This is a genomic window from Paraburkholderia sp. BL6665CI2N2 (assembly GCF_004366535.1).
GTDB lineage: Bacteria > Pseudomonadota > Gammaproteobacteria > Burkholderiales > Burkholderiaceae > Paraburkholderia.
On the sequence record NZ_SORC01000001.1, the window covers coordinates 7,982,031 to 8,212,716 of the forward strand.

The following is a 230,686-nucleotide window of genomic DNA, read 5'->3' on the forward strand; positions in this document are numbered from 1 at the left end:
GATCCTTCACCGTGAACCACCACACGACCGCCCAGATGAGCGCCGGCACACCTTCGATAACAAACATCTCACGCCAGCCGAAGCTGCGCACCAGATAGCCCGACACCACCGACATCCACAGCACCGTCACCGGATTGCCGAGAATCAGGAACGTATTGGCACGCGAGCGTTCGCTCCTGGTGAACCAGCGGCTGATGTACATTAGCATCGACGGCATGACGGCCGCCTCCACCACGCCGAGCACAAAGCGCAGCACCATCAGCATCGGAATGTTGCTGACCATGCCGGTGGCCGCCGCGCACAGCCCCCAGAGAATCAGGCTGAAAAAGATCAGCTTCTTCACGCTATTGCGCTGCGCGTAGATCGCACCGGGCACCTGGAACAGGCAGTAACCGAGAAAGAACAGCGAACCGATCAGCGACGACGTGCCGTGCGTGATTCCGAGATCGCGATCGATGCCCGCTGCGGCGGCGAAGCCGTAATTCGCGCGATCGAGATAGGCAAGGCTATAGGTGATGAAGATGATGGGCATCAGATACCACCATCTTTGGGGTGCTACGGCTTTGACGCTTTCCATGATGTCTCCGGATCGGTACGGCATACTTACTATCTGGCGAACGCGGTGTTTTTGTTGTGCTCTGCCCGCGCGAATCTGTCTTTACAGCACGGCCAACCAGCCGCCGTCCACGTAAATGATCTGGCCGTTCACATAGCTTGATGCCGGCGACGCCAGGTACACCGCCGTGCCGACCAGTTCTTCAGGCTTGCCCCAGCGTTGCGAAGGATTGCCGCTCTTGACCCACGCATCGAACGCCGCGTTTTCGATCAGCGGCTTGTTCATATCGGTCAGGATGTAGCCCGGACCGATCGCATTGGCCTGAATGTTCGCGCCCCCCCACTCGGCGCTCATGGCGCGGGTCAGCATCTTGATGCCGCCTTTCGCCGCCGTATAGGCGCCGACCGTCGCGCGCCCGGCCTCGCTCGTCAGCGAACCCATGTTGATGATTTTGCCGCCCGTGCCGCGCGCGATCATGCGGCGCGCGGCCTGCTTCGCGACAATGAATGCGCTCGTGAGGTTGGTGTCGATCACACGCTGCCAGTCGCGCAGTTCCAGATCGACGAGCGGTTTGCGAAACTGGATGCCGGCGTTGTTGATCAAGATGTCGACCTGTACGCCGTCCTTGTCCCATTGCGCGAAGGCTTCGGCGACGGCGGCTTCGTCGGTCACGTCGAACGCGCGGCCTTGAGCGTTCAAGCCTTTCGCGCGGAGCCGCTCGACGGCTTCAGCCACGGTATCGGCGCGCGTGCCGTTCAGGACCACGCCGGCGCCGGCGTCCGCGAGGCCTTCTGCCAACGCGAAGCCGATGCCGCGCGCCGAGCCGGTGATGAGCGCCGTGCGCCCGCTCAAATCGAATAGCTGTGTCATTCACGTGTCCTCTCAGTGTTCGATAACAAGGCGCGAGTGCGCCCCTCGCGTGCCGTCGTGACAGTCGCGATAAATGGGTTGGGGATGCAGCGGCGCCGCTGCTGGACGGCCCTTAAGAGGCCGCCTCGCGTGGCCGTGTTGCGTGGCTAAGGCGACTCGTCAAACGGGCTTCTCGTTGGCGCTGCGATCGAGCGCGGCGCGGTCCTCGAAGTCCTGCTCGGCGCGCTGGATCAACGTCAGCACGGCTTGCTCCGCTGCCACGGGGTCGCCCTGCTCGATCGCGACGCACAGCGCCTCGTGCATGGGCAGCGAACGAGCGGGCCCACCCTCGATCTCCGAGCTGAGTTCGAAGCTGGTGCGCAGGATCGCCGACAGCGCGTTCTGCATCTGCTGGACAAACTGGTTGTGGCAGGCCGTGAGAATGGCGCCGTGAAACGCCAGGTCGGCGGGAACGTATTCGCCATGCCCGGCGACCGCGCGCTCCATCAACTTGAACGCGCGCCGGACCGCGACGCGGTCTTCCGCGGTCGCGCGTTTCGCGGCGAGCCGCGCCGCGTTCGGCTCGATGATCAGGCGCAACTCCATCAGATCTTCGACGAGGCCCGGCTCAACGGCGCCCGCCCGAGCCCGCCACGTGATCACGTCCGGGTCGAACAACTGCCATTGCGAACGCGGCAGCACGACCGTCCCGTAGCGGCGGCGCACCTGGAGCATGCCCTTGGCGGACAGCGACTTCATGGTCTCGCGGATAGTGATGCGGCTTACCTGCATCTGCTCGGCAAGCACGGGCTCGGCGGGAAGAATGTCGCCGGGCATGAACTTGCCCGAACAGATCTGCTCGCCCATCTGGTTCAGGACCTGCCTGTGCAAGGTTGCCACAACATACTCTCTAGGTCATACGTATGATGTAGAAAGATAGGCGCAAGAGCATGGCCTGGCAATGCGGGTTGACCCGGAGTCAGCGGGGAATGGAGGAGATGAATCAGGGAGGCGGCCGGGTTCGGATTCCGGCGGCAATGATTAGATTATTTGGCGATCAAGGCGGAGGTGGATTGCGTGTGGCCGCAGAAGCCTGCACGTGCTCACGTCTTAAAGGGAATTTGATGGCGGTGACTGGCGGCGAACAACGCGTCACCATTAGCCGCCCAGATAGCCGCTTACGAAGCGACCGCTGCGGAAAACGCCGGCCTCGCCTTGATCGCCCGAAGCCATCGATCCAGCGAAGGCAACGGCTGCTGCGCCCCCAACGTATCCGGAAACCGTTCAGTCAGTTGCACCCAGCGATGCGCCGCGAGACCGACGCCGATATCGGCCACGGTAAAGCGATCCTGCGCGAGATAGTCGTGCTTTCCGAGGATCGCGTCGACGATGCCCAGAAGCCGCGTTGCTTCGCGATACGAACGCTTGATGGCGTCGTAGTCGCGTTGCGCCTCCGGCACGCGCGTCAGCCCCAGGAACGTGACCCGCAACGTCGCCCACAGCGTGCCGAGTTGCCAGTCCATCCAGCGCTCGACGTCGGCACGGGCAGCCGGTTCGGACGGCAAGAGCGTCTGCGCGTCATATTTCGCGGCCAGATAGCGGACAATCGTATTCGACTCCCACAACACGCTCTCTCCGTCGACGAGCGTCGGCACCAGGCCATTCGGATTGAGCGCACGATATTGCGGCGTGTCGATCACCCCGTACTCCAGTCCCGCGTCGATCCGCGAAAACTCCCGGCCTTCTTCGAAACCCAGTTCGGCGAGACACCAGAGTACTTTCTGCACGTTGATCGAATTGCGTCTGCCATAGACCTGCATTGCCATACCTCGTTAGCTAGAGAACGTGGCGGATTATCACATTCACAACCCGCGGCGTTCGCTATCCAATCAATTCCCGATGCAACGCCACGAATTCCTGAGCGAGCTTGTGACGGGGATCGAAGTGAATCATCGGCTTCGCGTACTGGTGCGACTCGCGAATCTTCACGGACGTCGACAGCCGCGACTCCAGCACAGGCAAGCCTTCGCTGATCAGTTCCTCGACCAGTTGAAGCGGCAGAGTCGCGCGCGGTTGAAACTGATTGATCACGATTCCCTCGACTTCGAGCCCGGCGTTGTGATCCTGCTGAATCTCTTTGACGTTGTCGAGCAGCGTGTACAGCGCGCGACGGGAGAAGTCGTCGCAATCGAACGGAATCAGGCAGCGTTCCACCGCGATCAGTGCGGAGCGCGTATAGAAATTCAGCGCCGGCGGCGTGTCGATGTAGATCGCGTCGTACTCGTCCAGTTCGTTCAGCGCGTCACGCAGCTTGTAGATCTTGTAGCGCGACTCGAGCTTGCCGTGCAGCGTATCGAGATCGGGATGCGAGGGCATCACATCAAGATTCTCAAAGGGCGTGGGGTGAATGAACGTCGAGACAGGCGTCGGCCTGAAACTGAAACTCAAGGCCGTTTCGAAGAAGTCCGCGACGTTGGGCTTGAGATCGCTGGCCTGCTTGCCAAGAAGATATTGGCTGGAGTTGCCTTGCGGGTCCAGATCGATGACCAGCGTGCGCAAGTTCTCGCTGGCGTTGATAGCCGCCAGGTTGCATACGATGGTCGATTTGCCCACACCGCCCTTCTGGTTGAATATCACACGCCGCATCGACCTCTGCCCCTATTTTGAGAACGCACCGAAGGCACAGCTTACCCTGGCAAAATGACAGCGCGAGGTGCGTCCCTATGAATAGTTTTCGAAGATCTTCACCTGCGTCCAGTCCGGCCAGGTCAATTCCCACAGGCGTGACGTATCGCGAGATTAGCGTGTCCGTCGGCCGGCTGGTCTTTCAGCGAGAGGCCGCTGCGATGTTCAGCCCGCGCAAATGACAGGCACGCCACCCCGCACATGACTCAATGTGCGCCCTGCCCGCTCACGCCTGCGCGCCCGCGATGCCGACGTAGTTTTCAGCCATTGCCGTGGCCGCCGCGCGCGACGTCGTCACGTATTCGAGCTCGGCCACCTGAAGCTGCTGCTCGAAAGGCGACGCGCCTTCGATACGGTGCATCATGCTGGTCATCCAGTACGAGAAATGCTCGGCGCGCCAGATGCGTTTGAGCGCAGTCGCGCTGTAACCGTCGAGCAGATCCGTGCGATTCTCCACGTAAAACGCATTCAGCGCCTCGGTCAGCACGCGCACATCGGCCACCGCCAGATTCATTCCCTTCGCGCCGGTGGGCGGCACGATATGCGCCGCGTCGCCCGCGAGAAACAGCCGGCCATGTTGCATCGTGTTCGATACGAAACTGCGCATGCCGACAATGTTCTTCTGAAAGATTTTTCCGTCGACAATCTTCTGCCCGTCGCGCGAGTCGACTCGTGCATGCAGTTCCGCCCAGATGCGGTCGTCGGACCAGTTCTCGACGGAATCCTTCGGATCGCACTGGAAATACATGCGCTGCACGTTCGGCGAGCGCGTGCTGATCAGCGCGAAACCGCGCTCGTGACGCGCGTAGATCAATTCGTCCGACGACGGCGGCCCTTCGCACAGGATACCGAACCAACCGAACGGGTACACACGTTCGAAATCCTTGCGCAACGCCTGCGGAATCGCTGCGCGCGACACGCCTTGCGAACCGTCGCAGCCGATCACGAAGTCGCACTGCAATTCGTAAGCTTCGCCATCCTGACGATAACGGATCGACGGCTTATCGGTATCGATGCCGTGAATCGACGTCTCCGAGACGCCGAAGCGCAGCTTGCCGTCGTCGGACACACGCGCCGCGACGAGATCCTTGATCACTTCGTGCTGTGCGTAGACCGTAATCGAATGCCCCGTGAGTCCGGTCAGATCGATGCGGCGCCGCTTGCCTTCGAAAGCGAGTTCGAAGCCGTGATGCAGCGCGCCTTCCGCTTTCATCCGTGCGCCGACACCGGCTTCGGTCAGCAGATCCATCGTGCCTTGTTCGAGCACGCCGGCGCGGATGGTGGATTCGATCTGATCGCGACTGCGCGACTCGAGCACGACGGAGTCGATGCCGCGCAGATGGAGAAGATGGGAAAGCAGCAGGCCCGCAGGCCCGGCACCGATGATGCCAACTTGGGTACGCATGAGTCGTCTCCTGAATGCGACATTAGATTTGCACCCAGTTTGACGATCACGCACGGTATCGCGCAACGCGATATGGTGGATAGACTGTATTTAATTTAGAGATAAAAGCTTTGAACAGCCGCATGCCGCCGGTAGGCGGAATTGAGCCTTAACGCCGTCCAGACGAGGCTTGTGGCCCATTCGCTCGACGGCTCACCTTTCGCGCAGCGTTTCGCCAGATCAAGGTAAACCCCGAGCTAAATTACGACGCCAGAAACAGTCGGTAGACCGGATTGCTCGTCTCTTCCCAGTTCGGATAACCGAGCGTCGCGAGGAACTGGTTGAACGCTTCGTTCTCGCTTTCGGGCACCTGGATGCCGACCAGAATCGAGCTGTAGTCCGCGCCCTGGTTACGGTAGTGAAACAGGCTGATATTCCAGTTCGGCGCCATCGACGAAAGGAATTTCATCAGCGCGCCCGGCCGCTCGGGGAACTCGAAACGGAACAGACGTTCGTCATGTGCCAGAGGCGATCGGCCGCCGACCATGTAGCGGATGTGCTGCTTGGAGAGTTCATCGAACGTCAGATCGACGGTGGCGAAGCCGTGCGCCTCAAACGCGCCCGCGATCTGTGCCGACTCGCTGCGATTCCTGATCTGCACGCCCACGAAGATATGGGCGGAGTTCGCATCCGCAATCCGGTAGTTGAATTCGGTGACGCTGCGTGTGCCGACCAGTTCGCAGAAGCGGCGGAAACTGCCGCGCTCTTCGGGGATTGTCACGGCGAACACTGCTTCGCGCGCCTCACCGACTTCCGCGCGTTCGGCCACGAAGCGCATGCGGTCGAAATTCATGTTCGCCCCCGACGTGATTGCGATCAGCGTCTGGTTCTCGATGCCTTCGCGCTCCGCATATTGCTTCGCGCCGGCCACGGCCAACGAGCCGGCGGGTTCGAGCACGCTGCGGGTGTCCTGGAAGACGTCCTTGATCGCGGCGCATAGCGCGTCGGTATTCACGAGCAGCACGTCGTCGAGATATTCGCTGCAAAGGCGGAAGGTTTCTTCACCAACGAGCTTCACCGCCGTGCCGTCCGAGAACAGACCGACTTCGTTCAGCGTGACACGCCCACCGGCCTTCAGAGACGCGGCCATCGCGCACGAATCATCGGTTTGCACGCCGATCACCTTGATCTCGGGTCGCACCGATTTCACGTACGCGGCGACGCCCGCCGCGAGTCCACCGCCGCCGATCGGCACGAAGATCGCGTGAATCGGCCCCTGGTGCTGGCTGAGAATCTCCATTGCGACGGTGCCCTGTCCGGCGATCACATACGGATCATCGAACGGATGCACGAAGGTCAGGCCGCGCTCTTCCTGCAGCTTGACTGCGTGCTCATACGCGTCGCTATACGACTCGCCGAACTGCACCACTTCGACGGTCGGCCCGCCGTGCGCGCGCACCGCGTCGACCTTCACCTGCGGCGTGGTGACCGGCACCACGATGATCGCCTTCACGCCCATGCGCGCCGCCGACAACGCCACGCCCTGCGCATGATTGCCCGCCGACGCCGTAATCACCCCACGCTCCAGCGCTTCAGAAGGAATATGCGCCATCTTGTTGTACGCGCCGCGCACCTTGAACGAGAACACCGGCTGGTTGTCCTCGCGCTTCAGATAGACCGGATTGTGCAGACGCGCCGACAGATTCGGCGCGCGTTCGAGTTCGGTCTCGCGGGCCACGTCGTAGACACGCGCGGTCAGGGTTTTTTTCAGGTAGTCGTGACGAAGCGCGACGCTATCGGCGGTAACGGCCACCTGTTTGAATTGGTGTAACGACAAGGCAAGCTCCTGTGCGGCAAGGACGAATCATCGGAGAGTTCACCAGGAGGCAGGCTGCAAGCGGACATAAAAAAACCCGCCTCGTGGGGCGGGTTATGTGTCACTGCTATCAGACGCGCGCTAACCCACCATTCGATGAATGATGCTAATAATCAGCGCAATACGGATGTCGAGGCAGTTCATGCGTTGCATCTTCGTTGACTTGAGGCGCTTTGTCAATCCTGTTGATTGCCATGCGCGATGCGGCGATCAATGCACGCCGCTCTGCTTCCTGAGGCCGCCGAGAATGCGCTTTTCAAGCGAGTTGTAATCGCCGCCGAAGTGGTGATCGCCCGACGTGCGGATCACCTCGACGCCGCTTTTGGTCAGCGTCGGACACAAGGTGTCCTTCTCGTTCTCGCCGTAGAAGCACTGCACGATGGCCGGCGGCACGCGCGTCAATTCCGGTTGGACCTTCAACGCCTTGTCGCTTGCCGGCATGCCGAGCCAGCCGCCCACGCGAATCTGAAAATCGGCGTCGGGCGCGAAGCCGAGCAGCGCGATCAGCGCTACCTTCGCGCGCAACGCTTCCGGCAGACGGTTATAGGCGAACGGCATTACATCCGCGCCGAACGAATAGCCGACGAGCGCAATATGCTGCGCGTTCCAGCGCGCGCCGTAGGTTTGCATCACGCGCGCGAGGTCGCGGCTGGTTTGCGCCGGTGGCTTCTCGCTCCAGAAATAGCGAAGGCTGTCCCAACCGATCACGGAGACGCCGTCTTTCTGCAACGCCTGCGCGATCGTCTTGTCGAGATCGCGCCAGCCGCCGTCACCGGAAATCACGATGGCCATCAGACCGTTCGGATGCGCCGCCGGCAGTTCGATGAGCGGCAGATCGGAGACGTCGTCGCTCGTCGACACGGCCTGCAAATGCGGCGTGAGCAACGCGACGAGGCGCGCGCGATCGGCGTTGCCCGCAGCCGCCTTTTCGACGAAACCCGGCACTTTGTCGCGGATAATCGTCGGGTCCGGCGGGCATGGCTGAAAGCGTGCATCGAGCGTGTGCTCGGCATCCACCGCGACCGCGCCGGCAATCGTGTTCGACGGCGCCTGTTCGAGCACGTGCATGGCGAGCGTTGCGCCTTGGCCCGTGCCCGCGACGATCGGCGCGAAATAATGGCTCGATCGCGATTGACGTTCGAGCTGATGGCTCAACGCTTCCGCATCGCCCACCAGTTGATGGCAGGCCTCTTTCTTCGCGACCAGATTGGCGGCGTAGCGAGCCGTGTCGACACCGACAGTCAACGCACCGGCCTTGGCGAGCGCGTCGGCGCTCTGCTGGTCCGCCGCGCTCCAGCCGCTCGCCTGCGAGTACAGCACCACGAAGCCGCGCAACGGACCGGCCGGTTGCGTGACCGTGACGTCGCCATAGCGGCCGCCGGGCACCGTGGTAGTCGTAGTGGTTGCCGCGTGCGCGAGTGCGCCACCGGTCACGAGGCTCGTTGCGAGAACGAGCTTGAACAACGAATGCAATGTCATGAACGCCGGCCTCCTGCCAGCAATGACAGGTCCGCGAGCGTGAAAAACACGCCGACCGAACCCGACGCCGCGAGATAGCGCGGCTCCCAATGCGGCTGGAACTTGCTCTTGAAAGCACGCAGTCCGCGGAAGTTATAGAAACGGCCGCCGAAGCGCCATACGATGCCGGCGAACCGATGCCAGCGCGACGCGAGCGGCGTGGGTTGCATGCCGGAGAGCGGCGCGATGCCGAGACTGAGCGAGCGGAAACCCGCCTGTTTCAGATGCAGCGCCAGCTGTGTGAACAGATATTCCATGGCATACGGCGACGCGCTTTCCACATGACGCATCACGCCGACGGTCGCTTCGGTGTTCAGGTCGGTCGTCATGAAGGTGACGAAGGCAGCGGGCTCACCGTTCTGGCGCACCAGCATCACCGATTGCGCGGCAAGATATTCGTCCGTAAAGGCCGCCACTGAGAAACTCTTTTCGCGCGCGTCGCGACTGCCGAGCCAGCCGTCGGAAATCTCGCGCAGCGTCTCGAGCGATGCGGGCACGTTCGCCTGATCGATCACTTCGACGGTGAAGCCATCACGCTCGCCACGCTTCAAAGCATAGCGAAGGTGCGCGCGATGCGATCCCTTCAGGTCGAAATCGTCGAGCACGACGTGCGCTTCCTCGCCGAGCTTCATCAGCGTGAGACCGGCGTCGAGATAAAGCGGCAAGGCGTTGGCGCGCACCTGATAGAACGCCGCGCGCCCGCCGTGCGCGTGAGCGAGCGCGACGAACTTGCTGATCAGGCCGGCCCACTCTTCGCGCGGACCCACCGGATCGTGCAAAGCGGCCCACGTGCGGCCGTATTTCGCGTACATCAGGAAAGCCTCGCGCGACTCGGAGAACAGGAAGCTCTTGTCGCCCATCAGCGCGAGACCGGCGTCGCTGCGTTCCTGCGCGCGCACGATGCGCGCCGCGTCGTGCAGATCTGCCGGCGCCGGTTTGACGAAGCGCCCCGGCGCGGGGCGCAGCAACTGCCAGAACGAGAATGTCGCGGCGAACACGCTTGCGGCGAGCGTCGCGCGCAGCGCACGCGGCGCGCGTTCGTCGAAAGCGAATTGCCACCACAGGTCGCGCGTGTACGGCACGTCGCGGAAAGCAAACAGCATGACCCACGTGGCCAGCATCAGCACCATCGCGACCGACACCAGCCAGCCCGCCGTAAAGCGCTCGGCGAACAGCGACGAATGACGGTTGAAACGCCGGCGCGTTGACAGCAGCAACACGACCAGCATGCCGAGCACTCCGGCTTCCACGAACGCAAGACCTTTGGTCAGCGACAACGCGAGACTCAGCACCGCGAGCAGCAGCGTCATCCACCATGCGGCGTCCAGCCGGCGCATCAAACCACGCGCGACGAACAGCAGCAGCACACCGAGCACGCTGCAAAGCATCTGCGAACTTTCGAGCACCCACAGCGGCAGCACGTCGCGCAGTATGTAAATGCGTTGCCAGAACGCGGGCGTCGCGCTGGAAATGACCAGCATGCCGCCGACCACGAACGTGACGAGACTCAGAAACAGCGGCGCGAGCCTGGACGCCGCAGCGGCATATTGCAGCGGCAAACGGCTTTTCAGCGCGCGCCCTTCGAAACCGGCGAGCAGCGCGGCGGAAACGATCAACGGGACACCGAAGTAAATCGCGCGATACGCGAGCAAGGCGGCAACCATCTGATGCGTTTGCACGCTGCCGTTCAGCGTGAACACCATCGCCGCTTCGAACACGCCGACGCCGCCGGGCGTGTGGCCGATCATGCCGAGCAGCATGGCCGCGGCGTAGACCGTGATGAAGGTCACGAAGCTCACATCCGCATGCGGCAGCAGCGCCCACAAGGCGAGGCCGGCGGCCACCACGTCGAGCACTGCGAGCGCCACTTGCGCGAGCAGGTCGCGGCGCGCGGGGATATCGAACGAAAGCCACTGCCACCGCGTGCGCACCGGGCGCGTGTCGCGGCGACACGCGGCGGCCGCGGATGCCAGCACGGCGAGCAGCGCCATGCCGATCCAACGCAGCGTGACGGGTTCGAGATGCAGCATCGGTGCGAGCGTGCCGGCCACGCCGACCATGCCGAGCGCCGTCATCAGCACCAGTGCGAGCGCGAGCGACACGCTCGTGAACACCGTCATGCGGCCGATCTGCGCCGGCGTGACGCTCGCCACGCCGTAGACGCGCGCGCGCACGGCACCGCCCGTCAGCGCGCCGAAACCAGTGGCATTGCCGAGCGCCGAGCCCGCCGTTGCGCCGATCCACAGCGCCACACGCGGCACGAGCGCGCCCAGATAGCGCAAACCGACGGCATCGCGGCCGACCAGCGCCACATAGCTGAGCGCGGTGGCGCCGAGCGCGGCGCTCCATTCGCCGGCCGTCAGTCGACGCAACTCATGCATCACCGAACGATAGTCGACTGCTTGCGAGAGATGTTGCAAGACGACCAGCAGCAACGCGCCAATCACGAGTGCGAGCAGGGGCGAGAGAAGTCCCCGGTTGCCAAGCGTTTTCGATGCACGGTCGAACATCGCGCCTAGCCGGTCGAATTTATAGTTATATCGATGGAACATGGTCAATGCTGGGCCTTGCGTGGAGCTGTTGCGACGACGGATCGTCTGCCGCGGCATCGCCGGTTATTGGCGATTACAAATGGATAACGGCATTGGGGTAAAAAGGTTGACAGCGTCAGCCGGATTGCGGGGTTTAACCTTAGCCGGCCATTGGAGCTGAAAGCGCCGCGCGGCGCGCCGCGGCGATATGCGTAAATAAAACGGTCGATATTGCCGATTGGGCTGCGACGGGACTCGCCCGGTAGCTGACAGGGGGCTGAAGTTTAAACGCTATTTACGCGCTGCGAATGAAGATTCGACGTTGCGCCGAGTGTGTGCGCACGCTGTATCGCTCGAACCGTGGAAGCGCAGCATCAAGATTTTCTCTTCACGTGCCGTAATCGAGAGCAATAGCTCAGTGAAACGCGGCGCATTTGCCGGGTGAAATTCGGTATTTGAAGGAGAAAGAAGATGGCGGAACAGGATTGGATGATGGCGGGCGTGTATCTGGTCGGATTGGTGTCCATCGCGCTGTTGATGAGCGCGCTCGCGACGCGAGCGACCATGGAACGCAAGACCGTAGCGAAGGTGTCGTGCCGCGCCCGCGACTGACTCAGGCGACGATGTACGGCCCGGATGCCGTACGAGGCCAAACACGAACGGCACACCGTGCCAATTACGCGCGTGCCGCCGCTGCAACGATTTTCGAATAATGGGGAATCGGTTCGCGCAGCGCTCGCTGCGCATGCCGCCGGGCCGCGGTGACATCGCCGCCTGGCGGGCATGAGCGACGTACAAACAATGCTAATAAGCCGTGGCGACGTGCGCATGACAGACGGGGCGCATGTCAGCGCCCTGCTCTGTCAGTCAGCGCATGCGGCGCGCGGCCTTTGTCTTACTCCGGACGGCGATGCGCCTCGGCGATCACGGCGCAGTTTTGCAGATGCAGGTTCAGGGCATGCAGGGCCAAGGCGCGCAGCTTGCCGAAGAAAGTGCTGTTGGCGGCGACGGTAGCGCGGACGGCGGAAGCGTTGGAAGCGGTGTTCATGGCAGACTCCTGTATAGGGTTTATACCTAGGCAATAACCCGATTATAACCGCCTCCTGCCGCACTGCAACAAATATCAATAAAACGGCCGACTGTTGCATGACGGTCACATGCGCAGTCGCCCAACTTAAAAAGGGCGGCACCGGTCGCCGCACTATTAACAAACCGCACCGTACAGGTGCAATAATGACCCCTTTGCCCGCGACCGTTCGCCGCAGCTCGCCTTCATGACCTCCGTCCAGAAAGCCCTGATTGCGCCCCTTATCGTCGCGTGCGCGATGTTCATGGAAAGCGTCGATGCGAACGTGATCGTGACCGCGCTACCCGCCATGGCGCGCGACTTCGGGCGCGATCCGGTCACGCTGAAAATCGCGGTGACGAGCTACGTGCTGGGACTGGGCGTGTTCATCCCCGTGTGCGGCTGGCTCGCCGACCGGTTCGGCGCACGCACGATCTTCCGCACGGCGATCGGTATCTTCGTGACGGGTTCGCTGCTGTGCGCCGCGTCGAATTCTCTCGCCACCTTCACGCTCGCGCGCTTCGTGCAAGGCGTGGGCGGCGCGATGATGGTGCCGGTCGGGCGGATCATTATCTTTCGCGTGGTGCACAAGGCCGACTTCATCCGCGCGATGAACTATCTGAGCGTTCCCGCGATGCTCGGCCCCGCCGCGGGACCGCTGCTCGGCGGCTTCATCACCACCTATCTGCACTGGCGCCTGATTTTCTTCATCAACGTGCCGATCGGCATCCTCGGCATCTATCTGACCAACAAGCACATCGCCAACACGCGCGAACCGGACCCGGGTCCGCTCGACTGGATCGGTTTTTTTCTGTCGGCGGCGGGTGCGGTGCTGCTTCTGCTCGGGCTGTCGCTGGTCGGCGGCGAACTGATTTCCAACGGCGACGCATTCGGCATGTGCGCGTGCGGCGCGGTTCTGCTCGCGGCCTATGTCGCCTACGCGCAGCGCGTCCCGCTGCCGCTGCTGGACCTGCGCTTTTTCAAGGTGCCCACGTTCCAGGCGAGCGTGCTGGGCGGTTCGTTGTTCCGGATCGGCCTCGGCGCGCTGCCGTTCCTGTTACCGCTGATGCTGCAGGAAGGCCACGGCATGAGCGCGTTCGAATCCGGCCTGATCACCTGCGCGTCCGCATTCGGCGGCATGTTCATGCGCACGGTCGCCTCGAGCGTGCTGCATCGTTTCGGTTTCCGTTCGGTGCTGGTGGTGAACGCCGCATTGTCGGGACTCTCGATCGCTGCGTGCGGACTGTTTTTCCCCGGCACGCCGACCTGGATCATCTGGGTGATCGTGCTGCTCGGCGGCTTCTTCCCGGCGCTGCAATTCACGAGTCTGAACTCGCTCACTTACGCGGAAATCGCGAGCCGCGACGTGGGCCGCGCCACGAGTCTCGGCAGCGTCGTGCAGCAGATGTCGCTCGGCCTCGGCGTCACGATCGGCGGCATCGTACTGCAGATCTCACGCGTGCTGCATGGGCATCCTGGCATCACATGGTCGGATTTCTGGCCGGCGTTTCTGGTGGTGGGACTATGCTCGTTCGCGTCGATTCCGGTCACGTTGCGCATGCCGCGCGGAGCCGGCGAAGAAATCTCGCGCGGTGGCCGGGGCTGACCCGTTCGACTCACGCCTTCTTGCGGATCACGCTCACTTCGCCATTGCGTTCGAGAATCGCCGCGGCCACGTTTTCCATCGAACGTGAGCCGGTTTTCTGCCGCACGCTTTCCTGAATGTCGGTTCGGCTGATCAACGCCGCGTCCATCTCGCGCGCGTTGAACTCACCGTTGCTGAACACCTCGCGTTCGACGCCGCCCACCAGCCGCTCCAACGCGCGCGAGCGCATGCATACCCACGCCAGCGCCCGGTGGCAGACGACGATTGCGAACGACGCCACGACCGTGGCAATAAATGGCGACGCACCGACGATGGCCCGGCTCAACGTCGCGCCGAGCAGGATCACCACCACCGAATCGAATGGCGAGCGTTGTCCGAACGAGCGCCGGCCCGAAATGCGGATCAGCACCAGCGCGATCAGAAACACGACGATCGAGCGAATGGCCATCTGCAGCGGGTCGAGCATCCTGCCTTGACCGAACAACAGCAAGAACGCTTCCATCCTGTCGCCCTCCTGTTCTAGCAGGCGGCGCCCTTATCCGGCGGCCGCCCACGCCGCAAGCGTATCGCCGAAGCCGCCGCGAGCGCGAGCCGCTGCGCGCGCGCTCGTAATCACGCGCGGCGCCGCGCTCCACGCAATGCGCGCGCCAATCGCGATCAGCCGGTCGACCAGCGCCACGTCCTCGCTGCACTTGAGCGGCGGAAAGCCGCCCGCGCGCCGGTAGGCGTCGGCCGACACGCCGAGGTTCGCACCGTGAATATGACGATGACCGTCGGCATCCACGTAAGTCTTGCGGAAGTATTCGCGCACGCTGTGCGGATGCGCGGTCCAGTCGTCGACGGCAATCGAACCGCACACCGCGTCAGCCTCGAGCGAAAGCTGCGCCACCAGCCAGCCCGACGAGACGCGGCTGTCGGCGTCGGTGAACGCGAGCCAGCGCGCGCCGTCCGCCAGCAGGAAGTCCGCGCCCGCCGCGCGCGCAATGCCGACATTGCGCGCCTTCAGCGTCAGCGTCTCGACGCCGTAGGCCCGCGCGATCGCCCCGCTGAAGTCGTCGCATGCGTCGAGCACGACTACGATGCGCACCGTTTCGCCCGCCAGATCCTCGTGGCGCGAGGCCGCGATCAAGGCTGCGAGACAAGGCGCCAGCAACGCCTCTTCGTTATGCGCCGGAACGATCACGCCGATCATAGGAGCCCCTCGCGTTGCGCGACCGAGCGTGCGTCGCGCGACCAGACGTCGATCAGCAGATCTGCTTCATCGTGATGCGCGAGACGCGTGAGGCCGCAGCGTGCGTCGAACAGCGCATGCGCGGCATCGGCGGATTCGAGCGCTTCGGCGAAGGGCCGGCGCCAATGACAGGCGAGCAGCGTGCCGTCCGTGGTGAGGGAGGCGGCGATCCGCGCAGCCAGCGTTTTCAGCTCCGCCGAATCGAGGTAATAGGCGAATTCGCTGATCACGATCAGATCGAACGGGCCGGCCTCGGTCGGCCACTCGCGCGGCACCGTGCGCTGTTCGACGCGGACGTGCGACGCGTCGGCAACGCGCTCGCGTGCAAGCTGCACCGCGCGCTCATGCAGATCCGCCGCGAGCAGCACGTCGCAACGCTTCGCCAGCTCGACGGTCAGTTCGCCGTTGGCGCAGCCGGGTTCGAACGCACTCCGGTAGCGCGGGCGCGGCAGCAACGCGAGCGTCAACGACCGCTTGCGGCTCTCGTACCAGCCTTCGCGCAACTTCCACGGATCGTCGCTGTGTCGATAGAGTTCGTCGAAGTAGGTAGCCGGTGAGCTCATGTCAGCGGCCCTCCGTGTATGGCGTCAGAGCATCCACGGGGCACCTCCGGCATCGGGACCGTCGCGACCGTCGGCGGGTCCCGCCGCGGCGATCAGCTCACCGAGCGCAGCGAGATCGCGCTCCGCGTGGCTCTGCCGCAGGAACACCGGCAGATCCGCCAGCGCACGTGCGAAGCGCGCGTTGCGGCACAACGGGCCGGCGCCGAGCGCACGTGTAGCGTGATTCATCACGGCCGTCGAGGCCTCTTCCACCACCAGGCGCGCGCGCATGGTCTCGCGCTGCGAGTCGGCTAGCGGATTGGCGTCGATGTGCGCGGCGGTCTCGCGCAATACCGCGGCCGCGCCGGCCAATGCCACCTCGACCGCGCCGAGGTGGGCGAACCAATGCGGATCCGCGCGCCGCGTGCACGCGGCGCGCAGCATGTGCGCGATCTGCGTGGCGGCCCCATACCAGCACGCGGCGATTCCGGCGCCGCCGTGCCAGAAGCCGGGACGCCGTACATAGGCATGCGCGCCGCCCACGAGTGTCGCCGATGCCTGGTCGAAACTCACATCGGCGCTTGCCGTGGCTTGCATGCCGACCGCCTGCCACTTCGACGTGTCGATCGAGATGGACGGCTGATTCATTGCGACGGCCGCCAGCACCGGCTCATCGTTCAACCATGCGGTAACAAGCGCATGCGTGACCACACCCGCCCCCGAGCACCACGCTTTCGTGCCGGTAAGGCGAAGGTCCTCGCCATCGCTTCGGATTCCTACCTTGATCGCTTGTACGCGCGCATCGGGCGGCTCGGCGGCCCAGACGCCCCAGCGGCTTCCCGCGGGCGGCGTGGGGCCTTGCAGCTCGGCGAGAATCGCGAGCGCATCCGTGTGTCCTTCAAACAGTTTGACGAGCCCGAGATCGCACGCGGCCACCGCAGCCAGGGTACGCCAGCGCACCAGCGTTTCGCCGTGCCCAGGCAAGGGCATGTCAGGCGCACGGTCGTAGCCGCGCTCGACCAGCGCGCGCAACACGCCGCCGAGCGCGACGGGGTCGTTGGAATCGAAACGCGTATCACGCAGAAAATTTTCGAGCGACGCGGCAGGTTTCGCGTCTTTCCGCGGTCCGCCCGCCCTGACATGGGAATCGCGAGATGCGGTCATGCCGGCGTTTTGCGGCGGCCGCGCGTTGGCGCCGGCCGTACGGCCACGCGTATCGAGCATCGTGCCTCCCTGAAGCTGTTCAATCGACTGCCGGCGGACTCTCAAGGGCCGCCGCGCACAGAAGACCCACAGCAAGCGGCGTGCCTCGAACACCGGACGTCGGAATGCACAACATCTTTCTTCAGGAATCGGGAATGTGCAGGCGCGCAAGCCGTCACACCGCTCTGGTATGAGGGAAGCGCGCCCTGCCTGAACGCTAGTCGGGACCGCGTTCGCTGCGCCGCGCTTCCACGTCGGCCAGCAGCGCATCGAATAATTCGAGTCCAACCGGCTTCACGAGATGCGCATGGAAACCGGCTTCGCGGGTACGCTCGCGATCGCTCGCGTGGCCGAAGCCGGTCATGGCGGCGTACCGTGTATTGGCAAGCGCGGGCATGACGCGCAGCGCCGCAATCGTCTCGTAGCCATCCATTTTCGGCATCGCGATGTCGATCACCGCGAGATGAGGCGCGAAACGCGGCGCGATCAGCACCGCCTGCTCGCCCTCGTAGGCGATGCGCACCTCGTGGCCTTTGAGTTCGAGCAGCATGGCGAGACTGTCGGCCGAATCGCGATTGTCATCGACCAGCAGAATGCGCAGCGGCGCGACTTCGGTGTTCGCCTCGTTCGCTTCATCGCCCGTTGCTTCGGGTGGCGCGGCGGCCAGCGGCAGACTCAGCGTGAAGGTGCTGCCGCAGCCCGGCCCTTCGCTGCTCGCGATAATGCTGCCACCGTGCATCTCGACGAGCGACTTGCACAACGTGAGGCCGATGCCGAGCCCGCCCTCGCCAGTATTCTGCCCGCTCTTTTCCTGAGCGAACAGTTCGAAGATCTTGTCGAGCGAGCGCACTGGAATGCCGCAACCCGCATCGCGCACTTCGAGCACGGCCATCTGGTAGTCGATTCGCGCCGCGACATCGATGGCACTGCCGACCGGCGAGAATTTTGCCGAGTTGTGCAAGAGGTTCTGCAACACCTGCACGAGGCGCGTCATGTCGCCGCGCACGAACACCGGCTCATCGGGCATATGCTGGACGACCCGCTGCTCGTGCGCATCCGTGAACGGCCGGGCCGCCTCGATCGCGCGCGCCATGACCTCGGCCAGATCGACACGGCCGAAGCGCAGCTCGACCTTGTTCGACATGATCCGCCCAACGTCGAGCAGATCGTCGACGAGCCGCGTGAGGTGCGTGACCTGCCGGTCGATCAGGTCGCGCGAACGTGCCACGGTGGGGCTCACACCGGTTTCGAGTTGCATCACGCCGATCGCGTTGCGCACCGGCGCGAGCGGATTGCGCAACTCATGCGCGAGGGTCGCGAGAAACTGGCGCATGCGCTCGCCCGAACGTTCCAGTTCTTCGCGCTGACGCCGTTCGGTCAGATCGCGCGTGACCTTGGCGAAGCCGCGCAGCCGGTTCGATTCGTCATGCACCGCCGTGATGACGACGTTGGCCCAGAAGGTCGTGCCGTCCTTGCGCACGCGCCAGCCTTCGTCCTCGACGTGGCCGAGCTGCCGGGCAATCGCCAGTTCGCGCGCGGGCTTGCCGGCCGCCGCTTCCTCGGGTACGTAGAAGGTCGAGAAATGCCGGCCGACGATTTCCTCGCGCGTATAGCCTTTGATGCGTGCGGCGCCCGAATTCCAGCTCACCACGTAGCCTTGCGGGTCGAGCATGAAGATCGCGTAATCCTTCACGCAGTCGACCAGCAAACGGAAACGCTCTTCGCTTTGCCGCAGCGCTTCCACGTACTCGCGTTGCGCGCTCAAATCGCGCGTGATCTTGGCGAAGCCGGTGAGAATGCCCGCGTCGTTGCGCATCGACGTGATCACGACATTCGACCAGAAGGTCGTGCCGTCCTTGCGCTTGCGCCAGCCTTCGTCCTCGAAACGGCCGGTCAGCGACGCCTGTTGCAGCTCGTAGGCGGGCCAGCCGCGCGCCACGGCTTCCTCGGTATAGAAGCGCGAAAAGTGCTCGCCGACGATCTCCTGCTCTGAGTAACCCGTCAGCTTGTGTCCTCCCGCATTGCAACTCACGATCAGCCCGGTCGGGTCGAGCAGGAAGATCGCATAGTCTTCGATTGCCCGCAGCAGCGCCCAGTAGTCGACCTCGACAGCCGCGCCGGGACGGGCCGCGGCCGGGACTGTCACGGGCTGGCCGTTTTCGCTGGCGGAAGGGACATCAAGCGGTTTCATTGTGGTCGGAAATAAGGGCTACGGCCAAAAGCATACACCGCCAATCACCGGCCGCTTTGCCTATGGTTTCACCTGAGGTCCGCGCGAACGGCCCGACGCCAGAGTCCGCGTCGAGAAAAGCGCTGACGGGATCGCCGGGCCCCGCAATTGCTACTCCGTGATCGCACCATCATCAAACAACAGGAGTCGCAATTGAAACAGGCATTCATCACCCTCGCTCTCAGTGCCGCGCTGGCACTCACCTGCACTGCCGCGCAAGCCGAAGGCTGTACGAAAGGCGCGGTCGTGGGCGGCGTGGCCGGCCACGTCGCGGGTGGCCATGGCGTAGCGGGCGCGGCGGCCGGCTGCGCGGTCGGCCATCACGAGGCCAAGAAGAAGGACAAGGAAGCCAGCGCGGCCGCAGCCGCGAGTCAACCCGCCGGGAAATAAGCGGCGCGTGGAAAAGAGCCGGTAGTGGCCTGCGGTTACTGCCGGCTGGATCAATCAGGAAACCGCTATCTGCGCGAGATGGTCACCCGGCGGCACTGACCTTTTCCGCCAGCTTTGCGTCGTAGCTGGAATGCACGTGCACACGCTTTTTATCCGGATAAGCGTACGAGTACGCTCGGCGCAGCGCCAGCGATGCCTCATGAAAGCCCGACAGAATCAGCTTCTGCTTGTTCGGATAATTGGCGATGTCGCCCACCGCGAAGATACCGGGCCGCGAACTTTCGTAGTTCGACGTATCGACATCGACGCGCCCCGCGTGAATCGATAGCCCCCACTGCGCGATCGGTCCAAGATCGGCAACGAGTCCATAGAGCGCGACAAGATGCTCGGCCGCGAGTTGCGTCTCGCCCTCGATATGTCGCAACGTGATCGACTTCAATGCATCGCCTTCGACGTCGAGCCCCGCAATCGCGCCGACGATAAAGTCCATTTCGCCCGCCTCAACCGCGCGCCGCATCGACGCGACACTCGAATCAGCCGCGCTGAAACCGCTGCGCCGATGCACGAGCGTCACCCGGCGCGCGACCTTGCGCAGCGCCAGCGCCCAGTCGAGCGCGGAATCGCCGCCGCCTGCCACGACCACGACCTTGTCGGCGAAGTCTGCGAGACGCGGCACGCTGTAGTGCACATGACGCGACTCCAGAGGTCCGGCCTCGGCCAGCGCCAGCTTTTGCGGTACGAACGCGCCGTTGCCGGCGGCGACCAGGATCGCCGCGACATTGAACACGAGGCCGCGCCCGGTACGTACCGTCCAGCGTCCGTCGCTGCCCTGCTCGACCGACTCGACCCGTTGTTCGAGATGGATAGGCGGATCGAACGGCTTGCATTGCACCAGCAGTCGCTCGACCAGCTCGCGCGCGGTGCACGACGCAATGGCGGGAATGTCGTAGATCGGCTTGTCAGGATAAAGCTCGATGCATTGGCCGCCGATCTTGTCGAGCCCGTCGACGATCTGGCAGGACAGGCCGATCACGCCCGCCTCGAAAGCGGCGAAAAGCCCCACCGGGCCGGCGCCGACGATTAGGACGTCGGTGCGGATCGGCGGCGGTTGCTGGTCTGCGGCGGAAGTCATGCGTGATCTCTTCGGATGGGTAGATGGGTGAATGACCCACCATACCGAATCGGCCGATGCGCGGCAACGATGCCATTACGGTCGGTAAGGACGCTCGGCGCGCCGCGTGCCCGCCCGCTCACCCCGTCAAAGTGGTTACCTGAAAATAGTAGAAACCGGTCATTTCCCAAAGCCAGTCAGGCGCCTAATCTTCCCTCATCGCATCACGGAATGCGTCCAACCCGACTCAGGAATAAATCATGGAACAACGTCTCGACTTCTACAAAGCCAACCCCGCCGCGATCAAGGCCATGATCGGCGTTGAAGAACGCATCGGCAAATCGGCGCTCGAAAAATCGCTGACCGAACTGGTTCGTCTGCGCGCCTCGCAGATCAACGGCTGCGCATACTGCGTCGACATGCACACTGCCGACGCCCGCAAGGGCGGCGAAACCGACCGCCGTCTGGCCACCGTGGTGGTCTGGCGCGAAACGCCGTTCTTCACGGACCGGGAACGCGCCGCACTCGAATGGACGGAAGCGCTGACGCTGGTATCGCAAGAGCACGTGCCCGACGCCGTTTGGGAAGCGGTGCGCCCGCACTTCAGCGACGAAGAACTGGTCGATTTGACGCTGCTGGTTTCCGCGATCAACGCATGGAACCGCTTCGCGATTTCGTTCCGCAAGCTGCCCGCCTGAGCGGCTCGCGCTCAGAAACAATGCAGTTCAGTCCGCTTCGGTTGGAAAGCGGCGGCACGCACCACGCGGATTCGCTATGCCGATGCGCGATCCTTCGCCGTCATGTCAATGCATGGCGTCGATCCTTGCGCCTCACGCCTGGCCGCTATTCCCCGATCCACGATCCGCGCAGATCGCTGTCGTGCAGCAATTGCAGCAGCGTACCCGCCGGCCGGCTAAGCCGCTTCGCCGCCAGCGCGATGAATTCCACCGATGGCAGCGTCGGCAGACTCGCCGAATTCAGGGGCGCCGCAAGACCGCGTGCCGCCAGATACTGCGGACGAACGGTAATGCCGAGCCCGCCGCGCGCGGCCGCGATGCAACCGGCGTGGCTGCTGCTCGTGCACACCAACTGCCAACTGAATCCCGCCTCAGCGAGCGCGTCGAGGACGACGGCGCGCGTCACGCTCGGTTCGGCGACCAGAATCAGCGGCAAGGGTTGACTCAAATCGACCAGCGTACCGGCGCGCGCCAGCCACTCCAGCCGCCCGGTGAAGAGCGGCACGCCGCGCCTGTCGCCGAGACGGCGCTTGCCGACCAGCAGATCGATCGCCCCGGCGTCGAGCAGCTCATACAGCTTGCCGGTCATGCCGATGGTGATTTCCAGTTCGACATCCGGATGCGCGTCGCGAAACGCGGCCAGTACGGTGGGCAGCGGACCGAGCGCGACGTCGTCCGAAGAACCGAGCCGCACGCGGCCTTTCAGACGCGGCGCGCGAAACTGCGATTCGGCCCGCGCCAGCGCCTGCAGAATCACGCTGGCGTGCGCGAGCATGGCTTCACCGTCCGGCGTCATCGCGAGCGAATGGGTGTCGCGCACGAACAGGCGCCGGCCCACGCTCTGCTCGAGCCGCCGGATGTGTTCGCTGACGCTCGATTGCGTCAAGTCGAGTCGCCGCCCCGCCTCGGTGAAGCTGTGGCAGGCCGCGACGGTCGAAAAAGTTTTGAGCCAGATGGGATTGAGCATGGGGCATTGTCGCGCCGCTCATCGGCAAAGTCGATAACAGTCAATGCCCTTAGTGGGGTTCCCGATTGACGAGGATGTCAATATGATGACTGGGTCGCCCCCACTGGATGCTCGGCGTCGAGACGGCCGTCCATGCCGCCGCCCCGCTGCCCGGTGAAAAGATGACCAAGGATTCTTCCCAGACCGCTTTGCTCTGGATCGTCGCCGCCGGCTTTTTCATGCAGTCGCTCGACACGACGATCGTCAACACCGCATTGCCGTCGATCGCCGCCAGCCTGCACGTCGCACCGCTCGCGATGCAGCCGATCGTGGTCGCGTACACGCTGACCATGGCGATGCTCACGCCCGCCTCGGGCTGGCTCGCCGACCGCTTCGGCACGCGGCGGGTCTACTTCGCCGCCATTCTCGTTTTCGTGCTCGGCTCGATCTGCTGCGCGAGCGCGCACACGCTCGGTCAACTGGTGATGGCGCGCGTGCTGCAAGGCGTGGGCGGCTCGATGCTGCTGCCTATCGGGCGGCTCGCCGTCCTGCGCAGCGTCACGGGCGACCAGTATGTCGCGGCGCTCGCGTTCATTTCGGTGGCCGGGCAACTGGGGCCGATCGTCGGGCCGATGCTCGGCGGCTGGTTCGTTCAGGCGATCACGTGGCACTGGATTTTCCTCATCAACGTGCCGATCGGTGCCGTGGGTCTATATGCAGTGCAGCGCTTCTTGCCATCGCACGGCGAAGCAAAGGCGCCGCCGTTCGACTTCGTCGGCTGCGGGTTGCTCTCGTTGTGCATGATCGCGTTCTCGCTTGCGGTCGATTCGCCGATGCCTACGCACCGCGCGGCATGGTCAGTGGCGCTATTCGCTCTTGCCGTCGCCAGCGCGCTCGCCTACATTCCGCATGCAAAACGCCGCGTCAATCCGCTCTTCAAACTGTCGCTCTTTCGCGAGCCGAATTTCAGCGTGGGCCTGATCGGCAACCTGGTGTGCCGCATCGGTTCGAGTGCCGTGCCGTTTCTCGTGCCCTTGCTGCTGCAATTGCAACTGGGCTACTCGCCGCTGCATTCCGGTCTGATGATGCTGCCCGCGGCTCTCGCCGGCACCATCGCCAAACGCTGGATCGCGCCGCTCGTGCACCGCTATGGCTACGATGCCTTCCTGCTGGTCAACACGATCATTGTCGGTTCGTCGATCGTTGCGTTCGCACTGATTACGCGCGGCACGCCGCTCGTGGTCGAGATCGCGATCCTGGCGGTGTTCGGCGCGGCCAACTCCATGCAATTCGCGGCGATGAACAGCGTCACGCTCAAAGGCCTCTCGCATGAAGACGCCGGCAGCGGCAACAGCCTTTTTTCGATGGTGCAGATGCTGGCCATCGGGCTGGGCGTGTCGATCGGCGGCGGTTTGGTGAATCTCTTCTCGGCGCAAGTCGGATCGGCCGCGCTCGGTTTTCGGCTCGCCTTCGTGTGCGTCGGCGTGATCACGCTGGTGTCGGCGTGGGTGTTTCGTCACCTCGACGAAGCGCCTGCTTCGCGCCCGGTGGGCGGGCAAGCGACGCAAGGCGTGGGCCGCTGATCCAGCGCTTGCGTCAGTCCGGCAAGCGGATGCCGGAAAACCCCGCACACGCCTCGATCAAACGCTCCTGAACGGCAACGTCGTGCACCGCCGGATGCGTCTCGCAGCGCTTCATGTGATAGAAGTACGCGCCGCTGACGGTGGCCTCCGGCTCGTCGCTGACGGCGAGCCATACCTGGGTTTTCGGCGCGGCCTGCAAATCGTCCGGCGCGCCCGGACCACCCATTTTCGTCGCCACCCAACCCGGCTCCAGCGCATTCGACATCACCTGCGGCCAGCGCCGCGCCATCGCGAACGCCAGCAACGCATCGTGCAGCTTCGAGTCCGAGTATGCCGCCGTGCCCCGCCAGGGGCGCCGCTCCCAGGCTAGATCGTCGAGGCTCGCGTCGCCGCTGCGATGGAGCCCGGAGCTCAGATAAACGAGCCGCCGCGGCTTCTGGATCAAGGCGGTGAGAATGTAAGGCGCCAGCGTATTGACCGCGAAGACGTGCGGTAAGCCGTCGACGGTCGCAATCCGGCGCGGTTCCTGATAGCCGACCGCCGCGTTATGGATCACCGCATCGAAACGGCCTAGCTGGTTGACCTGCCCGGCGAGCGCGACCGTGGCCGCGATGCTCGACAGGTCGCCGATCAGCGCGGCTTCCGCTTGCGGTACGGCTTGCAGTGCCTGGTCGGCACGCGCGGCAGTGCGCGCGTGCAACACCACCTGATGGCCGGCCTCGACGAGCAGACGCGCGGCCATTTGACCGAGACCATCGGCGGAACCGGTAATAAAAATGCGCGACATGGCGTGTTCTCCATTATTCAGTCCAACTGAATCCGAATATGCCTGATGCATGACGAGAATCGCATGTCTCGGTGCTTCGGGCGAACGTCAACAGATTAACGCCCGCCGCTCGACTGACGCGATAGCCTGACTGTCATTCCACTCATGACATGACATCATTCGTCCGCCTTACCAGGCGGCGTTTCCGCGAGTCGGCATGTGAATTCAAACGGACTTTCGCGTTAGCATGTCACGAATTAGTAAATAACAAAGGACTATCACATGCCATTTGACGAGCGCATGCTGAACGGCATGGGCGTCTTGACGGCGATTGTCGATTCCGGGAGTTTTGCGGCGGCTGGCGTCGCGCTCGACATGTCGCAATCCGGGGTGAGCCGTTCGGTCGCGCGGCTCGAAGCGCGTCTGGGCATCCGGCTTTTCGACCGCACCACGCGTTCGGTCACGCTGACCGACGAAGGGCGGCGCTTCTACGAACAGATCGTGCCGTTGCTGGGCGGCCTCGAAGAAGCGGCGGCTTCCGCCGCGCAGGGCGCGACCGCCGTGCGCGGACGTTTGCGCGTGAACATGGATCCGTTCTTTTCGCGCCTCGTGCTCGGGCCACGGTTGGGCGGCTTTATCGACAGGCATCCCGATCTGCAACTCGAACTGATCACCCGCGACCAGATGGGCGATCTGGTCGGCGACGGATTCGATCTCGCGATCCGTTTCGGCGATCCGCCGGTATCGACGCTGATCGCGCGCAAACTGCTGGAAACGCGCATTCTCACCGTGGCCGCGCCTGCGTATCTGAAGAAGCACGGGCACCCGGCGAATCCGGCCGAACTCGAAAGCGGCAAGCATGTCTGCATCAAGTTCCGCGATCCGCTCACGGGCTACCCGTTCAGTTGGGAATTTCATCGCGGCCGCAAGAAAATCGCGATCACGCCGCAGGGCCGTTTGACCGTGAACGACGTGGGCACCCTGCATAGCGCTTGCACGACCGGCCAGGGCGTCGCGCAAATTCTCTCGCTCGGCGCCGAGTCGTTGATGGCGAGCGGAAAACTCGTCGAGCTATTTCCCGATTGGGGCGACGAGGTTTATCCGCTGTATGCGCTCTATCCTTCGCGGCATCATCCGCCGGCCAAGGTCCGGGCGTTTTACGATTTCGTCGTCTCGCTGACAGGCGGCGCGCCGCGCGAAACAGCGGCGTGAGCCCGTGTTCGGTCGCGCCCCGCGCGTCGGCACGACGTGCTGCGCCGCGTCAGGAGATCGTGTAACGGTTCTGCGGGCCGCCGAGGTACAGGCCGCGCGCGAGCGTGAGGATCTGCTCGCGATGCTGGTCGAACGCAGCGAGCACCGCCGGTTCGTCTGAGCCCACGCTCGGGCTCAGATTGGAAATCACCGAACGGTTGACGGCGAAAGCGATTTCGCGCGCGTTGTCGTAGCCCCAGAAATTCACGCAGTGATGCGAGGCGTCGTAGCTGCGGCTGGGATTCGGGAAGTTGAGGGACATGTCGTACTCCCGCACTATAGGATTCTCGTTCCACGTTGCGCTGAATGGGGGCACGGGTCAAGGGCTTGTTTGTAATTCCGCGCAGCGATGGCGAGACCCGACCGCAACGCCAGGCACGAGGCCAGGTCTGCCGCTTGCTGCAATGCTCATGTCATCCAACCAGGAGAGGATCATGAGCGAAACCAAGCAGAGCGCCAAAGACAAACCGGCCGACGTCGAACATCCGCAACCCGCCGCGCACAGCGACAACGAAAAGAGCAAGCTGCCCGAACGCGACGACGCAAGCCGCGATCAAGCGCCGTCGGACCGGCCCGGCAAAAAGTGCGGCGAGGGCGAGCCGCCGGTTGGCTGAAATAGTTAGCATCAATCCAGGAGCGGCTTTGCTGTATTTAAACAGCGATGCCGCATAAATTTTTCCCTTCTGACGGCTTTCATAAGCCAAACATTTCTTCCTGTTTTTTACCGATTATTTTTCCCGCGTGATGGACTATTTTTCTGCTTGCAGCGACGTGTGCGCCAGGCGGACCCGCTGCCGCCCCTCATCAGATAACAAAGGCGACGCTTATGTCCATCTCCCCGACTCTCTCCCACCGCCCGAAAGTCTCGATCTGTCTGCCGACCTGCAATCGTCCTGAGCTGATCGCGACGTGCATCGATTCGTGCCTTGCGCAGAGTTACGACAATCTGGAGATCGTGATCGGCGATGACTCGAAAGACGCGCGCACTGCGCGGTTGATCGCAGCCCGCTACGCGCGCGAACCGCGCGTGCGCTACGTGAAAAATCAGCCGCCGCTCGGCCAGGCGCGCAATGTCGCGAGCCTGTTCGAGCGCGCACGCGGCGACAAAATCCTGCTGATCCACGACGACGACCTGCTCACCACGGACGGCGTCGACAAGCTCGTGTCGCTATGGACGCTTTACCCGCTGCTCGAGGCGGCATTCGGCGATCAGTATGAAGCCGATCACGGCGGCGCCATCGACTTCCAGGCGAGCGCGGACCTGAACGCCGCATTCCGGCGTACGAAGGACGCCGAAGGCCTGCAGTCCCTGCCGGGCCGAACCGGTCTGGTCCAGATGTTTCCGAATAACGGCTGGATGGCCAACGCCGAACTGGTGAAGCGGATCGGCTACCCGGAAAAGTACGGCGTGTGCTGCGACTTCGTGTTCGGCACCGAACTCTGTCTCGCCGCGCGCGAGGTGTTCTATCTGCACGACTATGTTTCGGTGTATCGAAAGACGGCAAGCTCGATCTCGCATAGCACGCGCGGCACAGCGGTCGCGGCGACGGTCAGCGCGTATGCGTACGTCAAGGCGTTGCGGCTGCCGGCGCAACTGGAGCCGTCGCGCAAGCTGGCATTGCGCCGGCTCGCGCCGATCGTGGTGTCCATCCACGCCAGGAATCGTCAGGTGCTCGCAGGGTTCAAGGTGGCCTGCACGCATCTGTTCGCGTACAACTACGGCTTGAGCGCACGGTTTTACTATCATCTTCTGATGCTTGCGCGTGGCGCGCTCAGCGCGCCTCAGCAGGCCGTCGCGGCGGCCGCGAGCGCCGCGGTGGCGGCCGCACCCGTGGTGGCAGCGGATCCGGCCGCCGTGGTGAAGGAACTCGTCTCCGAACTGGTCAGCGATCGTTCGGAACCGGTCTGACGCGACGCCACCGGCGCGGAACGCCTGCAAGCGCCGGGCAATAAGCGTGTTTTGTGCTAAGCATCCAATGCTAAGCAATCGCGGATTTGTTGCTTGGTCCGGTGTGGCGCACTGATTACGATGAGAGCGAACCTACACCCGTCTCGAGGTAACTCGCATGTCCGACAGTGCCTGTTTCAAGCCGCGTGTGATCGAACCTGTCGTCGTCAACCAGCCTGAAGGATTGGGCCTCGCAGTGGAGTTATGGCTCGCGCAACCCGTCGACGGAATTGCGGGGCGGGCGCTGCAGATTCATCTACGCAGCGACGCAAAAATGGCGCAGGCCGAGACGCTGCGCGATCTGCTGCATGCGTTGGGCACGGAGATCGTCGTGGCGTGAGCATGCGGCCTCCTCTCGATGCGCAGTAGGATTGCTCCGGCTGCTCACGCGCATAAAGAAAAGCGGTCAGGGGCTAACCCCTGACCGCTGTTCTCACGCATCGCCCGAACATACTTTTCGCGCGAGCGGACCGCGTTTCAAAGACTCAGGGCTCGAGACGCAGATACCCTTCTTTCGACGGATCGCGCATCCGCAGCGAAACGAGACCGGCGACCGCGCACAACGCGGTCACGTACCAGTAGAACATCGACTCGTTGCCGACCGACTTCAGCCACAGCGCCACATACTCCGCCGAGCCGCCGAAGATCGCGTTCGCCACCGCATACGAAAGCCCCACGCCGAGCGCCCGCACTTCCGGCGGGAACATTTCCGCCTTGATCAGACCGCTGATCGACGTGTAGAAACTGACGATCGCGAGTGCCACCACGACCAGACCGAAGGCCGCATACGGGCTCGTCACGTCTTTCAGCGCGTGCAGCAGCGGCACGGTGCCGATGGTCGCGAAGAAACCGAAGAACAGCATGGAACGGCGGCGGCCGATGCGGTCCGACAACGCGCCGAACGCCGGCTGCATCACCATGTAGACAAAGAGCGCCGCGGTCATCACGTTGCTGGCTGTCTTCGCATGCATGCCCGCCGTGTTGACCAGGTACTTCTGCATGTAGGTGGTGAACGTGTAGAAAATCAGCGAGCCGCCAGCCGTGAAACCGAGCACCGTCATGAACGCACCTTTGTGCAGCCACAGGCCGCGCAGCGTGCCGGCTTCCTTGCGTTGGCGCGTTTCGGCGGTGGTGGTTTCGTCGAGCGATTTACGCAGATACAGCGCGACCAGTGCCGCGACCGCGCCGATTGCGAACGGCACGCGCCAGCCCCACGCCTTCAGCTCTTCGGTGGAAAGCGTCTGTTGCAGCACCACCAGCACCAGCAGCGCGCACAATTGCCCGCCGATCAGCGTGACGTACTGGAACGACGCGAAGAAACCGCGCCGGCCCTTGAGCGCGACTTCACTCATGTAGGTCGCGCTGGTGCCGTACTCACCGCCCACCGACAAGCCCTGGAACAGCCGCGCGACCAGCAGCAGCGCCGGCGCCAGCGCACCGATCTGCGCGTAGGTGGGCAGCACGGCGATCACGAGCGAACCGCCGCACATCATGAACACCGACACCATCATCGCGGTGCGGCGGCCGTGCTTGTCGGCGAGGCGGCCGAAGAACCAGCCGCCGATCGGACGCATCAGGAAGCCGGCGGCGAACACGCCCGCCGTGTTGAGCAACTGCGTGGTGGTGTTGCCGCTCGGGAAGAACGCCGGCGCGAAGTACAGCGCGCAGAACGAATACACGTAAAAGTCGAACCACTCGACGAGATTGCCTGATGAAGCGCCAACGATCGCGAAGATGCGGCGCCGGGTATCGTGAGCCGAGGCCACGGTTTGGTCGGTTAGGTCGGTCATGCTGGTCTCTTTCCTTATCTTTGAACGGAGGTAGCGGTCTTGGCGCCGCCTTCATCACGCGCGGCGAAGTGCCCTGCCGGCATGTCGTCGCACGCGTGCGCGAATTTTACAGAACCGCAAGGCAAAGATGGGAGTTTGTTAGGGGCCCGCGAATGCGCGCCGTCCGTCTTGTTGCGGCGCGGCAGTATTGAGAACCGGCCTGATCGCGGTCGGGCAGCCAAGAAAAAAGCCAGCTCGAAAGCTGGCTTTTTGGGTCACAACACATCAATCGCGCTGCGTTGCACTGCGGCCGCCGGTCACACTCTCACTGCCGGCGGCACATAACGGCACTCGTAGCGCTTTCGAACCGTGCCATTCTCATCGACGCTTTCCAGATACACGTCGAATTGCCACAGCCGCGCCATGTGCTTGAGCACTTCGTCGCTATCGCCGGAAAGATGCCGGTTGTCGCTCATGAAGTGCCGCAGCGTCAAACTCCGGTCGCCGCGCGTGTTCACCGCCCACACCTGAATATTCGGCTCGCGGTGGTGCATGTCGTACTGCCGCGACAACGCCTGACGCACGTACTGATAGCCACTGTCGTCGTGAATTGCCGAGACTTCGAGCGCATCGCGCATGTCGTCGTCGAGCACGGAGAAGAGGCGCATTTCGCGGATCAGATGCGGCGAAAGATACTGCGCGACGAAACTCTCGTCCTTGAAGTTGCGCATCGCGTAGTGCATGGCCGGGAGCCACGGACTGCCCGCCAGTTCCGGGAACCACTTGCGGTCTTCTTCCGTAGGCGATTCGCAGATGCGGCGAATATCGCTCATCATCGAGAAACCCAGCGCGTACGGATTGATACCGCTGTAGTACGGTTTCGTGACCGGCGGCTGGTAGACCACGTTGCTGTGCGAATGGAGAAACTCCATCATGAAGCCGTCTTCCAGCTTGCCCTGGTTGTACATGGTGTTGAGCAAGGTGTAGTGCCAGAATGTCGCCCAGCCCTCGTTCATCACCTGGGTCTGCCGTTGCGGATAGAAATACTGGCCGACCTTGCGCACGATACGGATCACTTCCCGCTCCCACGGTTCCAGCAGCGGCGCGTTTTTCTCCGCGAAATACAGCAGGTTTTCCTGCGGCTCCGGCGGATAGCGCTCCTCGACTTCCTCCGGCAGCGGCGTATGCCGGGTCGGCAAGGTGCGCCACAGTTCATTCACCTGCGACTGCAGATAGGCCTCGCGTTCACGGCGCGCCGCAAACTCCTTTTGCAGCGACAGCTTCTGCGGACGTTTGTAACGGTCCACGCCATAGTTCATCAACGCGTGGCAGGAATCGAGCAGTTCCTCGACCCGGTCGAGCCCGAAACGCTCCTCGCACTCCGCGATGTAATTCTTCGCGTACACAAGGTAGTCGATGATCGCGTGCGCATCCGTCCACAGCCTGAACAGATAGTTGCCCTTGAAGAACGAGTTGTGCCCATAGGCCGCATGGGCGATGACGAGCGCCTGCATCGTCATCGTGTTCTCTTCCATCAGATACGCGATGCAGGGGTTCGAATTGATGACGATCTCGTACGCCAGCCCCATCTGCCCGCGACGGTAGCTTTTTTCGGTGGAGAGAAAGTGTTTGCCGAACGACCAGTGACGGTAGTTCACCGGCATACCGACGGACGCGTACGCATCCATCATCTGTTCGGCGCTGATGAGTTCGAGCTGGATCGGATACACGTCGAGTTCATATTGCTCTGCAACACGGGCAATATGCGAGTCGTACTCTTCGATCAATTCGAAGGTCCAGTCGGACGGGCACGGCAGAGGCCGTCTATCGGCTACGTTCATACGGACTTCCCTTTGCCCCTGAGTGGGCGTTCCGGTGTGTCCCCGTGCTGCAGCGGTGTCGACTGCTCCGGCTGCGGCGGTTCCGGTATCGTCCGCCCTCGCCTCGGCATGCCCCGACTGTTGCTGCTGCGGCACGCCTTTTCCGTGCTCCGGCGCGCCGTTCGCCGGCGCGCCGCGCACTTCGTTGTGCAGGTGCCTGTTCGTCATGAATTAGCCGCCTGCTTTTCGAACAACTCGCGAAACACCGGATAAATGTCAGCCGCGGTCTCGACTTTCTTCATCGCCATGTGCGGCTGGCTCAAGGCCAGTTGCGCATATTCCAGCCACAGATTCTGCTCTTCCGGCGTCACCTGAATATACGCAAAATAGCGCACCTTCTCCAGGATGTCATCCGAGAGTATCTTGCGGCACTTCGGCGAGTCGTCGGTCCAGTTGTCGCCGTCCGACGCCTGAGCGCCGTAAATATTCCATTCAGTCGGCGAATAACGCTCGTCCATTACCTTCTGCATCAATTCCAGCGCGCTTGAGACCACCGTGCCGCCGCTTTCGGTCGAATGAAAGAACGTGTCTTCGTCGACCTCTTCGGCGCGCGTGTGGTGGCGAATGAACACCACTTCGATCTTCTCGTAGTTACGCTTGAGGAACAGATACAGCAGGATGAAGAAGCGCTTGGCGAGATCCTTGCGCTGCTCGTCCATGGAGCCGGACACATCCATCAGACAGAACATCACGGCCTGGCTGGACGGCGTGGGCTGCTTCACGCGGTTCACGTAGCGCAGATCGAACGGATCGATGAACGGAATCCGCCAGATGCGCCCGCGCAAATGGTGAATCTCTTCTTCGAGCAGTTTGATGTCCTCGCGACGGTCGTCGGGATCGGCTTTCATGACCTCCAGTTGCCGCTCCATCTCGTGCAACTGGTTGACGAGCGGCGCCCCGAGCGCGATGCGGCGGCCGAGCGCGCTGCGCAGCGAACGGACCACGTCGATGTTGTTCGGCGTGCCTTCAGCAGCCCAGCCCGCGCGGATGCTCTTCCACGTCGGGACGGCAAGCAGATGGGTTTTGACGAGGCGCGGCAGTTCGAGATCGTCGAAGAAATACTGCATGAACTCTTCACGGCTCAGCTCGAACACGAAGTCGTCCTGACCCTCGCCTTCATTGCTGGCCTGATTGCCCCCGCCTCCGCCGCCGCCCCCTTGCGGGCGCTGGATCTTGTCGCCGCGGATGTAGTCGGAATTGCCCGGATGCACCATTTCCCGCTTGCCGCCGGGGCCATGCCGGAACGACGGCTCCGCAATGTCCTTGCGCGGGATTGTGATGCTCTGGGTGTTCTGAATGTCCTTGATGCTGCGGTCGCGCACGGCTTCCGAAACGGCGCGACGAATATAGTTCTTAACGCGACGCAAAAAACGTTCGCGATTCGCAATGCTTTTGTTCTTGCCTGCTAACCTGCGGTCGATGATTTGATGAAGCACGCCCGGTCTCCCGCTGTAATATCGCGTTTGCGAGACGTAGCTGCCCAAGGCAACGTTATGTCCATGCAGCTTGCGCCTCGCAGGGTGCCCACGCGGTCGGACCGCGCGGGCGGCACGCAATGCGCATCATGACGACTTGCGCACGCGCAGATACCAGTCACACAGCAAGCGCACCTGCTTCGGCGTATAGCCCTTCGTCACCATGCGATTGACGAAGTCTTCGTGCTTGCGTTGTTCTTCCGCCGAGCCCTTGGCGTTGAACGAAATCACCGGCAGCAGTTCCTCCGTGTTCGAGAACATTTTCTTTTCGATCACCACGCGCAACTTCTCGTAGCTGACCCATGCCGGATTCTTCCCGCCATTGGCAGCACGCGCACGCAGCACGAAGTTCACGATCTCGTTGCGGAAGTCCTTCGGGTTGCTGATACCCGCCGGTTTTTCGATCTTCTCCAGTTCGGCGTTCAGCGCCGCGCGGTCGAAACTCTCGCCGGTGTCGTGGTCGCGGAACTCCTGATCCTGAATCCAGAAGTCCGCGTACGTCACATAGCGATCGAAGATGTTCTGACCGTACTCGGAATACGACTCCAGATAAGCGGTCTGAATTTCCTTGCCGATGAACTCCGCGTAGCGCGAGGCGAGCACGTCTTTGATGAACGACAGGTACTTCTGTTCCGTTTCCGGCGGGAACTGCTCGCGTTCGATCTGCTGTTCGAGCACGTACATCAGATGCACCGGATTGGCCGCGACCTCGGTCGAGTCGAAGTTGAACACGCGCGAAAGAATCTTGAACGCGAAACGGGTCGACACGCCTGTCATCCCTTCATCCACGCCCGCGAAATCGCGGTACTCCTGATAAGACTTGGCCTTCGGATCGGTGTCCTTCAGGTTCTCGCCGTCGTACACCTGCATCTTCGAGAAGAGGCTCGAATTCTCCGGCTCCTGCAAGCGCGTGAGCACGGACATCTGCGCCATCATCTTCAAGGTGCCCGGCGCGCACACCGCATTGGCGAGCGACGAATTGCGCAGCAGCTTCTCGTAGATCTTGATCTCTTCACCGTAGCGCAGGCAGTACGGCACCTTCACGACGAAGATCCGGTCGAGCAGTGCTTCGTTGTTGCGGTTGTTGCGGAACGCCTTCCATTCGGACTCGTTCGAGTGAGCCAGAATCACGCCGTCGAACGGAATCGCGCCGAAGCCTTCCGTGCCCTTGAAGTTGCCTTCCTGGGTTGCAGTGAGCAACGGGTGCAACACCTTGATCGGCGCCTTGAACATTTCGACGAACTCGAGCAGCCCCTGATTGGCGAGACACAAGCCACCGGAGTAGCTGTATGCGTCCGCGTCATCTTGTGCGTACTGTTCGAGCTTGCGGATGTCGACCTTACCGACCAGCGACGAAATGTCCTGATTGTTTTCGTCACCCGGCTCGGTTTTGGCTATACCGATCTGGCGAAGGATCGACGGGTAGCGGCGCACCACGCGGAACTTGCGGATGTCGCCGTTGAATTCGTGCAGGCGCTTGACCGCCCACGGGCTCAGAATGCTTTTCAGGTAGCGGCGTGGAATACCGTATTGTTCTTCGAGAATCGGGCCATCTTCCTCATAGTCGAACAGACCGAGAGGCGACTCGTTCACGGGCGAGCCCTTGATCGAGTAGAACGGCACGCGTTCCATGAGCTGCTTGAGACGTTCCGCGATCGACGATTTGCCGCCGCCGACCGGGCCCAACAGATACAGGATCTGCTTCTTTTCTTCGAGCCCCTGGGCCGAGTGGCGGAAGTAGGCGACCACCTGCTCGATCACCTCTTCCATTCCGTAGAACTCACGGAATGCGGGGTATACCTTGATGACCTTGTTCGCGAAGATGCGCGACATGCGCGGATCGTTACGAGTGTCGATCTGTTCCGGCTCCCCGATCGCCGTTAACATGCGTTCGCCAGCCGTGGCGTACGCGGCGGGATTGTCTTTGCAGAGCGCGAGATACTCCTCGAGCGAGAGCTCATCTTCTCGCGTTTTCTCGAAGCGGGTCGCGAAACTGCTGTAGATATCCATGCTACCTCCTCGCCGAAGTCTAGACCGATGTCGTGCGCGGCGCGCTATTCGGAAACGACATCGCTCGAATTCATCCTAAACCCTTTTAAATTTTTTTTCACGAACTACGTTGCGAAAATCGCGCCGTATTCGTCTCCCAACACTCGTCACTTGGAAACAAAGTTTCGACCACCTACAATCTTGCGCTCATGTCGCAGCGATTGCGGTCACACGTCGCTGCCCCTTCTACCGCTGCCTTGCCGCCTTATCAGCAGCCTGCTGCAATGCTGCTCGTGCTGATCGAAGTGTCCCGCAATATTCTCTTGCACCAGCCGTTACGTTCATCGAACGATCCCACCGCAATATGAGACGGCGTGTCTGCACACGCACACTTTGTTGCTAAAAGCGCGGACGTCTGGCCGCTTTCTGTGTCCGGGTACTTTTTCCTCAACGCGCGACACGAGCGTTCGGTCGACACCGACACCTGACTGTTACATGTTCATGCGCGCTTCGTGCGCGCCTCCTACGCCGTCTCAAGCTTAAGCAAAGTCCGTGCGGTTTCATGCGCTTCGTCAACTGATGAACGGTTTTGTTCCGCGTCATTTACACGGCTCGTCATGAATCGCCCCGTGCGACGTGCGCGCATTAACCGCGTCGAGAGCATGGTTAGCCGCATGTATAACTGGATGACGACATCACCTTGCATCGCTTCAATAGCTGTATACGGCGAGGTCGCCCTCACAGATGCGAAGAATGTAAAACGGCCACCCTCAGGCAGCCGTTTGAACGAAGCTTCGTAATGTACTGTTACAAGCGTGCGATGCCTCAGGTCAGTTCAATCTCCACTTCCCCGAGGCCGTCGATGCGGCCGCGCACGACGCCCGCTTTGTCCAGCCTGTGGGCACCGACATACGAACCGGTAGTGATGGTCCACTCGGGCTCGATCGTAATGCCCATGGCAGCGCAATGGTTGACGAACCACACCAGCAGTTCGCGCGGGTCGCCGGCCGGATTGCCGGTGGCTTCGGGCAGCAGCGAAGCGCCCTCGAAGCTCAGTTCCAGTTCCGGCGAGACGAAGTCGAAGCCGCGCGCGAGACCCGCATAAGCGACCGGATGGCCCGTGATCAACGCACCGTTGTTCTGGGCGTCGGCCAGTTGCGCGAGCGGCGCGACATTCGGCCACTCGGTGAAGCGGCTATCGACGATCTCGATGGCGGGCAAGACGACGCCGACCTTCGAGAGCACCTCGTCGCGCGCATAGGCGCGGCCGCGCGGTTCGATCGCCTCCACGAAACGGAAGGCGATCTCCAGCTCGACCAGCACTCTGAAGAAGCCGTCATGCGCGACGCGCGCCGGCGATCGCAGCACCAGCGAAGCCGGAATCGGCGCGCCCGCGGCGGCCGCGCCCGGCGCTTTCGCGCCGATCTTCCAGGCGCCGGTCGAGTCGCCGAGACCTGCGATAACCGCCTGCTGGATCGCGTATGCGGTTGCCGCGTCGGGCGGCAGGCTGTCGGGTGCGGGCGCATCGATCGGGCGATGCTGCCGGCGTGCTTCGACGAGGCGGTTCGCGAAGTCGTATGGCGTCATGTCGGTCCTTTGGGGCTGGCGCATTGAGCGATTGGGAGTGGCGTGCTGGTGGGTGGTGGCCGTACGTCGGGCCATGCGTTTGGGTCGTTCGTTTGGGCCATGCATGGCGGTAGTCGCAGGCGGCGGAACCGCGCGTGTGGGCTAACGGGCCGTCAGCTCCTGCTGCACTATGCCGGGCCGCATTGCCCAGGCACGGTTGCTTCGGTGCGTCCGTCAATGTACCGGATCATGACGCCCGCCAGGGGGTCGGCCGACGCCGCAAACGTTACTTAATGCGCACGCCATAAAAAAAGACCGCGAATGCCTGCGCAATCGCGGTCTTTCGAAGCCAGCCGGCGTTTTCTTTCCACAGCGCGTACCCATCTAATGGGATTGACCGCAGCACCGGGAATGAATGTTGCGTCTGACTTCCGCTTAGAACGTTTCCCAGTCCTGATCGCTCCCTGCACTAGGGGATGCCGGGGCTTTAGCAGGCGCGCGTGCTGGTGCGGCAGCGGCCTGTGCCGTTGTGGCCGGCGCCTTCGTCGCAACAGCGGCGTGCGGCACGGGTTGCTCGGCGCGAGTATGTGAGACCTTGCGCGCGACGACTGAGCGCTGCGGCGTGGCGACGCGCTTCGGTGGCGTACTGACGGGCGCCTTGTAACCGCTTTCTTCGAGGTGGAACACGGCCACCGCGGTACGCAGCTTGCCGGCCTGATCTTCGAGCGAAGAAGCTGCGGCCGCAGCTTCTTCGACCAGCGCGGCGTTCTGCTGCGTGACTTCGTCCATCTGCGTGACGGCGCGCGCCACCTGATCGATGCCGCTGCTCTGCTCTTCCGATGCCGCGGCGATTTCGCCCATGATGTCGGTCACGCGCTGCACTGCGCCGATGATCTCGGTCATGGTGCGGCCGGCTTCGTCGACCAGCGCCGAGCCCGACTGCACGCGCTCCACCGAGGTGTCGATCAGTTCCTTGATTTCCTTCGCCGCCGCCGACGAGCGCTGCGCGAGGCTGCGCACTTCACCGGCCACGACCGCGAAGCCGCGCCCTTCCTCGCCGGCCCGCGCCGCTTCCACGGCCGCGTTCAAGGCGAGGATGTTGGTCTGAAACGCAATGCCTTCGATGATCGAAATAATGTCCGCGATTTTGGCCGAGCTTTGATTGATGTCGCCCATCGTGCCGACCACCTGGCCGACCACCGCGCTGCCCTTGTTGGCGATCTCCGACGCATTGGCCGCCAGCGAACTCGCCTGGCGGGCGTTGTCGGCGTTCTGCTTGACCGTGCCGGTCAGCTCTTCCATGCTCGACGCGGTTTCCTGCAGCGCCGACGCCTGCTCTTCGGTACGCGAGGACAGGTCGATATTGCCGGCCGCGATCTGGCGCGTGGCCGTCGCAATCGATTCACTGCCGCTGCGCACGGTACGCACCGTTTCGGTGAGGCTGCGCTGCATTTTGGCGATGCCTTCGAGCAACTGCCCCATTTCGTCGCGCGAGGTCACGACGACCGGGCGGCGCAGATCGCCGGCAGCAATCGCGTCGAAATGACCGAGGGCGGCATCGAGCGGCCGGGCGATCGCGCGGCTGAGCGTCAGGTACGAAATCACCGCCGCCAGCACGCCGATCAGCAACGCACCCGCGCTGACCATGCGGAACACGTCGAAGCTGCTTTGCGCCGTGTCGTAGCCCTCTTTCGCCGACGCGAACTGATATTTGCGCAGCGCGTCGTCGGAATTGGCGAGGTCGTTGTAGGCGGCCTGCAGCCGCTTGGCGCCGTCGACCAGCTTGGGCGACTCGTTCGCGGCGACGATCGTGGCGAACGCGTCCATCTGCTGATGCAGCGCCTCACGTTTGGAGACGACGTCTTGCGCGAGGCGGTCTTCATCCGCATCGCGCGGCAGGTCCATGTACTTCTTCCACCACGTGTCCGACGTGGCGCGCATGGTGCGCGCGCGCTCGAGCGTCGGCGGCGCTTCCGGCGTGCCGATCATGAACGCCGCGCGGTCGAGCGCGAGCCGTTCGCGCGCCGCAAACAGCTCGGCGTTGCCGATATTGACCGCGCTCGGCATGGCGTTGGTGAACGTGTCCTTATAGGCGTCATTCGAACGGCTCATGCCGATCAGACCGAATACGCCGATGGCGACGAGCAGCGCGGCGAGAAACGCCATCGTGAGGCCTATCCGCGCCTTGATCGTAATGCCCTTGTTCAACATGCTTGTTCCTGTGCTTAACAAAATGTGAGGCTGCGTCCGCAGCGCGGCTTGGCGTGTGGCGTCTGCGTAGTCGCGTTCTTTTGATGCCGCGCTCTAATGAGCCTGTTTACGGCATGGTGACCGCGTACTTGAAGGATTTATATGGTATGAGGAAAGGCGGCGTAGACAACGGAATAAATTACAATAGGCTGACAGCCGGCGGCTTGGCAGGCAGCCGATGTGGAACCGGAGCGGCGGTGGGTCCAGGTCGGCAGAGCGAGGCGGCGCGCCGTTGCGGCGGCTGGCGGTGTGCTGACGGCGTCGCGCGAAGGTCCTAGATTGCGGCGACGTTAGCGAGCGCCGCATGGTTGAATCCGTCCGACTGCCTGATCCCGATGTGACAAGGCAAGCGTAGAAATACTGTTTAGCGCCGAAACATACGCGCGTTTCCAGCGCCGCATCCGACAGCGTCCGCGGGGTCGCCGAACTGTTCAGCAGCCCGTCGCGGGTCAATGCGGGTGAAACTCGAAGGCTACGTGTTGCGCGAAAGGAATCGCCTCGCACGAGCAACCGCTCCGCTAACCACAAATGCGCGTTTGAAATCCGCGCATCCGTCTGCGGTCACGCCGCCAGATCGCGCCTGGCCGCGCCGGCCCATGTCGCGGTGGATTCGCGCACGATCAGCCGCGGCGAGACCACGCGCCGGCGGCCCGGCGCGCGTGGCGTGCCCGACGAGGTCCCGGCGATCCGTTCGATCAGCGTTTGCGCGGCCATATCGCCGAGCGCGCGGACCGATTGCCCGACGGTCGAGAGCGCCGGATAGGTGAAACGCCCCAGTTCGATATCGTCGAAACCGATGATCGAGCAATCGCGCGGCACGCTGATATTGCGTTCCGCGGCGGCGCGCAGCGCGCCGATGCCCATCATGTCGTTGCCGGCAAAAATCGCCGTCGGCCTGAGCGTGTCGAACAGTTGCGCGGCCGCACGGTGGCCGCCGGTGCCCGAAAAATCGCTTTCCACGATCGCGTCGGGCGGAATCTCGATGCCGCGCTCCGTCATCGCGCGGATAAAGCCGTGCACCCGCATCGCGCTGACCGCCGTCTGAACCGGCCCGGTGATGCAGCCGATCCGTACATGCCCCAGTTCGAGCAGATGCCGGGTCGCCAGATAGCCGCCCTTCTCATGATCGATCTGCACCAGATCCGCGTTCAGCCCTTCGATGTTGCGATCCAGAATGACCAGCGGCTCGTGCGAGTCGGCGAGCGTCTGCGCGAGCACGGCGTCGTCGCCGGCGGACGCGACGATCAGGCCGTCGATGCGCTTTTCCTGCAGCACGCGCAGATAGTTACGCTGCTTGGCCGGATCGTCGTCGGAATTGCAGAAGAATACGCAGTAGCCGTTGCGCGAACAACCGTCCTCGATGCCGCGCGCCAGTTCCGCGAAATACGGGTTCGTCGCGTTCGGCACGACCAGCCCGATGGTCGCCGTCGCCCGCGCCTTCAGCGAGCGGGCCACCGCCGACGGAACATAGTGGAGCTGACGGATCGCGTGCTCGACCTTCGCGCGCACGTCCGCCGACACCGGCCGCGAATTGTTCACCACGTGCGATACCGTCGTGAACGACACGCCTGCCGCAGCCGCTACATCCTTGATCGTCGCCATAACCTGTTGCTCTCCCGCCTGTTTTACCGCCGGCCGCGCCACCTGGCGACCCGCCGGACTCTTCATCGAAGATCGACTCAATCCGTGAATTCTTACGCTTTACCGCTCATGACGCTGTGACTGCCCAGGTTGCGTTACTCTGCCGGTTTGCGTGACTTCACCTGTCAGGCCCGCTTGCGGCGGCTGCGATACGTATCCAGCACCACCGCCACCACGATCACCGCGCCGGTGATCATCCGCTTGGTCGGCTCGTTCGCGCCGATCTGAGCGAGGCCGGCCGCCAGCACGGAAATGATCAACACGCCGAAAAAAGTGCTGATCACCGAGCCGCGTCCGCCCATCAGGCTCGTGCCGCCGATCACCACGGCCGCGATCACCTGCAGTTCCACGCCCTGGCCCGCGTTCGGATCGGCCGCTTCCAGCCGCGAAATCTGGAACAGCGCGGCCAGCCCCGAGAGCGCGCCCATCAGCGCGAACACGATGACCTTATAGGGCCGCGGATTGACGCCCGCGAGCCGCACCGCTTCCTCGTTGGTGCCGATGCCGACCAGATAGCGGCCGAATACCGTGCGCGTAAGCACCAGCTGCGCGATGACCATCACCGCCACCGCGATCAGGAACGCCGGCGAGATGCCGAGCGCGATCGGGTTCGACAGGAAGTCGAACGCGTCGCCGATATAGGCGGTGCGCGAATTCGTCATCTGATACGCCATGCCGCGCGCCGCTTCCAGCACACCGAGCGAGACGATGAACGACGGAATCCGCCAGCCCACCGTCACCGCGCCGGTGATGGTGCCGGTCAGCGCCGCCGCCGCGACGCCGAGCAGCGCCGACGGCAATGCCCCCCAGCCCCACTTCAGCGCGGCCACGCTCACCACCGACGCACCGAGCGCCAGCACCGATCCCACCGACAGATCGATGCCGGCGATGATCAGCACGAAGGTCATGCCGACCGACATCACCACCAGATCCGGAATCTGGTTGGCGATCGTGCTAAACGTGTCGTAGGTCAGAAAGTGGGAACTCAGCAGCGAGAACAGCACGATCATCCCGAGCAACGCGCCGGCGAGCCCTAGGTAATTCGAAAAGCCCAGCCGCGTGCCGGCCGGCTTGCCGCTCGCGAGCGGCGCCGACGGATCGGGCGGCGGCGTCACGGTGCCCGTGCCGCTCGCCGTGCCCGGCTTGTCGCCCGATGCTTCCCGCAACGGTTGATCGTTCATCACACACTCCCTGCTTCGCTGGTGTCGGGGGCGGCGTGCAGCAACGCTTCGCGGCTGCGGTAGCCGGCGAAAGCCGCGGCCAGCAACGCGTCCTGCGACCAGTTATCGCGCTCGAACACACCCGTCATGCTACCCGCGGACATCACGCCGATCCGGTCGCAGATCAGCATGAGCTCGCGCAGGTCGCTCGACACCACGACGAGCGCGCGCCCTTCACGGGCCAGCGCACCCATCAGGCCATAAATATCGAACTTCGCGCCGACGTCGATGCCGCGCGTCGGTTCGTCGAATAACAGCACGCGGCAGTCGCGCGCCAGCCAGCGGCCGATCACGACCTTCTGCTGGTTGCCGCCCGACAGCTCGCCGACAATCTGCCCCGGCCCCGACGTACGGATCCGCATCGCCGCGATCTGCGTCTGCGCCAGCGCGTTCTCCCGCTTCGCATCGACGATGCCGTGCCGCGCCACGCTGCCGATATTGCCGAGCGACACGTTGGCCGCGATCGGCTGCGGCAGCAGCAGGCCTTCGCCTTTGCGGTCCTCGGTGATCAGCGCGATGCCCGCGCGCACCGCGTCCGAAGGTGAAGCAATCTGCACCGGCGTGGGCGGCGCGCCCGGCGTGGCGGCCAGCGAGACGGTGCCGCTATCCTTCGGATCCGCGCCGTAGATCAGCCGCATCAACTCCGTGCGGCCCGCGCCGATCAGGCCGCTGATGCCGAAAATCTCGCCCGCGCGCACTTCGAACGACACCTCGCGGACTACCTTGCCGCGCGTCAGCCGGTCCACTTTCAACAGCGGCGCGCCGATGTTGCGCACGCCCAGTTCGATCCGCTCGCCGAGTTCGCGGCCGACCATCCATGTGACGATTTCGTCGCTGGTCAGGTTGGCCATCGCGTCGACATGCACCAGCCGCCCGTCGCGCAAAATGGCGATCTGCTCGGCCACCCGCGCGAGTTCCTCCAGCCGGTGCGAGATGTAGATCAGCGCCACGCCGCGCGCCTTGAGCCGGTCGATCTGTTCGAACAGCAGATCGACTTCGCGCGCGGTCAGCATAGCGGTCGGCTCGTCGAGGATCAGCACGCGGCAATCGTCGATCAGATTGCGTGCGATCTCCACCATCTGCTGATGGCCGATGCCGAGCTCGCCGACCAGCGTGTCCGGATCGATCGCGTCGAGCCCGACCTGCGCCATGGCGTGACGCGCGTCCTCGCGCAGCTTGCGCCGGTCGATCCAGCCGAAGCTGAACGCGCCGGCGCGCGGCAAGCGGTTAAGGAACAGGTTTTCGGCCACCGACAAGGTCGGCAGCAGATTCAGTTCCTGCATGACCATGCGTACGCCGAGTGCCTCGGCCTGGGTACGGCTCGCCGGTGCATACGGCACGCCGCCGAGCTGCATCGTGCCGGCGGTCGGATCGACCAGCCCGCCGATGATCTTGGACAGCGTACTCTTGCCCGCGCCGTTCTCGCCCGTCAGCGCCAATACCTCGCCGGCGCGCAGCGAGAGCGAAACGTCGGCGAGCACCGGTTCGGCGTAGGTCTTGCCGATGCCGCTGACAGACAGGACGGCAGGCACGGCGTCGTGATCGGTTGAATCCATCGCAATCCTGGTTCCCGGGCGGCAGGCGCGGCCTCATCCGATTCGACCGGGTGAAGTAGCAGCCCTTGCGCCCCATGTCATGCCGGCCCAATGCGCGGAATGCGCCGGCGCTAACAGCCACGCCCCCTCCCGTCGCGCGGCACCGTCATGACGCTTACCTCTGGAATTAACGGCGGCGCGGCAGGTTTCTTGAGCGTTTATTGAATAGACGCGGGTTTGGCGGGCGCAGGTCGAGCATGAAGCATGAAACGGCGCCGGCGCGAACCCGCGTACCCGACTTACCCCGGGACTGACCGGGCAATGCTTACTTCGTGACCAGATCGCACGGCGTTTCCACCACGCCGGACAGATCCGCCTGCTTCTTGTGCTCGCTGAGCGCCTTCAACGCGGTGTCGATACCGAACACGGCCTGCTTGGCCGCGTACTGATCCGCGGTGGCGAGCACGCGGCCATCCTTGAGCATCGGTTTGATCGCATTGATGTTGTCGTAGCCGACCACCAGCACCTTGCCTTGCTTGCCCGCCGCGCGCACCGCCGAGACCGCGCCGATCGCCATGTTGTCGTTGCCGGCGAGCAGCGCCTTCAGGTTCGGGTATTCGTTGAGCATGGCCGACGCGACCGCGTTGCCCTTGTCGATTTCCCATTCACCCGACTGCACCGAGACGACCTTGGCGCCGACCGTCTGCATCGCGTCCTTGAAACCCGCGGTGCGCTGCTGTGCGTTGGTGGTGGTCGACACGCCTTCGATAATGCCGACCTCGTCGCCCGACTTCAGCTTCTTCGCCAGATAGTCGCCGACCTTCTGCGCCCCCTTGCGGTTATCCGGGCCGACGAACGGCACGTTCAGGTTTTTCGACTTGAGCACGTCCGGGTCGAGCCGGTTGTCGATGTTCACCACGATGATGCCCGCGTCGATCGCTTTCTTGACGACCGGCACCAGCGCCTTCGAATCGGCCGGCGCCAGCACGATCGCGTCGACCTTCGAGACGATCATCTGCTCGACGATGCGGATCTGGTTCGCCGTATCGGTCTCGTCCTTGATGCCGTTGGTGATCAGGTCGAACTGCGACGGATTGTGCTTCTGATAGTCCTTCGCGCCGGTCTCCATTGTGAGGAAGAACTCGTTGGCGAGCGACTTCATCACGAGCGCGACCTTCGGTTTATGAGCGGGCGCGCTTTGCGCGTACGCGGAGGAAAACGGCAGCGCGGCGGTGGCGGTGGCGAGGACGGCGGCCGTCAGGATGCGGCGGCGAATGCGTTGGCTCATGCATATCTCCAGGGTCTGGCAGGCTCGCGGCGGAGCCTTATTTTTAATTAGTGCGCAAACGTTTGCGAAGCCCATTCTCAGCGCAGTCTATTCTGATTGTCAACGATGCGCGGTGTTGCAGTGCATCGGCACGCGGGACGCACGGCGATGCACTGCATAAGGTCGAATCGAAGCGGCGCGCCGCTTCAGCGCGCCGGCAGACGACGTGTGGCAAGAGTTCCTCGCTTGGTCCGTGCGTGTCGGATTGACCGCCGGTTGCAAGATCGCAAGCCGGCGGGCCGCCTATGCTGGACTTTTATTGCGTGCGGTGCAAGCGCGGAGCGGCGCGGACGAACGCCGCACCGCCTCACATCAGAGCCAGCCGGCCTTGCGGAAGCGCCAATACAGCACGAGGTCGACGCTCAGCATGACCAGAAGACAGATCGGATAGCCGTACTGGTAATGCAACTCGGGAATGCTCTGGAAGTTCATCCCGTAGATGCCGGCGATCATGGTCGGCACCGCGAACAGCGCCGCGAACGAGCCGAGCCGTTTGGTCACCTCGCTCTCCGCCAGCGAGATCATGCCGAGATTGACCTGCACGGCGGTGACGACCATTTCGCGCCGGCCGTCGATGATTCTGACGATCCGGTCGAGATGGTCGTAGACATCGCGGAAGTAAGCCTGCATGCCTTCGCAGATGCTCGGAATGCGGCCGCCCGTCAGTTTGCTGAGGGCTTCCTGCAACGGCGCGATATGGTGCTGCAGGATCACGAGGCGGCGCTTGAGCGAGTACAGATCCTCGATGATCGCGCGCGAAGCCGCCGAATTGTTGCGGTCGAAAATGCGGTCTTCGAGCGCTTCGATCTCGGTGTTCATGGTCTCGACAATCGGGAAATAGCGATCGACGATATCGTCGGCGAGCGCATACAGCACGAACGCCGAGCCTTCCTTGAGTAGTTGCGGCTCGCGCTCGCAGCGGGCACGCACGTTCTGGAAGCCGGCGCGGGTGCCGCGCCGCACGGAGAGCACGTAATTGGCGCCGACGAACACGTCGACTTCGCCGATCAGCAGTTCGCCCTCTTCATCCATTTCCACCGTGTGCATCACGGCGAACAGCGACTCGCCGTACTCCTCGATCTTGGGACGCTGGTGGCCGTTCTGCGCATCTTCGATCGCGAGCTCGTGCAGGCCGAACTCGTGTTTCATCACGGCCAGTTCGCCCGGGCCCGGGTCTTTCAGCGCCACCCAGACGAAACACTCGGGCCTGGCCACGTAGTCGCTGATGCTATCGATGTCGATGTCTGCCAGCTTCCGGCCGTCCTGATACGCGGCGCAATTGATCAGCATGTTGAGTTACCTTGAAAACGGAACAGGCCGGCCGCACGCTTACGATACGTAAGCCTGGCGGCGCTCTGCATGAACGAATTTGCTTTAGCCGCCATGTTAAGGGCTACGCGTAATGGCCATGTATCGAATTGTTAAGCCTCGCGACCGACGATGCGTGCGGCCGGGACCGGCTTGAACGGAACCGGCTCGGCGGGTGTCGAGGCGCAGCCGGCGAGCACGCCGAGACTTGATGCGGCAAGCGCGCCCAGCCTCGCCAATGCGACCAGTGCGGCTTGGCGGTGGTGGTCCGGACGCGTCGGCATGCTGGTCTCCCGTCTAGTTGGTTATGGTCCCGCTCGTGTGCGTATTCTTTCTGATCGGTATGCAGGACAATGCCTGGCCGTCCTGATTGCTGACCGCTGCTGCCGCCCAACCTTTGCCATGCATCATAGCAACGGTCGGCCGTTCCGCCAGCCTGGCCGAACGGCCGACCCCGCGACCTCTTGCACGGCGCCGCGTTCTTCTTCATGATCGCTGCAAAGGGCGGTTCCGTGTGCTACCGCATGCGAGGTCCGCGTTGCGGATTTACCCTCGGTTCCAGCGCATACCTTCGCCCGCCGTCAGCTCGCCATCGCTCTGGCGACACCGCGCAACGCTTCAGGTCCGGCCTCGTCCGACATAAGATCAAGGAGACTGCAATGTGGTATTTCACCTGGATTCTCGGCATCGGCGTGGCGTTGGGCTTCGGCATCATCAACGTGATGTGGCTGGAGGCCGGCGACAAGTTCACGCGTGACCCGCAACGCGCCGGCGCCGTACCTGCCACGCCCGAGGACCGCCCTTCGTGACTCATCTGGTTTTCTTCTGCGGTCACGCCGGCACCGGCAAGACGACGCTCGCGAAAAAACTCGTCGGCCCGCTGATGAAAGCGTGCGCCACGCCCTTCTGCCTGCTCGATAAAGACACGCTCTACGGCGGCTACAGCGCGGCCGCCATGGCCATGCTGACCGGCGATTCGAACGACCGCGACAGCCCGCTGTTCCTTGAGCATCTGCGCGATCCCGAGTATCGCGGCCTGCTCGATACCGCCCGCGACAATCTCGAACTCGGCATTAGCGCGATCGTGGTCGGGCCGCTCTCGCGCGAAGTACGTGAGCGGCGCCTGTTCGATCGCGCGTGGCTGGGGGTGGATGCGGACGTGGCGCTCCGGGTCGTGTGGGTCCATACGTCGGAAGAGACGGCGCATCGGCGCATCGTGGAGCGCGCCAATCCGGACGATGCCTACAAGCTTGCGCACTGGGACGAATATCGGCAACGCCGCTTTGAACCCGGAGTCGATATCCGCGACGACCTGTTGATGTTCGACAATACCGCGCCAACGTCGGCGGATTATGAAGCCCTGCTCGCGCGCATCGTCGGCGAGCCGCGCGCGGCGACGCTCATGCCGCCGATGCCCGTGTAGCGTAACGTCGGCATCAACAGAAACGCCCCGAATGACGGGGCGCTTCCTCGGCTCTCTACGAAGCCTTCCTAGCTGCTCGCGGCAGACATTTCATACGTGTTGCCGCGTTGTCGCACGGCCCTCGGCGCCGATCCTTCAGACCGTAGCCATGGTCTCCAGCGCCTGCCCCTCGTACAACTGGCCGAAGCGGTTCGCGAGGAAGTCGCGCAGCGACACCTGCTCCTGGCGCACGAAGCCCTTTTGCGGCAGCTTCTGTTCGCGGAACAGATCGAGCACCGCGCACATCGCGCCGGCCGTGGTGATCTGGATCGCGCTCATCGGCACGCCGCACACGGTCTTCGCGAAGATCTTGCGGGTGAAGACTTCCTGCACCAGCTGACCGTCACGCATGCCGCTCACCGTGATGAACACCAGCACCACGTCTTGCGCGGTGGAAGGCACCGAACGGCGCATGATGGCCTTAAGCGTGTCGCGGTCGCTGGCAAGGCGCAGGTCTTCGAGCAGGAATTGCATCAGATTACGGTGGCCCGGATAGCGTACCGACTTGTAGTCGAGCGATTCGACCCGGCCCGACAGCGTCTCGCACAGCGTGCCGAGACCGCCGGAGGTGTTGAAGGCTTCGTATTCGGTGCCGTCGAGCGAGAAATGTTCGAGGCCTTCGAGCGGCTGCACCCACTGCGTACGGCTATCGCGAATCGCTTCGCACGGCTGGCAGTACTCGTTGATCAGACCGTCGACGCTCCACGTCAGGTTGTACTTCAGCGCGTTGGTGGGGAATTCCGGCAGCGCGCCCACCCGCATCTTGACGTCGCGGATTTCCGTGAAGCGGTTCGCCAGTTCGTGCGCCGCGATGCCGATGAAGCCCGGCGCGAGACCGCACTGCGGCATGAAAGCGTGATCGGCGTCGTCGGCGATCGCGCGGATCGCATGGGTGGCGCGCACGTCTTCCGTGAGATCGAAGTAATGCACGCCCGCGCCCTTGGCCGCCGAGGCCACGTTCACCGCGAGGTAATACGGCAGCGCGTTGATGAGCGCGTCGAAGCCTTGCACGGCAGCGCGCAGCGCGGCTGCATCGGCGGAATCCACGCGGTGGGTCGGAATGCCCTGGGCGGCGAGTTTGTCGAGCGCGTGCTGGTCGCGGTCGAATGCGACGACGTCGTAGTCGCCGGTTTCGCGCAACATGTGGGCGATGGTGTGACCGATCAAACCTGCGCCAACGATGGCTACTTTCATGCGCTTCTCCTGATTATTGTGTGCTGTCTCCAGCTTTGGGAAGTGCGCTGCGCTTGTGGCGCGGCGCCCGGCGGGCTGTACCCTTCAGCAACAGTTTAGGGAGAAGCAAAAACAGTTCATACGCGCAAAATGCTGCGGTATGACCATGAAGTTCGACGTTATGACGAACCAATCAGTCGATATGTCGGAAAGATGTTAAAACGGCGTAAACGTCAGGCGGCGCTCACACCATGCCGCGATCGATCTTGCGCGCCAGAATGATCGAAGTCGTGGTTCGCTCCACGCCTTCCAGTTCGCCGATCTGATCGAGCAGATCGTTCAGGCGATCGGGCGAATCGGCACGCAGCCACGCAACGTAATCGAACTCGCCGCTCACGGCGCACAGCAACTGCACCTCGGGCATCTTGCCGAGGCGTTTCTGCACGGCAGGCCCATGCTTCGGCGCAATGATGATGCCGACATAAGCCACGATGCTCGAATCGAGCACGTCCTGGCCGAGCCGCACGCTGTACCCGGCGATCACGTTGCTACGCTCCAGCCGCGCGATGCGCGCGATCACCGTGGTGCGCGCCACGCCCAGTTGGCGCGCGAGGTTGGCGACGCTCTCGCGCGCGTTCGCTTGCAGCAGCGCAACGAGGTTGCGATCGAGATCATCGAGTTGGTCGAGGCGCGGAGGTCTCATGGAGAGAAAAGGAAGTGGCTCAGGTGAGGCGGATTATCGCGCGTCTTCATCGGCAAATGGAGAAGTCACCGGGGCTATCGCCATGAACACATCGTGTGAATCACACGAGATGTCGCGAAACGTGCGCCGCCTGGCTCATACGCCGAACCGTTCGACCACGAAATCGATAAAGCTGGTGAGCTTGGGCGTGGCGCGGCGATCGCGCGGATACAGCAGATGCACGGGTGCGCCATCGGGCAAATAATCTTCCAGCACCGACACCAGTTCGCCACTGGCAATTTCTCTCGCCAGCAGCGCCTCCGGCTGCAACACCAGGCCGAAGCCGTGCAGCGCGGCGACCTTGAGCGCCTGGCCGTTGTTCGCGCGAAACCGGCCGGCACGCAGCTGGCATTCCTCCGCGTTGTCGCCGCCGAGACGCCACAAACCTTCGCGGCCCCAATGCAGAAACCCCAGGCACTCGTGATGCATCAAATCTTCCGGCGTGCGCGGTGTGCCGGCGCGCGCAAGGTACGCGGGCGACGCGCACGCGCGCATCCGGTACGGCTTCAACGGCCGCGCCACAAGACTCGAATCCGGCAGCCGCCCGATGCGCACCGACGCGTCGAAGCCCTCTTCCACCAGATCGATCAAGCGGTTCGACAGATCGAGTTCGAGCGTGATGTCCGGCCATGCGGTGAGGTACTCGGTCATCGCCGGTGCGAAGACTTCCACGCCGTAAGTGAGCGGCACCGTTACCTTGAGCACGCCGCGCGGCGCGGCGGCCATTGCCTCGGCGAGCGACTCGGCTTCTTTCACCTCAGCCAGAATGCGCCGGCATTGCTCGTAATATTGCCGGCCGATCTCCGTCAGACTTTGCCGCCGTGTGGTGCGTGTCAATAGCCGCGTGGCGAGCCGCGTTTCGAGCGAACGGATATGCTTGCCCACCATCGCCGACGAAATGTCGAAGCGCTCGGCGGCCGCCGTCAGGCTGCCCGCCTCGACCACGGCGACGAAGATCTCCATGCTGACGAATTTGTCCACCCGCTATTTCCTGTTCGTTTCGGTTGTAAGCGTTTGTCGCATAAGAGCCGCATTGTAGGGATATCGTGATACTAATAGCGGCGACGGCAAAGTGGGCAGCCGGCCGCCGTGCGTCGTCTTGACTCGTGCATGACTGACGCACCACGGGCCGCTCGCTCGCGAGCCTTGTCCCAATTCGAATAGACATCAGGAGTTTCGATGAAAAAAGCACTGGTAATGCTGGCCACCGCAGTCGCCATGAGCGGCGCGTTCGCACAAACCTCCGCACCGGCATCGGCGTCGGCACCGGTGAGCGCCGCTTCCGCACCCGCCGGCAAGGCCGGCCATGAGCGCAACGTCGAAGACCGCATCGCCTACCTGCACTCGCAACTGAAGATCACCTCGGCGCAGGAATCGCAGTGGAACGCGTTCGCCGACGTGATGCGCGGCAACGGCCAGACGATGGGTCAATTGTTCCAGCAACGCCGGGCCGCCACCAACCTGTCGGCGCTCGACGACATGAAGCAATACGCGACGATCGCGCAAGCGCACGCGGACGGCATGAAGAAGCTCGTCGATGCGTTCGACCCGCTGTACAACAGCTTCTCGCCGGAACAGAAGAAGCTGGCTGACGTGACCTTCCATCAGCCGGGCGGCGTGGAAGGCCATGGTCATCGTGGCAAGGGTAAAGGCGGCAAGGCCGCTGCCGCGCCGGCAAGCGACGCCACGGTGAAGCCGTAAGTGTAAAAAAACCGCTTGCGCGCAGTGTCGCTTGTGCACGCGGCGCGCGGCGGATTTTTTGCCGTGCGCGGCAGGGGTTTCGCCCTTACGCTTGCCGCACGTCGAACTTTTCTGCGGTCCACACGCCGCTCCGGCTCTTCCCGCCTTGGCGATTGCGCGCGACAAATGGACGATCCGCGCCGCCATCCTTCGCAAAAGAAACCGGTCGCCAGATGCATCTGGCATGATGCGAGTCGTACGCGGCCCGAAGACTTCAAGTCCGGCACCGCTGCCAAACTCTCCATACTTGCCCGCTTCATGACCGAACTGAAAAATCTCGACCTGAGTCAAGACGCCGACGCCTGCCGCGTCGTCAAAGACGAAACGGTCAGCGTTGAATTCGCCGCCGCCGAAGGCGAACTGATGAGCCTCGAAGGCCCCAACCGCTATGTCCGCGGCGACGCGCTGATCACCGGTTCGACGGGCGACCGCTGGGTCGTCTCGCGCGCACGCTTCGACGCCAAATACGTTCCCGCCGACGCGGCCGTCTCGCACGGCGAAGCCGGCGCGTACCGCAACCGCCCCGCCGTCGTGCTGGCCAAACAGATGCATGAAGCGTTCACGCTCGCGCGCTCGGCAAACGGCGGCGACGTGCTGCGCGGCGTCGCCGGCGACTGGGTCATGCAATACGCGCCAGGCGACTACGGCGTGGTGCAGGCCGCCCGCTTCGCGAAGGTCTACCGGCTCGTCGATTGAGCCGGCTCCGCATGTGCATCACGCGAACTCGTCACCCAGATCCACGGTGACATCACGCGGCACCGCTTCGCCATTCGCATACTGTTCTTCGAGCGAGCCGATACTCGCTTCGACATACGCGCGCAGCACCGCGAAACTGCGGCCGCGCAGCCGCGCCGGCATTGCGCGATAACGCGCCAACGCGGCCGGTGCGATCACCACGGTCATCACGATACGGCGCGCGGTGGAACCGAAACGCATTGCTACCCAGTGAATGGCCAGCGTCGGCGTGCCGTCTTCCGCGGCGCGCTGCATGAACTGCGTCTGCTCGGGAAACAGATCGCTGATCACGCGCGCCAGTTCCTCGAACTCGGGATTGGCGCAGTCGTATTGGTAAGCTTCTTCCATTGAAGTGTGCCGAAAGGGTGGCCTCGAAAAGAAGCCGATTGTAGAGAACGGTTGACGGCTCAGGACGGAGCGCGTTTGATGCGCGCCATCGAGCGACCGTCACGCGCCCATTGCGTGGCTATCGCGTGGCTATCGCGTGGTGGTCACGCGGTTGTCGAACGTGTAGTATGAAGCGCGCATCAAGCGGCCACGACAGGACGCCTGTACGCTCGGAACAGCAACCCCGCCACGATCACCGCTCCCACTGCATACAAGGCGTCCACCGCCGCCAGCGGCACGAGCTGCGCCTGGAACAACGCGGCGGGCACGTCCACCAACGCGTGCAATACGATCGCGAGCGGCAGGATGCCGCGCCAGCCGGCCCGCAAGCCGCGCCACATCAGCACCGACAAGCCGATCTGGAACACCAGCGCGGCCACCCGTTCGAGCGCGAAAATGCCGGCCGTCTGCGGCGTCAGGCTGGCGAGAATCAGGTGGATGCGCATCAACGAATCGGTCGGCAGATTGCTCAGATAGCCATCCAGTTCGCCGCGGTTTTCGAAGACCGCGAACAGGATCCATTGAATCTGCACCAGCACGCCGACGAGCCAGGCTTCCGCGCCGCCGTGGCCCAGGCCGTAGGTCAGCGCGGTGCCGTCGTTCGTGCCCGCCGCGAGCGACGTAGCGCCGGCCTTCGCCGCCGCCCGTTTGAGCAGCAGCCGCATGCCGATGAACCGCCCCACTTCTTCGCAAATACCCGCGGCCAGCGCGCCGTACACCACGAAGGCGAGCGGATTCGACAGGAAGTTCGCGGTCGCTTCGTTCCGATGCAGCACGTAGTCGTTCAGCGCGCGCTCGATCACCATGGCGAACAGCGCGAACACGGCGATGCCGGTGATGGCGTCACGCGGCTTGAGCGCGAGCGGCCGGCGCAGACGGCGGTAGATCAGGAAGGGTAAAGCGGCGACGAGCAGCGTCGCGAGGGCGAGGCTCGAGAGGGTAAGCGGTGCAACAACCATGAGTTTCCTTGCGATGTCCGGCGCGCACCCGCTGCGCGCCGCAGCCCGAATGATCGCAGATCGGCGGGAATTCAGCGCAAAGTGGAGGCGCGGACGATCAGTTCGCCCGGCAGAAGACAGTCGCGCGCGGCGGTCTGAACGCCTTCGATGCGTTCGTGCAGGAACTCGACCGCGCGGTAGCCTATCTCGTAGGTCGGCTGGCGGATCGTGGTGACGCCGGTCAGTTCGGCCCAGTCGGGGTCGTCGATGGAGAGCAGCGCGACGCGGGCTTGCCAGTCGGCGCCGTAGCGCGCTTTCAAATGCAAGGCGAGACATAGCGCGACGGGCGCGTTCGCCGCGAACAGGGCAATGCGCGCCGGGTTGCTCGTGGCGCCGGCGGCGCCGAGCGCGTGGGCGGCTGCGTCGATCGCGCGGTCCAGTTCGGCGAGGCCGCGCGCCACCTCGTCCGCTTCCGCGAGGTTCAGCACCAACGTGTGACCGCGCGCGGCGCGCTTGCCGCGTTGCTCGCCTTGAGCGCTGATCGCTTCACGAAACGCCGCTTCGCGCAGTTGCCGCGAACTGACCTGCTCGAAAGGCTGAACCACGAACCAGATATCGTCGAAGCCGTTGTCCAGCAGATGCCGCGTGCCGAGTTCAGCCGCCGCCCGGTTGTCGAGACCGACCATATCCGTGACGAGCCCATCCACCGAACGATCGACCAGCACCGCCGGAATTCCGCCGCCGCCCACCGGCCGCAGCGTTTCCTCGCGCACGCCGAGCGCGTTGACGATCACGCCTTCCACCCGGTACGTGGTGAGCAGTTGCAGATAGCGCCGCTCCATCTCGACTTCGTTCGCCGCGTGACAGATCAGCGGCATCAACCCGAGCGCGTGGCATGCCGCTTCCACGCCTTGCAGCACTTCGACCGTGTAGGGGTTCGTGAGGTCGGCGAGCAGCATGCCGATCAGGCGGTTGCGGCCACGCTTGAGGCCACGCGCCATCTGGTTCGGCTGATAGTCGAGGCGCGCGATCGCGGCCTCGATGCGCGCGCGCAGTTCCGGCGACAGCACGCTCATCTCGCCGTTCAGATAGCGCGAGATGCTGGTCTTGCCGGTGCCGGCTTCGCGCGCGACGTCGGTGATCGTCGCGCGGCGCGGCGTGGACTGCGGCGTCGTGCTCATCGGCTGCTCATCGAGCGGAATCGGCTCATTTCGAAAGAACGTCGCGGTTGACGATATTGTTGGTCAGCGTGCCGTCGAGCGCGGCGACCAGGTTTTCCGCCGCATTACGCGCCATGGCGTGACGGGTTTCGTGGGTCGCCGAACCGATATGCGGCAGCGCGACCACGTTCGCCAGCTTCAGCAGCGGCGACTCGGCCGGCAGCGGTTCGGTCTCGAACACGTCGAGACCCGCGCCGTGAATCGTGCCGTTTTGCAGCGCCTCGATCAGCGCCTTTTCGTCGACGGTCGCGCCGCGCGAGGCGTTGATCAGGATCGCGCTTTTCTTCATCGACTTCAACTCGGCCGCGCCGATCAGATGCTTCGTTTCCGGCGTCAAAGGCACTTGCAGGCAAACGAAGTCGGACACGGCGAGCAGTTCCGCCAACTCGACTCGCCGCGCGCCATACGCCGCTTCCGCCTGCGGGTTCGCACTGCGGTTGGTGTACAGCACCTTCATGTTGAAACCTAGTGCCGCGCGCCGCGCCACCGCGCCGCCGATCCGCCCGAGCCCGACAATGCCGAGCGTCTTGCCCTGCACGTCGACGCCGAACAAAGCCGGGCCGATGCTGTGCTGCCAGCGCCCTGCCTTCACCCATTCGGCGAGTTCGACCACGCGTCGCGCCGAGGCGAGAATCAGCGAAAACACCGTGTCCGCGGTGGACTCGGTCAGCACGTCGGGCGTGTGCGCGAGCACGATGCCGCGGCGCGTGAGATCGGCCGCGTCGAACTGGTCGAAGCCCACCGAGATGGTGGAGAGCGCCTTGAGCCGCGTCGCGCCTTCGAGCATCGCCGGCGTGATCTTCACGCTCGAACCGATACCGCCGTCCGCGTCTTTCAGCGCGGCCACGAAGGTGTCGTGCTGCGCGGCGTCGACCTGCACGACTTGCGCATGCTGCTGCAGATACGCGAGCACATCTTCGGGCAACGACTTCCAGGCGACGATCTTCTTCATCAGCTTATTTTCCTTGCGACGGTATGACGAACGGCGGCCGCGTTGCTGGTTTCCTGCTGCTGCGGTTTGACGATCAGCGTCAGAATCACGGCGGCAACAAGCGCCACGCTCATGAATGCATACGACGTGGCGGGCGAACCGGTCGCGCCGTTCAGATAGCCGACCACATACGAGCCGACGAACGAACCGAGCGCGCCCATGCTGTTGATCAGCGCCATCGCGCCGCCCGCGACGTTCTTCGGCAGCAGTTCCGGCACGATCGCGAAGAACGGGCCATACGGCGCGTACATCGCGGCGCCGGCGATCACCAGCAAGGCATACGAGAGCCAGAAATGCGTGGAGCCGAGCGCATACGAAGCCGCGAACGCGACCGCGCCAATCAGCAGGAACGGCCACACGAATACCTTGCGGCGGTTGAGTTTATCCGATGCCCATGAAGCTGCAAGCATCGCGATGGTCGCGGCAAGATAAGGCAGCGCCGAGAGCCAGCCGGTTTCGACCATGCCGAGCGTCGAACCGTTCTTCAGGATGGACGGCAGCCACAGCACGAAACCATACACGCCGATGCTCCAGCAGAAATATTGCGCGCACAGCTTGATCACCGCGGGCGTTTTGAACGCGTCGCTATAGTTGCGCACCGGCTTGATCGCGGCCTGCTCGGCGCGCAGTGTTTCGGCGAGGTCGTCCTTCTGCTGCTGCGTGAGCCATGACACCTGTTGCGGCTTGTCCTTCACGATGAACCACCAGCACACGGCCCAAAGAATTGCGGGCGCGCCTTCGGCGATGAACATGTGACGCCAGCCGAACGAATGCACCAGATAGCCGGATACCACCGACATCCACAGCACCGTCACCGGATTACCGAGAATCAGGAAAGTGTTGGCACGCGAGCGCTCGCTTTTGGTGAACCAGTTGCTGATGAAAATCAGCATGGCCGGCATCACCGCGGCTTCGACCACGCCGAGCACGAAGCGGATCACCATCAGCGACGGAATGTTGCTGACCATGCCGGTGAGCGACGCGCACCCGCCCCACAGAATCAGGCTCCAGAACACGAGCTTTTTGACGCTGCGGCGTTCCGCGTAGATCGCGCCGGGAATCTGGAAGAAGAAATAACCAAGGAAGAACAGCGCGCCGATCAGCGACGACAGTCCCTTGCTGATGCCAAGATCCTGGTTGATGCCGGCGGCCGACGCGAAACCGTAGTTCGCGCGATCCAGATAAGCGAGACTGTAGGTGATGAATACGATCGGCATGATCGTCCACCAACGGCGAATCGCAAGCGATGAAGTCATGGGGTGTCTCCTTGGACGGCTTCCCGAAACAATGATGGACGGTCATGCGGCGCTCTGTTCGAGCGCTCTTGCTGTTATCGAGGCGGTCGGGTTCAACGCGGCTTGCGGTCTTGCGAGCTGCGCGGTCCTTTGGGTCTTGTCGGTCGTCAGGCCGCGGCCGCGACGGACGGCGCTTGCGCCGCTTCCAGCGCGTCGAGTTCGGCCCGGCTCGGCAGCCCTTCCGAATCGCCGATCACCTGAATCGCCAGCGCGCCGATGCGGTTGCCGCGCGCCACCGCTTGCGGCAGCGACTTGCCCTCAAGCAAAGCACTGACCACGCCGACGGCAAATCCATCACCCGCGCCGACCGTGTCCACGACTTTCGCAACCGGTTGACCGGCGATCACGGCGGCCTCGCCGGCGGTGCGGAAGTACGCGCCCTGCGCGCCCAACTTGATGATCACGCCGCGCGCGCCGTGATCCAGATAGAACTTCGCGATGTCCTCCGGCTGCGTATAGCCGGTCAGAATCTCGCCCTCGCCGATGCCGGGCAGCACCCAATCGGCCAGCGCGGCAAGCGCGTTCAGGCCTTCGACCATCGCGGCGCGCGACGGCCACAGCGGCGGGCGCAGGTTCGGGTCGAACGAAATCGTCTTGCCGGCGGCACGCATCTCGCGCGCCAGATGGAACGCGAGTTCGCGCGAGCTTGCCGAAATCGCGGGCGCCACGCCGGTCAGATGCAGGTGGCGCGCTTGCAGGACGTAGTGCGCCGCATAGTCGGCCAGCGACAGATGACTCGCCGCCGAACCTTTGCGGAAATACTCGACCGCCGGGTCGCTGCCATCGTCGTTTTTCGACTTCAGCTGGAAGCCGGTCGGATAGCGCTCGTCGGTCGTGACGCAGCCCTGGTCGATGCCCTCTTTCGTCAGCGTGTCGCGCACGTACTGGCCGAACGAATCGTTGCCGACGCGGCTCATCCACCCCACCTTGAAGCCGAGGCGCGACAAACCGATCGCCACGTTCAGATCGGCGCCGGCGACACGTTTCGTGAACTGTCCGACTCCCGCGAGCGGGCCGGTTTCGGCGGCCACGAACATGGCCATCGCTTCGCCGTAGGTGATGACATCGAGTGCTGCGGTTGGCTTGTTCATGCTTCGCTCCTGCGTGATCCTTTTTGCCGCGTGTTTCGCGTGTTTCGCGTGGGTGTTTATCGCTCACGGTTTGCAGCGTCAGATTTGCTGGGTGCCGTTTGGGCGTACCGCTTCGCGCACACCGCTTGCTGCTTTCCTTTGCCACGACCCATTTGCCGCGTGCGTGTTGCCGCGTGCTTTTCTCGGTGTCGCTGCTTCTCTCAGGTTCCACATGCCGCTCACGCGGCGGCCAGCCATGCGACGTAATGCGCCGCGTCTGCTTCGGTACGGCTCGTATCGAACGGAAATTCGATGCCGCGCGGCACATGACGCGGCAGCTTGTCGAGCACGGCGGCGAACTGGGCGTCGTCCGCGGCCGGGGCCGCGGGGAAGCGTCGTGCGCCCTCACCCACCGTCGTCTTGCAATGGATGTAGTCCACATGCGCCGCCAGCGGCGCGGCGGCGTCGAGCGGCATCACCTCGCGCCAGGCCCAGTTGCCGATGTCGAAGGTCATGCCGAGCACGTCGGCGTGGCCTTCGCGCGCCAGCGCGTCGAACAGGCCGGTGAATTGCGCGAGCGAACCGCCCTCGGCCAACTGCCCGTTTTCGACGACGAGGCGCAACTCCGCGCAGCGCATGTGATCGGCGATCACCGCAGCGTTGGCGTCGGTGGCGAACCCGCCGAGTTGCAACTTCACGAAGCGCGCACCGAGCGCGCGCGCTTCTTCCGTCGAAAGGCGCAGTGCTTCGGCGTCGAGCTTGCCCTGCGCCGTGTACAGCGCAGCCGGCGTGGAGTACACGGACCACAGTCCCAGCTCGGCGATCTGCTCGCCGAGCGCGCGCAGCTTGTGCGGCGCGGCGTCTGTTTCGTCAGCGAACAGTTCGCGGCGCACTTCGAAACCCGCCGCGCCGGCCTGTTTGCTCGCTTGCGCCCACTTCAGATGACCGTCCGCGCGGACCGCGTCCATCCCGAATGCGCTTGCGACGATCACCACGTCCACTGCGTCAGCCATGTCGAATTTACTCAAATCTGTCTCGCGATCGGCATTTGGAACCGGTTCCAAACACGCTTCGAAAAAAAGCGCCGAGGCGCTTCCGATGCCCGAATAGTGCGCCGAGGGCGCGGTTATGCACCATAGTGGAAATCCCCAGGCGTCGGTTGGCATGGTGTGCGATCGACGTGTCGGCAGCCGCGCCAAAGACTCAACGCTGTTCCGCGAGACACAGCGCGAGAAACTGCTCCACCACCCGCGACGGCGCGCTCGCATGCGGCACCAGAATCGACAGGCGCCGCGTGAGCGGCTCCGGACTGAGCGACAGCAGACACAGCGCGCGGTCTTCGTGCCGCATCGACATGGCCGACACGAAACCGATGCCCATGCCCGCGCGCACCGCCTCCTTCACGCCTTCGACGCCGGCGATCTCCAGCGCGACGCGCATCGGCACACCGGCCCGCGCGAACGCGCGCTCGACGATCTGCCGCACGCCCGAGCCCGCCTCGCGCAACACCAGCGGATAGTCGCCGAAAGCCGCCAGCCCGGCCGGGCCGCCTCTGCCCGACTGCGCCGACTGCGCCAACGGATGCGCGCGCGGCATGATCGCGACGATCTCGTCTTCACGCCACGAGTGCACCGCCGTGTCCGGCGGCAGATCCACGCCGACCGGCCCCTCGATCATCGCGATGTCCACCGAATCGAGCGCAGCGACGATCTCCGTGGTATTGCCGTCCGCCGTATGCAGCGTGACGTCCGGATAGCGGCGATGGAAGTCGGCGATCAGATACGGCAGCAGGTAGCTGGCGGGCGTGGTGCTCGCACCGATCCGCAAGGTGCCCTGCTCGAGGCCGCGCAAGGCATCACGGTACGCATGCGCCTGCCGCCAGGTGTCGCGCAGCCGCGTGGCGTAGCTGGCGAGCTGCTCGCCCGCGGGCGTGAGACGCACGCCGCGGCCATCGCGCTGATATAGGGGCTCGCCGAATTCGTCCTGCAACTGCCGCAACTGGCCGGACACGGCGGGCTGCGACAAGTGCAGCGCCACAGCCGCCCGGCTAATGTTGCGATGCTCGGCGACGGCAGCGAAAGTTATAAGTTGATCGGGGGTCATGGAGGGCGAAGTATCAGCTGGAGCGATACCTTACATTCTAAATCATGATTTTTCATATCGATATATCTAATTTAGGATTAGCCCCATCGAATCTTCGTCAGTCACAGAAAAGGGCTGCTTCATGTCCACCGCTCATCTCACCGCCTCCAGCACGACGCCCGCCGGGTTTTCCACCCGCGGGCAGCTCAACGGCGTTCTGTTCGTCGCGCTTTTCGCCGCGGCCGTGACGCGCATCGCCGCGATTCCCGCTGTTGCCGGCTTGGGCTTGAGCCCGCTGATCGTCGGCATCGTGGCTGGCGCCATTTACGGCAACGCCTTGCGCGATGGCATGCCCGCCAGTTGGGCGGCCGGCGTCAATTTCTCGGCGCGCAAGTTGTTGCGGATCGCGGTGGCCTTCTTCGGATTGCGCGTGAGCCTCCAGGAAATTGCTCAGGTCGGCGTGCCCGGTCTCGCGGAATCCGTTCTGATCGTGGTCAGCACGCTCGTGATCGGCACGTGGGCCGGCATGAAAATCATGAAGCTCGACCGCGACACGGCCTTGCTGACCGCCGCGGGCAGCGCGATCTGCGGCGCCGCCGCCGTGCTCGCCTTCGAATCGACGCTGCAATCGAAGCCGCATAAAAGCGCGATGGCGGTAGGCAGCGTGGTGCTGTTCGGCACGCTCTCGATGTTCCTTTACCCGGTTCTGTTCAAGGCAGGCTGGCTGCATCTGGACACGGTCGGCGCGGGCCTCTTCTTCGGCGGCACGATCCATGAAGTGGCGCAGGTGGTCGGCGCGGCCAGCAACGTGAGCCCGGAAGCGGCGCACATTGCCACCATCGTGAAGATGACCCGCGTGATGTTGCTGGTGCCGGTGCTGCTGGTGGTCGGCATGTGGGTGAACCGCTCGGCGCGTCGCGATTCGGCTGCCGCCGGCGCGCAGGACGGCGCCCACGGCAACGCGCCGCGCAAGCTGGCGATCCCCTGGTTCGCGCTCGGCTTTCTCGCCTTCGTCGTGATCAACTCATTGCATGTGCTGCCGGAAGTCGCGACCAGCACGCTCAACACGCTGGACACCTTCGCGCTGACCATGGCCATGACCGCGCTCGGCATCGAAACGCGCATTGCGCAGATCCGGCAGGCCGGCCCCCGCGCACTGACCACCGGCTTGATCCTGTATGTGTGGCTGATTGCCGGCGGACTCGGAATTACATGGACTGTCCAGCACCTGTTCGGCTAAGCCGCCCTCGCCTTCAAACCCACCCCGCCGCGTGCGGGGTTTTGCGCATTCTGGAGACCCAATCTGCCCGCTCGCGCGGCATACTGGCTGCCGACGTCATCAGCTCATGCAGCATGCCAAGGTGGGCCGCTTCCGCGCTGCGCTTCGCGCCCCGTCTTCGCGTCTGTGTCAATGCAACCGGAATGAGGATCGATCGATGAGCCTGGAACTTTACTATTGGGACGGCCTGCAAGGCCGCGGAGAATTCGTGCGGCTCGCCCTGGAAGAAGCCGGCGCCGACTACGTGGAAGTGGCGCGCGGCGAACCGTCCGACGGTCTCGGCACCAAGGCGATGATGTCGGTGATGAAGAGCAAGGACGAGCCGTATCCGCCGTTCGCGCCACCGTTTCTGAAAGACGGCGACCTGGTGATCGCGCAGACCGCCAACATCCTGTTCTATCTTGGCCCGCGGCTGAACCTCGCACCCTCGGTGGAGAGCCTGCGCTATGTGGCCAACGGCCTGCAACTGACGATAGCGGACATGGTCACCGAGGCGCACGACACGCATCACCCGCTCGCCAGCGCGCTGTACTACGAAGACCAGAAAGACGCCGCCAAGGTGCGCGCGCATGACTTTATCGACAACCGTATTCCGAAGTTCATGTCGTACTTCGAGCGCGTGCTCAAACAGAATCCGGCCGGCGATCAGTTCATGGTGGGCGACGCGCTCACTTACGTCGACCTGTCGATGTTCCAGTTGATCGACGGCCTGCTGTACGCGTTTCCCCGCGCGCTCAAGCGATTCGGCGAACACTACCCGCGGCTCGCCGCGTTGCACGACGCGGTGATCGAGCGGCCGAACATCGCCGCGTATCTGCAGTCCGGGCGGCGCATCGAGCACAACGAGGCCTGCATCTTCCGGCACTACCCGGAACTCGACAAGGCGGCGACTTGAGCCGCGCCTTCTTCACTCATTCGCTCAACGTTGCGCGCCCGCCGTCCAAAGCGGGCGTGATGCTGTTACCGTGCGCGCTGTCCAACCCACTTTCACGCCCTGTACCGTCGACGTGCTTTCATTCCTGCTGAAGCTGCGCACCCGCGCCCAAGATCTGTTCCGCCTTTCCGACGCTCACACCATGCTGATCTGGTCAGTCGTGGTCGGCGTCGCGGGCGCCTTCGCGACCATCGGCTTTCGCGAGGGCATCGCGTTGCTGCAATTCGCGATCGTCGGCAAGTCCGGCAGTTTCGTCGAAATGGCGCGCGGCTTGCCGTGGACCGTGCGGATCTGGCTGCCCGCGGCAGGCGGCCTGATCGCCGGCTTCTTTCTGCTGATCGCGCGGCGTTACGAGGACAAGTGCAATCACATCGATTACATGGAAGCCGTCGCGATCGGCGACGGCGTGGTGCCGGTCAAACTGAGCTTGTGGCGCAGCGTGTCGTCGCTGTTCACGATTTCGAGCGGCGGGTCGATCGGCCGCGAAGGTCCGATGGTGCAACTGGCGGCGCTCGCCGGTTCGCTGATCGGACGCTGGGTGCATTTCGATCCGCCCCGGCTGCGTCTGCTGGTGGCCTGCGGCGCGGCGGCCGGGATCACCTCGGCGTACAGCGCGCCGATCGCGGGCGCGTTTTTCGTCACCGAGATCGTGCTCGGCTCGATCGCCATGGAGAGCTTCGGGCCCGTGGTGGTGTCGGCGGTGGTCGCCAACATCACCATGCGTGAATTCGCCGGCTACAAGCCGCCGTACGAAATGCCGGTGTTTCCGCCGGTGGCGGGCCTCGAGGTGCTGCTGTTCGTCGCGCTCGGCGCGCTGTGCGGCGCGGCCGCGCCGCAGTTTCTGCGGCTGCTCGACGCGTCGAAGCAAAGCTTTCGCAAGCTGCCGGTGCCGCTGCCGTTGAGGCTCGCGCTCGGCGGCCTGGTGGTCGGCATTCTGTCGGTCTGGACGCCTGAGGTATGGGGCAATGGCTACAGCGTCGTCAACTCGATCCTGCATTCGCCGTGGACGTGGACCGCGCTCGTCCTCGTGCTCGTCTTCAAGCTCGTCGCCACGGCGGCCACGGCGGGCTCCGGCGCGGTCGGCGGGGTGTTCACGCCGACGCTGTTCGTCGGCGCGGTGGTCGGCTCGCTGTTCGGTCAGGGCATGCACGCGCTGTGGCCGCACGGCACGTCGGCGCCGTTCGCGTACGCCATGGTCGGCATGGGCGCGTTCCTGGCGGGCGCGACCCAGGCACCGCTGATGGCGATCCTGATGATCTTCGAGATGACGCTCAGCTATCAGGTGGTGCTGCCGCTGATGCTTTCCTGCGTGGTCGCCTATTTCGTGTCGCGCGCGATCGGCAAGACCTCCATGTACGAAATCACGCTGCGCCGCAATCACGAGGAACAGGAGCGCTCGCGACTGCGCGCCACGCAGATGCGCGAGCTGATCCGCCCCGCCGAAACCGTCGTGCCGCCCAATGCGACCGTGCAGGACATGACGCGCGTATTCCTCGAATACCCGGTGAAGTATCTCTACGTGGCGAACGAGTCCGGCGCGTTTCTCGGCGTCGTCGCTTTGAAGGACATCACCTCCGATCTGCTCGACGGCAGCGACACGTCCGCGAAGACCGCAGCAAACTATCTGCAGCCGCATTTCGACGTGCTCACGCCGGACATGCCGCTCGGCGTAGCGTTGCAGCATTTCCTCGCGTTCCAGGGCGAGCGCCTGCCGGTGATCGAAAGCGCCGCGCATCCCACGCTCGCCGGCGTGGTCTACAAGAGCTCGCTGCTCGACGCGTATTTCCGCATGAATCCGACGCGTTAGGCACCGCGCGCGATCCGCCTCCAGGCCGCGCCCGCGCTCTCTTTGGGGCCCGTGCAAAGCGCGGCAAATTCTCTACAATGGACAAACCGCTGCGGCGAACGCCGGCAGCGCGCGTTACGCCAGAACGGGCGCGCCGAGACGCCCGTCCTTCGACCGGAGCGAAGATGAGCGAACCGTCCCTCGATGCCGTGCGCCGCGACCAGGCGGGCTGGATTTTCCTGCATATCGAAGGCGAGCCGTACGATCGCGGCGAGCAGCACGGCCAGTTGCTCGCCAGCGAAATCCGCAACGCGATCCACACCGCCCGCTATCTCGCCAAATGGGACACCGGCGAAGATTTCGACACCTTCGTCAACGCCGCGGTCTCGCAGTTCGCCAACAAACTCGACACCGAATTCGCCGACGAAATCCAGGGCATCGCCGACGGCGCCAAGCTGCCGTTCGCCGAAGTGCTGGCGTGGAACGGCTACATGGATCTGCTGCAAAGCTGGTGGCCGACTCACGCGTCGCAGAAGCAGCCGAACCTCGGCGTAAAGCCGTGGCGCGGACGGCGCGGGCACCATTGCAGCGCATTCATTGCCACCGGCCGGGCAACGCGCGACGGCCGCATCGTGATGGCACACAACTCGTGGGACCGCTACGCCGCCGGCGACGCGTTCAACGTGATCTTCGACATCGTGCCCGACGAGGGCAACCGCATCCTGATGCAAGGGCTGCCCGGCTGCATTTCCAGTCTCACGGATTTCTGGGTCACCGCCGCCGGGCTGATGGTGACGGAAACCACCATCTCCAACTTCGCCGGCTACAACGCGGCGGGCGCGCCCGAGTTCTATCGCTCGCGGCGCGCGTCGCAGTACGCGAGCAGCATCGGCGAATGGTGCGAAATGTTCGCGATCGCCAATAACGGCGGCTATGCGAACAGCTGGCTGCTGGGCGACGCCAAGACCGGCGAGATCGCGCGCTACGAACTGGGCCTGCACTTCTCCGGTTTCGAGAGCACCAGGGACGGTTTCTACAGCGGCTACAACACCGCGACCGACCTGAAGATCCGCAACCAGGAATGCCTCGGCGAAGGCGAAGACTATACAGACGTGCGCAAGAACGGCGCACGGCGCCTGCGCTTCATGCAGCTCGAGGAAATGCATCGCGGCAAGATCGACGTGGAACTGGCCAAGGAGATGATCGCCGATCATCACGACGTCTATCTCGACCGCAATGACAACCCATGCTCGCGCACCATCTGCGGGCATCTGGAACTGGACGACGCGCGCTTCGGCGGCACCGATCACGGGCCGTTCAATCCATGGGGCGCCAACGACGGCAAGGTGGTCGACAGTGAAATGGCGCGCGAGATGGCGTTCAGCGCGCGCTGGGGCCACCCTTGCGGGCGGCCGTTCGACGCGCAGGCGTTCATGAAGCGGCATCCGCAGTGGAACTGGCTGAATGGGTACATGCGCGACCGGCCTTCGTGGCCGTGGACGCGCTTCGACGTGCTGCGCTAGAGCCTCGTCCATCGCGCCTGCCGCGTCGCAACATTCACGCCGCACGGCCGTTCGCGATGGCGCTGCTGCGTTGTCGCCGGGTTTCTGCCATCATCTGAAATCACAATACCGTTTTGCCGCAAACGTGCGCGCGATGCAGAATTTGCGCGCGTAAGATGGAAAGATGCGCGGTAGCCGCCGACCGTACACCTCGGCCACGCCGCGCAGAGCATGCGCCGTCCTTTCGACGCGGGGACGGCACAGCGCTTGCGGCACAGCATTTGCTCAACTGTCAGCGCCGCATGAGCTTAGGAGGTCGGGATGAAAACCTCGACGCTGTTGACCATGGTGACGCTGTCAGCCTCGTGTTTCGCCGCGCCGGTTCACACCGCGCCGGACAGCACGAACGCCAATAGTCTTGCCGAACGCGCCAACGCAGCACCTGTCGCCCCGGCGGCGCCGGATGTTGCCGCCACGGACAATAATCGTCCGCAACAATGGCAACATATCGCGCTGCCCAAGTCACGGCATCTCGATCGAAGCTTCACCGGACAGAACGAGCATTTGCAGACCTGACACCGGCATGTACGGAAGCGCGCGCCGGGTGCATGCGCTAGACGTCGCCCCGTAAGCGGCGACGGTGGCGAGCGCGGCTCGGCACTTTCTCAAGCGGTATCCGGCAGCCAACCCGGCCCCTGGCGTTTCATTCAGCGGCAACACTCACGTCCTCGTCACGTCCAACCGTATCAACAGGAGCGTTTGCATGACCGCATCGGCTATTCCCGGCGAATCGATTGACCTGCAGATCACCGATCTTCTGAGCGAAGTCCAATTTCCCACGTACAAGGACGCGCTGGTCGACGCCGCGCGCGAAGCAGGCGCGAGCAACGAAGTGCTGTCGATGCTCGACGGCCTGCCGGAACAGGATTACGCCGACGTCGCCTCCGTGACGCGCTACATCAGCGGCAATTACGGCCCGGGGCTCGGCGGATGAGCGAGGAACCGGCTTCATCGCCGGCGCGTTCCTTGCCGCTTTCGTCTACGCGCAACGGCCGCGGTTTCGACTGGATTTATCGCTCGCCGCAAACGGTCGGCGCGAGCGGCATCGAGCGGATCGAGGCGTTCTTTCACCAGGCCGGCTACGCGATGCATCGCCACGATACCTATGCGATCGGCCGCACGCTGTCCGGCGTGCAGAGCTTTCGCTATCGCGGCAGCACCCGCAACAGCTTGCCGGGCGGCACGATGGTGCTGCATCCCGACGAACCGCACGACGGCCAGGCCGGCACCGGCGACGGCTTCCACTACCGCATGATCTATGTCGATCCGGCGCTGTTCCAGCAGGCGCTCGGCGGCAAGCCGCTGCCGTTCCTGGAAGGCGGGCTGTCGAACGATCCGCGGCTGTTCGCCGCCACCGAAAGCCTGCTGCGCGCGATGGACAGCGCCATCGATCCGCTTGAACAGGACAGCGCGCTCTACGACCTTGCGGTCGCGCTCGACACGGTGGCAGGCGCGCCGGATACACCGCGTCCGGTCGATTGCCGCGCGGCAACACTTGCGCGCGACTACCTGCTGGCCTCGCTCGATCGCGCCGTCACGCTCGATGAACTCGCGGCCGCGGCGGGCCGCGACCGCTGGAGTTTGTCGCGGGATTTTCGCGCACTGTTCGGCACCAGTCCGCACCGCTATCTGACCATGCGGCGGCTCGATCTCGTGCGGCAACGGGTGCTCGCGGGCGTGTCGCTCGCCGACGCCTCAGCGGCGAGCGGCTTCGCCGATCAGAGCCACATGACGCGGCACTTCAAGCACACCTGGGGCGTCGCACCGGCGCAATGGCTGAAGATGCTCGGATCGTCGGGACCCGGCGCGCGCTGAGCGAAGACGTTTTCGACGCACAGCCCGCGCGCACAAACGTTCAAGACCCGGCCACCCGCCGCGCCGTACGCTCCTGCCTGACATAACCGCTCAGGAGGAGCACTGCATGTCCGACGCACAGGTCACTCAACGGCCGTATCAGGCCATCAATTTCGCGGAAAAATTGCGGCTTTTCAACGACCGGTGGCAAGCACGCGTGGTCGCCGAAATGAACGACTATCAGTTCAAGCTGGTAAAAATCGAGGGGGATTTCATCTGGCACGAGCACGCCGACACCGACGAGACGTTCATCGTGCTCGAGGGGCAATTGCGCATCGACATGCGCGACGGTTTCGTGCTGATTTCGGCGGGGGAAATGTTCGTGGTGCCGAAGGGCATCGAGCATAAGCCGTACGCCGAACACGAAGTGAAGCTGCTGCTGATCGAACCGCGCGGCGTGAAGAATACCGGCGAGGAAGTCAGCGAACGGACGGCGGCAAACGACGTGTGGATCTAAGGCGTTAGCGCGCTTTCAGGGCGGCGCTGCGAAGCGAGACGCAGCGCACAGCGCCGACAGGCATGCCGGCGAGCCCGCCACACCAACTGCCGCCGCGCCTCAAAAGCCGACGCCAGCCGCGCCCGGTGCCAAAACGCCGTCAAAACGGCATCAAAACGGCGATGAAGCCGCGATTCGCGAGCGCGTAGTCTTGTGCAAAGGACGCGATGCGTCGGCAGTCAATTCCGGCACCGACAGGTCGTCGATATCCGCTGCAACGTCCGTCGCCCCGTTCACCGAAAGCACCGGCGTCACAGCACGAGGATCACTTGTCTGCTGCCCCGGCTGCTGGAAATACTCGACGAGGTGATCGATGAAGGTGCGCACCTTCGCCGGCAAATGCAGGCGGCTCGGATAAGCGATTGAGACTTCGATCTGCGGCAAACGGTATTCGCGTAGCAGCGGCACCAGCCGTCCGGACGCGAGGTCGCGGCCGATCAGATAGCTCGGCAGGATCGCCACGCCCATGCCCAGCAGCGCGAACTGCCTGAGCATCTCCGTATTGTTCGCGACGATCGCATTCGGCGGGCGCAGGCGGACTTCGCCATCCGGTCCGGTGAACACACGCTCCTCGCCGCCCTGCTCGGACGGCCGGCTCAGCCAGGGATGCGAGAGCAGATGCTCCGGCCGCGTCGGCGTGCCGTGCCGCGCCAGATAAGCGGGCGTCGCGCACACCGTCAGATAGCCGGTCGTGAGCCGTCGCGTGACGATGCTCGCGCTGCGCATGTGCCGCGCCACGAAAATGCCGACGTCGAAGCCCTCTTCCACCAGATCGACATGCCGATCCGCGAGCGTGACGTCGGGAACGACATCCGGATAACGCGCGGCATAAGACTGCACCACGGGGGCGAGGCTGTGCAGCCCGAACACCACCGGCGCGACGATGCGCAAGGTGCCGACCGGCTCGTGATTGCGCGCCACCACCATCTGCTCCACGCCTTCCAGGTCGTCGAGAATGTGACGCACGCGCTCCAGATAGGTCGTGCCGGACTCGGTCAGCGACAGCCGGCGCGTGGTGCGATTGAGCAGGCGCGTGCCGAAACGCGCTTCCAGATCGGCGACGTGGCGCGTGACGACCGCCGTGGAAAGATCCAGCGCGCCGGCCGCGCCGACGAAACTGCCGAGGTCGGCCACTTTGACGAATACGCGCATCGACTGCAATTGGTTCATGGGACGACTCCTGCCTCGGTAAAGCCGGGCCGGCGCACGCCTCGCGCCTGTGTCGACCCGCGCGGCAAGGCGCGCGCGGGCTTGCCCAACGTTCCGATTGTATCGACCCGATCATGTCCCAACCCTGACCCGAACATGACAATCCGGACAGGTTTGCGAGGCGCCTGCGTCACGCTTGCAGGCTCATAACGCGCTTTGATTGCGAGCTTTATTGCGGATTTCGACTAGGTATAAACCCTAGTATTCTGGTACCATAGCGTCCGAATGGAAATCAATTGCAATCAAGCCGCCATGACACACCGTTTTCAGCTTCTCGAAAAAATCGCGTTCTCGCTGGTCTGCTGGTCCGCCGCGGCCTGCTCGGCTTTCATCGCTTATGAGCGTTGTCCGGACATCAAGGCGGTGCTGCACGTAGGCGAAGAAGTGCTGCGCTACAGCGGTCAATATTCGTATGTATGCGCCACGCCGGTGGTGGACACCTGCGCGCAGTTGCCGACCAACTGATCGCGCGCTTCAACGCGCTTACGCATCGCGCCCGAACACCACGCGCGCGAAAAATCCCGCCAGCACCGCTTCAACTCTCTCCGCCGGCACGTTCTGCGGGTCGACCGTGTAGAAGAACTGCAAGCCGTCGCACAAGCTCATCAAGCCGATCGCCAGCGTCTCCGGCGGCATCAGCATCGGCGTGCCGACCCGCGCCGAAAACTCGCGAATATACGCGCCCAGTTGCTCGAGCTTGTCGTGCATGAACGCGTTAAAGCGAATCCGGAAGCGGCCGTCGCGCACCGCGAGCAGCTTCGCCTCCGCCCACAGCAGGAAACACTTGTTCTCGCGATGCAGGTTGCTGTAGTAGCGCAGCACGCGCTCTTCCATTTCCTCACGCGATGCCGCGTTCGCGAAGATGGCCTGCAGCCCTGCCTGCATGACCTCATGATCGCGCCGCAATAGTTCAAGAAATAACTCGCTCTTGCTGCCGAAGTTCGAATAGAACGCGCCACGCGTATAGCCTGCCGCCGCCGCGATGTCTTCGACACTCGCCGCGACAAACCCTTTCTTCATAAAAATTGCTTGCGCAGCGTCGAGCAGACGCTCGCGCGTCTGGTCCTTGCTCTGCTCGCGTGTCAGTCGTTGCCGTTTCATGGGCGCAAGTCTAGCACCGAAAAGAATTCGAATTCACTCCAACATTCAAATACATGTGTGTATTAGAATGCATCTCGTCATTCTGAATCAGTCGCGTATGCCAATTGCATGAACGGCCGGCGCGTCTTCGTTGGCGGGCCGCTGCGGCTTGCCCTGTTCGTTCGCTGTCTCCAGTTGGGGTAATTGTGAAGCGTCCCGGTCTTCACGCATCGTCCGCGATGCGTCCGCAGTCCCATCGGCATCGTCATCGAGCGCGCCTGCGGCGCGCCGCATCCGTGCTGGTTCTGGCCGGCGCCGTCACGCTGGCCGCGTGTTCGAAGCAGCAAGCCGCGGCGCCCGAGCCGCGTCCGGTGGTGGCCGTCGCCGTGCATGCGGACGGCAGCGGCACGCAGGCGGCATCCTTGCCCGGCGAGGTGCAGGCGCGCTATTCGACGCCGCTGTCGTTTCGCGTCGGCGGCAAGATCGTCGAGCGGCGCGTGCGTCTCGGCGACGTGGTGAAGAACGGGCAGATCGTCGCCCGCCTCGATCCGGCCGATCAGCAGAAGAACGCCGCGAGCGCGCAGGCGCAACTCGCCGCCGCGCAGCACGCTCTCGTGTATGCGAAGCAGCAACTCGATCGCGATCAGGCGCAGGCCAAAGAAAACCTGATCGCGCCCGCGCAGCTCGAACAGACCACCAATGCGTACGCATCCGCGCTCGCGCAGCGCGATCAGGCCGCGCAGCAGGCGGCGTTGTCGAAAGACCAGCTGCAATACACCACGCTCGCCGCCGATCACGCCGGCGTGATTACCGCCGAACAGGCCGACACGGGCCAGAACGTCTCGGCGGGTCAGGCCGTCTACAACCTCGCGTGGAGCGGCGACATCGACGTGGTATGCGACGTGCCGGAAAGCGCGCTCGCCGCGCTCTCGGTCGGGCAAACCGCCAACGTCACGCTCGCCGCGCTGCCGGGGCGCAAATTCACCGCGCGCGTGCGCGAACTGTCGCCCGCCGCGGACCCGCAAAGCCGCACCTATCGCGCCAAGCTCACGCTCGACAATCCCGGTCCGGACGTGCGCCTCGGCATGACCGCGGATATCGAACTCGCCACACAAGCTAACGCCTCGGCTAATCAGCACGGTTCGTTCACCGTGCCCGCCACGGCGTTGTTCCATGACGGCACGCAGCCCGCCGTGTGGATCGTGCGCACGGCGGATAACGCGCTGGAACTGCGCAGCGTGACGGTTACGCGTTACAACGAACGCACCGTCGTGATCGGTCAAGGTCTCAAGGACGGCGAACGCGTCGTGCTGCAAGGCGTGCATACGGTGAGCGCCGGCGAAAAAGTCCGGGCGATCGCGCCGCTGCATCCCGAGGACTTCGCTTCATGAGCACCACGCATGAAGAAGGACGCTTCAACCTGTCCGCCTGGGCGCTGCGCCATCAGGCGCTGGTGGTCTTCCTGATCGCGCTTGCGACCGCCTTCGGCATCCTCGCTTATACGCGGCTCGCGCAGTCCGAAGATCCGCCCTTCACCTTCCGCGTGATGGTGATCCGCACCTTCTGGCCCGGCGCCACCGCGCGCCAGATGCAGGAACAGGTCACGGACCGCATCGGCCGCAAATTGCAGGAGACGCCCGCCATCGATTTCGTGCGCAGCTACTCGCGCCCCGGCGAATCGCTGATGTTCTTCTCGATGAAGGACTCGGCGCCGGTCAGGGACGTGCCCGAGACCTGGTATCAGGTGCGCAAGAAAGTCGGCGATATTGCGGCGACGCTGCCCCAAGGCATTCAGGGCCCGTTCTTCAACGACGAGTTCGGCGACGTCTACACCAACATCTACACGCTCGAAGGCGACGGCTTCTCTGCCGCGCAACTGCACGACTACGCGGACCAGTTGCGCACGGTGCTGCTGCGCGTGCCGGGCGTCGGCAAAGTGGATTATTTCGGCGATCCGGACCAGCACATCTACATCGAGATCGCCAACACGCAACTCACGCGTCTCGGCATCTCGCCGCAGCAACTCGGCCAGGCGATCAACTCGCAGAACAGCGTCTCGCAAGCCGGCACGCTGACCACCGCCGACGACCGCGTATTCGTGCGCCCCACCGGTCAGTTCAAAGACATCAACGCGCTCGCCGACACGCTGATCCGCATCAACAACCGCTCGTTCCGTCTCGGCGATATCGCCACGATCAAGCGCGGCTACGACGACCCCGTCGCCACGCAAATGCGCGCCGGCGGCAAGGCCGTGCTCGGCATCGGCGTGACGATGCAGCCGGGTGGCGACGTGATCCGTCTCGGCAAGGCGCTCGATCAGCAGATGGCGCAGTTGCGCAAAGCGCTGCCCGCCGGCTTGCAACTGGTCGAAGTGTCGAGCATGCCGGACGCGGTCGCGCATTCGGTCGACGACTTTCTCGAAGCCGTCGCCGAAGCGGTGGCGATCGTGCTGGTGGTGAGTCTGGTTTCGCTAGGTGTGCGCACCGGCATGGTGGTCGTGATCTCGATCCCGGTGGTGCTAGCCGTCACCGCGTTGTGCATGTATCTGTTCGACATCGGTCTTCACAAGGTGTCGCTCGGCACGCTGGTGCTCGCGCTCGGACTGCTCGTCGACGACGCGATCATCGCCGTCGAGATGATGTCGGTGAAACTGGAGCAAGGCTGGAACCGCACGCGCGCGGCAGCGTATGCGTACACCAGCACCGCATTTCCGATGCTGACCGGCACGCTCGTCACGGTCTCCGGTTTTCTGCCGATCGCGCTGGCCAAGTCGAGCACCGGCGAATACACGCGCTCGATTTTCGAAGTATCGGCGATCGCGCTGATCGCCTCGTGGCTCGCCGCGGTGGTGCTGATTCCGCTGCTCGGCTATCACCTGCTGCCCGAGCGCAAACGCGAGGCGCACGAAGCGCATCTGCCCGACGATCACGAGCACGATATCTACGACACGCGTTTCTACCGGCGGCTGCGCGGCTGGATCGGCTGGTGCATCGAGCGGCGCTTCGTCGTGCTGGCCATCACCGTCGCGCTGTTCGTGCTGGCCATGGCGGGTTTCACGCTGGTGCCGCAACAGTTTTTCCCGAGTTCGGACCGTCCCGAGTTGCTGGTGGACGTGCGCCTGCCCGAAGGCGCGTCGTTCGAAGCCACGCTGCGCCAGGCCCAGCGGCTCGAAAAAGCGCTGGTGGGCCGCCCGGAAATCGATCATACGGTCGACTTCGTCGGCACCGGCGCGCCGCGTTTCTATCTGCCGCTCGATCAGCAATTGCCACAGCCCAATTTCGCGCAGTTCGTGATCACGGCGAAGTCGGTGAAGGATCGCGAGAAACTCGCGCAATGGCTCGAACCGGAATTGCGCAACAACTTTCCGGCGATTCGCACGCGCCTGTCGCGCCTCGAAAATGGACCGCCCGTCGGCTATCCGGTGCAGTTCCGCGTGAGCGGCGACGACATCGCCACCGTGCGCTCGATCGCCGAGCGCGTCGCCGCGACCATGCGCGCGGATCGCGGCACCAGCAACGTCCAGTTCGACTGGGACGAACCCGCCGAGCGCTCGGTGCGCTTCGAAGTCGATCAGAAGAAAGCGCGCGAACTCGGCGTCAGCTCCGACGACATTTCGAGCTTCCTCGCGATGACGCTCTCCGGCTACACCGTCACGCAGTACCGCGAACGCGACAAGCTGATCAGCGTCGATCTGCGCGCGCCGAAGGCGGAGCGTGTCGACCCCGCGCAACTCGTCACGCTGGCGATGCCCACGCCTAATGGCCCCGTGCCGCTCGGCACGCTCGGCCATTTGCGCAACGACCTCGAATACGGCGTGATCTGGGAACGCGACCGTCAACCGACCCTCACCGTTCAGTCCGACGTCGCGCCCGGCGCGCAAGGCATCGACGTCACGCATGCGGTGGACAAAGCGTTGAGCCAGATCCGTTCGACGTTGCCGGTCGGCTACCGGATCGAAATCGGCGGCTCGGTCGAGGAAAGCGGCAAAGGTCAGACCTCGATCAATGCGCAGATGCCGATCATGATCATCGCCGTCCTGACGCTCCTGATGATCCAGCTGCAAAGTTTCGCGCGCGTGCTGATGGTCGTGCTGACCGCGCCGCTCGGCTTGATCGGCGTGGTGCTCACGCTGCTGCTGTTCGGCCAGCCGTTCGGCTTTGTCGCGATGCTCGGCGTGATCGCGATGTTCGGCATCATCATGCGCAACTCGGTGATTCTGGTCGACCAGATCGAGCAGGACATTGCGTCGGGGCACAAACGTTTCGATGCGATTGTCGGCGCGACCGTGCGGCGCTTCCGGCCGATCACGCTGACCGCGGCGGCCGCCGTGCTTGCGCTGATTCCGCTGCTGCGCTCGAACTTCTTCGGACCGATGGCCACCGCGCTGATGGGCGGGATTACGAGCGCCACGATCCTCACGCTGTTTTATCTGCCCGCGCTCTACGCCGTGTCGTTCCGCGTGCGTGCCGATGAACGCGAGCCGCAGGCGCCGTCCGCGTCCGGCACGACGCATACGGGGAATTGAGCATGATTACTTTCGCACTTTCCCGATCCGCACGTATCTCGGCGCTCACCGGCGTGGCATGCACACTCGCCGCCTGTTCGTTCGGGCCGAGCGGCGAGGCGCCCGCCATGCCGCAGCCGGCGCACTACGGCGCCGAGGCGCAGCCGGCGCAGACCGTGCCCGCGCAAGGCATCACGCAGCAATTCGTGGTCGGCGCGAAGCCGGTGCCCGAATGGTGGAAGCTGTATCGATCGGACGCGCTGAACGCGTTGGTCGATGAAGGCCTGCGCAACAGTCCGACGCTCGCCGCGACCGACAAGAGCCTCGCCGCCGCGCGCGAGCAACTGCGCGCGCAGATCGGCAGTTCGATGCTGCCGACCATCGATGCCGGCGGCCAGGCCACGCGTAATCGCGCGCTGGCGATCCCCGAGATCGGACCGAACACGTTTCTGTACAACATCTTCGTCGGTCAGTTGCAGGCGCACTATACGTTCGACCTGTTCGGTGCGGCGCGCCTCGCCGACGCGGCGCTCGCCGCGCGCGTCAACGTGCAGGCGTATCAGTTCGACGCCGCGCGGCGGGCGCTGGCCGCCAACATCGTGAGCGCGGCAATCACCAGTGCCGCGCTGCGCGCGCAGATCGAGACGACGGAAAGGCTTGTGACGATCGCCAACGATCAGGCGCGCGACACGCAGCGGCGTTATGCATTGGGGGCCGTCTCGCACGCCGATCAGTTGAGCGCGCAACAAAGCGCCGCGAGTCTGTCCGCGAGTTTGCCGGGCCTGAAGCAGCAGTGGCTCACAACGCGCCACGCGTTGGCGGTGCTGCTCGGCCGCACACCGGACGCCGCACCGGACGACCTCGAACTCGCGCAGTTGCATGTGCCTGAGCAGGTGCCCGTGGTAGTGCCGTCGGAACTGCTGCGCTCGCGTCCCGACATCCAGGCCGCCGATGCGGCCTTGAAAGCCGCGGCGGCCGATGTCGGCGTGGCCACCGCCCAGATGTTCCCGAGCCTGTCGCTGAGCGCGTCGATGGGACAAGGCGGCTTTAGCTGGCCGGTCGCGCTTTCCGGCGCGGGGGCGATCTGGAGCATCGGTGCGTCGCTGTCGCAGCCGCTGTTCCACGGCGGCGCCCTGGTCGCGCAACGGCGCGCCGCGGTCGATACCTACGACGCCACCGTCTCGCAGTACAAACAGACGGTGCTGGCCGCGTTCCAGAACGTCGCCGACACGCTCGCCGCGCTTGAGCACGACTCGCAGGCGCTGGACGCGGCGAATGTCGCCGCGCGCTCGGCGCAAGGCATCTTCGACGAGACCTCAGGGCGCTATCGGCTCGGCGCGTTGCCGATCGCGTCGGCACGTTCAAGCGAGCAGCAGTTCCGCAACGCGCAGCTCGATGAGATCCGCTATACGAGCGCGCGTTTGACGGATACAGCGGCGTTGTTCCAGGCGATGGGGAATCCGCCGGTGGGGTCGGCGGCGTCTTCCGCAACTGCAGCGACCACGGCTTCGGCTTCGGCGTCGGCTTCGGCCGCTCCGGCAGCGAACCCGGGTGTTGTCGATTAGCTAAACCTGGGATTCCGTACTGATCGCTGCAAACTTATCCCCACTTTTTGTTGAAGAGCCTGTTGAAAACTATCTGACAAGCAGGCTAACAGCTTGAACGCATGGGGATTTGTGTGTGCGGTACGGAATGAACCAGCCGGCGTTGAACAATCGCTCTTTCACGAAACGAAGACCCTGGGAGGCCTCGACGTTATCCCCAGTTTGTGTTGACAGCGTTGTTGATAACTCCGGGGCTACCCGCTTAAGTGCTTGACCCGAATGGGTTTGTTACCTGAGGTGCCGGTGGATGCAGCAACGTCGGGCGCCGCGGGGATGACTGGCGGCGCTGCAGCTTATCCACAGATTGTGTTCGCAAGTCCGTGGATAAGTCTCTCCCCACAGCGCTAAACCCCACGCCATAATGCTTTGCGGGCCATGTGAGGGAAAATTGAGCATTCCCCACAGGCCGCCAAACATCGCTCCCCCACGTTTCCCCATACGCTACGGCGCGGGGAAACTGCCTTTCCCCTCAATGGGAAACGGCCGATATATTAGACATGTGTTTTGTAAAACATTCGAGCTAACGGCGATCCCTAACGGGAGCTAACACGGCAAGTGACTTGTTTACATTCGGACAGGTGAGTTTTCTATGCTGCGGTGTGGGCGCATGGGGGACGACATGGATTTTCCCCACGGAGTCTGGTGATAGGGCTCCTTCGCAATCCACAGGCGTAACAGCCTGATAGTGTCTGGGTTCGTCACAATCACGTCCTGTAATTCTTTCGTCGTGTATCCACGGCGCAGGAAACGGCGTGGATATACCAGCTACACGATGCTGGATATAGTGGAATGGCCTCGTCCCACCCTCGGTGGTAGTGCACGAAGGTGCTCCGCCTGAGAGCGTGGCAGTATCAGAGCTCCTGATCTGCAGTTGACCGGAGGCCGTCATGAGCGTCGCGTTGCTGAGCATCGATCTTGCAAAAAATATCTTCCAGCTGTACGGCGTGGACGAACGCGGTCATCCAGTGTTGAGTCGGCGAGTCAGCCGCAACAAGCTCCTCGAATCCATTGTCAATCTGCCCTCTTGCCGTATCGTGATGGAAGCCTGTGGTGGAGCGCATTACTGGGCCCGCCGGTTCTCGGCGATGGGACATCATGTGCAGATCATTGCGCCCCGATTCGTCAAGCCGTTCGTCAAATCCCAGAAGAACGATCGCAACGATGCGGAGGCGATCGTCGAAGCTGCGTCCCGTCCGACCATGCGCTACGTTGCGGTCAACAGCGTTCAGCAGCAGGATATCCAGTCCATGCACCGCATCCGCAGCCTGCTCATGCGAGACCGTATCGCGCAGATCAACCAGATACGAGGCCTGTTAGCCGAATACGGTGTGGTCATTGCACAAACCGCACTGAAAGTACGGCAGCAGCTTCCGTCAATTATTGACGACGAACGCAACGAGCTCACAGGGTTGGGTCGATCAATGATGCGGGATATGTACGAGCGACTCGTACTGCTGGATAAGCAGATCGCCCGGTATGATGAATTGATCCATCAAGTGCACAAGGCATCCCCTGTCAGTCAGCGACTTGAGAAGATTCGAGGCGTTGGGCCACTGATCGCAACTGCTGTCATCGCCGCAGCGGGGAGTGCCACTGAATTCTCAAACGGCAGACAGTTTGCGGCGTGGCTGGGCTTGACCCCACGCCAGCACTCATCAGGCGGCAAGGATCGTCTGTTCGGTATCACGAAGCGCGGTAACGGATATCTGCGAATGCTGCTGGTACACGGCGCCAGATCGGTCGTCCAGCAAGCCATAAAACATACCGATACGCTCTCCCGATGGATACGCGAGGTTCAGGCGAGACGGGGAACAAACATCGCCGTCGTGGCACTTGCCAACAAGATCGCCAGGACGATCTGGGTATTGCTCGCACGCGGCCTGGAGTACGCACCGCCGGTATGAACGGAGCAACGATCGGATGGCGGCAATTGTTTTACCTCTTCATTGGTTGCACAAGTGATCTGATTCAATGGCAAACAGGTCGGACCGTCGGTGACAAAACCTGCGCAGTCTTAGGGCTCCCGAAGCCGTGGATATAAGTAGGAGTCGCCGGGCGAAATCCATTGGGGCCAGGCACATGCGTGCCACAGAAAGGCCGAATGTATATATGCAATCCTGCACCTGCTCGCTGTAGAAAAGATCGTTTGGCAAACGGGACGAGGCCATGTATATAAGGCTGCAACCGCATGTGGCATGGTGGCCCTGACGCGCGACGGGGACACCGTGGTCCGTGATCCTGTCGTCGCCCTCAACGATGACGTTGGGCACCACCTCGGGGTGGAGCGGACAGGTCACTTCGTTCGCCTTTGCGGGCCACGCGCACGCCGCCATAGCGCATGACTTCTGAGGCGGTGATAACTTCGCCGCCGTGGTCGGTGGTGTCACCGAGTCGGATGAGATCAATCATGCGATTGGTCCTTATTAGTGGATGGGGGAAACGGGTTCACAAGGTCAGCCGAATGTATCCAGCCGGTCGTCACGCGCCCCGGATCGGCAACGTTCGCTCCGGGGTCTGCAAACCGCACATAAGAAAACCGATCGCGCGTTCGAAGTACAACGACGCCATCCCATTTGGTTAAATACCCCTTTCTTGCGACAAATTTTCCGTCTTTATAGTCGTAAAAAAGCGACCGATTTTTTATAAGTCGAATGCCAATTGCAGGAATTCTCTTTTCTACTGTATAGGGAAATGCCCCGGACTCCTCTGGTCCAAATTCAAATGCACCCATAGCATTTCCGCATCCAGCCTGTGTCTTGGACGTCCTAATTATCATAGTGTCGCCCCGTCTATATAGATATCCCCCTATATCATAATCCTTATTTCTGTCACCAAACAAAAAAGACCTGTCTTGCGGAGTAAACGTCAGTATCTCTCTAGCCGAATATTCTCCGGAATCCGGTAAATTCCTCCCTGTATGACGTTGCACAAACAGATAGAAGCATGAAGTTTTTCCGTTGTTGGCAGAATAAAATCCTGATAAAAACCCCTTATCATCAACTCCGATGAGGTTGGGGCTATCAAATATTAAAACATTTGCCGCCCAGGCATGCGAAGCCACAAATAAAGCAAAGAATAATAAAAGTCCCTTATTTAAATTTTTCATAATATTTCCCGAGATGTTCGGCATAGTGAGGGTTATACTTTTTCCAGTTACTACCGTTATATGAAGCCGCTACTTTTTCCCACTTGCGCTCTCGTAGACCATCAATGGCGTCGGGCTTGATGTTTTTCATAAAGGCAACAAAAATCTCAACTTGGCCGTTCGTACCCGACATGAATTTATTGGCAAATTCAAATACGCTCGAACATCCACATTTTAAAAAATATTCGCCAAGTATTTGGAATCCTCCCCAAGAGCAAGATTTCAGCGCTGCTTCAAAGTCTAACGTCGACGCACGCACAACCTTTTCATATTGATGCAGCCCTTCGAGGCCGTAACCACCGAGCACTGGGAAACACAGATCGGGGTATCCCGGGTAAGGATTGCCGAGCTTTTTCTTTTTTCCCTTCGATTGTTTATCAGCAGCCTTAAGTTTTTCGACCGCAAATCCATAGAAATGATGTCGCTCATAGAGAATCGTCGGAAGCCCGTTATCCATAAACGGCCGCCCTGACGTCTCCTGCATTACGATTGCTTTAATAGCAGCAACCTCGACTCCCAACTGCGTTGCCATCGAGGTGTACTGGTCCTCGGAAAAAGTGCTTGGCGACGGATAATTCAGCCGTGAACTGAGAAGATTAAATACAATGGTTTGGGGTTTGCCTGTATCAACCACCTTGTAATGGTGTTCAATGGTGATCTTTGTCTTCTTCTTATGAGTCGTTTCATCCTCCGCTACCTCTTTTTTGCGTGTTGGAGTATCTTTTTTTATTTTTCCCTGTTCGGTCACTTTCTGCGACCATCCAATGTACGGACCGAAGTCGTGAACAAGACGTTCAATCGTCATTACCTCGCCATCCTTCACTACAGGCAAATTTAGGTTTTGCTCCAGTTCGTCCTTCGGTGTCAACTGCGTGGTCGCCTCTATGTGGTATTCGGGACTGACAATGGTGAATGCGCTTATGTCCTTAGAGGGCTTGACAGTCGCCTTCCACACATATTCACCGCGCCGGTTCTTCACCAGAACGTCGATTGGTTGATTGCGTGCGGCATTCTGTATTGTCACCGCGTAGCCGTCCTGATCCGTTGTGGCCTCGGTGGAGTTCGACGGCACCGTAGCAGAAGGGGCTACTGGCAGCAGCGGGTCGGCGACAGGTGCCGATGCCCCCGATGCCGGAACCGCAGTTGTGGCTGGCGCAGAATCGCCTGTATCCGCCCCGGTCTTCCACTCCGGGGCCGGTGGTGCGCCCGTGCCCGTTTTCACCTGTACAGCCAGGCCCGCGATAGGATGCTTCAGCACATCGCGGAAGACGAAAGTCACTTCGACAAGTGGGCTCCGCGGCGTCTTTGGATGTGAGGCTGCATGCCCGCCGTGCGCGTGATGATTGCTCAATTCGTTTGCCTTATTCGTTGCGTTGAGATGGCTGTGGTCCTGCGATTTTTTCAGGCGTTCGCTTCCATTTCCTCTTCGTCGTAGCAGTCCTCATCGACTGCCCAGTCCCCGGCACCTACCTCGCAGCGGAGCTTGACCGCTGTCGGCGTATTAGCCGTGGCGGTAGCGCCGTCACTGAGCATGCCTTGCTGCTGGATCGTGTTGTCTGGAAGATAGATGCGATACGGCTGGTTATCGAGAGTTGCACCCACGCCCCGATTGACGACGACTGTACTTACGTCAAAGATCTGCGTGTAGGCTTGCACTGCGACCTGCGGCAAGACCGACAACGGCAGCACAGGCAACGGCATGCGCTTCGAATCCGGGCCCGGCACATCCCAGCTCGCCCCCTTCTCCAGAATCACCCCCGGCGAGCCGTTAATAATCCCGCTGCCGTTGATCTGGATATACGACCCACCCGCGCCGATCCAGACTTCCTTCGACGCGGTGATGACGACCTTGCCATCCGTGCTGGTGACCGTGATGTCCTTGAGGGCCGCGAGCGCCATCTGGTCGCTCTGCGCCTGGATATCGACGCGGCCTTTCGCGGCGACCAGTTTCAGCCCAAGCTGGTACGCGAACATCGAGATCGCACCGCGCACCGACGCGAACAGTGAGCGCCCCGACGACACGCTCACGTCGCGACCCGCTGTCACCGCATGATCCTGTCCACTCACGATGTGCGTTCCCTGCGCGGCGGTCATGCCGATGCCCGCCGCGCTCGCAACGACAAGATCGGGTCGCGTCATTTCGGGGAACGGATTTTCACGCCAGTGGGCGGTGTCGCCCCGGATCGCGTCGTTCTGCGCCTTGATGGCTTTCGCGGCGTCGTGCTGGCTCGCGTCCGACGACTGCGCGTTGTGCTGCTGCGCGAGCTGCGCCATGTCCTCGTGTTGCGCGCGCGCCTGCGTCAGGCGCTGCACCGTCTCGCCCATGTCCTTCGCGGGCGACTGCGCACCGCTGCGCGTCTCGGTGGTCACCAGCATGCCCCGGTTTGCGCGGACCACGCCCCATGAATCGGTGGCGAGTTCCCAGCCGATGCCGCGCGCCTGTTTGCGTCCCTCGCCGGGCACGATGCGCGTGTTGTAACCCACCACCAGCCGCGAGTTCGCCTGATCGCTCGTCACCTGCGCCTGTAACCGGTCCGGTGTGTCGTCCGCAACGAACTGGTTCGACCCGCTCCCTTCCAGATTGCGACTGAGCAGGCCTGACAGGGCATGGTTGTCCTGCAACGGCCACGGCGGCATGTTGTCCGCGTTGTAGGCCTGCCCGATGACGAACGGCCGGTCCGGGTCGCCGTCGATGAAATCCACGATCACTTCCGTGCCGATGCGAGGCAGGCTGATGGCCCCGTGACCATTGCCCGCCCACGGCGACATGACCCGCGCCCAGCACGACGAATTCTCGTCCCGGTTCGGCGAGCGGTCCCAGCGGAATTTAAGCGTCACGCGGCCATACGGCTCGGTGGACACGACGTTTCTATCGAAGCCCGTCACCACGGCGCTCTGCGGTCCGGTCGTGCGCGGCTTGGGGACCGTGCGCGCCGGACGGAATACATTGGTCGCCGGTTGCACGGTGAAGTCGGTGTCGAACCGGTAGACGCCCGGACCGGTCGATTCCATCGTCTCTTCGGCATCGAGCTTCGCGCGGATCACCATGTATTCCTGGTTCGCCTTGCGATACGGATGGTTCTCCAGATGGAAGGTCGTCCCGCATACGACATTGCGCAGCGCGCCACGGCCTTCGGCGCGCTCGCCGCGCGCGAACAGTTCCTCGATGCGGATCTGCGCGGACTTCTCACCTTCGGCCGGGTCGGTGTAGTCGCCGGGCCACTCGTAGCGCGCCAGATCATTGTGGACCGTCTTCTGCGGCTGGACCTTGCGCACCCCGAGATTGGCTTCGGGCTGCTTGAAGTCATAGTCGCCGGTGGTCCAGACGCCCGACTGCAATGTCTGGGCGATATCGAACGCGTCGATATACTCCGCGTCGATCCTGTGCCCCGGCGGGTAGTACGCGAGCGTGTGATACGCCTCGCTCTGCACCGGCTTGTGCGCGCCCACGTGGTCCACGAACACCATCCGGTGAAAGCCCTTCGAGTGCTCGAAAAACCAGTAGATGCCGTTCTCAGCCATCAGCCGCTGCACGAAATTGAAATCCGTTTCGCCATACTGGACCTGGTAGTCCAGTCGCGGGTATATCCGGCTGGTGCGCCAGGCGCAGGAAAACGGATAGATCCGCAGCACTTCGCGAATGATGTCGATAACATTCTTGCGCTGGAAGATCCGGTAATCCGAGCGCTGCCCGGCAAGCCAGAGGCCGGGTTGCAGCGTGAGCCGGTAATGGCACTGCCGGCCCTGCTGTTCGACAAAGCGCGCGCTCGTCACGATGCCGCTGATCTCACGCATGCCGCAGCCGATGTTCGACGTCCACGAAGGGCCGGCAACCCCGCTCATTCCTTCAAGCTGGATAGCCACGGTCAGCGGCCTGCCGATCATGGCGCGCAGGTCGAGGTTCGCCGCGTCGTCGTGGAACATGTCGAGGTCTTGCGGCGTCACCATGTCCAGCGTGTAGGTGTAGATTTCCGACAGGGCTTCCTCGCCACGGATTGATCTGAGCACGAGTGCGGGCTCGCCTGACGCCGATTCCGGCAGCGCCGCGCCGCTCACGGTGATGGTGCGGCGGGTCGAAAAATCCAGCATGAGTGTCCTTCCTCCAGAATGAATGGATGCGGTTGACGGCCACTCAGGCCATTCAGGCCGCGCTGCGGGTGCCCATGCGGGGCGGCCAGAGCGCGACGGGGCCGCGCTGTACCGAGCGCATCGAGGTCTGCATGAAGGTATGCATCGGGACGTGGCGCGCATGGCCAGGAAACGGCCGGCCGGCGATTTCGGCGGGATCGTGGCCGGCGAGGCTCGCGACAAAAAAGGAGAATGTTTCGTCATCCTTCCGGTCGAGGCCCGCTGCGGCCTGGGCGGAGGCCCACGCCCGGTACAGCAGAGTCAGGTAGCGGTGGTGAAAGATGTCGAGGAAGTTGACGAGCGTCGCATTCCGCCGGTTCTGCTCACGCTCGCGTGCAATCTCGGTCATGTGAATCGGCAGCGGCCCGTTCGGCCCAAACATGCCCAGACTGAGAAGCCGTATCTTCAGACGCCCGTTGACCTCACGCACGTCGGCAATCTCGCGCGGCGCGAATGCGAGGCTCGGTGCCTGGCCGAGACGGAACGGCTCCGCCTGCGGACGCCGCGCGGTGCCGACCGGATCAATGCGGGGATCGGCGCCGATACGGCCCAGCAGGGAAATAAACCCGTAGCGCCAGGGTTCGGCCATCAGACGTCCAACGCTTTCCGGTGAAAGCGCCACGCCGGGCATGGGCAGATCGAAGCGGGCGCGCTTCATCAATCACGACGCGCCTGATGCGGCCCGCACGGGAAAGACAGGAGGCGTGAGGCGTGGATACGTAAGACGTGGATACCTGTCGCAGCGTACAGCTTTCATCGTTTGACCTCTTCCCCGAGTTTTTTCAATCATCGGGGATAGTCGTTCGATAATCAGCAGGACTATTTCGCAATAACGCTGGGAAATGTCAGCAGCGTCCAGTTGCATTGACGGTTATCCACCCCGTCCTGAGCATGTTATGCATCACGCGTCAACACTGGCCATCGGGCTGGCGTCAGCGCAGGCACAAAAAAGCCTGCGACGGGCGCGGGCAACGAGAGCGCGTCTCTGCAGATCAGGAGGGGAATTGTGCCGACATGCAGAATCAATGAGAGGGTCGTGTACGCAGCCGTGACATCGGACAAATCCGGGAACGCGCAGCAAGCGACAAGATAAAAAAAGGGCGACCGGAGTCGCCCTGAATGGTCACGCAAAACACCTGCCGTGTCCCGATGATGCGGACAACCGGAGGCCGTGTGCAGCAACCAGGTTGTTACATTCGAACGGAACAGATGTTTGTAGCTCTTGCGCGTCGCGGGAAGAATTTATCCACAGTTTGTGTTGACAGGCTTGTTGATAACACCAGGAGATCCTACCTAAGTACCTGACCCCACACGACATTCATCCCCAGACGCAGTTAACGCCGCCGCGCCTCAATAAACACTCGCCTCACCCGCCGGCCGATTCTTGAACCGCTTGTGCACCCAATAGTACTGGTCAGGAATCCGCCTCACCTGCGTCTCGAGAAACTCGGTGATGCGCCGCGCGTCGACGGCTACGTCGTCGGACGGAAAATCGCTTAGCGCGTCGAAGATGCTCAGCTTGTAGCCGCGATAATCCGGCAGCACTTCCGTCACGAACGGCACCACCCGCGCATTCGCCGCGCGCGCCATCCGCGAGACGGATGTGAGCGTGCAGGCCGGCACGCCGAAGAACGGCACGAACACCGAATCGCGCAAGCCGAAATCCATATCCGCGGCGAGCATCACCGGTTTGCCGTCGCGCAGCGCGCGCAACGCGCGTCGCACACTGTCGCTGCGCGGAATCATCTCGGTGCCGAAGCGGCCGCGCTGTCGCTTGGCCATCGCATCGAGCAGGAGGTTCGACATCGGCGTGTAGAGCGAAGCGACCGGATGCCGCGTCGAATACATCATGCAGCCCGCCTCGATGCCGACGAAATGGAAGCCGACAAAAATCGTCGGCTGACCCGCCATGTCGGACAGATCAATCGCGCTCTCCACTTCGACGAGGCGAGCCAGCGTCTGCGCATTGCCGAACCATTGCGGCCCGCGTTCGACGTAACTGCGGATCACGTGACAAAAGTGCGCGCGCGCCAGACGTTCGCGCGCCTCGTCGCTCATGTCCGGGAAACACAGCTTCAGATTGGTATGCACGACGCGCCGGCGCGTGCTGGGAATCCGGTACAGCAAGGCGCCGATACCGGTGCCGATTCGCGCGACGACGCTATACGGCAAAAAAGCAAACACGCGCAGCAGACCTGTCATCAGACAGATCAGGATTCGACTTTTCACAAGGCGGGACCCGGTGGATGCTGGATGGCAAACACGCCGGCCGCGGCAACCACAACATTGCCAGCGGACGAAGTGACATACGCGCGCGTCTTAACGGGTCTCGCGCGGCGCGGATTCGAGAATGGACGTCTCGCTTGTGGCGAAATGCCGCGGTGCCGGAAGCCGATCCCGTGCAGGGATCAGGCGTCGTTTAGGACCCTTGATAAAAGCACCGCCGGCGTGATTAAAACACATCGCGCGTGCCGGATACACAATCCACCGGGCAGACCACCCGGCAAACGGCAAGAAAGCGTTGCCGGGCGGCGCTTCCCTGCTCTTTCAAAAACTTGCCTGCGTGCGCGGCCGCCAGATTCAAACGGTCCGCACACGCCCGCCGCGCCCCAAGGGAATCCCCCTGGAAATCATCACGGCTTGTTCGACTCGAACAGATCCATGATCTGCTTCTTCTCGTTCGACGAGACACTCGGCGGCGGCACCGTCGGCGGCGTCATACCGGCCGGGCCGACGCCACCGACCGCATCGCTCACGCCGGCGGTCGGATTCGCCGAGTCCAGACCGATGCTGGCGACGAAGCCGTTGCCCGGCGTCATATCCGTATAGAACAGTTCGCCGTCGACCGAAGTCACGCCGTCAGGCTGGGCCGGTTCGCTTTGCGGCACGCCGCGCAGCGCGCGCTGCATGTATTCCACCCAGATCGGCAACGCCAGTTGTGCGCCGAATTCGCGGCTGCCGAGACTCTTCGGCTGGTCGTAACCCATCCACGCCACCGCGACGAGCGACTGCTGATAACCGGCAAACCAGCCGTCTTTCGCGTCGTTGGTCGTCCCCGTCTTGCCCTGCAGGTCCGTGCGATGCAGCGCGTTGGTGCCCGCGCCCGTGCCGGCCGTTGCCACCGAGTGCAGCAGGCTGTTCATGATGTATGCGTTGCGCGGTTCCAGCGTGCGCGGCGCATCGCGACCGGCCGTCAGCGGCTGCGCCTTGGAGAGCGGTTGACCGCGCGCGTCCGTCACCTCGTTGATCAGATACGGATTGATCCGGAAGCCGCCGTTCGCGAATACCGAATACGCACCCGCCGACTGCAACGGTGTGACGAGGCCCGCACCGAGCGCCATCGGCAGATAGGGCGGGGTCTTGTCGGCGTCGAAACCGAAGCGCTGCGTGACGAAGTCTTGGGCGTATTTGGTGCCGATGTACGACAGAATGCGGATCGACACGAGGTTCTTCGACTTCTGCAACGCGAGACGCAGCGGCATCGGACCGTCGGGCTGGTCGTCGTCCTTCGGCTCCCACGCGTCGCCGCCCGGTGTGCTCGACGGGAAGTACAACGGCGCGTCGTTGATGATGGTGGCCGGTCCGAGACCCTTGTCGAGCGCGGCCGAATAGATGAACGGCTTGAAGCTGGAGCCCGGCTGACGCCACGCCTGCGTAACGTGGTTGAACTTGTTCTTGTTGAAGTCGAAGCCGCCCACCAGCGCGCGAATCGCGCCGTCCTGCGGCGTGAGCGACACCAGCGCGCCTTCCACTTGCGGCAGTTGCGTGATCTGCCAGTTGCCCTTGTCGTCCGCGATCAGGCGCACGATCGAGCCGACCTTGATCTTCGTGGCGGCCGTGGCGCGCGCGCTCAATGCGGCCGCAGCGAAACGCAAACCGTCGCCGCTGATCGTCACCTGCGTGCCGTCCACGAGTTGCGCCTTGACCTGCTTCGGACCCGCGTCTGTCACCACGGCGGCGATGATCTCGCCGTTGTCGGGGTGATCGGTAAGCGCGTCGTCGATAGTCTGGTCGCGGTCGTCGCCCGGCGCGGGCAGTTGCACGAAACCTTCTGGCCCGCGATAGCCGTGGCGCCGCTCGTAATCCATCACGCCCTTGCGCACCGCGCGATAAGCGGCGTCCTGGTCGGCGGAGTCGATCGTGGTGGTGACATTCAGGCCGCGTGTATAGGTTTCGTCCTTGTACTGCGCGTACATCATCTGCCGGACCATTTCGGCGATGTACTCGGCGTGCACGCTATATTCGTTGCCCGGATTCTTGGTGTGAATCTCTTCCTTCACGGCCTGATCGTACTGATCCTGGCTGATGTATTTCAGCTCCAGCATGCGCCGCAGAATGTACTCCTGACGGATCTTCGCGCGCTTCGGGTTGACCACCGGGTTGTACGCGGACGGCGCCTTCGGCAAGCCGGCCAGCATCGCCGATTCCGCCAGCGTGATGTCTTTCAGATCCTTGCCGAAGTACACGCGCGCGGCCGCGGCGAAACCATAGGCGCGTTCGCCCAGATAGATCTGGTTCATGTACAGCTCGAGAATCTGATCTTTGGTCAGCGCGCGCTCGATCTTGTACGCGAGCAGCATTTCGTAAATCTTGCGCGTATAGGTCTTCTCGCTCGAGAGGAAGAAGTTGCGCGCCACCTGCATGGTGATCGTGCTCGCGCCCTGCGAGGCGCCGCCGTGCGAGAGGTCGGAGATACCCGCCCGCAGAATGCCGATGAAGTCGACGCCGCCGTGCTCGTAGAAGCGATAGTCTTCGATCGCGAGCACCGCTTTCTTCATCTGATCGGGAATGTCCTGGAAGCGCACGAGGGAGCGCCGCTCCTCGCCGAACTCGCCGATCAGCACATGGTCCGCCGTATAGACACGCAACGGCACCTTCGGACGATAGTCGGTCAGCGCGTCGAGCGACGGCAGTTGCGGCCCCATCACCACCAGCGCATAGCCGACGATCAGCGCGCCCACCACCGCGAGGGTCGCGAGCAGGCTGGCGAACCAGATGACGAGGGTCGCGCCGAGGGAACGGCGGCCGGCCTCGGCGTCGCGCGAAGCTGCGTTGCGTCCTGGAGTGCGTTGGTAGGAATCCCGGTCTTCACCAGACGGAGAATTGGATGAATGCGGTCGTTTGATGATTGGCATGACTGGAATAGTGGGCGCATGACTGAACGCCTTTCTGCACGCGCGCATGGCGCGCACATGAATCGTGATCGAGAATCGTAGCCTGAGGCGCAAACCACCGCACGGCCCTTTGCCCCCGGCAGGCCGCACGGCGCGCCCGGGTCGAGTCCGGCGCAACGTAACAGCGCATTTTAAAAGAAATCAAGCACGGTCCAAGTTAGTTTTTTTGTAAGAATTCCCTTCGCGCGAAAGGAGTCTGTAGTTTCGGATGAACCCACGAGCGCTTTCACGCGCTGCCGGAGTTATTCACAGAAAATGTTGAAAGGCCTGTGGACAAGCTGCCCGCAAACGTTACAACTCGTTGATGCCATGGGATTTTCATGTCGCGCCCGTTCCGCATCGGCGCAACTCGTCATATGATGGACTCGGCGCGCGCTAACACGGGCTCGCGCCGCGGCGTCCGCCAAATGGCCGCTTTGAACCGCCCATGCCAACAAGTATGCGAGCCGACCATGAATAAGCCCAGCGAACGCATCGTCGTATTCGTCACGACCGCGCAGAAGCGCGCGATCACCGCCACCGCCGAAAATATGGGCATCAGCGTCAGCGAACTGATGCGGCGCGCGGTCCTGAGCTTCGGCGCGACCAGCGAACAGGTGAAAGCGGCCAGCATCGTCGACCGCCTGCGCGCGCCCCGCGCGCCGGACGCGCTCGACGCCGCGCTGCAACGGGTCGCGCGCGGCACACGGCACGCGCGCGCCGCATTGCCGCCGGTTTTGCAAACGCACGGCGACAGCACAAGCGGCGCGCCTACGGATGGCGCGGCGGCTTCCAACGCGCCTGCGCCGGGCGGACTGCCGGGCTTTGCATCCGGACAGGCGGAGCCCGCGCCGTTGTTGCCGGCGGGTCTCGCCGCCGCGCTCGCCGCCGGCATCGACGAGGAAGCAGCGGCAACCGCCGAAGCCGTCGCGCGCGTGGCGGCAGCTGAAGCGGCATCGGCGGGAGGACTCTCAACGCAAACCGATATGGAAGCGCAACTGCGCAGCGTGCTCAAACACCCCCGCGTCGACACCCCGCGCGACGACGACGATCCACTGGGCGATCCCACCACGAAAGGCGGCCGTTTCGCGTAACGGGTTTGTGCGATGCCTAGCATGCTGATTGCGTCGGCGCGTTGCACATCGTTACATCGGCGTCATTCAAAATGCGTGAGCTTTCGGCACTGCGAGCCTGGCATTCATCCAGCGATCAGAAGCGGCGTTTGCATATTGAAAGCAGCCTCGGCGTTTGCGTCTTTTGTGTGGTTGTATGCACGACCATTATTGGCCATCGTCTCCCTGCTCGCGCACGGCGACGATGGACGCAAACACCGCCCGCTCGCATCGCGCCTTCACGCCCACGACACGTGCTGCGCGCAAAGTTGGCTAATCTGTCATCGCGCCCTTTAAGGGGGTTTTAAGAGAGCGCGTGGTGTAATATCCGCGAGCGGCTGAATGACGCATCGCGCGATTTAACCTTCGAGCTGTTTGCGACTCGACATTCGAATCGAACAATTTACGTTGCCGCTATTGCAATCGGCGCGCGCGCCCCGAACTCCGGTCCGAACGTCGCGCAGCTTCGCGTGCAGCGGCGTAAAGTAGCAGTTGAATGCAGTTGAGCGCGCGGGATTATTCAGCGCCGTTTACATTCTTTGGAGGTTTTCATGTCGCTTTTTGACAGCATTTCCCGCACGCTTAAAGGTCTCCTGAACGACGCAGCCGACTCCGTGCAGGATCCGTCGCGCGACTCGCGCCAGATCGTGCGCGAACTCGACGAGAGCATCGCCAAAGCCGAGAACTCGCTGATCGAGATTCAGGCGCAAGTGGCCACGCAGCAAAGCAAGCGCGATGTTGCCGCGGACAAGGCGAAGAAATACGAAGACGGCGCGAAGCGCGCGCTGCAATCCGGCGACGAAGCGCTCGCGCGCGAAGCCCTCGGCGCGCAAGCCACGGCTGAAGCCGAACGCGATGCGCTCGCGAAGGAACTGATTACGCTGGAGCCGTCGGTGGCGCAGCTCAAGAGCCAGATCGAAGACATGCGCACGCGTCGCAATGACCTGAACGCGCGCTCCAACATTCTGCAAGCCAAGCAGCAGATCGCCCAGGCGAAGGACGTGGCGGCCACGGCATTGGGTGGCATCGGCGGAAAGAATCTGTCCGAGGATTTCCAGAAACTCGAAGACAAGGTCGCGCTGTCGAATGCCCGTTCGGACGCACGCCTGAATTCGGCCGACGTGAAGAGCGGCAAGGCGCTCGACGACAAGCTCGCGGATCTGAACCGCGGCCCGTCCGTCGAAGATCGTCTCGAAGCATTGAAGAAGCAGATCAATACGCCGGCCCAGTAATTGCGTCGGCAGCAGTACATACCGGCGGCCTTCGTGTGAGCCACCGGAATCGACTGAAGGAGACGGGCGCAACGCGCCCGGTCCGTAAATGAAAAAATTTCTCGCAACCGCGGTTGCCTCACTGCTGTTCGTGTCGGCCGCGGCGTTCGCAGTGCCCACCGTTCAGCAGATCGAATCGGCCATGTCGCAAGGCAACTGGCAACAGGCCGACGCCGGCCTGAGCGAAGTGTTGCAGGCGCATCCGAACAATGCGCGCGCGCACTATCTGTATGCCCAGGTGCTCGATCGCGAAGGCCGTTCCGCCGACGCGCTCGCCCAGGTGCAGCAGGCCAAGACACTCGACCCGCAAATCCGCTTCACCGACCCGACCCGCTTCGCGCAGACCGAAGCACGCATTCGCAAGGACGCGGAACGGGCAGGCACCATGGGCGGCAACACGACCAGCCGCGCGCCCAACCCGTTCGCGCAGCAGCAGACGGCGCCGTCCGTGCAGCAACAGTCGGCGATGGTGCCGCAGGCGCCGCAACGGCATGGTCCGGGCATGGGCATGTGGATCGGCATTCTTGTCCTCGTCGGCGTCATCGCGCTGGTGCTGCGCTGGACCTTGCGCCGCGCCCGCGCGAAAGGCGATACGCGCGCCGACGACGAGCGTCGCGTGCAGCTCAAGCGCGCCACGGAGATGCTCAACACCGTGCGCTCGCTCAAGCTCGATGTGAAGCTCTCCACCGTGCAAGGTCATGAGGCATTGGAGAAGGAAGTCGAAGCCACTGAAGACCAGTTGCGCGGCCTAGTAGAAACGTTGTCGAACAGCAAGAATCCGCTGCCGCCGTATCAGCTCGACGAACTCGAGCAACGGCTCGGCAGCATGCGCGCGCGCCTCGAGGGCCGGCCCGATCCGTATGCCGCACCGGCCGCCAGCGCGCAACAACAGTCGCCGTATGCGCGGGAAGCCGAACGTTTCGGCAACCCGCCGCAAGCGCCCTATCCGCAGCAAGGTCCGTATCAGCAACAGCCGCCGGTTATCGTGCAGCAAGGCGGCGGTGGTTTCGGCGGCGGCATGGGCGGTCTGCTGACCGGCGTGCTGCTCGGCGAAGCGTTGAATTCCGGGCGCGAGCGCGTGGTGGAGCGCGACGTGATCGTCGACGACGAAGCGCGGCGTCGTGGCAACGACGGCGGCAATGGCGGCAATGGCGGCGGCCTCGACTTCGGTCAGGGTTCGAACGACTGGAACGACAACGGCGGTGGTGTCGATCTGGGCAGTAGCGACGACTCCGGCGGCTGGAACGACAACACCTGAGGTTCGCCGCGCGGCTGAAATCGAATCAGGCTGGACAAGCGCGCGTCACTGAAACAGGCTCCTTTACGGAGCCTGTTTCGTTATGGCGATCCGTTTCTGAGGCTTCACGTCCGCGTCGGCACCCGTTCACTGACCGGTTCATGCTGCGTCAGCACCATCGAACCCGCGAACAGTCGGATGATGAAGCGCTCTGCATAAGCGATCAGCGCATCGCGGCGCGCGTCGTCTGCGTCGATATATTCGGCTGAGAGATGAAAGAGCTGCAGCACGATCTGCGTGCAGATTTCGTCGACGGTCTCACGAGAAAGTGTCGGCATCAATTCCAGCTGAACGACGTCGTCGGCCATTTCCGCTGATACGTCGTGCAGGTTCGCGCGCACGGCTTCGCGCAATGCCGGCGACGTACCATGATATTCGGCAAGCGCGCTCAGAAACGCCGCGCGGTTGTCCAGCGCGAATGCAAAGAACGCGACGCAGGCGCGGCGCGGCACGCTATGCGGTTCGTCGTGCGCGGCGAGCCAGCGCTCACGCCGCAGCATCGGCCGCAACCGGCGGCTCACCGATTCGAGAGCTTCGCGCGCCAGCTCGTCGAGCGTGTCGAAATGACGATAGAAGGTGTTGGGATTGAGTCCGGCCTCGCGCGCCAGTTCGCGCAAACCCAGGCTCGTGAAACTGCGGCCGCTCGCCGTCAGCCGCAACGCGGCTTCGATCAGTTTGCGCTTGCCGGCCGGCAGTTCCTGCCCGACGGTTGCGCCGTGTTCGGCGGCGGGCGCCGCTTCGGCTACGAATGTCATGTGTTTTCAATCGATGCGCGCCATGCGCGTTTAATAGCAGTACTCTAAACGATCTTGACGCTAGGTGCACAGTTGTCTACCCTGCGCGTTATGCCGCAGCATGCATCTGTAGACGCCTGAAATTCGCCCCATGCCGGAGACCGCCGTGACGCCTGCCTCATCCGCCCCGCCCGCCGCGCCGCGCATCGTCATCGTCGGGGGCGGCTTTGCCGGTATCGGCATGGCGATTCGTCTGCAGCGAATGGGCATCACGTCGTTCACTATCTACGAGGCGGCCGGCGATATCGGCGGCACCTGGCGCGACAACACCTATCCCGGCGCGGCCTGCGACGTGCCCTCGCATCTCTACTCGTTTTCGTTCGAACCGAATCCGGCGTGGTCGCGCGCGTTCGGCGGCCAGGCGGAAATCTTCGCCTATCTGAAACGCTGCGCGCGCAAATACGATGTTGAGCGTTACGTGCGCTGCAATGCGCGCGTGGCCGCGGCGCGGTTCGACGAAGCGCGCCAGGTCTGGCATGTCGATATCGATGTGAACGGCGCGCGTGAAACCATCGAGGCCGATGTGGTGATCGCCGCAAGCGGTCCGCTGTCGCGGCCGGCCATGCCGCAAATCGCGGGGCTCGAGCGCTTCGAAGGCAAGCTGTTTCATTCGGCGCGCTGGGACCATGCGTATCCGCTCGAAGGCAAGCGCGTCGCGGTGATCGGCACGGGCGCGAGCGCGGCCCAGTTCGTGCCGAAAATCCAGCCACGTGTTGCGCATCTCGATCTGTTCCAGCGCACCGCGCCGTGGGTCATGCCCAAGCCCGACAAACCGGTCGACGCGCGCGCCCGCTGGCTGTTCGAGCATCTGCCGTTCACGCAGCGCTTTTTGCGCAGCGCGATCTACTGGCAGCTCGAATCGCGCGCCATCGCGTTCGTCGTCAATCCGGAGCTGCTGAAGGTGCCGATGAAATTCGGCCTGAGCTACCTGGAACGACGCGTCAAGGATCCGGAGCTGCGCGCCAAGCTGACACCGAACTACCGGTTCGGCTGCAAGCGCGTGCTGCTCTCGAGCGACTACTATCCCGCGCTCAGTCAGCCGAATGTCGACGTGGTGACGAGCGGCATCCGAGAAATCGTCGCCGACGGGATCGTGACCGAAGACGGCGTGCATCGCCCCGCCGACGCCATCATTTGCGGTACGGGTTTCCAGGTCAACGACGTCGGCGCGCCGTTCGAAGTGACCGGTCTCGACGGCGCGGATCTCAGCGCTCAATGGCTGCGGGACGGCCCGGAAGCCTACCTCGGCGTGAGCGTCGCGAACTTTCCGAACTTCTTCATGATCGTCGGGCCGAATACGGGCCTTGGCCACAACTCGCTGCTCTACATGATCGAGTCGCAAGTGCAATACATCGCCGATTGCCTGCGTGTACTGCGTCGCCGCAAGGCACGCACGATGAATCTGCGGCCCGACGTGCAGCGCGATTTCAACACGCGCTTGCAGAAAGACATGCAGCACTCGGTATGGGCGAGCGGATGTCGTAGCTACTACCAGACCCGCAGCGGCAAAGTGACCGCGTTGTGGCCGGGCTTCAGCTTCAGCTTTCGCAAGCGCACTCGCCGCGCGCGACCGCACGACTATCGCTTTGCGCCTTGACGGCGTGACGCCGTGAGCGGCGGCTGACAACCCGGGAGAACACGACACCGCCCATGCGATCCAATTCGAAGCCGCGCGAACCAGAAATCGAACTACAAGGGAGATAACAAACATGGCAAGCATCGACTCCGGCACGCCCGCCTCGACGTCCCCGTTACCGCCGCGCTCGCTCGCCGCGCGCCTCGGCATCACCAGCGTGCCGCGCGACGAATTGCGCCGGCGCTATACGCAAAGCGGCTCCAGATTCGTGAAGATCATGGGTGCCGACGTGCATTACGTCGACGAAGGCAGTGGCGACATCATCGTGATGATCCATGGCTTCGCGTCTTCGCTGCATACGTGGAATCGCGTCGCCGACGAACTCAAGCGCGGGCATCGCGTGATCCGCCTCGACCTGCCGCCGTTCGGCGTGACAGGACCGCTGCGCTCCGGCAGCGGAGCGATCGAAACGATGAATCTGCCGACCTATCGGCGTTTCATCGACACATTCATGCAGGCGCTCGGCATCTCGCGCGCGACCTTCATGGGTAATTCGCTCGGCGGCCTGATTGCGTGGGACTATGCGGTGCGGCATCGCGAAGCGGTTGAACGGCTCGTGCTGATCGACTCGGCCGGCTTTCCGATGAAACTGCCGATTTACATCGGCCTGTTCAACAGCGCGCTGGTGCGGGTCAGTGCGCCGTGGTGGCTGCCTGAGGTCATCGTCAAAAGCGCGGTGCGCAACGTGTATGGCGATCCGCGCAAGATCGATGCGGTGACGCTACGGCGCTACGTCGAGTTCTTTCACGGCGAAGGCACGCGTGCCGCGATCGGCAAAATGGTGCCCACGCTCGACTTCAAGGAAGTGGACACCGACGTGCTGAAGACACTCCACGTGCCGACGCTCGTGCTATGGGGTGCGAAGGATCGCTGGATTCCGACTGCGCACGCCGCCGAATTCGCCAGCCGCATTCCGGGCGCGAAGTCGATCATGTATCCTGGGCTCGGCCATATTCCGATGGAAGAAGCGCCCGAGCGTGTGATGACCGATCTGCGCGCTTTTCTCGGCACGCGCGGCGCACGCGTTCCGGTTGACGAAGGCACACGTCGCGAACCGGCCTGACCCGACTGCTTCGTCCCCGCAATTCAATCAATCGATGTTTCGCGCGGGCTCGCGCGTGCATATGGCGCGCGAATCTTGCGCGCCCTTCCCTCGCCTCGCGCGACGCGTTCAGCCGCCGCCCAGCAGACGCAACAGTCCCCAGAGAAACTTGCAGAGCATGACGATCAGCTCCCACAGATGATAGAGCTGTTGCCAGCCCGAAACGCGCGCGAAGGAGTCGATCATGAGTTACCGGCAATAAACGGAAAGGTCTGCGGATAAGCGTGTGGATCGCAGTTGGACCGCACATCATAACGACTGCGGGATACCCCGGATCAAGTCGCTTGAAAGACTGCCGTAAACGCGTCGAGGAGGCGCTGAAAACGCGTTGGGTGATTGCGCCGATTGAATGCGCCGAGCGCGGCGGCGGAGAACATATTGCATGGGAAGGAGACCACCATGACGCGTTTCAGCTTTCGCCGTCCGGCCCGTTCGCACACGGTGGTCGGCGATATTGCCGCGCAAGCCGGCAAATTGGGCATTGAAATCTGCGACGTATCGGGCCACGTCGAGGAAGTAGCCGCGCGCGTGCAACACCAGGCGCAAGTATGCCGCGCGCTACGCGAATCGGCCGCGCAGACGCTCGCGGGCAATCATCGCATTGCCGCTGCCGCGCGGAAAATGAGCGACGTATCCGCCGAAGCCGCGACCGGGGTGCAGGAATCGCAGCAAACGCTCGAAGCGTCGCTGGCCGATATTCATGGACTCGTGGAAGGCGTGACCGTCATCGAAAGCCAGATCGGCGCGTTGCGCAGCGCGCTGGCGCATGTGAGCCGTGTCTCCGAGGAGATTTCGCTGATCGCGCGTCAGACTCATCTACTGGCGCTGAATGCCGCGATCGAAGCCGCGCGCGCCGGCGACTCCGGCAAGAGTTTCGCGGTGGTCGCGGCCGAAGTGAAGAACCTCTCGGCGAAGACCGCGCAGGCCACCGGGCAGATCGAGACCACCTTGGCGCAGCTCACGCAACAGACCGAGCAGCTGATCAGCGAGGGATCCGTGAACACCGCGCGGGCGCACCGCGTGCGCGAAGGCACGCGCAAGATCGGCGACGTCGTGCATGCAACGGGCGATGCGATCGCGCATCTGAATGACGAGGCCGGGCAGATCGCCGTGTTGACCGGCGAGATCGAATCGCAGTGCGGCGGACTCGAGGCGCAGGTGCTGGAAATGGCGAGCGGCGTCGAGGATTCGAGCGAGAATTTCGTGCAGGCGAAGGACCGGTTGGGGAATTTGCTTGGCGTGTCCGAAACCCTGATCGAGCTGACCGCCGCGACGGGTGTGGAAACGGCGGATACGCGTTTTATCGAGGCTGTGCAGCGGGCGGCGGCCGCCGTGAGCAAGGCATTCGAAACGGCGGTGGCGCGTGGTGAAGTGTCGATAGAGGATCTGTTTGACCGGCATTATGTGCCGGTGGTTGGGAGTAATCCGCCGCAGTTTTTGACGCGGTTTACTGCCTTGACCGATCGTGTTTTGCCGGCTATTCAGGAGCCTTTGCTCGATCTCGATCCGCGTGTCGCGTTTTGTGCCGCGGTCGATTCCCGGGGGTATTTGCCGACGCACAATCTGAAGTTTTCTATGCCGCAGCGGGATGGTGATGTGGTCTGGAACACCGCGAATTGCCGGAATCGGCGGATGTTCGATGATCGGACCGGGATTGCCGCGGCTTCACATACCAAGCGGTTTTTGTTGCAGACGTATCGGCGGGATATGGGCGGTGGGGAGTTTGTGCTGATGAAGGATGCGTCGGCGCCGGTTTTTGTCGGTGGGCGGCATTGGGGTGGGGTTCGGGTTGGGTATCGGGTTTAAGGGTTTTTGGTTTTGGCCTTTTCTTGTGTTCTTGGTGGTCTATTAGCGTTGCCCCTGTGCGGGGCGGCACTTACTTCTCTTTGCCGGCCGCAAAGAGAAGTAAGCAAGAGAAAGCGGCTCACACCGCTAATTCTTAAGCGGGTCCCCCGCACAGTTGCGGTAGTGGTGCATCTGGAATCCGTGCTCTCGCACATTCCGCGTGAGTGACAAAGGAGTCATTTTTCCGGCGGCGCTGCACGCACCGTCGCGGTCGTTCAGAAAGCGGCTGACGACGATGTGCGCGGCATCATCCATGATCTTGATCCCTCATGATATGCCCCGCCCACGAAATTACCGATAGGTCCCATCACTGGGGCAACGCTGATGACCCCATCGCGCACAAACAAACCCACTACCTTTGAGCGTACCGTTCCGGCGAGCGCGGAGCGCGAGGCGGGAAGAATGAGCGCCTTGTCACAAGCGCCGAATGCGCGAGAACCCAGATTCCAGATGCACCACTACCGCAACTGTGCGGGGGACCCGCTTAAGAATTAGCGGTGTGAGCCGCTTTCTCTTGCTTACTTCTCTTTGCGGCCGGCAAAGAGAAGTAAGTGCCGCCCGCACAGGGGCAACGCTAATAGACCACCAAGAACACAAGAAAAGGCCAAAAACGCAAAGACCACCGCAAAAGAACTGAGAAACTCAAACCGCCATCCCAGCCCGCCTCCTCTCCGCCCGCTGCATAAAATAATTAGCCGCCACCACCCCAACAGTAACCACAGCAATAAAGAGAGTAGCCAACGCATTCATCTCCGGATTCAACCCCAACCGAACACGCGAGAAAACAACGAGCGGCAAAGTAGTCGACCCAGGCCCAGACAAAAACGCCGACAGCACCAGATCATCAATCGACAAAGTGAACGACAACAGCCACCCGGAAACGAGCGCTTGAGAAATCAGCGGCAACGTAATAAAGAAAAACACTCGCAACGGCGTGGCCCCAAGATCTAGCGCCGCCTCTTCGAGCGAGGGATGCAACTCCTTCACCCGCGACTGCACGATGATCGCCACATAAGAAATACACAGCATCACATGCCCGATCCAGATCGTGAAAATGCCGCGCCCGGCAGGCCAACCCAACCACTTGGCCATTTCGATGAACAGCAGCAACAGCGAAATCCCCTGAATCACCTCAGGGATCACCAACGGCGCATTGATCATCCCGGTATACAGCGTAAAGCCGCGAAACCGCCCCATCCGCGCGAGCACGAAACCGGCCCACGTGCCAATGACAACGGAAGCAAACGCCGTCAATAAAGCCACGCGCAACGACAACCAAGCCGCCGCGATCAACTCGTCATCCTGCAGCAACGCCGCATACCAGCGCGTCGAAAAACGCGTCCACACGGTGACCAGTTGCGATTCGTTGAACGAATACACAATCAGACTCGCGATCGGAATGTACAGAAACAGAAACCCGATCCCCAAGGCAATCAACTGCAAAATCCGGTTCGGTTTCATCAGCGCCTTTCCTCCATCGCCTTCGCCTGCGCGTACTGGAAAAACGCCATCGGCACCAATAACAACAACACCATTGCGCACGTCACGGCAGACGCCATCGGCCAATCGGCATTGTCGAAGAACTCATTCCACATCACGCGGCCGATCATTAGCGTGTTCGCGCCGCCCAGCAATTCGGGAATCACGTACTCGCCCACCGCCGGAATGAACACCAGCAAACAACCGGCGATGATGCCGTTCTTCGAGAGCGGCAACGTGATCTGCCAGAACGCCTTCCAAGGCTTCGCGCCGAGGTCGTAGGCGGCTTCCAGCAGCGTCATGTCCATCTTCACGAGATGCGCATACAGCGGCATCACAAGGAACGGCAGATACGAATAGACCATGCCGATATAAACGGCGGTATTCGTGTGATACAACTCGATCGGCGAGTGAATCAACCCGATCGACATCAAAAAGTTATTCAGCAAGCCGTTGTTCTTCAGAATCCCGATCCACGCATACACGCGAATCAGAAACGACGTCCAGAACGGCAGCATCACGGCCATCATCAGCAGATTGCGACTGCCCGGATTCGAACGCGCGATGTAATACGCCATCGGATAGCCGATCAGCAGACACAATAGCGTCGAGATCGCGGCGACCACCACGGAATTCACGTAGGTCGCGAAATAGAGGCTGTCGGTCAGCAGAAACGCGTAATGCGACAGATCCAGAGTGGCGTGAATCGCGCCGTCCGCGAATTGGGTCAACTCCGTGTAAGGCGGAATACCAAGCTGCAGATCGGCGAAACTGATCTTGACGACCAGCAGGAACGGCACGAGAAAAAACAGCAGCAGCCAGATGAACGGACCGGCCACCACCGCGGTGCGCCCGGTCAGGTTGAAGCGCCGCACCGGCCAGGTGGCGAAGGAATTGAACGAGCGCTTCATGACGTCAGCACCACGCCGGCCGATGCGCTCCAGCGCACGTACACTTCGTCGCCCCAGGTAGGCGGATCGATCTCGGTCAGCGCGAGGCTCGTCACGTTCGCGATCACGGTTTTGCCGGCGTCGAGCTTCACGTGGTAAAGCGAATAGCCGCCCATGTAGGCGATATTCGTGACGACGCCCTTGCCCCAGTTGTATGCGCCCTCAGGCGGTTTGCGCGTCAATGCGATCCGCTCGGGGCGCACCGAAATCGTCACCGGCATGCCGAGCGGACCGCTGATGCCGTGGCTCACATACAAACGACAAGACAGATCCGGCGTTTCGATGAACACGTGATCGGGCTCGTCTTCAACCGTATGGCCTTCGAACAGATTCGTCGAGCCGATGAACTCGGCCGAAAAACGGCTATTCGGATATTCGTACACTTCGTGCGGCGTGCCGAGCTGCACGATCTCGCCTTCGCTCATCACGGCAAGGCGGCCCGCCATGGTCATCGCCTCTTCCTGATCGTGCGTCACCATCATGCAGGTCACGCCCACCTTGTCGAGAATATTGACCAGTTCGATTTGCGTGCGCTGGCGGATCTGCTTGTCGAGCGCGGACATCGGCTCGTCGAGCAGCAGCAGCTTGGGCCGCTTGACCAGCGAACGCGCGAGCGCCACGCGCTGTTGTTGACCGCCGGAAAGCTGATTGGGTTTGCGCTTCGCGAAGCGGCCCATCTGCACGAGTTCGAGCGCGGTCTGCACGCGGTCCTTCAGTTCGGCCTTCGGCACGCCTTCCTGCTTCAGCCCGAAGGCAACATTGCCCTCCACGGTCATATGCGGAAACAGCGCGTACGACTGGAACATCATGTTGACCGGCCGCCGGTACGGCGGCAATTGCGCGAGGTCTTCGCCGTCGATCAGGATCTTGCCCGAGCTCACGCTTTCGAGTCCGGCCATCATGCGCAGCAAGGTCGACTTACCGCAGCCGGAACTGCCGAGCAGCGCGAACAGCTCGCCCTTCTTCACCGAGAGGTTGACGCCTTTGACCGCCACGGTCTCGCCGAACTTCTTCACGACATCGACGACCTGGACGAAGTTGTCCGTGGCGTCGCCTGCAACGGCGTTCTGGCCCGGGGACGGCGCGACGGCCCCTGCCAGCGCGCCCGACTGGTCACTACTCATCACAATGCTTGACTCCGGCGTTTGACGAACAAAGCCCCCGGTGAACACCGAGGGCTTCTTGATGATGCCTACCCGTTCATTCTGGCCGCGGGTCAGCGGCCGGACTTGAATTCAGTCCACAGCCGCGTTTGCAGCCGCTGGATTTCCGGCGGCAACGGCTTCAGCAGGAACAGGGTCTTGATGACTTCAGGCGGCGGATACACGGCCGGGTCGTTCGCCACGTCCTTGTCCACGTACTTGCGCGCTTCGAGGTTGGCGCTCGGGTAGTAGACGGCGTTGGTGATCGCGGCGTGAACCTGCGGCGTTTCGATGTAGTTGATCCATTCGAGCGCGGCTTCCTTGTTCTTCGCGTCCTTCGGAATCGCCATCACGTCGAACCACACGGGCGCACCGCCCTTCGGAATGTAATACTCGACCTTGTAGGGCTTCTTCGCTTCGACCGCGCGATGCTTGGCGATCACGACGTCGCCCGACCAGCCGTACGCAAAGCACACGTCGCCGCCAACCAGGTCGTTGATATAGCCCGACGAATTGAACTGCGTGATGTACGGGCGGATCTTCTTCATCATTTCGAGCGCGGCGCGGTAATCGGCCGGGTTCGTGCTCATCGGATCCTTGCCGATGTAATGCAGCGCGGCGGCGAACATCTGGTCCGGCGCGTCGAGCACGGACACGCCGCACGCCTTCAGTTTCGAAATGTTTTCCGGCTTGAAGAGGACGTCCCAGCTATCGAGCGGCACGTTCTTGCCGAGAATCTGCTGCGCTTTGTTGACGTTGTAGCCGAGGCCGGTCGTGCCGTATGCCCAGGGCACCGTGAACTTGTTGCCCGGATCGGCGCCGGCGACGAGCGCCATCAGCGAGGGATCGAGGTACTTCAGGTTCGGCAGCTTCGATTTGTCGAGCGGCGCGAAAATGCCGGCGGCGATCTGCTTGCCGGCGTAATTGCTGGTCGGCACGACGATGTCGTAGCCGGAATTGCCGGTAAGGAGCTTGGCTTGCAGCGTGTCGTCGCTGTCGTAGTTGTCGTATTTGACCTGAACGCCGGTCTGTTTCGTGAAGTTCGGAATGGTGTCCTTGGCGATGTAATCGGACCAGTTATACACGTTGAGCTGCGTGTCTTTCGCAGCGGCCGTCAACCACGGCGCCGCGCACAAGACCAGCGCCGCCACTTGCCCCACTACCCGTCTTTTCATTCCGTTCTCCGATCCTGACCGGCCCGTTGCCGGCCGTCCTCACCCGCGCCGCGGCACTGCGCCCACGGCTCCCCTGAAAAACCCGAAAAGTACCATCAATTATTGCGCGGACCAAAAAAATTGCCAGGCTGTCGCGCAAACGGTACAGCGTCCGCCGCACCGCTGGAAAATTGGCCGCAATTTTAGCGGGTTATGCGCGCGTGTCCACCCGAAAAAAACACCCGTACCGGTGCGCCGTTATCTGGTTGTCAAGTTGACGCTGCGCAGGGCGCGCTTCGTTCGCGCAAACGGTGGTGGCGGGCGGCCGTATTCCGTGACTTCGATGCCGAACGGCCAAGGTCGGAGTGCACTCAAGCCGCGAAGCGTTCGACGGTGCACAATAGCTCTCACAGGCCGAGCGATGGCACGCCGCCCATCGCGTTGCCGCGTCCCGATCTCGACGCGCCGCCCGCCGTCCGCACGGCGGGCACGTGGCTTGCAAGAGGATTCAGTCTTAAACCTCAGGCATCGATGAACACGAATCCGTTCGCATTGCGCCCCAATCGCCGCCGGCCTCTGCCGGGCGATGGGGCGGCACGTCCGCCGCACTGGCTCTCGTTCGTCGGCGCTGGGGCGTTGATCGCGGTCGGCTATATCGATCCGGGCAACTGGGCGACCGCTCTCGGCGCCGGCGCTGGCTACGGCTACCGCCTGCTCGGCATCGTGCTGCTGTCGAGCCTGATGGCGATGCTGCTGCAGTGGCTGTCGTCGCGCCTGGGCGTCGTGACCGGGCGCGATCTCGCGCAAGTCTGCCGCGAACGCACGGGCCGCCGGGGCACCCTCTTTCTGTGGCTGACGAGCGAGGTCGCGATCATCGCGTGCGACGTCGCCGAGGTGGTCGGCAGCGCCGTCGCGTTGCAATTGCTACTTGGCGTGTCGCTCACGGTCGGGGTCCTCATGTCGGCGGTCTGCACCTTTGCGCTGCTCGCGCTCCAGCGGAAAGGCGGCCGCAAACTGGAAGCGGTGATCGCGGCGCTGATCGGCTTCGTCGGCCTGTGCTTCGTGGTCCAGCTCGCGCTGGCGCGGCCGGACTGGCACGCGGCGCTCGCCGGCACGGTGCCGAGCGTCGAGCTGCTGCGCAACGCGGGCATGGTGTGGCTCGCGGCGGGCATCGTCGGCGCGACGGTGATGCCGCACAACCTCTATCTGCACTCGGCACTCGTCAAGCATCACGCCCCCGACGGCAGCGACGCGCAGATCAAAGTCGCGCTGCACGTCGTCAATCTGGACACTTTCGGTTCGCTGTCGTTTGCTTTCGTGATCAATGCGGCGCTGTTGATCGTGGCCGCCGCCGTGTTCTATGTGAGCGGCCATCGTGACGTGACCGATCTCGCGGATGCCCACCGTCTGATCGCACCGCTTGTCGGTACGCATTGGGCCGGCATTCTGTTCGCGGCGGCGCTGCTCGCCTGCGGACTGAGCGCGACCGTCACCGGCACGCTGGCGGGCCAGGCGGTCATGGAAGGCTTTCTGCGCATCCGTCTGCCGCGCTGGAAGCGCGCCCTGCTGACCCGCGCGCTGGCGATCGGGCCGGCGCTCTTCGCGGTCGCGCTGTTCGGCCAGCACGGTTCCAATCAGTTGCTGGTGGCAAGCCAGGTGGTGCTGAGCCTGCAATTGCCGCTCGCGGTCGTGCCGTTGATCCGCTTCACGTCGGACGCCGCGCTGATGCGCGGCTGGCGCGTGCGCGGCGTGCCGCTCGTGCTCGCGTGGCTGTCCGCGGCGTTCATCATCATGCTCAACGGCGCGTTGTTGTGGCAACTCGCGTTCGGTGTCTGAGAGGCCGGTTTTCGACCGGCCTGTCAATCAAATGACTTTGTAAGTATTCTCTGAGTATCTCGCCATGACCGGCGACGCCGTCTGCTTGCGCAGCGCGCCGGCTGTGCGGCCTGTTTCATCCCGGCTGCCGGGTTGTTTGCGGCAGCCATTTTTGTGCCCTTTTTTTGCGCCCTTCAGCGCTTCCGCGCGACCGATCCGGTGAGCGTTGCGGGTGTCGTCTTTCGATGCCTGCCGTGTCCGTTTTGCTCGCCGCCCTTGCTCCAGGACGACAGCCTCATGCGTTTTGACGCCTCAATCGACTGCCTTGCCCGCAACGCCTCCCCTCAGTCCCGTCAACTCACGGCGCGCTTCTCCCGCGTCACGCTGCTCGCCACGCTCGCCGTCTGCGCCGCCTGCGCCCTCCTCAGCGGCGAGGCGCGCGCGACGGTCGCGATGCTGCAACCCGCCCGCGTGGCCGCCGCCAGCGAGCCGTTGCAGATCACACTGCTCTACTCCGCCGACGACGCCAAGGCCCTGACCATCACCGTCCCGCCGACCATCCGCGTGACGATGAGCGCAGGCGAACAGTCGCCGCAGCCGCTCGATTTGAAACGCGAAGCGAGCGTGCCCGACACGCTGCATCTGCGGCCGGGCCAGTTCCGCAAGGTGCGTTTCTCGGCGCCCTGGCCGCAGTCGGCGCGCGGCGAGGTCCGCATCGACCCGGTGGGCTTCGATGCGTCGCCGGCGCTCGTCGCAATCAATCGCGGGCCGCAGCAGGACGCGATTGCCCAGGCCGAACGCGCGGAAAGCCAGGCGACCACGCCCGCTCAGGTTGCGGCGACGGCCGCCGTGGTCGGCGGCCCGACCGGCGACGCCATTGCGCCGCCCGGCGATTCGCTCGCGACCACCGGACGCGGCGTGCTCTCGCACCTTTCCTATTACGATCCGATGTACATCGCGTTCGGCCACAACGGGGACACAAACGCGCGGCTGCAACTGAGTTTCAAATACCGCATCCTGATCCCGGACGATTTGCGCTCCAAAGCCTTCCTCGACAACCTGTACTTCGCATATACGCAGACCTCGATCTGGGATCTGTCCGCCGATTCGCGGCCGTTCCACGACACGACCTATTCGCCGCAGTTGTTCTACTACGTGCCGGACACCGGCTGGCAGAGCCCGCTTTACACGCGCATGGGCTTCGCGGCCGGCGTTGCGCATGAGTCGAACGGCAAAGCCGGCGCGGACTCGCGCAGCATCAACATGCCGTTTATCCGGCCGACCTGGGAATTCGGCGATCTGACGGCCAACCACCTGACCGTGTCGCCGAAGATCTATTACTACCTCGGCACGAGCAGCAACCCCGATATCGCCGACTATCGCGGCTACGTCGACTTGCTCGTCAAATACGGCAGCCCGGACGGCTGGCAACTGGCGACCACGCTGCGCAAGGGCACCAAGCACTGGTACGGCAGCGTGGATTCGCAATTCACCTATCCGCTCGCCAAGCTATTGGGCAGCGCGTGGGGCGGCTATGTGTGGGTGGGCTATTTCAACGGCTACGGCGAAGACCTGCTCGACTACAACAACCGCCAGCACTGGATCGCACGGATCGGCTACAGCATCGCGCGTTGATGCGAGCGGGCGATATCGCGCGTCGAAGGCGTCGAAATATGCGGCAGATGCTGCCAACAGTGCGCGAACCGCGGCCATGCCGATGGCACGCGGCGAGGCGCATGGCGCGCATCGGTTAACATAGCGGAACTTCGCTTCTCCGCCCCAAGGTTTCCGATGGCTTCGAATCTCCACGATCTCCCCGACAGCCCGTGCATCGGCGTCTGTTCCACGCTGTTCGACGACGTCTGCAAAGGCTGCGGCCGCACCGCCGTCGAAGTGTCCAACTGGGTTTTCCTGAGCGACGAGGAAAAGCGCGCCGTGTGGGTTCGCATCGAGCAGGAAGGCACCGCGATGCGGTTTGCGAACGACAAGCTGTAGATTGGCCTGGCGGCTCCGGTCGCCCGATGCTTGCGGCGCTGGCCGCTCAGATTCAATGTCAAAAGAGAACGCCGGGACGAAATTGCACCCGGCGTTTTCACGTGGCAACGCATGTTGGTCAAGCGCGCATGTAATGCGTGACAATCAGAACCGCATGCCGACACCCAGGCCGACCACCACCGGATCGATGCTCAAGCGGCCAAGCGGCTGCCCGCCGAGCGAAGCATCCGTGTGCATCCAGATCTTCTTGATATCCGCGTTGACGAACAGGGACTTGGTGACCTGCACGTCGACGCCGGCCTGCAACGCCGGTCCCCAGCTGTGATTGTTGATCGAGATCGGCTGGCCGCCCGCGCTCAGGCCATTGTTATAGAACAGCGTGTAATTGAGACCCGCGCCGACATATGGGCGAATGCGGCCCGCGTGATTGAAGTGATATTGCAACAGCAACGTGGGCGGTAATACGTTTACGCCGCCCAGGCCGCCGAGGTTCGAAGTCACTTGATGCCGCGACGTGCCGAGAATCAACTCGACGCCGAGGTTGTCGCGAATCATGTAGGTCAGATCCAGTTCCGGCACGGTCGCGTTATTGACGCCGACGTTGAGCGCGCTCAGCGATTGCGTCGTGCTCACGTTCGGCATGATGCTGATGGCGCGCAAGCGCACCAGCACGTCGCCGGCGTGAATACCGCTCATCTCGTCGTCGCCGGCCGCATGCGCCAGCGGCGCGAGCACGCCCGCGAACAGCAGGCTCGCTGCGATGGCGGCGGTTCGGATTCTGTTTCTGTTTCTGTTTCTGGACGAGTGCTTCATGTGCTTCCCCGCTTGGTTTGTTTGCATGCGGGGATTGTCGAAGTTCTCGTCGCGCGGCAGGTTGACGCGTATCAACCCAGCGAGAATGCCCAGCGCCCTGCGACAGCCGGTCGCGTCGCGCCCGTCAACAGCAGTTCGAGCAGATCGTGCACGCTGCGGATCGCCGTGCCGAACGGCAACGCTTCGCGGCCGCGGAAGAACAGACCGTTCGCCACGTCGCCGCGCAAGGCCGCCGCGAGCCGCGTGTCGATGCAGAAGTGGCCGAACTTCTCGATACCGTCGCGCCAGCCGCACGCGCTGAGACATTCGAGTGCGGTCGGGCAGATATGTTTGAGCGCGCCGACTTTCTCGCGGATTTTCGTTTCATGCCGCAGATAGCGCATCAGCCACGGCGTTTTCACAGCGCGCGCGGGCAGTCCCGTCACGCTGACGAATTCGACGATGTCCTCCGGCGTGGCTTCAGCCAGTACGCGCTTGAAATTCGGATGCGCGTCGCCTTCCTCGGTAACGGCGAACGGCGTGCCGAGTTGCACGCCGCTGGCGCCCGCGTTCAGCAGCTTACAGACGGCCTCGTGACTATTGATGCCGCCCGCGACGATCAAGGGCACGTCCTGCCGGTTCAGGCCGAGCGAGACGAATACCGTGTCGAGTTCTTCGAGGATGCGGAAGAAATCGAAGCGTCCATCGTGTTGATCGGTCAGGTTGCTGACGCCGAGATGGCCGCCCGCATGCGCCGGATGTTCGATCACCATCGCGTCGGGCAAACGGCCTTTTTTCATCCATTTCTTCAGCACGAGCGCGACGCCGCGGCTATCCGACAGAATCGGAATCAGCGCGATGTCGTGGCCTTGGGTCATGTCGGGCAAATCGAGCGGCAGGCCGGCGCCCATGACAATCGCGTCGGCGCCGCTTTCGCATGCGACGCGCACGTAGTCGGCTTGCGCGCTGACCGCTTTCATCACGTTGACGGCGATCATGCCGCGGCCTTCGCTGAGTGCTTTAGCGGAGTGAATTTCGCGGGTCAGCGCGGTGAGATTGGCTTCTTCCAGCGTGGCCCGCTCGGGCGACTCGCGGCAGCGTTCCGTAAGATCGCTATGATGATGCCGCAAGTCGATACTGGCGATGGTGCCCAGCGCGCCTTCGCGAGCGACGCTGCCGGCCAGCCGGTGCGCCGAAATGCCGACGCCCATGCCGCCTTGCACGATCGGCAGTAGTGAGCGGCCGCGAATAACCAGCGGTGGGAGGGGATGAGAGGTGAGCATGACTGGCCCGATGGCGGATTATCGAAACGCTGATAATCGTCGGTCGGGCGCAGCCTGCGTTGCTTCAGGTCAATGAGCGGGCCGAAGCTTTAGTCATTGTGTCGATCATTTGATATCGGTCAGCCGGATCACGCCTTGAACTGCATGGACTTGAGTTCGAGATACTCTTCGAGTCCATAGACCCCGTTTTCGCGGCCGAAAGCCGATTGTTTGAAACCGCCGAAGGGCGCGGCTATGTTCCACGTGCGGCCCGTCACCAGTTCGGCGCCCGCCTCGATGCGCGTGTGCGCCGAACAGGTTTGTCCGGAGTTCAGAAAGCACGTGGCAACGCGCGCGCCATGAAAAAAGCCCGCTTCGGAGAAGCGGGCTTTGCGGTGCAACAAGCGGTTCAGTCCTGATTACTGCACGCCCTGGCTCAACAGAAAGTCTTCGTAGTTGCCACCGAAGTCGTTCAACGTGCCATTGGTCTTCACTTCGATAATCCGATTCGCCAGGCCGCTCACGAACTCGCGGTCGTGCGACACGAAAATCAGCGTGCCTTCGAACTTGTCGAGCGCGATCTGCAGCGATTCGATCGATTCCATGTCCATGTGGTTGGTCGGCTCGTCCATCAGCAGCACGTTGTGGCGACCCAGCATCAGCTTGCCCCAGATCATGCGGCCCTTCTCGCCGCCGGAGAGCACCTTGACCGACTTGCGGATGTCGTCGGCATTGAACAGCAGCCGGCCGAGCGTGCCGCGCACCATCTGCTCGTCGTCACCTTCCTGGCGATAGCCGTCGATCCAGTCCATTAGCGTGACGTCGTCCGGAAACTCTTCGTACGTGTCCTGCGGCATATAACCGACGTTCGCGTTCTCGGCCCACTTCACCGTGCCGTGATCGAGCGTGAGCTTGCCGAGCAGCGAGCGCAACAGCGTGGTCTTGCCCGCGCCGTTCTCGCCGATGATCGCGATCCGCTCGCCCGGCTGCACGCTAATGCTGAAGTCGTTGAAAATCTGACGCTCGTACTTCTTCGAAATCTTCTCGGCCACCACCGCGATGTTGTGCAGCTTCTTCTCATACTCGAAGCGGATGAACGGGTTCTGCCGCGACGACGGCTTGAATTCCTCGATCTTGATCTTGTCGATCATCTTCAGGCGGCTGGTAGCCTGGCGCGCCTTCGACTTGTTCGCCGAGAAGCGGCGCACGAAGTCCTGCAGGTCGGCCACACGTTCCTTCGCCTTCGCGTTGGCGTTCTGCTGACGCTCGCGCGCCTGCGTGCTCGCCAGCATGTAGTCGTCGTAGTTGCCCGGATAGACCTTCAGCGTGCCGTAGTCCATGTCGGCCATGTGCGTGCAGACCTGGTTCAGGAAGTGCCGATCGTGCGAGATGATGATCATCGTCGAGTTGTACTGGTTGAGCACATCCTCCAGCCAACGGATCGAGTTGATGTCCAGGTTGTTGGTCGGCTCGTCCAGCAACAGCACGTCCGGCTTCGAGAACAGCGCCTGCGCGAGCAGCACGCGCAGCTTCCAGCCCGGCGCGACGTTGCTCATCGGGCCGTTGTGGTCCTCGATCGCGATGCCGATGCCGAGCAGCAGCTCGCCCGCGCGCGCTTCGGCGGTGTAGCCGTCGTACTCGGCGAACTTCGCTTCGAGTTCGGCGGCGTGCATGTAGTCGTCGTCCGTCGCGTCGGGGTTCGCGTAGATCGCGTCGCGCTCGGTCATGGCGGCCCACATTTCGGCGTGGCCCATCATCACAACGTCGAGCACGCGCACGTCTTCGTAGGCGAACTGATCCTGGCGCAATTTACCGAGGCGGATGTTCGGTTCGAGCATGACGTTGCCCGAACTCGGCTCCAGGTCGCTGCCCAGGATCTTCATGAAAGTGGACTTGCCGCAGCCGTTCGCACCAATCAGGCCATAGCGGTTCCCTCCCCCGAATTTGACCGAGATATTCTCGAAGAGGGGCTTTGGCCCGAATTGCATGGTGATATTGGCGGTAGACAGCACGGCGCGTCCCTTTAATGTGATATCGGCGAAAAACCCAATATTTTAGCAGGTTATCGCGAATTCAACCCGCGCGCCCGTCGCGCTACCGGCTTTGAATGCCTCGCGGTGTCTGCAAAACGTCGATGAACGCCGACAGGTCGGCCTCGCCCAGCCCCATCGCCGCGCCGAGCCGCAGCAATTGCTGAACCGTCGACGAGACCGGCATGGGCGTGCCGGTCTCGTAGGCGGTCGCCGCCACCGTGTCGATGTCCTTCTGAAAGGTCCGGAACGCGCCGATCGGCGCGAGGCCGGTTTGCGTCATGCGCGGCACGAATGTTTGCAGCAGCACCGAATCGGCCCAGCCGCCGGCCAGACCTTCGGTCAGCCGGGAAGCGTCGAGGCCGCTGCGCTGCGCGAGGCTCACCGCTTCTGCAATCGCCGCGAGCGTCGCCGTGACGATGGTTTGATTGCACAGCTTGGCGGTCTGGCCCGCGCCGACCTCGCCCATGTGCGTGACACGGGACGCGTAGGCGCTGAGCAACGGCTTGACGGCTTCGACGTCCGCAGCGGCGCCGCCCGCCATGACTGCCAGCGTGCCGGCGGTGGCGCCGGCCACGCCGCCTGACACAGGGGCGTCGATCCAGCCGATGCTGCCGGCGGCCGCTCTTTCGACCGCGTTCGAGTTCGCGCCGTCGCCCGTGTTCTCGCCGGCGCCTGTGCGTGGGTCCGCGCCTGCGCTCCTTACTCCACCTGCGCCGTCGCCCAGACCTGCGTCCTCGCCCATCCCCGCGCCCCCGTCCACACCTCCGTCCGCGCGAACCGCCGTCAGCGCCGCCGCGCGCTGCGCGAATGCGCGCGTCGCGGCCGGCGGGATGCTGGAGTGATCGACGATCCAGCGCAACCGGCCCGATACGGGCGCATCGGCGCCAAGAAGGCCCGAAGCGCCGAACACGGTCTCTTCCACCGCCGCCGCATCCGCGACGCACAGCAGCACGGCTTCACATCGTGTCGCAAGTTCTCGCGGGGTGTCGGCCACCCGGGCGCCGTCCGCCACTAACACTTCCGCCTTGGCCCGCGTGCGATTCCAGACATGCACGGTATGCCCCGCGCGCAGCAGATGCCGGATCATCGGCGCGCCCATCAAACCAGGACCGCAAAAACCAATTTCCACTTCGAACCTCGTCGGCTATCAGATTGAGTTGCGCGGACATGATAACGGCGGCGTCCGGCCACGGCATACCGGGCACGGCATGTGCGACATGACTCGCTCACACGAGGCCGTTCGCGGCGCTTGCGTTGCCTATACTTTTTGAACACCAACGAAGATCAAAGGAGGAAGTCCATGTCCGAACACGTCTACAAACAGATCGAACTGACCGGCTCGTCGACGAAATCGATCGATGACGCCATCAGCACGGCAATCGCGAAAGCGTCGAAGACGCTGCGCAATCTGCACTGGTTCGAAGTGACGGAAACGCGAGGCCAGATCGAAAACGACAAGGTGGCTTACTGGCAGGTCACCATCAAGGTCGGCCTGCGCATCGACTGACGCGCCGACGGCGTGGCCGTCAGCGCTCTAAAACTCCGACGAAAAAAGCTGCGTCCGCACCGGACGCAGCCTCTTAAAACAGGGGTTACTGAAACCTCCGCCTGTTCGATTTGGCGCCGACGTTACTTCGGCAGCGAACCGTCCACGCCTTCCACATACCAGTTCAGGCGTTGCAGTTCCGGATCGGTCAGCGTCTTGCCGGCCGGCACCTTCACCGCGCCGGACTGATCCTTGATCGGACCCGTGAAGACGTCCCACTTGCCGCCCGCCAGTTCGTCGCGCTTGGTCGCGACTTGCTTCTGCGCGTCAGCCGAAATTGCAGACGTGTTCAGATCTTCCAGGTTGACGGCCTTCTGCGGAATGCCCCACCACACCGGATCGTTCTTCCACTTGCCGTCCAGCACCTGCTGGATCGCCGCGTTGTAATACACGCCCCAGTGCGCGACCACCGAACCGAGGTGCGCGTCGGGACCGAACTTCTTCATGTCCGAATCCCAGCCGAACGCATGCACATGCTTGGCCGACGCCGTGGCGAGCGTGGCGCTCGAATCGGTGTTTTGCAGCAGCACGTCGGCGCCCTGGCCGATCAGCGTTTCAGCAGCCTGCTTCTCCTTGCCCGGATCGAACCAGCTGTTGATCCAGATAACCTTGGTATGCACCTTCGGATTCACCGAACGCGCGCCGAGCGTGTACGCATTGATGTTGCGGATCACTTCGGGAATCGGCACCGACGCCACGAAGCCGAGCGTGTTGGTCTTCGTCACGTAGCCCGCGGCGACACCGGCGAGATACGCACCCTGGTACATGCGCACGTCATAGGTGCCGAAGTTCGGCGCCTTCTTGTAGCCGGTTGCGTGCAGGAACACGGTGTCCGGGAAATCCTTCGCAACCTTCAGTTCGAAGTCCTGATAGCCGAAGCTCGAACCGAAGATGATCTTGTTGCCCTTGTTCGCCAGATCGCGGAACACGCGCTCGGAGTCTGCCGATTCCGGCACGTTTTCGATGCGCGTGATCTTGATTTTGTTGCCGAACTTCGCTTCCGCTTCCTTCGAGCCCTGATCGTGCGCGAAGGTCCAGCCGGCATCGCCCGGATTGCCCAGGTAGACGAACGCGACGCCCGGCGCATCGGCGGCCTGCGCGCTTTGCGCGAGCGGCGCAGTCACCGCGGCAGCAAGCGCCAGCGAGGCCGCGCCCCACGCGAAAGCGGTTAGCAGATTTCTTCTCTTCATGTTTTCTCCTGTCATGTTTATCGAATGATGTGAAAAGCGGAGTCGATGGTCGGTCAGCCCGCCGAGAAAAACGGTTTGCCCAGCGATGCCGGCGCATTCAGACGGATCGTGTTCGGATTGCGCGAGATCAGCACCAGCACGACGACTGTCGCGACGTACGGCAGCATCGCGAGGAATTGCGTCGGCACCGGCACGCCGATCGCCTGTGCGTAAAACTGCAGGCCGGTCACGGCGCCGAACAGCAGCGCGCCGATCAGCAGGCGTCCTGGGCGCCAGGTCGCGAACACGACCAGCGCGAGCGCGATCCAGCCGCGACCCGAGGTGAGCTGCTCCTGCCACAAGTGCAGATTGACGATCGAGTAGTAACCGCCCGCAAGCCCGGCCATGCCGCCGCCGAACGCCACCGCGCCGTAGCGCACGCCGATTACCGGAAAGCCCACCGAGTGCGCCACCTGCGGCGATTCGCCGACAGAGCGCAACACAAGTCCCGCGCGCGTGCGGTACAGGAACCAGCCGATCACCGCGAACATCAAGAACGCGAGGTAATCGAGCGGCGTGAGGCTGAAAAACGCGGGGCCGAGCACCGGGATCTTGGACAGACCGGGAATGGTCCACGTGTCGATGGTCGCGCGCACCGCCGCCGATGTGTACGGCTTGCCGACATACGCCGACAGGCCGATGCCGAAGATCGTCAGCGAGAGGCCGGTGGCGACCTGATTGGCGAGCATGGTGAGCGTGAGAAACGCGAACAGCAGCGACATGGCGAGACCGGCGCCGATCGCGGCGAGCACGCCGAGCCACGGGCTGCCGGTGATCGCGGTGACCGCGTAGCCGGTCACCGCGCCCATCAGCATCATGCCTTCGACGCCAAGGTTGAGAACGCCCGATTTTTCGGTGACGAGTTCGCCCGCGCCCGCGAACATCAGCGGAATCGCGGCGGTGACGGCGCTCGACGTGAGCGAGCTGGCTTGTTGAATGTCCATTTAGATCCGGCGCAAAAATCAGTGAACGATGAGCAGTGGGCGAGTCAGTGAGCCTGGGCGGCCAGCGTGCGTCGGCGCACGCGGTAGTTTACGAACAGGTCGGCGCCCAGCAGGCAGAACAGCAACAGCCCCTGGAACACGCCGGAAAGCGCCTGCGGCAGTTGCATCGAGGTTTGCACGGCTTCGCCGCCGAGATACAGCAGCGCCATCAGCAGGCTGGCGAGCACGATGCCGAGCGGATGCAGCCGTCCCACGAACACGACGATGATGGCCGTGAAGCCATAACCCGGCGACCACGTGGCCTGCAACTGGCCGATCGGGCCGGAGATCTCGCCCATGCCGGCGAGGCCCGCGAGGCCGCCGCTGATCAGAAGCGACGTCCAGATGGTCTTCTTGTCGGAAAAACCGGCGTAGCGCGCGGCAAGCGGCGCGAGACCGCCGACGTTCATGCGGTAGCCCGCGAAACTCTTGCGCATGAAAACCCACACGAGCGGAATCGCGATCAGCGTGACGAACACCGAAGCGTTCAGACGCGTGCCGCGCAGCCATTTGACGTGCCAGTCGCCCGAGAAAGTCGGATAGAGCGCGTCGCCGCTGAACATCTCCGAGAGCGGGAAGTTCATGCCCTGCGGGTCGCGCCACGGGCCGCTCACCAGGTAGATCAGCAGTTGCGTGGCCACGTACGTCAGCATCAGGCTGACGAGAATCTCGTTGGTGTTGAAACGGCTTTTGAGCAGCGCCGGAATCGCCGCCCACGCCATGCCGCCGAGCACGCCGGCGATCATCATGGTCGGCAGAATCCACCAGCCGGTGGCCTGATCGAAATAGATCGCGACGCCGCTTGCGGCGATGCCGCCGAGCAGCATCTGCCCTTCCGCGCCGATGTTCCACACGTTGGCGCGATAGCCGATGGCAAGACCGAGGCCGATCAGGCACAACGGCGACGCCTTCAGCAGCAGTTCGGACCAGCCGTTCACGCTGGACAGCGGCTCGATGAAAAACGCGTGCATGGCTTGCAACGGATCGCGGCCGACGAGGCTGAAGATCAGAAAGCCGATCGCGAGCGTGAGCAACGCGGCGATCAGCGGCACGGCGAGCTGCATGGTGCGCGAGGGCGTTGTGCGGGCTTCGAGTCGATACGGAAGAATCATGGGTAGCGTGTGATTTATATGGTTCTGATGATGCCGGGCGACGTCACGCGTATTCGCGAGACAGACGCCGGCTCAGGCATGCGCCGGCTGTTCCGCCGAAGGCGCCGCGCCCTCGCGGTCGCCAAACAGGCCCGCCATCCAGCGGCCGATTTCCTCGGCGTTGGTCGCCCCGGTGGCGCGCACCGGCGAGAGTCTGCCGCCTGCGAGCACCGCGATCCGATCGCAGATGTCGAACAACTCTTCCAACTCCTCCGAGATCACCAGAATCGCCACGCCGCGCGCCGACAGATCGAGCAACTGCTGGCGAATAAAGGACGCCGCGCCGACGTCCACGCCCCACGTGGGTTGCGCGACGACCAGCACCTTCGGCGCCTGCAGAATCTCGCGGCCCATGATGTATTTCTGCAGATTGCCGCCCGACAGACTTTGCGCGAGCGCTTCGGAGCCGCCGCAGCGCACGTCGAAAGCGTCGATGCAGCGCTTCGCGAATGCGCGCATCGCGCCGGCCTTGATCCAGCCCGAGTTCACCATCTGCTGACGATGCGCGGTGAGCAGCGCGTTTTCCGACAGCGTCATGGCCGGCACCGCCCCGCGCCCGAGGCGCTCTTCCGGCACGAAGCCAAAGCCGAGCGCCCGCCGGCCACCTGCGCCGAGGCGCCCGGCCGCCTTGCCGCAAATGGTGACCGCGTCGGCGCGCACGCCGCGTTTTTCGCCCGACAGCGCCGACAGGAGTTCCGCCTGGCCGTTACCCGAGACGCCCGCGATGCCGAAGATTTCGCCCGCATGCACGCCGAACGACACGTCGCGCAACGAGGTGCCGAACGGGTCGTCGCTTTCCACCGAGAGCTGCTTCACGTCGAGCAGCACGGCGCCCGGATTGTGTTCGCGCCGCGTGTAATCGGGCAGCGAATGGCCGACCATCAATTGCGCGAGCGACGCGTGCGTCTCGCCCTTCGGCTTCACGTGGCCGGTCACGCGGCCGCCGCGCATCACCGTCGCGGTGTCGCACAGCTCCTGGATTTCGTCGAGCTTGTGGCTGATATAGAGGATGCTGCAGCCTTCGGCAGCGAGCCGCCGCAGCGTCTCGAACAGCTTGCGGACCGCTTGCGGCGTCAGCACCGAAGTCGGCTCGTCCATGATCAGCAAACGCGGATTCTGCAGCAGACAACGCACGATCTCCACGCGTTGCCGCTCGCCCACCGTCAGACTATGCACATGGCGCTGCGGATCGATATCGAGCCCGTAGTCGGCGGAGACTTCGCGGATGCGCCTCGAAAGCGTCTTCAGATCGAAGGGTTCGTCGAGCGCAAGCGCGATGTTTTCGCCGACCGTGAGCGTCTCGAACAGCGAAAAGTGCTGGAACACCATGCCGATGCCCAACTTGCGCGCCGCCGCCGGATTGGCGATCTCGACCGTCTGGCCTTCCCAGCGAATCTCGCCGGCGTCGGGCCGCACCGCGCCGTAGATGATTTTCATCAGCGTGCTTTTGCCGGCGCCATTCTCGCCGAGCACCGCATGGATTTCTCCCGGCGCGACGATCAACGTGACGTCGTCGTTGGCTCGCACGGCCGGATATTGTTTGGTGATGCCCTGAAGCACCAACCGGGGCGCCGCCTGTTCCGGCCTGTCTGCCGGCTGCGCGGCGGCGCCGTCGCTATAAGAAGAGTCGCTCATGTGATTCCGTAGTACGTCAGTGACTGCCGGTTACAGCGCGTCCGTCCACCTTGCCGGCAGGCGATCCGTCACCACAACCGGATGACAATACCTAATTCGACCCAGTCAGTCGAGCCGCCAAAATTCCCCGCAAACCCGCGTCGCAGCGAGCTCTGCGGGTATCCCACTCTTGACGCGGCTTTACGTTCATATTAAAAGTCATATACACCCACGCCCACTCGATCAGCCAGAACATATATTTCGGAGAAGTCATGAGTCAGCAACGCGAGGCGATCGATACGTACCTGTTACGCGTCTTGCATACCCTGTTGATGGAACGCAGCGTCACGCGCGCGGCCGTCAAACTGAATCAATCGCAACCCGCCATCAGCGCGGCGCTGCGCCGTTTGCGCGACATCACCGGCGACCCGCTGCTGGTGCGCGGCAAGTCCGGCATGGTGCCCACGGAATACGGCCTGCGCCTGCTCGAACCGGTGCAGAACGCGCTGCGCGAGATCGAACGCATCAAGTTCCAGCAACACAACTTCGATCCGGCCACTTCGATCCGTTGCTACCGGATCGGCTGCCCGGACTACCTGAACGTCTTGTTCGTGCCGACGGTGGTCGAACGCTTTCGTCAGGCCGCGCCGAACGCGACGCTCGAGTTTCACTCGCTGGGGCCGGCTTTCGACTACGAACTCGCGCTCGAGGATGGCAAGCTCGACATCGTGGTCGGCAACTGGCCGGAGCCGCCGGAACAGTTGCATCTGTCGAACCTGTTTGTCGATCAGATCGTCTGCCTGATGAGCAACACGCATCCGTTCGCCAAACGCGGCGGTCTCACACTCGACCAGTACCTGAATGCGCCGCATCTCGCGCCTACTCCTTATTCGGTGGGCCAGCGCGGCGCGATCGACGTGCATCTCGCGCGCGAGCGGCTCAAGCGCCATGTGGTCGTGACGCTGCCGTACTTCAATCTGGCGCCGTACGTGCTGATCAAGTCCGATCTGATCTTCACGACGACGCGCCTCTTTGCCGATTACTACGCCAAGTTCCTGCCGCTCACGGTCGTGCCCGCACCGCTCGATTTCCCGCCGATGCAGTACTACCAGCTGTGGCACGAGCGCGTGCATTACTCCGATGAAGTGCGCTGGCTGCGCAGCCTGGTCGCCGAGGCGACCAAGACGTTGATCGACAAGCCTTGAGTTTTTGCTTTGCTTTACGGGTTATCGGCGGCGCCGATAACCCGTTCCTTCTTTTACGCCGCAGCTTCGTAAAGCGTCTTCGCCAACCGGTTGTGCTGCTCGATGACCGGCCCGAGCTCCAGCGTCGTCAACTGCCCTTCTTTCACGACGACCTTGCCGCCGATCACGCTGTAGCTCACTTGCGACGGTGCGCAGAAGACGAGTGCCGCGACCGGGTCGTGCAACGCGCCCGCGAAAAGCGGCTGACGCAGATCGAACGACACGAAATCCGCCGCCATGCCTGGCGCCAGCGCACCGATATCGTCGCGATTGAGCACCTTCGCGCCGCCTAGCGTCGCAATTTCCAGCGCCTCGCGTGCGGTCATCGCATCCGGTCCGAAACCGACTCGTTGCAGCAACAAAGCCTGACGCACTTCGGCAATCATCTGCGCGCCGTCGTTCGACGCCGATCCGTCGACGCCCAAGCCCACCGGCACGCCCGCCAGACGCATGCGCTTCACCGGCGCGATACCCGACGCGAGCCGCATGTTCGAACACGGGCAATGTGCGACGCCGGTGCCGGTGCGCGCGAACAGGTCGATGCCGGCGTCGTCGAGTTGCACGCAGTGCGCATGCCACGCATCGTGGCCAACCCAGCCGAGGTCTTCCGCGTACTCCGCCGGCGTCATGCCGAACTTCTCGCGGCTGTACGCGATGTCGTTGACGTTTTCCGCCAGGTGCGTATGCATCGACACGCCATACTGCCGCGCCATCACCGCGGATTCACGCATCAGATCGCGGCTCACCGAGAATGGCGAGCATGGCGCGACCACCACACGCAGCATCGCGTAACGTCCTTCGTCGTGATACGTCTCGATCAGCCGCTGGGTGTCCTTCAGGATGTCCGCTTCACGCTCGACCACTGAATCCGGCGGCAAGCCGCCGTCTTTCTGCCCGACGCTCATGCTGCCGCGTGCCGCGTGAAAACGCATACCGATCCGGCGCGCCGCGCCGATGCTGTCGTCGAGCCGGCTGCCGTTCGGATAGATATACAAATGGTCGCTCGACGTCGTGCAGCCGGACAGCAGCAACTCCGCCATTGCCGTCAGTGTCGAGACTTCGATCATCTCCGGCGTGAGGTTCGCCCACACCTTGTAGAGGCTCGTCAGCCAGCCGAACAGTTCGGCGTTCTGCGCGGCGGGAATCGCCCGCGTCAGGCTCTGATACATGTGGTGGTGCGTGTTGACGAGGCCCGGAATCACCAGATGCCCGCGCATATCCAGCACTTCGTCGGCCGTTTGCGGCAATTCCGCCGTCGGTCCAACCGCGACGATGCGGTTGTCCTCGATAAACATGCCGCCGTCGCGCAGTTCGCGCCGGGCGCCGTCCATCGTGACCAGCACATCCGCGTGCTTCACCAACATCGTCTTCTTAGGCTTGTTAGCCGCTTGTTCCATCGTCATTCGTTTCTCCGCTTCATTGCTTCCGTGCAAAGCCGTTCGAACGCGATGTGACGGCACGCCACCGCGCCGCCGCGTCCCGTCGAACGCCGTTGGCCCGGTTACCCAGCGTGTTTCCGCCGTCTTCGGGGTGCGTCGCGGCTGAATCGTCTTCGATTCGTGTTTGCCGCAATGCACGGACGTAACCTTCGACGGCCAAAATAATGCTGACAACTCACGCCAATGCGATACCCAACTTCACGCTGCCGATATAGTGGGCCTTTTTTGGCGCCGGTACGATCCGCCGGTAAGGCAAATGCGCTGTAATAGTCGAAGGAATCGGGTCGTTGCGGCTTTCAACAGGCTGTCCGTCATGCGCCAGCTATTATCTTTCCTATCTCGCGCGCGCTGGACGGAACAACCTTTTTACAATGGCTGTCACGGCGCTCGCTTCAATTCGCCGACGGGTATGTAGCCACTGACGTGGAGCCTCGATCCGCCGCAAACGTATCTGGATCGGGCTGCCGCCGAAACCTCGCATTCACATAAGGAAAATTGCGAATGGGAAAGCTCACTACCCATGTGCTCGACACCGCCAACGGCCGTCCCGGCGCGGGCATCAAGGTCGAACTCTTCGCGCTCTCGGGCGACACGCGCCGCGCGCTCAAAACCACCACCACCAATGACGACGGCCGTTGCGACCAGCCGCTGCTCGAAGGCGATGCGCTAGTCGCGGGCGAATACGAACTCGTGTTCGGCGCAGGCGACTACTTCGCGTCGATCGGCACGAAGGTGCCGGAGCCACGCTTCGTCGATCGCGTCGTGTTGCGCTTCGGCGTGGCCGATGCCGGCGCGCACTATCACGTGCCGCTGCTCGTGTCGCCGTGGTCGTATAGCACCTATCGCGGCAGCTAAGGAGACACCTGCCGCGAAGTGTTGGAAAGAGGTTGGACGAAGCGAGGTCGAGTTCGCGCAGCAGGACCATCGCGCTCGATTGCATTGCGCAGATGCTCAGGGACATACAGGGACACACGGGCGAGCACCCGCGAAACGCAATCGAACGCACGCGAGTCGACCCACTTCGACCCGACCCCGGCCAGCCGGACGAGCCAATAAAAAACGGCGCTGTGCGAACTGAGCGCATCGCGTCTTCACCCCGCAGTCTGCGCAGCGACGTGCTGCCCTGCCAACGACCCGTCAGCCGGGTTTCAAAAGGCACATGACGTCGCTGCGAGTACAACGAATCAGAAGTGGAGGAGTTTCATGGAAGGCTTTATCACAGACTGGTTGAATCTGGCGATTCGCTGGTTTCACGTCATCGCCGCGATTGCATGGATCGGCGAATCATTTTATTTCGTTGCGCTCGACAACAGCCTGAAACCGCCGACGGACCCGAACCAGCGCAGGCGCGGCGTGTTCGGCGAACTGTGGCACGTGCACGGCGGCGGCTTCTACAACATGCAGAAGTACACGGTCGCGCCGCCGGAAATGCCGGACGATCTGCACTGGTCGAAGTGGCCGTCGTACACCACGTGGTTGTCGGGCTTCGGTCTCTTCACCGTGCTGTATCTGTTCTCGCCGAGCACTTACCTGATCGACAAGAACGTGCTGGATATGGGACCGGTGGTCGCCGTCGCCTCGGCGCTCGGCTTCCTCGCCGCCGGCTGGATCGTATACGACTCGTTGTGCCGCATTCTCGGCAACAAGGACAAGGTGCTCGGCATCTGCGTCGGCGTGTATGTGCTGATCGCGGCGTGGCTCGCGTGTCATATCTTTGCAGGCCGCGCGGCTTACCTGATCATGGGCGCGATGCTGGCCACGATCATGTCGGCCAACGTGTTCTTCGTAATCATTCCGGGCCAGCGCAAGATGGTCGACGCCATGCTCAAAGGCGAGACACCGAACCCGATTTATGGCAAGCGCGGCAAGCAGCGCTCGGTGCACAACACGTATTTCACGCTGCCGGTGGTGTTCGCGATGCTGTCGAACCACTACGCGATGACCTACACGCATCCGTACAATTGGGCCGTGCTGCTTGTCATCATGCTCGCCGGCGCGCTGATCCGTCAGTTCTTCGTGATGCGTCACCGTGGCCAGGTGTTGTGGTATTTGCCGCTGGCGGGCATTGCCCTGATGTTCGGCGCCCTCTTCTGGACCATGCCGAAGCCGATGGTGCCGCAAGCGCAAGCGGCCAACGCGCCGACGATCAAAGTGGCTGACATCGCACCGGTGCTGCAACAGCGCTGCGTGGCCTGTCACTCCGCGCATCCGACGATGATGGGCAGCGCCCCCGCCGGCGTGCTGCTGGATACGCCGGATGAAATCTCGCAGAACGCGCAGCGGATTTACCAGCAAGCCGTGACGCTGAAGGCCATGCCGCTCGGCAACGTGACGCACATGACCGACGACGAGCGGATGAAGATCGCCGCCTGGTTCCAGGGTGGCGCAGTGAAGTGATAGTCGAGCCGGGTATCCCGCCCGGCATGGCGACGGATGAAGCAATATGAAGCGGGCTTTTCGCGCTAGCGGGAAGCCCGCTTTTCTTTGGCCGCACTGGTGTTGGCGTCTCCAAGGCTGGCGTGGTCAAATTGTAGCCTATGGGCTACAATTTTCCTAGAATTCGATTGAAATGTAGCCCATGAGGCACAAATTCCAAAGACCTCGTTGTGCTCGATGGGCTACAATAAGCCATCAATTCGCCGAAATTGACGCCCCGAGGCTACAAATGACCAATCTCGCCGATGTATCTGACATGCTGAAGGCGGTTCGCCACGAAAGCCATCTGTCGCAAGAGGAGTTGGCGCGCCGGGCGGGCGTCGCGCGCACCACCGTCGCGCGTATGGAAACGCTCGCCAAAAACGATATGAGCGTGTCCGTGCTCGTGCGCCTGCTCGAAGCGGCAGGCTACGACCTCAAGTTCGTCGCGCATGGCCACGGGCGCACGCTCGAAGACATCCTCGCTGAACAACGCAATCCGGACGCCAACCAATGAGGCTCGACGTCCAGGTATTGGGCAAAAACGTCGCCACGCTATTTCGCGAGCGCGACGACTACGTCCTCAAATACAACCGCGACGCGAGCACGGCGGATTTCGTCAGCCTGACCATGCCGGTGCGTGAAGAACCCTGGCGCTGGCCGCGCGATCTGCATCCGTTTTTCCGGCAAAACCTGCCGGAGGGTTATCTGCTGAATCTGATTCGCGAGCAGTTCGGACCGTTGCTCGACGGCACCGACCTGTCGCTGGTCGCGGTGGTCGGCGCGATGGGGATCGGCCGTGTCACCGTGACGCCGGAAGGCGTCGCGCCCGGAACGGAACTGCGAGCGCTCGACGTGCAGGACATTTTGCACGGCGACAACACGGCCGAACATTTCGCACGACTCGTGCGCGAGTATGCGCGGGCGGCCATCTCGGGCGCCGTGCCCAAGTTCATCGCGCCACAGGACGATGCCTCGCAGCCATTCACGTCAATGCCGCTCGGCAAACCCACCATCCGGACAAGCCGCCACATCATCAAAGGCTCGGACGACAGCACGCCGTTTCTCGGCTTCAACGAGTTCTATTCCATGCGCGTACTGGAGCGGCTCAGCGTCGCGCCGGTCGCGCGCACGAAGATGTCGGACGATGGCCGGGCGCTGATCGTCGAACGCTTCGACGTCGACGCACAGGGAAAGCCGGCCTATGGCGTCGAGGACCTGTGCGGTCTCCTTGGTTTGCCGCCGCACGAAAAATATAACTCGACCAGTGAGAAAATGCTCAACGCCGCGCGCGCCTATCTGCTCGATCGCGACACCATGCGCGAGCAGCTGGAGCATCTCGGCTGGCATATGTTGACGAACTACGTCGTACGCAACGCGGATTGCCATACGAAGAACGTGGCGTTGTTCTATACATCGGTCGACGATGTCGCGTTCACGCCCGTCTACGACATCGTCACGACGCAGGCGTACCCGCGTTTCGCGGCGAATCCTCCGGGCTTGCCGATCGACGGCCGCAAAACCTGGGCAGCCGGCAAAACGCTGGAGCGCTTCTTCAACACGCGCATGGGCATCGCGCCGCGGCAATACGCGCAGATGGTCGAGGCGTTGTGCGATTCGGCCGTCGCCGTCGGTCAGGAGTTGATCGAAGCGGCGCGCAACGAACCGCAATGGCACACCGTCGCGAAGCACATGCTTCACGCCTGGGACGACGGCATGGCGTCCTTGCGCTTACCGAAGAAGAGTCTGCAATTCAAAGGACTCAAACCGGCGATCGAAGCCGCAGGTTTTTCCATGCCGGAGCCGGCGGAACGCGCGCGAGAGGTGATTGGACGCTCGCCGCTTCTTGGCAAGCGTGGCTAGAGGCGCAACGACGGGGTCGCGCTGCGCCTTTATGATTCGCAGCCAAAACAAAGAACCCGCAGCATCGGTGATGCTGCGGGTTCTTTCAAGTCGACCTGAGTGCTACATGAAAGCGATCAAACTCAAACCGCCACCGCGCTCAACGCATCTTCCGTGAGCCACAGCGACTCGGCGAGATCCTGCTCATTGAGGTTGAGTCCGTCCCCGCCACGATCGACAACGATAAAGTCGCTCACGTCGCCCAACGCGATCAGCGGATGGTGCCACACGCCCTTCGCATAGTTCACGCCCTGCCAGCCGCTCGTCACGAACGCGCGAATCTTCGACGCGTCCAACTCGCCCGCCGGCGCCACAACCACCAGATACGGCTTGTCGTTCAGCGGCACGAATGCCTGGCTGCCAAGCGGATGCCGTTCGAGCATCTTCACTTCGAACGGCAGCGTGCGCGGCTGTCCGCGAAACAGGTTGACGAGCGTGCGGCCGTTCTCGTCGGCGACGTCCACTTTCGCGAGATCGTGAAAGCGGATCGTCGTACCGAGGTTGATCGGGATCTGCTTCGCGCCTTCGAGTTCGATCACGTCGCCAAACGCGGCGAACGCTTCCTTCGTCAACGGTTCGATCGCGAGCGTTTTCATGATGCGAGTGTGCCCCACAAACGCAGACGCGACACGCCGCCGTCCGGAATGATGTTAAAGCGCACGTGCGTCACCGGACCCAGTGCCGCGATTTCGCTTTCGAAATAGTGCTGGTTGTCCATCTTCAGTTTCTGTTCGCCGAGCAGCACCGGCCAGAACATGGCCTGCGTGATCAGCGAGCTGTCCGTGCCGCCCGTGACATACGCGGCCTGAATCGAGCAGCGGTCCGGAAAGTTGCCCTTGAAGTGCGCCGTATCGACTTCGATCTTTTTGATCACGCCCGGCTGCGCCAGGGCGACGATCGCCCAGTCGTTGCCCGGTTCGCGACGGCGGCGCGTTTCCCAGCCGTCGCCCATGTTCACGCCACGGCCCGGCATCAAAATTGTCGACGCTGCGCCGAAATGCTGGTTGTTCGCCGCGACGAGATATGCGCCGTTTTCCATCGCCGCCAGATCGAACTGCTCCGTGCGGCTCGCGCCGGCCCAATCGACTTGCGGTTGACCATACACACGCAGACGCGCGATGCCGCCGTCCGGATAGATGTTCACGCGCAGGTGCGTGTACGCATTCGCGTCGCTGACTTCGTGGTAGTGGTGACTATTGCCTTGCAAGGTGGTCGACGGCACGATTTCGGTCCATTGCGTCGACTGGTTAGGCGCGCCATCCACCACGCGCGCGGCTTCCACCGACGCCGCCGGCGGGAAGTTGCCCGTGAAGTGACTGGTGTCGAGATCGAGGCCCTTGATCACGCCCGGACGCGCCAATTTCACCACGCACCAGTCGTAGCCGTTGGCGCGCTTGCGGCGCGTTTCCCAGCCGTCCATCCACTTGCCGTTGTCGTCGTACTTGCCCGGAATGAAGACGGCCGGCTCCGGATTCAGCATGCGTTCCTTCGGTGCGAAGAAATCGTCGCTGGCCTCGAGCGCCTGCGCGCCCAGGCGCGGGTCCGCCAGATTCACATAGCGGCGCGTGTATTCCGGTGCGTTGGGGTCGAGAATCGGGAGTGCCATCTTAGTCTTCCTTAGTGTTGGTCAGTGCTCAAAAAACGTTTCGGTTCGAATCCAGCGACGCGCGGCAAAACCTTACGCGTCGATCAGGTCGTCGAGCCGGAAACGTGCGATGCGATAGATCTGATCGAGGCTCGCGCGCAGTTCGTCGGCGCGGCTGTTGTTCACGCGCGCCTCGAAGTTCGCGATGATGCCGTGACGGTCATACCCGCGCACGGCAAGGATGAACGGAAAACCGAATTTCTCGCGATACGCCGCGTTCAGCGCGAGCAGCCTGTCGAACTCTTCCTGCGTGCATTGCGCGAGGCCGGCGCCGCTCTGCTCACGCGTGGATTCGGCGGTCAGTTCACCGCGCACCGCGGCCTTGCCGGCGAGCTCCGGGTGGGCGTTGATCAACGCCAGTTGCTTCTCTTCGCCCGCCGTCTCGACGATATTCGACATCTTGCGATGCACCTCGTCGATGCTGGCGAAAGGCCGTTGCTGCGCGGCGATTTCCGCGACCCACGGCGAGTGCTCGAAAATGCCCGACAGCGCGGCCACGAACGCGTCGGTCGAGATGCTGTTGAGTTGATCCAGAGTGTATTGCATCGCCTTCATGCCGCAGCCCCGCGGTCGTTTTGTTGATAAGGATGATGATCGCGCCAGTGGCGCGCGATATCGACGCGCCGCGTGACCCACACGCGATCGTGCTGTTCGATATGGTCGAGGAAACGTTGCAGCGCGCGGAAACGCCCAGGGCGCCCGAGCAGACGGCAGTGCATGCCGATCGAAAGCATCTTCGGTGCTTCGTCGCCTTCTTCGTAGAGCACGTCGAAGGCGTCGCGCAGGTAGGTGAAGAAGTGGTCCGCGGTGTTGAAGCCTTGCGGGCTCGCAAAGCGCATGTCGTTGGTGTCGAGCGTGTACGGTACGATCAGTTGCGGCACTTTCGCGCCGCCAGTCACATCGACGTCCATCCAGAACGGCAGATCGTCGCCGTAGTAATCCGAGTCGTACAGGAAACCGCCATATTCAGCGACCAGGCGCCGCGTATTGGGACTGTCGCGCCCGGTGTACCAGCCGAGCGGACGCTCGCCCGTCACGCGCTCGATCGCTTCCATGCCGAGGCGCATGTGTTCCGCTTCTTTCTCCGGCGCCATGTCCTGATAGTGAATCCAGCGATACCCGTGGCAGGCAATCTCATGCCCGAGTTCGACGAAGGCGCGCGCCAATTCCGGATGCCGTTCGATCGCCATGCCGACGCCGAACACCGTGAGCGGCAGCTTGCGCTTTTCGAATTCGCGCAGGATACGCCAGACGCCCGCGCGCGAACCGTATTCGTAGATCGATTCCATGCTCATATGACGTGCCGGAAAAGAGGCGGCGCCGACGATTTCCGACAGAAACTGCTCCGAGCCCGGATCGCCGTGCAGCACGCAGTTTTCACCGCCCTCTTCGTAATTCAGGACGAATTGCACTGCGACACGCGCTCGACCCGGCCAGTTTGCCTGCACCGGGTGGCGGCCGTAGCCGATCAGATCGCGTGGGTAGTTCGGGTCGAGTGGCATGGTTTGACGAATGCGTGGTGACGGTACGTAAAATTCGCGTGGAACTCACGTGGCATGCACATGAGGTTGCGCGGACTCGCGCGCTGAGTGCAAACGACTCACGCCGGCGCGGGTTGAAAAACATCAGAAGCAGTACCGAAAGCAGCAGAAAAAAGCCTTTCAGGCAGCCCGCGCCGAGTTGGACCAGTGTAGCGAAAACACCCGGGTGCGCCCATACACCCGGGCAGATAGTGCGTGTCAGACTGAATGTATGTGCGGCCCCGGCTCTGTAGTGTTTACCCGCAATAAATCGGCCGTTCCCCCATTTTCCGGCGACTTTGCGGCGGAAATGACGGTAGAGCCGCGCGGGGCGAGCGGATTCGGGTCGGCGTCGGTGGGGCTGAAGGACGCCAGCGCGCCGTCGTAGCGCTTGGCCAGCGGCCGCGCGTAATCGCCACGTTTGGCCGTCGATAGACGCAGCGCGATCAGCGCCTCGGTCCACTTCACCGCTGCCGTCACGCCCTCGATCACCGGTGCGCCGAGCGCGTCTTCGATCTCCGCGCACAGTTCGGCCATACCCGCGCAGCCGAGCACGATCGCGTCCGAACCGTCTTCCGCGAGCGCACGCCGGCATTCGTCGAGGATGATGCGGCGCGCCGCCGAGCCTGGCTTGTCGAGGTCGAGCACGGCGACGTCGGTGGCGCGCACGTTGCGGCAAAACCGCTTCATGCCGTAACGCTCGGCGAGGTGCCACGCCATGCCGCACGTGCGCGCCAGTGTGGTCACCACCGAGAAGCCGGGCGCCAGCACGCTGGCCGCATGCATCGCCGCCTCGGCAATGCCGACCACCGGGCCGCGCGCCAGTTCACGCGCGGCGTACAGACCGGGGTCGCCGAAGCAGGCGATCACGTAGCCGTCGCAGCCTTCACGCTCTCCGGCGGCGACTTCGGCCAGCAAGCCCGGCGTGGCGAGCGCTTCGTCGTAATACCCTTCGATCGACGGCGGCCCCATGGTCGGATTCACCGCGATGACTTCGGTGCCCGGCGCGGCGACGTCGCGCGCGCAGCGGCCCATGGCTTCCGTCATGCGTTGGGTCGTGTTCGGGTTGATCAGTTTGATACGCATATCGACTCCTGTTGCTTCCGCAAAATTCAGCGTGCAAGAACACGATAGAACAACGCAGCGAGGCCTGCGCCGATAAACCACGAGAAATTCGCCATGCCGTCGAGCGCGGGCACCATCACGCAGGCCACCGCGATCACGGCAGCCGGCAGCAGCGCGGCGACAGCCCGGTAGTTGACGCCGTTGCGATACCAGTACGAACCGGTGGGCGCGACCGTGTACAGATCGTCGAGGACGATCTTCTGACGCTTCACCAGATAGTAGTCAACGATCAGTACGCCGTACAAAGGTCCGATGAAACTGCCGAGGACGTCGAGCGTGTAGTGGATCACGGCCGGGTTGTTGAACAGATTCCACGGGGTGATGAAGATCGACGCGACCGCTGCGAGCATACCGCCCATGCGCCAGCTAATCAGGCGCGGCGCCACGTTGGAAAAGTCGAAAGCGGGCGAGACGAAGTTGGCGACGATGTTGATGCCGATAGTCGCGATCGTGAAGGTCAGCGCGCCGAGAATCACCGCAGTCGGATAGTCGATACGGCCCACGGTTTCGACCGGGTCCGTGATCAGTTCGCCGAACACCGGCAGCGTGGCCGCGGTCGTGATCACCGTCACCAGCGAGAAGGCCAGGAAGTTGACCGGCAGCCCCCAGAAGTTGCCGCGCTGCACGCTGCGAAAGCTCTTGCCGTAGCGCGAGAAGTCGCCAAAATTCAGCATCGGTCCGGAGAAATACGACACCACCAGCGAGATCGCCGTGATCATCACCGGCACGACCTGCATGCCGTGATATTTGACACCGCCCAGGTTGATGCCGATGTTGCGCCATCCCGCGCGATACACCATGTAGCCCGCGAGAATGAACATCACCACGTAGACGGCGGGACCGGCGAAGTCGATGAACTTCTTGATGGTCTCCATGCCGTGCCAGAACACCAGTGCCTGCAACACCCACAGCAGCATGAAACCGGTCCAGCCGAGCGTCGAGAGTCCCATGAAGCCATGATGATGAACATCGGCGTAAGGCAGCAACTGCGGAACGAACTTCAACACGACGATCACCAGCGCGCTCGAGGCCAGATAGGTCTGAATGCCATACCACGCAACCGCGATCAGGCCGCGAATCACTGCGGGAATATTCGCGCCGAGCACGCCGAAGGTCGCGCGGCACGCCACCGGATACGGCACGCCGTTCGCCTGGCTCGGCTTGGCGATCAGGTTGCACAACAGGTTGACGATCGTAATGCCGACCAGCAGCGCGATCAGCACCTGCCAGCTCGTCAGGCCGAGCGCGAACAGACTGCCCGCGAACACGTAGCCGCCGACGCTGTGCACGTCCGACATCCAGAACGCGAAGATGTTGTAGGCGCCCCAGGTTTGATGCCGTAACGGCGCGAGATCCTCGTTGTAGAGGCGGTCGCTGTAGCCTGCGGGCATCGACGGTTCGCTGGGCGCGCCGTCGTCTGCGTAAGGGGAAATTGCGGGATTGCCGGGCGCTGCACTGAACTGAGCCATGATTCCTCCTTGGAATAGGGACCGTCGATAGCGAATCGAAGGACATTGCATCGGCCATGCCAGTCGCGCCCTCCTCGTCCGCATGAATGGAGGGGTCATGACGCGTCTGTCCCGGCCGTGCCGCGGATGTCTCCGTACTTGAAGTACTTGTGGTTGTCGCACCGCCGGCAACCGCGAAGTCCGCCGATGCGTTACTACCCGAAGTCCGTCGCCCGGCGGCGGACACGCGTGCACAAGCCGGCAGCGCTCACGCCGAGCCGCCTTGCAACGCTTGTTCGTTCAGTTCAATTCAGTGCGGCGCGCACCGGGAACGGGCGCACGCCGGCCGCCTGCCTCAGCCTGGCGCGGACCTGGTCTTCGATGAATCTCTGGCTGCGCCGTTGAGGGCGCCGAACACTTCATGCAGATCGGCCGCGCCACGTGCGGGGCGGTCCAGCATCTTCAACTCGACGCTTTGCAGATGGCGCGACATTAAGGCCGCCGCCTCTTTTGCATCGCCGGCGTCGAGTGCGGCGAGAATGGCTTCGTGGTCCTCGAACGAGCATGGGCTGCGTCCGAGCGACTCGTACAGCGCGGAAATCAGTGTGGAGCGCGCCACCAGACCGTTCAGGCAGTCGCACAACACAGCGTTGCCGGTGAGTCCGGCCAACTCGGTGTGAAACTCGCCCGACAGGCGAATCCACGCCGGAAAATCACGTGTTTCGAACGCTTTGCGTTCCCGGCCGATCATGCTGCCGATGCTCTTCAAACGCCGCATGCCGTGGCCGCTGCAGATCTTTTCGACCACCGCCAGCTCGATGATGCGGCGCATCTCGAACACTTCGTGGACTTCCTGCAGCGACGGACTTGCCACGAACGCCCCGCGATTCGGTTCGAGATCGACGAGGTGGTCGGTTGCCAACTGTGCCAGCGCCTGCCGGATCGGACCGCGCTTCACACCGAATACTTCGCATAACTGTGCTTCTGTCAACTTGGCGCCAGGTGCGAGCCGATGCTCGAGGATCGCGGCGCGGATGCGCTCGGTGATCGCTTCGGGTTTCAAACTATTCGCGGCAGCGGAGTCTGTGTCGGACATGATGTTCGTCTCGGTATGTTGGTCATCATAGGATGGACATAAAAATTGTCAACAATTTTTGTCTTGAATTTTGACAATCTTGGTGGCGAGATTGAGCTGACGGACGGTCGGCCCGGCCTGCGTATCCGGTGGCATCTCAGTACAGGTTTAATTAGGCTTGGTTGAGATCGTTCATTGGTGGCTTGTTTTGTCAACAAAATTGGAGGACCTTGCGGGGGCTGTTCTGCCGGTGGCAGGCCATAGAAATCGACCGTTAGTTGCGTTAACCGACTTAAAAAGAAAGCGGACAATCGCCCGCTTCCCTCCTCCGTCTAACTCAGGTGAGGTATGGATAGCCCGACACACTAAGTTTAAAGCCGTGCGCATTCGCGACGAGATGCGCGTCCGCGCCCACAGGTAGCGTCACCATGTTGCGGACATGCCCGAATTGCAAGCCGGTGACGACCGGAATGCCGATCACCGATCTCACCTGCTCGATCATTGCGTGCAGATCGTAGCCGTTGTCGTATTCGTAGGGCTTGGCGCCGGAGAAATCGCCCAGCACGAGCGCCTGTTGCTGCGCAAGAATGCCGGACAGGTGCAACTGGTAGATCATCCGCTCGACCCGGAACGGCTGCTCGTTGACGTCCTCGATAAAGAGGATGCCGCCCTGCACCGGCGGCATGTACGGCGTGCCGATCAGCGACGCCAGAACCGCCAGATTGCCGCCCCACAACATGCCAGAGACGTCGACCGGCTGCGCTTGCGGCGTGTTGTTCGAGATCGCCATGGTCGGCTTCGTCACCGCCGACCAGAAGCGCTGCATGGTGAACTCGCTCAATTCCTCCGCGCCGAAGTCGCTCATCACCATCGGGCCGCCGAAGCTCTTCACGCCGGCGCGCGCCAGCAGCGCAAGCTGGATCGCGGTGAAATCGCTGTGTCCGACCAGCGCGATCGGCTGATCGGTGAGCCGCCGTTGCAAGCCTTCGTAGTCGAGGCCGTGCAGGATGCGCACCGCGCCGTAGCCGCCGCGCACGGCCAGCACGATGTCCGGCAACTTACGCGAAGGATCGGCGAGGCGGTTCAGCTCGGCCGCGCGCTCGCCATCGGTGCCGGCAAAGCGCTGGAAGCGACGCTTCGTCGCTTCCACGCCCTCGACGTGATGCCCCTGCGCATGGAAGCGCGCCAACGCGCGATGCAGCACCTCGGGGTCGTGCGGATACCCGGACGGCGCGATCAGTTCGATAGTGCGATGGACGGTCATTGGCAGGACCTTGCTGGACGTTGTAGTTTTAGAGCGACCGGGCCGGCCCCGGTGCGATGCCCGGTGCGCTGGCTGCGCCAGCCGCGTCGGCCCGTGCCGCCGCACGCGCTTCGCGGCTCGCGCGCCGCCGCTCGGCAAAGAACGACTTGAGCGCGGCCCCGCATTCGTTCTCGAGCACGCCGCCGATCACCGTGGTGTGATGATTCAACTGAGGATTCGCGAACGCATTGACGACGCTGCCGCACGCCCCCGTTTTCGGATCGCGGGCCCCGAATACGACTCGCGCGATGCGCGCATGCATGATCGCGCCCGCGCACATCAGGCACGGCTCCAGCGTGACGTAGAGTTCGCAGCCCGGCAAACGATAATTCTCCACGGCTTGCGCCGCGGCGCGCAAAGCGGCCATTTCCGCATGCGCGGACGGGTCGTGCCCACCGATCGGATGATTGAAACCTGTGCCAATGACTTCGTCGCCTCGCACGAGGACTGCGCCGACGGGCACTTCACCGGCGGCGCGCGCTTTTTCGGCGGCGGCTTGCGCCAGCGCCATGAAACGGCGATCGCGCTCCGTGACTTCGGGGACAGTGGAACATGTGGGCGGTTCGCCAACGGCTGTCTCTGAACCCGCCGAGGCGGCGGCAGCGCCCGAATCGGTCGCTGCCGATTCAGCGACATCGCTCACCGAGCGTTCGGAACCCGGCACATTCAGCGCTCCGTGAGACTCGACAGAGTCTGAATCCGGCGCGGCGGACTGGGCAAGCGGCGCGCTCACTGCGAACCCGCGTCTGCCGTATCGAGGTTGCCTGCGCGCTCGGATAGCCGCTCGGCGATGCGCCGGCAGTATTCGCGCGGCAAAACCAGCGGGCCGCCACGCAACGATTCAAGTGCCATATCGAGCGCGAGCATGCGCGCCTGGAGACGGCAACGGGTAGCCCGGTCGCTCACGGCATTCAACTCCGCTTGCAGGTCGCGCAACGCGCGCAACTGCTCGATAGCGGGCGGCACAAAGCCCGCGTTCTTCAAAATCCGGTTGGCGACGCGCACTTCTTCGGGGACCAAAGTATCGTCGTCCAGCGACAGCGGCGCGCCGGCGCCCGGTAACTCATCGAATTCGCCTCGCGCGGCGGCGGCGGCAATACGCTGTTCGACTAACGCATCAAGCAATTTCATCTGCAATCCACTACGTTGCGGCCCAAGCATTCTATCAGGGCGCGCACGATCGTTCCGCTTCTCGAACCGACGAAACCTCCTACGTTTTCAGATTCCGCGTATTTGAGGGCACACAGTCGTGCGCTAGCCTCGGCGATTCGTTACCGCGGCACTTACCGCCCCATTTTCCACGGCCAAATCTGACAAAACACTTTCAGCAGACGGCGCTCTGCACGCCTTCCCTCACCGCTCCCACAGTCATCCACGCCATGAAACCCCGAATGATCACTTCAAGCCGCAGTCACACCTCCATCGCTCTCCATGCCCGCATCAGTCCGCAGCCGGCCGCGGATCTCATCAATCCAGGCAAGCGCATTCGAAAACCGTGGCTGCGCGCGACGCTGGCCGGCGTCACCATGGCGTTCGCGCTCTCCGGTTGCGGCGTGTTCTGCGGTGGCGCGGGCGGAAGCGGTGCCGGTTTCGCCGGCGGTTGCGCAACCGGCATGCGGTTCTAGCACAGCGTCCTTCGATACACCGCCGTCACCCAGGGCGACGCGCGCTAGGATTCGGCGCCGGTCAAAGTCCAGCGCGCCAACGCGACATGCCGCGTACGCCCAAGCAAACTGTGCATCAACGCAAACTCACGCACGTTCCAGCAGACCGGCTCGACGGAGCGTGCCGCGGCCCATGGCATTCCATACGCCAGCGTGACGTGCGGTGTGTACTGCGCCGCGGACGAGACCGCGTGCTCACCCAAACCGGCGCTCTGCAACGCACGACCCAAGGCGTCGTGCAGTACGTGCAAGCCGGCGACGCCTTCGCCTCCGCCCAACACCAGCGGGCCCGGTCGTAGCTTCAAGGCAAAGCTGACCGCCGTGTCGAATTCGACGCTAAACGGCTCCATTCTGATCGACGCAGCCGCCTGCATCGCCGCATCGACTCGCTTTTGCGGCAAACCACCGGCGAAATTTCCCAGGTGATGCAAAGTGACATGCAGACGACCCGCCGCAAGCGGCTTGCTCCGCGCGCGCGTCTCCCCGCAAAGCTGTTGCGCGAGCTTCGAGATGCCGGCCGCTGTGGCGGCATCGGGAAAGACGGCGAAGAACAGGCCGTCCGTCGGCGTTGGCGGCGCCTCGAGCCCAGGCAGCCAAAGTTGTTCAGGCATGGCGTTCCTGACCGGATAAAGCCGGCATGTCGATGAATCTCCGTTCATTGTGCGGGCTGACCCGCGATAGCTGCTCTATCCTGACCGCTCGACTGTGCGAGTTTCGCGATCGCCTTTATCAAACCCGGTCGTTACTCTTGAGATAGCTCCCCGTTGCAGGCAAAGGCAGCACAATTCCGCCCACAGCCGTTTCCCTTGTAGCGCTTTCGGCCCGCTTGTTCGCCGGATACGCACCGAAGCCAACGCCCGTTTCCGATAAAAAACCGCTTGCAGTCACCGCCTCCCCACGTACAATACTGTACATCCATACAGTATTGGTGGCAACGTGGAACTGCTCAAAAAGCTGGAAGTATTGGCCGACGCCGCGAAGTACGACGCGTCATGCGCAAGCAGCGGCGCGCCCAAACGCGGCTCGCGCGGCATTGCAGGCCTCGGCGCAAGCACCGGCGCGGGCATCTGCCACAGTTTCACGCCAGACGGGCGCTGCGTCTCGCTGCTGAAAATCCTGCTCACCAATTTCTGTTTGTATGACTGTCAGTACTGCGTCAACCGGCGCTCGAGCAACGTGCCCCGCGCGCGCTTCACGCCCGAGGAAGTTGTCGACCTGACGCTGGATTTTTATCGGCGCAATTACATCGACGGATTGTTTCTGAGTTCCGGAATCATTCAGTCGTCGAACTACACGATGGAACAGCTCGTGCGCGTCGCCCAGTCGTTGCGTGAGGATCATCAGTTTCGCGGCTATCTTCATCTGAAGACGATTCCCGACGCCGATCCGCAGTTGATTGCGCAAGCCGGGCGTTATGCCGACCGTTTGAGCGTGAACATCGAACTGCCTACGGACAGCAGCCTCGCGCTGCTCGCGCCCGAAAAGAACGTGCGCACCATCAAGCTCGCCATGGGCTCGATCCGCCTTGCGCAGGAAGAAGCGCATGGCGACGCCAGAGCGCCGAAGTTCACGCCCGCGGGCCAAAGCACGCAGATGATCGTCGGCGCGGATCAGACGAACGACAGCACGATCTTGCAGACCGCCGCGACGCTCTACGGGTCATACAAGCTCAAGCGCGTCTACTACTCCGCCTTCAGCCCGATTCCCGACAGTCCCTCTGCCTTGCCGGCTCAGGCGCCGCCGTTGTTACGCGAACACCGGCTGTATCAGGCGGATTTCCTGATGCGCGGCTACGGCTTCAGTGCGGACGAACTGTTCGAACAGCCCGGCAACCTGTCGCTCGACATCGATCCGAAGCTCGCGTGGGCGTTAGCGCATCGCGAGCAGTTTCCGGTCGACCTGAACCGCGCGCCGCTGCGCATGATTGCGCGCGTGCCGGGCATCGGCATGCGCAACGCAAAACGTTTGGTGGAGTTACGGCGTTCGCGCCGGGTGCGCTACGAGGACCTCGTGCGGCTGCGTTGTCCGCTGGAAAAGATCAAGCCATTTGTCGTGACGCAAGACTATCGCGCGGCGCTGCATGACACGTCGTCGGCCCGCTTGCGCCGGGTGTTGGCGCCGCCGGTGCAACTGGCGTTGTTGTGAAGCGTCGCAATGCGTGCCATTGTTATCGAAGACCATTTCGTCGCCTGGCGCGCCGCATCGCTCGGCGCTTTAGCTGAAGGCCTCGCGCCGGAGACGATCGAATGGCGCATCAAGCAGGAACCTGAGTTATCGCAGGAGCAGGCGCTGTTCGACTATGGCACGACGTCAGAGGAAGCAGAGGCTCGATCCACCGCCGTGCATGTTTCGAAGGAGCTAGCGGCGCTCTTGCAAGACGCCGCCCTGTGCCGCGAATTACAGCGTTGGGCGTTTCTGTACAAGGTCCTGTGGCGCTGGCATCACGGCGACCGCGCGGCCGCCTCGCCGGCGGACGCGGACGGCGCACGCCTTTATCGCATGGCCAAAAGCGTGCGGCGCGCCAAGCACGACATGATTGCCTACGTGCGGTTTCGCAAGCAGGCGTCGGCGTCAATGTCGGCGGTGCAGACGCCCGAATACATCGCCTGGTACGAACCCGAGCATGATGTGTTGCCGTGGGCCGCGGAACATTTTGCGCAACGCATGGGGCGCGCGACCTGGATGATCACCACGCCGCGCGGCGCGGCTTTCTGGGACGGTCAGCAATTGCATCTGAAGCAGCGCCGCGCCCTACCCCGTGACCATCGTTGCGATACCGCCGACGAAGCCGAGGCGCTATGGCTCGCCTACTACCGCAGCACGTTCAATCCGGCGCGGCTGAACGAGGCAGCGCTTGAACAGCACATGCCGGTACGCTTCTGGAAAGGCTTGCCGGAAGGTCATCTGATCCCGGCCATGATCAGCGAAGCGAAAAGCGGCGCGCGCCGTGTGGCGCAGGCGAGCGGCGTCGGCGCGCTGGGCGGCAAAATCATTCCGATCGAAGCGGACATGGCGCAACCGATTCGCGTCCAGCCCTCGTCGCTCGATACCTGCCGGCGTTGCGACCTGTGGCGCAATGCGACGCAAGCTGTCGGAAGTTCGGGGCCAGGCGACGCGCGCATCATGCTGATCGGCGAGCAGCCCGGCGACCAGGAAGATCTGAGCGGCCAGCCGTTTGTCGGGCCGGCGGGGCAATTGCTGGAGACTGCGATCACGCGCGCCGGCTTGTCGCGCGAGCAGGTCTATCTGACCAACGCGGTGAAGCATTTCAAGTGGGAACCGCGCGGCAAGCGCAGGCTGCACAAAACGCCGGGACAGCGTGAGATCGAAGCGTGTTCTTACTGGCTCGAGAGGGAGATGCACGCGGTGCGCCCGGCGGTGATTGTCACGCTTGGCGCCACGGCGCTGACCGCCTTGCTGCGCGTGAAGGTCAGCCTGAAAGATTATCTCGATGCACCATTCAACGTGGACGGCGGCTGGGGCATCGCCACCTATCATCCGTCGTTCGCGTTACGGCAGCAGACCGACGCGGACCGCGACAAAATACTGGCCGAGATCAGCAACGCGCTCATCCGAGCACGTGAGCTGGCTGAATCCGCCACGCCGACCACAACGAAAGAGCAGCAGTAAAAACGAATGACGCGGCGGAGCCCTCTTCCCTGCTGTTAGACAATCAGTTCACAACAAAAACTCACGCAACGCTACGCCACCCCGCACGTGCCATGCGTACACAAAACATGGCAGGAACGCACCGCGTCATGCAGTAGAGCCGCAGCGGAATGCACCGTGTTGCATGAAAAGCCTCAGTCAACGCAAGGTCGCTCAGATGCCGTCACTCGACCGTCGATAACGAGGACCGCGTCGTCATCGACGTCAGGCACTGGAGGTCGAGCGCGCGCGTGTGCTCGGTCATGTAGTCGACGAACACGCGGACCCGTGCGGGAAGCTGCTTGCGGCTGAGATAGCAGAGGTAATGGCCGCCGTCTTCCGGCGCGTGCTGCGCGAGACAACTGAGCAATTGCCCCTCGGCCAGCAGGTCGCACACCTGATAGGCGGGCAACTGCGCAATTCCCAGCCCGTCCAGCACCGACTGCACGATCAGATCGGGGTCGTTGAATGTGTGCTGCGCAACGGGCTGGTGGCGCTGCGGGAGACCGGCCACCTTGAACTCCCATTCACTGATGCGGCCGGACGCGGCGAGGAAGTTGATGCAACGATGCTCCGCCAGTTCATCGACATGCCGTGGCAGCCCGTGTCTTCGCGCATAAGCGGGCGACGCGCAGACGAGCATCTGCATCGGAATCAGCCGGCGCGCCACGATTCCGCTGTCTGCCAGACGCCCGTCGTGAAACGACACGTCGACACGGTCGGCCGTGAAATCGGCGGGTCGATCGTTCAGCAGCAGTTCGAGGGCGATCTCGGGATAGCGCGCATGAAAGCCCCGCAGCAACGGCGCGACGATCTTGCGGCCGAAGCCCGGTGGAGAGACGATGCGCAGATGGCCGCGCGGCGGCCCGTTGCGCAGCTCCCGCATGTCTTCCAGCGCCTGGGCGATGCGCTCGATGCCAGGCTGACAGTTCTCGTAGAACAGTTCGCCCTCGCGCGTCAACGACGTGCTGCGCGTGGTGCGCAGAAAGAGGCGCGCGTCGAGCTGGGCCTCGAGTTTCTGCACGTTGCGGCTAACGGAGGAACGCCCGATGCCGAGGCGATCGCCCGCGCGGGCAAAGCTGCCTTCGTTGGCAACGGCGAGAAAAGAAACGACGCCGGCGTAGCTGGTCGCGAAACTGCTTGCGAACGGATCGGCGGCGCCGGCGATACGGCGGCGTGAAGGGTCGTCTGACATGGAAGCGCGGTTCGTAAAGTCCATAGCGACTAGACGTATCAGCACTGCCATTTGTGACACGGTCCGCCCTTTTTTGAAACCGGATGCGGCGCACAGGCGGCTATTTCTCCGGAACGAGAACCGGTGCGCCCTTATCCTTCAGCAGTAGCACGAGGAACCTGGCCGGCTTCGTCTGGCTGGCGTTGCGTCCGACCGTGTGAACATCGCCTGGACCTTCATAGAAGGTCTGCCCGGGCGTCAGCGTGACTTCCTTGCCGCCCTTGACCTGCATCACGATCGATCCTTCCAGCACATAGATAAAACCGTGCGCATGATGCCGATGGACTGGGTCCGCCGCACCCGGCGGATACTCCACCGTGATCATCAAGGCTTCCTTGCCCGGATAATCGTCAAGAGGCTGCGTCATCAACGGCGTGACGACTGCGGCGGGCGCCTCGGCGCGCGCCACGCTCCACAACGCGCTCACGACGACGAGCGCGGCCAGTGCCGTATTTCTCAAACGAAGCATGATAAGTGTGTCCATGAATAACGCGGCCCGCCCGCGCGGACCTGAACTGGACAAAAGCGAAACCCGTCTGCTCAGACGAGGTTCGCCTTGTCCAGACCGAATGCCTTGTCGGACGAACCCGGCACCGTCTTGAACGCGACGTTCGCGCGGTTCCATCCGTTGATCGCCATCACTTCGAACGTCAGGTCCGACAGTTCCTTTTCGGAAAATTGGCCACGCACGCGTTCGTAGAGCTCGTCGGGCACGCCGTGCTCGGGAAGCCGGGTCAACACTTCCGTCCACGCCAGCGCGGCGCGTTCGCGCGGCGCGAAAAGCGTCGACTCGCGCCACGTCGCGAGGTGATGGACGCGCAACTCGCGCTCGCCGTGCATGCGCGCTTCCTTCACGTGCATGTCCAGACAGAATCCACAGCCATTGAGTTGCGACGCCCGGATCGACACCAGGTCACGGATCGATTCTTCGATCGTGCTGTCTTTCAGCAGATTGCTGAGTTCGAAAAACTTCTTGAACAGTTCCGGCGATTGCTGCACATAGTTGATACGCTGCGTCATGATTGCTCCTGGCGACGATGAGTGGCCACCCTGCCTTGCGGGTGGCGTTAGCGGCAATGAGCCGCACAAAGTCATCGTAGGTGGACGCGGCGTGTCACGGTAGGCCTGGAGACGCGCTCACCATGTTGTCCGCGCGGCACCAATCGAGTCGTCGACGCGCGCCCGCGCCGCGGAGAAACCGGCGTTCAGCCGTTGGCGTGTGCTGCCGCGATGCGCGCGAGCTTGTCAGGGTTGCGCTGCACATGAATACGAACGATGCGTTCGCCGTCGGTTTCGAACGACTGTGCCGATTCGAGTTTGCCTTCGATAAACCGCAGCATCGCCCATTGGCCGTTGAGCACCACGAGCTTGACGCTGAGTCCGTCGCCATAACGCCGGGACGACGCGTAGAACAGCTGCGCAATGCGCTGGCCGCCCACCATCGGCTTCGGGAAGCTCTGGACTTTGCCGCCGCCGTCGCCGATCAGCTTTGCGTCTTCGGCCAGCAATGCGTTGATCGCGTGAAAGTCGCCGCGCTGCAGCGCCTGCACGAATGTTCGCAGCAAGCGCAGATGCGTTTCGCGCGGTACTTCGTAGCGCGGACGTTCGTCGCGCAGTTGCGCTTTCGCCCGGCTTACCAGCTGACGGCACGCCGCCTCTGTCTTGCCTATGGCTTGGGCGACCTCGTCATAGTCGGCGTCGAATATCTCGCGCAGCAGGAACGCCGCGCGGGCTTCAGGCGTCAGCCGCTCTAGCAGCACCAGAAAAGCCACGGAGATGTCGTCGGCGCGCTCCGTGGCCTCCTCCGGCGTCGCCGGCAAATCGCTCATCAGCGGTTCGGGCAACCAGATGCCCGTGTAGTGTTCGCGTTGAATCTTCGCCGCGCGCAGCCGGTCGATGGACATTCGTGTCGTGACCGCGACCAGCCATGCCTCCGCGTTGTCGATGGCTTCACGGGCTGTTGCATGCCAACGCAGCCAGACGTCCTGCACGATATCTTCGGCCTCGGCAACCGACCCCAGCATTCGATACGCAATCTTCTGCAAGCGCGGGCGCAGCCCGTTAAAGGCACGTGCGTTGTCGTCCATGCACCGGTTTCCTATTTTTCCCGCAGCGATGCGACATATTGTTTGGCGGCTTCGTTGCCATGCGCGAGCGCCCGTGACGCCAGAGAGAATCCCACCTGAGTTTCATGGGCGACTGCGCTGCGGTCTTCATCAAAGACTTTTGCCGCGCGCCGAAGATGTTGAGCCGCCTGCCCATGAAGTTCCGACGCCGCTGCATGATGTTGCGCGGCAGTCAGGCCGCTATCGACGGACCCTGCCGGCAATGGAGCGCCTGAATGCCTGGCGGCGAGATTGGATTCCTCTATGGCATACAGTGCATGGCCTTGCGCCAGTACGGCCTGATGAGCGGCGTGATCGTAATTCTTGGCCGCCTCGTAGTACTGCGATGCCTCGCGATGAAAGCGCGCCGCCTGCTCGTGATGCGATGCGGCAGCATCGAGATGCACTTTTTTACCCTGCTTCGTATTCATGGCAGATCCTCCTGGAGCGGCCTCGCTCTGCAGCAATGCGAGAGACACTCAAAGCCGGCTGGCACAACTCTGATTGGCAAGAGCGTTTCGCGCCGAATGCATGACTTGTTCTAATCGACGTTGCAGTTCACCGCGAACAAATACTACCTGAAAATATGCAGGCAACTCGGCCCCATTCCGGCGCACATCACAGGCGTGACGTGTCGCTTTGCTCGTGCGCGTACTGAGTCGGCGGCAGTCCGACATGGCGAGTGAACGCGACGCTGAACGCACTCGCCGAACTGTAGCCGACGCGCTCAGCGACTTTCGCGACGCCGCTACCATTCCGCCGCAACAGGTTCTTCGCCAAGGCCATGCGCCAGGACAACAGGTATTCCATCGGCGCGACGCCGACTGCGCGGCTGAAGCGTTCGAAAAATGCCGAGCGGGACAGCGCGGCGGCGTCCGCCAGTTGCGCAACCGTCCAGGACTTGCCGGGACTTTCGTGCATCTGACGTATGGCCAGCGCAAGACGTCCGTCGGCGAGTCCGCGCACAAGGCCGGGCGACGCTGCCGTTCCCGTCGACCGGAGCGCTTCGATGAAAAGAACCTCGAGCAGCCGCGCGAGCACGACCTCCCGCGCGGGACGCTGCTCGCGAGATTCGTCTCTCACGAGTTTCACCAGGGTGGCCAGCCTGGGCTCGCCGCGAACATGCACGAGGTCAGGAAGAAGTGACACCAGCAAGGCCGCGTCCGGCGAACCGAACACGCAGTGGCCGACAAGCAGCTGCACGTCAGCCGGGTCGCTCTCGACGCCGAGCCTGAATCCGCCGTCGAGCAGCGCGACGGGCGAAGTGTCGGCGTCCTCCTGTTCGGGTGGCTCGAGACTCGACATCGTAAAGCCGCATACCTCGGGGATCAGAACGAAATCATCTGCCTGAAGAATGATCGGCTCGTGCCCATTCGCCGCGAGGCGGCACGAACCGGCGAGGATCACGCAGTAGAACGGCTGCCCCGCTTCTGAGCGGCGAACGCGCCAGCGACCCGCGCCGCTGACCACCTTCGAGAACGTGGCGAGCGGCTGCAGCAGCGTGACGATCTCGGCAAGAGGGTCCACCATAACCGGACTCCTTCGAATGAAAACCGGACGCTCGATTGTAGCAAGTCCGGCGGTGGCGACTTATTGTGTGGATCCCGCCACCGTCTATTGGACTCGCCATGAAAACCGTCCTGATCACCGGATGCTCGTCCGGATTCGGCCTCGACACCGCCCGCTATTTCCTCGATCGTGACTGGCGCGTCATCGCCACCATGCGCACGCCGCGCGAGGATGTTCTGCCGCGCTCCGAACGTCTGCACGTACTTGCCCTCGATGCGACGGATCCGGTGAGCATCAGTGATGCAGTGGAGGCTGCCGGGCCGCTCGACGTGCTCGTCAACAACGCGGGGATTGGCGTGCTGAACGCCCTCGAAGGCACCTCGATGGACATCGCTCGTGAAGTCTTCGAAACAAACACGCTCGGCACGATAGCGATGACCCAGGCGGTTCTGCCTCAGTTTCGGGAACGCAGAGGAGGCGTCGTCGTCAACGTCACTTCGAGTGTGACCTTGAGGCCGCTCCATCTGCTGTCCGTGTACACCGCCAGCAAGGCGGCGATCAACGCGTTCAGCGAATCCGTGGCGCTGGAACTGGAGCCGTTCAATGTACGCGTGCGCCTCGTCCTGCCGGGACGCGCGCCGGAAACCCGCTTCGGCGAGAACGCGCAGTCCCGCATGCAGGCCGGCGTTCCGGAAGCGTATTCGGATCTGGCGCAGCGCGTCTTCGCCCAATGGCAGCAGGAGTCGGCGATCACACGCTCGCTCGACGTAGCGCAGGCCGTGTGGCGCGCGGCGAACGACCCATCGGCCCCGCTGCGCATCGCCGCCGGTGAGGACGCTATTGCGTGGGCCAATTCACAGTGAGCGGGACGGCTGTCACGACTTCTTCGTACGCGGTAGCGCCGCATTCAGAAACGGATTGAAGGTGCTCGACCCGGCCGGCGTATCGGCTTTGTTCGAGCGACGCCGCTTGGCCGAGGGTGCACTGCCGGACAGTTGCGCCAGCAGTTCATCCGCAGCGGATTCTTCGTTCGCGTCGGCTGGTTTTCTGCTTTTGGCGCGCCGCGGTTTGGCTTCCCTGGCAGTTTCACTCGCAGCGCCAGCTGAAAGCGCGGTTTCCGCGATGTGTTCGACCACCGTCATAAACGACGTCGACGCCGGCTGCTGGTCATCGCCCGGAAGCATCGTCTGTACGACGATTTCATGCAGCGAGCGGCCATCGACGGAACGGACTCGTGGGGTGCCATGCCAGTCGGCATCCGCTTGCGCGAACGCGCCAATGACGCGCTCCAGCACCGCCGGCGACAGAACGCCGCCGTCGTAGAGGCTAACGACCACGCGCTCGAAAATTCCAAACGCGGTTGATGCAGAAGCTTTCGGCACGACTTCTTACTCCTTGATAGTCCGTTGTTGAGCGCCCTGCAGTCCCGCGGTCCGTACTCCATGAACTGAACTCCGGACGCTGCAACACTGCGGGAACACCGGTTGCTCGCGTCGTCTGCATTCGGTTCACACATGCAATCGCGCGATAGACCCATGAAACAGATCGGCGACGTACGTATCGGCATTTCCGGTTGGCGCTACAAGGGATGGAGAGATGCCTTCTACCCCCATGGGCTGAAACAGGCCGCCGAACTGCAGTTTGCGTCGTCGCTTTTCCAGAGCATTGAAATCAATGGTACGCATTACAGCCTTCAGTCGCTCGACAGTTGGCGGCGTTGGTATGCGGAGACGCCCGCCGATTTCGTCTTCAGTGTGAAAGGCGCGCGGTATCTGACGCATCTACTGCGTTTCCGCGACGACAGCGCGCAAGTGGCCAGCGCCAATTTTTTCGCGCAGGGCCTGCTCGCCCTGAATGAAAAGCTGGGCCCCATTCTGTGGCAGTTCCCGCCTTCGTTCCGCTTCGAGCCGGCGGCCATGGAACGCTTTTTACGTTTCCTGCCTCGCGACACCGCGGCCGCGCTCTCTTTGGCGGAGCAACACGATGCGCGGGTCAAGACGCCCTATGTCGCGATAGACCGCAAGCGCAAACTGCGCCACGCCGTCGAGGTGCGTCACGCCAGTTTTATGGACGCCGCTTTCATCGACCTGCTCAGGCAATACGACACCGCGCTGGTCGTCTCGGATTCGACCGAACCGTGGCCACTGGCGGAAGACGTCACCGCTGACTTCGTTTACATCCGACTGCATGGCACCGAGTCGCGGTATTCCGGCGCCTACGCGGACGAAGCGCTAGACGACTGGGCCGCCCGAATCGACGCATGGCGCCGCGGTTCGCAGCCCGCCGACGCGCGGCTGATCGCGCCGCATCTTCATCCACCGCGTCGGGCGCACCGCGACGTGTACTGCTATTTCGACAATGATGCCAAAACACATGCGCCCTTCGACGCGCAGCGGTTGATCGAATGGCTCGGCTTAGAAGCCGTGCATTCGGTGGCGTAAGCGGAAGGCAGGCTTTCGGCGCCGACCACTAGCATTACCTCGATTGCTTGCGCTTGCCGCTCAGCTTGTCCGCGTGTTGAAGGGCAGCGACAATCGCGGTTATAGACGCGTTGCCGCGCCGGTTTGACTCGGAGCAAGGCACAGGCCCGGCGTGAGAATGAGGGTCCGTCATGACGACTGCCAGACACGCGCGCTGCTTCTATTCACAGCGGCATGCATCTTGCGCGAGGACTCAACAGGCGGACTCCGGCCGACCGCTTCTTGCAAGGGAGACGGCATGATCACACTAAAAATCGAACGCCTGCGTCCCACTCAACTGACACACGGCGCGCGGGAGGTCCGCAATAAAATCAGCCAATATAAAGCGCTGAGCGGGCACGATCTGGAAATGGCGATCGCTGAGAAACCGATACCCGTCGTCTACGGTCCGGGCGACACGCCGTTTGCGACCGATCATCATCACGTGGCTGCCGCGCTCTGGCACGTGGGCGTCAAGTCCGTGCCGGTCGTTCTGGTCAGGGATCTTTCCTCTTATTCGCAGGCGTCCTTCTGGCTGAGCATGGAAAACGAACGGTGGGCGTATCCGTTCGACGCTGAAGGCAAACGTCGGCCGTTTTCCGATTTGCCGGAACACATCTGGGCGCTGCCCGATGACGAGTACCGCAGCCTCGCAGCGGCAGTGCGCGATGCGGGTGGTTATGAGAAAACCAATGTCCCGCTGGAAGAGTTCCGCTGGGCCGACTTCTTTCGCTCGAATCTGCCACGACCGGACAGTGACGAGAAATTCGCCGCGCTGGTGGACGAAGCGATCAGCTTGGCAAAGACCAAGGCGGCGCTGGGACTGCCCGGCTACCTCGGTCCGGACACAGTCGGCTAGCTCTGCACCGGACAACCGGGCGGCGCAAGCCGAATGGAGGTTAAACCACCATGAAACTGGTCGATTGGAATGTTCAATGGGGACGCGGCGTGGACGGCCGGGTCGACCTCGCGCGAATCGTGCGCGAAGCGCGCGCGCTGTGCGATTTCGACATTCTCTGCGTGCAGGAAGTCACGCGCGGTTTCCATGAAGGCCCGGCGTCGGGCGGTCTGGCAGGCCGCCCATCCGCCGATCAATTCGTCGAGCTGGCCGCACTGCTTCCGCAGTTCACGGTGCTCGACGCAGTGGGCTCCGATCTTCCGGCGCTCGGCGCGAGCCGGAACCGGCGTCAGTTTGGCAACGCGATCGTCACGCGCCTGCCGGTCAGGCAAGTACTGCGTCATTCGCTGCCCTGGCCCGCGGACCCGGCCAAACCGTCGATGATGAGAGTCGCGCTCGAAGCCGTGATCGAAACCGATATCGGCGCGATTCGGGTGGTCTCCACGCACCTTGAGTTCTATTCGGAGACGCAGCGGCTCGCGCAGGTCGCCAGTTTGCGGGAACTGCACAGGGAAGCGTGCGCTCACGCGCGAGCGCCCGCCAAGGCGGAGAAAATCGACAGCCCGTTTTACGACACCGCGCGACCCATGGACGCGATTGTCTGTGGTGACTTTAACAGTGCGTTCGAAAGCAGCGCGTATTGTCGGATGCTCGAACCGATTGCCGATGCTCCCCGTTTTGTCGATGCGTGGGCCAGTTCGCACCCTCGCGCGCCGCGTGCCCCGACAGTGGGTTTATATGATCACGACCAGTGGCCGGAGGGGCCATTCGCCTGCGATTTCATTTTCGTAACGGAGGATCTGACATCGCGCATCGCAGCTTGCGAGGTCGATCAGGATAGCGAGGCCTCGGACCATCAGCCGATGTGGCTCGAACTGCGCTAGGCGCCGATAAAGAACAATCGCTGACGTTGCGGCGGCTCGGAAATTGCTCTGATCGAGAACACGGAAGACAACCAGCCGGCCGGAGAACAGCATGGAATATCAGCGACGCGATGCAGGCTCCCGATCCAGCCGGGCAGGCGGCGCAGTGGCCGTCATGACGGACGCCGTCGAGCGATTTTCGTCGGACCGTTGCGCGATGATGGGCGCGAGCATCGGCTTCTACTCCGCGTTTTCGCTGGCTCCGACTTTAGTGATCGTCCTCGCGATTACAGGCTGGTTCGTCGGCCGCGACATCGCGCAGGGGCAATTCTTCGGTCAGATCAGGCAGTTGCTTGGCAATGACGCCGCCAGTGCGATGCAGGCTGTCGTCGAGCACGCGCATCGTTCCAATGGTAGCGGCGTGGCGGCGGCGTTCTCTGTCGTGCTACTTCTCGTCGGGGCTTCAGCGACGTTTTCCTGCCTGAATACAGCACTTGATGTCGTGTTCGCGGCGAAATCGCCTAAAGGCCTTGCGGGCCTCGCGTGGGTCATACGGGCGCGACTCGTCTCGCTCGGCCTGCTCATGGGACTCAGCTTTCTGCTGGTGGTCTCGCTGGTACTCGACGCCGCGATACAGACGGCCGGCAGCGCCGTTTTCGGTAGCTCGACGCTTAGCGTCGTTGCCGACGTCGCGCAGTCCATTTTCGGCCTCGTGGTACTGACGTTCGGACTCGGCGCGCTGATCAAGTGGCTCCCCGACAAGCGGGTCAATTTCCGTTCCGCGTTGATCGGCGGGGCCGTCTCAGCGCTGTTGTTTACCGTGGGCCGGCACCTGTTCGGTTTATATCTCGCGCATGCTGGAACCGCGGGCGCGTTCGGTGCAGCAGGCTCGCTCGCTGTGTTGATGATGTGGTTATATTTTTGCGGCATCGTTTTTCTTTTCGGCGCGGAGGTCACTGCTTCGTTGTCTCAAACGCCGAAAGACGATTACGCCGCGGACGTCAAGGCTCGTTTGAACGCGGCGCATTGAAGCGCCCTAGAAAAGCGGGCGTTTTGAAAACTGGACATGCGAGGCGGCGAGTATGCGGCCTCAATCCACGCATGCGAGGCGCGGCAGTGTGAGGCGATCCTGCCGACGCCCGCAACGCAGTTCGGATAGTCCGATCAGTCGCGACCAGCATCTGCGAGCCGTGCGCTCCGAACGCCACGGCAGCGCCGATGCTACCGGTTTTCTCCAGTCCCCGCATCCACACCGTCGCCAGACACGTCCTGCAATTGCTCTTCCGGCGCGATGCGGCCGCCCCGCTCCCGTTCGGCTGACTGATCGGCGCTGGGTTCAGGACTGTCCTGCGCATCGTCACCCTCGGCTTCGATCTGCCGGCGCGCTTCCTCCCAGTGCTTTTCCGCGTTGTTGTCCGGTGACGGATCGTTTTCCCAGAGATGATATGCCCGCGTACGAATGCGGGCTTCGAGATCGTTGTCCATGCTGCGTTTCTCCAAAAAAGTGAATGCGGCGATGCGAGCCGGTGTCGCGGCGAGTCCGGCGCCCTACTGTCGTTCGCTGATCGGCACGCGCACGGACGAACCATAAAGATGCAGAGCGCGCCGGATAACAGAAGCCGGACAGTGTCGTCCCCAAGTGCGGATCTCACGTTACACAGGAAGTGAGAATGGCCGTATGAGCTTGAGCAAAGGCTATACCCGCACGGTTCTGGAAACTGGGCGGTTCCCACACGGCTTACGTTGCTTTGCTCGACTTGCAATGCAGTGAAAAAAATTCGCGCCTATGCGTGCTTCTTCTATAAACCGCTAATGGATCGCAATTCGCCGCTCTTCGTGACCGACCAGTCGCCCCATCGCAACGACACGCCACACCATAGTATCGACGAGTGATTCAGCGGGTTTCCGCACGCAAACGTCGCCGATTACGGTGCACAGTCCTCACGTTCGGTGAACGGGCGGACTATAACGGTACTCATACAGTGAACGTCCTGCGAGCGGCCGATCGGCTCCCGCTCCTGCCCCGCGTGACTGGCCATTCGGAGTTCAGAATGCAATCGACTGACGAGCAAGTCGCAGTGCCACCGGATGATCCCGCCGCGAAAGAGATGGCGGCTGAAAACAGCACAGCGGATCAGCACGATCGTTATCGGCTCACCGTGCGCGCAAAGGCGGGGCATCTGAGGGTCGTTGCCGCGTGGCAGGTTCTCGGTTGCGAGGCACCGCAGGCGGACCACGTCCGCATCCGTGTGGATCGGCGTCACTGCTACGAAGAAATGACCGTTACATTCACGGCGGTGTCGCCCGACACGCTCGCGGCGATGGTCGGCCGGCTGGTCGCGCTCCCGTGGGCGCTAGACGCGTATTTTTGTCCCTGCGCATTGTCATCGGGGTAACAGCTTCCCTCCCGCGTCCGCTGGCCGACGAATGCCTCACGCGCCCGCATCGACTTACCACCCGTCCATGTCGCCCCAGCCCTGGGCACCGATCAACGGCACAAAACGCACGAGATCGAGTATTTCTTCGCGGTAGGTTGTGCTGCTTTCGCGAGTGAGGCGGATTAGCCGCTGATGGTCCGGATCCGGGCCCACAGGCATCACAATCCGGCCGCCGATCTCGAGTTGCGCGCTCCACGCCGGTGGCACGCCCGGACCGGACGCGGTGGCGACGATGGCATCGAACGGGGCACGCGCCGGCAACCCGAGCGTGCCGTCCGCGGTGTAGACGTTCACGTTGCCATAGCCGAGCGCGCGGAGCCGATCCATGGCGCTCTCAGCCAGCTGCCTGTGACGCTCGATCGTGTCGACGCGAGCGACCATTTCCGCGAGCACGGCCGCCGCGTAGCCGGAACCCGTGCCGATCTCGAGCACACGGTCTTCCGGCTCGAGGCGCGCCGCCTGCAGCATCCGCGCGACCATGAACGGTTGTGTGATGGTCTGGCCGGCATCGATCGGCAGGGCTGCGTCGGCATAAGCCCACGCGCGCAAATCAGGGCTTAGAAACACCTCGCGCGGCACGCGCCGCATTGCGTTCAGAATGCGCGAATCTGCGATGCCGCGCGCGATCAGTTGCCGCTCGACCATCCTTTCGCGCGACGTTGCAAGATCTTCATGCACCGTGCTTCTCCCCTTATTGTGCAGCGGCACACTGTCCCGGGGCTGCCTGAACATACTTCACCATAGCGCGAAAAATGCCGGATGACATGGCCCGAGAACGAAGGCCGTTATGTACGCGGAGCCGCCTATCTTTTTTCAGCAACTGACGTGCCTCGGGATCGGGTCTGCAGGCAGCTCATCACGCCCGGCTAGCCGATGAAAGCGCCCGTCGGCATTAGGCAAAGAGTGCGAAAAAACGCTTGATATAAAGGCGTGATGTCACGCGCCGTGCGCCGCGCAACATTCGTGGCCCGCTTAACGCGTCACGAAAATGGTGATCGCGCTGATCACGAAGAATGGCGGGACGTCGAGCGCGGCAACACGTCCTCTTACCATCGATAATTCACCGCGCCCTAGAGCGCGGTAACCGGCTCAATGCCGTGCGCTGCGCCAATGCGGCCAGTAGTGATGGTGCCCCATCTGCCTAAGCCGCTTTCGACGCATCTGCTCCTGGTGGTAGTGAGCGGCGACGAGCACGGCTGCGGTCGCCATCACGAACGAACCTACGACGATTGCCACTGCTTCATTCATCGGAACCTCCGTTGCTGACTATCCGCTTCATTGCAGGTGTTGCCCGCCATTGATCGCAATGTTGGCTCCGGTCACGAAACCGGCTTCGCGCGAACACAGGTACAGCACCAATGCGGCGACTTCGTCGGGCTGTCCAAGGCGGCCGACCGGAATCTGCGGAATGATCTTCGTCTCGCGGATTTCCTCGGGCACCGCCATCACCATCTTCGTTGCGATATAACCTGGCGAAATCGTGTTGACGGTCACGCCTCTCTTCGCCACCTCGAGCGCCAGCGATTTCGTGAAACCATGCATGCCCGCCTTGGCCGCTGCATAGTTGGTCTGACCGAAGCCGCCCTTCGAGCCGATGATCGACGACACGTTGATGATGCGGCCCCAGCCTCGCTCGACCATGCTGTCGCAGACCGGCTTCGTCATGTTGAATACCGAATCGAGGTTGGTTCGGATTACCGCGTCCCAATTGATCTTGTCCAGCTTCTTGAAGCTCGCGTCGCGCGTGATGCCGGCGTTATTGATCAGGATATCGACCGGGCCGACTTCGGCTCCGATCCGCGCCGCGCATCGGCTGCACGAGTCGTAGTCGGCGACATCGACCGCGTATGCGCGGAACTGTCGTCCCTGTGCTTCCATCCGTGCGAGCCACTCGTTCGCGCCGGTGTTGGCCGGCGAACAGGTAACCACGACCGCATACCCGGCGTCATGCAGCTTGATGCTGATTGCTTCACCAAGTCCGCCCATTCCACCCGTCACCACCGCGATCTGCTTTGCCATCGAATCGTCCTCGCAAAAAATCGGCCTCGTAAATACCTGGAGCCACGCTGCATTCGGTCAAGAACTTGATGTACTGGAAATCGGCTTGCGTCGCTCCTTCAGTATTCCTTCAGATAAAACAGGAACGGCAACGCGGGCATCGCTGCCCGCGTTGGTCTTATCCCTTCGCGCCGACGGCTACGGGAACCTGTTCGGCGCGTCGCGCGGCCTTCGAGGCTGTGGCTGTGACAGCGTCGAAATTACTCCCGGCGGCCTGCACGGCCTGTTGCCCGGCTTTCTGCAGGGTTTCGTACAGTGTGGTCGTGGCGCTGATCGCGGACTTCCACGCGGCGATCGCCGCTTCGGAACCTGCCGGCGCATTCTTCGCCGTTTCCTCGACGAATGCCTGCACGCGCGCGTTGTGCCGCTCGTACTGCGCCTGTGCGAACTGCGTGAGTTCAGCCTGCGTGGCCGATGCGATGTCGAACACTTGCCGGCCGTATGACAGCGATTTCTCCGCGAGAGGCCCGGTGAGGCCTGATTGCAGCGCGAACCATTGGAGCGGGTCTGTCGTGCCGGGCGACTTCGTTATATTCTCCTGCGCCTCAGCAAGCGTGGACCTGACGGCCTGCAGATTCAGCGCAACCAGTTTCTCCGCGCCTTCAAAGACCTTCCCTGTCAACCCGAAAAATGCGTCGAGGCTGGCCTTCACGGCAACGGCCTGGTCGGGACTCGATAGAGCCATGGTTGAATTCCTCAAAATTCGATCCGGTGCACGAAACCCCCGATCGGACGGGAGTGTTGCGACGGATCGTGATGGTGGATAAATAGAAGCGCAAGGACGCCTGTCAGGCAGAATGCGTCGCCAGAACTTCGACGGTCGTTACATCAACAGGCACTACAAACCAACCCGCAGCCAGAACACTGCGTTCATGACTGTGTCTTCGCCGTGCTCGCCGGGAGGCGAGCGCCGCGAATATTTAGCGCATCCGGGCGACCGCCCTGAGAATAGAATCGCCGTCGCTCGTAAGATGAGCACGCGGGCTTCCTGACGCAAAATTTTCCAGCGAGATGAGCTGCCGCTCCAGCAGCGTGTCGAGTTCGGCGCGGCCCAGTTCGATCTGGTCCGGTGCGCTCTTGATGAGCATCAAGGTAGCGAACTCATGGGGACTCAACATAGCGTCTCCTCGATTTAGTCTCTCTACGCCAAGCGTATGGATTACGTCTCCTGCATAACTGCCGGCAAATTTCCTGCCACCCCCTCCGTGAAGCAATCGTGCGAGAAATCGAATCACGGAGACGCCATCATAACCGCTCAATTTTTGAACGCAATATGTGAAATGCTTTTTTTGCGTCAATCCGTTTTCTTTTTATGTAGAACGCAACTCGAAGGTTTTTCAATTCGTCTGAGAAATCTCTGAAACGCATTACCAGCGTGGCTTTCATCTATCCGTATTACATATTGCCGTTTTAATAGCTCACTTACTTACCACAACCGATCGGCCGCGAATCTAATAGCCCGTTTATATTTGAATCGCATATTTATACGTTAAGTCCCGCCCGCTCGACTATCGCAAAATTGCGAAATATTTATTACGGTGGTCGTATTTGTCGCGCGGCGCCGGGTGAAAAAGCCGGCGGACCATATCGGTCATGTCTGATTCGGCGAAAGCTCGCCAGATACTGGCCTCCGACGGTATGTTCTGCCTCTTCGACAGAGGTATGATGGATGTTGCAAGTCACGTCCGCGTAGGAGGAAATCATGCCTTCAACACCGCCCACACGCCGCATTCACCGGCCAGGAATTCCGGACCATCCAGTCCGCGGCGTTACGCCGGGCACCCGGTCGGCGACCGCCAAATCTGCACCACGCACCAAGCCCGATGTTCCCGACGCCGCGGAAGCAGAACCGGTGCCGCACGAGCATCTGCCGAGCAGATCGGACGACAATTGAGCCGCCTGCGTGTTTGCTGACACTGCGTGCCCCCGCTCCGCACAACCGTTCAACCACGAATGATCTATAACAATAAGGCGCTGCGGAGTGGACGGGCTGCGTGCTGTCCGGCCGCCCCCAAGTCCGCCATTCAACGGTGGAGGCTCAGCGAAGGCAGCCTGATGGATCCATGCTTTGTCTGTTCGAATTTCGATTAGCAGGTATCGGAGGCAACATGAAGTACGAGTACGGCGGCTGGGTTATCGACGCAACCGCGGATTTTTCGCTGGGTCAGTTCTTCGCGCATGCGCGGATCATCCGAACTTCCCCTGACGACGATGTGGATACTGAAATGCACATCGAGCGCAATCTTGCCTGGTTCGAAACCGAAGACGAGGCTATCGAGCTCGCGCGGCAATGGGCAATTGAGTGGATCGATGCGCGTGACGATCATCCCACGATGACGAACCCTGGTTCGTTGGCCCGGCAGAATGAACGACCGGCGAAGGTCCCGGCCAGATAACCGGATATTGGCGCTAGCGCCCCATGCGTCGCGGCTGTGTTCGGGCCGCGGCGATCGCTACGGTTTTTTTCGTCCGGAGAATAGGGTCAACGCGCGAACGTGTCGTCCACTACCCGCTGCCCTGCGCTATACCCCGCCATGAGCGCCTCGGCTTGCGTCGGGAACGGTTGCTGGATGGCCGCCCCGAGGCGGATCGGCGCAATCACGGGGCGCGTGGCGCCCACCGCGCCCATCGTTCTGACGTGCACGACGGCCACAAAGCCTCGCGGCGGCAGCAGCGTTACGCTGCCCGCGGTCTCCCAAACGGGTTCTAGCTCCACGGTGACCTCAAAGCCTTTGTACCCGTAGATTCTTTTCATCGCCGATCCTGCATGTTCTGCCCGGTCCTTGAACCGTGGAATGTCCCTGCAAGAAAGTGTACATCGCAGTTGTAACCAGGCGGCGATAGGATTTGCGAATAATTCCGCTCGCAATATCAGGCTCGAAGAATGGCGTCATTCACCTCATCGCCGGCGTAGCGCCCGAGCGCGCGACGTCGCCGGCCTGGGCACCGTTACCGCGCCGACAGCAGGCCCTGACCAGAGACGGGGGCGGTCGCCTGAAATCACGGCCATATCCCTCGTCTAACGACGCATGCGCCGTCAGCGTAGGTCGGCTCGAAGATCGCGGACTCCCCGTGCGAGGCGCTGCGCAAAAGCGTTCGTAACGTCGCTCCGTGGACGTAATCGACCTCGGCCGCGATGACGTCGAGGCCAAGACCGCTGCCGTGCAGGAGCAACTGCGCCCGCTTCTGATTCAAGGCCGGTAAGAATCGATCAGGATGCCGATCTATCCCGGCGTCCTGATCTTGTTGACCATTCCAGCCAGTTCGATCTGACGATGGATCGCCTTCTTCGATGGAGCCGATCCGGACGATTGTCAAGCTGGCGGAATATCTCCGTACTCTCGCGCGCAAGCACGCCGACAGTTACGACTGTCTCGCCGCGCAAGCTGTAACACCGGCAGCCGTTTGTCTGCGCCGATAGCTGGAGTCGCGCGAGGCGAGCCAGTAATACAGCGGCGACGTCAGGAGCAGTCCGATAACCCATGAGAGATCCGCGCCGTCGAGATACTTCGGCACCGGACCCGCATACATCGGCGTGTTCATGAACGGAATCTGCACGACGATGCCGATCCCATAAGCAATCAGCGCCTGTGGGTTGAAACGGCCGTAGATGCCGCCGTCCACCTGGAAAATCGACTGGATGTCGTATTTGCCCTTGTGGATCACATAGAAGTCGATCAGATTGATCGCGGTCCACGGCACCAGCACGACCAGCAGCGCGAGCACGAGATCGACCAGATTGCCGACGAAATTCGTCGACGCGCCGATCGCGCCATAGCAGCATGCCAGGAGTATCGCAATCGACAGCACGGCCCGCGTTTTCGCCGTGGGAATCCAGCGATAGGCGAAGGTCTGCAGCGACGTGATGGCTGCGAGCACCGCGCCGTACAGGTTCAGCGCGTTATGGCTGATCACGCTCAGCAGGAAGAGGACGAGCATCGGCAGCCCGAGCGGTCCGGTGGCCTGCTTGACGGCATCCATCGCGTCCGCGCCGGGCGCCACCGCGAGCACGGCTACCGCGCCGAAGACGAACGCGAGCGTCGAGCCGATCGTGCAGCCGAGGTAGGTCGCCCAGAACGTCGACGCAACACGCACATTCGCCGGCAGATAGCGCGAATAGTCGGACACGTACGGAGCGAAAGCGATTTGCCAGAGCGCCGACAGCGAAACCGTCGCGAGCCAGCCGGCGATGTTGAATCCGCCGCGCGTCAGAAAGTCGTCCGTGGCGATATGCGTGAGGATATAGCCGAATCCGATCACGATGCCGATCCCAAGCACCCAGGTTCCGATGCGTTCAGGATATGGATGATCCGGTAACCGATGATGCCGATAAGCCCGGAACCCAGCGCGCCGATCACGATGCCGACAGGAACCGGAATACCTTTCTCGATGCCGTGAAGAGACTTCCCGGCGAGCACGATATTGGACGCGAAGAAACCCACGTACATCACGCCTGCGATCACGGTGACCAGCAGCGCGCCCCATGAACCGAACTGCGCGCGGCTTTGGATCATCTGCGGGATGCCCATTTGCGGACCCTGCGCCGAATGCAGCGCCATCAGCACGCCGCCGACCGCCTGACCGACGACGATCGCCACGATGCCCCACAGCAAGTTCAAGTGGAAAATCTGCACGCCGAGCGCACCGGTGACGATGGGCAATGGCGCGATGTTGCCGCCGAACCATAGCGTGAACAGATCGCGTACCTTGCCATGGCGATCCTCGGGCGGCACATAGCCGATCGTGTGTTTTTCGATCAATGCCGGGGCATTGTGTTCGGAAGCATTCAAGTTCGTCTCCTTCTGTTGTGTCGTCTCAGGACGCGGCCGAAACGTATTCCGCCAGGCGAGCCAGCATCGCGTCGCATTCACGCAATTGCTCGACGGTGACGAATTCGTCCGGCTTATGCCCTTGGTCCATACTGCCGGGTCCGCACACCACGGCCGGAATGCCCGCCTGATTGAATAGCCCGCCCTCGGTGCCGAATGCGACGGTGCCGAACTCAACGGAACCGCTGAGCAGCGCCACAAGACGCGCCGCTTCGCTGTCGGGAGAGGTGGCCAATCCCGGATAGGCAGACAGCGGTTCAAAGCGGATCTCGGTGTCCGACTTCACCGCGCGCATCTTCGGTAGCAACTCGGCCTCGGCGTAGGTCTGCAACTCGTCGGCCACCCGGTTGGCGTCGAAGCCGGGCAGCGCGCGCACTTCGAAGTCGAACTCGCATTCGGCCGGCACGATGTTGAGCGCACGGCCGCCCTTGATCACCCCGGTTTGCACAGTCGAGAACGGCGGATCGAAGCGCTCGTCGTGATGTTCGGGCTGCGCCAGCTGCTCGCCGATTTCTTCCAGGCGGCCGATCATGCGCGCCGCGTATTGAATGGCGTTGACGCCATACGGCGCATAAGCCGAATGGCAAGGCGCGCCTTTCACCTGACAGCGCATCGCCAGCTTGCCCTTGTGGCCCAGCACCGGTTTGAGTTCGGTCGGTTCGCCGATCAGGCACAGCGCCGGCTTGTGCGCGCGCCGCGCCAATTCCGCCAGCATCGGCCGCACGCCGAGGCATCCGACTTCTTCGTCGTACGAAAAAGCGAGGTGCACGGGCAGCTTCAACTCGCGTTTGAGCAAGCCGGGCACCGCTGCCAGCACCGAAGCGATATATCCCTTCATGTCGGCCGTGCCGCGGCCATATAACCGTCCGTCGCGCTCGGTGAGACGGAATGGATCGACGGTCCACGCCTGGCCATCGACGGGCACCACGTCGGTATGGCCGGACAGCACGATGCCGCCGCGCTCACGCGGACCGATGGTCGCGAACAGATTCGCCTTGGTGCGTTCGGCGTTGTAAAACAGTTCGATCTCCACACCGAGTTCATCGAGGTAACTTCGGATGAATTCGATCATGTCGAGATTGGAGTCGCGGCTGACCGTGGCGAAGCTGATCAGCCGTTCGAGCAGCGCGCGGCTGGAGCGTTCATTCATTGCCGGGCACTCCGTAGCTCGGCGCGGCGGTCGGATTCAACGCCCGGGTCAGGTAGTCCTGCATCTGCGGCCGGTACGCTTGCCACAGACCGGCGAGCTGGCCGATGGGGTCGTCATCCGCCCAATCGACCCGCAAATCGACGATCGGCCAGCTCACGTCGCCCACGATCTTGAGCGCCGCCGAATGCACGGGTCCTGCTTCGCCGCCGGCGGCTATCGCGGCATGCATGCCCGCGAGCAGCCGATCGGCGAGCGTGCCAGTTGCCTGCTCGAACGCCGGAAGCATCGCCTCGATCACTTCGACGCCAGCAAGCATGTTGCCTGCCGCCACACACTGCTTGCCCGCGACGGCGTGATACGTGCCCAGCGCTTCCTTGCCGCTAAAGAACGCCGTGCGGCCCTGCGCATCGATCACGGTCACCTGGCGGTACTCGCTCCACTCGCTCGCGCCGAGTACTCGGTCCAATGCCGCGGTGGGGTCGAGTTGTTCGTGCTCCAGAAGGTCGAGAATCTGCGGCCCAAGCGCGGGCAGCGTGACGTTCTGCGTCGCCACCGCGCCCACGCCTGCGCGGACCCATGGGCAGCGCGCGCCCACCGCGATGCTGGACGAACTGATTGCGATTCCAAGCTGCCCGGACTGCGGGCAGCGTCCGACGATTGAGAATGTCATGTCCCGCTCCTTAGGCTTGCGGCGGCGTCCATCCGTCCGGAATCACCGCGACAACGTCGATCTCCATCAACCACTGCGGCTGACCCAACGCGACCACCACCAGGCCTGTCGAAATCGGAAACACGCCCTTCAACCACTTTCCGACTTCCTGGTAGACCGGCTCGCGATAGCGGACGTCGGTCAGAAACGTCGTTGTCTTGACGATGTGAGACAGGTCGCTGCCCGCTTCTTCCAGCAGCTGTTTGACGTTCTTCATGGCCTGCTCGGCCTGGGCGCGCGGATCGCCGACGCCGACGAGGCGGCCGTCGAAATCCGTACCCACCTGACCTCGCACATAGACCGTGTTGCCGGCGCGCACGGCCTGGCAAAGATCGTTGTCGAGCGTCTGGTTCGGATACGTGTCCTTCGTGTTGAACATGCGGATACGGGTATGCGTAGGCTGGTTCATCAATGCACCTCAATGTTAGGAAGAAATAGATCGCGGTTTAGAGAGGCGTACGCATCAATTCACGCCCATCTCGCTGACTTTGTGAACGCGTGAACCGGCGGATAGGTTTTCAACGCTTTCTTCGCCGTGGCTCTGTGCCTGCTGTTGCGCGTCGCCGTAATAGGCTGCGTATTTGCGCTGCGTGACGATGTGATCGGCGATGTGCTTCGCGTCGTGCCACACGCCCCAGATGAATGCGGATCCGCGACGCGATAGCCACGGCAGACCGAGGAAATAGATGCCTGGCTCCTTCGATACGCCGCGCTGATGCTTCGGCTTACCCTTTTCATCGAACGCGTCGACGTTCAGCCAGCCGAAATCGACCGCATAACCGGTCGCCCAGATAATCGACGTCACGCCGGCTTTCGCCAGATCGAGATCGTGCAGCGGGTGCGTCACGCATTCCGGATCCGCGGGAATGACGCGCGCTTCGGGTTCTTCGGGAAGATCGAGGCCGTTGCGCTCGGCATACGCATCGGCCGCGTCGAGCAGCGACAGATAGTTTTCGTCGCCGCGCGCAATATTCTCCGCGAGATCCGCTTCGAAGGTCACCACGCCGTCATCGAATGATTTCGTCAGACCCACGAGCGTGATGCCCTGACTCGCGAGACGCCGGAAGTCCACCGTATGGCCGCCACGCGCACCGCTCACCGCAATCGTGACGTGCTCCCTGCCCGGCTTCATGACCTCGGCATCCCATTCGCCGAGCACGCCGAGCCACCAGCAGAAGTCGCGGCCGCGATAGGCGCGCGGCGGACGATCGTGCGCGCCGACCGACAGATAGACGCGCTTGCCCGCACGTTGCAACTCGTCCGCGATCTGCACGCCCGACGAACCCGCGCCGACCACCAGCACGCCGCCTTCGGGCAATTGAGCGGGATTGCGATAGTCGGCGGAATGAATCTGCGTAAGACCCGAATCTTGCGGCGCGATTGGCGGAATGACAGGGCGCTGAAAGGGCCCGGTTGCGACCACTACACGATTGGCCTCGATCGTGCCTTCCGAGGTTTCGACGGTGAAGCCCTGGCGCCCCGCATTGCGCACGACCTTCTTCACTTCCACACCCGTGCGGATCGGTGCGTCGAATTTCTTCGCATAGGCGACGAAATAATCCGCGACCTGCTCCTTTGAAGCGAATGCGTTGGGATCGAAGTCCGCGAACTCGAGATTGGGAAAACGATCGTGCCACGCGGGGCCATTGGCAACCAGCGAATCCCAGCGTCCCGTGCGCCAGCGCTCGGCGATGCGGGCGCGTTCCAGCACGAGATGCGGCACGCCAAGCTTGCCCAGATGTTCGCTGATGGCGACGCCGGCCTGACCGGCGCCGACTACGAGCGTGTCGATTGACGTTGTTTCCACTGTCATGGCTGAGTCCTTCTAAAAAAGCGGAATATTTCGATTCGATCGTGACGTCACGGCCTTAAAGCGCTCGCGATCGTTGCGGACCCGGCGGCGTTTTCCGTCTATGCGTCGCCACCCGATCCGTTTGTCTCTCGTCAAAATCTACGCGTCCCTTCAGAATTTGAAAAATATATTTAAAAAATGCATCGCATCGGATTTGCCTATGCAAGGTTTTTTGACCGCCTCACAATGCCGCGCATGACAGGTCTAAAACACGGAGCGTCGTCGATGGAGAGTCAACCGTTGCGTTACTCGTTGCGCCAGTTGCGCTATTTCGTGGTCACCGCGGAAGTACTGTCTTTCACCGCCGCCGCGAAACGCCTGCACATCTCCCAGCCGTCGATCTCGACAGCGCTCGCGGATCTCGAAGTGTCGTTCGGCGTGCAACTGTTCATCCGGCATCACGCGAGCGGTCTCTCGCTCACGCAAGCCGGACGCGATCTGCTCGGGCAAGCGCGCAATCTCCTGAAGTTTGCGGAGGAGTTGCAGACCACCGCGAAGGAAATGGACGGCGGCATGACCGGCGCCATCACGCTCGGCTGCATGGTCTCGCTCGCGCCGCCGCTAATGCCGCGACTGATCAGCCGATTCATCGACGAGCACGCGGGCATCTCGTTTCGCACGGTGGAGGCGCATCAGGACGGTCTCTTGCGCGGCCTGCACGACGGCTCGCTCGACATTGCCCTTACTTACAGTCTCGACCTGGCTGAAGACATTGCCTTCACGCCGCTGCTCTCGCTGCCGCCCTATGCGATTCTGCCGCGGACGCATCGTCTGGCACGCGCGCGCAAGGTATCGCTCGCCGACCTCCTTCCCGAGCCTTATGTGATGCTTGATCTGCCGCACAGCCGCGAGTATTTCGCCGCACTCTTCGATGCGGTGGGCAGCCGTCCCGTACCCGCGTTCCGTTCGTCGCAGCCGGAGGTCGTGCGCGGCATGGTGGCCAACGGTCTCGGCTATAGCCTCCTGAACTTTCCGCTCAAATCGAACCGCACCGTGGACGGCGAAGAGTTCGTCATTAAGCGCTTCAAAGACAATGTCAATGCAACGATGCTCGGCATCGCGCAATCGCGCACCATGAAGCCGCGTCAGGTGGTGCATCGCTTCGCTTCGTTCTGCGAGACCTATATCCAGAGGCTGCATTTCGACGCATGATGAGAAATGCGCGATTCTCTGCTTCAAAGCCACGCGTGCTGCATAGACAAAAGCTTTGCTTTGTATCTGAAAACAATATTTTGGCTTGCAATTTGGCTTGTTAGATTGGTGTCCATGTTGAGCGCTACGCCGTAAAGCCTCGCGTTGACGCGCTCTCACCGTGACGAATCAAGGGGGACACCATGGCCAACCCGGCAAGGACGATCGCAGTGCAAGCACTTGTCGACGAACTGCGCGCGGGTTGCGAACGGCCATTCGGCGACGCGCACGCAATGCCACCCGGCGTCTATACGTCGCCCGAATTCCTCGCACTGGAAGAGCGCGCTATATTCGAGCGGGAATGGCAATGCATCGGCCGCGCCAGTGCGCTCAAGGTGCCCGGTGATTACATGACGGCGCGGATCGGCGCGCAACCTGTCGTCGTATTGCGCGACGAACAGATGCAACTCAAAGCGATGTCGAACGTGTGCCTGCATCGCATGTCTGTGCTGCTCGAAGGACGCGGCAACGTGCGTCGCATCGTCTGCCCGTATCACGCGTGGAACTATTCACTGGACGGCGCGCTGCAAGGCGCGCCGCTCATGGATCGGCAGGAAAGCTTCTGCAAGGAAAGCTACCGGCTGCCCAGCGTGCGTTGCGAAGAATGGCAAGGCTGGATCTACGTGACGCTCGACGAACACGCGCCACCCGTTCATGCCCAACTCGACGAACTGAGCGAACTCATCGGCGCATACGGGATGTCGGACTACGTCGAGACCTTCCATGAAGAACACGTGTGGAACACGAACTGGAAGATCCTCGCGGAAAACTTCATGGAAAGCTATCACCTGCCCATGTTGCATCGCGCGACGGTAGGACCGCATTCGCGGCTCGAGGAAATGGAATGCCCGCCGGGCTATCCCGCCTTCAACTATCACTGGATCACGAAGGAAGCGTCCTTGCCCATCGGCAACGCGCATCCGGATAACACGCGCCTCACCGGACATTGGCGCAAGACCACGGCGCTGCTCGCGATCTACCCGACGCATCTCGTCACGCTCACGCCGGGTTACTTCTGGTATCTCGTGCTGCAACCGCAAGGCGTGGAGCACGTGCATATCCGCTTCGGCGGCGGGCTTGCACCGGAGTTCATCGCCGATCCCGAGGCCAATGCGCATATGACGACGCTGAAGAAGCTGCTCGACGAAGTGAACGCGGAAGACAAACGCGGCGTGGAAGCCGTGTTTCGCGGCGTGCATGCGCCCCTCGCGAAGCCCGGTCACCTGAGCCCGCTTGAGCGTCCCAACTATGACTTCGCGCGCTATATCGCCGGCAAAACAAGCGCGGCGCAGGCCGGCACGCATTGATTACGACGCACCATCGACAGGACGCGATCACGATGTCAAACCCTTCCTTCATTTCGTTCTCGGGCGTGAGCAAATCGTACGACGGCGCCCAATACGTCGTCGACGACTTGAACCTCGACGTGCGCAAGGGAGAATTCCTGTCGCTGCTCGGCCCGTCCGGCTCCGGCAAGACGACGACGCTCATGATGCTCGCGGGATTCGAATCGCCCACGCACGGCGAGATTCGCCTCGACGGCCGTCGGCTCGACGACAAGCCGCCGCATCAGCGCGACATCGGCATGGTGTTTCAGAACTACGCGCTCTTTCCCCATCTGACGATTGCGGAGAACGTCGCGTTTCCGCTCTCCGTGCGCAGCGTGAGCCGCGCCGAGCAGAAAACGCGTGTGCAGCGCGCGCTCGAAATGATTGAGCTGCCGCATCTGGCGAACCGGCGTCCCGCGCAACTCTCCGGCGGACAGCAGCAGCGCGTGGCGCTCGCGCGCGCGCTCGTGTTCGAGCCGAGCGTCGTGCTGATGGACGAGCCGCTCGGCGCACTCGACAAACGCCTGCGCGAAACCATGCAATACGAAATCATGCGCCTGCATCGCGAGTTGTCTCTCACGATCGTCTACGTGACCCACGATCAGGCCGAAGCGCTGACCATGTCGGACCGCGTTGCCGTGTTTTCCGATGGCCGCATTCAGCAGGCCGCCACGCCGAGCGAACTCTACGAAAACGCGCAGAACGCCTTCGTCGCGAACTTCGTCGGCGAGAACAATGGTCTGACTGGGCGCGTCGTCAGTGTGGGCGAGGACTGGGCGACGCTCGCGCTCTCGGACGGCAGCGTCATTCGCGGCCGCAGCGAACCCGGCCTGCGCGCGGGCGACGAAGCGATGCTCGCGCTGCGCCCCGAGCGCGCGCATATTCCCAGCGCTGAAGGCGTAGAGGTCGACGAACACAGCAACGTGGTGCGCGCACAGGTCCAGGAACTGGTGTATTGCGGCGATCATCACCGCGTGCACCTCGCGCTCGGTTCGCGCGATTCCTTTGTCGTGAAAGTACCCAATACGCAGCGCCATGCGCTGCCTTCGCCCGGCAGCGAGATCGAAATCGCATGGCGCCACGACGACTGCAAGATTCTCGCGATGAGCGTGCCGCGCAGCGCGCCCGTGATCCCCGCATCCACCCCGCTCTCACCCTCCATCATCACGACCGCACCTGCAGGAGCCAACTAAAATGCGCACTCTCATCAAAACACAAAACGTCGCACTCGCAGTACTCGCCGCAGCCGCTTTGACCACCATGACCACCCAGGCAGCGGAAACGCTTTCCGTCGTGACCTTCGGCGGTGCATACGAAGCGGCGGCAAAGAAGGCCTATTTCGAACCGTTCACCCAGGCCACCGGCATCGGCTTCTCGACCGAATCGTATGACGGCGGCCTCGCGAAGCTCTCCGCGATGGAGCAGGCGAAGAACACCACGTGGGATCTGATCGACCTTGAAACGAACGACGCGATCACCGCCTGCGACGAAGGCCTCCTGCAGAAGTTCGACAAGAAGATGATCGGCAAGACGAGCGACTTCATTCCCGGCACGATCAGCGACTGCGCGGTCGCGAGCATGGTCTGGTCCACGGTCTACGCGTACGACGCGAGCAAGCTCAAGACCGCGCCGACCACCGTCAACGACTTCTTCGATCTGCAGAAATTCCCGGGCAAGCGCGGCCTGCGCAAATCGCCGAAGGTCACGATGGAATGGGCGTTGATTGCCGACGGCGTCGATCCGAAGGATGTCTACAAAGTACTCGGGACACCTGCCGGCGTGGATCGCGCGTTCAAGAAACTCGACACGATCAAGCCGAACATCGTGTGGTGGGAGTCAGGCGCTCAGGCGCCGCAGTTGCTCGCCGACGGCGCCGTCGTGATGACGCAAGCCTATAACGGCCGCATATCCGACGCCGCGAAGAAGGACAACAAGCCGTTCAAGACCGTGTGGGACGCGCAGGTCTACGACTTCGACTGGTGGGCCGTGCCGACGGGCGCGAAGCACGCCGACGCCGCCGCGAAGTTCATCGCTTCCGCTTCGCAGCCGAAAGCGTACGCGGACTTGTCGAAGTACATCGCCTACGCGCCGCCGCGCAAGGACGCGATCGCGCTGATCGACAAGCAACGTCTCGCCGATCTGCCGACCGCGCCCGAGAACTTCAGGCGCGCCTTGCAGATCAACGCGAACTTCTGGGCCGACAACGCGGACCAGATCAACAAGCGCTTCCAGGTGTGGCTGACGCAGTAACACAACCGTCCGACGAGAGCCCGACTTGACTACTCACATGCCCGCTTCGGCCCGCGCCACGGCCCCGGGCTCTCCGACGAGAGCCGACGGCCGCGCGTCGTTTCAAAAGGCGCGCCGCCGTGCTTCGGTGCAAGCGCTGTTGCTCGCGCTGCCGCTGATCGTGTTTCTGCTGTCGACGTTCATTGCGCCGATCGCGCTGCTCCTTGCGCGCAGCGTACAGAACCATGAAGTGCCCGACAGCATGCCCACGCTCACGCGTGCGCTGGATGCATGGGACGGGCGCGGCGTGCCGGACGAGCGCATGTTCACCCTGCTCGCCGCGGGGCTCAGGGAGGCGCAGCAAAGCGGGCAGCTCGGCACGGTCGCGCGGCGGCTGAACTTCGATCAGGCCGAGTTCCGCAGCCTGTTGATGCGTACTGCGCGCCAGTTGCCCGCCGACGCGCCGCCCGCATGGAAACCGGCCCTCATCGAACTCGACCCACGCTGGAATTCGCCGGAGATCTGGCGCTTGCTGAAGCGCGCCGCCACTTCGCCGACGCCCGACTATCTGCTCGCGGCCGTCGATGCGCATGTGACACCACAAGGCGCGGTCGCCTTCGTGCCGGATAACGCTTCGGTCTATCGGCAGGCATTCGTGCGCACGATCTCGATCAGCGCCACGGTCACGCTGCTGTGCCTCCTGCTCGGCTATCCGGTCGCATGGCTGCTCGCGAATCTGCCCGCGAAAAGCAGCAACCGCCTGATGCTCTTCGTAATCGTACCGTTCTGGACCTCGCTGCTCGTGCGCACGACGGCGTGGTACGTTTTGCTGCAGCCGGGCGGCGTCATCAACAGCCTGCTGATGGGTCTCGGTCTCACCACCCATCCACTGCCGCTCATCTTCAACCGCGCGGGCGTGCTCATCGGCATGACGCATGTGCTCCTGCCGTACATGATTCTCGCGATCTATTCGGTGATGAAGAGTGTATCGCCCGTGTACGTACGCGCCGCACAATCGCTCGGCGCGCACCCGTTCACCGCGTTCGTGCGGATCTACATTCCGCAGACGCTGCCTGGGGTGGGAGCGGGCTGCTTCCTCGTGTTCGTGCTCGCGCTCGGCTACTACATCACGCCCGCGCTGCTCGGCGGCGCCGGCGACGAGATGATCAGCCAGCTCATCGCCATACAGACCAACACGCAACTCAACTGGGGCCTCGCCGGTGCGCTCTCGGCGTATCTCGTGATTTTCACGGCGATTTTCTATTTCCTGTTCAACCGGATCGTCGGCATCGACCGCTTGCGCTTCGGTTAAACACGCTGACACGACGAGAGATCGACATGCAAGAACAACGCAACAAGGTGCTGACGGAACGCGTCGCCGCGCGCTGGGTGCGGCTGCATACAGCGCTTGTGCTGTTCTTCCTGATTGCGCCGATTCTCGCGATCATTCCGCTCTCGTTCAATTCGGGCTCGTACTTCTCCTACCCGTTGCAGGGCTTTTCGCTGCGCTGGTATGAGCAGGCGCTCACGAGCGCGGACTGGCAGCGATCGCTGCTGAACAGCATCGGCATAGGCGCGGCATCCACGCTGATCGCCACGTGTCTCGGCACGCTGGCCGCGCTGGGCATTTCACGCACGCAGTTTCCGCTGCGCTCGCTGATCATGCCGATCCTCATCTCGCCCATGATCGTGCCGATTGTCGTTGTGGCCGCGGGTTTCTATCTGATCTTCGCGCCGCTCGGCCTCGTCAACTCGTATCCCGGCGTGGTGCTGGCGCATGCGGCGCTCGGCACGCCGTTCGTGGTGATCACCGTGACGGCGTCGCTGCTTTCATTCGATCAGAGTCTGTTGCGCGCCGCGTCCGGACTCGGGGCGACGCCCTGGATCACGTTCAGGCGCGTGACCTTACCGCTCATCACGCCGGCGGTCGCGACCGGCAGCGTCTTCGCTTTCGCGACCTCGTTCGACGAAGTCATCGTTATTCTGTTCATTGGCGGCCCGGATCAAAAAACCGTACCGCGGCAGATGTGGAGTGGGATTCGCGACTCGATCGATCCGTCGATCCTCGCCGTGGCGACGATGCTGATCGTGTTCGCCGTGCTGCTATTCGCGAGCATCAATTGGCTGCATGGGAGCCGGGACGGGATTAAGGAATGACGAAGCTGCTTGCGATATCTATCGTCGGCGCAAGCCGCTCGCCCTCCTCGCTTCGGGATGCGCCGCGAAATCAATGGTAAGTCGTCGTCGACGATTGCAGCTTCGTCAGTACACCGCCTTTGAATCTGAACCAGCCTTGCGAGCTTTGCATCACGACTTCATCGCCTTGCCAGAACACGCGCCTGACCGTCATGCGCTTACCCGAGCGCTGCACGAGCGGCGGACGACGGCGAAGGTCGTACAGCACCGGACCGGAATCGGTCTGCACCAGCGTGCGCGTGACGGTGTCGCTTGCATTACCGACCTCATCGAAATGCGTGAGTGTGTCGGCGCTGAAGCGATCGAAAACTTCCTTGTCGAGCATCCCCACGAAATCGCGCTCGGCGCGAGCGAATTCCAGTGCGCCCGAAGGCGTGGCGAGCGGGCCGGGCGCGTTGCTCTGCGCATGAACGGAGGTCACGAAAGAGATGGCTGCGAGTGAAGCGAGGAATAGTCGTCTCATGTTTCTTTTGGATTCAGTGGCGGTTTCGACGGCGGAGTGCGACTTGCAATCTGACCTTGGGCACAGGGTCGTCAATTTTGACCGACACGTTGAAGGTCTGCAACTGAATGATCATCTGCGCTCGCCATGGCACTGTCGCGGACCTATGCAGGCGCGTCGCACCTGTCACCCATCCTGGCCCGTTCCTTTCCGATAAAGACTGGGTGAGTTTCCAGTCCACTTCCTGAACGACCGGCGAAAGCTCGCCGCGTCCGAAAATCCAATGCGCTCGGCGACCTGATCGATAGGAAGCCGCGTGTTCTCGAGAAATTCAATGGCGAGCGACCGGCGCACATCGTTCAACAAGGTTTGATACGAGTAGTTATCGTCGGCGAGCCGTCTATGCAAGGTTCGCAGTGACATGCCGAGTTGGGCAGCCATCTTCTCCGCGGATGGGAACACGCCCGGTGCGTTCAGGCACGCCATGCGGATTTGCCGCGGAAGTTCGGGAATGCCATCGCGTTCTTCGAGAATGCGATCACACAGTTGCTGGCAGATTTGCGCGGTAATCGGATTCGCATTCGGACACGGACGGTCCAGTACATGCACGTCGAAATGCCACTCCATCGTATCCGCGCCGAATTCCACGGGACAGTCGAACATCCTTTCGTAATTCCGCCAATGCGGCGGCGCCGGATATGCCATGACCATGCGCTTCGACGGAAAAGGCGCTTCCAGCACGCGGCTGAATAACACCGTCATCGAGCTGCGCCAGAATTCGGCGACAAACGGCAACATGTCGCCAAGCGATGCGAGTCCGTGGCTGCTCAGAATGCCGGTGTCCCCTTTGGTGGAATAGCTGATCTGCAGAACCGCGCCGGCCATCCTGACATTTTCGACGCTGAATTTCAGCGCGTCTCCAAAGGTTGTACTGCTGACCATGGCGTAGCCATATATGCCGAAGTCACTGATCCTCTGACGTGCGCCGGCGAGCAATCCAACATCGGCTCGTGTCGCAAGCCGTTGAGCGTTTCGATAAATGGCGAGGCGCTGACGATGCGAAATTCTCGCCTGCGAATCCTCCAACTGGTTCGCATGGACGCCCGTGTTCGCGAACAGTTTGTTGACGGAAACGCCCTCCGCGGCCAGTTCGGCGGCGAGCGCGGCCAAGCCCAGAAGACTCTGCGTGGGCGCGTCGAGATCCGGATGCAATGGCGTGATGATTTTGGGTGGTCGCACGATATGCCTCATTCCAGTTGCGGACATGCTCGCACATTTTCTCCATCTTCGTCGGCGCGTTTGGCACAGTTTGACACGGCAATTGGCAGGGTTGGACGTTGCCGCTCAATGAGCTCGCTGAGATAGTAACCATCAACGGCGCATGCCGAAAAACAGATGGAGACAAGCTATGAAGCCCTCAGTTGACCCCGCGCGGACACTAGTGACAACCCTGATCAATGCGCATCCTGAGACCGTGGATGGCGCAATCGGTCCCATCAATGCGGCGACGCAACACGCTCCGCTGATAAGCACCGCCGCGGCATCGGTTTAATACACCGATAACGGACCCGTCAGCCGGCACTCCCACACACAGGCCATATTGCAATCACCTTGCAGAGAGAACCATGACCACAGTAAAGATTGAAATGGATGGCGCCGTCGGAATCGTTTCATTGGCCAAGCCACCGCACAACCTGATCGACGACGCGATGATTGCGGATCTGCTCGCCGCGTATCGCAACGTGGTCGCTGAAGGCGCGCGCGCGATCGTGCTCAAAAGCGACATGCGGCACTTCTCCGCCGGTGCGGAAATGAGTTCATTTACCGACGGCAAGACAGTGATCCAGCACAACGCCGATCAATTCCTCGAGTTCCTGGACGTGCTGGAGAACGCGCCGGTCCCGACACTCGCCGCCGTTCACGGCGCGGCGCTCGGCGGCGGCCTCGAACTGGCGTTGACATGCGACATGATCGTCGCCGCGGACACGGCCTACTTTGGCCAGGTCGAGAACATCGTCGGTCTGATTCCCCTGCTCGGCGGCACGCAACGACTTGTACAAAGAGCGGGCATTGTGCGGGCCAAGGAAATCGCACTGATCGGACGGCGGCACGCAGCGGAAGCATTCGAGCGCTGGGGCATCATCAATCACGTCGTGCCCGAAGCGGAACTCCAGAGCGCCGCCATGTCGTTCGCCCGGCAACTGGCGGCAGGTCCGACCAAAGTGCTCTACGGCATCAAGCAGCAGGCCAATCTCGCCGCCAACGGCGGCGTGCGCAGCGCAGACCTCGAACAGATCCGCCTCAACAACATGATCTGGCAGACAGGCGATCGCGAACGAGGTTTCGCTTCGTTCTTTTCGACCGGGCCCGCCACCGCCGAATTCAAGGGAGATTGATCATGTCAGCACCGCTCGAAGGTATTCGTGTGATCGATTTCACACGCGTGCTGGCCGGACCGCATTGCACCAAAACGCTCCTCGATCTCGGCGCCACCGTGACCAAGATCGAACCGCCCTCCGGCGACATCGGCCGCGTGAGCATGCCGCATATCGGCGACATGTCGCTGTATTACGTGCAACAGAACGCCGGCAAGCGCAACGTGAGCCTCGACCTCAACTTCCCGGAGGCACGCTCGATCATGGTCGACATGTGCCGGGACGCGGACATCATCGTCGAAAATTTTCGCCCCGGTACGTTGGACCGGTTCGGGCTCGGCTATGAGCAGGTGCGCGCTTTCAATCCGTCCGTGATCTACGCTTCTTTGAGCGGCTATGGACAATCGACCTCATGGCGCAACCGCCCCGCGTTCGCGCCGACCGTGCAAGCCGAGTCGGGACTGACCGACATCGTCCAGCACCATTTCGGCTCTGCGCTCACCGAAGTTCGTAACGACGCATGCAGCCACGCCGACATGTACACCGGTCTTCACGGCGTAATCGGTATTCTGGCCGCGCTTCAGCATCGCGCGCGAACCGGCGAGGGACAACACGTGGACGTCTCGATGGCGGCGACCATGCTATCCGTGAACGAACGCGTGGGCGCCCAACTGTCGGAAATCGATACGGATGGCGAACCAATTATTCTCTCCGCGCCCGATTCGCACATCTTCGATTTACCCGATGGACGTCGACTCACCATCGCGGGCAGCCCGATCTACACGCCGATGTTTTCGCGTTACTGCGCGATGATGCGCCGCAACGATCTGCTGAGCGATCCCCGCTTCGGCACGGCGCTGTTGCGCCGGCAAAACATTGCTGAATTGCTGGCCGAAGTACGCGCGTGGCTTCTCACGTTCAATGACCTAGATCAGCTCCAGACGCAGGTCAGCGAAGCGGGATTGGCCATTGGCGTGGTCCGCAGCGTCAACGAGTTCGCCGATTCCGAGTGGGTGCAGGAATGGGGTGCGCTAGTCGATGTCGATGACAGATCCGGCGGCACGACACGCATGCCAGGCGCGCCCTGGCATTTCAGCCAGTCCGAGTTGCCGCAGCCGGGCAGCCCTGCTTTCCAGGGCGAGCATAACGCCGAGGTGCTCTCGGAACGCAAACTTAGCGCAGCGTTCATTCGGGATTTGCAGGAGCGCGGAATTCTTCTCAGCAGGCACAGCCCCACGCGCCCGTTCGACTGAACGTCGCTGCTATTACGCGAGCCGCTCGCGCCTTAACCGGATGAATCGGGACGAACATGCAACACACTCTGAATCAGACGCATGACCCCGCTGCGCGCAGTTGGGTCGAATCCGCCAATGCACCGGCGTGTGACTTTCCAATCCAGAATCTGCCGTTTTCGGTTTTCCGCAGAAAGCATTCCGATGAGGCGTTCCGAGGCGCGGTCGCAATCGGCGATCAGGTCATCGATATCGGTGCCTGGGCGGCTCGTGCCGGTCTGAATGGAATCGCGGGCGAGGCTGCGCGGGCGTGCGCGCAGCCCGTGCTCAACGAGTTCTTCTCACTGGGTCCGTCCGCGTGGCGCGCTGTACGGCACGCGCTATTCGCGGCGCTTCACGAGCGAGCCCCTTCGGACGATCGCGCGGCCGTCGAGGCGTGTCTGGTCCCGCAATCGGAAGTGGAATACGGCCTGCCTGCGCAGATCGGCGATTACACGGATTTCTACACCTCGATTCATCACGCGACCAACATCAGCAAGCTACTCGGCCTGAGCGGTGTAGGCGCCAATTTCAAATCGATACCCACTGCCTACCACGGCCGGGTTTCGAGCATCGGGCTCAGCGGTCAGCGCTTCCGGCGCCCAGCGGGCCAAATCATGCTTCCGCACAAAGATACGCCGATTTTCTCGCCGTCGCGCAAGCTGGATTACGAACTCGAACTCGGCATCTACATTGGACAAGGCAATGCGGCCGGCGAGCCGATCGGCCTGGATCAGGCCGACAGTCATGTATTCGGGCTATGTCTGCTCAACGACTGGTCCGCTCGCGATATTCAGGCCTGGGAGATGCAGCCATTAGGACCCTTTCTGGCGAAGAATTTCGCCACCACGATCTCGCCGTGGATCGTGACCATGGAGGCACTGGCGCCGTTCAGACTTCCCCTGCCGCGTCCGGACACGGATGGAAAGCCGCTGCCATATCTGGATTCCGACAGCAATAGCATGGCGGGCGCCATCGATATCCAACTGGAAGTCTGCATGGAGACTTCTCGCCATAAAGCCGCGAATCTTCCTGCCGCGCGACTCTCACTCACGAGTTTCAGGCATCAGTACTGGAGCATCGCACAGATGGTCGCGCATCACACCGGGGGTGGCTGCAATCTGCGTGCTGGAGACCTGCTTGGCAGCGGCACCATTTCAGGTCCCGAGAAATCAGAAGCGGGCGCGCTGATGGAACTTGCACGCAACGCAAGCGAGCCGGTCACGCTGAATACAGGCGAAAAGCGCAGCTACGTGGAGGATGGCGACGACATTATCCTGCGCGGCTACTGTGAGAAAGCAGGCTTTGCGCGAATCGGATTTGGAGAGAGCCGCGGCGAGGTTTTGCCGGCACAACTCTAGCGACCTCACCTCTTCAAATGTCTGTCATGAACACCATAACGGAGGAGACCCGACATGCAATCGATGGAATCAATCAACGCGGAGTTCGAGAGGCAAAACGTGACGAAAGTCAGATCATCCGGCTTATCGCTCGTCGAGAAGACGCGAGCGCTCGCAAAGTTCCGGAACCGCTTCGTGTGGTCATTGCTTTACGCCTCACTGGGAATCTATTTCGGCCTGTTGATCGCGGTGCTGGAGTTTCCCGGCGCGATGTCCCTATCCGTCTATGGCGAACTCAACCTCGGACTGCTCGCGGTGGTCGTTCAGTTTGCGCTCACGATCGCTACCTTCTGGGGCTACTGCGCATGGGCCGAGCGAGTCTACGACCCGAAAGCGGCCGAACTGCTTAAAAGCGCGTTTGCACAATCGAACGGTGATCGACATGAATAATCTGATCAGTCATGGCGGGCTCCGAATCATCGCCTTCGTGGGATTTATCGGACTCAGCCTCATTCTGACCGGATGGAGCGCTCGCCGATCACGCGGAACCGCCGGATTTTTCGTGGCCGGACGCAATCTGTCGCCGTTTCAGAACGGCCTCGCGCTGGCGGGAGACTTCATGTCCGCCGGTTCGTTTCTCGGTGTGACGGGACTCGTTTCCCTGTTCGGATTCGACGGCATCGTGTATCAGGTCGGCTTTATCGCCGGATGGATCATGATCATGCTGATTGTCGCCGAGCCGGTCAGAAACTGCGGCAAATACACGCTCTCCGATGTGGTCGCACTGCGTTTGCGCAGCCGCGGCGTTCGAGCGGCCACATCGGTTTCTTCGCTGATCATTTCGTTAGCCTATCTACTCGCACAACTCGTCGGCGGCGGCGCACTCGCTAGTCTGCTACTGCCGATCGGCACCAACGCCGCGATCGTGCTGATCGGCGTACTCATGATCGCGTATGTGCTGTTCGGCGGAATGGTGGCTGCGACTTATGTGCAGATCGTCAAGGCTGTTCTCGTCTGGACGGCCGGCGCGGTACTTGTGCTGCTCGCTCTCGCCCACTTTTCGTTCGACGTGGGCGCGCTATTCAGTAAGGCACGCCTTTCTTCGCTGCATCCGGCGCAGTACTTTGTGCCGGGCGGCTACTTCAAGGATCCGTTGGATACGCTGTCGCTCACGCTCGCTCTGGCGTTGGGCACAGCAGGACTGCCGCACGTCATGACCCGGTTTTACACGGTACCGTCCGCCGTCGCGGCAAGAAAGTCCGCGAAAATCGGCCTGATTGTGATGACGTCTTTTGCGGTAATGATGATCGTGCTCGGATTTTCCGCCACCGCAATCGTGGGGCCGGCGGCGATTCTCGCGACACATAGTTCGGGAAACAGCGCCATCACCCTGCTCGCCACGGCACTCGGCGGCGGCGCGGGTTCTGCCGGCGGTGAACTGCTGCTCGCCTGCGTTTCGGCAATCGCCTTCGCGACGATTCTTGCGGTCGTCTCCGGCATTATGATTTCCTCGGCCTCGACCATCTCTCACGACATCTTCGGCCAACTCTTCTCGGCGTCTCGCGACAAGGAGCGCCGGCAGGTCGTGATCGCGAAGATCGCCACGATTGTCTTCGGCATCGCCGCGATGGGACTCGCACTGCTCGTCAAGACGTTCAATGTCGCATTTCTTGTCGGTCTCGCGTTCGCCATTGCTGCCAGCGCAAACTTGCCCGTGATTCTTTTCTCGATGTACTGGCGGCGTTTCACGGATCGAGGCGCAGTGGCCGCCGTGCTCGCCGGCACCCTTTCCTCGATTGGGCTCGTGCTGCTGGGGCCGGCCGTTATCGGAGCGAAAGGCATTATTTTCAAGGATTCCACCCCGCCTTTCTGGCTCTCGAATCCCGGCCTGTTCAGCATTCCGGTGGGCTTTATCGCGGGCTGGATCGGATCAGTCACGACACGCAAGAACGCCGCCGACGCCTCCTTCGATGCCCAGCAACTTCGCATGCTAAGCGGCCTTGGAGCCGAAGCCGCGTCGGAACACTGAGGCGAGAGAGCGCCCTACTTATCTGTCCAACAAGGAGACAACAGTGATTAACTTACGTATTGCCGCTTCACGAATTGCATTGCCAATGGCCGCCATTGCTGCGATCAGTTTGAACGTGTTCTGCGCGCCCGCGATGGCGGCGACAGTCGAGGTATCGGAAACAAAGACGATTATCGATCACGTGACCGTCTCTTCCAGCAAACCCTACGCTTCCGTCAAACAGGATCTGGAGAGCCGTCTCGGCCGACTCGACGATCATATCCGCACGCTGCTGAAGCAGGACAAGGTCGACGAATTGCGTGTCGCCCTTCAGAAAGCCGCCGGCAACGACGGTCTTGTGATTCACTACATCGGGCTGCATGGAGATTGGCTCGTGCTGAAAGGACAACGTAGGAACGGCACCGAGTATTTCACCGGCAATGTTCTCACCGCGACAGAAATGACCAGCGTCAATATGGCGGCGGGACTGTATGCGCCGTTGCGTATCATGGTCTACGAAAACGCACAGGGTGGCACGACGATCGAATACGATAAGCCGTCGACCCAACTCAGCCAGTTCCACAGCGCCCAGATCGACGTGCAAGGCCGCTCGCTCGACGACAGGCTGGCGAAATTATGTGCTTCGGTATTGCAGTAGATCCTCCGGTATCTGACGGCGAGTGTCCTGACGAAGCGGATATTCGCCATAAAAATAGACGCTCCCAGACAGATCGTTCCTGCCTCCCGTTCGGATGGACAGCCAACCGCTGGCAATTTCCGTTTTGAGCAAACCACGCAGCCGGCCAGTCCGCCCTTGCAATCGATGCCGCGATATCGGGCCCAGGCGTCGCGCTGTCCAGCGAACGCTCCTGGAAGGGGATCTCGCGGCGGGATAAATAATGAGTCGACGGCGGCTGTCCATAAAATTAAAATATTGGCGCACGAAACCAGCCGCCGAAGATCGCTGTCTTGCCTTGTTGAATCCGTCATACCAACATTGCAAACGCCTCGCGCAACTCAATTGAATCGTCCCCACGGCATCGCAAGTCACACCGGAAATCCAATCCATGAACGCACCCTATTCGAATCGCCAATGGTTCTATGTAAAACGTCCCACGAGTCGCGTTGGATCGGAACACTACGAGCTTCGTGAAAGCGAAATCTCGGGACCGTTGGCGGAGAACGAAGTCATCGTCCGCGCGCGGTATATCAGCGTGGACCCGTACATTCGCATCCAGCAGCACGAGCGCAACACGTATGACGTGCCTCATCCTCTCGGCATCGTGCAACGCTCCGGCGCAGTGGGAGAAGTGGTCGAGTCAGCCAGCCCACTGTTCGCCAAAGGCGACTGGGTGTCGACCTATTCGGGTTGGCAGTTATATGCGCGGTGCCATCACAGCGAACTGACCAGACTCGATCCGGCAAGCGCGCCAGTTTCCACGGCGCTTGGTGTGCTCGGCATGCCGGGGCGTATCGCCTGGTTTGGCCTCATGGAAGCCGGCCGGCCGCGCCCTGGTGATACCCTGGTTGTGTCCGGTGCGGCCGGGGCCGTCGGCTCGCTGGTTGCACAGTTCGGCAAAAAGGCGGGCTGCAAGGTCGTGGGCATTGCAGGCGGTCCAGACAAGTGCCGATTCCTGCTCGACGAACTGAAACTGGATCGCGCGGTCGATTACCGGGAACACAAAACGCACGAAGGGTTGACGAGCGCGCTGATCGAGGCCACAGGAGGGGTGGACGTTTATTTCGACAACGTCGGCGGCCCGATCACGGATGCCGTGATTCCGCTTATCAAGCGCCGGGCTCGCATTGTGATTTGCGGAGCGATCAGTCAATACGACGGTGGTTTGGACACGCCGGACGTGGGCCCACGATTTCTCCAGCACATGCTCTTTCAACGCGCCACCATCCAGGGCGTGCTGGCGAGAGACTATACCAATCGTATGGACGAAATGGTCGCGCAAGTGGCGCCGTGGGTTAAGAGCGGCGAGATCGTATTCAAGGAGACTTTCGTCGATGGATTCGAACAACTGCCTGCTGCGTTGAATAGCCTGTTCGAAGGCGGTAATGTCGGCAAGTTGCTCGTTAGGGTTTGAGCGAATTCGTTTCGCCCGCAAAAGAAGCAAGGCACGCATCGATCATCCGATCCGCGCAGTAATGCGACGCCAGCGCGGACGTCTCGCCGACAGCGACGACGCGCTCGCCCTACACCGCGAGTGCGCAATCTTCGATCACACGTCGCTGCGAATCGACAGTGATCACACAGCCGTTTTTGATCAGTACATCGATCCGTACCCGATTGTTCCTACCCGGATTGCCCTCGCCGAGCATGGTCCTTCTGAAGCCGTCACATTACGCCGCACCGACCAGTTCGCCGTTGCGCGCGACGATGCGCCCGTTGGCCACCACCAGCTTGCGCCTGGGCCGGGCGACCACCGCTTGCGCAACGGTTTCCGCGTCGACCAGCACGAGGTCAGCCCTTGCGCCGGCATGCAGCCCGTAGTCGCGGAACCCGCAGCCGCGTGCCGCCGCTGCACTGACGCAATCGAAAGCGACGGCCAGTTCGTCGTCACGGCGCATGTCGTAACGCAGGCCGATCAACATCGCGCGTTCGAGCATGTCAGGCGAGCCATACGGCGACCAGGTATCGCGAATGCCGTCGTTTCCGCCAAAGATAGTGATGCCTTTTTCCCTGCAGATCTTCAATGGCGGAACCGGACGTGACGGCGGCGCCGAGGTCAGGAGCGCCACGTTCAACTGGGCAATCCGTTCGAGCAGCACATCGCGTTCGCGCTCCGGCAGTGCGCCCAGACAGAACGCGTGGCTGACCACGACTTGTCCTTGCATTCCCAGCGCCTCGACACGATCTAGCAGCAGTTTGAAGGTGAATGCGCCCACCTCGCCGGGCTCGTGCAGATGGATATCGATCGGCTTGTGAAAGCGCTCGGCAAGCGCGAACGTCAGGTTCAGCGACGCGACCGGATCGCCGTCGATCAATGCCGGATCGAGCGCGCCGAGCACGTCCGCGCCGTCGGCGAGCGCGCGGCCCAACAGTTCGTCCGTTCCTGGACGGCCCAGCAGACCGGACTGCGGAAACGCCACAATCTGGATGTCGAGCAGATCGCGCATCGCCTGGCGGGTCTGGAGCACGCCTTCAAGGTAGCGCAAACCCGCGTCGGTATCGACGTCCACATGCGTACGCAGGCGCGTGGTGCCCGCCTCTACGAAGGCACGCGCAAGCGCAAGCGACTGCGCGCCCGCGTCGTGACCCGATTCCTTGCGCCAGCGGCGCTCGTTGTTGATGCGATCGAGCAACGTCGCGCCGACCTCGTTGCGATACCACGGCCTGCCCCAGTTGGTTTTGTCGATATGCGTGTGCCCTTCGACGAAACCAGGCAGCAGCAACGCGCCGCCGCCGTCTTCCACAGCGGCGCCCGGTTGCGGCACGAGGTCCGGGCCGAGAGCGGCGATGCGCCCGCCGGCGATCGACACGGCCACCGGCTGGCCGTCGGCCAGCCGGACATTGGAAATGACGAGAGAAGATAGCGAAGATGTCATGTGATTTGGCAGAAGTAACGATACGGGCTCGGTGTTACGTCCTCTTTGCAGCGGATTGCCAACATGCACCATAGGCAGCGTCGCCCCGAACGGCAGTTGCTGGATGGCCGTCCAACGGGCCACCCGCAGCGAGCCACGCCAGTTCGACGAACTAGACATCAGATTATCGACGATCTGCAAGGTATCACGCGAGGAAAGTTCGTTTAAACGCGATGCCGAAAGAATCTCACGCGCCTCTCGGTAGGCTATAGAAGTATCGTGGTCCCGCTTGAGCACAAATTCATGGACGTCAATCAGTGAGACCGGAGCGCACATGGTCATGCCGAGCAAGATACTCATACACGCGGCATCACCACGCGCACTCCGCAGATAAGCGTAAAGGAGTAACGGCAATGCCTGTGGCGGCCAGCTCAGTGCATACGATGTTTCCAGAAGATGACATACGGGCCGCCCCACGGACGCGACGCGTTGTTCGTGTTCATCCCGTTCACCAAACAGCACAACCAGTTCTTCGAAGCGTTTTTCGGCCGGCAGCATCGGTGGACGCCCCGACGAATCGGTTTCGAACCACGGGAAATCCGTCCCATCAGTCAGAACATAAAGCAACCTTGCGGCTCACATCAAACACTATGGAAGACATGGAGTTCTCTGCAAGCCAGGAACCACCGAAGACCCGGACCCGACTCGCCGGGCCTCAATAAGCGAATCATAACTCAGACACGCATTATTTGAACGGTGTATGATAATTCGAACGAACAATGCTGTCAGTCGAAGTAAAAAATGATTCGCCTTCGGGTGTTCCCGCGGGGGTGAGCTTCGAAAGGATGGCCGCCGGTACGACGCCAACGCCACTAAGGAGACTCAATGACTCAACCATCGGGCACAGTCCTTGTCACAGGCGCCACCGGAGCGCAAGGGGGCGCCACCGCGCGTCGCTTGCTTGCCAGCGGGTTCCGCGTGCGATTCCTGACACGCGACCCGGAGTCTGCTGCCGCACGCGCACTCCAAGCCGCTGGCGCGTATGCAATTAAGGGGGATTTCGATGACACTCATTCCCTCGTAGTGGCCTTACATGGAGTCAATGCAGTCTTTTCGGTGCAATTGCCGAGCGTCAGCGGCAAGGATAGCGAGCGCCGCCACGGGTTTGCGCTTGTCAACGCTTCGCTAGCGGCCGGCGTCGAGCAGTTCGTGCACACGTCAGTGGCGCAATCAGGAAATCACACGTCCTTTCCAGATTGGAATAAAAACCGCTGGTCGACCCAATATTGGACGGACAAGTGGGACGTTGAAAACGCAGTGCGCAATGCGGGATTCGGCAGCTGGACCGTGCTGCGGCCTGCCTTCATGATGGACAATCTGGCACTCCCCAAAGCCACGTCCATGTTTCCGCATTTACAAACAGGGGCGTTGTTATCCGCGCTGCTGCCACAAACCAGACTGGACTTCGTTGCGGCCGATGACATAGGCGCATTCGCTGCGGCGTCGATAGTTGATCCTCTGCGTTTTTATGAGCAGACTATCCCGCTGGCTTCCGAAGCGATTACGATGTCCCAGGTAGCCGCGACACTCTCCGCTGTGCTCAGGACAGGTATCAAAGCGGTGCACGTGGCGCCGCAGGAGGCGATCGCATGCGGTCTCTTTCCGGGTTGGGTGAACGCACAGGAATGGATCAACGAGGTGGGCTACCGCGTCGATATCGACAAAGTCGAGTCGTACGGTATTCCGCTGACTTCCCTGCGGGAATGGGCTCAGAACCACCGTAACCGGCTACCGACCAACGATACCCTCTTGCATGAATAACGTGACGAGACCGGGCAGAAGTCGTGGTCTGCAGAGCCGCCGACGCCCCGGCTTCATATCAAAGGCCAACCAATGATGGAGTCAAAGTGATGACGAGCGCGGCACCTTCGTGGTTTGAACGGGCTCTGCAACGGCCACGCCAATCCCACTTCACCGATGCCAGCGGCGCACGCATCCATTACGTGTCATGGAATGCTGAAGACACGCACAAGCCCGGCTTGCTGTTCGCGCACGGCTATCTAGGCCATAGCCATTGGTGGGACTTTATTGCACCGTTTTTTACGGAACGATTCCGCGTGCACGCATTCGACTTCAGCGGCATGGGCGAGAGTGGTTATCGCGCGGAGTATCGCCCCGACAGTTTTGTGCGCGATTTTTCCGCAGTGCTCAAGGCCGCATTCATTGCACCGGCCTTCGTAGTGGGACACAGCTTTGGTGGCTCGCGCCTTCTGCAGACTTGCGCGACGTTCCCCGAACTGATCCGCCATGCGATCGTGCTCGATTCATTCTATGCGCTGCCGGGCGACACGCTTCCAGTGATAGAAAGACGCCCCGCGCCTCGACCGTACCTCGATGCCGCGACTGGCATGAGGCATTTTCGGCTTATTCCCGATCAGAAGTGTGAACCATGGCTGATGGACCATCTTGCGAAGACGTCCCTGCGACAAACAGAAACGGGCTGGACCTGGCGCTTCGACCCAGCTTTGCGTCATGTCCAGACGGTCGAGAGCGATGAGGGGTTGCTGGGCCGAATAACAGTTCCTGTGACCTATGTACACGCGGAAATGAGCACGGTCGTCAGCGCCGATCGGGCCAACAGAATCATCGGTGCCATCCCTACCGCGCGCAACTTGATCACGATGCCCGGTGCACATCACCACCTCATGCTGGATAACCCGCTAGCGCTTGTCGATCAGTTGCGGAAATTGCTGGAGCAATTGTTATGAATGAGTCGGTTAGCGATAGAAATTGGGTTCCAAACGTACCGTTGAACGTATTGTTGTCGAAGGCAGCGCACGCCAATCCGGGAACGCGCATGCACTTTCATACTCAGCAGGGGCTGACGAGCGTCACGACGTTAGAGTTGGCTACCGCCGCGGATCGACTCGCGCGCGGGTTGCGTGCCATTGGCCTGCGCCGCGGCGATGTCATTGCCATGCAGTTGCCGACGCAGCGCGAGACCGCCGTGCTCTATCTGGCTGCGCTCGAAGTCGGTGCGGTGCTGGTGCCCATTGTGCACATCTATGGCCCTGCCGAAGTCGGCTTTATTCTGCGTCAGTCGCGCGCGCGATTCCTGTGCGTGCCTGAGCGCTGGCGCGGGATCGATTTTCTGGAGCGCGTCGAAGCGCTCGGCAATCTGCCTGATCTGGAGCGGGTCATCGTCGTCGGCGAGCGCACGCCACAAAACGGCATCACGCTGAAAGAGGTCGAAGCGATTTCGCAGCATGCCAAGATCGAAAACGAGTCGCCACCGCAGCCACAGGACGTTTGCCTGCTGCTGTATACCTCAGGCACCACCGCCGCCCCGAAGGGCGTTCAGCACACGCATCAGACTGTCGGAGCGGAGTGGTCGATCCCATTCATAGACGGCCCCGGGCCTTATCTCACGCCCTTCCCCGCCGGACATATTGCTGGCTTCAACTTCCTGCTGCGTCCTTTCGTGACTGGCACCGACATGGTGTTCATGGACCGCTGGGACGCGCCCCTCGCGGCCGAACTGATCGAGCGTTATCGCGTTCGCCTGTCCGGAGGGACGCCGTTTCATCTTCAGGGATTGCTTGACGCCGCACGGCACGCCGGACGCGACCTCTCGTCTCTGGTCACTTACGGACTGGGGGGGACCGGAGTCACCCCGGAGCATGTGGCGCTAGCCGACAGTTCCGGGTTCGCCGGCACGCGCGCTTACGGCCTGACAGAACACTCGACGGTAAGCATCGGGTGGCGCGACAACACGTTCTCCGAGCGCGCGTGCACAGACGGTCGGGTTCAGCCCGGTAGTCAGGTTCGCATCGTCGATGAGTTGGATCGTGACTTGCCGACTGGAAGTGAGGGCGAGATTCTGACAAAGGGTCCCGAGCTGTTTGTCGGCTACACCGACCCGTCGCTCAATGCGATCGCGTTCAGCCGCGACGGCTGGTTTCGTACCGGCGACATCGGCAAGCTCGATTCGGCGAACTGCCTGACGATAACCGACCGCAAGAAAGATATTGTGATTCGTGGTGGCGAGAACATCTCATCACAAGAGGTCGAACGTGTGCTAGCCACACACAACGCGATACGGGACGTCGCAGTGGTCGCCCAGCACGATGCGCAATACGGCGAAAAAGTGTGTGCTGTTGTCGTGCTCCAGTTCGGCGCTGAACTCGATCTCGCCGCTGTACAACGACATTTCGCCCAAGCCGGCGTGGCGCGTCAGAAAACGCCTGAGCGTCTGCTTATCGTCGACGAGTTGCCCCGCACGGCATCGGGGAAAGTGCGCAAAGGCGATTTGCGCGCTCGGGCCAACGCGCTAAAGACCAGCCCATGACGTCGGGCAAACGGACAAGGAGAGTTTCAAATGACCGCAAGCACCACGATCTTCCAGGTACCCGCCATCCCATACTATGGGGAGGCCTCGGACCTCGCGTATCCGATGCTGACTACGTAGCTGCAGTAGTCAATGCTGGTGGCTTGGACGGCGGCAGGGTTCGCAGTCCCTGACGAGTTCCGCGCACAACTCAATCGCTGTCGCGAACTGAAGGAAGGGCAATCTTTTCAGGTCAATATGTACATCCTCCGTCGACGACGCGTGCCACGCGGCGACTCTCAAACCCCTTCGTCACTGGTCTCGTTGCGCCCCTAACCCGAAGGCGAGAGACATATCTGAACATCCCGCTGGCAACGCGCGATCAGTTGCTGCCGGCCGTCAGATAATCGTTGTACGGACGTCTTGCGCATCGACGCTCATGGTTGAATCGAACGGTGCTGCGCGTTCAGATTTCCAGATTGTCGATCAGGCGAGTTGCGCCGAGCTTCGCCGCGGCCGTCACCACAAGAGGCTCGTCGACGGATGCACATGCACCCGGCGGCTGCAGATCCGACCGCTTGCGGATAGACACATAGTCCGGAACCCATCCCCGTTCGGCAAGTGCTCTGAACGCTTTGAACTCGATCGATTTCAGATCTCGCTGTCCGCCCAACACTTCGTCACGAATCCGATTCAGCAGTCGGTATAGACCAGGCGCTTCGGCGCGCTCTGCCGGCGACAGGTACCGGTTACGCGACGACAATGCCAAGCCGTCAACATCGCGCACGGTCTCAGCGCCAACGACGTCGATTGGTAGCGCGAACTGTGCGCACATCTGGCGAACAATCATCAACTGCTGATAGTCCTTCTTCCCGAACACCGCCACGCGCGGCTGTACACACGACATCAGTTTCATCACAACCGTGCACACGCCGTGAAAAAAACCGGGGCGAAACTCGCCTTCGAGCATATTGCCGAGGGTGTGCGGCGGATGAACGCGATACTCTTGCGGCTGCGGGTACATATCGTGTACGGTCGGAGCAAACAACACGTAGACATTTTCCTTTTGCAGCTTTTGAATATCGGCTTCCAGGGTACGCGGGTATTTTTCGAAGTCCTCGTTAGGGCCGAACTGCAGCGGGTTCACAAAGATGCTTGCGACAACCGGATCCCCGTGCTGGCGCGCGAGTCGCATCAAAGACAGGTGGCCTTCGTGAAGGTTACCCATTGTGGGTACAAAGGCGGTTCGATTTTGCCCGCGCAACTGGGCACGCATTTCTTCGATAGATCGGACGATTTTCATACTGCGTCTTCAGCGTGATGTTTAGTCTGGGAGATTGATTACATGTTCGGATAGTTTGGACCGCCGCCACCTTCGGGCGTGACCCACACGATGTTCTGCGTCGGATCCTTGATATCGCAGGTCTTGCAGTGCACGCAGTTCTGCGCGTTGATCACGAGGCGTTCGCTGCCGTCGTCGTTCTTGACGAACTCATAAACTGCAGCGGGGCAATAGCGCGACTCCGGCCCGGCATAGGTCTGCCAGTTCACGTTCACCGGCACCGTGGGATCTTTCAGCGTCAGGTGCGCCGGCTGGTTCTCCTCGTGGTTCGTATTCGAGATGAACACCGACGACAGCCGGTCGAACGTCAGTTTGCCGTCCGGCTTCGGATACACGATCGGCTTGCATTGGGAAGCCGGTTTGAGCATCTCGTGATCCCAATGCTGGTGATGCAGCGTCCACGGTACATTGCCGCCCAGCAGCTTCTGCTCGATGCCGACCATCAGCGTGCCGAGGTACAGGCCCTTGCTCATCCACTGCTTGAAGTTGCGCGCGCGGTGCAGTTCGGTGTGCAGCCACGAAGTCTTGAAACTCTCCGGATACGCGGTGAGTTCATCGCTGGTGCGACCTGCCTGCACGGCTTCAAAAGCAGCTTCGGCAGCCAGCATGCCGGTCTTGATCGCCGCATGCGAGCCCTTGATCCGCGACGCGTTCAGGAAGCCCGCATCGTCGCCGACCAGTGCGCCGCCCGGAAACACCAGCTTCGGTAGCGACATCAGGCCGCCGGCCGTGATCGCGCGTGCGCCGTACGACACACGTTTGCCACCTTCGAGCACAGCGCGAATCGCCGGGTGCGTCTTGTAGCGCTGGAATTCCTCGAACGGCGACAGATACGGGTTCGTGTAACCGAGGCCGACCACGAAGCCTACCACCACCTGGTTGTTGTCTATGTGATACAGGAACGAGCCGCCGTACGTATCGTTCTCCAGCGGCCAGCCGGCGGTGTGCATCACCAGACCCGGCTTGTGCTTCGAAGGATCGATTTCCCACAGTTCCTTGATGCCGATCCCGTAGACCTGAGGATCGGCGCCTTCGCGCAGCTTGAATTTATCGTTCAGCTGACGGCCCAGGTGCCCACGCGCGCCTTCGCAGAAGAGCGTGTACTTCGCGTGCAGCTCCATGCCGAGCTGGAAGTTCTCGGTCGGCTCGCCGTCCTTGCCGATGCCCAGATTGCCGGTCGCGACGCCTTTGACCGAACCATCGTCGTTATACAGAATCTCCGCCGCCGGAAAACCCGGGAAGATTTCCACGCCCAGCGCCTCGGCCTGCTGACCCAGCCAGCGCGTGACATTCGCGAGGCTGATCACGTAATTGCCGTGATTCTTGAAATTGTCCGGCAACGCCCAGGTCGGCACGCTCTTTGAGCCGGTTTCGGTCAGGAACAGGAATTTGTCTTCGGTCACGTCGACCGTCAGCGGCGCGCCTTTTTCTTTCCAGTCCGGGATCAGTTCGGTGATCGCGCGCGGATCCATCACCGCGCCCGACAGGATATGCGCCCCGATCTCCGAGCCTTTTTCCAGTACGCACACGCCAAGCTCGACGCCTTTTTCCGCTGCCAGCTGCTTCAGGCGGATCGCTGCGGACAGGCCGGCCGGGCCGCCACCGACGATCACGACGTCGTATTCCATTGACTCGCGCGGGCCGTACTCTTCTAGCAATGCTGCGGTCATGCAAAAAGTCTCCCTGCCGGTCTCGCGGATGCATTTTCCCGCAACTAAAGTTTTTTAACCCGCATGAAAAGCGCGGAAAGACGCGCCTAGGACTCCCTTCCCAAAAGCGCACCCAATCATCATGAAGGAAGTATACTTTTGTGAATGTCATTTGACAATATGAACGCAACATTTACCGTCACGCGGTCCTTTCCCTAGCGTCAGCGATTCCCAACAAAGGATCGACTGATCTCCCATCCATCACGGTCACTTTGAATTAGCCGGTCATCTGAGCGGGATTGCCTGCTTCGAAGATCACATCAGCGCGCGAGACGCGAACGTTAGCGTGACTGCTTGATTCGCAAGCTCCTCGTCGCGGTCGCTGGAGGTATTGACATTGCGTCAATCGACATTTCTCTGCCAGCTAGATGCCGGTAGACGAGACACTGGCCCGGACGGGGTAATCACGTAGCTGATGCCAATCAAGAAAACGAAGAAACGGTGACGGCCCGTTCGCTCCAGCATGTCTCAGCGTGGAGAGATAAGAATGTTTGCCAGATGTGCGGTGGCCGGTGTTCCTTGAATACACCGCTGTTGTAAACGATCATGCGGCCCCGTGGATCGGATCTCGGAGCCTGCAGCATCTTGCGAATGATGTCCGCAGCATGATGTCGATCGATTGCACAGCGCGCGACAGCGGAGCGGTCGCGATTGTGAAGATGAACTTGATCTGCTCCACAACAACGCTATTGCTGTACCAGATCGTAAGCGCAGAGTGCCGCAACCTCCGTCACGCCGCCGTCCACCGGCAGACAGACGCCGGTAATGAAGCGTGCCTCATCGCTTGCGAGGAACAACGCAGCCGCCGCAACGTCCCATGCGTCCCCTTCAATGCCGAGCGGTGCGACCTTGCGGCGCCGCTCTTTTGCCCGCTGGTCCAGCATGCTCTCGACCATTGGGGTAAAAATATGTCCCGGCGCGATTGCATTGGCACGGACCCCATCGCGGCCGTACACGACGGCCAGTTCACGCGTCAACGCGATCATGCCCGCCTTCGACGACCCATATGCCGCCGCGCCGTGACTCCGGATACCCGCAGTCGAACTGACGTTGACCACTGCGCCACTCCCTCCCGCAACCAGATGAGGTGCCGCCGCTCGGCTCATCAAAAAGGCACTCTTGAGATTGATGTTGATAATGTGATCCCACGAGGCTTCATCAATATTCTCGAAGCGACCTCCAGCCCCTGCCACACCGACATTGTTGACCAGGATGTGTAACGCGCCATAACGCTCGACCGTAGCGGCAACGACGCGTGCGCATGCATCGCTGTCGGTGACATTGGCAGCGCACACGAACCCATTACCCCCCGCTTCAACGATCATTGCAAGCGTTTCCGCTGCCCGGTCCTCGTCATGATCGACCAGGCAGATCGACGCGCCTTCGCGCGCGAAAAGGCAAGCGATGGCCTTGCCGGTGCCGACACCATAGCCTTGCGAACCCGCGCCAGTCACGATCGCAACCTTGCGCGCGAGACGTTGATGGAAAATCTTTGGAAAAGGCATGCTTTACCCGGTGTGTGTATTCGACGAACTGTCAGTGCGGAGGACGCAACACCGTTACCCGGCCATCACGCGCCGCCAGAATCACCTCATCTCCTTCGTGAAAGTGCGATGGAATCTCGTCGAGCGGCACCTTCCTGCCATCGATCCCCCGGCAGTACGTGTATTCATCGAACGCGAATGTCCCACTGCGGCCATGACCGCCCTGCACGGCCACCTCACGAGACGTGAGCGAGGTGATGTTGCCGATAATCGGTGTGTCGCCGGACGCCGCCATCACGCGGATGTCCATCGAAAGCCGAAAGCGGTCCGAGTAATTCGCCACCCCGGTATGTGGGGTATTCAGATGCATAATGACAACATCGCCGGGGCGATACGTAGTGCGGCGCCATGCATGCGCTGGCACCGCGCCATCAGGAATCGGAAAAAGCGGCGGTTGCGCGAGATCGTGCAAATAGGGGCCTTTGTGCATCCCTTCGGCGAGGACCAGCCCTCCGACCTCCGGGTCGATCTCGACCAGCGGAATCCAGCAGATAGAGAACGGAATTCCCGCGTTGTAGAAACCGTCTTGATGGACGTAGTCGAAGCGAGCTCGGGCACGATCTTGCGCCGGGGGCGTGGCTCGATACTCGACTGTCGGAATCCAGAACGGCTCGTCAGCAAGTAGGCGGCTGAAGAAACGATGAATTGGCGGCTCGGCGACGAAGGGTTTCCACGTCTTGCGCGACGCGAGCGACTCCATACGAAATGGAAAATCTTCCAGGCTCTTACCGTTGTATCGAGCAGCGGGATCGTCTGGGGCTATCACGCCAAGCTGCGAAAGCTCATCGAGAAATATCCTGCGCAACCGGCCAACCGCTTCGGTGTCGAGCACATCCCTGAAGAACCAATAGCCATCGCGGTCCCACGCCGCCAGGAGCGCCGTGCGATCGTCAAGAATATCGTTCGATACGTGGAGTTCCTGCATTGCCGGCAGTACGCCAGCATCCAATGTCGCGTTCATCTCGTCTCCCTACTGTTCGCCGCAGTTCGTTCGCGCGGTCGGCCTTTCCACTCGTGGATTGGAGATTCAGCTTAAGCCTCACTGCGCAATAATGCAACTAATAGTTCCATTATTGCGTGGGCACCAGTCGGATGTGTATTGAACCCTTCAGTCGAACATCACAGCGCCAGCGAGACTGTCCCGTGATCGAGTAAAGCCGCCCCGAAACGCGCAGCGTAAGCTGTGTTCACTGCCTCGGTTTGAAAGCGCGTCTCGTTTATGGCAAAGATGAAGTAGCCGTAGACCAGGTCTCGGCGGTAGTCCTCCCACGCCACGTCGAACGCCGGCGTTTCCACGCCGTTTGCGACAAGATGGGTCAGGTAATGCGCGAGCAGTGGGCGCTCCCACTTGCGCCGTTCGGCAATATCGAGCGCGGAGCAGATATGGTAGGAAACTTCGAGACTCCACGGCGCACGGCTGACCTGCGCATCAAAAAACCCCGGCTTTCCATCCGCTGTCACGTAGAGATTGCCCAAGTGTGTGTCACCGTGAATCAGACACTCCGGCTTGCCTCGATGCGACTCGCCAAGGTGCGTTAGCGCCGCCTCCATCCAGTCACGGTCGTGAAGAAGCCGACTGACCGCCGCTCCACGCGGTAGTCCGGCATAGTGCCGCCATACTTCAGGCACAAGATAGCGGCGCATATAGTCGAGCGACCACCCCGAGAAACGGTCCCCGACCCAACCGTATCGCCCGCTTTCGGCGAATTCCGGACTGTCCCACGTTTGAGCGTGATAACGCGCCATCGCGACAAGCCGCGCGGCGACGTCGTCATAGCCTGCCGAACGCTGTGCGTGACAAAACGTGACTCCGCTCGCTCGCAGATCCTCCATCACGACAATCGATTGCCAGCCAGAAGGATCGGTGCCCGCATAGAAGCACCGAGGCGTGTTCATATCGATGAATGGCAGTACGTCGCGATAGAAACGCATCTCGTTGTGGTACATATCTTTCATCAACGGGCTGTGCTCTTCAAATCCCCCCTTGACGATCATCCGCGCAGGCAGACCGAGGTCGTCTCCCGTACCGTTGTACTCGAGCAGAACACGTACCTTCGTCGAGGTTCCCGACAAGATGTCCTCGCATATCAAGCTGGTGACCTCGACACCGGGATATCGAAACCGCAGCGCTGCCGTCAGCCACTTCGCGGAAATTTCATCGACCGTCACCGGCAGTCTCATGTCGCTTGCAACAATTAGCGTGGACAAGGTTTACCCCCGTTTAGGATTTTCAGTAGTCAACCCATCAACTCGAACACGTTGTGGTCGAGGGCGGCCATCGCGAAACGAGGTACGACCGCGCAGTTATTGACTTCGGCCTGCCATTCAACGGGATTCACCAACCAGAAGTAAAGCCCGTAGACGAGATGCCGTCGATACGCATCCCATGCTTCGTCGAAGGACGGCGGTATCGCAACCCCATATGCGGCGAGTCGCTCGAGGTAGTGCGTAAGCAGCGAGCGCTCCCATTTGGGACGATCGGCGATATCAAGTGCGGACACAAGAAAGTATGTGAAATCGTGCGCCCATGGTCCGCGCCGATACGATTGCCAATCGAGAAAACCCGGCGTGCCATCGCGCTCGAAATAGAGATTTCCCAAGTGCACATCGCCGTGCAAAAACGTCATCGGGCCCAGTCGATCGAACCAACGCAGATTCAGCAGCGCTCGCTCCATCCAGTCCCGGTCATGGAACTGCTTGGGAATCGCGGCCCCTCTCGGTAACTGGGTGTAGTGGGCGAATACATCGGCTTTTAGCTGCCCCCAGTGATAGGTGCCGGCCTCCCCGTCCGGCAATGGGTCCTGTTCCGCCAGCCAGGCAAGCTTGCCGTCTGCAGCGAGAGCGGGCGCAGCCCAGTATTGCGCGTGCAATCGGGCTTGGGCGTCGAGATTTGCGGCAGCCTGCGCGTACGACAACGTGCTCTGTACACGGCAAAACGTCACGTCGCGTTCCGCAAGATCTTCCAGAATGACAATCGATTGTCCGTTCGAATGATCGGTCGCCGAGAAGAATGCGCGAGGAACGCGCACCGGCAATTCCGGCTGCACCTCCTCGAAAAAGCGCGCCTCGTATTCGTAAATATAGGCATTCAGATGCCGATATTCGGGGACAAACCCGCCCTTGACGATCAGAGACCGCGGCAAGCCGGATTCATTTCCACGCGCATTGTATTCAAGGTGAACACGAAGCTTTGTTGCTGTCCCGTAGATGACATCCACCAGTTTCAGCGATGTGATCTCGACACCTTCGCAATAGGTCTGAAGTGCCTGCGTCAGCCATTTCGCAGTCACTTCGCTAACGTCCACCGGTAACGGCGACAGCTTGACATGGTCTTCGCATTCCATTTGGTTTCCTGAAAGTATTTATCTCGTAGCCGTCCCGCACGCGCGACCGCCTGCAGCAGTTGAAACAGATTGCATTGTCCAAGGCGTTCGCGCAGTCCTCTAGTTGGAGACCCGCAAGCCTTCCTCAGACTGGACATTCCCGAACATGTCGCCGCATCGTCGCGCACCGAGTCTATCGTTGGCAACATGGGGAAAACCACACGACGAAAAACGTTGCGCTTCTTGAATGGCGTGCATATAGTTGCCTTCAACAGCAGATACTTTTTTGGCAGAAATCCAGTGGACAACTTGTCAGAACTTCAGTTTGAGTCCGCTTCGTCGGACCTCGAACTCATGCCTGTAAAAGGCGCGAATACCTATCGCTCGGAGGAAAGTGTCGCCTACGGGATGAACCAGATACGTATTTTGTTGTGCAACGCGGTAGACGCACAGCTCTCGTCGTATGGCCTATCCGCGTTGCAATGGGGCGTCTTGAAAGCACTGTTCGACGGCCGCGCCAGAACGCCGTCCGAGCTATATCGCATCCTGTTGTCCGATAGCGGAGCAATGACCCGCCAGCTCGATTTCCTTGAAAGACGTGGATTTCTCCGTCGCGTTCGCAATGAATCGGACAGACGTAGCGTGTACCTGGTGCTGACCGACACTGGTCGCATCACGATTTGCGAAACCCTTCCCCTGATCGTCGAGACGCACGATCGGCAATTGCGCGGCTTCACACAAGACGAAGTGACAGCGCTAAAGCTTTTCATGAATCGCATGATTGTCAACCTAGGCTGAGAAATGTTATTCCCACGCGCGCATTCATCCGGGCGCGAGTGTCGCGCCCTTACCGAGTCGAGAAGGATTACTTATGGATCATGTCGGCACCCCCGCCCAAAAGAGCCCGCAATCACTGCATGGCGGTTCCCCCGCGCAACTTCTCGTGCCGCATGTCTATCGCGGGCGCACCGTTTCGGGCGACGCTGTCACGCATATCTCGCGCGATCTTGGCAAGGGATTTTGTACGCCGGCGATAGAACTAGACGATCTTATCTGGTCTCGCATGCAGGCTGGCCCGGCGTTCGATTTACCGATTGCCCAGGTTATCGACTTCCTTGTGGACCTCGGTCCGCGTTTGCATCTGGACGCAAATCCACTGATGCAGCAGGCGCTTGAATCAATGGTCGAAGTGAGTCCGCTCGGTCGCCGCATTCTGGAAAACTGCTATCGGGACATTCCGAATCTGTTCGCACGCAGCGTGATCGAAGATGAGTTGCGCATCAGCCTCGGCGACGCCAGAGTGATCGACGGCTGGATGCCACGCATTTTGCGTGGGCGCCCCAGCCGCCTACGCGCGTTTCCACCGCGCCTCGTTCATATACTCGCCGGAAATTCGCCGATGGTCGCCGCCATGACAGTGATGCGCGCCGCGCTAACCAAAGGTGTGCATCTGCTGAAGTTGCCTTCCAACGACCTTTTTACCGCGACGGCAATTTTACGCACGATGGCCGAAATGGACCTGGAGCATCCGCTGACGCAGTCGTTTTCGGCTGCTTATTGGCGCGGCGGAGACGAGAACGTCGAGTCGATCCTGTATCGCCCGCAATATTTCGACAAGCTCGTCGTGTGGGGTGGTGAAAACGCCGTGCGCCATGCGATGCGTTATGCGGGTCCTGGCCTCGAACTCGTGGCTTTCGACCCGAAGGTGTCGATCTCGCTGATTGGCCGGGAAGCATTTGCTTCGGACGAACTGCTTCGAGAAGTTGCGCGCGCCGGCGCGGCCGATGTCCAGTCGTTCAATCAGGACGCGTGTAATGCGAGCCGTTATCAGTTCATTGAGGGCGACGAGGACGATGCTGACCGCTATTGCGAAAAACTTGCGACGGCACTCGGCGAAGACTTCCGCTATGGCGACGGGCAAGGCCCAGTGGTGCCAGGCGACATCCGCGAGGCGGTCGACGTGCTACGCGAAATGGAGCCGATTTATCGCGTGTTCGGTGGGTATGACGGAAAGGGCCTTGTGATCCGGTCGGACGAACTGGTCGACTTTCATCCAATCTGCAAGACGGTGAACGTCATCCCGGTGAAAAGCCTGCGTGATGCAACCCGCTTTGCAACCGTGGCCACCCAGACCGTTGGCATCTACCCCCCGCACCGCGTCGTCGAGGTTCGTGACGCGCTCGCGTGTGCCGGGGTTCAGCGCATGGTGACGCTTGGCGAATCAATTTCCGACGGCGTTGGCGGCTATCCGCATGACGGCATGTTCCCGATTCACCGCTTCATGAAGTGGATATCCGAAGAAGCGGGCACTGATAACGCGACGGAGACAGCATGATGTCGGCTCTCGATACCCTGCTGCGACTGACCGATCATCCGGACCCTTTTCGCCACGCTCCCAGCGATCTTCAGGCCGTCCAGTTGCAGGCCCTGCGCGAGCGGTTCGCGCAGCGGCGTCAACAGATCCGCATTCTCGACAAGCGTGCAACGGATGCGGGCGTAGGCGAACTATCAAGCCTCCATGACGCGGTGCCCCTGCTGTTTGCGGACGCTGTCTACAAGAGCTATCCCGACTCCTTTATCGAACAGGGAAAGTGGGCGCGACTGACCGCGTGGCTGCAAACGATTACGGCGCAGAAGATCGAAGGACCCAACTACGCCGACGTTGCAAACATGGACGACTGGATCAACGAACTGCGCCGACACGGCCATTACGTGATGAGTTCCAGTGGCACATCGGGCAAACAATCCTTCATCTATCAAAGCGGCGTCGACCGGGAACTCGCCTGGCGGCTGATGGGCCAGGGCATTCGTTGGGCGGCAAGCGCTATGCGCGATCCATCGCGCCGCGTTCCGGTCTTCCTGCTGACGCCCTCTTCCGGTTCGTATACCGGCACCGAGCGAATGTCCAGGTTCGCGGAAACGATCGCTATTCCGGGCGACATCCACTACATGTCCGATGTGCCGCAAAGCGCGGAGCAGACCACCCGTATGGCACGCATGCGTCGCGCTATTGCTGACGGTACGGCCATGCCCAGCGAGATCGCTAAATTCCAGATCGAAAGCCGCGCACGCGCCGAACTCGTGCAGGCCGACTTCAGGCACTTCATCGATCTGCTGCTGGAACGGCGCCGCGAGCCGATGTTCATCATGGGCATGTTGGGCATGCTGTACCAGATTGTGGCAACCGCGCGCGAACGCGGCATACCCGATGGCGACTTCCATCCGGACACGGTCGTCAGCATCGGTGGCGGCAAAAAAGGGGCGAATCTTCCCCACGACTTCCAGCAACAGTGTGCGCGCTTCTTCAATTTCAACGCGAACAACTTCAATGATGGCTATGGCATGGGCGAGGTATCCGGATTCTGCCCATGGTTCCACGCGGCAAACGCGTGGGCCGTTCCGCCATGGCTTGTGCCGCTCGTACTCGACCCGACGGGCGAACAGTTGCTAAATCCATCCGATGGAAAAGGAATCGTCGAGGGCCGCCTGGCGATTATCGATTTGCTGGCCGATGGACGCTGGGGTGGCGTAATCAGCGGCGACAAGGTCGTGATGGAGTTCGGGCACGGCATCGATGGTGTGCGCACACCTGTCATTCGGGATGTCGTGCGCTACAAGGATCTGACGGGCGGCGACGACAAGCTATCGTGTGCCGGCACCATCGATGCCTATGTGCGCGGCGAGTTGGGCGACTTGGTCGAAGCAGGCCCCGCCGCCTGATCTTGCTTCTTTAATTTCCTTAGAGAGAGTTTTGATGACAGCCAAATCGACATCGGCCGCTGTCTGGCTGATCACCGGCGTGTCGTCCGGTCTCGGCCGGGCCCTCGCTGAAGCAGTGCTCGCGCGCGGCGACCAGGTCGTCGGCACCGTGCGCAACCCATCGCAGATTGCGGCGTTCGAGCAGTTGTCTCCTGTCGGTCTGGCGTACGGGATGGTGCTCGACGTGACCGACGCGCCAGCCGTCCCGCAAGCAATCGAGCAGGCGCTCGCCCGCGCCGGGCGCATCGACGTGCTCGTCAATAACGCAGGATACGGTTTGTTCGGCGCGCTCGAAGAGGTGTCCGATGCCGAAGCCAGGCAAGTGTTCGACACCAATTTCTTCGGCACTGTGAACACCATCCGGGCAGTGTTGCCGCACTTGCGCGAGCGCGGCTCTGGACACATCGTCAACCTGTCGTCGGTCGCAGGGTTGATCGGCATCACTGGCTGCAGTTTCTATTGCGCTTCCAAGCATGCAATCGAAGGCTTATCCGAGTCTCTTTCGCAAGAACTCAAGCCGTTCGGCCTGCGCGTCACGCTGGTCGAACCCGGCGGTTTCCGCACGAATTTTGCGGGTGGCTCGCTGCGATGGAGCGAAGTCTCGGCACCCGCCTATGCGGAAACAGTCGGCAAAATGCGTGAGCAGATGACGCACTATCACGGCACACAGTCGGGGGATCCGACCAAGGCGGCTGCGGCGATCATCCAGGCGGTCTATGCCGACGAGCCGCCGTTGAGGTTGCCTCTAGGACCCGATGCGGTCGGCGTCGTGCGCAACAAACTTGCGGCGCTGCAGAAAAACCTCGACGCGTGGCTCGACGTCTCGATCGCCACGGATTTCGCCCAATAGCGCCACATCCTCAGGAAACGCCATGTCAACCGTCGACTGCTTTTACGACCTTCTCGAACAGGATGTCGATCCGTTTCGCCACCACCCCGAAAGTCTGCGAGCGCTTCAACTGGCGGCCATGCGCGAGCGCTTTGCCGAGCGCCGCCAACAGATCAAGCTCCTGAACCGTCGAGCAGCCGACATGGGCATCGATGACGTTCGCACGGAGGCGGATATGGTGCCGCTACTGTTCGCACACCAGATTTACAAGAGCTACCCGGAGCAGTTCGTTGAGAGCGGCCGATGGAAACATTTGAATACGTGGCTGCAAACACTGACGAGCCGTCCCGTTGTCGACGTCGATGTGGATGGAGTCGACAACGTCGATAGCTGGATGGAGCGCCTGCGCGGCGCTGGTCACTACGTGTTCAGCTCGAGCGGCACCTCCGGCAAATGCAGTTTTATCAGCCAGACGCGCGCCGACATGGACCGCGTGACAGCGACGTGCGTGAAGCTTGGCTTGTACGGCAACAAGCTGATCGAGCGGGATTTTGGCAAGCGCCCAGTGTTTCTGATGATGCCGCCCAGTGGTGCCCATCGTCATATCGGTCCAGTCCTGAGTGCGGCTACGCAACTGGGCAGCGAAAGTACGTTGATGTTTGACGATCCGGTGCTGGCATCCTCGACGATCGAGATGGGCCGCATGCGTCGCGCGCTCGCAGATGGCAGCGCGAAGCCGAGTGCGATCGCGGCGTTTCAGGAGCAGGCTGCAAAGCGTCAGCGACACACAGGAGCGATGATCGACCGCTTTCTGGACAAACTACTCGCTCACCGCGATGCACCTGTGCTTGTGCAGGGCAACTGGTCGCTGCACTGGACGCTGGTCGATTTCGCGCGCCGCCGTGGCGTTGCGGACGGTATCTGTCATCCGGAGACAGTCATCACCACCGGCGGCGGATTGAAAGGCACACAAGCCCCCACCGATTTCCGCCAGCAGATCATCGACTTTTACGGCATCAAGTCGGAGAACGTCCAGAACAGCTATGGCATGTCGGAAATGATCGGCACCGGCCCGTGGTCGGACGTGGCGCAGGGCTTCGCGATCTGTCCGTGGATCGTTCCATTCGTGCTCGATAAGGCAGGCGAAAAATTACTCAACCCCGCCGATGGGACCGGCGCTGTCGAAGGTCGTTTTGCATTCTTCGATCTGCTTGCCGAAGGGTACTGGGGCGGGTTCATCACGGGCGACAAGGTGACAGTTGACTTCTCCCCCAAAGGCGACACAGATGGTTTGCGAGGACCGCTCGTCAGGCAGGTCGGCCGTTATGCGGATCTCGAAGAGGGTGAGGACAAACTTTCGTGTGCGGGCACGATGGAATCATACGTTCGCGGCATGATCGAGGTCTGACGGTTCAGCTTGTGCACTCACCTATCTCGACACCGGCCGCGCCGCGCTCAATGCACAACCCTTCGATAGACGCGCTACCAGCAGACACCGTGAACGTTGAAAAAGGACCCGTTAAGGATCGCCGCATTATCACGGTGTCGATCATGCTGGCCACACTGATGCAAACGCTCGACAGCACGATTGCCAACGTCGCCCTGCCGCACATGCAGGGTGCACTGGCAGCGTCGCAGGACGAAATCGTCTGGGTCCTTACGTCGTACATCGTCGCGGCGGCGATCGCCACGCCGCTCACCGGCTGGTTCACCGACCGCCTTGGTTTGAAGCGTCTGCTCGTCGTTTCCATTGCCGGGTTCACGATCGCCTCAGGACTATGCGGCATCTCCGCTTCGCTTCAGCAGATCGTCCTGTCACGCGTGCTGCAAGGCGTGTTTGGGGCTGCGCTGGTGCCCCTTGCGCAGTCGATCCTGCTCGATATCAATCCACGCGAAAAGCAGGGTCAGGCGATGTCCGTGTGGGGCATGGGGGTGATGATCGGCCCAATCATCGGTCCGACTCTCGGCGGATGGCTCACCGACAGCTATAACTGGCGCTGGGTATTCTTCATCAACCTTCCGGTTGGCTTACTCGCTCTAGCCGGCATTCTGGTCTCGCTTCCGGCTCGCGATGATCGCCGGAAGCGCAGCTTCGATTTCGTCGGTTTCATCACGCTAGGGGTGGCGATTGGCGCTTTCCAGGCGATGCTCGATCGCGGCGATCAGCTCGACTGGTTCGGCTCGCTGGAAATTCGAATCGAAGCCCTGATTGCAGCGATCGCATTTGCCTTTTTCATCGTGCACACTCCGACCGCCGGTCCGCGATCGTTCTTTCGCTACCAATTGCTGTGGGATCGCAACTTTGCCACCGGCATCGGCTTCATATTCGTAATCGGTGCGGTGCTCTACGCCACCCGTGCGCTGATTCCGCCCATGCTGCAAAATCTGATGAACTACCCTGTCGCGACGACTGGTCTCGTCACCGCGCCAGGCGGTTTCGGTACGATGATCGCGATGCTCATCGCCGGCCGCCTCGTCGGCAAAGTCGATCTGCGGCTTTCATTGCTATGTGGCTTCGCGGTATCCGCGTTTTCGCTATGGCAGATGACGCAGTACACCATTGTGCTTGCACGCTCCGACATTGTTTGGCCCGGGCTGATTCAAGGCTTCGGTTTGGGTCTGGTGTTTGTGCCGCTGAGTGCGGCATCGTTCTCGACATTGGCGCCGCAACTCCGTGCCGACGGCACGGCAATTTACAGCCTGATGCGTAACCTCGGCAGCAGCATCGGCATCTCCCTTGTGCAGTCGGTCGTGACTCGCAATACTCAGGTTTCTCATGCTGCGCTCGCGGAACAAGTGTCGGCATTTAATCCCGTGCTGCGGCAACAGTTCGACGTTTCTTCTCAAGCCTCGATGGCGACGCTTGATGCAGTCATCACGCAACAGGCTTCGATGATCGCGCACATCGATGCGTTCAAGCTAATGCTATGGGCGACGCTGGCTGTCATTCCGCTGCTTGTCCTGATTCGCCCGACGCACAGGCGCATCTCCGGGGAGATGCCGCACGTCGCGCTCGAATAGCCTTAGGTCGGCCCTACTGGCGAACTGGCAGGGAGGTGAGTACACTTTCACTTTCTCCCTGGTCGCCAGCTGCCCATGGCTAAATCTCCGGCGCTCCGCGCTGCACCCGCACCTTCAGTCGACGCCGCGGCTGCTACAGCCACTCCCCGGGCTGCAGGCCGGCCTACCCAAGACGCCGCGGCCGAACTGCGCGAAAGACTGCTGAGCGCAGCGACGCAGATTTTTCGCGCAGAAGGATTTGGTGCAGCCAGAGTGGAAGAAATAGCCGCTCGCGCGGGAATCAGCAAAACTACGGTCTACCGGCAATTCGGCACGAAAGAGGATCTGTTTCGCGCCGCGATCTCGCATGGCATGGAGGATTTGCGAGGCAGGATCGAGCAGTTGCTGAAACCGCCTCGCGAGTTCGAGAAAACGCTGTCGCTCCTTTTGCGCACATTGACTGAGCATATGGCGACCACGGACACGATTGAAATCACTCGTGTCGTAGTTGGAGAATCGAATCGCTTTCCGGATGTGGCGAATGGGTTCGTTCGATACGTGAACGAGATGCTCGAACCGGTAGCGGACTTCATCGCCTCCGCCGCCCGCCGTGGCACGATCAGCGTCCAGGACGCACCCGCGGCTGCCCGTGACCTGCTTACGCTAGTTGCCGGCAGCACGGAAGTGTTGATGGGCATTCCGACTACGCGCGCACACCGCGAACAGCGCGCCGCACACATCCAGCAACTGCTGCTGTCGGCCTGGCGGTACACAGGGTCCGGCGAGGCTCACCCCCCACAGGCCTAGCGCCTGCCAACTGCCCTACCCATCCATCTGCCCTATTACCTGGAATTGTGCTGACGCCTGAGCGATACGCAGTCCGTTCGCCCAGATCAGACAGTCTGAAAAGACCACGCGCTTACCGGACCGAAGCACATCCACATGCGCCTCGACCCAGTCGCCGGGCTGAGCGCCACCCAAAAAATTGACCGTCAGATTGGTCGTCAACACCTTGACCGGGGGTTGGCGCGAATACTTGCTCGCCCATGTGATGGCGGTGTCCGCCAACATGCAGACCATCCCGCCATGCATCATCTGCCCAAGGTTGCGATGTTTCTCGCGCATGCGCATCCCGACGACGTGCCCACGCTCGCTTTTCCTGTACCAGATCGCGCCGACGAGTTCATGGAACGGGCCGAACATCGGCATCAGCTGGAACCCTTCGGGAATCTGATCGTCGTCATCCTGCTCGACGTGGGCAACCGCGGTGACATGGGTTTGCATTGACATAGTCCTCTATACGCGTCGTCATTTCATGTCTTGTGCATGGCATGAGACGCTGTTTCACCATAAAAATGTAGCGTATCATTATCCGCATGCAAGTCAACTATACGCACGGAGACAAAGGTGATCACAGCACCACTGTTTGCGCCACTGTCGGTCCGCGGAATCACGCTGGCAAATCGCGTCGTCATGTCACCGATGACGCGCGGCTTTTCTCCCGACGGACTGCCGGGGCCCGATGTCGCTTCGTACTATCAGAGGCGTGCTGAGGGCGAGACTGGGCTCATCATTACTGAAGGTGTCGGGATCGATCATCCGTCGGCGCTTGGCGAAGCCGGACTCGGCGAGAATTCAATTCCCACGCTGACGGGGCCTGAATCGGTCGAAGCATGGCGCCTCGTGACCGATGCGGTTCACGCAAGCGGCGGTGTGATTTTTCCTCAACTGTGGCACATGGGTCCGATGAAAGAAGCTCATACCGGCCCGGTCCCCTCTGCTGCCCCAATGCGGCCGTCCGGCCTATGGGGACCACGGGGAGGCCTGACGTCACTCGACGCTGGCTATCTCGATCGAGTGCAGCCTGCCACCCGCCCAATGACCGATGAGGAGATCGCCGACGTCATTGCAGCCTATCGCCGAAGCGCGTCGCATGCAAAAACCGCCGGATTCGACGGAATAGCCCTTCACGGCGGTCACGGTTACCTGATCGATTCGTTCCTGTGGAGCGAGACCAATAAACGCGCAGATGCGTGGGGTAAGGACCTGGTCGCGAGGAGCCGCTTCGCTGCAGAGGTTGTCCGCGAAATCCGCGCGGAGCTTGGCGAAACAATGCCTATAAGTTTCCGCTTTTCGCAGTGGAAACAGCAGGATTTTAAGGCGCGTCTCGCTAGCACGCCCGAAGAACTCGAACAGATTCTCACGCCGCTCGCGGAGGCCGGCGTCGATATTTTCGAAGCGAGCACCCGGTATTTCAACCGCCCAGAGTTCGAAGGCTCTGATATGAATCTTGCCGGCTGGGCAAAGAAGGTGACTGGCAAGCTCTCGATGACCGTAGGCGGCATTGGGATCAATAAGGGCTACTATGATTCCATGGCCGGCGCGCAAACGGTGGCGCAGCCCGACCTTAAGCCATTGCTCGATCGCTTCATGCGCAACGAGTTCGACCTGGTCGGCGTGGGGCGGTCATTGCTACATGATGCTAACTGGGCCCGTCGCGCACGTCTGGGTGAACCCTTCCTCGGGTTCAGCACGGATTCACTGGTCCGCCTGACCTGATCCGAGCAGTTCTCCGACGCGAATCTGCTGGCGCCCGGAAGGCTCCGGCAGTGCGCCCGGTTGACTGACTGCCTCGCGAGGCCGCGGCGCGTCGAATGTGTCGGGCAGTCACTGGCGGATGACAATAGAACGCGCCTTTGCTGCAACGAAAAAACATGCCGCAGCAAAGGCGGTTCAGCGGCGGCTCACCTACAAACGCCCGGCAATCGGGATCGATGCGCCCGTCACAGCGGATGCGCAAGGCGTTGTGAGGAAGAGGATGACGGCTGCGATATCGGCCGGCTGCACCCAGCGCGAGAAATCCGCATCGGGCATGTCCTTGCGATTTTGCGGCGTATCTATGACACCGGGAAGGACTGCATTCACGGTCATACCGCGATCCTTAACTTCGTCGGCGAGTGCCTCGGTGAAGCGCAGCACGCCGGCCTTCGACGCCGCATAGGCGCCCATGCCCGTGCTGGCCCGCAGTGCGGCGCCGGCACCAACATTGACGATGCGTGCGCCCTCCGCTCCGTTCGCGAAATGCTCCAAAGCCGCCCTGGACGCGGTCACAGCCGTACGCACATTCATCTGATACATCACATCCCATGTCTCCAGGTTGCTGTCCGCTAATGTTTCCCAGCGAAAACCGCCGGCCACGTTGATCAATGCGTTCAAAGGCCCGACACGCTCGACCACCGACAACATGGCCTTCCGTGCACTGCCCAGATCGGTCAGATCGACATCTCCGAGCAGCCATTGCCTGTCCTGGGTGGATGCGTCAGGCGCCGGCGCCCGATCCAACAGTGCAACACTCCAGCCATCGGCTGCAAATGCGTTGCCGACGGCCCGACCGAGCGTTCCGAACCCTCCACTAACCACAACTACACGTTGCATCTCAGCACTCCTCTTTCAACAAGCTGCGGGCGACAGCCAGGCGAGCGCGACTTAGCGGCCCTTGAATACCGGATCACGCTTCTCGCGAAACGCATTCACCGCTTCCTGGTGGTCTTCGGTCTGATTCGACAAGGCCTCGTACGCAATCGACGCGTCGAGTATCGAATGTGCAAGCTGTTTCAGACCGATATTGATCGACGTCTTGGTCCACTGAATGGCTTGCGAAGCACCCGTCGCCAGGCGCTTCGCCATTGCATCGACGACCGCATCGAGTTCGTCCGCGGGAACGGCACGATTGATCAATCCGAGACGAGCCGCCTCTTCAGCTCCGAGAAGATCACCGGTCAGCAGGTACTCCTTGGCCTTCGCGTAGCCAATCAGTTGCGGCCAGATGACAGCGCCGCCGTCTCCGGCAACGAAACCGACCTTCACATGCGGATCGCCGATTTTCGCGTGGTTCGCTGCATAACTCAGGTCAGAGAACAGCGCGATGGTCGCCCCGAGTCCAACTGCATGGCCATTGATCTTCGCGATGACCGGTTTCGGACAGTCGAGCATCGAAAAGATAATTTTCTTGGCGCGCTGCATGCCGGCGAGAAACAACGACTGATCGTCAATGACTTGCTGCATGTGTTCGATATCGCCGCCCGCACTGAATGCGCGGCCCGCGCCGGTGAGCACGACCACCCGCGTTTGCGGATCGTCGGCGACATCCCCGAAGAGCCGCGACATTTCGATATCCATCTGTTCGTCGAAGGCGTTCAAAGTGTCGGGCCGGTTGAGCGTGACGGTAAGAACCCCACCGTCGCGCTCGAGCAGCAACGCCTGATAATCCAGTAAGTTCATGGCTAGCCTGTCCAGAGTGACGCGAACGCGCGGGATGTCGCAAGCTCCCCCGCTGTCGCTTCTATCGTTATGGGTCGAACAAAAAACCGCTCGAGGCACATCTGACACGCGCCTCTTCACTACTGAAACATCCGAACGGTTAGGCCCGGGCCGGGATGAACCGGCGTCCGTTGTCATACATGATTTTTTGAGTGTCCGTTGCGGACAACGGCTCGCAAGCCTCACGCGCGAAATCTTTCGGTTCGGGTACGCCTTCTGCGTGCGGATAGTCGGAACCCATCAGCAAATAGTCCGCCGACCCAGTTTGGGCGACGATCTGCGCGAGATCATCTTCCGGATACGCTACCACGAAGACGTTCTCCTTGAATATCTGGCTCGGCCGGCTCTTCAGTTGACCGCAAGGCCAGTAACCGTTTTTCGACATTCCGCGGCATTTGTCCATCTTCACCAGCATGGACGGCACCCATTCGGCGCCATTTTCCGCGCTGCACAGCTTTACGTTAGGAAAACGCTCGAAGAAATTGTAGAAGATGAACGACGACAGCGTTTCCACCACCGGGCGCTCGCCATAACCGTGCATCCACACGAATGCCGTCTGGCGCTGGCGCGATTGCTGCACCGGCTCGCCCCACACGGCCATGTGGTCCTTCATGTAAATCGCTTCGGAAACGTGGAACGTGACGCGCACGCCTGCTTCGTTAAGAATCGCCCAGTACGGATCGAAATAGGGATCGGCGGGTGCGCGTCCACCGAACGGCCCCATCGGCATCAGGATCACGCGCACGCCGTTTGCCACGAGCCATTTCGCCTCGGCAACAGCCGCGTCGAGATCGTCGAGCGTGACGATCGGAGTGCTGTAGATACGCTCTTTATAGCTGAAGCCCCAATCGTCGAGCATCCAGCGGTTGTATGCGTGCAAGACGGCATTGGCTGCGGCCGGTTCGCTCAGGTACGAGATGCATGCAACCATTTCTCCGACATACATCGTGCAGGCCTCAACACCGAACTCATCCATCTTTTTCAGACGCGCGTCGCGATTGAACATGTCCGGCGTGGGCTGAACCCGCATTTCAACGTTATCCTTACCGTCCTTCATGGCTCGCAGCCATTCGTGGAGCTTCCCCGGGGGCGGCACAAGTCCTTCGGCCGAAGTGTAGCCTTCGCTGATCTCGACCTTGCGATCGCCAACATACATGCAGCGATTGCCTTCGGGGGTAACGCGGCTTGTGAACCCCCATTCTTTCTTGAATTTTTCCGGCAGATAGCGGCTAAACGCATCCTCCACTTCGTAGAAGTGTGTATCAGCGTCGTAGATCTTTCCTTGATAAGTCTGCATGAAGAAGTCTCCTGTTTATGGAACGAACGATGAGAGCCGCGCCGTTGAATGAAGTATCGGTGCACGCAGTCGACGCACAAACCTCCATATCGAAACGAGAGATCGTGATACCGCATTGATATCGGAAAAAAACGATCCATATCAGCGCAAAGGCAGCTCGACCACCCTATGCAATAACAATTATACGCACACCGTTCAACTATGAGATGATACGTAAAACTCAATCGCAGGTAGACGCCTATGCACGCCGATGCAACGCCGCAATCGTTACCGCGCGCGCCCCTAACCGAGGGCACGCGCCGCCGGTTCATGGTTGCAGTGCTGCTGTCAGCAGTCGCGGCATCGTCCGGCATCACGGTGATCTACACGATGCTCGTCACGCTCTACAGGGTTTTTCCCGGGTCGGCTTCGGTGGGCTGGACCGTCACAGCCTACTGGCTCGGCGCGGCGGTTTTCGCTGCGATCTGTGGGCGGCTTGGCGACCTGCTCGGCTACCGACGGGTTCTGCTCACCGTGCTGGTTGTCGCGGCCGCGGGGGGCGTGGTGGCGGCGTGCGCGCAAAGCATTGCCGTGTTGATCGCCGGCTGCATCATGCAGTCGATCGCGTCCGGCATCACGCCGCTTTCCATGGGGCTCATCCGAGAGAACCTGCCTTCTGGACAAATACCGTCTGCCGTTGGGCTGATCAGCGCCGCAGGTATGGTGTCGGCCGGATTGGTCTATATCGGCGCCGGTGTTGTGGTCGATCACTACTCGTGGCAGGGTGGCTTCTGGCTCAAAGTGGCTTTGTGTGCGCTTACGATCGCAGCGGTGCGTCTATGGGTGCCAGAATCGTCGCGCAGGGTCAGCGAAAGAATTCATTTCGTGCGGGGCCTTGCCTTCGCACCGGCGTTATGCGCGATTCTGTTCGCTGTTCAGCAGGTCCACGCATGGGGAATCATGGATCCGCGTATCTGGGGCATCCTGATAGCAAGTCTGGTGGTGCTGTGGCTTTGGGCGAGAGACCAGCGCAGGGTGACGAATCCACTTATTGACGTCCGCATTTTGGCAAAACGCCAGGTGATTCTCGCAAACGTCTGCATGATGTGCATCGCCATCGGAGCGATGCAACTGGGTCAAGTCTTCTCCATGCTCTTACAGCAACCGGCCTGGACGCATGCGGGCTTCGGGATGACCGCAACCCAGGCGGGACTACTGATGTTCACCATCAACTCTGGCGCGATGATTGCCAGCCCGTGGAGTGGACGCATCGCCGCTCGCTACGAAGCCCGTCGTGCCGCATTGATCGGCATGACCATGCTAGTGATTACGTGGACCAGCCTGATCCTGCTTCGCAGCAATTTATTGCTGTTCGTTCCCGGCGCAATGCTCTGCTCGTTTGGCCTGGCCTTCGCGCACACCGCTGTCTACAACCTGATTATTGAAGCGACTCCAGCCGAACAGACCGGTGAGGTGACTGGTCTGCTCTACGTATTTTTTTCGTGTTTTTTCGCGGTCGGTGCGCAGGCCGTATTCACGCTGCTGCAGGGTGCATCCGTGAACGAAGGAGGTGCGTCGTTTCCTGCTGCGCAAAGCTATGTTGCAGTGTTTGGGTACGTCGCAGGCAGCGCGTTGGCAGGACTGGCAATTGCGTATGTGCTGCCGCGCCGTCGCGGACCAGGCCGTCAGTCCCGCGCCCTCGACTGCGGAGCGGTAAGTGGCCCGGCACGCATTCGGTAATTGCCAGACAGAAACTGGCGGCCGCAACGCGAATCCGCCAAAGACGTCTCGCGCGAGCCGGTTACTCGTCGTCGTTCGCAACGCCCAGTGCCGAGGCGCGTTGCGCAACGGTGAGCATATGCTCCTCCAGGCTCTTTCGTTGCCGGTCGAACCGCTCTAGAGGCGCGCCGACCGCCATTGCCGCAATCACGTTGCCGTTGGGTCCGAAAATCGGTGACGACAACCCTGCCGAGTCAGGCAGCAGTTCGCCGCGGCTGATCGACAACCCCGTCTCAACGATGCTCTGCAGCTCCTCGCGTAAAACCTTCTTGTTGACTGTGGTTTGTTCCGTGTGCCGCTCAAGCTTGACCGTCCGAAGATACTCGGCAAGGAACTCCTCGGATTGGTAAGCCAGCAGAACGCGTCCGGCGGCCGTACAATACAGCGGGCGACGCATCCCGACGATCATCGAATATCGAACAGATTGTGCACTTTCAATGACATCGACATACGTTATGACCTTTTGCTCCGCATCGAGCACGCCGATATAGACCGTTTCCCGAGTGCGTTCCGACAACTCGACAAGAAACGGGCGCAGCATTTTCGAAAAATTCCATACCGCCATCACGTTCGCGGAAAGCCGGAAAATGGACGGTCCCAGCCGGTAACGGCCGACGTCGTGCATCAGGAACCCCTCGGCCACAAGAGGGCGCAGCAAGTTGAGCAAGCTGCTTTTCGGCGACTCCAACGCAACGTTAAGTTCCGCCAGCGACATCCCATCTGGCGCTTTCGCCAGTACGTCGAACAGTCCGAGCAGGCGAGTCAGCGAACGCGGTCCGGTGACATCTCTGTCCGCTGGCGCCAGGATTTCTTTCGACATATCACTCCCCTTCCATTTGATTTGAGTTCATTATAAATGAACCATTCACATAGTCTCACGTCGGACGCCGGTTTAGCACCGTTATTCGTCCCAAGATCCGAAATAATTTTGCGGTCATCGTGGCTCTCCTTATTATATAATCGAACGACGTTCAGAAATATGTTTCACAGTGCTACGACTGGTCAGCCGGCTCGATCCGCACCGTGAGCGCATCTTCAATCGGTACGAGACTAAGGAGTTCGTTCATGAGTGGATTACAGGACCGGGTTGCCGTCGTAACGGGTGGTGGCCAAGGGTTAGGGCTCGGCATAGCGCGTGCGTTGGCAATGGAAGGCACGAACCTTGTTCTGACTGGGCGCACCGAAACGAAGCTGCGGGACGCGCAAAGCACACTGGAGGCCCTTGGCGTGGGGGTGCTCGCGGTGCCTGGCGATACTCGCAGACGCGCAGACGCAGAGAACGCCGTCGCCCTCGCCATCAAGCATTTCGGGCGTATCGATGCGCTTGTCAATAATGCGCAAAGCAGCACTCCTGGCGTGCCTCTGGAACAGGTCACCGATGAAAACTGGCGCGACACGCTCGAATCCGGCCTTTATGGCACGCTTTACTTCATGCAGGCTGTCTTGCCACGCATGAAGCAGCAGCAAAGTGGCAGGATCGTTAACTTCGCGTCGCGCACCGGTATTGAAGGCACGCAGGGCTTTGCGCCATACGCCGCTGCCAAAGAAGGCATTCGCGGCTTGTCGCGGGTTGCTGCCCGCGAATGGGGCATTCATGGCATCACGATTAACGTGGTGTGCCCCGCCGCGCTGACCCCCGCCGCGAATGCCTATCTGGAGGCGAACCCCACCGAGTGCGCGCGCTATCTGTCGGAGATTGCAATGGGCCGTTTCGGCGATCCCGAGAAAGATATTGGACGTGTAGTTGCATTTCTTTGCAGCGAGAGTGCAGGTTATGTCACGGGTCAGACCATCAATGTCGACGGCGGCCAGTCAATGCTCTAGATGCGCTGCAAGGTAACTTGTCACACATGAAGCAACAGCAAAGTGCAAGGATCGTTAATTTGCGCAGCAACAGTCGGTGAATCGCAGCAGAATTAAAGCGAAACGCAAAGCTGCTCCGTAATACAGATTTCTCCTCCATCGAACTTCGCGAGAGTGCGATGAGTTTGGCCCTGCCTTCTTGCGGGAAGTCAGGGCCATATTTTTGAGCTGCTCGGAGCCGCCACTGCACTTGATGGCTGCGTCAGGCATTGGCCTAAATGATCTTGCGCTCACGCAACGAGCCGATATCCGCAGGCGACATCTCCAACAGCTCGCTCAGCACGGAATCGGTATGCTGGCCGAGCGTAGGAGGAGCGGTATAAGAATCGATCGGCGTACCTGACATCTTCACCGGATTAGCGACCATCCTCACTGCGTCGTCGGATAGCGGATGCGTCGCTTCCACGCACATGCCTCGCGCCTGAACGTGGGGATCGGCGAAGACCTGTTGAAGGTTGTTGATCGGGCCTGCCGGGACGCCTGCGGCGTCCAGCGCAACCAGCAGCTCGTTGCTCTGCCATTGCGCGATCAGCGGCTCGAATACGTCCCCGAGTGCCCGGCGGTTTCTCACTCGCAGGGCGATTTCGGCAAAACGCGGATCGGTAGCGAGTTCCGGACGACCCAACACCTGGCATAGCCGCGCATACTGTTCGTTATTGCCGGCGACAATCATGATGTCCCGGTCCGCGCATCGAAACATGCGTGAGGGCATGCCGCCGTTACCTTCAGTTCCGCGTCGGATCGGGATTTCGCCGGATACCAGATACTGGCTGGCATAGTGCGAGGTCGCGGCGATCATCGAATCCAGCAGGGAGAGGTCGATGTATTGCCCTTCTCCACCTGGCGCGCCACCGGCGTCGCGCCGATAGAGCGCCGCGACTATCGCTGACGCTGCGTATTGCCCACAAATGATATCCGCGAGACTTGGGCCGGTCTTCATCGGGCCACCACCGGGCACGTCGTCGCCATTTCCCGTGATGCTCATCAGGCCGCCCATTGCCTGGAAAATCGAATCGTAGCCCGGACGCGGGCTGTAGGGCCCCGTCTGGCCAAAGCCCGTAATCGAACAGTAGACAAGGCGCGGATTGACAGCCTTGAGACTTTCATAATCGAGGCCATAACGTTTCAGGTCCCCAACCTTGTAGTTCTCCAGTAGCACATCGCATTTAGCCGCAAGCGATCGGATCAGCGCCTGCCCTTCAGGGGTCGCGATGTCGCAGGTGATGGACTTCTTACCTCGGTTCGCGCTGATAAAGAAAGTCGATTCACGCGTGTCGTTACCGTCCCGGTCCTTCAGGAAAGGCGGACCGAACTGGCGTGAGTCATCGCCCTTGCCCGGTCGTTCGACCTTGATCACCTCTGCTCCCAGGTCCGCCAGCATCTGCGCACCCCATGGCCCTGCGAGAATGCGGCTCAGATCGAGCACGCGAATCCCCGACAACGCACCTTGCTTCATATCGAATCGTTCCATTGAATTCATTCCAAACGCGACGCCGGGAGTCGTGACCTGATAGAACTCGTGGCGCATGAAACCCCGTCCACCACGCGCTATGTATCGCGCAGGTCGTTTCGCTAGCAGCCGCTGAATTTGGCAGCGCGCTTTTCGACAAACGACTGGACACCTTCTCTAGCATCTTGCGTGTTGTAAAGAAATTGCTGGGTCGTCTGGATCCTGGAATAGGCGTCTTGCCAGCCTGAACCAAGCGATAGCCGAGCATTGGCCATGGTCGCCTGCACGGCCAACGGCGCCTGCGCGGCAATGCGTTCCGCGATCTCCAGCGCCTGCTTAAATTCTTCGCCCGCCGGCACTACTTCCTGAACGAAGTTCATACGATAAGCGTCCTGTGCCGTAAATTCGTCACCCGTAAGCAGGATTTTCATCGCGTTGCCCCACCCCGCGCGATCCACCATCCGTATCGTCGCGCCGCAGCCAGCCATGATGCCGCGCTTGACTTCGAGTTGCGAAAAGCGGCAGTTGTCTGCTGCCACTGCCACTTCAGATGCTAGCATCAGCTCAACTGCCACCGTGAAGCAGATTCCCTTCAGCGCAATCACGACGGGCTTCTTGCGCAGTGGTTCGCGTAGATTGAATGGGTCGACTTCGCCGACCGGAAGTAGCGGTTTACCCTCGCGGCGTAGCGGCGCGATCTTCGGCATATCGAGGCCCGCAGTGAAGTGATCGCCCTCTGCATGGAGCAGTCCACAGAAAATGTCGGGACTCGTTTCGAGAAGCGTGTACGCCTTGGCCAATTCCTCGAACATCTTGGGGGTAAAGCCATTGCGCTTTTCCGGACGGTCAATGCCGATCAACAGAACATGGCCGCGCTGCTCCACGCGAATTTGCCCGTCTTCATGGCGTGTGGTCACTCTGTGCCTCCTTGCGTCTTTTGATGGAGCGCCGACCCGAAGCTCAATTGACAAAGCTTCGCCGCGCATTCACAATTATAAACACCGTTCAATTTACGGACAAGCCTGATTCACCTCGGCGTCGGCAGTCCGGCACGGCGATGCAGCCGCACAAGCCGATCCGCAAAGCGATCGCGCCGCGTCCCGCACAGTCACCGGGTGGCGTACATGTTCGTTTGAATTCGTGCAAGGAAGACTTATGGGCTACGAAACTATCATCGTTGAAACGCGCGGCGCAGTCGGCTTCATCAAGCTTAACCGACCGCAGGCGTACAACGCGCTGAACAACCTCCTGATGGACGAGTTGACCGCCGCACTCGATGGATTCGAAGCTGACGAAGCGATCGGTGCGATCGTGCTGACCGGCAACGAGAAGGCGTTTGCCGCGGGCGCCGATATCAAGATGATGAACGACTGGACTTACATGGACGTCTTCAAAAGACAGTTCATCACATCCAACTGGGAGCGCACCGCGCGCTGCCGGAAGCCGGTTATCGCCGCAGTGGCCGGCCTCGCATTAGGCGGCGGTTGCGAACTGGCAATGATGTGCGACTTCATTCTCGCTGCCGACAACGCCCGTTTCGCGTTGCCTGAAATTACGCTGGCGACCATTCCGGGCGCAGGCGGAACACAACGTCTCACCCGTGCACTCGGTAAATCGAAGGCCATGGAGATGGTCCTGACGGGCCGCAAGATGGACGCCATCGAAGCCGAACGCTGTGGCCTCGTCAGTCGCGTTGTGCCTCTCGAAGAGTTGCTCGACGAAGCATTGAAAACGGCGGAAACGATCGGCGGATTTTCGCAACCTGTGGTTGCGATGGCGAAGGAATGCGTAAATCGCGCGTATGAATCGAGTCTCGCTGAAGGCATCCTCTTCGAACGACGCATGGCATATGCAACCTTCGCAACCGAAGACCGCAAGGAAGGCATGGCCGCATTCGCGGAAAAACGCAAGCCTGTGTTCAACAATCGCTGACAACGATGCGCGGGTCTGAACCGCACCTTTGTGCGGATCGGCTAAGGCCCGTGCCTGGATCGAGTCCTTGCCACCCAGTCAAACGCCCAGACGGCTCAAAACCATGAACCCCAAGAAAAATCGTATCACCGAATTGCTTGGCATCGATTACCCGATCATCCAGGGTGGCATGCGTTGGGTCGCTCGTGCGGAACTCGCGGCGGCAGTCGGCAATGCCGGCGGGCTCGGTTTCATTTCCGCCCACACGCATGCGAACGCGGATGCGCTGGCTCGAGAAATCGACCAGGTGCGAGCGCTCAGCGACAAGCCGTTCGGCGTGAATCTGACCGTGCTCGGCAGCAACGCCGGACTCGACTACGACGGCTATGTGCGCACGATCGTCGAGCGAGGCGTGTCAGTCGTCGAAACCGCTGGTAGCAACCCCGCGAAGTACATCGCCATGTTCAAGGCGAACGGTGTCAAGGTGATCCACAAGTGCGTCACCGTGCGGCACGCACTGAAAGCCGAGTCGCTCGGCGCAGACGCGGTCAGTATCGACGGCTTCGAATGTGCGGGGCATCCCGGGGAAGATGATATCCCCGGACTGATCCTGATCCCCGCCGCTGCCGACAAGCTGAAGATTCCCCTGCTCGCCTCGGGTGGGTTCGCCGATGGCCGAGGCCTGATGGCCGCGCTCGCACTCGGCGCGGACGGCATCAACATGGGCACACGCTTCATGCTCACGCAGGAATCGCATGTCCATGCGGCGATCAAGCAGCGCCTGCTGGAAGCGACCGAGCGCGACACTTTGCTGGTCGGACGCACGCTTGGCGACTCGAGCCGCGTGATAAAAAACGGCGTCAGCCTCGCCGCGGTCGAACTGGAGCGTGCCGGTGGTATCACCCACGCCGATCTGTATGCACTGACCGGCGCGAACCGTTGGATGGATGCCTTTGCAAGCGGCGACATCGAAGGCGGTGCATTTCCGGCCGGAATGGTGACTGGCCTGATCCACGATTTGCCGACCTGTGCGGAATTGATCGCGAGAATCATGCGACAGGCGGCTGACATCGCGCAGCGTGACTTCCCCTTCGAGGTGCCTTCAGCATGAAGCTTGCCGGGGTTCGCGTCGTCGATCTCTCGCAATTCATGCCCGGGCCGATGCTCGCATCACACCTTGCCGATCATGGCGCCGACGTTATCAAGATTGAGCCGCTGACTGGAGATGCGGCGCGCGGTTCGTTAGAGTCGGACAGTGAGTTTTTTGTCGCGCTCAATCGCGGCAAGCGGAGCATCGCACTAGATCTGAAACATGCCGACGGACTCGCTATCGCGCTGAGACTGATCGACAAGGCCGACATCGTGATCGAATCGTCGCGGCCCGGAGTCGCGGCGCGTCTTGGCATCGATTACGACACCGTTAGCCGCACAAATCCCCGCCTCGTTTACTGCTCCTTGACCGCTTTCGGTCAAACCGGCCCGCTTTCGTCGGTACCGGCGCACGACCCCGTCATACAGGCCATCGCGGGAACGCTGCCGCGCGACGAACGCGGCGCGCCTGTCACGTCCGGCGCATCGCTCGCCGCTTTGGCCGGTTCGTTGACGGCCTTGTCCGCAGTGCTGATGGCGTTGTTACATGCGCGCGAGACTGGTCATGGGGACTTCGTGGACATATCGCTTTACGACGCGGCGCTGACGGCACAACCCCATCTGACCGGCCACGCGCTCAACCCTGTCGACGGACACGATGTCGAGGCCGCGCATGGCGACAATGCGATCGCACTGCTTGCGGCGTACCGGACAGCCGATTCGCAATGGCTTTGCCTCGGCGGACGCGAACTCGACTTCGCAACCAACCTGCTGACGCCCCTCGGCCGGCCCGACCTGATCCCCGTCGCAGTCGGGCCGACAGGCGAAGCGCAGGCCGGCCTGCGCGCGTTCCTCACCGAAGTTTTCCTGACGCGCACGTTGAACGAATGGCTCGAGTGGTTAGAAGGACGTCGCGTCAGTTTCGCACCGGTGCTGTCGCTGCACGAGGCGCTCTCGCATCCACAGGCTCGCGCTCGTCAGATGGTGAGAATGGATGCGACGGGCCGCCGGCACATCGGAAGCGCGATTCGATTCCAACGCGATCCGGCAGAACCCGACCTATCTATTGCGGCCATCGGCGAGCATACGGCAGAGATTCTCGGGACACTGGGGTATACCGCCGAATACATCGCCGCTCTGGATCAAGCCGGTGCTGTCCGCACGCGGAACCCCAGAACCAAGGCGTAACGTCATGCCCTTGCTCCTGCAACCGGACTCGATCGATTTCGCGTCCATCGTTCGCCCTGGCGACACCGTCATGTGGGGCCAGGCAAACGCCGAACCGGTGCCGTTGACGCAGGCTCTCATCGCGCAACGGCGGCAAATCGGTCGCTTCCGTGTGTTCCTGGGGGCGAGCACCACCGACACCTGCCAGCCGGTCCACGCCGACTCCATCGACTTCGTTTCGTACTGCGGAGCCGGCGCGAACCGGGTACTGGCGCACGCGGACGTACTCGATGTGCTGCCGTGCCACTACTCGCAGTTTCCGCAAATGATCCACTCGGGCGCGCTCAAGATAGACGTGCTGCTGTTGCAACTCGCGCCGCCCGACGCCGAGGGCCGATACAGTCTTTCGATTGCGCATGAGTATCTGATCCCGGCACTCGATACCGCGCGTGTGATTGTCGCCGAGATCAACGAACAGGCACCGTGGACCTACGGCGAGCGTTATCTACGCGATGACGACCTCGACTTCATCCTGCCGACCTCGCGCGCGCCACTCGAAAATGCACCAGGCAAAGCAGGCGATATTGAACGGGCAATAGCCGGCCATATCGCCGGGTGGATTGAAGACGGCTCAACGCTTCAGTTCGGTCTCGGCGCGATTCCCGAAGCTGTTCTGGGGCAGCTGTCGGACCGGCGAAACCTGGGTGTCCACTCCGGCACGATAGGCGACAAGGTCGCCGATCTGATGGAGGCTGGCGTTATTAACAATGCGCTAAAAAACGTGGACAGAGGCGTAACGGTTGCGGGCGTCATGATGGGCAGCCGCCGCATTCACGATTTTTCGCATCGCAACCGCAAGGTGCAATTTCGCTCGACGAGCTATACGCACGATGTCGACGTGCTCGCCCGCATCGACCGATTTGTTGCGATCAATTCTGCACTGGAAGTTGATCTGAGCGGGCAGATCAATGCGGAAGTCGCCGGCGGCAGGTACGTCGGCGCCGTGGGCGGCGCGCTTGACTTCCTGCGCGGAGCACGGCTCGCCAACGGCGGCCTGCCGGTGATCGCCCTGCCTTCGACGGCAGCCAAAGGCGTAAGCCGGATCGTGTCGGCACTCAGTGGCCCGGTCAGCACGCCGCGAAGCGACGCCGGCATCATCGTGACCGAATATGGCGTGGCCGACTTGCGGGGACTCAGTCTGAAACAGCGACGCGAGCGCCTTCTGGCGATTGCTCATCCTGACTACCAGGCCACCCTTGAACATGCCACCAGCGGTTCCGGCTGACTTCCATCGCACAACCCGCAGCCACCGGCCAGACGTGATGCTGGGCAGCGGCTTCCGTCCCATTTGAAGAGAACCCTATGAAACGCGCAGCGATTGTCTCTCCAGTACGAACGCCGGTCGGCACTTTCGGCGGCAGTTTGCGCAGCGTGCCGGTCGAAGAACTCGGCGCTCTGGTTACCAAAGAGATCTTGAAGCGTAGCGGGCTCGATCCCGCTCGCATCGATGACGTAGTGTTCGCGCAGTCTTACGCGAACAGCGAAACGCCTTGCGTCGGGCGCTGGATCGCATTGCAGGCAGGATTGCCGGTGCAGGTGCCAGGCATGCAACTCGACCGCCGATGCGGCGGCGGACTCCAGGCGCTCGCTACGGCAGCGATGATGGTCCAGACAGGCGCCGCCGACGTTGTGCTCGCAGGCGGGGTAGAGAGTATGAGCAATATCGAGTACTACAGCACCGACATGCGCTGGGGCGCACGCGCGGGTTCGGTGCAGTTTCACGATCGGCTCGCGCGCGGCCGCGAACGCTCACAGCCAGAGGAGCGTTTCGGTCACATCTCGGGCATGATCGAAACGGCCGAGAATCTCGCAAACGACTATCACATCAGCCGGGAGCAGGCGGACGAGTATGCGGTGCGCAGCCATCGGCGCGCGGCCGAAGCGTGGGGGTCGGGTCGCATGGCCGACGAAATCGTACCGGTCTTGGTCCCGCAAAAAAAAGGCGCCCCCCGGCTCTTCGACAAAGACGAAGGATTCCGCGAAGACGCTAGCATGGACAGCCTCGGCAAGCTGCGCACGCTAATACCCGGAGGCACCGTCACAGCGGGTAATTCCAGCCAGCAAAACGATGCGGCAGCCGCCTGTCTTGTGGTCAGCGAAGACAAGCTCGAGGCACTGGGGCTGGAGCCGATGGCCTGGTTCAATGGCTGGGCCGCAGCGGGTTGCGAGCCGTCACGTATGGGCATTGGTCCAGTGGCCGCCGTTCAGAAACTGATGACACGCACAGGGTTGTCGATCGATCGGATGGATCTGGTCGAACTCAACGAAGCATTCGCCTGCCAGGTGCTTGCTGTGCTCAAGGGATGGGAATGGAACGATCCAGACCGGCTGAACGTCAATGGGTCGGGCATCTCCCTGGGCCATCCGATCGGCGCGACAGGTGTTCGGATGATGACCACTTTGCTCTTCGAGTTGCAACGTCGCAAAGGCCGCTATGGTCTCGAGGCGATGTGCATCGGTGGCGGCCAGGGTTTGGCCGCTCTGTTCGAGCGTGCCTGAGCTGCGGCGCCGGACGGGCGCCCACCTCACTTTCGATTGAGAAAGCGCTCGCGTCGAATGCGCACTTCATCTGAAGCCATCAACGCGTCGTAAATGGCACGCGCCGTTTTCATCCCCGTTTCGAAGTCGACACATTCGACGGCGGCGCCGATCGCCACAAGTGCCTGCGCATGCACGGCGCTTCCGACCTCTTGCCCGATGAGATAGGCGCGTGCCTCTTCAAGCACCTTTGCAGTGTGATTTGTCACGACCGGCAGATGGCGGATCAGCGGTAACGAAATGTCATTGCGCTCGACGAGTGCATGCGCCAGCTGCACAGCCGAGGTCAAAGCCTGACCGTGTCCGACGATCCGATCGAACAAGGCGGTTCCCGCAAATGCCGACGCCGGTTCCATGCGAGCCGACAGAATCATATCGATTGCGCGTCGAAGGTCCAACGCCCGTGGCAGGCGTTGCGTACCCGACAGCGGAATGGTGCCAAGTGCGACCTCTGGCAGACCAATCCTGGCATCGGCCTCGACGACGCGATAGTGACATACCAGCGCCGTCTCCAGCCCGCCACCCACCGCCATGCCATGAATGGCGGCAATGACAGGCTTGCTCATCGACTCGATCATCGGGTGAACATGCATCGACAGTCCAGGCGATGCGGCCGCCGCAGGAGTCCCGAATTCGCGGATATCTCCTCCGGCGCAAAAGCCTTTGCCGCGGCCGGTAAGGATGACAGCTCGCGCATCTTCATCCGCTCGAGCCCGTGTGAAGGCTCGCAACAAACCCGACCGCACCGCAACGCTTAAAGCATTGACCGGCGCAGAGTCGATCGTGATGGTTGCAACGCCGTCGACACAAGCGTAGCGCACATCGGTGTCGATATCGGCCATTACCAACGGCATCTGGGGTTAGCCCGGGCCTTGAATCAAACCTCGATCATGATGAAGTCGCCCTTCCCTGCCCCGCATTCCGGGCAAGCCCAGTCGTCTGGAATGTCAGCCCAACGCGTACCAGGCGGAAAACCTTCAGCCGGGAGCCCGATCGCTTCGTCATAGAAAAAGCCACAGAAGATGCATTGCCACTGTTTCATAGTTGTCGATCTGCTATTTGATTGAAGAGACTCAGGTTCCGACTTTCCAGGTCAGCGGCAGGTACAGCATGCCGTTTACCGCGCCCGAGCCGCACCGTGGTTTGTCACCGTCACGAATACTGAAGTCGGGAATCCGCTTCAACCATTCCTGCAAAAATACCTTGATCTCAGTGCGTGCAAGAAACGATCCGGGACACCGATGCGGCCCATTTCCGAATGCCGCGTGCAGCACCGGCTTGCGGGTCAGGTCGACCTCGAGCGGATTGGCAAACTTGCGATCATCCAGGCCGAACAACGAATTGGGCAACTGGATCTGATCACCCTTCTTCAGGGTAACGCCCTTGTAATCCGTGTCTTCAGTGACGACCCTCGCCGTATTCGCCACACCGAACCGGCGAATCAGTTCGTCGACAGATGAAACCATGAGTTCAGGATGCTCGATGAGTTGCCGCCGATGGCCCGGATTCTCTGCCAGAAAACGGGCCACGAAACCCATTAGTGACGCGACAGTATCGAGGCCGCCGAAAAGCACGACGATGAACATGCCGAACATGCGCTCGGGGCGCATTGGCTCGCCGTCGATCTTTCCATTCGCAATCAGACTGACCAGATCTGCGCTCGGGTTGGCCTGGCGTTCAGCCACCCACTTCGAGATGTAGCCGCCGAGCAGATTCTGCGATTCGAGCCGCTCATCGACCGTGCCACGCACCGCCATCTCGGCCCATTCCAGCAGCCGTTCGCGGTCACCCAGCGGAAGGTCGGCAAGACGCAGGAAAATCACGATGGGCAAGATCTTGGCGAATTCGGAGACGAACTCACATTCACCACGTGGCGCCAGCTTGTCAATCAACTCCACTGCGAGGTTTCGCGCGTCCTCTTCGACGGACGCGATTGCTTTCGGCAGAAACGAAGGCGAAATAAGATTCCGGTAAGCGGTATGCTCGGGCGGATCGAGCTCAAGGGGCACCAGCTGCGTCTGCTCCAAAGACGGAATATTGACGCTGCGATGCGAGAAATGCGTATGATCCTTCTGCATCGCCTCGATGTCTTCCCCACGCGTCGCGATCCAGTGCCCACCATAGTATGGAGACCAGACTATGTCGGGACCCCGGTGCAAAGCCTTCCATGCGAGATGAACGTCATCAGAGGCGCCCACCGGATTCATGTAGTCAAAATCCACCACCAGCTCATCCGGCACGTGGTCCGGCACGCTCCAGTTCTCTGGATAACTCATTTGCGGGTCTCCTTGCGGCTCGAACCCGAGTCGCGCTACGTTCATAATATGCAACGATGTTCAGTTTTGCTATTATAGGCACACTAACTTTCTACATCAACGCCTAACGAATGGAGACGACGGTGAGCGATATCGTGAAGGATAAGGTTGTGGTCGTAACGGGAGCCGGCGCCGGCATCGGGCGCGACTTCGCGCTTCAGTTCGCGGCGGCTGGCGCGAAGGTGGTGGTCAACGATCTGGGACGGCACGCGCAGAGCGGTGAGTTCGCGGCGGATCGAGTCGTGGCGGAAATCAAGGAAGCGGGTGGCCAGGCCGTGGCCGCTACCGATAGCGTCGCCGAATGGGAATCGGCACAAAAAATCGTGCAGGCCGCGCTGGACACGTTCGGGCGGATCGATTGCGTGGTGAACAACGCTGGTATTGTGCGCGACCGGATGTTCTTCAACATGAGCCCGGAAGAATGGAAGGCCGTCGTCGACGTACATCTGAACGGCTCGTTTTTTGTGGCAAGAGCTGCCGCGCCGCACTTCAAGGCCCAGAACGGCGGCAGCTACATCCACATGACATCCACCTCCGGTCTGATTGGCAATATCGGCCAGGCCAACTACTCGGCCGCCAAAATGGGGGTCGTCGGTCTATCGAAGTCGATAGCGCTCGACATGGCGAAATTCAATGTGCGATCGAACTGTATTGCACCGTGGGCGTGGACCGCCATGACCGCTTCGATTCCGTCCGAAACGCCGGAACAGAAAGCCCGAGTCGAGATCATGAAAAAGATGGAGTCCCGCAAGGTCGCGCCGCTCGCGGTCTACCTGGCGTCGGACCGTGCGGCAAAGGTATCAGGGCAGATTTTCGGTGTTCGAGCGAACGAGATCTATTTCTTCAATCAGATCCGGATGGTGCGCTCTCTGCACCGCGACGCCGGCTGGACACCGGAATCGATCGCCGATCAGGTTATGCCCGCCTTCGAATCGAGCTTCTTCCCGAATGTGCCGTCGCTCACACTGACGCCTTGGGATCCGGTCTAAGTTAAAGTCTCATGCTCCCGGCCGTTCCAGGCGGAGCAATCACCACGGCCGGCCGCACCTGCGGCTGGCCGTAGCAAACAAGACGACAAAAAGAACCTGATCCGCATGGTCAACGCCATTACCGCGGGCACTGCCGACGCGTCGACGGTCTTCATCGTGCACGAGCATAAGCAGACCAACAAAGCCGCACTCCGACTCGTCGTCGGCAAGCCGCACACCGCGGCGACGTTCTCTCTTTAGGTCGGAATGTTCATGAATCTGATGACGGTGTACTTCCTTAACAGTTGGTTGCCGCTTATCATGAAAGACAACCACTTCAGTCTCGCTAACGCGGCTCTGCGCTTCGGCGGGATCTTGGGCGTGTCCATCGGTGCTGTGCTTCTCGGCTTTAAGTGGAGTTTCGGTGAATTGTTCCTCGCTCTGTCAGTACCGATTGGTCTAGCCATTATCGCGGCCTACATCAAGGGCTGTCATGACATGTCAGAAGAGGAAGCAGTCCTGCGCGGCGCTCACGGGCGTTGAAGCGGGCGTGTACGCGCTACTTGCCTGCTGGTTGGTTCCGGATCATCGCTAATTGGCGCTGAGCTTTAAGGAGAACAGGCAAATCCACCATCCGGCCGTTCACCGAGACCGCACCGCCACCTGCGCGCGCGAACGCCTCAACCACCTCGCGAGCGTGCGCGAGATCTTCTTCACTTGAGTTGAAAGCCGCGTTGACATGTGGAACCTGCTTCGGATGGATGCAGAGCTTGCCGCCGAAACCGAGGCCTCGCGCATTCAATGAATCGCTTGCAAGTTGGTCCATGTTATCGAGTGCGACGGTCACTCCATCCACCGGCGGCAACAAACCGGCGACTCGGGCCGCAAGGACAACGCGGGAGCGCGCGTAGAGCAGCGCCTCCCAGGAGCCGGAGCAATCCAGATCGAGTTCGAAATCGACCGAGCCGAACACAAGGCGCTCTACGCCAGGCATCTTCGCAACCTCGAGTACCTGCCACACGCCCAAAGCCGATTCGATGATTGGCAATATCGGTTTCGCGGTCACACGCGCGACGGCTTCGAGGGCCGACGCGCTTTCCGCCTTAGGCAGTACGACGCCGTCGATACCGTCTCGCGCCAGCAACGCCAGGTCATCCTCAAACCACGGCGTACCGAAACCATTGACGCGCAGTAGCACGCGCGCAGACGATGCGCCAAACGTTGTCGCCGCATCGGCGACATGTTGACGAGCCTGCCCCTTGTCGGTTTCACTAACCGCATCTTCGAGATCCACTATCACTGCATCGGCACCGGAAGCAAGCGCCTTGACGAAACGCTCAGGCCGGATAGCCGGAACAAAAAGAAAGGAGCGCATAGTGCCTCGGGAAAGTAAAAGGTTACCTGGCAAAGTAATAGCGTGGTACGCCGTATGAACGATCGGCTAGGCAAGCACCGCATCGGCTTCCATCCGCAACGTACCGTCGTTGCCGGCGATCCACAACCTCACCGTCTTCCCTTGGTCTCCATCAGTTTGCCCGCAAACAAAGAACGCAGCAGTATCAATCACCGGGCTCATTGCACGAAACGAATAAGCCTTGACCGTCTCTTCCGGCAATTCACGATGCAAAAGATCGAGCAGCAACGTGGCTAGCAGCGGGCCGTGCACGACCAGTCCCGGGTAGCCTTCCTGCTCCACCGCATACGGCCGGTCGTAGTGGATGCGATGGTCGTTCAATGTCAGCGCTGAATAGCGAAACAGAAAAACCGGGTCTGGATGAATCTCACGCTTCCATTGCGCGCTCTCCGGTGCCGCTCGCAGTATCGGCGGCACTTCGCTAGCGGCTGGATGATCCCGATAGACGATATCCTGGCGCTCCGTCATCGCCAGGCCCGCGGCATCATGAACCTCGTGCAACACCTTAACGAATACGAGATCGCCACTGCGGCCGTTTTTGTAGGTCACATCCTCGATCGTCGAGAATCGAGTGATCTTGTCCCCTGCTCGCAAGCGCCGCGAAAAGAGAAGCTGACTGCCGGCCCACATACGTCGGGGCAACTGGACCGGCGGCAGAAATCCACCACGCTTAGGATGACCGTCTGGCCCCACGAGCGACTGTCGGTGAACAGGCAAAAAATAGAGCCAGTGCCACAAAGGCGGCAACGCGTCTCCTGGCGCAAAAGGTTGGCGGTCGTGGTCAAGCGCCGCGGCAAGCGCGTTCATTGGTGTGAGAGCAAGCGTGTCTGAGACGGTCTCGCGCTTGCCGACCCATTGCTGCAAATAGGCGAGATCAATTGGCATGACAAGAACCTAGCTCAAATTTAACGCCTGACGTATCGCCTGTGCGATAGGCAGCAATGGGTCTTCGTCCGGCGAAGAAGGGTTGAAGAGTTTGTTGTGGCAGATCGCGACCGCAAGGCCGGTGTCAGGATCGGCCCAGCCGATCGAGTTTCCCTGCCCTGGATGACACAACGCGCGCGGCGACTGAACGGCCGTCACCGGTGGGTGCATCCCACCGAACCAGAACCCGCCGATGGTGATCGGAATCGGAAATCCGAACATAACCGGGTCGGGTTCCTCGCTGTTCGCCCGCGGCGTATTCAAGGTCGCAACAAGTTCCTTCGACAGCAGCCGTACGCCATCGATTTCGCCACCGCCCGCCAGCATCGCCCAGAAGCGCGCTTCGCTTCGCGCGTTGAAGATGCCTCCCACTCCGGCCACCTCTGCGCGACGCACGTCGCGCCGTTCGAATACCGTTGGGTTCAACGCAACCTGCTCAGGCATGGAGGCCAGAAAAAGCGGCGGCAGATATTCAGGCGGCACCGGCAACATAGCGTCCGTGAGCTTTGCAATGCGCGACTCGACTGCATCCGGGATGCCAATCCACAAGTCGGCGATGCCTAACGGCTGCGCAATTTCGTCGCGCACGAATCGCCCCAACGAGCGCTTCTGCGGATCGGCGCGTCTAACCAGTTCACCGACGATCCACCCGAACGTCATCGACAGATAGAGCGTTTTCGTACCCGGTTCCGCTAGAGGCTCCAGGTCGGCGATCGCGGCTGTCATCCAATTCCAGTCGCACATCAGCTCGGGCGTCACGCCTTCTGGCATCTGCGGCACGCAGGCACGATGCGTCAACACGTCTCGAACCGTCGTGCGCGCCTTGCCGCGTGCGGCATATTCCGGCCAGTAGCGCGCAACGGGTGCGTCGTAATCGATGTGGCCGCGATCGACCAGGATATGCAATGCGGTCAGTGCTACGGCCTTGGTGACGGAATAGACGTTGAAAAGCGTTTCGCCGTCCACGAGGCGTCCCGTGCTCGGATCGGCCAAGCCGCTCCACGCGTCAATCACCAGCTTGCCGTCCAGATAAGCCGCGACCTGGACGCCGATCTCGCCGCCTTCGCGAGTCGCATAATCCAGCGCCCGCTGGACGATCTCCGCGCCGTTCGACTCTTGCACCAATTTGTTCACGCAGTGTCTCCTTGATAAAGGCTTCGCGGCCTCAGGCCGCAACGTTCAAACCGTTGCCGCGATACCCGCCAATCCCTCCAGCGCGAGTCCGTAGCCGAGCTCGGCGACCATGCGGCGCTTGAAGGGATGGGAAAAAACAGTGCGCGTGTAACGCAGCGTTTCGATGGGCTTCGCAGCCAGTTCTCCTGCCAGCTCCCAAGCACGCTCGAGTAGGCGTCCGGAAGCAAGCACTTCGCTGACGACACCGAGTTCGAGCGCTTGCAGCGCGGAAAGATGCTGGCCAGTAAGCAGGAAATATCGACTGCGGTTGGGACCGAGCAACATCGGCCAGACAACCTGAACCCCGTCTGCCGGTACGACGCCATGTACGAAATGTGCCTGATCGGCAATGTCTGCATGCTCCGCGGCTAGCACGATATCTGACAGTGCAAGCAGTTCCGCGTGAATGTGCGCTGGGCCGTTGATCGCGCCGATCACCGGAACCGGAATATCCAGCAGTTGCATAAGGAGGTCAAGCCCCTCTCGCTGGAGCCGCGGCCAGATCTTCGCCATCGGCTCTGACGGTAGCTCGGCGTAATTCATGCTATCGCAGAACGCATCGCCCGTACCCGTCAGGATGACGACCCGGTTTTCAAGGTCGCGCGCGACCTGATAGAACGCCTCGCCGAGTTGCGTATGGATGCTTCCATCTAACGCGCCCCATTTGAGCGGTCCGCCATCGGTATGCAACTGGACCAGAAGAATGCCGTCGCGTCTGTCGAGACGAATGTTTGCATATCGGTCACGATACTGATCAAACCGGGTCATCGTGCGTCCTCGAGAATCAGATCGGCAGCCCGCCACGCCATTGCCATCATCGGGCCGTTGGTATTGCCGGAAATCATCGTCGGCGTAACCGACAGATCCATCACGCGAAGGCCGTCAACGCCGCGAACGCGCAGCCGGGAATCAAGTACAGCGAGGCTGTCCGTACCCATCTTGCAGGTACCGCAAGCGTGATAACCCGACTGACCTTCGCGCCGGTACAATTCGAGAATTTCGTCGTCAGACTGAATGGCAGAACCAGGTCGCGTCTCGCCATCCAGCAGGCTCGCCAAGGGGTCTGCGGCAATGATTTTGCGCATCAGCCGGAATGCGTTGACCGCCATGCGCTGATCGTATGGATCGGCAAGATAGTTGCCGGTCACCTCGGGCGGCGTAGCGCGATCAGCGGAAACAATTCTCACGTGCCCCTGGCTCTCAGGCCTGAGCAGATAGCTGAACAACTGCATGCCGGGGAACGATTCGAACCCGTAGCCGGCCGCATCGAAATCCAATGAATACGGTGCCATCATCAGTTGCACGTCAGGCCGCGTTGCATCAGGCGCGGTTTTGACGAAGCCGCCCACTTGATACGAACCCAGTGCCAGTACGCCGCTGTGGAACAGAAAATACCGCAGCGCGTTGCGCCACAAACGCACTCCAGCGAACTCACGGTTCTGCGAATCGCGCCAATGCTTGAGACGCGCTTGAACCATATACAGCAAGTGTTCGCGCAGGTTCTGGCCCACGCCATGACTTTCCGCGACCACACGGATACCCAGCGACCGCAGATGCTGCGGGTCACCCACGCCCGACAGCTGCAACAGCCGCGGCGACTCCAGCGCGCCCGCTGAAAGCACAATCTCGCGGCGTGCCCGGTACGCGGTGTCGACACCACCTCGCTGGCACTGCACGCCCACGGCCCGCGGGCCCTTGAATACGATCCGGCTGACTTCGGTACCTGTGACTACCGTCAGGTTCTTGCGCTTCCTCGCGGGCTTGAGAAACGCTTCAGCCGAACTCTGCCTCCGTCCATTGCGGATCGTGTAGGTCAAGTACGCGACGCCTTCGTGGTCGAGCCGGTTGATGTCCTCAACGCGCCGTACGCCGAGCGACCGACAGGCCTCGAGGACCGCTTCGCCGAGACGGTTGCGTTGCGCGTACAGTGACACCTTCAGCGGACCGCCTTCGCCGCGCAGTTCATCGGCACCGAGCGCGTGATCTTCGATGCGCCTGAAGCAGGGAGCTACGTCTCCCCAACTCCAGCCTTCAACGCCCTGCGCTGCCCAGCCGTCATAATCCGCTGGATGGCCGCGCATGTAGACCATGCCATTGATACTGCTTGAACCGCCGAGCATCTTGCCGCGCAACCAGACCTCATTTCTATGTCCATTGCCGTTGTCCGGCTGAACAGGAATGAACCATGCGTGAGCGGGATCGCCAAGCAACTTTCCGAACCCTTTTGGCATCCTGATCAATGGATCGGTGTCCTCCGGACCCGCCTCTATCAGCAGAACTTCATGGCGTCCGCTCGCTGACAGGCGGTTGGCCAGCACGCATCCGGCTGCCCCCGCCCCCACGACGATATAGTCGAACTCGGTCATCAGTTCAGTCTCCGACGGCTTTTTGAACGGTCTCGCTTCGGGCGATCTACCAGCGTTCCGGGCCGCGTGTTGTTGTACCTGTAGCATCAAGACCCGGCAGCAAATGCTTGCTGGCCCCTCACGCCCTTGATGCTCAGTCAAATACAATCGGGATCGAGTGCGGGACGCGCATCATGATTCCATTGATCAGCGGAGCAGGTGCCGCCGGATCGAGACGCAGGTTGGGCAAGCGGTCAAGGACCGCGTTGAGTGCACGTGTCATCTCGACGCGCGCCAAATGCTGGCCAATGCAGACGTGCGGCCCATACGCGAAAGCGAAATGCCGATGCGTGCTGGTGCGGAAAATATCGAATCGGTCGGGATCCGCGAAACGGCTGGGATCTCGATTGGCGCCGCCGGCCACCACGTCGAGGAACGCCCCTGCGGGAATATCGACGCCTCCGAGTGTCACATCGCGCGCCGCCATGCGTGATTGCATCAACACCGGTCCATCCCAGCGCAGCGCCTCTTCAATGGCACGTGGCACAAGTGTGCGGTCCGCGCGCACGGCGTCGAGTTGATCCGGATTCCGCAACAAGCCAAGCAACAATACGCTCGTCGCACGGTAAGTCGTATCGCCGCCTGCGTTCACCAGTTGCCGAAGGAACGAAATGACGACCTCTTCTGGCAAGCGTTCGCCGTCGACCTCAGCCGTCGCCAGCATACTGACGAGGTCATCGCCAGGGCTCTCCCGACGTTGCGCGACGAGTTGCGCGAAGTACTTGCCGAGCTTGGCAGAGGCTTCGACTCCGTGCTCGATATCGACCGAGACGAGGGTCTGCGCGATAGCAAGCTTGTGAAATACCTTAACGTCCTCCGGCGGCAGCGCCAACTGACGGTAAATGATGTTGAACGGGTAATGAAGCGTGAATTCGTGCACGAGGTCGGCATGGCCGCGACCGACGAACTTCTCCATCAGGTCGTTCACTACCGGGTCGACCAGCGTGTCACCCCATGCGGCTACCGTGTTGGGCAAGAACGCCTTCTGGAAAATCCGCCGATACATCGGGTGCTCTGGCGCATCCATCGTCGAAATGCTACGGCCAAAACTGATCCCAATGTTGCGTTCGTAGGACCGGTTCGAAAAGGTCGCCGGATCGCCCAACACTTGCGCTACCTCGGCATAACCAAACACACAATAGTGCTCGACGTCGGACATTGTCAGGTCGGCATGCGTGCCCATGAGCACACGATAATCCCCCTTCTGCACTGAACCCTGCTCGCGCAATGCGGCAATGCGTGGATAAGGATCGGTATCTGCGCCGTAGGCCAATGAATCTTCGAAGAAGGGATTGAACGCTGGATCGTCGAAATCCTGAAGTCTCATGTCATTGCCCATGATGCCGTCTCCTGTTATTGAGGTGATAGGGCACGAAAAACTCGCGCGCAAGAGCCCTACCCGAGTGCTAATATGTGAACTATGTTCGAATTTGCACGATTGTGCAAGAGAGAATTTCTATCTGCGGATCGTGTTGAAGTCAGCGACATCGGCTACCGTCGCTGTCCCGCCGATTTGCTACAGGGAAGCAAGTCATGCCGCGTTACAGCAACAGTTCCGTATGTGCCGCAACCACGGCCAAGCTTGTCGCAGCGAGCCCGCCTGCTGCAAGCACGCGACGTACGACAGCCGAGCGCATCCTCGACACCGCCGAAGAATTGTTCGCACTACATGGTTACTTCGGCACATCGATCCGCGACATCATGCAAGCCTGCGAGCTGGAATTCAGTCTTGCGCGCTATCACTTCGGGAGCAAGGATGCCCTTTTCCGCGAAGCGATTGGACGGCGTGCAGCAGTCATCAGCCAGCAGGTGACCGAATCGCTCGATGAATTGCTGGACAGCACTCATGACGCGCCGCCGAGCATCGGTGCGATTGTCACCGCCCTGTCGGCACCCGCATTCGCGCATTTGAAAAGCGGCGACCGCGGCTGGCACAACTACCTTCGTCTGCTGACGCAGAACAGTTGTTTGCTCGAACGGCCCGATCTGACGGCACCTTTCTACGACCAATATGCGGCCACCGCGGTGCGTTATCGTGAAGCATTCGCGATCGCACTACCAAGGGAGGACCCCGACACGATCAGACTGATGCAGAGCTTCGTCGAATCGGTATTTCATCTGGTGCTGAACGAGCTATACGCGCGCATCACGAAAGCAAGCTCAACCGTCGGCGCTTCGCAACTGTCGTCAGTCGAGATTGAAAGCATGCATTCGTACCTCGTCCGCTTCGCCACGGGTGGCATCGATGCACTTGCCCGGCCGGCCCATTCGTCCCCGGATTAGCGAGCATTGACAGTCACCCACCGACTTGTTCACAATTGAGAACAATATTCATAAATGTGGATCGCTGTTGTTGCGTCATGGAATGCGCAATGGCGACGCGAGACAGGAGTTCGCCTTCATGACCATCGCAGCTCCCCAGGACACCGTACTGATCGTCGGCGCCGGCCACGCAGCCGGCGAATGCGCAACCAGCATTCGTGACCAAGGCTGGGCCGGCCGCATTGTGCTGGTTGGCGAGGAGCCCCATCTGCCGTATCAGCGGCCGCCATTATCCAAAGCCTTTCTATCTGGCGAGCTCTCGGCCGAGCAGCTTTACCTCAAGCCCCAAGCCACTTACGACAAGGCCAGGATCGAATTTATTCCGAATACGCGGGTCGAGCGCATCGACCGCGCCGCTCACACGGTCACCCTGTCGGACGGACGCGAAACTGGCTATACGAAGCTTGTCATCGCCACCGGCGGGCACGCACGGAGGCTCGAACTGCCGGGCATCGAGGAGATTGAAAATCAGCCGAACTTCCACTATCTGCGCACGCTCGCTCACGTCGAGCGCATCCGCGCGCAGTTTCATCCGGGTGTGCGTCTTGTCATCATAGGCGGCGGGTATATCGGCCTGGAAGTAGCGGCAATCGCTGTCAGGCGAGGCCTGCATGTCACCGTTCTGGAAGCATTGCCGCGTGTACTCGCGAGAGTCACGGCGCCCGAACTCTCGGCGTTCTATGAGCAGGTGCATCGGGAAGCCGGCGTTGACGTCCGCACCGGCATGGCGGTAAGCGGCTTCGAACTCGATGCGTCCGGTGATGCCGTTGCAGCGGTTAGATGCGCCGACGGTTCGCGCGTTCCGGCAGATCTCGTCATCGTCGGCGTCGGCCTGCAACCGGCCACCGAACTCGCGGAGACAGCGGGGCTCTCCGTGGACAACGGTATCGTTGTCGATGAGCACACCCGCACTTCTGATCCCGACATCTTTGCCATAGGCGACTGCACCAACCATCCCAATGGACTGTTCGGCCGACGCTTGCGGCTTGAGTCGGTGCCGAACGCGATGGAACAGGCGCGCACGGCAGCGGCCACTATTTGCGGGAAGGAACGGGTGTACAACAGCGTGCCATGGTTCTGGTCCGATCAATACGACCTCAAGCTGAAGATGGTGGGCCTGTCGCAGGGATATGACGAATTCGTGCTGCGGGGTGTGCCGGAAAGCCGTTCGTTCTCGGCGTTCTATCTGAAAGAAGGCGTGATGCTCGCCGCCGACACCGTCAGCCGCCCACAAGAATTCATGCTGGCGAAACGTTTTGTCGGCGAAAAGATTCCCGTCAAGGCAACCGAACTCGCCGACGATTCGATTCCGCTTAAGAGCCTCCTCCCCGCAGTCTGATTCACCCTTCCACATCCAACGACATCATGCCTATCATTCGATTCATTCAACCGGACGGCACCGAAACCGTCACGACCGCCAAGCTTGGCGAATCTGTCATGCAGACCGCCGTCAGCAATCAGGTGCCGGGCATCCTGGGAGACTGCGGCGGCAGTTGCAGTTGTGCTACCTGCCATGCCTATGTGGATGATGCATGGGTCAACCACATGCCGCCGGCTGAGTCGTACGAGACCGACATGCTGACCTGCGCCATGGATGTGCGGGAAAATAGCCGCCTCACATGCCAGATCAATGTCACGCCAGAACTCGACGGACTGGTGATTCGCCTGCCCAGCGCGTCATAAGAGGATTGCGCCGCCCCGGCCCGCGACTCCCCCGCAGGCGTCGCGCCAAGGGGAGAGTCAGGGCGAGCGCGTGAGCGTGTCGATCGTGGCGGCCTCGCCGGCCTCCCAGAACGACGCCCAGGTCGGGAACGTCTGCGGCAGGCGCGGCTGGTATTTATCGCTGTCGTACTTTCCGGGCCAGTTCTGAAAGCGCGGCGTTCCCGGCCGCTCCAGCCAGTCGGTCGAATACCAGTGGCGCTCGTCGCGGCGCTCAAAATACCAGGCGCCGTCACGGCGCACATAGTGATCGAAATAGCAGATCGCCATGACTATCCATTTGCCGTTATCCTCGTGCTCCGCGCGACAATACACCTGACCGGATGCGTGGTCCTCGTCGACCAGGTCGATAGCGTGTCCACATATCTGGTGAATGCTACGGTAGAAGGAACGAAGGATATGCCCGGATCCGTAAAACGTTTTCAAGGCTGCCCGGCCGGTGCCCCACCGGCCGCAATTGACGTCGTCGGTGAAGAGCCCAACAAGGGCGTCGAGGTCGCGAGAATCGACTGCAATCGCGTAGCGAATCGGCAACTGCTGGATCGCTAGTTGCGCTTCGACGCGCTCAATTCGGGCGAGAAGATGGGTATCCGTCATCACGTTGTCCTCGCCGCGCCTATCGTCTCGCTGGCCGAGGTTCTAGCACGGATCTCGTCCGCATAGTAGGGCTGATGAGACAGCAAACCGCCGTCCACGTTGATGATTTGCCCTGTGACGAAAGCAGCCTCATCGGACGCCAGATACACCACGGCATGCGCCACATCTTCGGGCTGCCCGAGCCGCGGCGTGAGATGATGGCTGAGCATCATCTCACCCGCCGGTCCCGCGTAGTGCCCCACCGTCGCCGGCGTCACGATCAGGCCCGGCGCGATTGCATTGCAGCGAATCCCCTCCTTGCCATGCTGCGTGGCAACGTAACGCGTCAATGCTTCGATGCCTGCCTTGCAGACGCCATAAGCGCTATAACCAAGCGCACCTGCCTGGGCCGCGCCTGACGACGTATTGATGATCGAACCGCCTCCGCGAGCGCGCATAAGCGGGATCGCATAGCGCGACGCGAGCATGGTACCGCGAAGGTTGATGCGCATGGTGTCATCCCAGACGGAAACATCGACTGCTTCCACGGCATCATCGACGGTGCTCGAAATCGAAGTTGCCGCTGCGTTGTTGTGCAACACGTCGACGCCACCCCATGTTTCGTATGTCAGCGCGAACAACGCAGCGATCGAGGCCTCGTCGCCAATATCGACCTGTGCGGCAATCGCCTGACCGCCGTTCTGCTCAATACGCCGGACTTGCGCCTTGGCTCCGTCGACATTGCGGTCCGCCACGACCACCTGTGCGCCTTCAGCGGCGAGCATCGCGGCACAGGCTGCGCCAATCCCCGATGCGGCGCCCGTGACAACGGCAATCTTTCCCTTAAGTCGTGACATATGCCAATTTCCCTATGATTGCAGCCGCTTCGAATCAATGCGTCGCAGCAAAACGCGCGAGGTGGAAGTCGATGTCTCCGAACATCTTTTCCATCATCGTCATTTTGCGGAAATAGTGGCCCACCTGATATTCCTCGGTCATGCCCATGCCGCCGTGCAACTGGATCCCTTGCGCGCAGACGAAACGGCTCGCGCGTCCGGCGACCGCCTTCGCGGCCGATAGCATGCGGCTGCGCTCCGTTGCCGGCCGCCCTAGATAAGCAATGCCGCAATAGAGCATCGAGCGCGTCTCCTGGACGGCAACAAACATTTCGGCCATCCGGTGTTGCAACGCCTGGAACTTGCCGATCGGCTGACCGAACTGCACCCGTGCTTTGATATATTCGGCCGTGATGTCCATCACGGCTTCCATCACACCAAGGATCTCAGCCACGCTCGCGAGCGTGGCGAGCCCCACCGCTGTCTCAAGCAATTGTGGCGCAGTTTCAGGAGCGCTCAGCAACGCCGACTCATCCAGCTCGACGTTACGAAACTCGAAGTCCGCGGCGCGAGATCCATCGAGCAGGCGATACGTACGACAACTCACACCCGCTGCGAGGCGATCGACGACAAAAATCGCCGGACCTTCGGCCGAATCATCGAGCCGCGCGGTTACGAGCAACTGGTCCGCCGATCCGCCTCCAATCACGAGCGTCTTGGCGCCGCTCAGCAAATAGCCGCCTTGCATCTTGCGGGCGCTGGTATGCGCGTCGCAGCCCAGCTTGAAGCGCGAGCCCGCCTCGCTGTCAGCCAGTGCAAGAAGTAGCCGGCCTTCGATTACGGCAGGCAGGAGAGCCTGCCGCTGCGCCTCCGAACCACTGCGATCGATAATCGTCGCGCATAGCACCGCCGTTTGCACAATAGGCTCGAGCACCATGCCGCGGCCGAACGCCTCCATGACAACAGCCGTTTCGACAAATGAGCAGGCAAGGCCGCCCACATCTTCGGGGAGTGTCAGACCGAGCCAGCCGAGTTCCGCGTAAGACTGCCAGCGTGCACGGCTAAAACCTTCTTCGCTCGCGGCAATTTCCCGGCGCGTTTCGAATCCATATTGCTGCTGGATGAATCGCTCCACGCCGTCCTTCAGCATCAATTGTTCGTCGGAAAGATTGAAGTCCATGGTCAAAGTCCAAAGGCGAGCCGGGCAATAATATTTTTCTGCACTTCCCGCGCGCCGCCGTAAATGGTCGAAGCGCGGCCGATGAGATAACCTGTCGTCCGGCCGGCTACATAGCCGGGCCATGCCTCGTCCGCTAACGGATTCTCGGCGCTCCAATCGCCGTGTTCCTGGAAGCGCATGCTGCGAGGACCGAGTGCGTCGATCTGCAACTCCGTGACGCGCTGCTGCATCTCTGAGCCGCTGATCTTTAGCGCCGAAACCACCGCATCGAGATTGCGCGTGGTCTTTTCCTCTGCGAGTATTCTCAGCACCGACCATTCGAGCGCCAGCAAATCCACTTCAACCGCCGCCACCTTGCGGGCGAATTCCGGGGTGTCGATCA

Annotated in this window: 210 protein-coding genes and 5 pseudogenes (2 of these 215 only partly in view); 88 read left to right on the plus strand and 127 right to left on the minus strand. The window is 61.9% G+C overall.

Annotated elements, in window-relative coordinates; translation table 11 throughout:
* The 9 genes from B0G81_RS35830 to mprF form a co-directional block, all read right to left on the minus strand.
* Positions 1–577, minus strand: partial view of an MFS transporter gene (locus tag B0G81_RS35830; RefSeq protein WP_134142273.1) — the beginning only. 722 nt of this gene lie to the left of the window's left edge; only the first 577 of its 1,299 coding nucleotides appear in the window; the start codon lies at positions 575–577; its stop codon lies beyond the left edge, outside the window.
* 81 nt (positions 578–658) lie between these two features.
* Positions 659–1,426: an SDR family oxidoreductase gene (locus B0G81_RS35835; protein WP_106284319.1), complete on the minus strand. Its 768-nt coding sequence runs from the start codon at positions 1,424–1,426 to the stop codon at positions 659–661.
* 159 nt (positions 1,427–1,585) lie between these two features.
* Positions 1,586–2,305: a FadR/GntR family transcriptional regulator gene (locus B0G81_RS35840; RefSeq protein ID WP_106284318.1), complete on the minus strand. Its 720-nt coding sequence runs from the start codon at positions 2,303–2,305 to the stop codon at positions 1,586–1,588.
* 278 nt (positions 2,306–2,583) lie between these two features.
* Entirely contained in the window at positions 2,584–3,225 is a 642-nt protein-coding gene (locus B0G81_RS35845; RefSeq protein WP_134142275.1) for a glutathione S-transferase family protein, read from the minus strand.
* A 61-nt stretch (positions 3,226–3,286) separates the two neighbouring features.
* Positions 3,287–4,051, minus strand: coding sequence for a ParA family protein (locus tag B0G81_RS35850; protein ID WP_116141724.1), 765 nt, complete (start codon positions 4,049–4,051; stop codon positions 3,287–3,289).
* Positions 4,052–4,316: 265 nt separating this feature from the next.
* Entirely contained in the window at positions 4,317–5,495 is a 1,179-nt protein-coding gene (locus B0G81_RS35855; protein WP_134142277.1) for a 4-hydroxybenzoate 3-monooxygenase, read from the minus strand.
* 241 nt (positions 5,496–5,736) lie between these two features.
* Complete coding sequence (gene ilvA / locus B0G81_RS35860; protein WP_208328584.1) at positions 5,737–7,311, minus strand: threonine ammonia-lyase, biosynthetic; 1,575 nt, start codon at positions 7,309–7,311, stop codon at positions 5,737–5,739.
* Between the two features lie 249 nt (positions 7,312–7,560).
* Positions 7,561–8,829, minus strand: coding sequence for an AcvB/VirJ family lysyl-phosphatidylglycerol hydrolase (locus B0G81_RS35865; RefSeq protein ID WP_134142279.1), 1,269 nt, complete (start codon positions 8,827–8,829; stop codon positions 7,561–7,563).
* Positions 8,826–11,378 (minus strand): bifunctional lysylphosphatidylglycerol flippase/synthetase MprF, encoded by a 2,553-nt coding sequence (mprF, locus tag B0G81_RS35870; RefSeq protein ID WP_243856808.1) that lies wholly within the window; start codon positions 11,376–11,378, stop codon positions 8,826–8,828. The genes B0G81_RS35865 and mprF overlap by 4 nt, the downstream gene beginning before the upstream one ends.
* Before the next feature lie 492 nt (positions 11,379–11,870).
* On the opposite strand from mprF, the gene B0G81_RS43940 reads away from it, so the two are divergent.
* Positions 11,871–12,011 (plus strand): hypothetical protein, encoded by a 141-nt coding sequence (locus tag B0G81_RS43940; protein ID WP_166679108.1) that lies wholly within the window; start codon positions 11,871–11,873, stop codon positions 12,009–12,011.
* 283 nt (positions 12,012–12,294) lie between these two features.
* On the opposite strand, the gene B0G81_RS43945 is transcribed toward B0G81_RS43940, so the two are convergent.
* Positions 12,295–12,447: a hypothetical protein gene (locus B0G81_RS43945; protein WP_166679109.1), complete on the minus strand. Its 153-nt coding sequence runs from the start codon at positions 12,445–12,447 to the stop codon at positions 12,295–12,297.
* A gap of 226 nt (positions 12,448–12,673) precedes the next feature.
* On the opposite strand from B0G81_RS43945, the gene B0G81_RS35875 reads away from it, so the two are divergent.
* The gene (locus B0G81_RS35875) at positions 12,674–14,071 is read left to right on the plus strand and encodes an MFS transporter (protein ID WP_134142283.1); all 1,398 of its coding nucleotides are present in this window, start codon (positions 12,674–12,676) and stop codon (positions 14,069–14,071) included.
* 10 nt (positions 14,072–14,081) lie between these two features.
* On the opposite strand, the gene B0G81_RS35880 is transcribed toward B0G81_RS35875, so the two are convergent.
* From B0G81_RS35880 to B0G81_RS35900, 5 genes are all read right to left on the minus strand, one after another.
* A complete protein-coding gene (locus B0G81_RS35880; protein WP_134142285.1) occupies positions 14,082–14,573 on the minus strand; it encodes a YetF domain-containing protein in 492 nt (163 codons plus the stop codon).
* 33 nt (positions 14,574–14,606) lie between these two features.
* The gene (locus B0G81_RS35885; RefSeq protein WP_116117133.1) at positions 14,607–15,263 is read right to left on the minus strand and encodes a glycosyltransferase; all 657 of its coding nucleotides are present in this window, start codon (positions 15,261–15,263) and stop codon (positions 14,607–14,609) included.
* The gene (locus B0G81_RS35890; protein ID WP_134142287.1) at positions 15,260–15,865 is read right to left on the minus strand and encodes an SAM-dependent methyltransferase; all 606 of its coding nucleotides are present in this window, start codon (positions 15,863–15,865) and stop codon (positions 15,260–15,262) included. Before B0G81_RS35890 ends, B0G81_RS35885 begins: the two co-directional genes overlap by 4 nt.
* A gap of 24 nt (positions 15,866–15,889) precedes the next feature.
* On the minus strand, positions 15,890–17,068 hold the full coding sequence (locus B0G81_RS35895) for an acyl-CoA/acyl-ACP dehydrogenase (protein ID WP_134142289.1): 1,179 nt from the start codon (positions 17,066–17,068) through the stop codon (positions 15,890–15,892).
* A gap of 196 nt (positions 17,069–17,264) precedes the next feature.
* The gene (locus tag B0G81_RS35900; protein ID WP_134142291.1) at positions 17,265–19,238 is read right to left on the minus strand and encodes a PAS domain S-box protein; all 1,974 of its coding nucleotides are present in this window, start codon (positions 19,236–19,238) and stop codon (positions 17,265–17,267) included.
* A 192-nt stretch (positions 19,239–19,430) separates the two neighbouring features.
* On the opposite strand from B0G81_RS35900, the gene B0G81_RS35905 reads away from it, so the two are divergent.
* Positions 19,431–19,667, plus strand: coding sequence for a hypothetical protein (locus B0G81_RS35905; protein WP_116117137.1), 237 nt, complete (start codon positions 19,431–19,433; stop codon positions 19,665–19,667).
* 82 nt (positions 19,668–19,749) lie between these two features.
* On the opposite strand, the gene B0G81_RS35910 is transcribed toward B0G81_RS35905, so the two are convergent.
* Positions 19,750–20,799 (minus strand): NAD(P)/FAD-dependent oxidoreductase, encoded by a 1,050-nt coding sequence (locus B0G81_RS35910; RefSeq protein ID WP_134142293.1) that lies wholly within the window; start codon positions 20,797–20,799, stop codon positions 19,750–19,752.
* Positions 20,800–21,038: 239 nt separating this feature from the next.
* Between B0G81_RS35910 and B0G81_RS35915 the strand changes: the two genes are divergently transcribed.
* Positions 21,039–21,476: a carboxymuconolactone decarboxylase family protein gene (locus B0G81_RS35915; protein ID WP_116141740.1), complete on the plus strand. Its 438-nt coding sequence runs from the start codon at positions 21,039–21,041 to the stop codon at positions 21,474–21,476.
* Positions 21,477–21,621: 145 nt separating this feature from the next.
* Here B0G81_RS35915 and B0G81_RS35920 read toward each other — a convergent pair whose 3' ends face one another.
* Positions 21,622–22,482: a LysR substrate-binding domain-containing protein gene (locus tag B0G81_RS35920; protein ID WP_134142295.1), complete on the minus strand. Its 861-nt coding sequence runs from the start codon at positions 22,480–22,482 to the stop codon at positions 21,622–21,624.
* Positions 22,483–22,643: 161 nt separating this feature from the next.
* On the opposite strand from B0G81_RS35920, the gene B0G81_RS35925 reads away from it, so the two are divergent.
* Entirely contained in the window at positions 22,644–24,044 is a 1,401-nt protein-coding gene (locus B0G81_RS35925) for a DHA2 family efflux MFS transporter permease subunit (RefSeq protein WP_134142296.1), read from the plus strand.
* Between the two features lie 13 nt (positions 24,045–24,057).
* Here B0G81_RS35925 and B0G81_RS35930 read toward each other — a convergent pair whose 3' ends face one another.
* Positions 24,058–24,831: an SDR family NAD(P)-dependent oxidoreductase gene (locus B0G81_RS35930; RefSeq protein ID WP_134142298.1), complete on the minus strand. Its 774-nt coding sequence runs from the start codon at positions 24,829–24,831 to the stop codon at positions 24,058–24,060.
* A gap of 261 nt (positions 24,832–25,092) precedes the next feature.
* Between B0G81_RS35930 and B0G81_RS35935 the strand changes: the two genes are divergently transcribed.
* Positions 25,093–26,022 (plus strand): LysR family transcriptional regulator, encoded by a 930-nt coding sequence (locus B0G81_RS35935; RefSeq protein WP_134142300.1) that lies wholly within the window; start codon positions 25,093–25,095, stop codon positions 26,020–26,022.
* A gap of 49 nt (positions 26,023–26,071) precedes the next feature.
* Here the strand turns inward: B0G81_RS35935 and B0G81_RS35940 are convergent, their stop codons facing one another.
* A complete protein-coding gene (locus B0G81_RS35940) occupies positions 26,072–26,323 on the minus strand; it encodes a DUF1488 domain-containing protein (RefSeq protein ID WP_106284301.1) in 252 nt (83 codons plus the stop codon).
* Positions 26,324–26,495: 172 nt separating this feature from the next.
* Here B0G81_RS35940 and B0G81_RS35945 point away from each other — a divergent pair, with 172 nt between their 5' ends.
* The 3 genes from B0G81_RS35945 to B0G81_RS35955 all read left to right on the plus strand — a co-directional run bounded on the left by B0G81_RS35945 (position 26,496) and on the right by B0G81_RS35955 (position 28,349).
* Positions 26,496–26,675 carry a hypothetical protein gene (locus tag B0G81_RS35945; protein ID WP_134142302.1) on the plus strand — a complete coding sequence of 60 codons (180 nt, stop codon included), beginning with the start codon at positions 26,496–26,498 and terminating at the stop codon, positions 26,673–26,675.
* A 212-nt stretch (positions 26,676–26,887) separates the two neighbouring features.
* Complete coding sequence (locus B0G81_RS35950) at positions 26,888–27,970, plus strand: glycosyltransferase family 2 protein (RefSeq protein ID WP_134142304.1); 1,083 nt, start codon at positions 26,888–26,890, stop codon at positions 27,968–27,970.
* A 157-nt stretch (positions 27,971–28,127) separates the two neighbouring features.
* A complete protein-coding gene (locus B0G81_RS35955; RefSeq protein ID WP_012433250.1) occupies positions 28,128–28,349 on the plus strand; it encodes a hypothetical protein in 222 nt (73 codons plus the stop codon).
* Between the two features lie 145 nt (positions 28,350–28,494).
* Here B0G81_RS35955 and B0G81_RS35960 read toward each other — a convergent pair whose 3' ends face one another.
* From B0G81_RS35960 to B0G81_RS43950, 12 genes are all read right to left on the minus strand, one after another.
* Positions 28,495–29,799 (minus strand): MFS family transporter, encoded by a 1,305-nt coding sequence (locus tag B0G81_RS35960; RefSeq protein WP_106284298.1) that lies wholly within the window; start codon positions 29,797–29,799, stop codon positions 28,495–28,497.
* Between the two features lie 296 nt (positions 29,800–30,095).
* On the minus strand, positions 30,096–31,826 hold the full coding sequence (locus B0G81_RS35965; protein ID WP_134142306.1) for a SpoVR family protein: 1,731 nt from the start codon (positions 31,824–31,826) through the stop codon (positions 30,096–30,098).
* Positions 31,823–33,094 (minus strand): YeaH/YhbH family protein, encoded by a 1,272-nt coding sequence (locus B0G81_RS35970; RefSeq protein ID WP_116117146.1) that lies wholly within the window; start codon positions 33,092–33,094, stop codon positions 31,823–31,825. The genes B0G81_RS35965 and B0G81_RS35970 overlap by 4 nt, the downstream gene beginning before the upstream one ends.
* A gap of 126 nt (positions 33,095–33,220) precedes the next feature.
* A complete protein-coding gene (locus B0G81_RS35975; protein WP_012433254.1) occupies positions 33,221–35,143 on the minus strand; it encodes a PrkA family serine protein kinase in 1,923 nt (640 codons plus the stop codon).
* An 804-nt stretch (positions 35,144–35,947) separates the two neighbouring features.
* Positions 35,948–36,709, minus strand: a complete 762-nt coding sequence (locus B0G81_RS35985; RefSeq protein WP_116117148.1) for a hydratase — start codon at positions 36,707–36,709, stop codon at positions 35,948–35,950.
* A gap of 414 nt (positions 36,710–37,123) precedes the next feature.
* Positions 37,124–38,899: a methyl-accepting chemotaxis protein gene (locus tag B0G81_RS35990; protein ID WP_134142310.1), complete on the minus strand. Its 1,776-nt coding sequence runs from the start codon at positions 38,897–38,899 to the stop codon at positions 37,124–37,126.
* A gap of 600 nt (positions 38,900–39,499) precedes the next feature.
* Complete coding sequence (locus tag B0G81_RS35995; protein ID WP_106284292.1) at positions 39,500–40,540, minus strand: LacI family DNA-binding transcriptional regulator; 1,041 nt, start codon at positions 40,538–40,540, stop codon at positions 39,500–39,502.
* A 164-nt stretch (positions 40,541–40,704) separates the two neighbouring features.
* Positions 40,705–41,760, minus strand: a complete 1,056-nt coding sequence (locus tag B0G81_RS36000; protein WP_106284291.1) for an ABC transporter permease — start codon at positions 41,758–41,760, stop codon at positions 40,705–40,707.
* Complete coding sequence (locus B0G81_RS36005) at positions 41,760–43,355, minus strand: sugar ABC transporter ATP-binding protein (RefSeq protein ID WP_106284290.1); 1,596 nt, start codon at positions 43,353–43,355, stop codon at positions 41,760–41,762. The genes B0G81_RS36000 and B0G81_RS36005 overlap by 1 nt, the downstream gene beginning before the upstream one ends.
* 304 nt (positions 43,356–43,659) lie before the next feature.
* Positions 43,660–44,622 (minus strand): sugar ABC transporter substrate-binding protein, encoded by a 963-nt coding sequence (locus tag B0G81_RS36010; RefSeq protein WP_106284289.1) that lies wholly within the window; start codon positions 44,620–44,622, stop codon positions 43,660–43,662.
* 351 nt (positions 44,623–44,973) lie between these two features.
* Positions 44,974–45,951 carry a magnesium/cobalt transporter CorA gene (gene corA, locus B0G81_RS36015; RefSeq protein ID WP_106284288.1) on the minus strand — a complete coding sequence of 326 codons (978 nt, stop codon included), beginning with the start codon at positions 45,949–45,951 and terminating at the stop codon, positions 44,974–44,976.
* A gap of 131 nt (positions 45,952–46,082) precedes the next feature.
* Entirely contained in the window at positions 46,083–46,253 is a 171-nt protein-coding gene (locus B0G81_RS43950; protein ID WP_166678908.1) for a hypothetical protein, read from the minus strand.
* Between the two features lie 375 nt (positions 46,254–46,628).
* Between B0G81_RS43950 and cydX the strand changes: the two genes are divergently transcribed.
* Positions 46,629–46,778 carry a cytochrome bd-I oxidase subunit CydX gene (gene cydX, locus B0G81_RS36020; protein WP_134142312.1) on the plus strand — a complete coding sequence of 50 codons (150 nt, stop codon included), beginning with the start codon at positions 46,629–46,631 and terminating at the stop codon, positions 46,776–46,778.
* A complete protein-coding gene (locus B0G81_RS36025; protein WP_134142314.1) occupies positions 46,775–47,392 on the plus strand; it encodes an ATP-binding protein in 618 nt (205 codons plus the stop codon). Before cydX ends, B0G81_RS36025 begins: the two co-directional genes overlap by 4 nt.
* A gap of 135 nt (positions 47,393–47,527) precedes the next feature.
* On the opposite strand, the gene B0G81_RS36030 is transcribed toward B0G81_RS36025, so the two are convergent.
* The 3 genes from B0G81_RS36030 to B0G81_RS36040 all read right to left on the minus strand — a co-directional run bounded on the left by B0G81_RS36030 (position 47,528) and on the right by B0G81_RS36040 (position 50,327).
* Positions 47,528–48,625 (minus strand): saccharopine dehydrogenase C-terminal domain-containing protein, encoded by a 1,098-nt coding sequence (locus tag B0G81_RS36030; protein ID WP_134142316.1) that lies wholly within the window; start codon positions 48,623–48,625, stop codon positions 47,528–47,530.
* 223 nt (positions 48,626–48,848) lie between these two features.
* On the minus strand, positions 48,849–49,307 hold the full coding sequence (locus B0G81_RS36035; RefSeq protein WP_012433266.1) for an Lrp/AsnC family transcriptional regulator: 459 nt from the start codon (positions 49,305–49,307) through the stop codon (positions 48,849–48,851).
* Between the two features lie 135 nt (positions 49,308–49,442).
* A complete protein-coding gene (locus B0G81_RS36040) occupies positions 49,443–50,327 on the minus strand; it encodes a LysR family transcriptional regulator (RefSeq protein ID WP_134142317.1) in 885 nt (294 codons plus the stop codon).
* A gap of 198 nt (positions 50,328–50,525) precedes the next feature.
* On the opposite strand from B0G81_RS36040, the gene B0G81_RS36045 reads away from it, so the two are divergent.
* Positions 50,526–51,047 carry a Spy/CpxP family protein refolding chaperone gene (locus B0G81_RS36045; RefSeq protein ID WP_116117155.1) on the plus strand — a complete coding sequence of 174 codons (522 nt, stop codon included), beginning with the start codon at positions 50,526–50,528 and terminating at the stop codon, positions 51,045–51,047.
* A 297-nt stretch (positions 51,048–51,344) separates the two neighbouring features.
* The gene (locus B0G81_RS36050) at positions 51,345–51,782 is read left to right on the plus strand and encodes a PGDYG domain-containing protein (protein WP_121308135.1); all 438 of its coding nucleotides are present in this window, start codon (positions 51,345–51,347) and stop codon (positions 51,780–51,782) included.
* Between the two features lie 18 nt (positions 51,783–51,800).
* Here B0G81_RS36050 and B0G81_RS36055 read toward each other — a convergent pair whose 3' ends face one another.
* The 8 genes from B0G81_RS36055 to B0G81_RS36090 all read right to left on the minus strand — a co-directional run bounded on the left by B0G81_RS36055 (position 51,801) and on the right by B0G81_RS36090 (position 59,825).
* Positions 51,801–52,169, minus strand: coding sequence for a DUF3022 domain-containing protein (locus B0G81_RS36055; protein WP_121308137.1), 369 nt, complete (start codon positions 52,167–52,169; stop codon positions 51,801–51,803).
* Positions 52,170–52,348: 179 nt separating this feature from the next.
* A complete protein-coding gene (locus tag B0G81_RS36060; protein ID WP_116117157.1) occupies positions 52,349–53,167 on the minus strand; it encodes a YhfC family intramembrane metalloprotease in 819 nt (272 codons plus the stop codon).
* A gap of 71 nt (positions 53,168–53,238) precedes the next feature.
* Positions 53,239–54,327 (minus strand): LacI family DNA-binding transcriptional regulator, encoded by a 1,089-nt coding sequence (locus B0G81_RS36065; protein ID WP_134142320.1) that lies wholly within the window; start codon positions 54,325–54,327, stop codon positions 53,239–53,241.
* Positions 54,328–54,352: 25 nt separating this feature from the next.
* Positions 54,353–55,318, minus strand: coding sequence for a D-glycerate dehydrogenase (locus B0G81_RS36070; protein WP_134142322.1), 966 nt, complete (start codon positions 55,316–55,318; stop codon positions 54,353–54,355).
* Positions 55,318–56,613, minus strand: a complete 1,296-nt coding sequence (locus B0G81_RS36075) for an MFS transporter (protein WP_134142324.1) — start codon at positions 56,611–56,613, stop codon at positions 55,318–55,320. Before B0G81_RS36075 ends, B0G81_RS36070 begins: the two co-directional genes overlap by 1 nt.
* Positions 56,614–56,759: 146 nt before the next feature.
* Positions 56,760–57,743, minus strand: a complete 984-nt coding sequence (locus tag B0G81_RS36080) for a sugar kinase (RefSeq protein WP_134142326.1) — start codon at positions 57,741–57,743, stop codon at positions 56,760–56,762.
* Between the two features lie 218 nt (positions 57,744–57,961).
* Positions 57,962–58,735 carry a TIM barrel protein gene (locus B0G81_RS36085; protein ID WP_134143309.1) on the minus strand — a complete coding sequence of 258 codons (774 nt, stop codon included), beginning with the start codon at positions 58,733–58,735 and terminating at the stop codon, positions 57,962–57,964.
* 190 nt (positions 58,736–58,925) lie between these two features.
* Positions 58,926–59,825 carry a LysR family transcriptional regulator gene (locus tag B0G81_RS36090; protein ID WP_134142328.1) on the minus strand — a complete coding sequence of 300 codons (900 nt, stop codon included), beginning with the start codon at positions 59,823–59,825 and terminating at the stop codon, positions 58,926–58,928.
* A 121-nt stretch (positions 59,826–59,946) separates the two neighbouring features.
* On the opposite strand from B0G81_RS36090, the gene B0G81_RS36095 reads away from it, so the two are divergent.
* The 8 genes from B0G81_RS36095 (at position 59,947) to B0G81_RS36130 (ending at position 67,676) form a co-directional block, all read left to right on the plus strand.
* Positions 59,947–61,044 carry a YeiH family protein gene (locus B0G81_RS36095; RefSeq protein WP_134142330.1) on the plus strand — a complete coding sequence of 366 codons (1,098 nt, stop codon included), beginning with the start codon at positions 59,947–59,949 and terminating at the stop codon, positions 61,042–61,044.
* Between the two features lie 196 nt (positions 61,045–61,240).
* The gene (locus tag B0G81_RS36100) at positions 61,241–61,978 is read left to right on the plus strand and encodes a glutathione S-transferase (RefSeq protein WP_134142332.1); all 738 of its coding nucleotides are present in this window, start codon (positions 61,241–61,243) and stop codon (positions 61,976–61,978) included.
* Positions 61,979–62,090: 112 nt separating this feature from the next.
* Positions 62,091–63,824 (plus strand): ClcB-like voltage-gated chloride channel protein, encoded by a 1,734-nt coding sequence (locus B0G81_RS36105; protein WP_106284389.1) that lies wholly within the window; start codon positions 62,091–62,093, stop codon positions 63,822–63,824.
* Between the two features lie 164 nt (positions 63,825–63,988).
* A complete protein-coding gene (locus B0G81_RS36110) occupies positions 63,989–65,326 on the plus strand; it encodes a C45 family peptidase (protein ID WP_134142334.1) in 1,338 nt (445 codons plus the stop codon).
* A gap of 300 nt (positions 65,327–65,626) precedes the next feature.
* Positions 65,627–65,881, plus strand: coding sequence for a hypothetical protein (locus B0G81_RS36115; RefSeq protein ID WP_106284270.1), 255 nt, complete (start codon positions 65,627–65,629; stop codon positions 65,879–65,881).
* Between the two features lie 187 nt (positions 65,882–66,068).
* Positions 66,069–66,299, plus strand: a complete 231-nt coding sequence (locus B0G81_RS36120; RefSeq protein ID WP_106284269.1) for a DUF2795 domain-containing protein — start codon at positions 66,069–66,071, stop codon at positions 66,297–66,299.
* On the plus strand, positions 66,296–67,180 hold the full coding sequence (locus B0G81_RS36125) for an AraC family transcriptional regulator (protein ID WP_134142336.1): 885 nt from the start codon (positions 66,296–66,298) through the stop codon (positions 67,178–67,180). The genes B0G81_RS36120 and B0G81_RS36125 overlap by 4 nt, the downstream gene beginning before the upstream one ends.
* Positions 67,181–67,286: 106 nt before the next feature.
* Positions 67,287–67,676, plus strand: coding sequence for a cupin domain-containing protein (locus B0G81_RS36130; RefSeq protein ID WP_134142338.1), 390 nt, complete (start codon positions 67,287–67,289; stop codon positions 67,674–67,676).
* Positions 67,677–67,826: 150 nt separating this feature from the next.
* Here the strand turns inward: B0G81_RS36130 and B0G81_RS36135 are convergent, their stop codons facing one another.
* Positions 67,827–68,885, minus strand: coding sequence for a LysR family transcriptional regulator (locus B0G81_RS36135; protein ID WP_134142340.1), 1,059 nt, complete (start codon positions 68,883–68,885; stop codon positions 67,827–67,829).
* Positions 68,886–69,176: 291 nt separating this feature from the next.
* Between B0G81_RS36135 and B0G81_RS36140 the strand changes: the two genes are divergently transcribed.
* On the plus strand, positions 69,177–69,389 hold the full coding sequence (locus B0G81_RS36140; protein WP_134142342.1) for a hypothetical protein: 213 nt from the start codon (positions 69,177–69,179) through the stop codon (positions 69,387–69,389).
* 18 nt (positions 69,390–69,407) lie between these two features.
* On the opposite strand, the gene B0G81_RS36145 is transcribed toward B0G81_RS36140, so the two are convergent.
* On the minus strand, positions 69,408–70,025 hold the full coding sequence (locus B0G81_RS36145) for a TetR/AcrR family transcriptional regulator (RefSeq protein ID WP_116117168.1): 618 nt from the start codon (positions 70,023–70,025) through the stop codon (positions 69,408–69,410).
* A 218-nt stretch (positions 70,026–70,243) separates the two neighbouring features.
* On the opposite strand from B0G81_RS36145, the gene B0G81_RS36150 reads away from it, so the two are divergent.
* The 4 genes from B0G81_RS36150 (at position 70,244) to B0G81_RS36165 (ending at position 78,016) form a co-directional block, all read left to right on the plus strand.
* Positions 70,244–71,395, plus strand: coding sequence for an efflux RND transporter periplasmic adaptor subunit (locus tag B0G81_RS36150; protein WP_134142344.1), 1,152 nt, complete (start codon positions 70,244–70,246; stop codon positions 71,393–71,395).
* A complete protein-coding gene (locus B0G81_RS36155) occupies positions 71,392–74,529 on the plus strand; it encodes an efflux RND transporter permease subunit (protein ID WP_134142346.1) in 3,138 nt (1,045 codons plus the stop codon). The genes B0G81_RS36150 and B0G81_RS36155 overlap by 4 nt, the downstream gene beginning before the upstream one ends.
* Before the next feature lie 2 nt (positions 74,530–74,531).
* Positions 74,532–76,073: an efflux transporter outer membrane subunit gene (locus tag B0G81_RS36160; RefSeq protein WP_134142348.1), complete on the plus strand. Its 1,542-nt coding sequence runs from the start codon at positions 74,532–74,534 to the stop codon at positions 76,071–76,073.
* Between the two features lie 926 nt (positions 76,074–76,999).
* The gene (locus tag B0G81_RS36165; protein ID WP_134136213.1) at positions 77,000–78,016 is read left to right on the plus strand and encodes an IS110 family transposase; all 1,017 of its coding nucleotides are present in this window, start codon (positions 77,000–77,002) and stop codon (positions 78,014–78,016) included.
* 267 nt (positions 78,017–78,283) lie between these two features.
* On the opposite strand, the pseudogene B0G81_RS44900 reads toward B0G81_RS36165, so the two are convergent.
* The 7 genes and pseudogenes from B0G81_RS44900 to B0G81_RS36200 form a co-directional block, all read right to left on the minus strand.
* Positions 78,284–78,521 (minus strand): annotated as a pseudogene (locus B0G81_RS44900) (PAAR domain-containing protein); the annotation flags it as partial.
* Complete coding sequence (locus B0G81_RS36175; RefSeq protein WP_134142350.1) at positions 78,514–79,218, minus strand: hypothetical protein; 705 nt, start codon at positions 79,216–79,218, stop codon at positions 78,514–78,516. The pseudogene B0G81_RS44900 and the gene B0G81_RS36175, both read right to left, overlap by 8 nt.
* Entirely contained in the window at positions 79,202–80,608 is a 1,407-nt protein-coding gene (locus tag B0G81_RS36180; protein WP_166679110.1) for an N-acetylmuramidase family protein, read from the minus strand. The genes B0G81_RS36175 and B0G81_RS36180 overlap by 17 nt, the downstream gene beginning before the upstream one ends.
* A 50-nt stretch (positions 80,609–80,658) precedes the next feature.
* Positions 80,659–83,346 carry a type VI secretion system Vgr family protein gene (gene tssI / locus B0G81_RS36185; RefSeq protein WP_134142352.1) on the minus strand — a complete coding sequence of 896 codons (2,688 nt, stop codon included), beginning with the start codon at positions 83,344–83,346 and terminating at the stop codon, positions 80,659–80,661.
* 88 nt (positions 83,347–83,434) lie between these two features.
* Positions 83,435–84,043, minus strand: a pseudogene (gene tssG / locus B0G81_RS36190) (type VI secretion system baseplate subunit TssG); the annotation flags it as partial.
* A 692-nt stretch (positions 84,044–84,735) separates the two neighbouring features.
* Entirely contained in the window at positions 84,736–85,587 is an 852-nt protein-coding gene (locus B0G81_RS36195; RefSeq protein WP_243856709.1) for a lipid A biosynthesis lauroyl acyltransferase, read from the minus strand.
* A gap of 431 nt (positions 85,588–86,018) precedes the next feature.
* The gene (locus tag B0G81_RS36200; RefSeq protein WP_134142358.1) at positions 86,019–88,520 is read right to left on the minus strand and encodes a penicillin-binding protein 1A; all 2,502 of its coding nucleotides are present in this window, start codon (positions 88,518–88,520) and stop codon (positions 86,019–86,021) included.
* A gap of 491 nt (positions 88,521–89,011) precedes the next feature.
* Between B0G81_RS36200 and B0G81_RS36205 the strand changes: the two genes are divergently transcribed.
* The 3 genes from B0G81_RS36205 to B0G81_RS36215 all read left to right on the plus strand — a co-directional run bounded on the left by B0G81_RS36205 (position 89,012) and on the right by B0G81_RS36215 (position 92,179).
* Positions 89,012–89,632, plus strand: coding sequence for a hypothetical protein (locus B0G81_RS36205; protein WP_134142360.1), 621 nt, complete (start codon positions 89,012–89,014; stop codon positions 89,630–89,632).
* A 569-nt stretch (positions 89,633–90,201) separates the two neighbouring features.
* Complete coding sequence (locus B0G81_RS36210) at positions 90,202–90,882, plus strand: PspA/IM30 family protein (RefSeq protein ID WP_134142362.1); 681 nt, start codon at positions 90,202–90,204, stop codon at positions 90,880–90,882.
* A gap of 88 nt (positions 90,883–90,970) precedes the next feature.
* On the plus strand, positions 90,971–92,179 hold the full coding sequence (locus tag B0G81_RS36215) for a tetratricopeptide repeat protein (protein WP_134142364.1): 1,209 nt from the start codon (positions 90,971–90,973) through the stop codon (positions 92,177–92,179).
* A gap of 104 nt (positions 92,180–92,283) precedes the next feature.
* Here the strand turns inward: B0G81_RS36215 and B0G81_RS36220 are convergent, their stop codons facing one another.
* A complete protein-coding gene (locus B0G81_RS36220) occupies positions 92,284–92,973 on the minus strand; it encodes a TetR family transcriptional regulator (RefSeq protein ID WP_208328585.1) in 690 nt (229 codons plus the stop codon).
* A 145-nt stretch (positions 92,974–93,118) separates the two neighbouring features.
* Between B0G81_RS36220 and B0G81_RS36225 the strand changes: the two genes are divergently transcribed.
* The 3 genes from B0G81_RS36225 (at position 93,119) to B0G81_RS36235 (ending at position 97,556) form a co-directional block, all read left to right on the plus strand.
* A complete protein-coding gene (locus B0G81_RS36225) occupies positions 93,119–94,609 on the plus strand; it encodes an NAD(P)/FAD-dependent oxidoreductase (protein WP_134142366.1) in 1,491 nt (496 codons plus the stop codon).
* A 112-nt stretch (positions 94,610–94,721) separates the two neighbouring features.
* Positions 94,722–95,711 carry an alpha/beta hydrolase gene (locus B0G81_RS36230; RefSeq protein ID WP_134142368.1) on the plus strand — a complete coding sequence of 330 codons (990 nt, stop codon included), beginning with the start codon at positions 94,722–94,724 and terminating at the stop codon, positions 95,709–95,711.
* A gap of 438 nt (positions 95,712–96,149) precedes the next feature.
* Complete coding sequence (locus B0G81_RS36235) at positions 96,150–97,556, plus strand: methyl-accepting chemotaxis protein (protein ID WP_134142370.1); 1,407 nt, start codon at positions 96,150–96,152, stop codon at positions 97,554–97,556.
* 126 nt (positions 97,557–97,682) lie between these two features.
* On the opposite strand, the gene B0G81_RS43955 is transcribed toward B0G81_RS36235, so the two are convergent.
* The 5 genes from B0G81_RS43955 to B0G81_RS36255 all read right to left on the minus strand — a co-directional run bounded on the left by B0G81_RS43955 (position 97,683) and on the right by B0G81_RS36255 (position 102,341).
* Positions 97,683–97,850 (minus strand): hypothetical protein, encoded by a 168-nt coding sequence (locus B0G81_RS43955; RefSeq protein WP_166679111.1) that lies wholly within the window; start codon positions 97,848–97,850, stop codon positions 97,683–97,685.
* 387 nt (positions 97,851–98,237) lie between these two features.
* A complete protein-coding gene (locus B0G81_RS36240) occupies positions 98,238–99,056 on the minus strand; it encodes an ABC transporter permease subunit (RefSeq protein WP_134143312.1) in 819 nt (272 codons plus the stop codon).
* The gene (locus B0G81_RS36245; protein WP_134142372.1) at positions 99,056–99,985 is read right to left on the minus strand and encodes an ABC transporter permease subunit; all 930 of its coding nucleotides are present in this window, start codon (positions 99,983–99,985) and stop codon (positions 99,056–99,058) included. Before B0G81_RS36245 ends, B0G81_RS36240 begins: the two co-directional genes overlap by 1 nt.
* On the minus strand, positions 99,982–101,148 hold the full coding sequence (gene potA, locus B0G81_RS36250; RefSeq protein ID WP_166679112.1) for a polyamine ABC transporter ATP-binding protein: 1,167 nt from the start codon (positions 101,146–101,148) through the stop codon (positions 99,982–99,984). The genes B0G81_RS36245 and potA overlap by 4 nt, the downstream gene beginning before the upstream one ends.
* A gap of 92 nt (positions 101,149–101,240) precedes the next feature.
* Positions 101,241–102,341: a polyamine ABC transporter substrate-binding protein gene (locus B0G81_RS36255; RefSeq protein ID WP_134142374.1), complete on the minus strand. Its 1,101-nt coding sequence runs from the start codon at positions 102,339–102,341 to the stop codon at positions 101,241–101,243.
* 510 nt (positions 102,342–102,851) lie between these two features.
* On the opposite strand from B0G81_RS36255, the gene B0G81_RS36260 reads away from it, so the two are divergent.
* From B0G81_RS36260 to B0G81_RS36270, 3 genes are all read left to right on the plus strand, one after another.
* A complete protein-coding gene (locus tag B0G81_RS36260) occupies positions 102,852–104,156 on the plus strand; it encodes an Nramp family divalent metal transporter (RefSeq protein ID WP_121307799.1) in 1,305 nt (434 codons plus the stop codon).
* 276 nt (positions 104,157–104,432) lie between these two features.
* Positions 104,433–105,770 carry a phospholipase A gene (locus B0G81_RS36265; protein ID WP_134142376.1) on the plus strand — a complete coding sequence of 446 codons (1,338 nt, stop codon included), beginning with the start codon at positions 104,433–104,435 and terminating at the stop codon, positions 105,768–105,770.
* 156 nt (positions 105,771–105,926) lie between these two features.
* Complete coding sequence (locus tag B0G81_RS36270) at positions 105,927–106,130, plus strand: DUF1289 domain-containing protein (protein ID WP_012433308.1); 204 nt, start codon at positions 105,927–105,929, stop codon at positions 106,128–106,130.
* A 144-nt stretch (positions 106,131–106,274) separates the two neighbouring features.
* Here the strand turns inward: B0G81_RS36270 and B0G81_RS36275 are convergent, their stop codons facing one another.
* The 5 genes and pseudogenes from B0G81_RS36275 to B0G81_RS36295 form a co-directional block, all read right to left on the minus strand.
* The gene (locus B0G81_RS36275) at positions 106,275–106,943 is read right to left on the minus strand and encodes an OmpW family outer membrane protein (RefSeq protein ID WP_279590522.1); all 669 of its coding nucleotides are present in this window, start codon (positions 106,941–106,943) and stop codon (positions 106,275–106,277) included.
* Positions 106,944–107,014: 71 nt separating this feature from the next.
* Positions 107,015–108,205: a nitronate monooxygenase family protein gene (locus B0G81_RS36280; RefSeq protein WP_134142378.1), complete on the minus strand. Its 1,191-nt coding sequence runs from the start codon at positions 108,203–108,205 to the stop codon at positions 107,015–107,017.
* 128 nt (positions 108,206–108,333) lie between these two features.
* Positions 108,334–108,462, minus strand: a pseudogene (locus B0G81_RS36285) (aldehyde dehydrogenase family protein); the annotation flags it as partial.
* Positions 108,463–108,603: 141 nt separating this feature from the next.
* The gene (locus tag B0G81_RS36290; protein WP_106285582.1) at positions 108,604–110,196 is read right to left on the minus strand and encodes an ABC-F family ATPase; all 1,593 of its coding nucleotides are present in this window, start codon (positions 110,194–110,196) and stop codon (positions 108,604–108,606) included.
* An 82-nt stretch (positions 110,197–110,278) separates the two neighbouring features.
* Positions 110,279–111,346 carry an NAD(P)-dependent oxidoreductase gene (locus B0G81_RS36295; RefSeq protein WP_134142380.1) on the minus strand — a complete coding sequence of 356 codons (1,068 nt, stop codon included), beginning with the start codon at positions 111,344–111,346 and terminating at the stop codon, positions 110,279–110,281.
* 171 nt (positions 111,347–111,517) lie between these two features.
* On the opposite strand from B0G81_RS36295, the gene B0G81_RS36300 reads away from it, so the two are divergent.
* Positions 111,518–111,724, plus strand: a complete 207-nt coding sequence (locus B0G81_RS36300) for a dodecin (RefSeq protein WP_091793652.1) — start codon at positions 111,518–111,520, stop codon at positions 111,722–111,724.
* A 122-nt stretch (positions 111,725–111,846) separates the two neighbouring features.
* Here the strand turns inward: B0G81_RS36300 and B0G81_RS36305 are convergent, their stop codons facing one another.
* The 4 genes from B0G81_RS36305 to B0G81_RS36320 all read right to left on the minus strand — a co-directional run bounded on the left by B0G81_RS36305 (position 111,847) and on the right by B0G81_RS36320 (position 116,761).
* The gene (locus tag B0G81_RS36305; RefSeq protein WP_134142382.1) at positions 111,847–112,953 is read right to left on the minus strand and encodes a BMP family ABC transporter substrate-binding protein; all 1,107 of its coding nucleotides are present in this window, start codon (positions 112,951–112,953) and stop codon (positions 111,847–111,849) included.
* A 53-nt stretch (positions 112,954–113,006) separates the two neighbouring features.
* Positions 113,007–113,936, minus strand: coding sequence for an ABC transporter permease (locus B0G81_RS36310; protein WP_012433315.1), 930 nt, complete (start codon positions 113,934–113,936; stop codon positions 113,007–113,009).
* A gap of 44 nt (positions 113,937–113,980) precedes the next feature.
* A complete protein-coding gene (locus tag B0G81_RS36315; RefSeq protein WP_134142384.1) occupies positions 113,981–115,087 on the minus strand; it encodes an ABC transporter permease in 1,107 nt (368 codons plus the stop codon).
* Between the two features lie 72 nt (positions 115,088–115,159).
* A complete protein-coding gene (locus tag B0G81_RS36320; RefSeq protein WP_134142386.1) occupies positions 115,160–116,761 on the minus strand; it encodes an ABC transporter ATP-binding protein in 1,602 nt (533 codons plus the stop codon).
* A 251-nt stretch (positions 116,762–117,012) separates the two neighbouring features.
* Here B0G81_RS36320 and B0G81_RS36325 point away from each other — a divergent pair, with 251 nt between their 5' ends.
* Positions 117,013–117,945: a LysR substrate-binding domain-containing protein gene (locus B0G81_RS36325; RefSeq protein ID WP_074764203.1), complete on the plus strand. Its 933-nt coding sequence runs from the start codon at positions 117,013–117,015 to the stop codon at positions 117,943–117,945.
* A 53-nt stretch (positions 117,946–117,998) separates the two neighbouring features.
* Here the strand turns inward: B0G81_RS36325 and B0G81_RS36330 are convergent, their stop codons facing one another.
* A complete protein-coding gene (locus tag B0G81_RS36330) occupies positions 117,999–119,387 on the minus strand; it encodes an 8-oxoguanine deaminase (protein ID WP_134142388.1) in 1,389 nt (462 codons plus the stop codon).
* A 537-nt stretch (positions 119,388–119,924) separates the two neighbouring features.
* Here B0G81_RS36330 and uraH point away from each other — a divergent pair.
* The 4 genes from uraH to B0G81_RS36350 all read left to right on the plus strand — a co-directional run bounded on the left by uraH (position 119,925) and on the right by B0G81_RS36350 (position 123,701).
* On the plus strand, positions 119,925–120,278 hold the full coding sequence (gene uraH / locus B0G81_RS36335; RefSeq protein WP_012433320.1) for a hydroxyisourate hydrolase: 354 nt from the start codon (positions 119,925–119,927) through the stop codon (positions 120,276–120,278).
* A gap of 348 nt (positions 120,279–120,626) precedes the next feature.
* Complete coding sequence (locus B0G81_RS36340) at positions 120,627–121,820, plus strand: urate hydroxylase PuuD (protein WP_116141855.1); 1,194 nt, start codon at positions 120,627–120,629, stop codon at positions 121,818–121,820.
* Positions 121,821–122,088: 268 nt separating this feature from the next.
* Positions 122,089–122,355, plus strand: coding sequence for a helix-turn-helix transcriptional regulator (locus B0G81_RS36345; protein WP_116117198.1), 267 nt, complete (start codon positions 122,089–122,091; stop codon positions 122,353–122,355).
* Positions 122,352–123,701 carry a type II toxin-antitoxin system HipA family toxin gene (locus B0G81_RS36350; RefSeq protein ID WP_134142391.1) on the plus strand — a complete coding sequence of 450 codons (1,350 nt, stop codon included), beginning with the start codon at positions 122,352–122,354 and terminating at the stop codon, positions 123,699–123,701. Before B0G81_RS36345 ends, B0G81_RS36350 begins: the two co-directional genes overlap by 4 nt.
* Before the next feature lie 122 nt (positions 123,702–123,823).
* Here B0G81_RS36350 and B0G81_RS36355 read toward each other — a convergent pair whose 3' ends face one another.
* The 10 genes from B0G81_RS36355 to B0G81_RS36400 form a co-directional block, all read right to left on the minus strand.
* On the minus strand, positions 123,824–124,336 hold the full coding sequence (locus B0G81_RS36355; RefSeq protein WP_106285573.1) for an ureidoglycolate lyase: 513 nt from the start codon (positions 124,334–124,336) through the stop codon (positions 123,824–123,826).
* Positions 124,333–125,346 carry an allantoicase gene (gene alc / locus B0G81_RS36360; protein ID WP_134142393.1) on the minus strand — a complete coding sequence of 338 codons (1,014 nt, stop codon included), beginning with the start codon at positions 125,344–125,346 and terminating at the stop codon, positions 124,333–124,335. The genes B0G81_RS36355 and alc overlap by 4 nt, the downstream gene beginning before the upstream one ends.
* A 72-nt stretch (positions 125,347–125,418) precedes the next feature.
* Positions 125,419–125,940 (minus strand): 2-oxo-4-hydroxy-4-carboxy-5-ureidoimidazoline decarboxylase, encoded by a 522-nt coding sequence (uraD, locus tag B0G81_RS36365; protein ID WP_106285572.1) that lies wholly within the window; start codon positions 125,938–125,940, stop codon positions 125,419–125,421.
* On the minus strand, positions 125,937–126,887 hold the full coding sequence (gene puuE / locus B0G81_RS36370; RefSeq protein WP_134142395.1) for an allantoinase PuuE: 951 nt from the start codon (positions 126,885–126,887) through the stop codon (positions 125,937–125,939). Before puuE ends, uraD begins: the two co-directional genes overlap by 4 nt.
* Before the next feature lie 237 nt (positions 126,888–127,124).
* A complete protein-coding gene (locus tag B0G81_RS36375) occupies positions 127,125–127,991 on the minus strand; it encodes an aspartate/glutamate racemase family protein (protein WP_134142397.1) in 867 nt (288 codons plus the stop codon).
* 26 nt (positions 127,992–128,017) lie between these two features.
* Positions 128,018–129,499: an NCS1 family nucleobase:cation symporter-1 gene (locus B0G81_RS36380; RefSeq protein ID WP_134142399.1), complete on the minus strand. Its 1,482-nt coding sequence runs from the start codon at positions 129,497–129,499 to the stop codon at positions 128,018–128,020.
* A gap of 334 nt (positions 129,500–129,833) precedes the next feature.
* A complete protein-coding gene (locus B0G81_RS36385; RefSeq protein ID WP_134142401.1) occupies positions 129,834–130,574 on the minus strand; it encodes a GntR family transcriptional regulator in 741 nt (246 codons plus the stop codon).
* Between the two features lie 316 nt (positions 130,575–130,890).
* On the minus strand, positions 130,891–131,817 hold the full coding sequence (ldcA, locus tag B0G81_RS36390; RefSeq protein ID WP_134142403.1) for a muramoyltetrapeptide carboxypeptidase: 927 nt from the start codon (positions 131,815–131,817) through the stop codon (positions 130,891–130,893).
* Positions 131,818–131,845: 28 nt separating this feature from the next.
* On the minus strand, positions 131,846–132,526 hold the full coding sequence (tadA, locus tag B0G81_RS36395; RefSeq protein ID WP_243856810.1) for a tRNA adenosine(34) deaminase TadA: 681 nt from the start codon (positions 132,524–132,526) through the stop codon (positions 131,846–131,848).
* Positions 132,527–132,585: 59 nt separating this feature from the next.
* Positions 132,586–132,987, minus strand: coding sequence for a DnaJ family domain-containing protein (locus tag B0G81_RS36400; RefSeq protein ID WP_106285565.1), 402 nt, complete (start codon positions 132,985–132,987; stop codon positions 132,586–132,588).
* A 260-nt stretch (positions 132,988–133,247) separates the two neighbouring features.
* Between B0G81_RS36400 and B0G81_RS36405 the strand changes: the two genes are divergently transcribed.
* Positions 133,248–133,481 carry a hypothetical protein gene (locus tag B0G81_RS36405; RefSeq protein ID WP_134142407.1) on the plus strand — a complete coding sequence of 78 codons (234 nt, stop codon included), beginning with the start codon at positions 133,248–133,250 and terminating at the stop codon, positions 133,479–133,481.
* A gap of 44 nt (positions 133,482–133,525) precedes the next feature.
* On the opposite strand, the gene B0G81_RS36410 is transcribed toward B0G81_RS36405, so the two are convergent.
* On the minus strand, positions 133,526–134,131 hold the full coding sequence (locus tag B0G81_RS36410; RefSeq protein ID WP_134142409.1) for a 2'-5' RNA ligase family protein: 606 nt from the start codon (positions 134,129–134,131) through the stop codon (positions 133,526–133,528).
* 325 nt (positions 134,132–134,456) lie between these two features.
* Here B0G81_RS36410 and B0G81_RS36415 point away from each other — a divergent pair, with 325 nt between their 5' ends.
* Entirely contained in the window at positions 134,457–135,665 is a 1,209-nt protein-coding gene (locus B0G81_RS36415) for a putative DNA modification/repair radical SAM protein (RefSeq protein WP_134142411.1), read from the plus strand.
* Between the two features lie 9 nt (positions 135,666–135,674).
* Positions 135,675–137,150 carry a UdgX family uracil-DNA binding protein gene (locus tag B0G81_RS36420; protein ID WP_134142413.1) on the plus strand — a complete coding sequence of 492 codons (1,476 nt, stop codon included), beginning with the start codon at positions 135,675–135,677 and terminating at the stop codon, positions 137,148–137,150.
* A gap of 202 nt (positions 137,151–137,352) precedes the next feature.
* Here B0G81_RS36420 and B0G81_RS36425 read toward each other — a convergent pair whose 3' ends face one another.
* From B0G81_RS36425 to B0G81_RS36450, 6 genes are all read right to left on the minus strand, one after another.
* On the minus strand, positions 137,353–138,363 hold the full coding sequence (locus B0G81_RS36425; protein ID WP_134142415.1) for a LysR family transcriptional regulator: 1,011 nt from the start codon (positions 138,361–138,363) through the stop codon (positions 137,353–137,355).
* Positions 138,364–138,463: 100 nt separating this feature from the next.
* Positions 138,464–138,871 carry a cupin domain-containing protein gene (locus B0G81_RS36430; RefSeq protein WP_134142417.1) on the minus strand — a complete coding sequence of 136 codons (408 nt, stop codon included), beginning with the start codon at positions 138,869–138,871 and terminating at the stop codon, positions 138,464–138,466.
* Positions 138,872–138,942: 71 nt separating this feature from the next.
* On the minus strand, positions 138,943–139,422 hold the full coding sequence (locus tag B0G81_RS36435; protein WP_106285560.1) for a carboxymuconolactone decarboxylase family protein: 480 nt from the start codon (positions 139,420–139,422) through the stop codon (positions 138,943–138,945).
* 185 nt (positions 139,423–139,607) lie between these two features.
* The gene (locus tag B0G81_RS36440; RefSeq protein WP_134142419.1) at positions 139,608–140,489 is read right to left on the minus strand and encodes an RNA polymerase sigma-70 factor; all 882 of its coding nucleotides are present in this window, start codon (positions 140,487–140,489) and stop codon (positions 139,608–139,610) included.
* Between the two features lie 11 nt (positions 140,490–140,500).
* A complete protein-coding gene (locus tag B0G81_RS36445; RefSeq protein WP_116141889.1) occupies positions 140,501–140,938 on the minus strand; it encodes a hypothetical protein in 438 nt (145 codons plus the stop codon).
* A 187-nt stretch (positions 140,939–141,125) separates the two neighbouring features.
* Complete coding sequence (locus tag B0G81_RS36450) at positions 141,126–142,037, minus strand: AraC family transcriptional regulator (protein WP_134142421.1); 912 nt, start codon at positions 142,035–142,037, stop codon at positions 141,126–141,128.
* 98 nt (positions 142,038–142,135) lie between these two features.
* Here B0G81_RS36450 and B0G81_RS36455 point away from each other — a divergent pair, with 98 nt between their 5' ends.
* Complete coding sequence (locus B0G81_RS36455; RefSeq protein ID WP_134142423.1) at positions 142,136–142,879, plus strand: SDR family oxidoreductase; 744 nt, start codon at positions 142,136–142,138, stop codon at positions 142,877–142,879.
* A gap of 12 nt (positions 142,880–142,891) precedes the next feature.
* Here B0G81_RS36455 and B0G81_RS36460 read toward each other — a convergent pair whose 3' ends face one another.
* Entirely contained in the window at positions 142,892–143,398 is a 507-nt protein-coding gene (locus B0G81_RS36460) for a hypothetical protein (RefSeq protein WP_134142425.1), read from the minus strand.
* A gap of 153 nt (positions 143,399–143,551) precedes the next feature.
* On the opposite strand from B0G81_RS36460, the gene B0G81_RS36465 reads away from it, so the two are divergent.
* The 4 genes from B0G81_RS36465 to B0G81_RS36480 all read left to right on the plus strand — a co-directional run bounded on the left by B0G81_RS36465 (position 143,552) and on the right by B0G81_RS36480 (position 147,266).
* Complete coding sequence (locus tag B0G81_RS36465; protein WP_134142427.1) at positions 143,552–144,457, plus strand: DUF72 domain-containing protein; 906 nt, start codon at positions 143,552–143,554, stop codon at positions 144,455–144,457.
* A gap of 277 nt (positions 144,458–144,734) precedes the next feature.
* Positions 144,735–145,334 carry a ParB/Srx family N-terminal domain-containing protein gene (locus B0G81_RS36470; protein WP_134143315.1) on the plus strand — a complete coding sequence of 200 codons (600 nt, stop codon included), beginning with the start codon at positions 144,735–144,737 and terminating at the stop codon, positions 145,332–145,334.
* Positions 145,335–145,384: 50 nt separating this feature from the next.
* A complete protein-coding gene (locus B0G81_RS36475) occupies positions 145,385–146,257 on the plus strand; it encodes an endonuclease/exonuclease/phosphatase family protein (RefSeq protein ID WP_134142429.1) in 873 nt (290 codons plus the stop codon).
* A 91-nt stretch (positions 146,258–146,348) separates the two neighbouring features.
* Entirely contained in the window at positions 146,349–147,266 is a 918-nt protein-coding gene (locus B0G81_RS36480) for a YihY/virulence factor BrkB family protein (RefSeq protein ID WP_134142431.1), read from the plus strand.
* 191 nt (positions 147,267–147,457) lie between these two features.
* Here the strand turns inward: B0G81_RS36480 and B0G81_RS36485 are convergent, their stop codons facing one another.
* Positions 147,458–147,721 (minus strand): DUF2934 domain-containing protein, encoded by a 264-nt coding sequence (locus B0G81_RS36485; protein WP_134142433.1) that lies wholly within the window; start codon positions 147,719–147,721, stop codon positions 147,458–147,460.
* A gap of 566 nt (positions 147,722–148,287) precedes the next feature.
* On the opposite strand from B0G81_RS36485, the gene B0G81_RS36490 reads away from it, so the two are divergent.
* The gene (locus B0G81_RS36490) at positions 148,288–148,632 is read left to right on the plus strand and encodes a hypothetical protein (protein ID WP_134142437.1); all 345 of its coding nucleotides are present in this window, start codon (positions 148,288–148,290) and stop codon (positions 148,630–148,632) included.
* Positions 148,633–148,686: 54 nt separating this feature from the next.
* Here B0G81_RS36490 and B0G81_RS36495 read toward each other — a convergent pair whose 3' ends face one another.
* From B0G81_RS36495 to B0G81_RS36510, 5 genes are all read right to left on the minus strand, one after another.
* Complete coding sequence (locus B0G81_RS36495) at positions 148,687–149,352, minus strand: protein-L-isoaspartate(D-aspartate) O-methyltransferase (RefSeq protein WP_134142442.1); 666 nt, start codon at positions 149,350–149,352, stop codon at positions 148,687–148,689.
* Positions 149,353–149,763: 411 nt separating this feature from the next.
* Positions 149,764–149,922: a hypothetical protein gene (locus B0G81_RS43960; RefSeq protein ID WP_166679113.1), complete on the minus strand. Its 159-nt coding sequence runs from the start codon at positions 149,920–149,922 to the stop codon at positions 149,764–149,766.
* A 27-nt stretch (positions 149,923–149,949) separates the two neighbouring features.
* Positions 149,950–150,693 carry an acetoacetyl-CoA reductase gene (gene phbB, locus B0G81_RS36500; protein ID WP_134142444.1) on the minus strand — a complete coding sequence of 248 codons (744 nt, stop codon included), beginning with the start codon at positions 150,691–150,693 and terminating at the stop codon, positions 149,950–149,952.
* A gap of 157 nt (positions 150,694–150,850) precedes the next feature.
* Entirely contained in the window at positions 150,851–151,417 is a 567-nt protein-coding gene (gene phaP / locus B0G81_RS36505) for a TIGR01841 family phasin (RefSeq protein ID WP_134142448.1), read from the minus strand.
* Between the two features lie 235 nt (positions 151,418–151,652).
* Positions 151,653–151,850, minus strand: coding sequence for a hypothetical protein (locus tag B0G81_RS36510; RefSeq protein ID WP_106285546.1), 198 nt, complete (start codon positions 151,848–151,850; stop codon positions 151,653–151,655).
* Positions 151,851–152,726: 876 nt separating this feature from the next.
* On the opposite strand from B0G81_RS36510, the gene B0G81_RS36520 reads away from it, so the two are divergent.
* Positions 152,727–153,128 carry a hypothetical protein gene (locus B0G81_RS36520; RefSeq protein ID WP_243856711.1) on the plus strand — a complete coding sequence of 134 codons (402 nt, stop codon included), beginning with the start codon at positions 152,727–152,729 and terminating at the stop codon, positions 153,126–153,128.
* Between the two features lie 86 nt (positions 153,129–153,214).
* Here the strand turns inward: B0G81_RS36520 and B0G81_RS36525 are convergent, their stop codons facing one another.
* The 7 genes and pseudogenes from B0G81_RS36525 to B0G81_RS36555 all read right to left on the minus strand — a co-directional run bounded on the left by B0G81_RS36525 (position 153,215) and on the right by B0G81_RS36555 (position 159,233).
* Entirely contained in the window at positions 153,215–153,487 is a 273-nt protein-coding gene (locus tag B0G81_RS36525; protein ID WP_106285543.1) for a hypothetical protein, read from the minus strand.
* A gap of 282 nt (positions 153,488–153,769) precedes the next feature.
* Positions 153,770–153,918: pseudogene (locus tag B0G81_RS45635) on the minus strand (AraC family transcriptional regulator); the annotation flags it as partial.
* Between the two features lie 177 nt (positions 153,919–154,095).
* A pseudogene (locus tag B0G81_RS36535) lies at positions 154,096–155,522 on the minus strand (cytosine permease).
* Between the two features lie 25 nt (positions 155,523–155,547).
* Positions 155,548–156,711, minus strand: coding sequence for an acetylornithine deacetylase (gene argE / locus B0G81_RS36540; protein WP_134142451.1), 1,164 nt, complete (start codon positions 156,709–156,711; stop codon positions 155,548–155,550).
* On the minus strand, positions 156,704–157,381 hold the full coding sequence (locus B0G81_RS36545; RefSeq protein WP_134142456.1) for a DUF1028 domain-containing protein: 678 nt from the start codon (positions 157,379–157,381) through the stop codon (positions 156,704–156,706). The genes argE and B0G81_RS36545 overlap by 8 nt, the downstream gene beginning before the upstream one ends.
* A 10-nt stretch (positions 157,382–157,391) precedes the next feature.
* Complete coding sequence (locus B0G81_RS36550; protein ID WP_121307763.1) at positions 157,392–157,829, minus strand: RidA family protein; 438 nt, start codon at positions 157,827–157,829, stop codon at positions 157,392–157,394.
* Between the two features lie 54 nt (positions 157,830–157,883).
* Positions 157,884–159,233, minus strand: coding sequence for an NAD(P)/FAD-dependent oxidoreductase (locus B0G81_RS36555; protein WP_134142459.1), 1,350 nt, complete (start codon positions 159,231–159,233; stop codon positions 157,884–157,886).
* A 264-nt stretch (positions 159,234–159,497) separates the two neighbouring features.
* Here B0G81_RS36555 and B0G81_RS36560 point away from each other — a divergent pair, with 264 nt between their 5' ends.
* The 6 genes from B0G81_RS36560 (at position 159,498) to B0G81_RS36585 (ending at position 166,177) form a co-directional block, all read left to right on the plus strand.
* The gene (locus B0G81_RS36560) at positions 159,498–160,424 is read left to right on the plus strand and encodes a LysR family transcriptional regulator (protein WP_106285537.1); all 927 of its coding nucleotides are present in this window, start codon (positions 159,498–159,500) and stop codon (positions 160,422–160,424) included.
* A gap of 182 nt (positions 160,425–160,606) precedes the next feature.
* Positions 160,607–161,770 carry an SRPBCC family protein gene (locus B0G81_RS36565; protein WP_134142463.1) on the plus strand — a complete coding sequence of 388 codons (1,164 nt, stop codon included), beginning with the start codon at positions 160,607–160,609 and terminating at the stop codon, positions 161,768–161,770.
* Between the two features lie 32 nt (positions 161,771–161,802).
* Positions 161,803–162,984: an ABC transporter ATP-binding protein gene (locus B0G81_RS36570; protein ID WP_134142467.1), complete on the plus strand. Its 1,182-nt coding sequence runs from the start codon at positions 161,803–161,805 to the stop codon at positions 162,982–162,984.
* A gap of 1 nt (position 162,985) precedes the next feature.
* Positions 162,986–164,041 carry an ABC transporter substrate-binding protein gene (locus tag B0G81_RS36575; protein ID WP_134142473.1) on the plus strand — a complete coding sequence of 352 codons (1,056 nt, stop codon included), beginning with the start codon at positions 162,986–162,988 and terminating at the stop codon, positions 164,039–164,041.
* A gap of 37 nt (positions 164,042–164,078) precedes the next feature.
* A complete protein-coding gene (locus tag B0G81_RS36580) occupies positions 164,079–165,332 on the plus strand; it encodes an ABC transporter permease (protein WP_134143316.1) in 1,254 nt (417 codons plus the stop codon).
* A gap of 26 nt (positions 165,333–165,358) precedes the next feature.
* Complete coding sequence (locus B0G81_RS36585) at positions 165,359–166,177, plus strand: ABC transporter permease (protein WP_116117232.1); 819 nt, start codon at positions 165,359–165,361, stop codon at positions 166,175–166,177.
* Between the two features lie 70 nt (positions 166,178–166,247).
* Here B0G81_RS36585 and B0G81_RS36590 read toward each other — a convergent pair whose 3' ends face one another.
* On the minus strand, positions 166,248–166,679 hold the full coding sequence (locus B0G81_RS36590) for a hypothetical protein (RefSeq protein ID WP_134142477.1): 432 nt from the start codon (positions 166,677–166,679) through the stop codon (positions 166,248–166,250).
* Between the two features lie 165 nt (positions 166,680–166,844).
* The gene (locus B0G81_RS36595; protein ID WP_106285592.1) at positions 166,845–167,897 is read right to left on the minus strand and encodes an AraC family transcriptional regulator; all 1,053 of its coding nucleotides are present in this window, start codon (positions 167,895–167,897) and stop codon (positions 166,845–166,847) included.
* Between the two features lie 386 nt (positions 167,898–168,283).
* Here B0G81_RS36595 and B0G81_RS36600 point away from each other — a divergent pair, with 386 nt between their 5' ends.
* The 7 genes from B0G81_RS36600 (at position 168,284) to B0G81_RS36630 (ending at position 175,745) form a co-directional block, all read left to right on the plus strand.
* Positions 168,284–169,054 carry an enoyl-CoA hydratase/isomerase family protein gene (locus tag B0G81_RS36600; protein ID WP_134142481.1) on the plus strand — a complete coding sequence of 257 codons (771 nt, stop codon included), beginning with the start codon at positions 168,284–168,286 and terminating at the stop codon, positions 169,052–169,054.
* A 2-nt stretch (positions 169,055–169,056) separates the two neighbouring features.
* Complete coding sequence (locus tag B0G81_RS36605) at positions 169,057–170,286, plus strand: CoA transferase (RefSeq protein WP_134142483.1); 1,230 nt, start codon at positions 169,057–169,059, stop codon at positions 170,284–170,286.
* Between the two features lie 56 nt (positions 170,287–170,342).
* A complete protein-coding gene (fahA, locus tag B0G81_RS36610; protein WP_134142485.1) occupies positions 170,343–171,665 on the plus strand; it encodes a fumarylacetoacetase in 1,323 nt (440 codons plus the stop codon).
* Positions 171,666–171,719: 54 nt separating this feature from the next.
* Positions 171,720–172,094 carry a DUF485 domain-containing protein gene (locus tag B0G81_RS36615; RefSeq protein WP_134142487.1) on the plus strand — a complete coding sequence of 125 codons (375 nt, stop codon included), beginning with the start codon at positions 171,720–171,722 and terminating at the stop codon, positions 172,092–172,094.
* Positions 172,087–173,673: a cation acetate symporter gene (locus tag B0G81_RS36620; protein ID WP_134142489.1), complete on the plus strand. Its 1,587-nt coding sequence runs from the start codon at positions 172,087–172,089 to the stop codon at positions 173,671–173,673. The genes B0G81_RS36615 and B0G81_RS36620 overlap by 8 nt, the downstream gene beginning before the upstream one ends.
* Positions 173,645–174,310 (plus strand): DUF302 domain-containing protein, encoded by a 666-nt coding sequence (locus tag B0G81_RS36625; RefSeq protein WP_243856715.1) that lies wholly within the window; start codon positions 173,645–173,647, stop codon positions 174,308–174,310. The genes B0G81_RS36620 and B0G81_RS36625 overlap by 29 nt, the downstream gene beginning before the upstream one ends.
* Before the next feature lie 409 nt (positions 174,311–174,719).
* Complete coding sequence (locus B0G81_RS36630) at positions 174,720–175,745, plus strand: NADP-dependent oxidoreductase (protein WP_134142492.1); 1,026 nt, start codon at positions 174,720–174,722, stop codon at positions 175,743–175,745.
* A gap of 256 nt (positions 175,746–176,001) precedes the next feature.
* Here B0G81_RS36630 and B0G81_RS36640 read toward each other — a convergent pair whose 3' ends face one another.
* Positions 176,002–177,207: an amidohydrolase family protein gene (locus tag B0G81_RS36640; protein ID WP_134142495.1), complete on the minus strand. Its 1,206-nt coding sequence runs from the start codon at positions 177,205–177,207 to the stop codon at positions 176,002–176,004.
* 864 nt (positions 177,208–178,071) lie between these two features.
* On the opposite strand from B0G81_RS36640, the gene B0G81_RS36645 reads away from it, so the two are divergent.
* The 3 genes from B0G81_RS36645 (at position 178,072) to B0G81_RS36655 (ending at position 181,534) form a co-directional block, all read left to right on the plus strand.
* Positions 178,072–179,007, plus strand: a complete 936-nt coding sequence (locus tag B0G81_RS36645; protein WP_134142500.1) for an NmrA family NAD(P)-binding protein — start codon at positions 178,072–178,074, stop codon at positions 179,005–179,007.
* Positions 179,008–179,096: 89 nt separating this feature from the next.
* Complete coding sequence (locus B0G81_RS36650) at positions 179,097–179,954, plus strand: alpha/beta hydrolase (protein WP_134142503.1); 858 nt, start codon at positions 179,097–179,099, stop codon at positions 179,952–179,954.
* Positions 179,951–181,534 carry an AMP-binding protein gene (locus tag B0G81_RS36655; RefSeq protein ID WP_134142505.1) on the plus strand — a complete coding sequence of 528 codons (1,584 nt, stop codon included), beginning with the start codon at positions 179,951–179,953 and terminating at the stop codon, positions 181,532–181,534. The genes B0G81_RS36650 and B0G81_RS36655 overlap by 4 nt, the downstream gene beginning before the upstream one ends.
* A gap of 445 nt (positions 181,535–181,979) precedes the next feature.
* Here B0G81_RS36655 and panC read toward each other — a convergent pair whose 3' ends face one another.
* From panC to B0G81_RS36685, 6 genes are all read right to left on the minus strand, one after another.
* On the minus strand, positions 181,980–182,816 hold the full coding sequence (panC, locus tag B0G81_RS36660) for a pantoate--beta-alanine ligase (RefSeq protein ID WP_134142508.1): 837 nt from the start codon (positions 182,814–182,816) through the stop codon (positions 181,980–181,982).
* 38 nt (positions 182,817–182,854) lie between these two features.
* Positions 182,855–184,525: an electron transfer flavoprotein-ubiquinone oxidoreductase gene (locus tag B0G81_RS36665; RefSeq protein ID WP_134142511.1), complete on the minus strand. Its 1,671-nt coding sequence runs from the start codon at positions 184,523–184,525 to the stop codon at positions 182,855–182,857.
* A 725-nt stretch (positions 184,526–185,250) separates the two neighbouring features.
* Positions 185,251–186,069, minus strand: a complete 819-nt coding sequence (locus B0G81_RS36670) for an SDR family NAD(P)-dependent oxidoreductase (protein WP_134142515.1) — start codon at positions 186,067–186,069, stop codon at positions 185,251–185,253.
* A 31-nt stretch (positions 186,070–186,100) separates the two neighbouring features.
* Positions 186,101–187,069: a phytanoyl-CoA dioxygenase family protein gene (locus B0G81_RS36675; RefSeq protein ID WP_134142520.1), complete on the minus strand. Its 969-nt coding sequence runs from the start codon at positions 187,067–187,069 to the stop codon at positions 186,101–186,103.
* Between the two features lie 158 nt (positions 187,070–187,227).
* On the minus strand, positions 187,228–188,277 hold the full coding sequence (locus B0G81_RS36680) for an ecdysteroid 22-kinase family protein (RefSeq protein WP_243856716.1): 1,050 nt from the start codon (positions 188,275–188,277) through the stop codon (positions 187,228–187,230).
* A 68-nt stretch (positions 188,278–188,345) separates the two neighbouring features.
* Positions 188,346–189,452 (minus strand): phosphotransferase, encoded by a 1,107-nt coding sequence (locus B0G81_RS36685; protein ID WP_134142528.1) that lies wholly within the window; start codon positions 189,450–189,452, stop codon positions 188,346–188,348.
* Positions 189,453–189,638: 186 nt separating this feature from the next.
* On the opposite strand from B0G81_RS36685, the gene B0G81_RS36690 reads away from it, so the two are divergent.
* The 7 genes from B0G81_RS36690 to B0G81_RS36720 all read left to right on the plus strand — a co-directional run bounded on the left by B0G81_RS36690 (position 189,639) and on the right by B0G81_RS36720 (position 197,826).
* Positions 189,639–190,229 (plus strand): MarR family transcriptional regulator, encoded by a 591-nt coding sequence (locus tag B0G81_RS36690; RefSeq protein ID WP_243856717.1) that lies wholly within the window; start codon positions 189,639–189,641, stop codon positions 190,227–190,229.
* A 265-nt stretch (positions 190,230–190,494) separates the two neighbouring features.
* Complete coding sequence (locus B0G81_RS36695) at positions 190,495–191,766, plus strand: acyl-CoA reductase (protein ID WP_243856811.1); 1,272 nt, start codon at positions 190,495–190,497, stop codon at positions 191,764–191,766.
* 335 nt (positions 191,767–192,101) lie between these two features.
* Positions 192,102–193,151, plus strand: coding sequence for a hypothetical protein (locus B0G81_RS36700; RefSeq protein ID WP_243856719.1), 1,050 nt, complete (start codon positions 192,102–192,104; stop codon positions 193,149–193,151).
* Positions 193,152–193,185: 34 nt separating this feature from the next.
* Positions 193,186–194,040: an oxidoreductase gene (locus B0G81_RS36705; RefSeq protein ID WP_134142535.1), complete on the plus strand. Its 855-nt coding sequence runs from the start codon at positions 193,186–193,188 to the stop codon at positions 194,038–194,040.
* 22 nt (positions 194,041–194,062) lie between these two features.
* Positions 194,063–195,427, plus strand: coding sequence for a hypothetical protein (locus B0G81_RS36710; protein WP_134142537.1), 1,365 nt, complete (start codon positions 194,063–194,065; stop codon positions 195,425–195,427).
* Positions 195,428–195,516: 89 nt separating this feature from the next.
* A complete protein-coding gene (locus B0G81_RS36715; protein ID WP_279590523.1) occupies positions 195,517–197,040 on the plus strand; it encodes an MDR family MFS transporter in 1,524 nt (507 codons plus the stop codon).
* Positions 197,041–197,241: 201 nt separating this feature from the next.
* Positions 197,242–197,826 carry a TetR/AcrR family transcriptional regulator gene (locus B0G81_RS36720; protein ID WP_258878947.1) on the plus strand — a complete coding sequence of 195 codons (585 nt, stop codon included), beginning with the start codon at positions 197,242–197,244 and terminating at the stop codon, positions 197,824–197,826.
* 15 nt (positions 197,827–197,841) lie between these two features.
* Here the strand turns inward: B0G81_RS36720 and B0G81_RS36725 are convergent, their stop codons facing one another.
* A complete protein-coding gene (locus tag B0G81_RS36725) occupies positions 197,842–198,303 on the minus strand; it encodes a PaaI family thioesterase (protein ID WP_106285258.1) in 462 nt (153 codons plus the stop codon).
* Positions 198,304–198,426: 123 nt separating this feature from the next.
* On the opposite strand from B0G81_RS36725, the gene B0G81_RS36730 reads away from it, so the two are divergent.
* Positions 198,427–199,578, plus strand: a complete 1,152-nt coding sequence (locus B0G81_RS36730; protein ID WP_134142541.1) for an NADH:flavin oxidoreductase — start codon at positions 198,427–198,429, stop codon at positions 199,576–199,578.
* A gap of 189 nt (positions 199,579–199,767) precedes the next feature.
* Here B0G81_RS36730 and B0G81_RS36735 read toward each other — a convergent pair whose 3' ends face one another.
* The 3 genes from B0G81_RS36735 to B0G81_RS36745 form a co-directional block, all read right to left on the minus strand.
* Complete coding sequence (locus tag B0G81_RS36735) at positions 199,768–200,454, minus strand: SDR family NAD(P)-dependent oxidoreductase (protein ID WP_134142543.1); 687 nt, start codon at positions 200,452–200,454, stop codon at positions 199,768–199,770.
* 51 nt (positions 200,455–200,505) lie between these two features.
* A complete protein-coding gene (locus B0G81_RS36740) occupies positions 200,506–201,300 on the minus strand; it encodes an enoyl-CoA hydratase-related protein (protein ID WP_116117258.1) in 795 nt (264 codons plus the stop codon).
* Between the two features lie 139 nt (positions 201,301–201,439).
* Positions 201,440–202,636, minus strand: coding sequence for an amidohydrolase family protein (locus B0G81_RS36745; protein ID WP_134142545.1), 1,197 nt, complete (start codon positions 202,634–202,636; stop codon positions 201,440–201,442).
* Between the two features lie 309 nt (positions 202,637–202,945).
* Here B0G81_RS36745 and B0G81_RS36750 point away from each other — a divergent pair, with 309 nt between their 5' ends.
* On the plus strand, positions 202,946–204,355 hold the full coding sequence (locus B0G81_RS36750; RefSeq protein WP_134142547.1) for an MFS transporter: 1,410 nt from the start codon (positions 202,946–202,948) through the stop codon (positions 204,353–204,355).
* Between the two features lie 61 nt (positions 204,356–204,416).
* Here B0G81_RS36750 and B0G81_RS36755 read toward each other — a convergent pair whose 3' ends face one another.
* Positions 204,417–205,214 (minus strand): IclR family transcriptional regulator, encoded by a 798-nt coding sequence (locus B0G81_RS36755; protein ID WP_106285263.1) that lies wholly within the window; start codon positions 205,212–205,214, stop codon positions 204,417–204,419.
* 245 nt (positions 205,215–205,459) lie between these two features.
* On the opposite strand from B0G81_RS36755, the gene B0G81_RS36760 reads away from it, so the two are divergent.
* A complete protein-coding gene (locus tag B0G81_RS36760; RefSeq protein ID WP_134142549.1) occupies positions 205,460–206,218 on the plus strand; it encodes an SDR family NAD(P)-dependent oxidoreductase in 759 nt (252 codons plus the stop codon).
* Between the two features lie 253 nt (positions 206,219–206,471).
* Here the strand turns inward: B0G81_RS36760 and B0G81_RS36765 are convergent, their stop codons facing one another.
* Together B0G81_RS36765 and B0G81_RS36770 are read right to left on the minus strand one after the other, a co-directional pair.
* Complete coding sequence (locus tag B0G81_RS36765; protein ID WP_106285340.1) at positions 206,472–207,713, minus strand: CaiB/BaiF CoA-transferase family protein; 1,242 nt, start codon at positions 207,711–207,713, stop codon at positions 206,472–206,474.
* 116 nt (positions 207,714–207,829) lie between these two features.
* Positions 207,830–208,624, minus strand: coding sequence for a crotonase/enoyl-CoA hydratase family protein (locus B0G81_RS36770; RefSeq protein ID WP_134142553.1), 795 nt, complete (start codon positions 208,622–208,624; stop codon positions 207,830–207,832).
* 238 nt (positions 208,625–208,862) lie between these two features.
* Here B0G81_RS36770 and B0G81_RS36775 point away from each other — a divergent pair, with 238 nt between their 5' ends.
* The 5 genes from B0G81_RS36775 (at position 208,863) to B0G81_RS36795 (ending at position 214,433) form a co-directional block, all read left to right on the plus strand.
* Positions 208,863–209,639, plus strand: coding sequence for an enoyl-CoA hydratase (locus tag B0G81_RS36775; protein WP_134142556.1), 777 nt, complete (start codon positions 208,863–208,865; stop codon positions 209,637–209,639).
* 103 nt (positions 209,640–209,742) lie between these two features.
* Positions 209,743–210,729, plus strand: coding sequence for a nitronate monooxygenase (locus tag B0G81_RS36780; protein ID WP_134142561.1), 987 nt, complete (start codon positions 209,743–209,745; stop codon positions 210,727–210,729).
* A complete protein-coding gene (locus B0G81_RS36785; RefSeq protein WP_134142567.1) occupies positions 210,726–211,895 on the plus strand; it encodes a CaiB/BaiF CoA-transferase family protein in 1,170 nt (389 codons plus the stop codon). The genes B0G81_RS36780 and B0G81_RS36785 overlap by 4 nt, the downstream gene beginning before the upstream one ends.
* Before the next feature lie 4 nt (positions 211,896–211,899).
* A complete protein-coding gene (locus B0G81_RS36790) occupies positions 211,900–213,159 on the plus strand; it encodes an acetyl-CoA hydrolase/transferase C-terminal domain-containing protein (protein ID WP_134142570.1) in 1,260 nt (419 codons plus the stop codon).
* A 77-nt stretch (positions 213,160–213,236) separates the two neighbouring features.
* Positions 213,237–214,433, plus strand: coding sequence for an acetyl-CoA C-acetyltransferase (locus B0G81_RS36795; RefSeq protein ID WP_116117266.1), 1,197 nt, complete (start codon positions 213,237–213,239; stop codon positions 214,431–214,433).
* 26 nt (positions 214,434–214,459) lie between these two features.
* On the opposite strand, the gene B0G81_RS36800 is transcribed toward B0G81_RS36795, so the two are convergent.
* Genes B0G81_RS36800 through B0G81_RS36810 form a run of 3 tightly spaced genes read right to left on the minus strand, consistent with a single transcriptional unit; the run spans position 214,460 to position 216,748 of the window.
* A complete protein-coding gene (locus tag B0G81_RS36800) occupies positions 214,460–215,314 on the minus strand; it encodes an enoyl-CoA hydratase/isomerase family protein (protein WP_134142575.1) in 855 nt (284 codons plus the stop codon).
* Between the two features lie 35 nt (positions 215,315–215,349).
* On the minus strand, positions 215,350–215,514 hold the full coding sequence (locus B0G81_RS36805; protein ID WP_106285272.1) for a rubredoxin: 165 nt from the start codon (positions 215,512–215,514) through the stop codon (positions 215,350–215,352).
* 31 nt (positions 215,515–215,545) lie between these two features.
* Positions 215,546–216,748 carry a cytochrome P450 gene (locus tag B0G81_RS36810; RefSeq protein WP_134142578.1) on the minus strand — a complete coding sequence of 401 codons (1,203 nt, stop codon included), beginning with the start codon at positions 216,746–216,748 and terminating at the stop codon, positions 215,546–215,548.
* Positions 216,749–216,870: 122 nt separating this feature from the next.
* On the opposite strand from B0G81_RS36810, the gene B0G81_RS36815 reads away from it, so the two are divergent.
* The 3 genes from B0G81_RS36815 to B0G81_RS36820 all read left to right on the plus strand — a co-directional run bounded on the left by B0G81_RS36815 (position 216,871) and on the right by B0G81_RS36820 (position 218,298).
* Positions 216,871–217,776 (plus strand): SDR family NAD(P)-dependent oxidoreductase, encoded by a 906-nt coding sequence (locus B0G81_RS36815; protein WP_116119530.1) that lies wholly within the window; start codon positions 216,871–216,873, stop codon positions 217,774–217,776.
* Between the two features lie 105 nt (positions 217,777–217,881).
* Entirely contained in the window at positions 217,882–218,016 is a 135-nt protein-coding gene (locus B0G81_RS45465) for a hypothetical protein (RefSeq protein WP_279590525.1), read from the plus strand.
* Between the two features lie 12 nt (positions 218,017–218,028).
* On the plus strand, positions 218,029–218,298 hold the full coding sequence (locus tag B0G81_RS36820; RefSeq protein ID WP_134142582.1) for a hypothetical protein: 270 nt from the start codon (positions 218,029–218,031) through the stop codon (positions 218,296–218,298).
* 16 nt (positions 218,299–218,314) lie between these two features.
* On the opposite strand, the gene B0G81_RS36825 is transcribed toward B0G81_RS36820, so the two are convergent.
* From B0G81_RS36825 to B0G81_RS36850, 6 genes are all read right to left on the minus strand, one after another.
* Positions 218,315–219,130, minus strand: coding sequence for a CoA ester lyase (locus tag B0G81_RS36825; protein WP_134142585.1), 816 nt, complete (start codon positions 219,128–219,130; stop codon positions 218,315–218,317).
* A gap of 66 nt (positions 219,131–219,196) precedes the next feature.
* Positions 219,197–220,054 (minus strand): MaoC family dehydratase N-terminal domain-containing protein, encoded by an 858-nt coding sequence (locus B0G81_RS36830; RefSeq protein ID WP_134142593.1) that lies wholly within the window; start codon positions 220,052–220,054, stop codon positions 219,197–219,199.
* Between the two features lie 9 nt (positions 220,055–220,063).
* The gene (locus B0G81_RS36835; RefSeq protein ID WP_134142597.1) at positions 220,064–221,227 is read right to left on the minus strand and encodes a serine hydrolase domain-containing protein; all 1,164 of its coding nucleotides are present in this window, start codon (positions 221,225–221,227) and stop codon (positions 220,064–220,066) included.
* Positions 221,228–221,272: 45 nt separating this feature from the next.
* Positions 221,273–222,034, minus strand: coding sequence for an enoyl-CoA hydratase/isomerase family protein (locus B0G81_RS36840; RefSeq protein WP_134143321.1), 762 nt, complete (start codon positions 222,032–222,034; stop codon positions 221,273–221,275).
* The gene (locus B0G81_RS36845) at positions 222,031–223,632 is read right to left on the minus strand and encodes a GMC family oxidoreductase N-terminal domain-containing protein (protein WP_134143322.1); all 1,602 of its coding nucleotides are present in this window, start codon (positions 223,630–223,632) and stop codon (positions 222,031–222,033) included. Before B0G81_RS36845 ends, B0G81_RS36840 begins: the two co-directional genes overlap by 4 nt.
* 133 nt (positions 223,633–223,765) lie before the next feature.
* Positions 223,766–225,010 carry a cytochrome P450 gene (locus B0G81_RS36850; protein WP_134142603.1) on the minus strand — a complete coding sequence of 415 codons (1,245 nt, stop codon included), beginning with the start codon at positions 225,008–225,010 and terminating at the stop codon, positions 223,766–223,768.
* A gap of 194 nt (positions 225,011–225,204) precedes the next feature.
* Between B0G81_RS36850 and B0G81_RS36855 the strand changes: the two genes are divergently transcribed.
* The 3 genes from B0G81_RS36855 (at position 225,205) to B0G81_RS36865 (ending at position 227,676) form a co-directional block, all read left to right on the plus strand.
* A complete protein-coding gene (locus B0G81_RS36855; protein WP_134142605.1) occupies positions 225,205–225,954 on the plus strand; it encodes a TetR/AcrR family transcriptional regulator in 750 nt (249 codons plus the stop codon).
* 118 nt (positions 225,955–226,072) lie between these two features.
* Positions 226,073–227,332, plus strand: a complete 1,260-nt coding sequence (locus B0G81_RS36860; RefSeq protein WP_134143323.1) for an FAD-dependent oxidoreductase — start codon at positions 226,073–226,075, stop codon at positions 227,330–227,332.
* 26 nt (positions 227,333–227,358) lie between these two features.
* Entirely contained in the window at positions 227,359–227,676 is a 318-nt protein-coding gene (locus B0G81_RS36865) for a 2Fe-2S iron-sulfur cluster-binding protein (RefSeq protein ID WP_106285281.1), read from the plus strand.
* 57 nt (positions 227,677–227,733) lie between these two features.
* Here the strand turns inward: B0G81_RS36865 and B0G81_RS36870 are convergent, their stop codons facing one another.
* The 4 genes in view from B0G81_RS36870 to B0G81_RS36885 are tightly spaced (at most 34 nt apart) and all read right to left on the minus strand, a layout consistent with a single transcriptional unit that may run on beyond the window.
* Positions 227,734–228,309 (minus strand): nuclear transport factor 2 family protein, encoded by a 576-nt coding sequence (locus B0G81_RS36870; RefSeq protein WP_116117273.1) that lies wholly within the window; start codon positions 228,307–228,309, stop codon positions 227,734–227,736.
* Entirely contained in the window at positions 228,309–229,145 is an 837-nt protein-coding gene (locus B0G81_RS36875; RefSeq protein ID WP_134142609.1) for an SDR family oxidoreductase, read from the minus strand. The genes B0G81_RS36870 and B0G81_RS36875 overlap by 1 nt, the downstream gene beginning before the upstream one ends.
* A 34-nt stretch (positions 229,146–229,179) precedes the next feature.
* Positions 229,180–230,304 carry an acyl-CoA dehydrogenase family protein gene (locus B0G81_RS36880; protein WP_134142613.1) on the minus strand — a complete coding sequence of 375 codons (1,125 nt, stop codon included), beginning with the start codon at positions 230,302–230,304 and terminating at the stop codon, positions 229,180–229,182.
* A 2-nt stretch (positions 230,305–230,306) separates the two neighbouring features.
* Positions 230,307–230,686 carry the 3' portion of an acyl-CoA dehydrogenase family protein gene (locus B0G81_RS36885; RefSeq protein ID WP_134142618.1) on the minus strand. Its footprint extends 826 nt past the window's final position, so the window shows 380 of its 1,206 coding nt (coding positions 827–1,206); the start codon falls outside the window, past its right edge; it ends in the stop codon at positions 230,307–230,309.

Coding starts and splice junctions, on each gene's coding strand:
- B0G81_RS35845 (WP_134142275.1), bottom strand. CDS start 3,225: ATGCAGGTCTATGGCAGACGCAATTCGATCAACGTGCAGAAAGTACTC.
- B0G81_RS35945 (WP_134142302.1), top strand. CDS start 26,496: ATGAGCGAAACCAAGCAGAGCGCCAAAGACAAACCGGCCGACGTCGAA.
- B0G81_RS36130 (WP_134142338.1), top strand. CDS start 67,287: ATGTCCGACGCACAGGTCACTCAACGGCCGTATCAGGCCATCAATTTC.
- B0G81_RS36490 (WP_134142437.1), top strand. CDS start 148,288: ATGCAATCGACTGACGAGCAAGTCGCAGTGCCACCGGATGATCCCGCC.
- B0G81_RS36255 (WP_134142374.1), bottom strand. CDS start 102,341: ATGAAAAGACGGGTAGTGGGGCAAGTGGCGGCGCTGGTCTTGTGCGCG.
- B0G81_RS36060 (WP_116117157.1), bottom strand. CDS start 53,167: ATGGTTGTTGCACCGCTTACCCTCTCGAGCCTCGCCCTCGCGACGCTG.
- B0G81_RS36620 (WP_134142489.1), top strand. CDS start 172,087: ATGAATAATCTGATCAGTCATGGCGGGCTCCGAATCATCGCCTTCGTG.
- B0G81_RS36195 (WP_243856709.1), bottom strand. CDS start 85,587: ATGACAGGTCTGCTGCGCGTGTTTGCTTTTTTGCCGTATAGCGTCGTC.
- B0G81_RS36005 (WP_106284290.1), bottom strand. CDS start 43,355: ATGGATTCAACCGATCACGACGCCGTGCCTGCCGTCCTGTCTGTCAGC.
- B0G81_RS43955 (WP_166679111.1), bottom strand. CDS start 97,850: ATGGATGATGCCGCGCACATCGTCGTCAGCCGCTTTCTGAACGACCGC.
- B0G81_RS36275 (WP_279590522.1), bottom strand. CDS start 106,943: ATGAAGCACTCGTCCAGAAACAGAAACAGAAACAGAATCCGAACCGCC.
- potA (WP_166679112.1), bottom strand. CDS start 101,148: ATGAGTAGTGACCAGTCGGGCGCGCTGGCAGGGGCCGTCGCGCCGTCC.
- B0G81_RS36790 (WP_134142570.1), top strand. CDS start 211,900: ATGCCCTTGCTCCTGCAACCGGACTCGATCGATTTCGCGTCCATCGTT.
- ldcA (WP_134142403.1), bottom strand. CDS start 131,817: ATGACCGTCCATCGCACTATCGAACTGATCGCGCCGTCCGGGTATCCG.
- B0G81_RS36000 (WP_106284291.1), bottom strand. CDS start 41,760: ATGAACGATCAACCGTTGCGGGAAGCATCGGGCGACAAGCCGGGCACG.
- fahA (WP_134142485.1), top strand. CDS start 170,343: ATGCAACACACTCTGAATCAGACGCATGACCCCGCTGCGCGCAGTTGG.
- B0G81_RS36825 (WP_134142585.1), bottom strand. CDS start 219,130: ATGCGCTCCTTTCTTTTTGTTCCGGCTATCCGGCCTGAGCGTTTCGTC.
- B0G81_RS36010 (WP_106284289.1), bottom strand. CDS start 44,622: ATGAGCCAACGCATTCGCCGCCGCATCCTGACGGCCGCCGTCCTCGCC.
- B0G81_RS36035 (WP_012433266.1), bottom strand. CDS start 49,307: ATGAGACCTCCGCGCCTCGACCAACTCGATGATCTCGATCGCAACCTC.
- B0G81_RS36065 (WP_134142320.1), bottom strand. CDS start 54,327: ATGAGCACGACGCCGCAGTCCACGCCGCGCCGCGCGACGATCACCGAC.
- B0G81_RS35950 (WP_134142304.1), top strand. CDS start 26,888: ATGTCCATCTCCCCGACTCTCTCCCACCGCCCGAAAGTCTCGATCTGT.
- B0G81_RS36340 (WP_116141855.1), top strand. CDS start 120,627: ATGGAAGGCTTTATCACAGACTGGTTGAATCTGGCGATTCGCTGGTTT.
- B0G81_RS36880 (WP_134142613.1), bottom strand. CDS start 230,304: ATGGACTTCAATCTTTCCGACGAACAATTGATGCTGAAGGACGGCGTG.
- phbB (WP_134142444.1), bottom strand. CDS start 150,693: ATGGCAAAGCAGATCGCGGTGGTGACGGGTGGAATGGGCGGACTTGGT.
- B0G81_RS36630 (WP_134142492.1), top strand. CDS start 174,720: ATGAACGCACCCTATTCGAATCGCCAATGGTTCTATGTAAAACGTCCC.
- B0G81_RS36425 (WP_134142415.1), bottom strand. CDS start 138,363: ATGTCAGACGACCCTTCACGCCGCCGTATCGCCGGCGCCGCCGATCCG.
- B0G81_RS36235 (WP_134142370.1), top strand. CDS start 96,150: ATGACGCGTTTCAGCTTTCGCCGTCCGGCCCGTTCGCACACGGTGGTC.
- B0G81_RS35900 (WP_134142291.1), bottom strand. CDS start 19,238: ATGAAACCGCTTGATGTCCCTTCCGCCAGCGAAAACGGCCAGCCCGTG.
- B0G81_RS36385 (WP_134142401.1), bottom strand. CDS start 130,574: ATGTCCGACACAGACTCCGCTGCCGCGAATAGTTTGAAACCCGAAGCG.
- B0G81_RS36440 (WP_134142419.1), bottom strand. CDS start 140,489: ATGGACGACAACGCACGTGCCTTTAACGGGCTGCGCCCGCGCTTGCAG.
- B0G81_RS36375 (WP_134142397.1), bottom strand. CDS start 127,991: ATGCGTATCAAACTGATCAACCCGAACACGACCCAACGCATGACGGAA.
- B0G81_RS35920 (WP_134142295.1), bottom strand. CDS start 22,482: ATGCTCAATCCCATCTGGCTCAAAACTTTTTCGACCGTCGCGGCCTGC.
- B0G81_RS36120 (WP_106284269.1), top strand. CDS start 66,069: ATGACCGCATCGGCTATTCCCGGCGAATCGATTGACCTGCAGATCACC.
- B0G81_RS36695 (WP_243856811.1), top strand. CDS start 190,495: ATGCAGGCTGGCCCGGCGTTCGATTTACCGATTGCCCAGGTTATCGAC.
- B0G81_RS36305 (WP_134142382.1), bottom strand. CDS start 112,953: ATGAAGAGAAGAAATCTGCTAACCGCTTTCGCGTGGGGCGCGGCCTCG.
- B0G81_RS36565 (WP_134142463.1), top strand. CDS start 160,607: ATGGCCAACCCGGCAAGGACGATCGCAGTGCAAGCACTTGTCGACGAA.
- B0G81_RS36670 (WP_134142515.1), bottom strand. CDS start 186,069: ATGCCTTTTCCAAAGATTTTCCATCAACGTCTCGCGCGCAAGGTTGCG.
- B0G81_RS35965 (WP_134142306.1), bottom strand. CDS start 31,826: ATGACGAACAGGCACCTGCACAACGAAGTGCGCGGCGCGCCGGCGAAC.
- B0G81_RS35975 (WP_012433254.1), bottom strand. CDS start 35,143: ATGGATATCTACAGCAGTTTCGCGACCCGCTTCGAGAAAACGCGAGAA.
- B0G81_RS36605 (WP_134142483.1), top strand. CDS start 169,057: ATGTCAGCACCGCTCGAAGGTATTCGTGTGATCGATTTCACACGCGTG.
- B0G81_RS36420 (WP_134142413.1), top strand. CDS start 135,675: ATGCGTGCCATTGTTATCGAAGACCATTTCGTCGCCTGGCGCGCCGCA.
- B0G81_RS35890 (WP_134142287.1), bottom strand. CDS start 15,865: ATGAGCTCACCGGCTACCTACTTCGACGAACTCTATCGACACAGCGAC.
- B0G81_RS36115 (WP_106284270.1), top strand. CDS start 65,627: ATGAAAACCTCGACGCTGTTGACCATGGTGACGCTGTCAGCCTCGTGT.
- phaP (WP_134142448.1), bottom strand. CDS start 151,417: ATGGCTCTATCGAGTCCCGACCAGGCCGTTGCCGTGAAGGCCAGCCTC.
- B0G81_RS36465 (WP_134142427.1), top strand. CDS start 143,552: ATGAAACAGATCGGCGACGTACGTATCGGCATTTCCGGTTGGCGCTAC.
- B0G81_RS36550 (WP_121307763.1), bottom strand. CDS start 157,829: ATGAACCAGCCTACGCATACCCGTATCCGCATGTTCAACACGAAGGAC.
- B0G81_RS36480 (WP_134142431.1), top strand. CDS start 146,349: ATGGAATATCAGCGACGCGATGCAGGCTCCCGATCCAGCCGGGCAGGC.
- B0G81_RS36805 (WP_106285272.1), bottom strand. CDS start 215,514: ATGAAACAGTGGCAATGCATCTTCTGTGGCTTTTTCTATGACGAAGCG.
- cydX (WP_134142312.1), top strand. CDS start 46,629: ATGTGGTATTTCACCTGGATTCTCGGCATCGGCGTGGCGTTGGGCTTC.
- B0G81_RS36300 (WP_091793652.1), top strand. CDS start 111,518: ATGTCCGAACACGTCTACAAACAGATCGAACTGACCGGCTCGTCGACG.
- B0G81_RS36145 (WP_116117168.1), bottom strand. CDS start 70,025: ATGAAACGGCAACGACTGACACGCGAGCAGAGCAAGGACCAGACGCGC.
- B0G81_RS43940 (WP_166679108.1), top strand. CDS start 11,871: ATGGCGGAACAGGATTGGATGATGGCGGGCGTGTATCTGGTCGGATTG.
- B0G81_RS36700 (WP_243856719.1), top strand. CDS start 192,102: ATGGACGACTGGATCAACGAACTGCGCCGACACGGCCATTACGTGATG.
- B0G81_RS36045 (WP_116117155.1), top strand. CDS start 50,526: ATGAAAAAAGCACTGGTAATGCTGGCCACCGCAGTCGCCATGAGCGGC.
- B0G81_RS36400 (WP_106285565.1), bottom strand. CDS start 132,987: ATGAAATTGCTTGATGCGTTAGTCGAACAGCGTATTGCCGCCGCCGCC.
- B0G81_RS36705 (WP_134142535.1), top strand. CDS start 193,186: ATGACAGCCAAATCGACATCGGCCGCTGTCTGGCTGATCACCGGCGTG.
- B0G81_RS36755 (WP_106285263.1), bottom strand. CDS start 205,214: ATGTCGAAAGAAATCCTGGCGCCAGCGGACAGAGATGTCACCGGACCG.
- B0G81_RS36215 (WP_134142364.1), top strand. CDS start 90,971: ATGAAAAAATTTCTCGCAACCGCGGTTGCCTCACTGCTGTTCGTGTCG.
- B0G81_RS35855 (WP_134142277.1), bottom strand. CDS start 5,495: ATGCGTACCCAAGTTGGCATCATCGGTGCCGGGCCTGCGGGCCTGCTG.
- B0G81_RS43945 (WP_166679109.1), bottom strand. CDS start 12,447: ATGAACACCGCTTCCAACGCTTCCGCCGTCCGCGCTACCGTCGCCGCC.
- B0G81_RS36475 (WP_134142429.1), top strand. CDS start 145,385: ATGAAACTGGTCGATTGGAATGTTCAATGGGGACGCGGCGTGGACGGC.
- B0G81_RS36585 (WP_116117232.1), top strand. CDS start 165,359: ATGCAAGAACAACGCAACAAGGTGCTGACGGAACGCGTCGCCGCGCGC.
- B0G81_RS36590 (WP_134142477.1), bottom strand. CDS start 166,679: ATGAGACGACTATTCCTCGCTTCACTCGCAGCCATCTCTTTCGTGACC.
- B0G81_RS36260 (WP_121307799.1), top strand. CDS start 102,852: ATGAACACGAATCCGTTCGCATTGCGCCCCAATCGCCGCCGGCCTCTG.
- B0G81_RS36140 (WP_134142342.1), top strand. CDS start 69,177: ATGACACACCGTTTTCAGCTTCTCGAAAAAATCGCGTTCTCGCTGGTC.
- B0G81_RS36655 (WP_134142505.1), top strand. CDS start 179,951: ATGAATGAGTCGGTTAGCGATAGAAATTGGGTTCCAAACGTACCGTTG.
- B0G81_RS36735 (WP_134142543.1), bottom strand. CDS start 200,454: ATGCAACGTGTAGTTGTGGTTAGTGGAGGGTTCGGAACGCTCGGTCGG.
- B0G81_RS36155 (WP_134142346.1), top strand. CDS start 71,392: ATGAGCACCACGCATGAAGAAGGACGCTTCAACCTGTCCGCCTGGGCG.
- B0G81_RS36050 (WP_121308135.1), top strand. CDS start 51,345: ATGACCGAACTGAAAAATCTCGACCTGAGTCAAGACGCCGACGCCTGC.
- B0G81_RS36800 (WP_134142575.1), bottom strand. CDS start 215,314: ATGGCCGATATCGACACCGATGTGCGCTACGCTTGTGTCGACGGCGTT.
- B0G81_RS36615 (WP_134142487.1), top strand. CDS start 171,720: ATGCAATCGATGGAATCAATCAACGCGGAGTTCGAGAGGCAAAACGTG.
- B0G81_RS36085 (WP_134143309.1), bottom strand. CDS start 58,735: ATGGCTGACGCAGTGGACGTGGTGATCGTCGCAAGCGCATTCGGGATG.
- B0G81_RS36795 (WP_116117266.1), top strand. CDS start 213,237: ATGAAACGCGCAGCGATTGTCTCTCCAGTACGAACGCCGGTCGGCACT.
- B0G81_RS36785 (WP_134142567.1), top strand. CDS start 210,726: ATGAAGCTTGCCGGGGTTCGCGTCGTCGATCTCTCGCAATTCATGCCC.
- B0G81_RS36845 (WP_134143322.1), bottom strand. CDS start 223,632: ATGACCGAGTTCGACTATATCGTCGTGGGGGCGGGGGCAGCCGGATGC.
- B0G81_RS36485 (WP_134142433.1), bottom strand. CDS start 147,721: ATGGACAACGATCTCGAAGCCCGCATTCGTACGCGGGCATATCATCTC.
- tssI (WP_134142352.1), bottom strand. CDS start 83,346: ATGCTGGATTTTTCGACCCGCCGCACCATCACCGTGAGCGGCGCGGCG.
- B0G81_RS35835 (WP_106284319.1), bottom strand. CDS start 1,426: ATGACACAGCTATTCGATTTGAGCGGGCGCACGGCGCTCATCACCGGC.
- argE (WP_134142451.1), bottom strand. CDS start 156,711: ATGAATGAACGCTCCAGCCGCGCGCTGCTCGAACGGCTGATCAGCTTC.
- B0G81_RS36870 (WP_116117273.1), bottom strand. CDS start 228,309: ATGACGGATACCCATCTTCTCGCCCGAATTGAGCGCGTCGAAGCGCAA.
- B0G81_RS36280 (WP_134142378.1), bottom strand. CDS start 108,205: ATGCTCACCTCTCATCCCCTCCCACCGCTGGTTATTCGCGGCCGCTCA.
- B0G81_RS36840 (WP_134143321.1), bottom strand. CDS start 222,034: ATGACCCGGTTTGATCAGTATCGTGACCGATATGCAAACATTCGTCTC.
- B0G81_RS36095 (WP_134142330.1), top strand. CDS start 59,947: ATGTCCACCGCTCATCTCACCGCCTCCAGCACGACGCCCGCCGGGTTT.
- B0G81_RS36030 (WP_134142316.1), bottom strand. CDS start 48,625: ATGAAAGTAGCCATCGTTGGCGCAGGTTTGATCGGTCACACCATCGCC.
- B0G81_RS36875 (WP_134142609.1), bottom strand. CDS start 229,145: ATGTCACGACTTAAGGGAAAGATTGCCGTTGTCACGGGCGCCGCATCG.
- B0G81_RS36580 (WP_134143316.1), top strand. CDS start 164,079: ATGCCCGCTTCGGCCCGCGCCACGGCCCCGGGCTCTCCGACGAGAGCC.
- B0G81_RS36405 (WP_134142407.1), top strand. CDS start 133,248: ATGATCACTTCAAGCCGCAGTCACACCTCCATCGCTCTCCATGCCCGC.
- B0G81_RS36525 (WP_106285543.1), bottom strand. CDS start 153,487: ATGAAAAGAATCTACGGGTACAAAGGCTTTGAGGTCACCGTGGAGCTA.
- B0G81_RS35915 (WP_116141740.1), top strand. CDS start 21,039: ATGGAACAACGTCTCGACTTCTACAAAGCCAACCCCGCCGCGATCAAG.
- B0G81_RS36850 (WP_134142603.1), bottom strand. CDS start 225,010: ATGGGCAATGACATGAGACTTCAGGATTTCGACGATCCAGCGTTCAAT.
- B0G81_RS36765 (WP_106285340.1), bottom strand. CDS start 207,713: ATGAAGCAAGGTGCGTTGTCGGGGATTCGCGTGCTCGATCTGAGCCGC.
- B0G81_RS36760 (WP_134142549.1), top strand. CDS start 205,460: ATGAGTGGATTACAGGACCGGGTTGCCGTCGTAACGGGTGGTGGCCAA.
- B0G81_RS36350 (WP_134142391.1), top strand. CDS start 122,352: ATGAGGCTCGACGTCCAGGTATTGGGCAAAAACGTCGCCACGCTATTT.
- B0G81_RS36750 (WP_134142547.1), top strand. CDS start 202,946: ATGGTTGCAGTGCTGCTGTCAGCAGTCGCGGCATCGTCCGGCATCACG.
- alc (WP_134142393.1), bottom strand. CDS start 125,346: ATGGCACTCCCGATTCTCGACCCCAACGCACCGGAATACACGCGCCGC.
- B0G81_RS35935 (WP_134142300.1), top strand. CDS start 25,093: ATGCCATTTGACGAGCGCATGCTGAACGGCATGGGCGTCTTGACGGCG.
- B0G81_RS36470 (WP_134143315.1), top strand. CDS start 144,735: ATGATCACACTAAAAATCGAACGCCTGCGTCCCACTCAACTGACACAC.
- B0G81_RS36675 (WP_134142520.1), bottom strand. CDS start 187,069: ATGAACGCGACATTGGATGCTGGCGTACTGCCGGCAATGCAGGAACTC.
- B0G81_RS36665 (WP_134142511.1), bottom strand. CDS start 184,525: ATGACCGCAGCATTGCTAGAAGAGTACGGCCCGCGCGAGTCAATGGAA.
- B0G81_RS36640 (WP_134142495.1), bottom strand. CDS start 177,207: ATGACATCTTCGCTATCTTCTCTCGTCATTTCCAATGTCCGGCTGGCC.
- B0G81_RS36125 (WP_134142336.1), top strand. CDS start 66,296: ATGAGCGAGGAACCGGCTTCATCGCCGGCGCGTTCCTTGCCGCTTTCG.
- B0G81_RS36070 (WP_134142322.1), bottom strand. CDS start 55,318: ATGAAGAAGATCGTCGCCTGGAAGTCGTTGCCCGAAGATGTGCTCGCG.
- B0G81_RS36820 (WP_134142582.1), top strand. CDS start 218,029: ATGAATCTGATGACGGTGTACTTCCTTAACAGTTGGTTGCCGCTTATC.
- B0G81_RS36555 (WP_134142459.1), bottom strand. CDS start 159,233: ATGACAGTGGAAACAACGTCAATCGACACGCTCGTAGTCGGCGCCGGT.
- B0G81_RS36860 (WP_134143323.1), top strand. CDS start 226,073: ATGACCATCGCAGCTCCCCAGGACACCGTACTGATCGTCGGCGCCGGC.
- B0G81_RS36810 (WP_134142578.1), bottom strand. CDS start 216,748: ATGAGTTATCCAGAGAACTGGAGCGTGCCGGACCACGTGCCGGATGAG.
- B0G81_RS43960 (WP_166679113.1), bottom strand. CDS start 149,922: ATGAATGAAGCAGTGGCAATCGTCGTAGGTTCGTTCGTGATGGCGACC.
- B0G81_RS36455 (WP_134142423.1), top strand. CDS start 142,136: ATGAAAACCGTCCTGATCACCGGATGCTCGTCCGGATTCGGCCTCGAC.
- B0G81_RS36175 (WP_134142350.1), bottom strand. CDS start 79,218: ATGAAAAATTTAAATAAGGGACTTTTATTATTCTTTGCTTTATTTGTG.
- B0G81_RS36205 (WP_134142360.1), top strand. CDS start 89,012: ATGAATAAGCCCAGCGAACGCATCGTCGTATTCGTCACGACCGCGCAG.
- B0G81_RS35955 (WP_012433250.1), top strand. CDS start 28,128: ATGTCCGACAGTGCCTGTTTCAAGCCGCGTGTGATCGAACCTGTCGTC.
- B0G81_RS36645 (WP_134142500.1), top strand. CDS start 178,072: ATGACTCAACCATCGGGCACAGTCCTTGTCACAGGCGCCACCGGAGCG.
- B0G81_RS36830 (WP_134142593.1), bottom strand. CDS start 220,054: ATGCCAATTGATCTCGCCTATTTGCAGCAATGGGTCGGCAAGCGCGAG.
- B0G81_RS36160 (WP_134142348.1), top strand. CDS start 74,532: ATGATTACTTTCGCACTTTCCCGATCCGCACGTATCTCGGCGCTCACC.
- B0G81_RS36410 (WP_134142409.1), bottom strand. CDS start 134,131: ATGCCTGAACAACTTTGGCTGCCTGGGCTCGAGGCGCCGCCAACGCCG.
- B0G81_RS36330 (WP_134142388.1), bottom strand. CDS start 119,387: ATGACGATGGAACAAGCGGCTAACAAGCCTAAGAAGACGATGTTGGTG.
- B0G81_RS36100 (WP_134142332.1), top strand. CDS start 61,241: ATGAGCCTGGAACTTTACTATTGGGACGGCCTGCAAGGCCGCGGAGAA.
- B0G81_RS36055 (WP_121308137.1), bottom strand. CDS start 52,169: ATGGAAGAAGCTTACCAATACGACTGCGCCAATCCCGAGTTCGAGGAA.
- B0G81_RS36220 (WP_208328585.1), bottom strand. CDS start 92,973: ATGACATTCGTAGCCGAAGCGGCGCCCGCCGCCGAACACGGCGCAACC.
- B0G81_RS35910 (WP_134142293.1), bottom strand. CDS start 20,799: ATGACTTCCGCCGCAGACCAGCAACCGCCGCCGATCCGCACCGACGTC.
- B0G81_RS36080 (WP_134142326.1), bottom strand. CDS start 57,743: ATGAACAAGCCAACCGCAGCACTCGATGTCATCACCTACGGCGAAGCG.
- B0G81_RS36240 (WP_134143312.1), bottom strand. CDS start 99,056: ATGAAACCGAACCGGATTTTGCAGTTGATTGCCTTGGGGATCGGGTTT.
- B0G81_RS35885 (WP_116117133.1), bottom strand. CDS start 15,263: ATGATCGGCGTGATCGTTCCGGCGCATAACGAAGAGGCGTTGCTGGCG.
- B0G81_RS35960 (WP_106284298.1), bottom strand. CDS start 29,799: ATGACCGACCTAACCGACCAAACCGTGGCCTCGGCTCACGATACCCGG.
- B0G81_RS36450 (WP_134142421.1), bottom strand. CDS start 142,037: ATGGTGGACCCTCTTGCCGAGATCGTCACGCTGCTGCAGCCGCTCGCC.
- B0G81_RS36265 (WP_134142376.1), top strand. CDS start 104,433: ATGCGTTTTGACGCCTCAATCGACTGCCTTGCCCGCAACGCCTCCCCT.
- B0G81_RS36510 (WP_106285546.1), bottom strand. CDS start 151,850: ATGTTGAGTCCCCATGAGTTCGCTACCTTGATGCTCATCAAGAGCGCA.
- B0G81_RS35875 (WP_134142283.1), top strand. CDS start 12,674: ATGACCTCCGTCCAGAAAGCCCTGATTGCGCCCCTTATCGTCGCGTGC.
- B0G81_RS36575 (WP_134142473.1), top strand. CDS start 162,986: ATGCGCACTCTCATCAAAACACAAAACGTCGCACTCGCAGTACTCGCC.
- corA (WP_106284288.1), bottom strand. CDS start 45,951: ATGCTGATCAATTGCGCCGCGTATCAGGACGGCCGGAAGCTGGCAGAC.
- B0G81_RS36745 (WP_134142545.1), bottom strand. CDS start 202,636: ATGCAGACTTATCAAGGAAAGATCTACGACGCTGATACACACTTCTAC.
- B0G81_RS36075 (WP_134142324.1), bottom strand. CDS start 56,613: ATGACTTCATCGCTTGCGATTCGCCGTTGGTGGACGATCATGCCGATC.
- B0G81_RS36435 (WP_106285560.1), bottom strand. CDS start 139,422: ATGACGCAGCGTATCAACTATGTGCAGCAATCGCCGGAACTGTTCAAG.
- B0G81_RS36710 (WP_134142537.1), top strand. CDS start 194,063: ATGTCAACCGTCGACTGCTTTTACGACCTTCTCGAACAGGATGTCGAT.
- B0G81_RS36690 (WP_243856717.1), top strand. CDS start 189,639: ATGGGGAAAACCACACGACGAAAAACGTTGCGCTTCTTGAATGGCGTG.
- B0G81_RS36270 (WP_012433308.1), top strand. CDS start 105,927: ATGGCTTCGAATCTCCACGATCTCCCCGACAGCCCGTGCATCGGCGTC.
- B0G81_RS36560 (WP_106285537.1), top strand. CDS start 159,498: ATGGAGAGTCAACCGTTGCGTTACTCGTTGCGCCAGTTGCGCTATTTC.
- B0G81_RS36200 (WP_134142358.1), bottom strand. CDS start 88,520: ATGCCAATCATCAAACGACCGCATTCATCCAATTCTCCGTCTGGTGAA.
- uraH (WP_012433320.1), top strand. CDS start 119,925: ATGGGAAAGCTCACTACCCATGTGCTCGACACCGCCAACGGCCGTCCC.
- B0G81_RS36165 (WP_134136213.1), top strand. CDS start 77,000: ATGAGCGTCGCGTTGCTGAGCATCGATCTTGCAAAAAATATCTTCCAG.
- B0G81_RS36230 (WP_134142368.1), top strand. CDS start 94,722: ATGGCAAGCATCGACTCCGGCACGCCCGCCTCGACGTCCCCGTTACCG.
- B0G81_RS36855 (WP_134142605.1), top strand. CDS start 225,205: ATGCCGCGTTACAGCAACAGTTCCGTATGTGCCGCAACCACGGCCAAG.
- B0G81_RS36570 (WP_134142467.1), top strand. CDS start 161,803: ATGTCAAACCCTTCCTTCATTTCGTTCTCGGGCGTGAGCAAATCGTAC.
- B0G81_RS36355 (WP_106285573.1), bottom strand. CDS start 124,336: ATGAAAACGCTCGCGATCGAACCGTTGACGAAGGAAGCGTTCGCCGCG.
- B0G81_RS36345 (WP_116117198.1), top strand. CDS start 122,089: ATGACCAATCTCGCCGATGTATCTGACATGCTGAAGGCGGTTCGCCAC.
- B0G81_RS36315 (WP_134142384.1), bottom strand. CDS start 115,087: ATGATTCTTCCGTATCGACTCGAAGCCCGCACAACGCCCTCGCGCACC.
- B0G81_RS36430 (WP_134142417.1), bottom strand. CDS start 138,871: ATGCTTCGTTTGAGAAATACGGCACTGGCCGCGCTCGTCGTCGTGAGC.
- mprF (WP_243856808.1), bottom strand. CDS start 11,378: ATGTTCGACCGTGCATCGAAAACGCTTGGCAACCGGGGACTTCTCTCG.
- B0G81_RS36110 (WP_134142334.1), top strand. CDS start 63,989: ATGAGCGAACCGTCCCTCGATGCCGTGCGCCGCGACCAGGCGGGCTGG.
- B0G81_RS36380 (WP_134142399.1), bottom strand. CDS start 129,499: ATGGCTCAGTTCAGTGCAGCGCCCGGCAATCCCGCAATTTCCCCTTAC.
- B0G81_RS43950 (WP_166678908.1), bottom strand. CDS start 46,253: ATGCCGACGCGTCCGGACCACCACCGCCAAGCCGCACTGGTCGCATTG.
- B0G81_RS36325 (WP_074764203.1), top strand. CDS start 117,013: ATGAGTCAGCAACGCGAGGCGATCGATACGTACCTGTTACGCGTCTTG.
- B0G81_RS36780 (WP_134142561.1), top strand. CDS start 209,743: ATGAACCCCAAGAAAAATCGTATCACCGAATTGCTTGGCATCGATTAC.
- B0G81_RS36445 (WP_116141889.1), bottom strand. CDS start 140,938: ATGAATACGAAGCAGGGTAAAAAAGTGCATCTCGATGCTGCCGCATCG.
- B0G81_RS36150 (WP_134142344.1), top strand. CDS start 70,244: ATGCGTCCGCAGTCCCATCGGCATCGTCATCGAGCGCGCCTGCGGCGC.
- B0G81_RS36320 (WP_134142386.1), bottom strand. CDS start 116,761: ATGAGCGACTCTTCTTATAGCGACGGCGCCGCCGCGCAGCCGGCAGAC.
- B0G81_RS35995 (WP_106284292.1), bottom strand. CDS start 40,540: ATGGCGACGATCAAGGATGTAGCGGCTGCGGCAGGCGTGTCGTTCACG.
- B0G81_RS35865 (WP_134142279.1), bottom strand. CDS start 8,829: ATGACATTGCATTCGTTGTTCAAGCTCGTTCTCGCAACGAGCCTCGTG.
- B0G81_RS35880 (WP_134142285.1), bottom strand. CDS start 14,573: ATGGAAGCGTTCTTGCTGTTGTTCGGTCAAGGCAGGATGCTCGACCCG.
- B0G81_RS36245 (WP_134142372.1), bottom strand. CDS start 99,985: ATGAAGCGCTCGTTCAATTCCTTCGCCACCTGGCCGGTGCGGCGCTTC.
- B0G81_RS35850 (WP_116141724.1), bottom strand. CDS start 4,051: ATGCGGCGTGTGATATTCAACCAGAAGGGCGGTGTGGGCAAATCGACC.
- B0G81_RS36135 (WP_134142340.1), bottom strand. CDS start 68,885: ATGAACCAATTGCAGTCGATGCGCGTATTCGTCAAAGTGGCCGACCTC.
- B0G81_RS36090 (WP_134142328.1), bottom strand. CDS start 59,825: ATGACCCCCGATCAACTTATAACTTTCGCTGCCGTCGCCGAGCATCGC.
- B0G81_RS36210 (WP_134142362.1), top strand. CDS start 90,202: ATGTCGCTTTTTGACAGCATTTCCCGCACGCTTAAAGGTCTCCTGAAC.
- B0G81_RS35990 (WP_134142310.1), bottom strand. CDS start 38,899: ATGTTGAACAAGGGCATTACGATCAAGGCGCGGATAGGCCTCACGATG.
- B0G81_RS35940 (WP_106284301.1), bottom strand. CDS start 26,323: ATGTCCCTCAACTTCCCGAATCCCAGCCGCAGCTACGACGCCTCGCAT.
- puuE (WP_134142395.1), bottom strand. CDS start 126,887: ATGCCACTCGACCCGAACTACCCACGCGATCTGATCGGCTACGGCCGC.
- B0G81_RS36685 (WP_134142528.1), bottom strand. CDS start 189,452: ATGGAATGCGAAGACCATGTCAAGCTGTCGCCGTTACCGGTGGACGTT.
- B0G81_RS36650 (WP_134142503.1), top strand. CDS start 179,097: ATGACGAGCGCGGCACCTTCGTGGTTTGAACGGGCTCTGCAACGGCCA.
- B0G81_RS36740 (WP_116117258.1), bottom strand. CDS start 201,300: ATGAACTTACTGGATTATCAGGCGTTGCTGCTCGAGCGCGACGGTGGG.
- B0G81_RS36545 (WP_134142456.1), bottom strand. CDS start 157,381: ATGACATTCTCAATCGTCGGACGCTGCCCGCAGTCCGGGCAGCTTGGA.
- uraD (WP_106285572.1), bottom strand. CDS start 125,940: ATGAAGGCGATGCAATACACTCTGGATCAACTCAACAGCATCTCGACC.
- B0G81_RS36775 (WP_134142556.1), top strand. CDS start 208,863: ATGGGCTACGAAACTATCATCGTTGAAACGCGCGGCGCAGTCGGCTTC.
- B0G81_RS35895 (WP_134142289.1), bottom strand. CDS start 17,068: ATGCTCGATACGCGTGGCCGTACGGCCGGCGCCAACGCGCGGCCGCCG.
- B0G81_RS35925 (WP_134142296.1), top strand. CDS start 22,644: ATGACCAAGGATTCTTCCCAGACCGCTTTGCTCTGGATCGTCGCCGCC.
- B0G81_RS36600 (WP_134142481.1), top strand. CDS start 168,284: ATGACCACAGTAAAGATTGAAATGGATGGCGCCGTCGGAATCGTTTCA.
- B0G81_RS35985 (WP_116117148.1), bottom strand. CDS start 36,709: ATGACGCCATACGACTTCGCGAACCGCCTCGTCGAAGCACGCCGGCAG.
- B0G81_RS35930 (WP_134142298.1), bottom strand. CDS start 24,831: ATGTCGCGCATTTTTATTACCGGTTCCGCCGATGGTCTCGGTCAAATG.
- panC (WP_134142508.1), bottom strand. CDS start 182,816: ATGAAAATCGTCCGATCTATCGAAGAAATGCGTGCCCAGTTGCGCGGG.
- B0G81_RS45465 (WP_279590525.1), top strand. CDS start 217,882: ATGGTCAACGCCATTACCGCGGGCACTGCCGACGCGTCGACGGTCTTC.
- B0G81_RS36725 (WP_106285258.1), bottom strand. CDS start 198,303: ATGCAAACCCATGTCACCGCGGTTGCCCACGTCGAGCAGGATGACGAC.
- B0G81_RS36865 (WP_106285281.1), top strand. CDS start 227,359: ATGCCTATCATTCGATTCATTCAACCGGACGGCACCGAAACCGTCACG.
- B0G81_RS36310 (WP_012433315.1), bottom strand. CDS start 113,936: ATGGACATTCAACAAGCCAGCTCGCTCACGTCGAGCGCCGTCACCGCC.